211 protein-coding genes and 3 pseudogenes (1 of these 214 only partly in view) are annotated in these 225,255 nt (G+C 64.3%); 95 read left to right on the plus strand and 119 right to left on the minus strand.

Translation table 11 applies throughout. From position 1 onward, the window contains the following. Positions 1-158 (minus strand): annotated as a pseudogene (locus tag PXJ20_RS22235) (IS5/IS1182 family transposase); the annotation flags it as partial. Positions 159-426: 268 nt separating this feature from the next. Between PXJ20_RS22235 and PXJ20_RS22240 the strand changes: the two are divergent. After that, positions 427-1,170 carry a type IV toxin-antitoxin system AbiEi family antitoxin domain-containing protein gene (locus PXJ20_RS22240; protein WP_421031563.1) on the plus strand — a complete coding sequence of 248 codons (744 nt, stop codon included), beginning with the start codon at positions 427-429 and terminating at the stop codon, positions 1,168-1,170. Positions 1,171-1,933: 763 nt separating this feature from the next. On the opposite strand, the gene PXJ20_RS22245 is transcribed toward PXJ20_RS22240, so the two are convergent. From PXJ20_RS22245 to PXJ20_RS22255, 3 genes are all read right to left on the minus strand, one after another. Continuing rightward, entirely contained in the window at positions 1,934-2,449 is a 516-nt protein-coding gene (locus PXJ20_RS22245; RefSeq protein WP_277598988.1) for a hypothetical protein, read from the minus strand. A gap of 305 nt (positions 2,450-2,754) precedes the next feature. Next, positions 2,755-3,234, minus strand: a complete 480-nt coding sequence (locus PXJ20_RS22250; protein ID WP_199540632.1) for a DUF1348 family protein — start codon at positions 3,232-3,234, stop codon at positions 2,755-2,757. Continuing rightward, positions 3,231-3,911 carry a TetR/AcrR family transcriptional regulator gene (locus PXJ20_RS22255; protein WP_421031564.1) on the minus strand — a complete coding sequence of 227 codons (681 nt, stop codon included), beginning with the start codon at positions 3,909-3,911 and terminating at the stop codon, positions 3,231-3,233. Before PXJ20_RS22255 ends, PXJ20_RS22250 begins: the two co-directional genes overlap by 4 nt. 234 nt (positions 3,912-4,145) lie before the next feature. Here PXJ20_RS22255 and PXJ20_RS22260 point away from each other — a divergent pair, with 234 nt between their 5' ends. Continuing rightward, positions 4,146-4,838 carry a YceI family protein gene (locus tag PXJ20_RS22260; RefSeq protein WP_421031565.1) on the plus strand — a complete coding sequence of 231 codons (693 nt, stop codon included), beginning with the start codon at positions 4,146-4,148 and terminating at the stop codon, positions 4,836-4,838. Positions 4,839-4,886: 48 nt separating this feature from the next. Here PXJ20_RS22260 and tdh read toward each other — a convergent pair whose 3' ends face one another. Together tdh and PXJ20_RS22270 are read right to left on the minus strand one after the other, a co-directional pair. Next, the gene (gene tdh, locus PXJ20_RS22265) at positions 4,887-5,915 is read right to left on the minus strand and encodes an L-threonine 3-dehydrogenase (protein WP_017774144.1); all 1,029 of its coding nucleotides are present in this window, start codon (positions 5,913-5,915) and stop codon (positions 4,887-4,889) included. 17 nt (positions 5,916-5,932) lie between these two features. After that, entirely contained in the window at positions 5,933-7,132 is a 1,200-nt protein-coding gene (locus PXJ20_RS22270; protein ID WP_421031566.1) for a glycine C-acetyltransferase, read from the minus strand. 180 nt (positions 7,133-7,312) lie between these two features. Between PXJ20_RS22270 and PXJ20_RS22275 the strand changes: the two genes are divergently transcribed. The 3 genes from PXJ20_RS22275 (at position 7,313) to PXJ20_RS22285 (ending at position 9,586) form a co-directional block, all read left to right on the plus strand. Continuing rightward, entirely contained in the window at positions 7,313-7,951 is a 639-nt protein-coding gene (locus PXJ20_RS22275) for a helix-turn-helix domain-containing protein (protein ID WP_017774142.1), read from the plus strand. Between the two features lie 120 nt (positions 7,952-8,071). Next, the gene (locus PXJ20_RS22280; protein WP_421031567.1) at positions 8,072-8,470 is read left to right on the plus strand and encodes a DUF2471 family protein; all 399 of its coding nucleotides are present in this window, start codon (positions 8,072-8,074) and stop codon (positions 8,468-8,470) included. 72 nt (positions 8,471-8,542) lie between these two features. Continuing rightward, complete coding sequence (locus PXJ20_RS22285) at positions 8,543-9,586, plus strand: tyrosine-type recombinase/integrase (protein WP_421031568.1); 1,044 nt, start codon at positions 8,543-8,545, stop codon at positions 9,584-9,586. A gap of 175 nt (positions 9,587-9,761) precedes the next feature. Here the strand turns inward: PXJ20_RS22285 and PXJ20_RS22290 are convergent, their stop codons facing one another. Continuing rightward, the gene (locus tag PXJ20_RS22290; protein WP_421031569.1) at positions 9,762-10,967 is read right to left on the minus strand and encodes a DNA-binding protein; all 1,206 of its coding nucleotides are present in this window, start codon (positions 10,965-10,967) and stop codon (positions 9,762-9,764) included. 2,184 nt (positions 10,968-13,151) lie between these two features. Between PXJ20_RS22290 and PXJ20_RS22295 the strand changes: the two genes are divergently transcribed. Then, entirely contained in the window at positions 13,152-14,504 is a 1,353-nt protein-coding gene (locus PXJ20_RS22295; RefSeq protein ID WP_126875520.1) for a replication initiation protein, read from the plus strand. A gap of 120 nt (positions 14,505-14,624) precedes the next feature. Here PXJ20_RS22295 and PXJ20_RS22300 read toward each other — a convergent pair whose 3' ends face one another. Then, positions 14,625-15,686, minus strand: coding sequence for a ParB/RepB/Spo0J family partition protein (locus tag PXJ20_RS22300; RefSeq protein WP_421031570.1), 1,062 nt, complete (start codon positions 15,684-15,686; stop codon positions 14,625-14,627). A gap of 24 nt (positions 15,687-15,710) precedes the next feature. Next, the gene (gene parA, locus PXJ20_RS22305; protein WP_017774135.1) at positions 15,711-16,373 is read right to left on the minus strand and encodes a ParA family partition ATPase; all 663 of its coding nucleotides are present in this window, start codon (positions 16,371-16,373) and stop codon (positions 15,711-15,713) included. 1,374 nt (positions 16,374-17,747) lie between these two features. On the opposite strand from parA, the gene arsC reads away from it, so the two are divergent. Both arsC and PXJ20_RS22315 read left to right on the plus strand, forming a co-directional pair. Beyond that, positions 17,748-18,107 (plus strand): arsenate reductase (glutaredoxin), encoded by a 360-nt coding sequence (gene arsC, locus PXJ20_RS22310; RefSeq protein WP_017774134.1) that lies wholly within the window; start codon positions 17,748-17,750, stop codon positions 18,105-18,107. Between the two features lie 285 nt (positions 18,108-18,392). Continuing rightward, positions 18,393-18,683 (plus strand): DUF1272 domain-containing protein, encoded by a 291-nt coding sequence (locus PXJ20_RS22315; RefSeq protein ID WP_126875517.1) that lies wholly within the window; start codon positions 18,393-18,395, stop codon positions 18,681-18,683. A gap of 3 nt (positions 18,684-18,686) precedes the next feature. On the opposite strand, the gene PXJ20_RS22320 is transcribed toward PXJ20_RS22315, so the two are convergent. Continuing rightward, on the minus strand, positions 18,687-18,890 hold the full coding sequence (locus tag PXJ20_RS22320; RefSeq protein WP_126875516.1) for a zf-HC2 domain-containing protein: 204 nt from the start codon (positions 18,888-18,890) through the stop codon (positions 18,687-18,689). Then, the gene (locus tag PXJ20_RS22325; RefSeq protein ID WP_126875515.1) at positions 18,877-19,488 is read right to left on the minus strand and encodes an RNA polymerase factor sigma-70; all 612 of its coding nucleotides are present in this window, start codon (positions 19,486-19,488) and stop codon (positions 18,877-18,879) included. The genes PXJ20_RS22320 and PXJ20_RS22325 overlap by 14 nt, the downstream gene beginning before the upstream one ends. Positions 19,489-20,238: 750 nt before the next feature. Here PXJ20_RS22325 and PXJ20_RS22330 point away from each other — a divergent pair. Further along, positions 20,239-20,388 carry a hypothetical protein gene (locus PXJ20_RS22330; RefSeq protein WP_017774131.1) on the plus strand — a complete coding sequence of 50 codons (150 nt, stop codon included), beginning with the start codon at positions 20,239-20,241 and terminating at the stop codon, positions 20,386-20,388. 67 nt (positions 20,389-20,455) lie between these two features. Here the strand turns inward: PXJ20_RS22330 and PXJ20_RS22335 are convergent, their stop codons facing one another. Next, positions 20,456-20,674, minus strand: coding sequence for a hypothetical protein (locus PXJ20_RS22335; protein ID WP_017774130.1), 219 nt, complete (start codon positions 20,672-20,674; stop codon positions 20,456-20,458). Positions 20,675-21,102: 428 nt separating this feature from the next. Between PXJ20_RS22335 and PXJ20_RS22340 the strand changes: the two genes are divergently transcribed. Beyond that, positions 21,103-21,657, plus strand: coding sequence for an NADPH-dependent FMN reductase (locus PXJ20_RS22340; RefSeq protein ID WP_413215743.1), 555 nt, complete (start codon positions 21,103-21,105; stop codon positions 21,655-21,657). A gap of 69 nt (positions 21,658-21,726) precedes the next feature. Here PXJ20_RS22340 and PXJ20_RS22345 read toward each other — a convergent pair whose 3' ends face one another. The 3 genes from PXJ20_RS22345 to PXJ20_RS22355 form a co-directional block, all read right to left on the minus strand. Further along, on the minus strand, positions 21,727-22,806 hold the full coding sequence (locus tag PXJ20_RS22345; protein WP_421031571.1) for a hypothetical protein: 1,080 nt from the start codon (positions 22,804-22,806) through the stop codon (positions 21,727-21,729). A gap of 274 nt (positions 22,807-23,080) precedes the next feature. After that, positions 23,081-25,342, minus strand: a complete 2,262-nt coding sequence (locus PXJ20_RS22350) for an ATP-binding protein (RefSeq protein ID WP_421031572.1) — start codon at positions 25,340-25,342, stop codon at positions 23,081-23,083. Continuing rightward, a complete protein-coding gene (locus PXJ20_RS22355; RefSeq protein ID WP_421031573.1) occupies positions 25,339-25,617 on the minus strand; it encodes a hypothetical protein in 279 nt (92 codons plus the stop codon). Before PXJ20_RS22355 ends, PXJ20_RS22350 begins: the two co-directional genes overlap by 4 nt. 418 nt (positions 25,618-26,035) lie before the next feature. On the opposite strand from PXJ20_RS22355, the gene PXJ20_RS22360 reads away from it, so the two are divergent. The 11 genes from PXJ20_RS22360 to PXJ20_RS22410 all read left to right on the plus strand — a co-directional run bounded on the left by PXJ20_RS22360 (position 26,036) and on the right by PXJ20_RS22410 (position 36,125). After that, on the plus strand, positions 26,036-26,404 hold the full coding sequence (locus tag PXJ20_RS22360; RefSeq protein ID WP_017774126.1) for a response regulator: 369 nt from the start codon (positions 26,036-26,038) through the stop codon (positions 26,402-26,404). After that, positions 26,397-27,020, plus strand: a complete 624-nt coding sequence (locus PXJ20_RS22365; protein WP_017774125.1) for a chemotaxis protein CheC — start codon at positions 26,397-26,399, stop codon at positions 27,018-27,020. The genes PXJ20_RS22360 and PXJ20_RS22365 overlap by 8 nt, the downstream gene beginning before the upstream one ends. Continuing rightward, positions 27,017-27,961 carry a sensor domain-containing diguanylate cyclase gene (locus tag PXJ20_RS22370; protein ID WP_017774124.1) on the plus strand — a complete coding sequence of 315 codons (945 nt, stop codon included), beginning with the start codon at positions 27,017-27,019 and terminating at the stop codon, positions 27,959-27,961. Before PXJ20_RS22365 ends, PXJ20_RS22370 begins: the two co-directional genes overlap by 4 nt. A gap of 269 nt (positions 27,962-28,230) precedes the next feature. Beyond that, positions 28,231-29,079 (plus strand): presqualene diphosphate synthase HpnD, encoded by an 849-nt coding sequence (gene hpnD / locus PXJ20_RS22375; RefSeq protein ID WP_017774123.1) that lies wholly within the window; start codon positions 28,231-28,233, stop codon positions 29,077-29,079. Continuing rightward, positions 29,079-30,380: a hydroxysqualene dehydroxylase HpnE gene (gene hpnE / locus PXJ20_RS22380; RefSeq protein WP_421031574.1), complete on the plus strand. Its 1,302-nt coding sequence runs from the start codon at positions 29,079-29,081 to the stop codon at positions 30,378-30,380. The genes hpnD and hpnE overlap by 1 nt, the downstream gene beginning before the upstream one ends. Further along, entirely contained in the window at positions 30,377-32,455 is a 2,079-nt protein-coding gene (gene shc / locus PXJ20_RS22385; RefSeq protein ID WP_421031575.1) for a squalene--hopene cyclase, read from the plus strand. The genes hpnE and shc overlap by 4 nt, the downstream gene beginning before the upstream one ends. Before the next feature lie 5 nt (positions 32,456-32,460). Beyond that, positions 32,461-33,201 (plus strand): phosphorylase, encoded by a 741-nt coding sequence (locus tag PXJ20_RS22390; protein ID WP_421031576.1) that lies wholly within the window; start codon positions 32,461-32,463, stop codon positions 33,199-33,201. Positions 33,202-33,480: 279 nt separating this feature from the next. Beyond that, positions 33,481-34,359, plus strand: coding sequence for an AraC family transcriptional regulator (locus PXJ20_RS22395; RefSeq protein ID WP_205702991.1), 879 nt, complete (start codon positions 33,481-33,483; stop codon positions 34,357-34,359). 139 nt (positions 34,360-34,498) lie between these two features. After that, positions 34,499-34,897: a cupin domain-containing protein gene (locus PXJ20_RS22400; protein WP_421031577.1), complete on the plus strand. Its 399-nt coding sequence runs from the start codon at positions 34,499-34,501 to the stop codon at positions 34,895-34,897. Next, positions 34,888-35,451: a DUF2000 family protein gene (locus PXJ20_RS22405; RefSeq protein ID WP_421057439.1), complete on the plus strand. Its 564-nt coding sequence runs from the start codon at positions 34,888-34,890 to the stop codon at positions 35,449-35,451. Before PXJ20_RS22400 ends, PXJ20_RS22405 begins: the two co-directional genes overlap by 10 nt. A 170-nt stretch (positions 35,452-35,621) precedes the next feature. Further along, positions 35,622-36,125 (plus strand): acyl-CoA thioesterase, encoded by a 504-nt coding sequence (locus tag PXJ20_RS22410; RefSeq protein ID WP_413215860.1) that lies wholly within the window; start codon positions 35,622-35,624, stop codon positions 36,123-36,125. Between the two features lie 262 nt (positions 36,126-36,387). On the opposite strand, the gene PXJ20_RS22415 is transcribed toward PXJ20_RS22410, so the two are convergent. Together PXJ20_RS22415 and PXJ20_RS22420 are read right to left on the minus strand one after the other, a co-directional pair. Then, complete coding sequence (locus PXJ20_RS22415) at positions 36,388-37,428, minus strand: VacJ family lipoprotein (protein ID WP_421031579.1); 1,041 nt, start codon at positions 37,426-37,428, stop codon at positions 36,388-36,390. Continuing rightward, the gene (locus PXJ20_RS22420; RefSeq protein WP_421031580.1) at positions 37,425-40,058 is read right to left on the minus strand and encodes an MMPL family transporter; all 2,634 of its coding nucleotides are present in this window, start codon (positions 40,056-40,058) and stop codon (positions 37,425-37,427) included. Before PXJ20_RS22420 ends, PXJ20_RS22415 begins: the two co-directional genes overlap by 4 nt. A gap of 178 nt (positions 40,059-40,236) precedes the next feature. Here PXJ20_RS22420 and PXJ20_RS22425 point away from each other — a divergent pair, with 178 nt between their 5' ends. Further along, a complete protein-coding gene (locus PXJ20_RS22425; RefSeq protein ID WP_026121297.1) occupies positions 40,237-40,842 on the plus strand; it encodes an MlaC/ttg2D family ABC transporter substrate-binding protein in 606 nt (201 codons plus the stop codon). Positions 40,843-40,851: 9 nt separating this feature from the next. On the opposite strand, the gene PXJ20_RS22430 is transcribed toward PXJ20_RS22425, so the two are convergent. The 5 genes from PXJ20_RS22430 to ispH form a co-directional block, all read right to left on the minus strand. Beyond that, the gene (locus PXJ20_RS22430; protein ID WP_126875504.1) at positions 40,852-41,505 is read right to left on the minus strand and encodes a response regulator; all 654 of its coding nucleotides are present in this window, start codon (positions 41,503-41,505) and stop codon (positions 40,852-40,854) included. Beyond that, positions 41,502-43,028 carry a cache domain-containing protein gene (locus tag PXJ20_RS22435; RefSeq protein WP_421031581.1) on the minus strand — a complete coding sequence of 509 codons (1,527 nt, stop codon included), beginning with the start codon at positions 43,026-43,028 and terminating at the stop codon, positions 41,502-41,504. Before PXJ20_RS22435 ends, PXJ20_RS22430 begins: the two co-directional genes overlap by 4 nt. A 121-nt stretch (positions 43,029-43,149) precedes the next feature. Then, complete coding sequence (locus PXJ20_RS22440) at positions 43,150-43,887, minus strand: ABC transporter ATP-binding protein (protein WP_421031582.1); 738 nt, start codon at positions 43,885-43,887, stop codon at positions 43,150-43,152. Positions 43,888-44,203: 316 nt separating this feature from the next. Further along, positions 44,204-45,355, minus strand: coding sequence for an adenosyl-hopene transferase HpnH (gene hpnH, locus PXJ20_RS22445; protein WP_421031583.1), 1,152 nt, complete (start codon positions 45,353-45,355; stop codon positions 44,204-44,206). Positions 45,356-45,367: 12 nt separating this feature from the next. Continuing rightward, positions 45,368-46,312 carry a 4-hydroxy-3-methylbut-2-enyl diphosphate reductase gene (gene ispH, locus PXJ20_RS22450; protein WP_126875500.1) on the minus strand — a complete coding sequence of 315 codons (945 nt, stop codon included), beginning with the start codon at positions 46,310-46,312 and terminating at the stop codon, positions 45,368-45,370. Positions 46,313-46,800: 488 nt separating this feature from the next. Here ispH and PXJ20_RS22455 point away from each other — a divergent pair, with 488 nt between their 5' ends. Further along, positions 46,801-47,973: a glycosyltransferase gene (locus tag PXJ20_RS22455; RefSeq protein WP_421031584.1), complete on the plus strand. Its 1,173-nt coding sequence runs from the start codon at positions 46,801-46,803 to the stop codon at positions 47,971-47,973. A 176-nt stretch (positions 47,974-48,149) separates the two neighbouring features. Here the strand turns inward: PXJ20_RS22455 and PXJ20_RS22460 are convergent, their stop codons facing one another. Together PXJ20_RS22460 and hpnA are read right to left on the minus strand one after the other, a co-directional pair. Further along, complete coding sequence (locus tag PXJ20_RS22460; protein ID WP_421031585.1) at positions 48,150-48,722, minus strand: hypothetical protein; 573 nt, start codon at positions 48,720-48,722, stop codon at positions 48,150-48,152. A 135-nt stretch (positions 48,723-48,857) separates the two neighbouring features. Next, the gene (gene hpnA / locus PXJ20_RS22465; protein ID WP_421031586.1) at positions 48,858-49,871 is read right to left on the minus strand and encodes a hopanoid-associated sugar epimerase; all 1,014 of its coding nucleotides are present in this window, start codon (positions 49,869-49,871) and stop codon (positions 48,858-48,860) included. A 192-nt stretch (positions 49,872-50,063) separates the two neighbouring features. Here hpnA and PXJ20_RS22470 point away from each other — a divergent pair, with 192 nt between their 5' ends. Continuing rightward, positions 50,064-50,360 (plus strand): acylphosphatase, encoded by a 297-nt coding sequence (locus PXJ20_RS22470; protein WP_017774104.1) that lies wholly within the window; start codon positions 50,064-50,066, stop codon positions 50,358-50,360. Between the two features lie 100 nt (positions 50,361-50,460). Here the strand turns inward: PXJ20_RS22470 and egtD are convergent, their stop codons facing one another. The 11 genes from egtD to PXJ20_RS22525 all read right to left on the minus strand — a co-directional run bounded on the left by egtD (position 50,461) and on the right by PXJ20_RS22525 (position 59,265). Further along, positions 50,461-51,429 (minus strand): L-histidine N(alpha)-methyltransferase, encoded by a 969-nt coding sequence (gene egtD / locus PXJ20_RS22475; protein WP_017774103.1) that lies wholly within the window; start codon positions 51,427-51,429, stop codon positions 50,461-50,463. 327 nt (positions 51,430-51,756) lie between these two features. Further along, a complete protein-coding gene (locus tag PXJ20_RS22480; RefSeq protein WP_421031587.1) occupies positions 51,757-52,635 on the minus strand; it encodes a F0F1 ATP synthase subunit gamma in 879 nt (292 codons plus the stop codon). Continuing rightward, entirely contained in the window at positions 52,632-54,185 is a 1,554-nt protein-coding gene (locus tag PXJ20_RS22485) for a F0F1 ATP synthase subunit alpha (protein ID WP_421031588.1), read from the minus strand. Before PXJ20_RS22485 ends, PXJ20_RS22480 begins: the two co-directional genes overlap by 4 nt. Next, positions 54,169-54,921 (minus strand): F0F1 ATP synthase subunit B, encoded by a 753-nt coding sequence (locus PXJ20_RS22490; protein WP_421031589.1) that lies wholly within the window; start codon positions 54,919-54,921, stop codon positions 54,169-54,171. The genes PXJ20_RS22485 and PXJ20_RS22490 overlap by 17 nt, the downstream gene beginning before the upstream one ends. A gap of 28 nt (positions 54,922-54,949) precedes the next feature. Further along, positions 54,950-55,195 (minus strand): F0F1 ATP synthase subunit C, encoded by a 246-nt coding sequence (locus PXJ20_RS22495; protein ID WP_017774099.1) that lies wholly within the window; start codon positions 55,193-55,195, stop codon positions 54,950-54,952. Next, positions 55,192-55,935, minus strand: coding sequence for a F0F1 ATP synthase subunit A (locus tag PXJ20_RS22500; protein WP_421031590.1), 744 nt, complete (start codon positions 55,933-55,935; stop codon positions 55,192-55,194). The genes PXJ20_RS22495 and PXJ20_RS22500 overlap by 4 nt, the downstream gene beginning before the upstream one ends. 1 nt (position 55,936) lies before the next feature. After that, entirely contained in the window at positions 55,937-56,209 is a 273-nt protein-coding gene (locus PXJ20_RS22505) for an ATP synthase subunit I (protein ID WP_421031591.1), read from the minus strand. Then, positions 56,202-56,561 (minus strand): AtpZ/AtpI family protein, encoded by a 360-nt coding sequence (locus PXJ20_RS22510; RefSeq protein ID WP_421031592.1) that lies wholly within the window; start codon positions 56,559-56,561, stop codon positions 56,202-56,204. Before PXJ20_RS22510 ends, PXJ20_RS22505 begins: the two co-directional genes overlap by 8 nt. Next, complete coding sequence (locus PXJ20_RS22515) at positions 56,558-57,034, minus strand: F0F1 ATP synthase subunit epsilon (protein WP_017774095.1); 477 nt, start codon at positions 57,032-57,034, stop codon at positions 56,558-56,560. Before PXJ20_RS22515 ends, PXJ20_RS22510 begins: the two co-directional genes overlap by 4 nt. 20 nt (positions 57,035-57,054) lie before the next feature. Next, a complete protein-coding gene (atpD, locus tag PXJ20_RS22520; RefSeq protein WP_421031593.1) occupies positions 57,055-58,548 on the minus strand; it encodes a F0F1 ATP synthase subunit beta in 1,494 nt (497 codons plus the stop codon). Between the two features lie 156 nt (positions 58,549-58,704). Beyond that, positions 58,705-59,265 carry a DUF962 domain-containing protein gene (locus tag PXJ20_RS22525; protein WP_421031594.1) on the minus strand — a complete coding sequence of 187 codons (561 nt, stop codon included), beginning with the start codon at positions 59,263-59,265 and terminating at the stop codon, positions 58,705-58,707. Positions 59,266-59,352: 87 nt separating this feature from the next. Between PXJ20_RS22525 and PXJ20_RS22530 the strand changes: the two genes are divergently transcribed. Next, positions 59,353-60,132 carry a Crp/Fnr family transcriptional regulator gene (locus tag PXJ20_RS22530; protein WP_421031595.1) on the plus strand — a complete coding sequence of 260 codons (780 nt, stop codon included), beginning with the start codon at positions 59,353-59,355 and terminating at the stop codon, positions 60,130-60,132. A 71-nt stretch (positions 60,133-60,203) separates the two neighbouring features. Here PXJ20_RS22530 and PXJ20_RS22535 read toward each other — a convergent pair whose 3' ends face one another. The 4 genes from PXJ20_RS22535 to PXJ20_RS22550 all read right to left on the minus strand — a co-directional run bounded on the left by PXJ20_RS22535 (position 60,204) and on the right by PXJ20_RS22550 (position 62,873). Continuing rightward, positions 60,204-60,587 (minus strand): hypothetical protein, encoded by a 384-nt coding sequence (locus PXJ20_RS22535; RefSeq protein WP_421031596.1) that lies wholly within the window; start codon positions 60,585-60,587, stop codon positions 60,204-60,206. A gap of 160 nt (positions 60,588-60,747) precedes the next feature. Next, a complete protein-coding gene (locus PXJ20_RS22540) occupies positions 60,748-61,008 on the minus strand; it encodes a hypothetical protein (protein ID WP_421031597.1) in 261 nt (86 codons plus the stop codon). After that, positions 61,001-61,765 (minus strand): DNA/RNA non-specific endonuclease, encoded by a 765-nt coding sequence (locus PXJ20_RS22545; RefSeq protein WP_421031599.1) that lies wholly within the window; start codon positions 61,763-61,765, stop codon positions 61,001-61,003. Before PXJ20_RS22545 ends, PXJ20_RS22540 begins: the two co-directional genes overlap by 8 nt. Before the next feature lie 133 nt (positions 61,766-61,898). Then, positions 61,899-62,873, minus strand: coding sequence for a helix-turn-helix domain-containing protein (locus PXJ20_RS22550; protein WP_421031600.1), 975 nt, complete (start codon positions 62,871-62,873; stop codon positions 61,899-61,901). A gap of 103 nt (positions 62,874-62,976) precedes the next feature. Between PXJ20_RS22550 and PXJ20_RS22555 the strand changes: the two genes are divergently transcribed. Beyond that, positions 62,977-64,233, plus strand: a complete 1,257-nt coding sequence (locus PXJ20_RS22555; protein WP_421031601.1) for a DUF1479 domain-containing protein — start codon at positions 62,977-62,979, stop codon at positions 64,231-64,233. Positions 64,234-64,381: 148 nt separating this feature from the next. On the opposite strand, the gene PXJ20_RS22560 is transcribed toward PXJ20_RS22555, so the two are convergent. After that, on the minus strand, positions 64,382-64,741 hold the full coding sequence (locus PXJ20_RS22560) for a DUF3564 domain-containing protein (protein ID WP_017774086.1): 360 nt from the start codon (positions 64,739-64,741) through the stop codon (positions 64,382-64,384). Positions 64,742-65,017: 276 nt separating this feature from the next. Here PXJ20_RS22560 and PXJ20_RS22565 point away from each other — a divergent pair, with 276 nt between their 5' ends. From PXJ20_RS22565 to PXJ20_RS22575, 3 genes are all read left to right on the plus strand, one after another. After that, on the plus strand, positions 65,018-65,440 hold the full coding sequence (locus tag PXJ20_RS22565) for a rubrerythrin family protein (protein ID WP_421031602.1): 423 nt from the start codon (positions 65,018-65,020) through the stop codon (positions 65,438-65,440). A gap of 154 nt (positions 65,441-65,594) precedes the next feature. Further along, positions 65,595-66,935 carry a (Fe-S)-binding protein gene (locus tag PXJ20_RS22570; RefSeq protein WP_413215713.1) on the plus strand — a complete coding sequence of 447 codons (1,341 nt, stop codon included), beginning with the start codon at positions 65,595-65,597 and terminating at the stop codon, positions 66,933-66,935. 38 nt (positions 66,936-66,973) lie between these two features. Continuing rightward, complete coding sequence (locus PXJ20_RS22575; RefSeq protein ID WP_421031603.1) at positions 66,974-67,555, plus strand: DUF3501 family protein; 582 nt, start codon at positions 66,974-66,976, stop codon at positions 67,553-67,555. Between the two features lie 9 nt (positions 67,556-67,564). Here PXJ20_RS22575 and PXJ20_RS22580 read toward each other — a convergent pair whose 3' ends face one another. After that, positions 67,565-68,032 carry a GNAT family N-acetyltransferase gene (locus tag PXJ20_RS22580; protein WP_017774081.1) on the minus strand — a complete coding sequence of 156 codons (468 nt, stop codon included), beginning with the start codon at positions 68,030-68,032 and terminating at the stop codon, positions 67,565-67,567. A 489-nt stretch (positions 68,033-68,521) separates the two neighbouring features. Between PXJ20_RS22580 and PXJ20_RS22585 the strand changes: the two genes are divergently transcribed. Next, complete coding sequence (locus PXJ20_RS22585; protein ID WP_421031604.1) at positions 68,522-69,982, plus strand: PLP-dependent aminotransferase family protein; 1,461 nt, start codon at positions 68,522-68,524, stop codon at positions 69,980-69,982. Positions 69,983-70,020: 38 nt separating this feature from the next. On the opposite strand, the gene PXJ20_RS22590 is transcribed toward PXJ20_RS22585, so the two are convergent. The 3 genes from PXJ20_RS22590 to PXJ20_RS22600 form a co-directional block, all read right to left on the minus strand. Beyond that, positions 70,021-71,118 carry an NAD(P)/FAD-dependent oxidoreductase gene (locus PXJ20_RS22590; RefSeq protein WP_413215708.1) on the minus strand — a complete coding sequence of 366 codons (1,098 nt, stop codon included), beginning with the start codon at positions 71,116-71,118 and terminating at the stop codon, positions 70,021-70,023. A gap of 166 nt (positions 71,119-71,284) precedes the next feature. Next, positions 71,285-72,436, minus strand: a complete 1,152-nt coding sequence (yiaY, locus tag PXJ20_RS22595; protein WP_421031605.1) for an L-threonine dehydrogenase — start codon at positions 72,434-72,436, stop codon at positions 71,285-71,287. A 135-nt stretch (positions 72,437-72,571) separates the two neighbouring features. Further along, positions 72,572-73,552: an aldo/keto reductase gene (locus PXJ20_RS22600; RefSeq protein ID WP_421031606.1), complete on the minus strand. Its 981-nt coding sequence runs from the start codon at positions 73,550-73,552 to the stop codon at positions 72,572-72,574. 272 nt (positions 73,553-73,824) lie between these two features. Here PXJ20_RS22600 and PXJ20_RS22605 point away from each other — a divergent pair, with 272 nt between their 5' ends. The 4 genes and pseudogenes from PXJ20_RS22605 (at position 73,825) to PXJ20_RS22620 (ending at position 76,587) form a co-directional block, all read left to right on the plus strand. Beyond that, complete coding sequence (locus tag PXJ20_RS22605; protein ID WP_017774075.1) at positions 73,825-74,181, plus strand: YciI family protein; 357 nt, start codon at positions 73,825-73,827, stop codon at positions 74,179-74,181. Positions 74,182-74,318: 137 nt separating this feature from the next. Next, positions 74,319-74,744: a YciI family protein gene (locus PXJ20_RS22610; protein WP_017774074.1), complete on the plus strand. Its 426-nt coding sequence runs from the start codon at positions 74,319-74,321 to the stop codon at positions 74,742-74,744. 14 nt (positions 74,745-74,758) lie between these two features. Continuing rightward, positions 74,759-75,163, plus strand: a pseudogene (locus PXJ20_RS22615) (VOC family protein); the annotation flags it as partial. A gap of 89 nt (positions 75,164-75,252) precedes the next feature. Next, on the plus strand, positions 75,253-76,587 hold the full coding sequence (locus tag PXJ20_RS22620) for an RNA polymerase sigma factor (protein ID WP_421031607.1): 1,335 nt from the start codon (positions 75,253-75,255) through the stop codon (positions 76,585-76,587). A gap of 1 nt (position 76,588) precedes the next feature. On the opposite strand, the gene PXJ20_RS22625 is transcribed toward PXJ20_RS22620, so the two are convergent. Beyond that, positions 76,589-77,308 carry an ArsR/SmtB family transcription factor gene (locus tag PXJ20_RS22625; protein ID WP_421031608.1) on the minus strand — a complete coding sequence of 240 codons (720 nt, stop codon included), beginning with the start codon at positions 77,306-77,308 and terminating at the stop codon, positions 76,589-76,591. Between the two features lie 161 nt (positions 77,309-77,469). Here PXJ20_RS22625 and PXJ20_RS22630 point away from each other — a divergent pair, with 161 nt between their 5' ends. After that, a complete protein-coding gene (locus PXJ20_RS22630; protein WP_421031609.1) occupies positions 77,470-78,894 on the plus strand; it encodes an MFS transporter in 1,425 nt (474 codons plus the stop codon). A gap of 262 nt (positions 78,895-79,156) precedes the next feature. Further along, complete coding sequence (locus PXJ20_RS22635; protein ID WP_421031610.1) at positions 79,157-79,630, plus strand: hypothetical protein; 474 nt, start codon at positions 79,157-79,159, stop codon at positions 79,628-79,630. Between the two features lie 179 nt (positions 79,631-79,809). Here PXJ20_RS22635 and gstA read toward each other — a convergent pair whose 3' ends face one another. The 9 genes from gstA to msuE all read right to left on the minus strand — a co-directional run bounded on the left by gstA (position 79,810) and on the right by msuE (position 88,487). Beyond that, positions 79,810-80,421: a glutathione transferase GstA gene (gene gstA, locus PXJ20_RS22640; RefSeq protein ID WP_421031611.1), complete on the minus strand. Its 612-nt coding sequence runs from the start codon at positions 80,419-80,421 to the stop codon at positions 79,810-79,812. A 153-nt stretch (positions 80,422-80,574) separates the two neighbouring features. After that, a complete protein-coding gene (locus PXJ20_RS22645; protein WP_126875473.1) occupies positions 80,575-81,492 on the minus strand; it encodes a LysR family transcriptional regulator in 918 nt (305 codons plus the stop codon). Positions 81,493-81,743: 251 nt separating this feature from the next. Continuing rightward, positions 81,744-82,526: an ABC transporter ATP-binding protein gene (locus tag PXJ20_RS22650; protein WP_421031612.1), complete on the minus strand. Its 783-nt coding sequence runs from the start codon at positions 82,524-82,526 to the stop codon at positions 81,744-81,746. After that, the gene (locus PXJ20_RS22655) at positions 82,523-83,896 is read right to left on the minus strand and encodes an ABC transporter substrate-binding protein (RefSeq protein ID WP_199540587.1); all 1,374 of its coding nucleotides are present in this window, start codon (positions 83,894-83,896) and stop codon (positions 82,523-82,525) included. Before PXJ20_RS22655 ends, PXJ20_RS22650 begins: the two co-directional genes overlap by 4 nt. Positions 83,897-83,963: 67 nt before the next feature. Further along, a complete protein-coding gene (locus tag PXJ20_RS22660) occupies positions 83,964-85,019 on the minus strand; it encodes a branched-chain amino acid ABC transporter permease (protein WP_421031613.1) in 1,056 nt (351 codons plus the stop codon). Positions 85,020-85,027: 8 nt separating this feature from the next. Next, positions 85,028-85,909 (minus strand): branched-chain amino acid ABC transporter permease, encoded by an 882-nt coding sequence (locus tag PXJ20_RS22665; protein WP_277598945.1) that lies wholly within the window; start codon positions 85,907-85,909, stop codon positions 85,028-85,030. Positions 85,910-85,925: 16 nt separating this feature from the next. After that, positions 85,926-86,747, minus strand: coding sequence for an ABC transporter ATP-binding protein (locus PXJ20_RS22670; RefSeq protein WP_421031614.1), 822 nt, complete (start codon positions 86,745-86,747; stop codon positions 85,926-85,928). Next, positions 86,744-87,847, minus strand: a complete 1,104-nt coding sequence (gene sfnG / locus PXJ20_RS22675) for a dimethylsulfone monooxygenase SfnG (RefSeq protein WP_421031615.1) — start codon at positions 87,845-87,847, stop codon at positions 86,744-86,746. Before sfnG ends, PXJ20_RS22670 begins: the two co-directional genes overlap by 4 nt. Positions 87,848-87,881: 34 nt before the next feature. After that, positions 87,882-88,487, minus strand: coding sequence for an FMN reductase (gene msuE / locus PXJ20_RS22680; protein WP_421031616.1), 606 nt, complete (start codon positions 88,485-88,487; stop codon positions 87,882-87,884). A gap of 539 nt (positions 88,488-89,026) precedes the next feature. Between msuE and PXJ20_RS22685 the strand changes: the two genes are divergently transcribed. Then, a complete protein-coding gene (locus PXJ20_RS22685; RefSeq protein ID WP_421032622.1) occupies positions 89,027-90,091 on the plus strand; it encodes a sigma-54 interaction domain-containing protein in 1,065 nt (354 codons plus the stop codon). 33 nt (positions 90,092-90,124) lie between these two features. Here the strand turns inward: PXJ20_RS22685 and PXJ20_RS22690 are convergent, their stop codons facing one another. The 12 genes from PXJ20_RS22690 to PXJ20_RS22745 form a co-directional block, all read right to left on the minus strand. Then, positions 90,125-91,393 (minus strand): acyl-CoA dehydrogenase family protein, encoded by a 1,269-nt coding sequence (locus tag PXJ20_RS22690; RefSeq protein ID WP_421031617.1) that lies wholly within the window; start codon positions 91,391-91,393, stop codon positions 90,125-90,127. Positions 91,394-91,641: 248 nt separating this feature from the next. Next, positions 91,642-92,943: an NAD(P)/FAD-dependent oxidoreductase gene (locus PXJ20_RS22695; protein WP_421031618.1), complete on the minus strand. Its 1,302-nt coding sequence runs from the start codon at positions 92,941-92,943 to the stop codon at positions 91,642-91,644. Continuing rightward, positions 92,940-94,235, minus strand: coding sequence for an NAD(P)/FAD-dependent oxidoreductase (locus PXJ20_RS22700; protein ID WP_421057440.1), 1,296 nt, complete (start codon positions 94,233-94,235; stop codon positions 92,940-92,942). The genes PXJ20_RS22695 and PXJ20_RS22700 overlap by 4 nt, the downstream gene beginning before the upstream one ends. A 54-nt stretch (positions 94,236-94,289) precedes the next feature. Further along, on the minus strand, positions 94,290-95,834 hold the full coding sequence (locus tag PXJ20_RS22705; RefSeq protein ID WP_421031620.1) for a DUF3138 family protein: 1,545 nt from the start codon (positions 95,832-95,834) through the stop codon (positions 94,290-94,292). 65 nt (positions 95,835-95,899) lie between these two features. Next, positions 95,900-96,814: an ABC transporter permease subunit gene (locus tag PXJ20_RS22710; RefSeq protein WP_199540578.1), complete on the minus strand. Its 915-nt coding sequence runs from the start codon at positions 96,812-96,814 to the stop codon at positions 95,900-95,902. After that, a complete protein-coding gene (locus tag PXJ20_RS22715) occupies positions 96,811-97,782 on the minus strand; it encodes an ABC transporter permease subunit (protein ID WP_026121291.1) in 972 nt (323 codons plus the stop codon). The genes PXJ20_RS22710 and PXJ20_RS22715 overlap by 4 nt, the downstream gene beginning before the upstream one ends. After that, positions 97,779-98,933 carry an ABC transporter ATP-binding protein gene (locus PXJ20_RS22720; protein WP_017774051.1) on the minus strand — a complete coding sequence of 385 codons (1,155 nt, stop codon included), beginning with the start codon at positions 98,931-98,933 and terminating at the stop codon, positions 97,779-97,781. Before PXJ20_RS22720 ends, PXJ20_RS22715 begins: the two co-directional genes overlap by 4 nt. A gap of 217 nt (positions 98,934-99,150) precedes the next feature. Further along, complete coding sequence (locus PXJ20_RS22725; RefSeq protein ID WP_126875461.1) at positions 99,151-100,272, minus strand: polyamine ABC transporter substrate-binding protein; 1,122 nt, start codon at positions 100,270-100,272, stop codon at positions 99,151-99,153. A gap of 92 nt (positions 100,273-100,364) precedes the next feature. Further along, the gene (locus PXJ20_RS22730) at positions 100,365-101,807 is read right to left on the minus strand and encodes an aspartate aminotransferase family protein (RefSeq protein ID WP_413215687.1); all 1,443 of its coding nucleotides are present in this window, start codon (positions 101,805-101,807) and stop codon (positions 100,365-100,367) included. Positions 101,808-101,835: 28 nt separating this feature from the next. Then, on the minus strand, positions 101,836-103,170 hold the full coding sequence (locus PXJ20_RS22735; RefSeq protein ID WP_017774048.1) for a glutamine synthetase family protein: 1,335 nt from the start codon (positions 103,168-103,170) through the stop codon (positions 101,836-101,838). 31 nt (positions 103,171-103,201) lie between these two features. Beyond that, complete coding sequence (locus PXJ20_RS22740) at positions 103,202-104,002, minus strand: gamma-glutamyl-gamma-aminobutyrate hydrolase family protein (protein WP_421031621.1); 801 nt, start codon at positions 104,000-104,002, stop codon at positions 103,202-103,204. Between the two features lie 307 nt (positions 104,003-104,309). Further along, positions 104,310-104,531: a hypothetical protein gene (locus PXJ20_RS22745; RefSeq protein WP_232833271.1), complete on the minus strand. Its 222-nt coding sequence runs from the start codon at positions 104,529-104,531 to the stop codon at positions 104,310-104,312. 386 nt (positions 104,532-104,917) lie between these two features. On the opposite strand from PXJ20_RS22745, the gene PXJ20_RS22750 reads away from it, so the two are divergent. From PXJ20_RS22750 to speB, 3 genes are all read left to right on the plus strand, one after another. Continuing rightward, the gene (locus tag PXJ20_RS22750) at positions 104,918-105,487 is read left to right on the plus strand and encodes a cupin domain-containing protein (RefSeq protein WP_026121288.1); all 570 of its coding nucleotides are present in this window, start codon (positions 104,918-104,920) and stop codon (positions 105,485-105,487) included. A gap of 82 nt (positions 105,488-105,569) precedes the next feature. Next, positions 105,570-107,060, plus strand: coding sequence for an aldehyde dehydrogenase (locus PXJ20_RS22755; protein ID WP_421031622.1), 1,491 nt, complete (start codon positions 105,570-105,572; stop codon positions 107,058-107,060). Between the two features lie 120 nt (positions 107,061-107,180). Next, complete coding sequence (gene speB / locus PXJ20_RS22760) at positions 107,181-108,143, plus strand: agmatinase (protein WP_413215685.1); 963 nt, start codon at positions 107,181-107,183, stop codon at positions 108,141-108,143. 49 nt (positions 108,144-108,192) lie between these two features. On the opposite strand, the gene PXJ20_RS22765 is transcribed toward speB, so the two are convergent. After that, positions 108,193-110,013 carry a diguanylate cyclase domain-containing protein gene (locus PXJ20_RS22765; protein WP_421031623.1) on the minus strand — a complete coding sequence of 607 codons (1,821 nt, stop codon included), beginning with the start codon at positions 110,011-110,013 and terminating at the stop codon, positions 108,193-108,195. Next, on the minus strand, positions 110,010-111,131 hold the full coding sequence (locus PXJ20_RS22770) for an extracellular solute-binding protein (protein ID WP_017774042.1): 1,122 nt from the start codon (positions 111,129-111,131) through the stop codon (positions 110,010-110,012). Before PXJ20_RS22770 ends, PXJ20_RS22765 begins: the two co-directional genes overlap by 4 nt. Before the next feature lie 672 nt (positions 111,132-111,803). Between PXJ20_RS22770 and PXJ20_RS22775 the strand changes: the two genes are divergently transcribed. Next, positions 111,804-112,298 (plus strand): cupin domain-containing protein, encoded by a 495-nt coding sequence (locus tag PXJ20_RS22775; RefSeq protein ID WP_421031624.1) that lies wholly within the window; start codon positions 111,804-111,806, stop codon positions 112,296-112,298. Between the two features lie 68 nt (positions 112,299-112,366). Here PXJ20_RS22775 and PXJ20_RS22780 read toward each other — a convergent pair whose 3' ends face one another. The 4 genes from PXJ20_RS22780 to PXJ20_RS22795 all read right to left on the minus strand — a co-directional run bounded on the left by PXJ20_RS22780 (position 112,367) and on the right by PXJ20_RS22795 (position 116,102). Continuing rightward, on the minus strand, positions 112,367-112,828 hold the full coding sequence (locus PXJ20_RS22780; protein ID WP_421031625.1) for an SRPBCC family protein: 462 nt from the start codon (positions 112,826-112,828) through the stop codon (positions 112,367-112,369). Between the two features lie 186 nt (positions 112,829-113,014). After that, positions 113,015-114,106, minus strand: coding sequence for a TAXI family TRAP transporter solute-binding subunit (locus PXJ20_RS22785; RefSeq protein WP_421031626.1), 1,092 nt, complete (start codon positions 114,104-114,106; stop codon positions 113,015-113,017). Positions 114,107-114,248: 142 nt separating this feature from the next. After that, complete coding sequence (locus PXJ20_RS22790) at positions 114,249-115,316, minus strand: zinc ribbon domain-containing protein (protein ID WP_421031627.1); 1,068 nt, start codon at positions 115,314-115,316, stop codon at positions 114,249-114,251. A gap of 357 nt (positions 115,317-115,673) precedes the next feature. Continuing rightward, positions 115,674-116,102, minus strand: coding sequence for a PPC domain-containing DNA-binding protein (locus tag PXJ20_RS22795; RefSeq protein ID WP_421032623.1), 429 nt, complete (start codon positions 116,100-116,102; stop codon positions 115,674-115,676). Between the two features lie 245 nt (positions 116,103-116,347). Here PXJ20_RS22795 and PXJ20_RS22800 point away from each other — a divergent pair, with 245 nt between their 5' ends. Continuing rightward, positions 116,348-117,052: a glutathione S-transferase N-terminal domain-containing protein gene (locus PXJ20_RS22800; RefSeq protein WP_126875450.1), complete on the plus strand. Its 705-nt coding sequence runs from the start codon at positions 116,348-116,350 to the stop codon at positions 117,050-117,052. Between the two features lie 126 nt (positions 117,053-117,178). Here the strand turns inward: PXJ20_RS22800 and PXJ20_RS22805 are convergent, their stop codons facing one another. The 16 genes from PXJ20_RS22805 to PXJ20_RS22880 form a co-directional block, all read right to left on the minus strand. Then, positions 117,179-117,307 (minus strand): MFS transporter small subunit, encoded by a 129-nt coding sequence (locus tag PXJ20_RS22805; protein WP_017774035.1) that lies wholly within the window; start codon positions 117,305-117,307, stop codon positions 117,179-117,181. Between the two features lie 80 nt (positions 117,308-117,387). Beyond that, positions 117,388-118,788, minus strand: a complete 1,401-nt coding sequence (locus PXJ20_RS22810; protein WP_017774034.1) for an L-lactate MFS transporter — start codon at positions 118,786-118,788, stop codon at positions 117,388-117,390. A 300-nt stretch (positions 118,789-119,088) separates the two neighbouring features. After that, positions 119,089-120,291 (minus strand): amino acid aminotransferase, encoded by a 1,203-nt coding sequence (locus PXJ20_RS22815; protein WP_421031628.1) that lies wholly within the window; start codon positions 120,289-120,291, stop codon positions 119,089-119,091. A 106-nt stretch (positions 120,292-120,397) separates the two neighbouring features. Beyond that, positions 120,398-120,727, minus strand: a complete 330-nt coding sequence (locus PXJ20_RS22820; protein ID WP_421031629.1) for a cold-shock protein — start codon at positions 120,725-120,727, stop codon at positions 120,398-120,400. A 63-nt stretch (positions 120,728-120,790) separates the two neighbouring features. Then, positions 120,791-121,612 (minus strand): alpha/beta fold hydrolase, encoded by an 822-nt coding sequence (locus PXJ20_RS22825; protein ID WP_421031630.1) that lies wholly within the window; start codon positions 121,610-121,612, stop codon positions 120,791-120,793. A gap of 61 nt (positions 121,613-121,673) precedes the next feature. Further along, positions 121,674-122,090, minus strand: a complete 417-nt coding sequence (locus PXJ20_RS22830; RefSeq protein WP_017774030.1) for a DUF488 domain-containing protein — start codon at positions 122,088-122,090, stop codon at positions 121,674-121,676. Between the two features lie 186 nt (positions 122,091-122,276). Continuing rightward, positions 122,277-122,585, minus strand: a complete 309-nt coding sequence (locus PXJ20_RS22835) for a hypothetical protein (RefSeq protein WP_421031631.1) — start codon at positions 122,583-122,585, stop codon at positions 122,277-122,279. Continuing rightward, a complete protein-coding gene (locus PXJ20_RS22840; RefSeq protein ID WP_421031632.1) occupies positions 122,582-122,944 on the minus strand; it encodes a hypothetical protein in 363 nt (120 codons plus the stop codon). Before PXJ20_RS22840 ends, PXJ20_RS22835 begins: the two co-directional genes overlap by 4 nt. Next, positions 122,944-124,164 (minus strand): NRAMP family divalent metal transporter, encoded by a 1,221-nt coding sequence (locus PXJ20_RS22845; protein ID WP_421031633.1) that lies wholly within the window; start codon positions 124,162-124,164, stop codon positions 122,944-122,946. Before PXJ20_RS22845 ends, PXJ20_RS22840 begins: the two co-directional genes overlap by 1 nt. A gap of 27 nt (positions 124,165-124,191) precedes the next feature. Continuing rightward, on the minus strand, positions 124,192-124,569 hold the full coding sequence (locus tag PXJ20_RS22850; RefSeq protein WP_421031634.1) for a hypothetical protein: 378 nt from the start codon (positions 124,567-124,569) through the stop codon (positions 124,192-124,194). A gap of 243 nt (positions 124,570-124,812) precedes the next feature. Further along, complete coding sequence (locus PXJ20_RS22855; RefSeq protein WP_421031635.1) at positions 124,813-125,391, minus strand: methyltransferase family protein; 579 nt, start codon at positions 125,389-125,391, stop codon at positions 124,813-124,815. A gap of 229 nt (positions 125,392-125,620) precedes the next feature. Further along, the gene (locus tag PXJ20_RS22860) at positions 125,621-126,478 is read right to left on the minus strand and encodes a sigma-70 family RNA polymerase sigma factor (RefSeq protein WP_017774024.1); all 858 of its coding nucleotides are present in this window, start codon (positions 126,476-126,478) and stop codon (positions 125,621-125,623) included. Beyond that, entirely contained in the window at positions 126,475-126,948 is a 474-nt protein-coding gene (locus PXJ20_RS22865) for a carboxymuconolactone decarboxylase family protein (protein ID WP_421031636.1), read from the minus strand. The genes PXJ20_RS22860 and PXJ20_RS22865 overlap by 4 nt, the downstream gene beginning before the upstream one ends. Positions 126,949-127,073: 125 nt before the next feature. Next, the gene (locus PXJ20_RS22870) at positions 127,074-127,523 is read right to left on the minus strand and encodes a nuclear transport factor 2 family protein (protein ID WP_421031637.1); all 450 of its coding nucleotides are present in this window, start codon (positions 127,521-127,523) and stop codon (positions 127,074-127,076) included. 181 nt (positions 127,524-127,704) lie between these two features. Continuing rightward, the gene (locus tag PXJ20_RS22875) at positions 127,705-128,778 is read right to left on the minus strand and encodes a phytoene/squalene synthase family protein (protein ID WP_421031638.1); all 1,074 of its coding nucleotides are present in this window, start codon (positions 128,776-128,778) and stop codon (positions 127,705-127,707) included. A 187-nt stretch (positions 128,779-128,965) separates the two neighbouring features. Beyond that, positions 128,966-130,786: an NPCBM/NEW2 domain-containing protein gene (locus PXJ20_RS22880; protein ID WP_421031639.1), complete on the minus strand. Its 1,821-nt coding sequence runs from the start codon at positions 130,784-130,786 to the stop codon at positions 128,966-128,968. A gap of 148 nt (positions 130,787-130,934) precedes the next feature. Here PXJ20_RS22880 and PXJ20_RS22885 point away from each other — a divergent pair, with 148 nt between their 5' ends. From PXJ20_RS22885 to PXJ20_RS22905, 5 genes are all read left to right on the plus strand, one after another. Further along, on the plus strand, positions 130,935-131,120 hold the full coding sequence (locus PXJ20_RS22885) for a glycine zipper 2TM domain-containing protein (RefSeq protein WP_026121287.1): 186 nt from the start codon (positions 130,935-130,937) through the stop codon (positions 131,118-131,120). A gap of 236 nt (positions 131,121-131,356) precedes the next feature. Continuing rightward, complete coding sequence (locus PXJ20_RS22890; RefSeq protein WP_421031640.1) at positions 131,357-132,745, plus strand: ATP-binding protein; 1,389 nt, start codon at positions 131,357-131,359, stop codon at positions 132,743-132,745. A gap of 12 nt (positions 132,746-132,757) precedes the next feature. After that, a complete protein-coding gene (locus PXJ20_RS22895; RefSeq protein ID WP_017774017.1) occupies positions 132,758-133,126 on the plus strand; it encodes a response regulator in 369 nt (122 codons plus the stop codon). Further along, complete coding sequence (locus tag PXJ20_RS22900; protein ID WP_042300765.1) at positions 133,119-133,730, plus strand: chemotaxis protein CheC; 612 nt, start codon at positions 133,119-133,121, stop codon at positions 133,728-133,730. The genes PXJ20_RS22895 and PXJ20_RS22900 overlap by 8 nt, the downstream gene beginning before the upstream one ends. A 36-nt stretch (positions 133,731-133,766) precedes the next feature. Beyond that, positions 133,767-135,200: an HD domain-containing phosphohydrolase gene (locus PXJ20_RS22905; protein ID WP_421031641.1), complete on the plus strand. Its 1,434-nt coding sequence runs from the start codon at positions 133,767-133,769 to the stop codon at positions 135,198-135,200. Positions 135,201-135,259: 59 nt separating this feature from the next. Here the strand turns inward: PXJ20_RS22905 and PXJ20_RS22910 are convergent, their stop codons facing one another. Further along, a complete protein-coding gene (locus PXJ20_RS22910) occupies positions 135,260-135,514 on the minus strand; it encodes a hypothetical protein (RefSeq protein ID WP_421031642.1) in 255 nt (84 codons plus the stop codon). Between the two features lie 228 nt (positions 135,515-135,742). Further along, positions 135,743-136,324, minus strand: coding sequence for an Lrp/AsnC family transcriptional regulator (locus PXJ20_RS22915; protein WP_421031643.1), 582 nt, complete (start codon positions 136,322-136,324; stop codon positions 135,743-135,745). 200 nt (positions 136,325-136,524) lie between these two features. Here PXJ20_RS22915 and PXJ20_RS22920 point away from each other — a divergent pair, with 200 nt between their 5' ends. Next, positions 136,525-137,541: a 1-aminocyclopropane-1-carboxylate deaminase gene (locus PXJ20_RS22920; protein WP_421031644.1), complete on the plus strand. Its 1,017-nt coding sequence runs from the start codon at positions 136,525-136,527 to the stop codon at positions 137,539-137,541. Positions 137,542-137,578: 37 nt separating this feature from the next. On the opposite strand, the gene PXJ20_RS22925 is transcribed toward PXJ20_RS22920, so the two are convergent. Then, positions 137,579-138,091: a DUF1697 domain-containing protein gene (locus PXJ20_RS22925; protein WP_277598915.1), complete on the minus strand. Its 513-nt coding sequence runs from the start codon at positions 138,089-138,091 to the stop codon at positions 137,579-137,581. 265 nt (positions 138,092-138,356) lie between these two features. On the opposite strand from PXJ20_RS22925, the gene PXJ20_RS22930 reads away from it, so the two are divergent. Together PXJ20_RS22930 and PXJ20_RS22935 are read left to right on the plus strand one after the other, a co-directional pair. Next, entirely contained in the window at positions 138,357-139,505 is a 1,149-nt protein-coding gene (locus PXJ20_RS22930) for a porin (protein WP_413215664.1), read from the plus strand. 166 nt (positions 139,506-139,671) lie between these two features. Beyond that, positions 139,672-143,592, plus strand: a complete 3,921-nt coding sequence (locus tag PXJ20_RS22935) for an enterotoxin A family protein (protein WP_421031645.1) — start codon at positions 139,672-139,674, stop codon at positions 143,590-143,592. Positions 143,593-143,692: 100 nt separating this feature from the next. Here PXJ20_RS22935 and PXJ20_RS22940 read toward each other — a convergent pair whose 3' ends face one another. Together PXJ20_RS22940 and PXJ20_RS22945 are read right to left on the minus strand one after the other, a co-directional pair. Beyond that, positions 143,693-145,171 (minus strand): DHA2 family efflux MFS transporter permease subunit, encoded by a 1,479-nt coding sequence (locus PXJ20_RS22940; protein ID WP_421031646.1) that lies wholly within the window; start codon positions 145,169-145,171, stop codon positions 143,693-143,695. Positions 145,172-145,186: 15 nt separating this feature from the next. After that, the gene (locus PXJ20_RS22945; RefSeq protein ID WP_017774007.1) at positions 145,187-145,618 is read right to left on the minus strand and encodes a VOC family protein; all 432 of its coding nucleotides are present in this window, start codon (positions 145,616-145,618) and stop codon (positions 145,187-145,189) included. Positions 145,619-145,897: 279 nt separating this feature from the next. On the opposite strand from PXJ20_RS22945, the gene PXJ20_RS22950 reads away from it, so the two are divergent. The 9 genes from PXJ20_RS22950 to PXJ20_RS22990 all read left to right on the plus strand — a co-directional run bounded on the left by PXJ20_RS22950 (position 145,898) and on the right by PXJ20_RS22990 (position 153,056). Then, positions 145,898-146,152 (plus strand): hypothetical protein, encoded by a 255-nt coding sequence (locus PXJ20_RS22950; protein ID WP_017774005.1) that lies wholly within the window; start codon positions 145,898-145,900, stop codon positions 146,150-146,152. A 244-nt stretch (positions 146,153-146,396) separates the two neighbouring features. Then, positions 146,397-146,948: an SUF system Fe-S cluster assembly regulator gene (locus PXJ20_RS22955; protein ID WP_421031647.1), complete on the plus strand. Its 552-nt coding sequence runs from the start codon at positions 146,397-146,399 to the stop codon at positions 146,946-146,948. A gap of 28 nt (positions 146,949-146,976) precedes the next feature. Next, positions 146,977-148,434, plus strand: coding sequence for a Fe-S cluster assembly protein SufB (sufB, locus tag PXJ20_RS22960; RefSeq protein ID WP_421031648.1), 1,458 nt, complete (start codon positions 146,977-146,979; stop codon positions 148,432-148,434). A gap of 17 nt (positions 148,435-148,451) precedes the next feature. Beyond that, positions 148,452-149,276, plus strand: coding sequence for a Fe-S cluster assembly ATPase SufC (gene sufC, locus PXJ20_RS22965; protein ID WP_421031649.1), 825 nt, complete (start codon positions 148,452-148,454; stop codon positions 149,274-149,276). Positions 149,277-149,310: 34 nt separating this feature from the next. Beyond that, positions 149,311-150,636 (plus strand): Fe-S cluster assembly protein SufD, encoded by a 1,326-nt coding sequence (gene sufD, locus PXJ20_RS22970; protein WP_421031650.1) that lies wholly within the window; start codon positions 149,311-149,313, stop codon positions 150,634-150,636. Then, positions 150,633-151,886 (plus strand): SufS family cysteine desulfurase, encoded by a 1,254-nt coding sequence (locus PXJ20_RS22975; RefSeq protein ID WP_421031651.1) that lies wholly within the window; start codon positions 150,633-150,635, stop codon positions 151,884-151,886. Before sufD ends, PXJ20_RS22975 begins: the two co-directional genes overlap by 4 nt. Then, positions 151,883-152,338, plus strand: a complete 456-nt coding sequence (sufU, locus tag PXJ20_RS22980) for a Fe-S cluster assembly sulfur transfer protein SufU (RefSeq protein WP_126875426.1) — start codon at positions 151,883-151,885, stop codon at positions 152,336-152,338. The genes PXJ20_RS22975 and sufU overlap by 4 nt, the downstream gene beginning before the upstream one ends. Positions 152,339-152,365: 27 nt before the next feature. Beyond that, positions 152,366-152,722, plus strand: coding sequence for an SUF system Fe-S cluster assembly protein (locus PXJ20_RS22985; protein ID WP_421031652.1), 357 nt, complete (start codon positions 152,366-152,368; stop codon positions 152,720-152,722). A 1-nt stretch (position 152,723) separates the two neighbouring features. Further along, positions 152,724-153,056 carry a Rieske (2Fe-2S) protein gene (locus PXJ20_RS22990; protein ID WP_421031653.1) on the plus strand — a complete coding sequence of 111 codons (333 nt, stop codon included), beginning with the start codon at positions 152,724-152,726 and terminating at the stop codon, positions 153,054-153,056. 24 nt (positions 153,057-153,080) lie between these two features. Here PXJ20_RS22990 and PXJ20_RS22995 read toward each other — a convergent pair whose 3' ends face one another. From PXJ20_RS22995 to PXJ20_RS23005, 3 genes are all read right to left on the minus strand, one after another. Continuing rightward, entirely contained in the window at positions 153,081-153,926 is an 846-nt protein-coding gene (locus tag PXJ20_RS22995; protein ID WP_421031654.1) for a carbohydrate ABC transporter permease, read from the minus strand. Further along, a complete protein-coding gene (locus PXJ20_RS23000) occupies positions 153,923-154,822 on the minus strand; it encodes a carbohydrate ABC transporter permease (RefSeq protein WP_421032624.1) in 900 nt (299 codons plus the stop codon). The genes PXJ20_RS22995 and PXJ20_RS23000 overlap by 4 nt, the downstream gene beginning before the upstream one ends. A gap of 227 nt (positions 154,823-155,049) precedes the next feature. Further along, complete coding sequence (locus tag PXJ20_RS23005) at positions 155,050-156,282, minus strand: ABC transporter substrate-binding protein (protein WP_017773994.1); 1,233 nt, start codon at positions 156,280-156,282, stop codon at positions 155,050-155,052. Positions 156,283-156,532: 250 nt separating this feature from the next. Here PXJ20_RS23005 and PXJ20_RS23010 point away from each other — a divergent pair, with 250 nt between their 5' ends. From PXJ20_RS23010 to thiM, 4 genes are all read left to right on the plus strand, one after another. Then, positions 156,533-157,306 carry an SDR family oxidoreductase gene (locus PXJ20_RS23010; RefSeq protein ID WP_413215654.1) on the plus strand — a complete coding sequence of 258 codons (774 nt, stop codon included), beginning with the start codon at positions 156,533-156,535 and terminating at the stop codon, positions 157,304-157,306. Between the two features lie 106 nt (positions 157,307-157,412). Beyond that, positions 157,413-158,504, plus strand: a complete 1,092-nt coding sequence (locus tag PXJ20_RS23015) for an ABC transporter ATP-binding protein (protein WP_421031655.1) — start codon at positions 157,413-157,415, stop codon at positions 158,502-158,504. Between the two features lie 20 nt (positions 158,505-158,524). Beyond that, positions 158,525-159,403, plus strand: coding sequence for a MurR/RpiR family transcriptional regulator (locus PXJ20_RS23020; protein WP_017773991.1), 879 nt, complete (start codon positions 158,525-158,527; stop codon positions 159,401-159,403). 161 nt (positions 159,404-159,564) lie between these two features. Then, on the plus strand, positions 159,565-160,383 hold the full coding sequence (gene thiM / locus PXJ20_RS23025) for a hydroxyethylthiazole kinase (RefSeq protein ID WP_421031656.1): 819 nt from the start codon (positions 159,565-159,567) through the stop codon (positions 160,381-160,383). A 21-nt stretch (positions 160,384-160,404) separates the two neighbouring features. Here the strand turns inward: thiM and PXJ20_RS23030 are convergent, their stop codons facing one another. From PXJ20_RS23030 to PXJ20_RS23045, 4 genes are all read right to left on the minus strand, one after another. Further along, the gene (locus PXJ20_RS23030; protein ID WP_017773989.1) at positions 160,405-160,581 is read right to left on the minus strand and encodes a DUF1328 domain-containing protein; all 177 of its coding nucleotides are present in this window, start codon (positions 160,579-160,581) and stop codon (positions 160,405-160,407) included. Between the two features lie 103 nt (positions 160,582-160,684). Next, complete coding sequence (locus PXJ20_RS23035) at positions 160,685-162,121, minus strand: cytochrome P450 (protein ID WP_421031657.1); 1,437 nt, start codon at positions 162,119-162,121, stop codon at positions 160,685-160,687. Further along, positions 162,121-163,104, minus strand: coding sequence for an IclR family transcriptional regulator (locus tag PXJ20_RS23040; protein WP_421031658.1), 984 nt, complete (start codon positions 163,102-163,104; stop codon positions 162,121-162,123). The genes PXJ20_RS23035 and PXJ20_RS23040 overlap by 1 nt, the downstream gene beginning before the upstream one ends. Then, positions 163,092-163,979 (minus strand): IclR family transcriptional regulator, encoded by an 888-nt coding sequence (locus PXJ20_RS23045; protein WP_421032625.1) that lies wholly within the window; start codon positions 163,977-163,979, stop codon positions 163,092-163,094. The genes PXJ20_RS23040 and PXJ20_RS23045 overlap by 13 nt, the downstream gene beginning before the upstream one ends. A gap of 370 nt (positions 163,980-164,349) precedes the next feature. Here PXJ20_RS23045 and PXJ20_RS23050 point away from each other — a divergent pair, with 370 nt between their 5' ends. The 4 genes from PXJ20_RS23050 (at position 164,350) to PXJ20_RS23065 (ending at position 168,875) form a co-directional block, all read left to right on the plus strand. Further along, on the plus strand, positions 164,350-165,309 hold the full coding sequence (locus tag PXJ20_RS23050) for an MBL fold metallo-hydrolase (RefSeq protein WP_421031659.1): 960 nt from the start codon (positions 164,350-164,352) through the stop codon (positions 165,307-165,309). Between the two features lie 113 nt (positions 165,310-165,422). Further along, positions 165,423-167,162 carry an FAD-dependent oxidoreductase gene (locus tag PXJ20_RS23055; RefSeq protein ID WP_421031660.1) on the plus strand — a complete coding sequence of 580 codons (1,740 nt, stop codon included), beginning with the start codon at positions 165,423-165,425 and terminating at the stop codon, positions 167,160-167,162. Positions 167,163-167,173: 11 nt separating this feature from the next. Further along, complete coding sequence (locus tag PXJ20_RS23060) at positions 167,174-167,431, plus strand: DUF2783 domain-containing protein (RefSeq protein ID WP_421031661.1); 258 nt, start codon at positions 167,174-167,176, stop codon at positions 167,429-167,431. Positions 167,432-167,528: 97 nt separating this feature from the next. After that, complete coding sequence (locus tag PXJ20_RS23065; protein ID WP_421031662.1) at positions 167,529-168,875, plus strand: MFS transporter; 1,347 nt, start codon at positions 167,529-167,531, stop codon at positions 168,873-168,875. A gap of 185 nt (positions 168,876-169,060) precedes the next feature. On the opposite strand, the gene PXJ20_RS23070 is transcribed toward PXJ20_RS23065, so the two are convergent. The 6 genes from PXJ20_RS23070 to PXJ20_RS23095 all read right to left on the minus strand — a co-directional run bounded on the left by PXJ20_RS23070 (position 169,061) and on the right by PXJ20_RS23095 (position 178,015). Further along, positions 169,061-170,203 carry a porin gene (locus PXJ20_RS23070; RefSeq protein ID WP_277598896.1) on the minus strand — a complete coding sequence of 381 codons (1,143 nt, stop codon included), beginning with the start codon at positions 170,201-170,203 and terminating at the stop codon, positions 169,061-169,063. 472 nt (positions 170,204-170,675) lie between these two features. Then, on the minus strand, positions 170,676-171,647 hold the full coding sequence (locus PXJ20_RS23075) for a DUF2242 domain-containing protein (RefSeq protein WP_421031663.1): 972 nt from the start codon (positions 171,645-171,647) through the stop codon (positions 170,676-170,678). Between the two features lie 104 nt (positions 171,648-171,751). After that, positions 171,752-172,057, minus strand: coding sequence for a HigA family addiction module antitoxin (locus PXJ20_RS23080; protein WP_017773979.1), 306 nt, complete (start codon positions 172,055-172,057; stop codon positions 171,752-171,754). A 128-nt stretch (positions 172,058-172,185) separates the two neighbouring features. Further along, positions 172,186-173,427, minus strand: a complete 1,242-nt coding sequence (locus PXJ20_RS23085) for a polysaccharide pyruvyl transferase family protein (RefSeq protein WP_421031664.1) — start codon at positions 173,425-173,427, stop codon at positions 172,186-172,188. A 62-nt stretch (positions 173,428-173,489) separates the two neighbouring features. Further along, on the minus strand, positions 173,490-176,126 hold the full coding sequence (locus tag PXJ20_RS23090; protein WP_421031665.1) for a 2-oxoglutarate dehydrogenase E1 component: 2,637 nt from the start codon (positions 176,124-176,126) through the stop codon (positions 173,490-173,492). A gap of 242 nt (positions 176,127-176,368) precedes the next feature. Further along, positions 176,369-178,015, minus strand: coding sequence for a methyl-accepting chemotaxis protein (locus PXJ20_RS23095; protein ID WP_421031666.1), 1,647 nt, complete (start codon positions 178,013-178,015; stop codon positions 176,369-176,371). A 467-nt stretch (positions 178,016-178,482) separates the two neighbouring features. Here PXJ20_RS23095 and hisN point away from each other — a divergent pair, with 467 nt between their 5' ends. Then, positions 178,483-179,319, plus strand: coding sequence for a histidinol-phosphatase (gene hisN / locus PXJ20_RS23100; RefSeq protein WP_421031667.1), 837 nt, complete (start codon positions 178,483-178,485; stop codon positions 179,317-179,319). A 66-nt stretch (positions 179,320-179,385) separates the two neighbouring features. After that, positions 179,386-180,051 (plus strand): MlaC/ttg2D family ABC transporter substrate-binding protein, encoded by a 666-nt coding sequence (locus PXJ20_RS23105; RefSeq protein ID WP_421031668.1) that lies wholly within the window; start codon positions 179,386-179,388, stop codon positions 180,049-180,051. 107 nt (positions 180,052-180,158) lie between these two features. Here PXJ20_RS23105 and PXJ20_RS23110 read toward each other — a convergent pair whose 3' ends face one another. Then, a complete protein-coding gene (locus tag PXJ20_RS23110; RefSeq protein WP_277598890.1) occupies positions 180,159-180,692 on the minus strand; it encodes a GNAT family N-acetyltransferase in 534 nt (177 codons plus the stop codon). 274 nt (positions 180,693-180,966) lie between these two features. Between PXJ20_RS23110 and PXJ20_RS23115 the strand changes: the two genes are divergently transcribed. From PXJ20_RS23115 to PXJ20_RS23125, 3 genes are all read left to right on the plus strand, one after another. After that, a complete protein-coding gene (locus tag PXJ20_RS23115) occupies positions 180,967-182,424 on the plus strand; it encodes a diguanylate cyclase (RefSeq protein ID WP_421031669.1) in 1,458 nt (485 codons plus the stop codon). Positions 182,425-182,532: 108 nt separating this feature from the next. Then, on the plus strand, positions 182,533-183,261 hold the full coding sequence (locus PXJ20_RS23120) for a dienelactone hydrolase family protein (protein ID WP_017773970.1): 729 nt from the start codon (positions 182,533-182,535) through the stop codon (positions 183,259-183,261). A gap of 194 nt (positions 183,262-183,455) precedes the next feature. Beyond that, positions 183,456-184,982, plus strand: coding sequence for an acetyl-CoA hydrolase/transferase family protein (locus PXJ20_RS23125; protein ID WP_017773969.1), 1,527 nt, complete (start codon positions 183,456-183,458; stop codon positions 184,980-184,982). A gap of 18 nt (positions 184,983-185,000) precedes the next feature. Here PXJ20_RS23125 and PXJ20_RS23130 read toward each other — a convergent pair whose 3' ends face one another. From PXJ20_RS23130 to PXJ20_RS23140, 3 genes are all read right to left on the minus strand, one after another. Further along, positions 185,001-185,546 (minus strand): cytochrome b, encoded by a 546-nt coding sequence (locus tag PXJ20_RS23130; protein ID WP_421031670.1) that lies wholly within the window; start codon positions 185,544-185,546, stop codon positions 185,001-185,003. Next, on the minus strand, positions 185,543-186,649 hold the full coding sequence (locus tag PXJ20_RS23135) for a catalase family peroxidase (RefSeq protein WP_421031671.1): 1,107 nt from the start codon (positions 186,647-186,649) through the stop codon (positions 185,543-185,545). The genes PXJ20_RS23130 and PXJ20_RS23135 overlap by 4 nt, the downstream gene beginning before the upstream one ends. A gap of 89 nt (positions 186,650-186,738) precedes the next feature. Beyond that, positions 186,739-187,008: a DUF4148 domain-containing protein gene (locus tag PXJ20_RS23140; RefSeq protein ID WP_277598884.1), complete on the minus strand. Its 270-nt coding sequence runs from the start codon at positions 187,006-187,008 to the stop codon at positions 186,739-186,741. 388 nt (positions 187,009-187,396) lie between these two features. Here PXJ20_RS23140 and PXJ20_RS23145 point away from each other — a divergent pair, with 388 nt between their 5' ends. The 4 genes from PXJ20_RS23145 to PXJ20_RS23160 all read left to right on the plus strand — a co-directional run bounded on the left by PXJ20_RS23145 (position 187,397) and on the right by PXJ20_RS23160 (position 191,727). Beyond that, the gene (locus PXJ20_RS23145; RefSeq protein ID WP_421031672.1) at positions 187,397-188,191 is read left to right on the plus strand and encodes an anti-sigma factor family protein; all 795 of its coding nucleotides are present in this window, start codon (positions 187,397-187,399) and stop codon (positions 188,189-188,191) included. A 110-nt stretch (positions 188,192-188,301) separates the two neighbouring features. Beyond that, complete coding sequence (locus PXJ20_RS23150) at positions 188,302-188,823, plus strand: RNA polymerase sigma factor (RefSeq protein ID WP_017773964.1); 522 nt, start codon at positions 188,302-188,304, stop codon at positions 188,821-188,823. Then, on the plus strand, positions 188,820-189,689 hold the full coding sequence (locus tag PXJ20_RS23155; protein WP_421031673.1) for an anti-sigma factor: 870 nt from the start codon (positions 188,820-188,822) through the stop codon (positions 189,687-189,689). Before PXJ20_RS23150 ends, PXJ20_RS23155 begins: the two co-directional genes overlap by 4 nt. Before the next feature lie 199 nt (positions 189,690-189,888). Next, the gene (locus PXJ20_RS23160) at positions 189,889-191,727 is read left to right on the plus strand and encodes an IlvD/Edd family dehydratase (protein ID WP_421031674.1); all 1,839 of its coding nucleotides are present in this window, start codon (positions 189,889-189,891) and stop codon (positions 191,725-191,727) included. 20 nt (positions 191,728-191,747) lie between these two features. Here the strand turns inward: PXJ20_RS23160 and PXJ20_RS23165 are convergent, their stop codons facing one another. Beyond that, positions 191,748-192,986 carry a serine hydrolase gene (locus PXJ20_RS23165; protein WP_017773961.1) on the minus strand — a complete coding sequence of 413 codons (1,239 nt, stop codon included), beginning with the start codon at positions 192,984-192,986 and terminating at the stop codon, positions 191,748-191,750. 85 nt (positions 192,987-193,071) lie between these two features. Next, entirely contained in the window at positions 193,072-193,938 is an 867-nt protein-coding gene (locus PXJ20_RS23170) for a phytanoyl-CoA dioxygenase family protein (protein WP_017773960.1), read from the minus strand. Between the two features lie 829 nt (positions 193,939-194,767). Between PXJ20_RS23170 and PXJ20_RS23175 the strand changes: the two genes are divergently transcribed. Both PXJ20_RS23175 and PXJ20_RS23180 read left to right on the plus strand, forming a co-directional pair. Next, a complete protein-coding gene (locus PXJ20_RS23175) occupies positions 194,768-195,061 on the plus strand; it encodes a hypothetical protein (protein WP_421031675.1) in 294 nt (97 codons plus the stop codon). Further along, positions 195,058-196,389, plus strand: coding sequence for a sigma-54 dependent transcriptional regulator (locus PXJ20_RS23180; RefSeq protein ID WP_126875402.1), 1,332 nt, complete (start codon positions 195,058-195,060; stop codon positions 196,387-196,389). Before PXJ20_RS23175 ends, PXJ20_RS23180 begins: the two co-directional genes overlap by 4 nt. A gap of 70 nt (positions 196,390-196,459) precedes the next feature. Here PXJ20_RS23180 and PXJ20_RS23185 read toward each other — a convergent pair whose 3' ends face one another. Beyond that, the gene (locus PXJ20_RS23185; RefSeq protein WP_421031676.1) at positions 196,460-198,097 is read right to left on the minus strand and encodes a mannose-1-phosphate guanylyltransferase/mannose-6-phosphate isomerase; all 1,638 of its coding nucleotides are present in this window, start codon (positions 198,095-198,097) and stop codon (positions 196,460-196,462) included. 263 nt (positions 198,098-198,360) lie between these two features. Between PXJ20_RS23185 and PXJ20_RS23190 the strand changes: the two genes are divergently transcribed. Beyond that, a complete protein-coding gene (locus PXJ20_RS23190) occupies positions 198,361-200,274 on the plus strand; it encodes a serine aminopeptidase domain-containing protein (protein WP_421031677.1) in 1,914 nt (637 codons plus the stop codon). A 50-nt stretch (positions 200,275-200,324) separates the two neighbouring features. On the opposite strand, the gene PXJ20_RS23195 is transcribed toward PXJ20_RS23190, so the two are convergent. Further along, positions 200,325-200,963 carry a phosphatase PAP2 family protein gene (locus PXJ20_RS23195; protein ID WP_161978058.1) on the minus strand — a complete coding sequence of 213 codons (639 nt, stop codon included), beginning with the start codon at positions 200,961-200,963 and terminating at the stop codon, positions 200,325-200,327. 808 nt (positions 200,964-201,771) lie between these two features. On the opposite strand from PXJ20_RS23195, the gene PXJ20_RS23200 reads away from it, so the two are divergent. The 4 genes from PXJ20_RS23200 to PXJ20_RS23215 all read left to right on the plus strand — a co-directional run bounded on the left by PXJ20_RS23200 (position 201,772) and on the right by PXJ20_RS23215 (position 207,389). Then, positions 201,772-202,584 (plus strand): Crp/Fnr family transcriptional regulator, encoded by an 813-nt coding sequence (locus PXJ20_RS23200; RefSeq protein ID WP_033350732.1) that lies wholly within the window; start codon positions 201,772-201,774, stop codon positions 202,582-202,584. Positions 202,585-202,743: 159 nt separating this feature from the next. Beyond that, on the plus strand, positions 202,744-203,907 hold the full coding sequence (locus tag PXJ20_RS23205) for a polysaccharide biosynthesis/export family protein (RefSeq protein WP_033350715.1): 1,164 nt from the start codon (positions 202,744-202,746) through the stop codon (positions 203,905-203,907). Between the two features lie 142 nt (positions 203,908-204,049). Then, positions 204,050-206,290, plus strand: coding sequence for a polysaccharide biosynthesis tyrosine autokinase (locus tag PXJ20_RS23210; protein ID WP_421031678.1), 2,241 nt, complete (start codon positions 204,050-204,052; stop codon positions 206,288-206,290). Between the two features lie 79 nt (positions 206,291-206,369). Further along, the gene (locus tag PXJ20_RS23215) at positions 206,370-207,389 is read left to right on the plus strand and encodes an acyltransferase family protein (RefSeq protein ID WP_421031679.1); all 1,020 of its coding nucleotides are present in this window, start codon (positions 206,370-206,372) and stop codon (positions 207,387-207,389) included. A 53-nt stretch (positions 207,390-207,442) separates the two neighbouring features. On the opposite strand, the gene PXJ20_RS23220 is transcribed toward PXJ20_RS23215, so the two are convergent. Then, positions 207,443-207,691, minus strand: a complete 249-nt coding sequence (locus PXJ20_RS23220; RefSeq protein WP_017774708.1) for a hypothetical protein — start codon at positions 207,689-207,691, stop codon at positions 207,443-207,445. Between PXJ20_RS23220 and PXJ20_RS23225 the strand changes: the two genes are divergently transcribed. The 9 genes and pseudogenes from PXJ20_RS23225 to wbaP all read left to right on the plus strand — a co-directional run bounded on the left by PXJ20_RS23225 (position 207,690) and on the right by wbaP (position 217,213). Beyond that, entirely contained in the window at positions 207,690-208,007 is a 318-nt protein-coding gene (locus tag PXJ20_RS23225) for a hypothetical protein (RefSeq protein ID WP_421031680.1), read from the plus strand. The two genes, PXJ20_RS23220 and PXJ20_RS23225, sit on opposite strands and share 2 nt — an antisense overlap. Positions 208,008-208,132: 125 nt before the next feature. Beyond that, positions 208,133-209,620 (plus strand): lipopolysaccharide biosynthesis protein, encoded by a 1,488-nt coding sequence (locus PXJ20_RS23230; protein ID WP_421031681.1) that lies wholly within the window; start codon positions 208,133-208,135, stop codon positions 209,618-209,620. 11 nt (positions 209,621-209,631) lie between these two features. Continuing rightward, positions 209,632-210,624, plus strand: coding sequence for a glycosyltransferase family 2 protein (locus PXJ20_RS23235; protein WP_421031682.1), 993 nt, complete (start codon positions 209,632-209,634; stop codon positions 210,622-210,624). Further along, complete coding sequence (locus PXJ20_RS23240) at positions 210,621-211,265, plus strand: acyltransferase (protein ID WP_421031683.1); 645 nt, start codon at positions 210,621-210,623, stop codon at positions 211,263-211,265. The genes PXJ20_RS23235 and PXJ20_RS23240 overlap by 4 nt, the downstream gene beginning before the upstream one ends. After that, a complete protein-coding gene (locus PXJ20_RS23245; RefSeq protein ID WP_277598873.1) occupies positions 211,262-212,413 on the plus strand; it encodes an NAD-dependent epimerase/dehydratase family protein in 1,152 nt (383 codons plus the stop codon). The genes PXJ20_RS23240 and PXJ20_RS23245 overlap by 4 nt, the downstream gene beginning before the upstream one ends. Positions 212,414-212,431: 18 nt before the next feature. Next, a complete protein-coding gene (locus PXJ20_RS23250) occupies positions 212,432-213,370 on the plus strand; it encodes a glycosyltransferase family 2 protein (RefSeq protein WP_017774713.1) in 939 nt (312 codons plus the stop codon). Then, entirely contained in the window at positions 213,367-214,269 is a 903-nt protein-coding gene (gene rfbA, locus PXJ20_RS23255) for a glucose-1-phosphate thymidylyltransferase RfbA (RefSeq protein WP_421031684.1), read from the plus strand. The genes PXJ20_RS23250 and rfbA overlap by 4 nt, the downstream gene beginning before the upstream one ends. Before the next feature lie 121 nt (positions 214,270-214,390). Further along, a pseudogene (locus tag PXJ20_RS23260) lies at positions 214,391-215,599 on the plus strand (glycosyltransferase family 4 protein); the annotation flags it as partial. A 210-nt stretch (positions 215,600-215,809) separates the two neighbouring features. Continuing rightward, the gene (wbaP, locus tag PXJ20_RS23265; RefSeq protein ID WP_421032626.1) at positions 215,810-217,213 is read left to right on the plus strand and encodes an undecaprenyl-phosphate galactose phosphotransferase WbaP; all 1,404 of its coding nucleotides are present in this window, start codon (positions 215,810-215,812) and stop codon (positions 217,211-217,213) included. Positions 217,214-217,228: 15 nt separating this feature from the next. On the opposite strand, the gene PXJ20_RS23270 is transcribed toward wbaP, so the two are convergent. Further along, on the minus strand, positions 217,229-218,905 hold the full coding sequence (locus PXJ20_RS23270) for a beta-glucosidase (protein ID WP_421031685.1): 1,677 nt from the start codon (positions 218,903-218,905) through the stop codon (positions 217,229-217,231). Positions 218,906-218,963: 58 nt separating this feature from the next. After that, on the minus strand, positions 218,964-220,172 hold the full coding sequence (locus tag PXJ20_RS23275) for a hypothetical protein (protein WP_421031686.1): 1,209 nt from the start codon (positions 220,170-220,172) through the stop codon (positions 218,964-218,966). A 285-nt stretch (positions 220,173-220,457) separates the two neighbouring features. Here PXJ20_RS23275 and PXJ20_RS23280 point away from each other — a divergent pair, with 285 nt between their 5' ends. Together PXJ20_RS23280 and rfbC are read left to right on the plus strand one after the other, a co-directional pair. Then, positions 220,458-221,708, plus strand: coding sequence for a glycosyltransferase family 4 protein (locus PXJ20_RS23280; protein WP_421031687.1), 1,251 nt, complete (start codon positions 220,458-220,460; stop codon positions 221,706-221,708). Between the two features lie 26 nt (positions 221,709-221,734). After that, positions 221,735-222,286, plus strand: a complete 552-nt coding sequence (gene rfbC / locus PXJ20_RS23285; RefSeq protein WP_026121417.1) for a dTDP-4-dehydrorhamnose 3,5-epimerase — start codon at positions 221,735-221,737, stop codon at positions 222,284-222,286. 326 nt (positions 222,287-222,612) lie between these two features. On the opposite strand, the gene PXJ20_RS23290 is transcribed toward rfbC, so the two are convergent. Further along, positions 222,613-222,933: a high-potential iron-sulfur protein gene (locus PXJ20_RS23290; protein WP_126875387.1), complete on the minus strand. Its 321-nt coding sequence runs from the start codon at positions 222,931-222,933 to the stop codon at positions 222,613-222,615. 503 nt (positions 222,934-223,436) lie between these two features. Between PXJ20_RS23290 and PXJ20_RS23295 the strand changes: the two genes are divergently transcribed. After that, complete coding sequence (locus PXJ20_RS23295) at positions 223,437-223,616, plus strand: hypothetical protein (RefSeq protein ID WP_126875386.1); 180 nt, start codon at positions 223,437-223,439, stop codon at positions 223,614-223,616. 53 nt (positions 223,617-223,669) lie between these two features. On the opposite strand, the gene PXJ20_RS23300 is transcribed toward PXJ20_RS23295, so the two are convergent. Continuing rightward, on the minus strand, positions 223,670-225,255 hold the 3' portion of the coding sequence (locus PXJ20_RS23300; RefSeq protein WP_421031688.1) for an LPS-assembly protein LptD. 676 nt of this gene lie beyond the right edge of the window; the window shows 1,586 of its 2,262 coding nt (coding positions 677-2,262); its start codon lies beyond the right edge, outside the window; its stop codon occupies positions 223,670-223,672.

Below are 225,255 nucleotides of genomic sequence, written 5' to 3' on the forward strand. Positions count from 1 at the left end.
GTCTGCCAGTGCTTTCATCTTATTCTTGCCCATGGCGTCGCGCGCGGCCTTTGCCATTGGTTGGGCTGGGCCCGGTCGCAGCCGACGTTCGTGACTTCGTGCGTCACGACGAGGCCATGCCTGGCGTCGATGGCGACCTGAACGTTGTAGCCGACCACCTCACGCGAAAAAAGCGGCGAACAGTTACACGGCCAGCGAGGCGCAGGAGGGGGCTAATCCGTGACAGGCGCCGTGAAGGCTACCGGCGAAGTGTGACGGTTACAAAATCGACAAAAACGTACCCGAACGAGTGTACGGCGTGGTCTTCACTTTTTCCAGCACGCAGGCGGTCGCAAAAGAGACCTATCGATGCTCGACGTACTTTAATTGCGGGAACTGTGATAAATTAGCTAGTTGTATCTGGCAAAGTACGCGAAGGACTGATCGTTGGCCAATACGACCATACAACGTCTGTTGGAAAAGGCGCCCCGTGGACAACCCTTGGACCCGATAATGTTAAGGGCACTCGGGATTGGACCATCACAAACCAGTTACCTGGTTCGTGCCGGCTGGCTGAAACGCCTCTCAAAGGGGGCCTATCTACTCGTCGGAGACGACCTATCGACGGACGGCGTCATCGCCTATATGAGCCGACGAGTGCCCGGCCTGCATGTCGGCGGCAAAACCGCACTCGATTGGCAGGGAATGAGACACAACATAGCGTTCCGCCCCAGAATCACCCTATGGGCTTCCCGGTCGTATAGGTTCCCGGACTGGGCGGGCGAACAAATGCCTTTCAGCTTTCAAACCACCCAGCTGTTTCACGACGGTTCACCGATAGCGGATTGGCTGCGACCATTGCCGAACAAGAATAAAGAAATTCTCGTTTCAATCCCGGAACTCGCGCTTCTGGAACTCGCGAGCGACATAGGTAAGGAAGGATGGAAAGGACAGACGCTGGAAGAGGCGATGCATCTCGCTGACCTGATGCGAAATCTTCGCGTTGATGTTTTAACCCAAATTCTCGAGTATTGTGTCCGGGTGAAGGTTCTCAAACTTGTGCGAGATCTGGGACAAAGTAGCGGTCATTCATGGGGCAACGATCTTCAGGCATACGTTGAGAAGCGTAGTTCTGGAAAACGATGGTCAAGAAGCGGGAAGGATGGCCGCAGGCTTACACTAAAGCCGTAGAGTCGGCGGCTCATAATCGGCCGCACCCGACCACGGAGACGTCGCACAGAACGCACCGGTCTGTCCTCCAATCGGAGTTGACCGTACATTTGGCGGCACCAGGCTAGGTGAGCTTATTCGGGAGAGATGGACCTGCTCACCGTCCTACCCCCTGGAAATCCTCACCATCCCGAATTCCTTCACCTTCGTTGATACCTACTCACAAACTTCAGTGAGATAGCGTGTGGCGAATTTATCACCTACGACGGGACACGAATTCTACTAACGCCGCTTCATCCCGCGTCGCCGCCCCCGAAAGCCCTCACCTATTGCACTTACTATCGGTTTCCTCAACGCTTCCTTGCCTCCTGGAAGTCCTCACCATCCTGGAACAGCTCACCTATCCGAAAAGGTTTCGAAACGCTGAACTATCACCAGTTCGGCTCTTCACTCGGCTTCCAAGCCGCACGAATTCGCGCCAACTGCAAGGCCTACGAATGTGCAGTTGATCTGTGCCGACAACTCATACGGCTCACCTCGGGAGCTTATACAACAAGGAAAGTCGCAACTTTAATTTCGCATAACTAATTAAATATGCCGCCGCAGAAGGAGGAATTCGCGGCGTTGGTTGCGTTCGGAATACGGACACCCGATTGCGGAGGACCGAGCCCGATAAGGCTGAGCGGCTCAATTTCCATATTGCGAGATGTGAGGTCGCAGCTTTATTGTACGATTTCAGCGATTTTCTAAAAGTCGCATCTCTTTTGTACGGCGATAGGTGGCCCTAGAACTTCACCCTCAACTGGAAGCCGAGGGTAAACGGCAGGTCGTCCGAGGGAATGGGCGGAATCACGATGACGTTGGCGCCCACACGCCGGTATTCGAACATCAGCAGCGGCGCCACCACCGGGCCGATGGTGTGGTCGCGCCCCAGCCCCCAGTTGCCGTAGTTGTAGCCGGAGATGATGCCGCCCATCACGGCGACGCGCACGAAACCCCAATGCGCGAACTCCGGCGCCCAGACAGCGCCGCCGTACCACGACGGCCGACGCAGCGAGTTGCGAAAGCCGCCTGCGGTGAGCGCCCATTGCTGCCCAGGCCAGCATTCGATGCCGAGCCCGGGGTTGAAGTCCTCGAAATGCTTGTCGGGGTTGATGTGGTAGGAGCCCACCATTGCATCTACCCAGAGGCCGTTCGCGCACCAGCTGGCAGCGCGGGCGCCGCTCGCGGCCAGCAGCAACGTAGCGGCCAGCGCGGCGGCGAGGTAGGTGGGCTTCTTGTTGTTCCGCCTCGAGAGCATGTCTTCTCCATCGCCGGTCTGGTGCCGGCGCGATTCGTTTGTTGTCCGTCAGGGTTCTGTGCCCGAAAAAGAAGGGCGCCAGCTAGCCAACCCAAGTCGCGAACTGTACCGCAACAGGCGGAAAACGCAGTGGAAGACGTGCTCGGGCAAAGCGGCACGCGCGTTGCGCGGCGGTACAGACCTGGGCGCAACCATAAGGGAAAGCGGCGTCAATTCCGTGAAAATCGCTGCGCCGCAACGTGGTGTGCTGGTGGGATGCGAGGAAAGCCGCGCGCGGATGGGGCCCGCGCGGGGGGGGGGCGGCGTTACAGCCCCAGGTCCGACAAACCGGGGTGGTCGTCGGGGCGACGGCCGAGCGGCCAGTGATAGAGCCGCTCGCTCTCGCGAATGGGCAGGTCGTTGATGCTCGCGTGGCGACGCGCCATGAGGCCGTTTTCGTCGAACTCCCAGTTCTCGTTGCCGTATGAGCGGAACCAGTGGCCGGAATCGTCGTGCCATTCGTAGGCGAAGCGCACCGCAATGCGGTTGCCGCCGAACGCCCACAGTTCCTTGATGAGCCGGTAATCCAGCTCGCGCGCCCATTTGCGGCGCAAGAGTCCCACGATCTGCTCGCGGCCCGTCACGAACTCGGCGCGGTTGCGCCAGACGCTTTGCGGCGTGTAAGCGAGCGAGACGCGCTCGGGGTCGCGCGTGTTCCACCCGTCTTCTGCGGCGCGGACTTTCTGGATGGCGGTCTCCTGCGTGAAGGGCGGAACCGGCGGGCGAGTTTCGGCGGACTGGGTCATGGCGTTTCCTTAGGGGAGGTGGAACGGGCAAGCCGCCGCGACGACGGCTTCGATGGACGTGCGGAACTCGTACTGGTGTCGAGCAGACGTTCGGCGGCGGCACGGGCATCGAGCGCCGTGTCGGCGCTGCCGCTCACGAGCGCCACGCCGATTGCGCCGTCGATCAGAATCAGCCATTGGCGCGCGAGGCGCGCCGCATGGCGACGGTCTCCTGCAATCGACGCGAAGTAATCGTCGCACTGCTCGCGCACGAAACGCAGTAAGCGCTCCTTGTGATCGCGCGCGACGACGCGGATGGGATCGTCCGGCGAGCTGATTTCTCCGGCCGCATTCAGGAAGGCGCAGCCGTGAAAGCCCGGCGAAGCAAACCATTCGCGCAGCACGTCGAACATGGCGAGCAGCCGCGTGCGGGGCGTGCGTGCGCGGCTTAGCGTGCCTTCCACGAACCAGCGCATCCAGCGCTCGTCGCGCCGCGCGAGCGCGGCGGCCACCAGCGCGTCTTTCGATTCGAAATGCGTGTAGAAGCTTTTGCGCGCCGTGCCGGACTCGCGCACGATCGCATCGACGCCCGTGGCGTGAATGCCGCCGGCGTAGATTAGCGCCTCGGCTGCATCCAGAAGGCGCTCGCGAGCGCCTGCCTGGGATGCGGATGGGTCATCGAGCGGTGCGGCTGGCATCTGTGGGTCCTTGCAAGTGTTTCGCTATCTTGATTCGCCACCTTGTTTCGCTACCTTGCATTTCAGGTGGAACGATCATTCTCCATGTGCGCAATGTAGAACGATCATTCTCCCGCGTCAAGTGCCTTGAATGCGGAAGGGGATGGGACGGGGCACTGGCCACGCGGGCGGGCGTCGAGCAGTTGCGCTATCGTGTTGCCCATCACGCCGCTCATAACCGGGATGGAGAAAGGAATGGACCGAACTGTCGCTGCCGGTGCCGCAAGACTCGTTGCGCGCGGCGCACTGGCGCTCGCGTTGACGGCGCCCGTCGTCGTGCTGGACGCCTGCACACCGCTGAGGGTGGTCACGCATAGCGTGAGCACGAAGGAAGTTAGCGTGCCTGCAGGACGCTACCAACTGGACCCGCATCACTGGAATGTGTCGTTCGATGTCGATCACTTCCATTACTCGCACTTTACGATGCGCTTCGACAAGGTGACGGCGCAGCTCGATTGGCGTCCCGATGGACTCGCCGGCAGCAGCGTGGCGGCCACAATAGACGCCGCGAGCGTGGATACGAACGTGCCGGTGCTCGACAGAATGGTGAAGGGTACGGATATGTTCGACGTGGCGCGCTATCCGCAAATCCGCTTCGTCAGCACGCGTTTCGAACGAACGGGCGGATCGGGCGAGTCGCGCGGCACGCTCACGGGCGACCTCACCATTCATGGCGTAACGCAGCCCGTGACGCTCGATGTGACGTTCAACGGCTACGCGCCGAATCCGCTCACCAAGGAAGCCACGCTAGGTTTCTCCGCACAAGGGCACTTCAGTCGCGCGAAGTTTGGCTTGTCGACGTGGTATCCCGCAGTGGGGGACGACGTGCGCGTTCGCATCGAGGCGGAGTTCGTGAAGCCGGCCGCTGCGGCCGCGGCCGGAAGCTGAATAGCGGAAGAGCGCGGGCCGCACTGGCCCGCGCAGGATCACATCGGATCACTCGGTCCAGTCGAGAATCACCTTGCCGCTTTCGCCGGAGAGCATGGCGGCAAAGCCTTTTTCGTAGTCGTCCACGGCGAAGCGGTGAGTGATGATGGGCGACAGGTCGAGGCCGCTTTGCAGCATGGCGACCATCTTGTACCAGGTCTCGAACATCTCGCGGCCATAAATGCCCTTGATTTCCAGCCCTTTAAAAATGACCTGATTCCAGTCGATGGCCGTTTGCGCGGGCGGAATGCCGAGCAGCGCCACCTTGCCGCCGTGGTTCATCGCTTCGAGCAATGCCGTGAATGCGCTCGGCACACCCGACATTTCGAGTCCCACGTCGAAGCCTTCGGTCATGTGCAGTTCGCTCATCACGTCGCGCAGCGACTCGCGCGATACGTTTACCGCGCGCGTCGCGCCCATCTTGCGAGCAAGATCGAGCCGGTAGTCGTTGATGTCCGTGATAACGACGTTGCGCGCGCCCACGTGCTTCGCGATGGCCACCGCCATGATGCCGATGGGACCCGCGCCCGTAATCAGCACGTCCTCGCCAACCAGGTTGAACGAAAGCGCGGTGTGCGTCGCGTTGCCGAACGGGTCGAAGATTGCGGCGAGATCGTCGGAAATTTCAGGCGGAATCTTGAACGCATTGAAGGCGGGAATGACGAGATACTCCGCGAACGCGCCTTCGCGATTCACGCCCACGCCCACGGTATTGCGGCACAGGTGCCGGCGCCCCGCGCGGCAATTGCGGCAGAACCCGCACGTGATGTGTCCTTCGCCGGATACGCGGTCGCCTATCGCGAAGCCGCGCACCTCCTGCCCCATCTCGACGATTTCGCCAACGTACTCGTGGCCCACGTGCATGGGCACCGGAATCGTCTTCTGGGCCCAGTCGTCCCACTTCCAGATGTGAATATCCGTGCCGCAGATCGCGGTGCGGCGAATGCGGATCATCACGTCGTTGTGGCCCACTTCAGGCTTTTTTACGCGTGTGAGCGTGAGGCCCGGTGCGCGTTCGAGTTTCGCGAGTGCTTTCATGTGCGTTCGGTCCCGTGTCAAACAATGCCCAGCGACTTGCCGACGCGCGCGAAGGCATCGACGGCACGATCGATCTGCCCCGGCGTGTGCGCCGCGCTCATTTGCGTGCGAATGCGCGCGCGGCCCTTCGGCACCACCGGGTACGAGAAGCCGATCACGTAGACGCCTTCTTTCAGCAGGGCATCCGCCATGCTCGACGCGATCTGCGCGTCGCCGAGCATCACCGGAATGATGGGATGCTCGCCGGGCACGAGCGTGAAGCCGAGTTCGGTCATGGCACGACGGAAGTGCGCACCGTTGGCCCGTACGCGCTCTCGCAGTTGCGCGCCTTCTGCGCTTTGAACCAGTTCGAGCACCTTCAGCGACGCAGCGGCAATGCTCGGCGTGAGCGTGTTGGAGAACAGATAGGGACGCGAGCGCTGGCGCAACAGTTCGACGATCTCCTTGCGCGCGGCGACGTAGCCGCCCGATGCGCCACCCAGTGCCTTGCCGAGCGTGCCGGTAATGATGTCGATGCGGCCCGCCACGCCGCAATGCTCGGGCGTGCCGCGGCCGTGCTCGCCGATGAAGCCCACTGCGTGCGAGTCGTCGACCATCACCAGCGCGCCGTATTGGTCGGCCAGATCGCAGATGCCGGCCAGGTTGGCGATGATGCCGTCCATCGAGAACACGCCGTCCGTCGCAATCAGCTTGAAGCGCGCGCCGGCGGCATCGGCTTCACGCAGCTTCGCTTCGAGGTCGGCGAGATCGTTGTTGCGATAGCGATAGCGCTTCGCCTTGCATAGCCGCACGCCGTCGATGATGCTGGCATGGTTGAGTTCGTCGCTGATCACGGCGTCGGACTCATCGAGCAGTGTCTCGAAGAGGCCGCCGTTCGCGTCGAAACAGCTGGAATACAGGATGCAATCGTCAGTCTGCAGGAATGCGGCCAGCGCGCTTTCCAGCTGCTTGTGCACTGTCTGCGTGCCGCAGATGAAGCGTACCGACGCCATGCCGAAGCCGTCGTTGTCGAGGCCTTCTTTCGCTGCTGCAATCAAACGCGGATCGTCCGCGAGGCCGAGATAGTTGTTCGCACAGAAGTTCAGCACGTCGGCACCCCCGGCAAGCCGGATGTCCGAAGACTGCGGGCTTGCGATGACGCGTTCGGTCTTGTAGAAACCGTCCGCGCGAATCTGGTCGAGCGTGGTGCGCAAATGGGCGAGGTAGGGTTCACGCATGGACGAAGCTCCTGACAGGATCGCGCCGCGCGAGGCTCGTGGCCCCGGCGGCAGTTACCGGCCGGCCGACTATCCAGCGGCGTAGCGCGCTGCTATAGTCGCCGTCAGTCTTACCGGAAATTTTCGTTTTTCCGAACTATAGTTCGGTATATCGAACAACTCTAAACGATGGGGCATTAAATGGCAAGCTCGGGCAACCGGCGCACGTCCGCGCTTTCAAAGTCATCTGCACCGGCCGCTACGGTGGCACCGGCTACGCCGGCTGTCGCTGCGCCGCCGCGTGTGGGCGAACAGATCCAGCGACTGCGCAGCGAGCGGCACATGACGCTCGACGATCTGTCGCGGGCCGCGGGCGTATCGAAGTCGATGCTATCGGAAATCGAACGCGACAAGGCGAACCCGACAATCGCTGTCGCGTGGCGGCTCACCAATGCGCTCGGCGTCAATCTCGACTCGCTCTTTGCGCAGCAAAAGGCGCCGGAGGCCATTGCCGTGGCGGGGCCGCACGACATTCCCACGCTGAACGGCCACGACGCCGGCTATCAGTTGCGCGTGTGGGGACCGATCGAACTCGCGGGCCGCTTCGAATGGTACGAACTGACTTTGCAGCCGGGCGGCGCACTCGTTTCGAGTGCGCACGAGCCCGGCACGCGCGAACATCTCACGGTTCTGCAAGGCACGATGGAAGTAGAAGCGGCTGGCACGAAGCGGCGGCTCAAGTCCTCGGAAACCGCGCGTTACGTGGCCGATCAGCCGCACGCCATTCGCAACGCCGGCAAGGCCGATGCACGGGCGCTGCTCGTGGTCATTCACGGGTGAGGGAACTGGGGGAGCGTTCCGAACGGTGCGTCGCGCAGGACAGCCGTTCGCACCTGAGCGCCGAGGTTGCGCCCAATACTGTATGTTTGTACAGTATTGGGCGATCGACCGGAGCAGAACATGAATACCCCGAACGAGCACGACCTTGCCGCGCTGCGCTTCCAGTTCGCGGCGCGCGATCTCAACAACATCGTGCGACGTATCGCGTCGCGCTATATCGTCCAGCGCGTACCGCTCACGTGGCGGCTGCTGCACGCCATCGAGGCTGAAGCGCTCGCCGACCTGGGCTTCGCCAGCCGCCATGACGAGGCGATGCTGAGCCTCTTTCAACGTCCGAATGGCCTGTCTTATCCGGAGACTGACGATGTAGTCGACTTCGGCGCATCCAACGCGTTGCCGCCAGTGTTCGCATTTGCCGTCGCGGCGTACGAGCGGGCACTTGAAAGTGTGGATCCGTCCGCTTCCACGCGGTCGTCGGCAGCCGGTTCTGCGCGGCGGTTGCGCGCATGGGGCGACTGAGTCCCGTCGATTGGCTTGCGGGGCGGCAGTTGCCGGTCTCAATAATCGAATGCAACTAATGGGAGATAGCCGATGCCTGCACCGTCCCGTTCTCCAGCTGTAACGCGCGATGTGCAACGTAGCGATCTCTTCGACCCGCACCGTGAAGACTGGCGCCGCGATCCGCACGCCGCATTCGATGCGTGGCTAGCGGGGCAAAACTTCCGCGCTTCATCCGCCGACATTTACCGCGCGCAATGGAGTCAGTTCGTCGACTGGCTCCAGTCCAGAAGCATGAATCTCCACACGGTCGACATGCAGGCCATCGCGGACTTCGTCGCGGAACGCTCCATCCGAAAGACACAAAAAGCCCGCTATTTAAGGCTCATCGAGCGCGTGCTGGATCATGTCCGCCAGATCGAACATGCATCGACAAACCCGGCGCGGTTCATTGCTCAGGATGCCGATGCAGCATGGCGAACCGCGCGCGACAACGAGCCGACCAGTTTTCTCACTGTGGCCGAGCGCGCCGCGCTGGTGGCATACCTGTTCACGCCGCTTTCCAGCGCCTCGGCGGCGCAACGCTGGCGCGAGCGCCGTGATCGCGCGCTGGTGGCGGTATTCCTGGGCGGTGGACTGAAAACGGGCGAGGCGATGGCACTTTCCATTAGTTGCGTCACGCGCGGCGCGCCATGGGTCGTGATCGAAGCGGGCAACCCGGAATTCACACGCCGTACACGGCTGTCGCCGTTCAGCGTCGCCGTGCTCGACGCGTGGCTTACTGAGCGCTCGGATGCTCGCCTGCCGGGGCATCTGGTGTTTCCGGCGTCGCCGTCCGGGCGGCCGATGCATAAGGCGACGGTGCTGCGAGCGGTCGACGCTATCGTCGAAACGGCCGGGCTCGCAAACACGCGAGAGGACCGGGCCAGTCCGCAAACGCTGCGCAATACGTTTGCCGCCGATCTGTTCGAAAGCGGCGTGAGCCCCGAACTCGTTGGACAGTGGCTCGGATTTGCGCAGGTGTTGTCGGCGAACCGGCTGCATCGAGCGTGGAAGGCCTGGGTGGATCGAATCGAAGTGGGGACAAGTCGTGCCGATGAGCCCTCGGGGAACCACCGGGGCGCGCCTGGGCGATAGGTGTGCGGAAGCACTGAAGGTCGTCAGCGGCCTATGTTGTTAAGGGGCGACGTGTGCGGAGTCCCGAAAACGCTCACCCTTTTGTTATCAGAGGCTCCCGCATCGGCTCACCAATGAGGGCTCAGCGTACGCGCGCGAAAAGCGCGTGGCCGCGCCGTTCAAGGCAGCAGTGATGTTAGATCGAAGTGGCATGCGCACCGACAGCCATGAATCGCGTGACGGCTTCCAGCCTTGACGCGCCCATGCCCGACGAGTGATCGCATTCTGGACACGACAGCTCGAACTGGTGATCGACCTCGGAAAGCTCGGGTTCACCGTCCTCGCATTTCGGGCAATGAGATGGCAGGGTGACGTGGCCATCCAGCATCGTTCCAACGTCCGCGAGTTCGTCCGTTGTCAGCCGGCCGGCGGTGGCCAGCGTACAAAGAAGCGAGGCAACGCGCGGATCCACGCCATTCTGCAAGCGCAAAGCGGTCAATTCGCGCGTAAGGGTATCGATTTCGTCCGATTGCTCGCGAAGCTGGGCGTCTAGTCTGTCGGCTCGCGCCTTGGCCGCAGAGAGTTGCTGGATGAAATCGAATTCCTTGCGGCTCGCGTCGCGCTGCGCGGTCTGCCAGGTGGCCGCCATCGATCGCAGCGAGTCGAGTTCCACCAGCATCGGCTTGACGCGCCGCTCGGCTTCGGCCACCGCGTCCTTGATCTGCTGCGCGTAGTGCTCAGTGCTTTCGCGGAGGTCGGCATGGAGGGCGTCGATCCGGTCGCGTAGGGTTGCGTTGGTCGCTTGTTCGGTATCGACGCGCTTACGCAGCGCCTCGTTTTCCGCCTCCAGGCGCCGCGTCGTGCTTTGCAGGTTTTCCTGGTGCGCCGCACCGTGCGTGGTAGAGGCCGCCAGTTGGGCCTCGAGTTCGCGCACACGTGTCCATGCGGCTTCGGCGCGTGCTTCGCTGCGATGAACGTGATCATCAGCGGCCGCACGTAGAAGGTCCGCCTCGCGAACTTTCTGCTCCGCAGCCGCAAGCACCTGTTGGATCTCGGCGCGCTCACCTTCGAGCAGCGTCTTGGCATGCGAAATCGCTTCCTCGAACAGTGAGCCGAGCAGCTCGCCTGCGCGGTCCTCAAGCGCTTTCGGAATGACACCAGAGCCCACGCGGACACGGGACGCGGTCCGGATGCGTTCCCAGAACACGTCGATGTCTTTGGGGATGTCGCTCGCACTGCCGGTCTGGGTCAGGTCGCGGACGGCGGCCATCGAGGGACGAATGCCCAGGTCGAAGAAGAGTCGTTTGCAAGCGTGTAGGGACAATTCCTGCCGGCGCGCACCGCTCGCCCGCATGGTTTCTAGCTCCTGGCGTATTGCTAAACGTTCTTTGTCTAGATTCATCCGCGTCTCTGGAAGTCAGATCGTGCAAATCATAACAAATTACGTATCGAATGGTACGGTTTTGCGACTGGGAGGGGTCTGAGGCACCTTGCAGCCGCTTTTGGATGCTGTGATCGTGCCTCAGGTCGGGGCCTGGCAGCGTTTCCGTGAAACAAAGCTAAGATTAGCGCATAACCAATTGTTTTCAAAAGAAAACTACAGAGGCTTCATTGTTTTGTCACTGTTTCACGAGACGGGCGATCGTTGGGTGTGTCTTTGACGGCGATTGTTCAGAAGGCTCACAGCTTTTAGCTTGAGAGATATAAAAGTAAACACCCTTGAACCAAGTTAAAAACGTTAACGCCACGGCAAAGGCTTATTGGACAAGGGTTTCCGGGCAATCAGGTGAGATGCTGCGGGACGCCTGGTGAGACAGTACGGGATAAGCCGGTGACGGGGTTCGGGGACGGTGGTGAGGAACTGCGGGAAACGAAGTGAGCGGGTTCGGGAAGGCATCCATTCTGGCTGTTCTGCATAGGTGAGACGTTACGGGATCACAATCCGCGGACGGCCTTTTAGCACCTGAACAGCGATCTGCGATGTGTATCGCAACGAGGTGAGCCTATTCGGGAGTACGTGCTAACAAGAAAACGGCCGTTCTCGGGACCTCCGCGGGTGGGAAGGTGAAGGATCCCGGGAAGAAACGGACGGCAGAAGTGAGATTTTTCAGGAACCACCCCAGTTTTTGCACAAATATTGGGCATTCGCAGGGTAATGGTGAGCGTTTTCGGGAGTGCTGTGCTGTGTGCGTTGCGCGCCCTCTCGGTGTTGATTTGCGGCGGGCGGCACAACGGTGAGGTCTTACGGGATGGCATGAAAGCCCTTGCGATTATCGTCGCTTCCTGGCCTGACCGGATGTTTGGTGAGCGTTTTCGGGAGTACTTCCAGTGGCAATGGCATGGTGAGGTGAGATTTTTCGGGAGAAAACTCCGCTGCGATTGCCGCAAAGGCCCGGATGGTGGGCGCTTGCGGACCTGTACTTCGTGCTATCACGCGAGCAAAAGGTGAGACAGTTCGGGGACCGCCAGTCGCCGGTTGGAACGTGGGCGGAGCAATAGGAAACTGGAAACAGGTGAGCGTTTTCGGGAGTGCGGCAGGGGCGCTGGAGTGCTCTCGACGCTGCTAAGTACCCGCCAGGATTAGGGATTTCTCCAGGAAAGCCGAGAGGTGAGCGTTTTCGGGATCGATGTCGATGGTGCTTTGCTGACGATGCAGTTCCTCCTGGCGCGGCTCCAAAGTGAGGCTTTTCGGGAGCATCGGGACAGTCTTGACGATGTGGGGCGAGCGCAGAGCGCGACTGGGCGCCGCTTCGCTGGACGCTAATGGTGAGACTTTTCGGGACGTGTTTGGAGTGCTGGTGCGCGATTCTGGTCCGCTTTGGGACTCGCCGCGCGCAGGACAGGGTTGTGAAGTAGCGCGGAGTCCGCAGAAATCTCTTTGCACATCGCAGCGAGTGTCGTGCTGCTCAACGTCCGATGAGCGGACTGGCCTGTTTTGCGTCCGCCAGGTGGTGGGTGGCGTCTGCCAGTCTTCTTCCCGGTGACGGATATATCAGCCCCTTCATGTAGGCTCATCCTCGACCGTCGGTCGGTCTTTCCGCCACGCTTCGGGGCGTCGCAGGGCGGCACGGAGCCGGTTCAGACGGAAGTATCGGCGGCGGCGCAGACGAGCGGCCGTTAAGGCGTTTATTAAGGCGTTTAGACCGCCTGGCGGCGTCGCGTCCGATGGTTGGGAGCGAAGAGGTTGTCAGAGTCCAATCCGGCCGTGGATGGTCGGACGTCGCGCCGGTATTGGATAAATACGGCCCAAGGCGCGAGCGACGCGGCGGCTCGTGCGAGGCCTTTTGCCGGCGGCATTTCTATCAGGTATCGCGTCGCGAAATTGCCACAGTCTCCAGGGTGAGCGGATACGGGAAGTGAAGGCGTCCGTTTGGCTCACCGTTTACCCGGCAGGCTTACGTCTGACCCACGAGGCTCATAGCGGCCACGAAACGATCGACTGGATTGAAGGTGAGCGTTTTCGGGACATACTCGCGGTGAGTCGCGGTTCGTAAACGCAGTTCACCGGCAATGGTGAGAGAGGCCCTATGGACGCATATCACCCGTGACGGTATGCTGTCGCGAAAATCTCTCATCGACCCGACGCATGGCCACGAAGCGCGCGAAGAAAACCGATGTGGTGAGCCCCAGCTCAGCCGAATTGCGCAAAGCCGTCGAGGCGATTGCGATCCAGCCCAAGAGCGGCAAGATTACCCTGCTCACCCGCAAGCTGTTCAACGTGTTGCTGGCTGTGGCCCAGCAGGCCGACGAGTCGGGCGACACGTACCGCGCGCTGCTGTCCGACATCGTGGCCAATTCGGCGTTCGATTCCAATGACACTGCGCTGGTGAAGGAACACCTTCGGCGGATGGTTTCCGTTCAGGTGGAGTGGAGTCAAGGCACCTCGAGCCAGAAGCCGGGCCGCAAGTGGGGCATCTCCACGCTTATCGCCGACGCGGAAATCCTGGAAGACCCGCAGACACGTCGTGTGTGGGTCGAATTTTCGTTCGCTCCGAAGATCAAGAAAAAGCTCCTCGATCCGGTCCAATACGCCCGGCTGAGCCTCCAGTTCCAGAGCCAGCTGCGTAGCAGCGCAGGGCTGGCGCTGTACGAGATCTGCGTCCGTTACCTCACCAATCCGAGTCATCTGACGATGCGCGAGCCGTGGGAATGGTGGCGTCCCATTCTCTCCGGTACGCCGGACACCGAGGCCGGCGATGAAGCCAAGCGCGAATACAAATACTTCAAGCGCGATTATTTGCGTCCGGCGATTGCCGAGGTGAACGCGGTCACCAACATCTTCGTCGAGTTGATCGAGCACCGGGAAGGCCGGCGCGTGGCGGAGATACAGTTCCGTGTCACCGAGCGCAAGCAACCCATGCTCGCGCTCGACGAGCATCCCAATGTGTTCGACAGCACGCTGGTCGATCGCATGGTGAAGCTCGGCATTCCGCTCAAGGAAGCCCAATCGCTATATGCCGATAGCGAGGAAAACCGGATTCGCGCGGCGTTGCAGATGACCGAACAGCGCATGCGGAGCACCACGTTGCCGCCGGTGCGCAGCGCGGCGGCACTCTTCAAGGACGCCCTGAAGAAGGGTTACGCGCCGCCAGTGGATGCGCTGCCGTCCGCCGGTGGCAAGTCCTCCGGTGGAGCGACGGTGCCGGCCGACGATCTGAAGGCTCGCCTGTTGAGCGAATACGCCGCATATCGACGCAAGGAGGCTCAGGCGCTCTATGAGGAGCAGGGCTCGGTCGAGCAGGGCCTCGCGCGCGAGACGTTCGAATCAGACGAATTGCCCGGTCTGGGTTCGCATCTTCGTGACGACTGGCGTCGACGCGGGCTGGAATCAAAGCTGGCTGAAACGGCGTTTTTCGATTGGCTCGCTCGCAAGACGTGGGGCGAGCCGACGGATGGCGATCTGCTTTCGTTCACCTTGAGCCAGTCGAGAGCCGCTTGATGTGGTGACGCTGGTTCTTGCGTCGATGATATTTATCGACGCTCGCGTTCATAACCACTGTTGAGCACCGACACGCAGGCGCAACGGGCGCCATGAAGGCGCCCGCAGAAGAGTTTGCTTTTACTTCTGCGCCAGGATTTGTTCGATTTGCCGCAGGATGTCGTCGCGCTTCTCTCTAGCCAGACCGCGCAGCCTCAGCTCGAGTCTGTCGTCCCCATACGATTTCAGATCGCCGACCGATACGCCATCCAGTTTCACTTCGAGGCGTTGCGCGTAGCGTTGACGCCCTGCCGGCTTTTGAGTCTCTTGCGCGCTTGCCCTACCCTTCACGATGTCGGCAACTTGGCGCGTACTGAGGTCGTCGGCGAGGATCCGGTTGATGAGGCGTAGTGTGGAGTCAGTTCCGCGTGCTGTGTGATAGCGGCCCACTTGATACGCCATGTTCGAGCCAAAGCGATCGGGTCGCGCCACCATTTCGTGCATGACCGGCTCGGGCAGTTTCGCGATGGACAGTGCGACGGCCACCGTGGACTCATCGAGTCCAAGATGTTCGGCGAGTTCTTTCTGACTCTGGAAATGCTTCTCCTCGATGAAGCGCTTCCATACGACGGCGTTGTCGAAGACGGTTTGCGAATCACGCTGTACGTTGAGGTCGTAGCCGAGCTTGTAACTCTGAATTCCGATCGGCAGATCGATGACGACTGCCTTTACCGTTTCCTTGTTCGCTTCCTTCAATGCACGCACGCGTCGCCCGCCGTCGCTGACGAAGTACGTGCCGGGATTGTCGTAATCTGGAATGACGTGAATGGGCTGTTGTTGACCTTGCTTCGCCAGATTCACGGCTAGCTCGGCGATGGACGATTTCAGATAGAAGTATCGCGGGTTGAAGGGGCTCGGCTTGATCGACTTGAGCGCAAGTTCGATGACCTGCCCGGGGCGGTATCCCTGTGCCATGCGCCACGCGCGATACTGCGTTGACTCGCTCGCAATATCCACTTGTTCCGGGTCATCGGCGACTGGCTGTAGCACTGGCTGACTTGCCCTGCCGACTGATTCGCCGGGTTTCGGTTTGTTCTGTACGAGGCCATCGATTGCATTGAGGCGATCGAGCGCAGTGCGCTTTTCGCTACTGGTCGTGTCTGGCCGCGCCTGGAAGCCTTTTGCGAACTGGGATGATTTCATTCAGGGTCCTTTATGCGCATAAAGTCAGGGAAGCATGCTGGCGATTTCGTCAGCACATGCCCGTATTTCGATGCTTGCCAGCTTTGCGCCGCGATCGTTCATTTGCAGGACGGTTTGTCCTAACGCCATCGCCTGCTTGTAGGCCTCGCGCGTGGGGATTTGTGTTTTGAGTAAAGGAAAGCCAAGTTCTTCCAGCGCGCGCTTCAGCTCGCGCGTCAGCATGCGTTTCTCTTCGGTTTTATTGAGCAGGAAGACCGCCCGAAGGTCTTCGTTCATCACCTGTGCCTGCTGGATGAGCTTCACCAAACCAACACTTGACCAATAGTCAGCTGGCGACGACGAGGTGGGTATGACAGCGACGGTCGCGGCCAGGAGCACAACGCCTGAGACTTTTTCGGTGATGGAGGGCGGGCAGTCGACCACGATGATGTCGTAGTCGCCAATGAACTTCTTTATCTCACGGTGGATTTGGCCACCGGCCTCCGAGAGGTTGACCACGGGGAACGGGATGCCCGTCTCGCCTTCGGCCGACGCGCTCGCCCAGTGAACCAAGGTGTTCTGCCCGTCAGCATCGACGACCAAAACTCGCTTGCCCCTTTCATGGAACGCAGCGCCGAGATGCATGGCGATCGTGCTTTTCCCGACTCCGCCCTTTTGCTGAGTGACCGCGATAATTTCAGCCGCCAATTCTTACCTCCTTTTCGATGCCGCTGAATTTTACCTTGAAGAAGTTTATTTTCAATGACTTTGTCACGCTGAGGAGGCGGATTAGCCATTTGGACGAGGGTTTATGCGCATAAACGGTGGGGCGAGGCTGGCGCCAAAGGAGGCCCTCATGGAGCGGAGCGGCGTTTATGTCGAAAAGCCCTCCCGTGCGACGGTCGCGTATGGTGGGCGCAGTGGGGCAATCTGCAGGCTGTCCGGGCGTGAACTCGTCGTGCGGGCGCGAACTGGGCATAGCTCCGGCTGCGTTGCGCCTTCCCGCGAAGCGGCTGCCGTAATCCCGCCGCTGCCTAATACCGGTAGGGTCGTGGCTCGTGGCGGTCAACTGTGGGACGCGTCCCTGTCGCCAGCGACTGGTCGAGGCCTTGACGCGGCCTCCGAGCGCCTCGCTTTATGCGCATAAACCAAGCCATGAGGAAGAAACGATCTGCGTTTGGAATGGCGTTGGGCCGAGGACAGCCTGCGAGGCATAGACGCGCGTGACACGGCTTGCGAAGTGCGTCGAGTCTTGCGCCGCTAGAAGCATTCGGGCCAACAACCCCTTCGTTCTAACCTGATTCCTCGCTGCGGCGACCGACACCGACTTCAAGCACTGTGTTGCCCACGCGCACGAGACGAACTCACCTAGGACTCATCCAAGCTATCGCGCTAGACCGCCCCCCTCTTTCGCGCATATGCAGCGGCGTCGTACTGCCCTGCGCGGTGGAGGTTTCCGGCGCCACGTCGCGGTATTGGCGTACGCGGAACATATGGTCAGAAGTCGCTTAGCGCTGAGCATTGTCCCGCCACGCGGGCGGCCGATTCCTCGTTCAGGCGGAGTGCGAGTCTAGTCGACGCGGTAAAGCTATCGTGGTCTTACGGCATCAAATCCTGGTCATGGCGTCAGTCGCAAGACCACAGACCAATACACCCGCACTCCGATTCAGCTATCGCTGGATAGACCGTCTGAGTTCATCATCCGCGTCTCGTTGTCGGACGTACTGATGGCCCCTGGGGCCACTCATAAGAAGATACCTAAGTGCAGAAACAAACCGAATAAAAAAAGATGAAATTACAAGGCGAGATACGAAGAAACTCGTGAAGAATGTGCGCAAGACAGTGCCTCTTCGGCCAGTTGCCTTTTCCTTGCCCTCTCCGGATCAGGCGAAAGCCTCCACGCATTGACTCCAACGCGGCAAGCTAGAATTCCGGCACACGAGGCCGCGCGTTAGCACCTCTTATCCCATCGCTCACGACAATGCCGCGGAACGATCAGCGGCCCGATAGCCGTTGCCCTACCGAGGCCAATCCGATCGCCCCTCGCACGCCATCCAGACTCGTCTCAACATCAATCGACCCATGATCACCATCTACCACAACCCCCGCTGCTCGAAATCTCGCGGCGCCTGCGAACTCGTTGCCGGTCTCAGCAACGGCGCACACGAAAAAGTCGAGATCATCGAATACTTGAAACATCCGCTGTCAGTCGTTCAGTTGAAAGAACTGAACCGCTTGCTCGCCTGTCCGGTGCGCGACATGGTGCGGACTGCCGAATCCGAGTACAAGGCGCTGAGTCTTGACCGGGAAGGCGTAACCGACGACGAGCTGTATGACGCGCTCGCGAAACATCCTGTGCTGCTGCAGCGGCCCATCATCGTTCGTAATGGCCGGGCTGTGATCGGCCGTCCGCCGGAGAGCGTCAGCGCGCTTTTCGATTGAGTGGGCTTTGACTGAGCGACGACGGTACCCGACGCTCGAAGCTGGCGGAATTCGAGGCCTAAATGGCAGGGGCGCCGAAGAGGCGCTCACTAGACTTGCAGACTTACTGGCAGGGGCTGTGGAGGCGACCGGGGCAATCGGTTCGAACAAGGTCACCGCCAAAAATGCCGTGATTCTCGCGATCGATTAACGGCGGCGGCGCCTCTGACTAACGGCGCAACCGCCGGTCCCCGCGAGCACTAAAAAAGCCCGCGCCCAGTGCCCCATCTACTTGAAGAGGCGCGAATGCTCGAACTCCGACCATCCTGTGAAGCATGTGGCAAGGCGTTGCCACCCGACTCATCCGACGCGATGATTTGCAGCTTCGAGTGCACGTTTTGCGAAGCGTGTGCGACCACGACGTTACGTAATGTCTGTCCGAACTGCGGCGGCGGCTTTGAACATCGGCCCGTCCGTCCGCGGGTCATGCTCGCGAAGTATCCGGCGAGCACGGAGCGTCGCGATGCGAACGTCGACCGCGACTCTCATGCTCGTTATCTTCAGCAGTACGCAGCAAAGCCTCCGTCGCAGCGCTGATCGTCACTCTCTGCGCCCAGACGACTCATGGTCCGCCATGCCGCTCATTTCATGCGCCGCCGTACGAAGCAGCGCAATGTGCAGCCGATAGTTGCGGCATCCGCTGCACGTGGGCAGGTGCATACGGACGGCCAGCCATTCGCCTGCCGTGAGCCGCCTGTCGAGGGCGTCAGAAAGTAGTCGGGTGATGTTCTTACACTTGCCCATGCGCGTCCTCGCCTGAAAGGCCCTTTTCCGTCAGGCACGTCCGCAAGCGCAGCCGTGCGCGGTAGATGAGCACGCTGCAGTGGTTGGCGGTCAGCTCCAGTTCGGCGCAGATCTCGGCAATGTCGAGGTCGAGAAACTCTCGCATCATAAAGACGCGGCCGATGTGCTCGGGCAAATGGTCTAGGCATATCTCGAAAAGCTGCCAGAACTGCTGCTGTTGCAGCACGATCTCCGGCGTCGGCCACGGACGCGGTTTCGCATAGGCCGTCCAGTGTCCGTTGTCCTTGAACAGCTCGCGATCGAGAACGGTATCTTCGTCCAGTTCGGTTTCGAGCGAAGACACGTTCACCGTGCGCTGGCGCACGCGCAACGTATCCACCAGCTTGTGCCGCAGGATGCCGAAGACCCACGTCTTGTGCTCGGACTGCGCGGAGAAGCGGTCCGCGTGCATCCACGCTGCGGTCAGCGCTTCCTGAACGGCGTCTTCCGCAGCGGCCGCGTCTCGCAACTGCAACCGCGCGAAGCGGAGCAGGTCGCGTCGCAACTGGGCGAGGTAGACCGGATCGTCCGGCGCCGGCCGAGCGGCAACGGCGGTCATGCGACGTCCCCCACCGGGCGTATCGCGGGCGGCGCGCCTGTTGCCGTGCGGCGCAACGCGGTCCAACGGCGCGCCTGCGCGGCCGCCCCCAGGCCGCTGCCATGGGCTCCCTCGCATGGGATGGCCGGCAAGACTCGATGCATCTCGTGCTTTGTCATGTCGAGGAATGTGATTGGCGATTGTCGTCCGGGACAGCGCGCTGACGCATCGGCTGCCGGCCGCCCCATGCCGCGCGACCAGCGCCGATGAGACCCTGCTGTGTATTGCAGGGCGATCTGGCGTTATGACCCGTCGGACCCGGAGCGCATTTTCTCTCACATTCCGCACCTTATGTGATCCGCGCCCGCATGGGCGCAGTTCCTCAGGGCTATGTCGGCGCAGAAGCCTTCAAATGACAGATGCATGACGAAGTTGCGCGAGCCCTCTCGCAGCACTTACAACTGCGGAAATACATCGTTGCAAAACCTGAAACGATGGAGCCCTGCAAGCTGGTGCCGACGCTATTGGCGTGCCTCAATTTCCACGCAGCAAAGCGCGTAGACCCTTGCCCATTGGACTTATCAAGCCGGTCCGCTTCGCACGGCCAAACGGTCATTTACTCAGGAGGAAAAATCCCACCAATCCCTTCGGCGGCCACTATTGCAATTGTCGAGAAAATGTCTTTTCCACTGGCATGTTTTTAGGTGAACGCTCCGTCGCTATTCTCCAGCCACCGATCAACGTTGATCGACCTAAATCAGGAGCGACACCATGAAACGCATTCTTCTCGCAATCATTTCGTCGGCCGCATTGCTCGCGACGGCAACCGGCGCGGCTCATGCTGCTCAAGCAACGACGCAGAACAATGCGTCGACGTGCCAAGGCCCGGCTTCGTACTGCAACGTGTTTTTCGGGCAGTAACCCAGGTTTTCACCGGGCGGGGATGGCCCGTTGATGGCCACCCCAACCGGACCGGCATGGTCGGGCGTCAGGTGAGACCGCCGCCGTCTATGCCATTTCCCGTCCGCCATATCTGCTTGCCGCGCTCCGACAATTCGCCGCAGCTGTGTTCGGCGTCCGCTTCGGTGCCTTCCACAGCCATTTCCCCTCCGGCTTGCTCCTGCGATTTTTGCTTGTGATGCTTGCGGGCAGCCACCCTCTCATCCTGCGATTTGCCGGCGTAATGCCGGGGTGATCCGGAAGCCATCGTCGGTCCTCCATCGGTTAGGGTTTGCGTCTCGGCCGGTATTTCTGCCCCTTCTTCGCCACGTCAGACGAAGCGGTTGCCGAAGCACCAGCAGGACAACAGCGTCGCAAGCCGCGTTCCGAACGTTTCCCCACATCACAACGCCCGGTCAGCATCCGTTGTCGCAGCGGACTGACGCCTCGCCCAGAAGGCCGACGTAAACCCCCATAGGACAAGCCCCTAGCCAAACTTGTCCACAAAGTTATTCAGTGAATCTGTGAATATCTTTCCGTCATGGCGGGTTATCCACCGATAGCTGGCAAATCCTGCGGGGCGGCGCCTCCAGACGGCAATACGAAAAAGACGCGCTGCACCTCACCGCCTATGATTGAGAGGCATCTACGTCGCCACTTGTCCCGCTTGTCGGGACCACCCGGGAGGATCTCAACATGGCTTGTCACATTGCAGTGCTGGTCGGTAGCCTTCGTCAGGACTCGTTCAACCGCCAACTGGCACGCGCCGTCACTTCGCTTTTGCCCCAGGACTTCACGGCGGAATTCGTCGACATCGGCACGTTGCCGCTTTACAGCCAGGATTACGACGCCGACCTGCCCGAGCCCGCGCATCAATTCAAGGCGCGCATTGAAGCCGCCGACGCGCTGCTGTTCGTGACGCCCGAGTACAACCGTTCGATCCCGGGCGTACTCAAGAATGCGCTCGACTGGGGCTCGCGTCCGTGGGGCAAGAATTCGTGGGCCGGCAAGCCCGGCGCGGTGCTGGGGACGTCGCCCGGGGCGACCGGCACGGCGCTCGCGCAGCAGCATCTGCGCAACGTGCTGTCTTATCTGGACGTGGCGCTACTCGGTCAGCCGGAGATGTTCATCAAACACGACGCGAGTCGCATCGACGCCAACGGCAACATCGTCAACGAGGACACGCGCAAGTTCCTGCAGGGATTCGTCGATCGCTACGTGGACTGGACCACGCGACTGCGCCGCGGTTGAAGCCAGGGGCGTATGCGCGGCGCGCAGGCCCCTCACGTTCCCACCGTCCTGACCCGTCTGTCGCCCCCGTTACACAGCGCGATTCCCACCGGCACGCTCCCATCCGTGCCGTACCGCGCTGCGGATTTTGTCCCAGGCATCGGCCGGGAAAGTCGTTTCCCAGCCGTGCCGGGCGTCCGCTTCGATTTCGTCCCACGACCGGCCGACGTATCTCACATCCCGCGCGATCATCACGCCGTAGCGATACGCGCTCTCGTAGTCCTCGAACGGCTGGCTTTCGCGCTCCACCTGCCCGGCGTGGTGGCCGCGAAAGTCTTCCTCGTACTCGACGTACTCGTCCGGTATGGGCGGGGCCGCCTTGTCCGGCGCGGGGCGCATTCCTGGCGGCGGTGCGGCTTCGTATCCCGCCGGCGGTTCCTCTTCACGGGCTAGCTGCGTACCGCCGGGTAATTCGCTGGCGGGCGCGGCGGCCGGGGGCGCGGTCGGAAAAACGGCGCCGCACCCCGGCGCACTGGCCGACGCGATAGCGGTGGCCGCCGCGTCGTCGCTCATTCGCACGCTGCCCTCCGGCGGCACGGCAGCGGCTGCCGCTTCGGCTGGCGAACCCGCTTGAGGCTCAGGCGGCGCGGGCGACACGGCTTCACCGTGGGGCGACGTTGCGTGCACCGATTGCTGACGCGGCACCGCAACCGGCCGCAGACCCAGCTCGTCGAGCACCGAGTGCTCGCGCGCCGTGGCGGGGTCCACCGCGCGCCCCGTTCGCTCCTCCCAACCCGGCGGACGCTCCACGACTTCCAGCGCACCGAGCCCCGCCAGGGTATGGGCGGCGAGTTGCGCCTGCGCTTCGTTGTCCGCCTCCACACGAACGAGCACGGCGCCGCGCCGCAGCGCCTCGCGCACCGCTTCGGGTTGCTCGGGGCGGTCGCCGCCGTCGTAGCGTTGGGCGCCGGTGGCGAACAGGCTCGCCACGAATCGTTCGATGTTGGCGAGCAGTCCGCCTTCGCCCGCCACGCCGATGCTTTGCGTATCGGCCGCAGCCGGTCCGCGCAGGCCGATGTCCGTTGCCGCGAAGCCGGCCTGCAGCAGTGCGTTGCGCGCCGTTTCGGCTTCGCCGAAGGTCTGGAACAGACTCGTCACGGTGTGTCGCATCGTTTTCTCCTCGGCATGGCGTTATCGGCAGGCGGCACGTGGCCGTCTTGCAGCATGGACTTTCGCAGCATGAACAGAACACATCACAGAAAAAGCATAGGCAACCGATGTGCCGCGTTCCATGAATTGCGCCGCGACTGCGTCAATGCTGCGGGAACAGGAGAAAGCCGGCCGTATCGGCGGCGCGAAAAATTTCCCAGAAACGCCGCCGCTGTTGCGCATTTTTACAAGCACGGCGCGGTCGCAACGTCGCGCACCAACACCGGCCGGCATTTCAGTCCGCCGCGTGCGTATGCGACGGCAACTCGCGCTGAATTTCGCGCAGCATTTTCTCGAGCAGTGCGATGTCGAAGGGTTTCGCGAGCAGACGCGCATCTACGTGACGGGCCCGCTCCAGTTCTTCGGCGTAACCGGTCACGAGGATCACCGGCAACTTCAGCATGCGTTGCTGCACGGTTTCGGCCAGGTCGATGCCGTTCATCGTGCCCGGCATGTGGATGTCGGAAATCAACAGGTCGAAGGGCAGGTGTCCGCCCGTTCGAACCGCGTTGGCCTCGGCTTCGTTGATCAGCTTCAGCGCCTCGTCGGCCTGGCTCGCGCATTGCACGTGGTGGCCCATCATCTGCAGCAGCGCTTCGGTGCCGGCCGCCACTTCGTCGTTGTCCTCCACGAGCAGTACGCGCAGCCCGTGCGCCGCCGCAGCTTCTTCCACGCCCGGCTCGGCGGGCCGCTCGATGTGCGGCAATCCCGAGGCGCGCGGCAGGTAAAGATGCACGGACGTGCCCGCGCCGATTGCGCTGTCGATGGCCGCCAGGCCGCCCGATCGTTCGCAAAAGGCAAACACCTGCGGCAGTCCCAGCCCCGTTCCCATGCCCTTGGGTTTGGTGGTGAAGAGCGGTTCGAACGCGCGCGAGAGCACGTCCGGCGGCATGCCGACCCCCGTGTCCTCCAGCGAAAGCTGTACGAAGTCGCCTGTGAGCGGAAAGCCCTCGCCGGGCCGGAAACTGATGTTGCGTGCCCGCACGGTGAGGCGACCGCCGTTCGGCATGGCGTCGCGTGCGTTCACCGCGATGTTGATGAGCGCGAGTTCGAGTTCGGCGACGTCGACTTCCATGGGCCAGACGTGCTCGTCGATGTCCATCACGAGCGACGCCTTCGCCCCAAGCGACGCCTTCAGCAACGCCCGGCACGCCGGCAGCCAGCGCGCCACGGCAATCGTCTCGCTGTGCAACGGCTGTTTGCGCGCGACGCCCAGCAGTTGCCGCGTGAGCGACTGGCCGCTCTTCAACGCGCGCTCCATTGCCGAGAGTTCGTGTTCGATGCCCGGCACACCGCGCCGCCGTGCAATCTGCACGTTGGCCGAGATGATCATCAGCAGGTTGTTGAAGTCGTGCGCAACGCTGCCCACAAGGTTGCCGAGCGCCTCCATCTTGCGCGACTGCCGCCAGGCCGATTCGATCGAGCGGCGCATGGCCGCTTCCGCCTGCCAGCGCTCCCAGGCTTCCTCTTCCGCCGCGAGGCGTTTCAGCGAGAGCCAGATCACGCACCACAGCGCAATCGAGGGCGTGAACATCGAGAGCAGCAGCACGCTCAGGTGGCGGTACCACTGCGCCCAGATGGCCGAGGTGCGATAGCCGCACGCCACGTATACGGGATACGCGCCCACGCGCCGATAGGCGAGGATCAGGCTGTCGTGGTCCACGGGCGAGCGCATGCGCACCACGCCGGACGTGCTGCCGCGCGCCAGCGCTTCGCCGAGCGGCGATTTTGCGTCGACGGCGTCGTGCGCGTGCGTCGTAGCGGGATAACCGACGAGCGCGGCGCCATCGGAGCGCACGAGGCTCATCGTCATGGGCGATTTGCCGAGCAGTTCGCGGTAGAACGTGTCGAAGTAGGACGGCCGCATGGCGACCGAAACGATGCCGTCGAAGCCGCCCGATGCGTCCTTGCGCGCGATTCCGGTGTTGAACACCGCTTCGCCGCTCACCGCGCCCTGCATGATCTTGGAGACGTGATCGAGCACCGTGCCGTCGCGAATGCCGACGAAGTCCGGCCGGTTCGCGATGGAAACCTCGGGTGTCGGCCAGAAGGCGCTGGTGGCGAGCAGCGTGCCGTCGCCGCCGAAGATGGAGACGGCGGCCACTTGCGGGTAGCCGCCGCCAATCGATTTGAGCTTCTCGTGAATCCAGGCGCCGCGCGCACGGACGCCCGCATCGTCCAACCCTTGAACGAGGTCCACCACGCGGGCATCGAGCGTCTCGTTCATGTCGAACACCTTGATCGCGTGTTCTTCCGCGACGCGCGCAGTGCGTTCGGTGACGTCGGAGGCGTCGGCCTCGCGGCTGCGCAGGTCGTCGTAGGCCATGGTGGCTACATAGATGCAAGGCAGCACGATTGCGGCGACAAGCAGCGCGATGAGCGTGATGCGGCGCATCGCGAAGTCGTGCTCGGGAACGGCGGGGAAGAGCGGGGCGTCATCTCCTTCCGCCGTGGCGCCCGGACGACCTGCGGGCGTGACGGATGGGTCTGGGGTCATCGTGCGGCGGACCAAAATCGTACCGGAATCGGGTTGAACGTCATCATAAACGAGAAGAAGTATGTGTCTGGCATGACTGGCAAAAGCAAGGCGCGTGCACAGGCCTTGGCCGGCAGTTTTACCGCGCTTTCCCGCGAATCAGCGAAAAATCGCGAAGCGCAAACGTACACAAAAGGATAAAACTTAACCGTATGACAAAAGCGCGGCACAAATCTTTTGGAAAACAGGAAAATCGGGTTGTTTTTGTTTGTCAGATGCTTATTGGCGAGTTGCATTCTCGCCGCTTTAATTTGAAAATCGGCCCCACGATAAAAAACGAACGCGTCCACAACGTCTGGACGCAAGATGCCGCGAGGGCCAGCCCAAAACCACCCGCACCAGCACGGGAAGGCAAGGCAGACGCGGACATTCCGGCGCGGCGCCTCGTGATACGCCGCAGCCGTTCGCGTACAGGTTCCTTACGGGGTTGGCATTCGAACATGCAGGGCGTCGTCTTCCATTGCGGATTCGCAAGCTGCGAACCGTGGGCCGTGTCCCACCTGGCGTCGCGGCGTGCGTGCAGCCTGCGCGATGCGTCCGCGGGCCTTGCAGCCACCTTTCCCCAGCCGTGTACCTATGCGTGGCGACTAAAGAACGGCCGTTAGTCGCCGTTAACTCGCCCGAACTCATTCCGCATTTGCATTCAAGTCCGCCATGTCCCTCCCCATCGTGATCGCCGACGATTCGCTGCTTGCCCGCAAGGTGCTCACCAAGGCCTTGCCGGAGGACTGGGATGTGGACATCACCTATGCGTCAAATGGTCGCGAGGCGCTTGCGGCGTACCGCGCGGGCAAGGCGTCGGTGATGTTTCTGGACCTCACGATGCCGGACATGACGGGCTATCAGGTTCTGGAGGCGCTTCAGCACGAGGATCTGAATACGTTTGTGATTGTCGTGTCCGCCGACGTCCAGCCGATGGCCCAGGAGCGCGTGCGCACGCTCGGCGCGGCCGCGTTCGTTGCGAAGCCGGTCACGCCCGAAGCGCTGTTGCCGATCCTGAAGGAGTACGGGTTGTATGCCTGAGCCAGTCCTCACCGAAGACCAGCGCGACGCGCTGCAGGAGGTCGCCAATCTGGCGATGGGGCAGGCCGCGACCCGGCTCGCGGTGCTGCTCGACACGTTCATCGAGCTTTCAGTGCCGCGCGTGCGCGTGGTCGACGTGAGCGAAGCGGCCGAGGCGCTGCGCGAGATGACGGGTATAGAAGATGCGGTAACGGCGGTGCGCCAGGGCTTCCGCTCGGAGATTCGCGGCGAGGCGCTCGTGATCTGCCGCAGCGGCGAGGTGAGCGACCTGTGCTCGCTGGTTCAGGACCCGTACGCCAAGTCCGCCTACGAAGCAACGAGCGAAGAAGAACTGGTGTTCGACGTGGCCAACGTGCTGACGGGTGCGTGCGTGTCGTCGATCCTCGACCAGCTCGGGCGTCAGCCCGTGTTTTCGCCGCCTGGGCTGCTCGGCGAGGCGATCTCGCTCGAAGAAGTCTTCCAGCCGAACGTGCTGGCGTGGGAAGTGGCGCTGCTCATCGAGGTCAACTTCGCGCTCGAAGACCAGCGCTTCCGCGCGCATCTCGTCATGCTGATGGCCGAGGAATCGATTCGCCACATGAGCGAAGCGCTCGATGCCCTGCTTTCCAGCTTATGAATACGCCTGTAGTCACGCCGTCTTTGTCCGACCTCGTCGTAGAGCGGGTCGGATTCGGCATTTTCGTGCTCGACCGCGACATGAACGTGCTGATGTGGAACCGGTTCATGCAGGACCACAGCGGCCTGCGGCCCGAGCAGGTGATTGGCCGCTCGATTTTTTCGAGCTTTCCCGAACTGCCCCGCGTATGGCTTACGCGCAAGGTGGAAAGCGTCTTCCAGCTGGGCAGCTTCGCGTTCAGCTCCTGGGAGCAGCGGCCTTATCTTTTCAAGTTCGACCATGACCGGCCCATCACGGGCGGCGTGGACTACATGCAGCAGGACTGCACGTTCATGCCGCTCATGCGCGAGCGCGAGGTAGTGGCCGTTTGCGTGACCGTCTCCGACGTGACGCACGTGAGCATCGTGCAGCGCGAACGCGAGGAAGCCGTCGCCAAGCTCCAGGAATACGCGGACCGCGACGGGCTGACCGGCATTGCCAACCGGCGCTGCTTCGAAATGCGTCTGCGCGACGAGTTCTCGCGCTGGCAGCGTTACGGCGGCGACCTTTCGGTGCTGCTGTTCGATCTGGACCACTTCAAGAAGATCAACGACCAGTTCGGCCATATGGTGGGCGACACCGTGCTGCGCGTGATGGCGCAGCGCGTGGCGGGCGTCGTGCGCGTGCAGGACACGTTCGGGCGCTTTGGCGGCGAGGAATTCGCGCTGCTGCTGCCGTGCACGCCGCTGGAAGATGCCATGCGCGTGGCCGAAAAGATCCGTCAGACGATCTGCGATACGCCCGTGGACGTGCAGGGCGACCCGGTGCCCGTGACGGCGAGCGTGGGCGGCGCGGCCGCGCGCAGCGGTGTGTCGGCCTATGAGGCGCTCATCAACGAAGCGGACGCCGCGCTCTACAGCGCGAAACGGCAAGGCCGCAACCGGTCGGTCGCATTCACCTAGGCGTTGCTCGAGTGTGCCGCGAGCGCGCGGAACGACGCCGAGGCGCGATTTGGCGACCGGCTTCACGACGGCATTTCACGATCCGTCCCCGGACCCGTCCGCCCAGCGGCCCGCGATGCCCGTTAAAGGTTGTTATACTTTGGCCCGTTTCCGGCCTGGCTGCCGGTGCCTCGCGCGTGTCCGCGCGCGCGGGCGACCCGCTCCACGATCGCTGTGCTGCGGGCCCGAATTCCTGACCGCCCCTCGCGGGCGCCCCAGCGGAGATCGTCTTGGCCGTTTCCAATCTCGTCGTGGACGATACAGCAACCGATGCCGCTGCCATGTCGTCCGGCAGCTCGTTCTATCTGGCAATGCGCATCCTGCCGGCGGCACAGCGCGATGCCATGTACCAGGTCTACGCGTTCTGCCGCGCCGTTGATGACATCGCCGACAGCGAGCGCCCGCGCGCCGAACGCGCAGCCGCACTCGAAGCGTGGCGCGCCGACATCGACGCCTGCTACGCCGGCACGCCGCGCGCTTCGCTCGCCGCGCTCACGCGGCATATCCACACCTTCGGGCTCAAGCGCGAAGACTTTCACGCGATGATCGACGGCATGGCCATGGACGCCGCCGCCGACATCTGCGCTCCCGACGAAGCCACGCTCGACCTCTACTGCGATCGCGTCGCGAGCGCCGCCGGCCGCCTGTCGGTGAGGATTTTCGGGATGGAGGAAGAGCCTGGGCGGCAGCTCGCGCATCATCTTGGCCGCGCGCTGCAACTCACGAACATCCTGCGCGACATCGACGAAGATGCCGCCATTCACCGCTGCTATCTGCCGCGCGAATTGCTCGCGCGCGAAGGCATTGCGGTGAGCAGCCCGGCCGCCATCGCGGACGACCCCTCGCTGCCGCGCGTCTGCATGACGCTCGCCGAGCGCGCCAAAGAGCACTTTGCCGCCGCCGACGCGATCATGGACACCGCGCCGCGCGCCCAGGTAAAGGCGCCGCGCATCATGTCGGGCGTCTACCGTTGCCTGCTGGACCGCACGCTGGATCGCGGCTTCGACATTCCGCGCACGCGGGTCAGGAAGCCGCGCGCGCGGCTCCTGTGGATCGTGGCGCGCTACGCATTGTTCTGATGCCGAGGCTTGTCCACGTGATCGGCGCGGGCCTGGCCGGTCTGGCCGCTGCGGTCCAGTTGCAGCGGCGTGGCGCGCGGGTGGTGCTGCACGAAGCGGCGGCGCAGGCGGGCGGGCGTTGCCGCTCTTACTACGACGAAGCGCTCGGCGCCACCATCGACAACGGCAACCACATCGTGCTGTCCGGCCATCACGCCACGCTCAACTACGCGCGCGTGATCGGCTCGAGCGACGAACTGGAAGGGCCGCACCGTCCTGAATTCGCGTTCGTGGATCTTGCCGCACGCACACGCTGGACGGCGCAGTTTTCGTCGGGCTGGCTGGCGCGCTGGATCTTCAATGCCGAGGCGCGCGTGCCCGGCGCGCGCCCGCTGGATTTCGTGCGGTTCGTGCCGCTGCTGCTGGCGAAGCCGGGCCGCACGGTGGCGCAGACGCTGCGCTGCGACGGCGCCTTCTGGACGCGCCTCGTCGAGCCGCTGCTGTTCGCCATGCTCAATACCGAGCCGCGCGACGCGACCGCGCAACTCGCAGGCGCACTCGTGCGGGAAACCTTCGCGGCAGGCGGCGACGCGTGCCGGCCACTCGTGGCGCGCGACGGACTGGCGAGCGCGTTCGTCGATCCGGCGCTGCGGCTCTTGCAGCACGGCGGCGCAGTGATCCGGCTCGGCTCGCGGCTGCAGTCGATGGCATTCGACGACCGCCCGGCGACGGCAAGCGGCATGGCTGCCGCGCGCGTGAGCGCGCTGAATTTCGGCGAGGAGATCATCTCGCTCGGCGAAACGGATGCCGCCATCCTCGCCGTCTCGCCGGATGCGGCTCGCGCGCTGGTGCCCGGCATTCAGACGCCGCAGCGGTCCAGCGCCGTGGTGAGCGCGCATTTCGCGGTGGAGCCGCCGTTCGGCACGCCCGCGGCCACGAGTCTGCTGAACGGCACGGCGCAATGGATGGTGGCCTCCGACGGCCGGCTCTCCGCGACCGTCTACGCTGCGGACCGCCTGCTCGCGATGCCGCGCGAGGCGCTGGCGAGAGCAATCTGGGCCGACGTCGCGCAGGCCGCGTCGCTGCCCGTGGAGCCGATGCCAGCCTGGCAGATCGTGACGGAAGCCCGCGCCACATTTGCCGCCCGGCCGGAAGAAGAGACGCGCCGGCCCGGCACGCGCACACGCTGGAACAACCTGATGCTGGCGGGCGACTGGACGGCCACCGGTCTGCCCCCAACGATTGAAGGAGCGATCCGCTCGGGCCAGAAGGCCGCGGACCTCCTGCTTGACGTACCGATTGCACCGATGGAGCGCCGATGAACGATTTGACCCAAGCCCTGCCAATGGACGACTCCGCGGCGGATGCCGCGACCTTGCCGGCAGGTGACGCTGCAAATGAAGCAGCGAACGACGCGGTGAACGACGCCCGCGCGCTGCCGCCTGAAGCCCACGCGCCCGCGCTGGCGTCGCTCGATGCGAGCGTGGCGCGCGCCACCGACGCGATCCTTGCCGCACAGAAGCCCGACGGCCACTGGGTCTACGAACTCGAAGCCGACGCCACGATCCCCGCCGAATACGTGCTGCTCGTGCACTACCTGGGCGAGACGGCCGACGTCGAACTGGAGCGCAAGATCGGCCGCTACCTGCGCCGCATCCAGCTGGCCGATGGCGGCTGGCCGCTTTTCACCGACGGCGCGATGGACGTGAGCGCCAGCGTGAAGGCGTACTTCGCGCTGAAGATGATCGGCGACGCCGAAGACGCCGAGCACATGGTCCGCGCGCGCAACGCGATTCTGGCGGCGGGCGGCGCGGAAGCCGTGAACGTGTTCACGCGCATCCTGCTCGCGCTCTACGGCGTCATCACCTGGTACGCGGTGCCGATGATGCCGGTCGAGATCACGCTGCTGCCCAAGTGGTTTCCGTTCCATCTTTCGAAGGTGTCGTACTGGGCGCGCACGGTCATCGTGCCGCTGCTCGTGCTCAACGCGAAGCGGCCGCGCGCGCGTAATCCGCGCGGCGTGCGTATCGACGAACTGTTCCGCGGCGCGGCCGTCACCACGGGCCTGTTGCCGCGCGCGCCGCATCAGAACGAAGGCTGGTTCGCGTTCTTCCGCGCCGTGGACGGCATTCTGCGCACCGTCGATCCGCTCTTTCCGGGCTATCTGCGCCAGCGCGCCATCGACGCCGCCGTCGCCTTCGTCGACGAGCGCCTGAACGGTGAAGACGGCCTCGGCGCGATCTTCCCCGCCATGGCCAACGCCGTGATGATGTACGACGTGCTCGGCTATCCCGCGGATCATCCGAACCGCGCGATTGCCCGCCGCTCCATCGACAAGCTGCTCGTCATTCACGAGGAAGACGACGAGGCGTATTGCCAGCCGTGTCTCTCGCCGGTGTGGGACACGTCGCTCGTGGCGCACGCGCTGCTGGAGACTGGCGATGCGCAGGCCCGGCAAGCGGCATTGCGCGGTCTGGAATGGCTGCGCCCGCTGCAGGAGCTCGACCTGCGCGGCGACTGGATCTCGCGCCGTCCCGACGTGCGGCCCGGCGGCTGGGCGTTCCAGTACGCGAACGCGTATTACCCCGACGTGGACGACACCGCCGTGGTGGTGATGGCCATGCATCGCGCGGCGGGACTCACGCAGTCGGACGTCGATAGCCAAGCCATTGCGCGCGCGCGCGAATGGATTGTCGGCATGCAGAGCAGCGACGGCGGCTGGGGTGCGTTCGAGCCTGAGAACACGCAGTACTACCTCAACAACATTCCGTTCTCCGACCACGGCGCGCTGCTCGATCCGCCCACTGCGGACGTGTCCGGTCGCTGCCTTTCGATGCTCGCGCAGCTGGGCGAGATGCCGGGCACGAGCGAGCCGTCGCGTCGCGCCTACGACTATCTGCTGAAAGAGCAGGAGTCGGACGGCAGCTGGTACGGCCGCTGGGGCATGAACTACATCTACGGCACGTGGACGGCGCTGTGCGCGCTGAACGCGGCCGGCCTGTCGCACAGCGACCCGCACATGACGCGCGCCGTGCAGTGGCTTGTCTCGATCCAGAACGACGACGGCGGCTGGGGCGAGGGCGGCGAGAGCTACAAACTCGACTATCGCGGCTACGAACGCGCACCGAGCACGGCCTCGCAGACCGCCTGGGCGGTGCTGGGCCTGATGGCCGCGGGCGCGGTGGACCATCCCGCCGTTGCGCGCGGCATCGCGTACCTTCAGGCGAACCAGCAGGAACACGGGCTGTGGGACGAAACGCGTTTCACGGCGACCGGCTTCCCGCGCGTGTTCTATCTGCGCTACCACGGCTATCGGAAGTTCTTCCCGCTGTGGGCGCTTGCCCGCTATCGCAATCTCAAGCGCGACGGCGTTGCTCGCGTCGCGGTTGGAATGTGACGCCGATGCGCGCACCAACGGTTGCCGCGCCCCAAGAGTCGGCGGGTCTGCCCGTCATCGTGGTGGCCGGCATGGCGTTCGAAGCGCAGATCGCGCGGGGAGAGGGCGTGGAGGCGGTCTACGCGGCGCGCGCCGATCTGCTCGAACGCGCGCTGCGCGATGCGGTGCAGCGCGGCTGCGCAGGCATTCTGAGTTTCGGCACGGCGGGTGGGCTCGCGCCCGAACTCACGCCCGGCACGATCGTCGTGGCGGATGCCGTGGACGGCCCGCTCGGCCGCGTGATGACCGACACCGCGTGGACCCAGCGGCTCGCGGCGGCGCTGGCGGGCTCGCCGCTGGCAGCGCGCTTGCGGCGCGGCATCCAGGCGGCCGTGTCGGCGCCGCTCACGACGGCAGCGGACAAGCAGGCGCTCTACCGGTCCACGGGCGCGCTCGCGGTGGATATGGAATCGCACATCGCAGGCGCCATTGCGGCGGCGCAGGGCGTGCCGTTCGCGGTGTGCCGCGCGGTGGTGGACCCGGCGTGGCGCTCGCTGCCGCCCGCCGCCATGGCGGGGTTGCGCGACGACGGCAGCACGGCGGTGCTGCCCGTGCTGCGCGAACTGGCGCGGCGGCCGGCACAACTCGGCCCGCTTCTGCAGGTGGCCGCCGACGCCCGCGCGGCACGTGTCTCTCTCGTGCGGGCGCGGCAGGTGCTCGAACGTGCTCGGGCGCTGCGGCCGGTTTCGGTGGGTAGCGTCCGCTGACGGCACGCGGGACAGCGAATGGTGAACGCGTCTTGCCGGTCAGCTGTACCGCGCCATCGACGCAGATAGCGCGTTTGTGGCGGCCCGCGCAGGGCGGCCCGCGTAGGGCGACCCGCGGCAGGGCGACCCTTGTAAGGCGACCCACGCCAGGACGCCCCATGTGCCGCGCACGCGCCTGACCGGCCCGCTATATCATCGCTTTTCGCCGTCGCCTGGCGGCGCGGATGCCGCGGCAAGGCTTGTTTCGCAGAGGCGTGGAGCGAAGCGAAGGGGAATCGGATGAAGGCAGCAGGAGAAGGGGCCGAAATCGCAGTCGGGACCGAGGCGCGTGCCGAGCCGCGAGTGCAGCCGCAGCGGCCTCATACCGACTGGATCCACCGTGCGCACCAGGGCGACATCGAACGCATCGAAGCCTTTTTTCACGCGCACGCCTACGACATGCACCGGCACGATACCTACGCGATCGGCCGCACGCTGTCGGGCGTCCAGTCGTTCCACTATCGGCGCCATTTCGTGCACAGCCAGCCGGGCCGCACGATCGTGATTCACCCCGACGAGCCGCACGACGGCGAGGCCGGCTCCGAGCACGGCTTCCGCTATCGCATGGTCTACGTCGAGCCGGCGCTGTTTCAGCAGGCGCTAGGCGGCCGGCCCCTGCCGTTCGTGGAGGGCGGCATTTCCGACGACCCGCGTCTGTATGCAGCCACCAACGTGCTCCTGCGCGGCATGGATTACCCGCTCGATCCGCTCGAGCGCGACGACGCGATTCTCGATCTGGCACTGGCGCTCGACGCCGTTTCAGGCGCGCGCCGCCTGCGCCAGACGGCGGATTACCACGCGGCGCGGCGGGCTCGCGAATATCTGCACGATGCGCTCGACTGCGCCGTGAGTCTCGATGATCTGGCCGTCGCCACGGGCCGCGATCGCTGGAGCCTGTCGCGCGATTTCCGCGCATTCTTCGGCACAAGCCCGTACCGCTATCTGACGATGCGCCGGCTCGACCGCGTGCGGCAACTGATGCTGCTGGGCCGTCCGCTCGCCGAGGCGGCCGCCGCTGCCGGCTTCGCCGATCAGAGCCACATGACGCGCCACTTCACGAAGACGTATGGCCTGTCGCCGTCGCGCTGGCTGAAGACGCTCGCCGGCATGGGGCGCTGAGCGGGCCTGAAGCGGGCCCGATCGAGCGGATCAGGCGGCTTCGTCGGGCCTCACCGGCTCGCTTGCACAATCGTTCAAGACGCGTTGCGCTCGCACCGTCTACGCTCGTCCTTCGTCGCATCTGACGAAGGAGACGCACATGACACCCACCGAACACCACGCCCCGGGCAAGGCGGCCTACGCGCCGATCAACCTGGCGGCCAAGCTCGCGCTTATCCATGACCAGTGGCAGCAGCGCGTGGTTGCCGAAATGAACGACTACCAGTTCAAGCTGGTGAAGATTCAGGGCGATTTCCTCTGGCACGACCATCCCGATACCGACGAGACCTTCATCGTGATCGACGGCACGCTGCGCATCGATTTCCGCGACGGCAGCGTTCACATCGGCGCGGGCGAGATGTTCGTGGTGCCGAAGGGCAAGGAGCACAAGCCGTTCGCCGAGGGCGAGGTCCAGATGATGGTGATCGAGCCGCGCGGCGTGCTCAACACCGGCCGCGAAACCAACGAACGCACGGCGAGGAACGACGTATGGATCTGACGAACGAAGATACGGCTGCTAATCCGGCTTCGACTTCGACTTCGGCTTCGACTTCGACTTCGGCTTCGGCTCCGGCTCCGGCTCCGGCTCCGGCTCCGGCTTCGTCGGTTAGCCCATCGGCGGACCCGGCCGCGCCGGCGCGGGTAATTTTCGATACCAAGATTGCCGTGATTCTCCGGGACGACCTGCCGGTCTGGAAGAAGCTGAACGTCACGGCGTTCATCGTGAGCGGCATTGCGGCGACCGTTGAAGGCGTGGTGGGGCCGCGCTACGTGGACGGGTCGGGCAAGTCGTATCTGCCGATGTTCCGCCAGCCGGTGCTCGTCTACGCCGCCGGCGACGAAGAACTGCGCCGCGCGTTCAACCGGGTGTCCGAACGCGAACTCGACATGTCCATCTTCACGGAAGACCTGTTCGACACGGGCCACGACGACGACAACCGCGCCGCCGTGGCTGCGGTAGCCACGGACGAACTGCGGCTGGTCGGCATCGCCGTGCGCGGCGAGAAGGGACGCGTGGACAAGGCGCTCAAGGGTTTGCGGCTACATCGCTAGAGACGGGCGCGGCGAACCTCGCACGGCCCAACGGACGGTTCACCGCAACACGATCGGGGTGGGCTTGTATTGACTAGGGTAAACCCTTATATCTGTTATGATTTAAGCATTAACCTAGTTTGACCCCGAGCATGTGGGGCCGGACCGCTCTGATCGAGGGATGCCAGATGATGAATTTCCACACCCGCAAATGGGTCAAGCCCGAAGACCTGAATCCGAACGGCACGCTGTTCGGCGGCAGCCTGCTGCGCTGGATCGACGAAGAAGCCGCGATTTACGCGATTTGCCAGCTCGACAACCAACGCGTCGTGACGAAGTTCATGTCGGAAATCAACTTCGTCAGCTCGGCGCGCCAGGGCGACATCATCGAACTGGGCATGACGGCGACGCACTTCGGCCGCACGTCCATCACGTTGCGCTGTGAGGTGCGCAACAAGATCACGCGCAAGAGCATCTTGACCATCGAGAAGATGGTGTTCGTGAATCTCGACGAGCAGGGCAATCCGGCGCCGCACGGTCGCGATCGCATCCGCTACGCCGACGAAGCGTTTGCTCGCCAGCTTGAGCGGACGCAGGCTGCGGCTCGTGCCGTAGCGTCGGCGCCCGGCGCGCTGCTGGAAGGCGGCGAAGAGGCGGATCACGAGCACGAAGCGCAAGAGGAAGCGGCGCACTGACGGCGCGTGGCGGCGGGCAAGATGACCGGTGCTTGCGCAGGCTCTTTCCGCTGAGGTGTTCCGAGGTTTGGTGAAGGTGAAGGCGAAGACGCCTGAAGTTGCACACAAGACAAAGCCCTGCAAGACATAAAGCCTTGCAGGGCTTTTTGTTGCGTCGCGCGGCCCCGGCCGCGCGGCGAATTCGCTGACGCTAGGGCTGGAGCCGGAGCGGCTGCAGTCGGCCGCACTCCCGGCCGGGCTTCCCGCGTCGCGCTCCGTGCCTTTATTGCCCGGCCGGCGCGCTGGCGGGTGTCGCTGCGCCGTCGGAGGCCGCAGCCGGAGCCGCAGTCTCATTCGACCCGGACGCGGCCTTGGCCGGCGCCGCCGTTCCGGCCTTGCCGCTCACGCCTGCCCCGGGCGCGCCAGCGGCGCCCGCTGCCGCGGCGTTGCCTGCTGCCCCTGCTGCTGGAGCGCTTTCCGCCGCCGCGCCACTAGCCGCAGTACCGCCAGCCGCGGCACCGCTAGCAGCACTCACATCAGCCGCACCGCCAGCCGCACTCCCCGCACCAGCCGCAGCAGCACCCGTATCGCCATCATCCGAGGCGCCCGGGTCGCCGTAATCCGGCAGCGCAGGCGGCGCCGACGAGCCCTTCAGCAGCGACTTGCGCTGCTGCGTATAGGCGTCGCGCACGAACGAGTACTTGTCGAGCGCGGCCTGTTCCAGCAGGTTCGACGCGCCGAGCAGGTCGGAGCGCACGCTCACGAACTGCGCGCCATACATCGGGTTGCGTACCGCCGGCTCCATGTAGTTCATCGGATTGAAGCGCACGTCCACGGCGAGGCCCACGCTGTCGCGGAACGAGCTTGGACCGAAGATGGGAAGCACCAGGTACGGACCCGACGGAATGCCCCAGCGGCCGAGCGTCAGCCCGAAGTCCTGCTTGTGCTTTGGCAGTCCTGCCGGCGTCGCCCAGTCGAGCAGGCCGCCCAGGCCGAAGGTGGAGTTGAACGCCACGCGCATGAGGTCTTCGGTGGCGTCCGTGATCTTCAGTTGCAGCAGGTCGTTGGCGAAGTTGCTGATGTCGCCGAGGTTCGAGAAGAAGTTGCTCACCGCCGTGCGAAACGGCTGCGGCGTTACCTTCTGGTAGCCCTTCGCGATGGGCACGGCGATGGCCTGGTCCACCGTGTCGTTGAACTTGAAGATGGCGCGGTTCATCGGCTCCAGCGGATCGCCGGGTTTGCGCTCCGGGCCGGTTGCGCAGCCTGCCGTCAGGGCGGTTGCGCCTACGGCTGCAAGCACCAGTGCGGCGTTTCGCTTCTTCATTGATCGATTCCCTGGAGTTGTTTTGTTTTGCGCGCGCGCTCCACGCGAGGCCTGCCCATCAGCACCGGCTGGAACACCACGGCGCCGATCAGCGTGCAGAAGAGCGCAAGCGCGAGCAGCCGTCCCATGCTCGACGTGCCGGGGTGATGCGAAAGCCACAGGCTGCCGAACGCCGTCGCCGTGGTGGCGGCGCTGAACATCACCGCGTGCGTGAGGCTCGATTGGAGCAGCCCCGTCTGGCCGGAACGCCACGCCATCACGAAGTAGATCTTGAAGGCGACGCCCACGCCCAGCATCAGCGGAAGCGCGATGATATTCGCAAAGTTGAGAGGCATGCCGAAAACCACGCAAAGCTCGAGCGTCACCACGGCCGATACCAGCAGCGGAATCAGCGTGCGCAACACGTCGGCGAAGCGCCGCAATGCGAGCCACAGCAGGACCGTGATGGAGAGCACAGCCCACGCGGCGGCTTGCAGGAACGCCTTGATGATGGTGTTGGCCGAATGGAGGATCGAGATCGGACCGCCAATCGCGCCGGGCTCGGCGGCCTTCACGGCTTGCGCGAAGTTGCGCAGCATGACGTCGTCGTTCGGATCCACGCCGGGCGGCACTTTGGGCGCGACGTCCACGAGCGCGTGGCCGTCCGGCGCCACCCAGTCGCGCACGATGCCGGGCGGCAGCGTGGTGCGCGTGATCTCGGTGGGCTGCAGCAGGTTGGCGAGCTGGCCGAGCGCGAGCCTCAGCGGCTCGGCAATGGCCTTTTCGGCGCGGTCGCGCGTGGCGGCGTCTGCGTTGGCGAGCTTCGTCAGCGTGGCCGAGAGGTGCTTCGCTTCGGCGGCGCCCGCGCCCGGATGCTCGTCGGCGGCGAGCGACAGCTGGTTTGCCGCGCGCTTGAGCGCCGCGACGCGCACGGCGTCGGTGGCGGCCGGTGCCGGTGCTTGCGTGAGCGCGGGCAGAAGCTGCTGGGCGGCGCTCGCGACCAGCATCATCTTCTGCTGCTGGTCGCCGGGAATGAAGCTGGAGAGCGTCGTCGTGCGGCCCACCTGAGGCAGTTTCGAGAGGTGCGCCGCGATGCGGTCCGCGTCCGCGAGCGACGCGCCCAGCACGCTCACGTCGTTGACGGAGATGACCGGCGAGTTTTTCAGCGCGAGCAGCGTGGCCATCGACTCCGTATGCGGATCTTTCAGGTGCAGCGGATTGAAGTCGAACTGAAGACGCGCGAGCAGCGGCGAAGCGCCCACCACCACGACGAGCGTGCCGATCAGCACCGGCTTGCGGTGGCGGTCCAGAAACGCGTCGACGGGCGCAAGTTGCTTGAAGCCCGGCGGCGTGGCCTCGCCCGGCGGCGCGAGCATTTTGATGAGCGCCGGCAGCAGCGTCATGCTGGCGAAATAGGCGACGAACATGCCGACGCCCGCAATACGGCCCAGTTCGGATACACCACGGTAGGCCGTGGGCAGGAACGAAAAGAAGCTCTCGGCCACAGCCACGGCGGCGAGCGTGAGCGGCACGCCCACGGTGCGGCCGGTGTTGACGAGCGCGGCCTCGATGCGGTCTTCGTGATAGCGCTCCTCGCGGTACTTCACGCCGAACTGCACGCCGAAGTCCACCCCGAGCCCCACGAACAGCACCATGAACGCCACGGAGATCATGTTGAGCGCGCTCACCATCATCAGCCCGAGCGCGGCCGTCACGGTGAGGCCGATCGCGAGCGTCACGAGCACCGCGACGATCATGCGGCCCGAGCGCAGCGCGAGCCACAGAATGCCGAGCACCACGAGCAGCGTGATGGCGCCGTTCAGCGCGGCGCCGTCTTCGACGGAGGCGAATTCCTCGTCGGCGAGCGGCTGTTCGCCCGTGAGCCGCACCTTCGCGCCGTAGCGTGTGTCGAGGTGCAGCGCGGCGGCCTGGGCGCGAATGGCCGCCGAGGCGCTCGCGCCCGCGCGCAGCTTCGCGTAGTTGAGCACGGGCTGCACGGTGACGAACGCGTAAGCGGGCTTCGCGGCGGCGTCTTTATCGACGAGCCCGCGCCACGAGAACGCCGGCTGCTGGCCGGCCAGCACGCGGTCCAGCACGTCGGCGCTCTGCGCGAGCAGATGCGCCATGTTGGGCAGCTTCACCTGGCCGATCTGCAGCGGCAGCATCAGGCTCGTCGTGAGCACGCCGGCAAGGCCGGTCAGGCTCGGATCCTGCGCAAGGGCATTCACCAGCGGACGCGCCTGCACGAGCTGGCCGGTGGTGTTGAGCACGTCGTTCACCGACAGGAACAAGAGGCCGTTGTGCTGGAAAAAGGGACCGCCTGCGGGCTGCGTGACCGAGCCGAACTCGCTCGTGTCCTTCTTGAGGCTGGCCGCGAGTTCGTCGGCGGCGGTGTCGGCAAATTCGGGGGCGTCCGCTTCCACCACGACCAGCACGGTCTGGGTGCGTTGCGGGAAGGCCTGGTCAATGGCGTCGCCGAGCGCGGCCCAGTCCTTATCGTTTTCGATCAGCTGGCTGACGTCGGTGTTGATGCGGAAGTGCTGGACAACGTAGACGCTGCTCAGCACGGCGAGTAGCAGGGAGACGGCGATGACCCACGCCGGACGGCGTACGGACCAGGCGACGAGGCGGACGATAAATGGCTTCAGCATATACAGGCGGGGGCCCTGTCGATGGCGGGTTTTCTGGAAAGAGCGCACAAGTATACCGACCCTGCTCCGGCGGGCGCGGCAGCGCGGCACACCGGGCGGTTCGACCAAACTCGGTATACTGGCCCGTTGCGGGTCGCGGTCGACGCGATCCGCACCTCTTTTTAAGTCCGGAACAGCAATGAAACGTTATTTGTCAGCTTTTGTGGCAGCTTTCGTGGTCTCCACCTCGGCTTTTGCCCAGGCCACGCCGGATGCCGTGGTGAAGAACGCCGTGGAAGGCACCGTGACGGCGATGAAGGCCGACCCGCAGGCGCGCGGCGGCGACATGGGCAAGATCACGCAGGTGGTGCAGACGCACTTCGTGCCGTACACGAACTTCCAGCGCACGGCGCGCATCGCGGTCGGCAAGGCATGGGCGACCGCAACCCCTGAGCAGCAGCAACAGCTGTACCAGCAATTCCAGACGCTGCTCGTGCGCACCTACGCGGAATCGCTCTCGCAGCTGCGTAATCAGGACGTCACGTTCAAGTTCCTGCCTTCCAGCACGGCGTCGGCGTCCAAAGATACCGTCGTGCAGTCGCACGTAATCAGCAACGGCGGCGACGACGCCATCGACTACCGCCTGGAAAAAACGGCATCGGGCTGGAAGATTTACGACATCAACATGATGGGCGCGTGGCTGATCCAGGTGTATCAGACGCAGTTTGCCGATCAGATCGCCAAGGGCGGCATCGAAGGGCTCATCAAGTTCCTGGTCGAACACAACGCCCGCACGGCGGGCTGAGCCCCGGGGTCACCGCTTGCGGTCAGCCCCGCGGCGGTGCTCCACGGCGAACTTGATCAGTTCGGCCTGGCCTTCGATATCCAGCTTGCGTTTCAGGTTGAGCCGGTGCGTTTCCACCGTGCGCACCGAGAGGCCGCACTGCTGTGCGATCTGCTTGCTCGACAGCCCAAGCGCGAGCGCATCCAGAATGTCGCGCTCGCGCGGCGTGAGCCGTTCCACCGGCGTCTGCATGGCGGACGCATGAATCATCTTCTTCGCGATGCCCGCGCTGAAGAACGTCTGCCCCGCGAGCACGGCCTCGATGGCGTGCACGATCTCGGTTGCCGGCGAATCCTTCAGCACGTAGCCGCCCGCGCCCGCGCGCACCGCCTGCGTTACGTATTCGATGTTGTCGTGCATGGAAAGCATCAGCACGCGGATGCCCGGAAAGCGCTCGTGAAACAGGCTGGCCAGCGCGATGCCGTTCATGCCGTTCATCCCCACGTCCATCAGCACGAGGTCCGGTTCAATGGATCCGGCGAGCGCGAGCGCCTCGTCGGCGTTGCCGGCTTCGCCCGCCACCTGCAGGTTGGGCACGGCTTCGAGCCGCGCGCGCAGGCCGTCGCGCACGAGCGGATGATCGTCGACGAGCACGATGCGGGCGGGGGATGCGGTGTGGTTCATGTCGAAGTCCCGGTGCGGGAGGGCGGCACAGGCAGGCTCGTGGCCGGTGATGCGGCATAAGCCGTGGCGGTCGTCGCGGCGGGCTCGCTGTTGGTGTGCCGTGGCGGCTGTGATGACGCAAGAGGTCCGCTGGACCGTTGTTCAGCGGCGGCGCTCACGGGCACGCGCGCGCTGATGATCGTGTGGCCGGGCTGCGAAGCGATAGCGAGCGTGCCGCCCAGCGTTTCGAGCCGCTCGCGCATGTTGCGCAGGCCGATGCCGGCGCGCGGGTCGGCGAGCGCACGCTCCACGTCGAAGCCTCGACCGTTGTCGGCAACCGTCAGCGTGACGGCGCTCGATGCCACGTCCAGCGTCAACGCCGCGCGCTTCGCCTCGGCGTGACGCACGATGTTCGTGAGCGCCTCCTGCGCGATCCGGAAGAGCACCGTGTTCACGGCGTCGGGCAAGGCCGCCGCGTGCGTGTGCGCGATCTGCGTGAAACCGATCTCGATGCCCGTCTCTCCCCCCATCTCTCGGCTTAGCTGTTCGAGCGCGGCGGCGAGGCCCAGGTCGTCGAGCATCGCGGGGCGCAGCGCGTGCGAGATGCGGCGCACTTCGCGCAGCGTGTCGCCGAGCCGCGTGAGGCTCGTGGCCAGCGCCGTTTCGGCGGCGGGCACGCGTGTCTCGCCGCGTTCCAGCCGCGCGAGCGCCGATTCGAGCAGCAGTTTCGCCGACACCATCATCTGGCTGATGCCGTCGTGCAGCTCGCGCGAAAGACGCGCCCGCTCGTTTTCCTGCGACTCGACCACCTGCTGCGCGAGGCGCTTGAGCTTTGCGTCCGCGCTGCGGTACTCGCTCACGTTCAGCACCAGCGCGCAGATGGCGATTACGGCCACGCCCGCCAGCGCGATGCCAGCGATCCACGTCATCGTGCGTTCGATGTTGGCCGACGCGTGTTCGTCGATGCCGGCAAGCGTCGCGTTCACGTCGTCCAGATAGATGCCGGTGCCGATCATCCAGCCCCAGCGCGGCAGCGGCACGACGTAGCCCAGCTTCGGCGCGAGCTTGCCCGTGGACGGCCGGTGCCACATGTAACGTACATAGCCGCCACCGCTGGAGGCGGCCGCGATGAGCCGCTGGATGGTGAGCGTGCCCCCGGGGTCGCGCAGGTCCCAGAGGTCGTGGCCCACCAGATTGGGTTCGCGCGGATGCATGAGGGAGCGGCCATGCATGTCGTAGACGAAGAAGTAGCCGTCTTTGCCGAAGTCCATCTTTTCGAGCCGCTCCAGCGCCCGGGCGCGCTGCGTGGCGTCGTCGCGCGCGTCGTCCGTCGCGTTGTCGTAGAGCGGCGCAATAGCGCTGGTGGCCAGGTCGACGTAATGCTTGAGCTCGATTTCCTTGCTGGAGAGGTACGCCGCTTCCATGGTGGCGTGCTGCGTGCGGGCGAGCGCGGTCGCCTGCTGGCGCACGCCAATGCCGATTCCCGCAATTGCCACGAGAAACGGCACCACGGCTAGCAGGAAGATCCTCGTCTTCAGATTCATCGTAGGAAAACACGGCGGCCGCTACGGGGAATCCGGTAGCGGCCTCACGCTGTCACGCGCGTGTAGCAAGGGGAAAGCGAATACTACACCGCCGTGCGCCTACGGCTGGGCAGCAGTTTTACTAGTGAGTGGAGCCCGTCGATTCGCGCTCTTGCAGGCCATTTGCGCCGGCTAGCGAGTCCCATCGCACGACGAGCCCTTCGGCCATGACGCCGACGCGGTCGGCGAAAGCGAATGACGGCATAGGCTCGCGCGTGGCGACCAGCGCGGTCTGGCCGGTGGCTTTGAGGATGCGCCGCAAGTCTTGCGCGAAGGCCTCGCGGGCGTCGAGGTCGAGCGGCGCGAACGGTTCGTCCAGCAGCAGCAGTTCGGGTGACGGCGCCATGGCGCGCGCAAGCAGCACACGCTGCACCTGGGCCGGCGTGAGCGTCTCGGGCAGCGCTTCGGCCAGGTCCGCTATGCCCACCTGGGCCAGCACTTCCGTCGCACGCGGTCCCTGTTGGTCGCCGCCCAGCGCGCCGAGCGCGAGCGCGACGTTCCGCGCGACGCTGCGGTCCGGAAACAGGGTGTCGTCCTGAACCATCATGCCGATACGGCGCCTGTACGGCGGAAGCGCCATGCTTTTCGAAGCGACGGCGTTGCCGTTGATGGCGATAGTGCCGCCGTGGAGCGACTCGAAGCCGGCGATAGCGCGCAGCAATCTCGTCTTTGCGGCGCCGGGTGCGCCCGTGATGCAGCCAATCTCGCCGCGTGCGAGCGTGAGATTGAAGCCGTTGGCATCAGGGCGCGATTTCCTGTGCTCAGGGCAGTTGGTTCCAATGGCGAGTCTTACGGCATTCAGTTCGAGCAGCATGGTCATGACGTTCAGGGTTTCGGCGGGTAATACGCGATGCATTACCTCAAACGAGACGATTATTCCAAATCGAGAGAAAGCAAATTGTAATGCGTATGGAAAGACCGACCAACTGCTACGAGAGCGAATACTGATCCGACGCGCTGAAATAACGGTTCCGGCAGCGTGCGCTAATGCGTATGAGTTATTCACGCCGCGCCGTATAAATCCATCCGCATAAAACAGGAAGGGCGTAACGGCATGAGCCGTTACGCCCTTCAGCAGCCAATCCGGGTAGCGAAAGCGCCCGCGGGAACGCGCGCCAACGCGGTGAAGCGCGAACTCAGTGCGCAGCGACCGTCGCCGGCTTCTTCGTTTGCGCAGCGTGCTGGATTTCCTCGAGCTTGATTTCGACGTGCCGCGAGAACACGTATTCAGCGGGACGCTGGCGATCGAGCGGGATGTCGCGTGCGAACGCACCTTCCGTCTTCGGGCCCTTGAGGCTCACTTTGAGCGCCTTCAGCGGATGCGCGACGGTGTCCATCACCGCCGTTGCTTCGAAGCCGCTATGCACCATGCAGTCCGCGCACTTCTCGTAGTTGCCGGTGCCGTACTTTTCCCACTCGGTGGTTTCCATCAGCTCCTTGAACGTCTTCGCGTAGCCTTCGCCCACCAGATAGCAGGGACGCTGCCAGCCGAACACCGTGCGCGCCGGGTTGCCCCACGGCGTGCAGTGATAGGTCTGGTTGCCCGCGAGGAAATCGAGGAACAGGCTCGACTGGCTGAACGACCACTTCTTGCCGTTGTTGCCGCGCTTGAAGATCTCGCGGAACAGATGCTTGGTCTTGTCGCGGTTCAGGAAGTGCTGCTGGTCCGGCGCGCGCTCGTAGGCGTAGCCCGGCGAGACGGTGATGCCGTCCACGCCGATGGGGCCGAGCGTGTCGAAGAACTCAGCCACGCGCTCAGGAATCGCGTCGTTGAACAGCGTGCAGTTGATGTTGACGCGAAAGCCGCGGCGCTTCGCTTCGCGGATCGCGGCGACGGCCTTCTCGTACACGCCTTCCTGCGACACCGAGTGATCGTGCATGTCCTTGTCGCCGTCCAGGTGGACCGACCACACGAAATACGGGCTCGGCTGATAGTCGTCCATCTTCTTTTCCATCAGCAGCGCGTTCGTGCACAGGTACACGAACTTCTTGCGGCTGATGATGCCCTTCACGATCTGCGGCATTTCCTTGTGCAGCAGCGGTTCGCCGCCTGCAATGGACACCACCGGCGCGCCGCATTCGTCCACGGCTTGCAGACATTCCTCGAGCGAGAGGCGCTGGTTCAGGATGGGGTCCGGATAGTCGATCTTGCCGCAGCCGTTGCAGGCAAGGTTGCAGCGAAACAGCGGTTCGAGCATGAGCGCGAGCGGATAGCGCTTGTTGCCCCGGAGATGCTGGCGCGCAATGTAGGCGCCAACGCGGACTTGTTGCAGCAGCGGAATAGACAAGAGATGTCCTCCTTAAACTTCGCGCGCGGCGAGCGGTTGCAGCAGCTTCGACGGCAGCTTGAATTCGACTTTTTCTTCCTGACCCGTCATCGTCGACACCTCGACAGGCCCCAACGCGCGCAGCGCGTCGATTACGTTTTCCACCATTTCTTCCGGCGCCGATGCACCTGCCGTGATGCCCACAGCCTGCGCATTCGCAAACCATTCGGGCTGCACTTCGGAGCCATCGGCGACGAGGTAGCTCGGCACACCCGTTTCGCTGCCGATCTCGCGCAGCCGGTTCGAGTTCGAGCTGTTCGTTGCGCCCACCACGAGCAGCACGTCCACTAGCGTCGAGAGTTCGCGCACCGCGGCCTGACGGTTCTGCGTGGCATAGCAGATGTCGCGCGTGTCCGGGCCCACGATGTCGCTGAAGCGGTTGAGCAGCGCATCGATGATGCCGCGCGTGTCGTCCACCGAAAGCGTGGTCTGCGTGACGTAGGCAAGCGGTGCGTCGAGGGGCAGATCGAGCCTCGCGACGTCGGCTTCGCTCTGCACGAGCAGCACCTTGCCGGGAATCTGGCCGATCGTGCCTTCCACTTCGGGATGGCCCGCGTGACCGATCAGGATCAGCGTGCGTCCCGCTGCCACATACTGACGGCCCTGCACGTGAACCTTGGTAACGAGCGGGCAGGTGGCGTCCAGCACGTCGAGGTCGCGTTCTTGCGCGGCCACCTCGACGCTCTTTGCCACGCCGTGCGCGCTGAAAATGGCCACGGCGCCGTGCGGCACCTCATCGAGTTCCTCGACGAAACGTGCGCCCTTGTTGCGCAGATTTTCAACCACATGCCGGTTGTGGACGATTTCGTGACGCACGTAGACGGGTGCGCCATGTTTCTGCAGGGCGCGGTCGACAATTTCGATCGCGCGAACGACCCCCGCACAAAAGCCGCGGGGTTGGGCAAGGATGACTCGCATAGGGTGGCGAACTCCGACTGACGCGGGTTTCGAAGAAGCTGTTTGAGCCACGCCTGAGCCATGCTCGAACCGGGCTTAAACGGCTTTATCGCCGCGACCATCATATTAATTGGTGTTTCTGAAAACCGGCAGAACGCCGGCACACCTGGGCCAAACGCGCATTCTAACCTCATCACGCCCGCTTTGCTTCGCGCGCGACATGGCCGGAAATATGCCGCAAGACCGTCGGCGGGCGGTGCTGGCGCGGTGCAACAGGCGAGCGGAACCCTTAAACTATGCCGCCCTGTGTGCTGTCGTTCATGGGGCGAGGTATGGGCCTGCGTGGCCGTGCGCCTTACGCCCGCATTACAGGCGAAATTCGGGCGAAATTTCGCGCTCCGGGATTCGGTGTGGCGTGCGGTTCATGCCGCGCATCGGGCCCACGGACCATGCGAGCCGCGCTGGGCCACGTCAGGGCCTCCTGATCCATCATTCGAGGGCAAAGCCGGATGGCTGTTCTATTTGTGTTGTCGTGCATCTCGCTCCTGATCTGGTGCGTACTGCTCTTCGCGCGCGGCGGTTTCTGGCGCGAGCGTCCCGCCGCGCCGTTGCCCGTCGCGGAACCGGCCGGCGGCTGGCCCGCCGTGGTGGCGGTCGTGCCCGCGCGCAATGAGGCCGACGTGATTGCGAAGGCGGTCACGTCCCTGCTGACGCAGGACTACGCGGGCGCGTTTCACGTGATCGTCGTCGACGATCACAGCACCGACGGCACCGCGGACGCCGCCCGCGCCGCTGCCTTGCAGCTCCAGTGTCCGGACCGGCTCACCGTGATCGGCGCGAAGCCGCTGCCCGCGGGCTGGTCGGGCAAGGTGTGGGCGCAGTCGCAGGGCATCGAGGCAGTGCGCACGCTGGGTCTGCCTGCCGACTACCTGCTGCTCACCGACGCCGACATCGGCCATCCGCCCGAGGCACTCACGCAGCTCGTGATGCGCGCGACGGTGGAAAAGCGCGATCTCGTTTCCCTGATGGTGCGTCTGCGCTGCGACACGCTGCAGGAAAAGGCGCTGATTCCCGCGTTCGTGTTCTTCTTCGCGAAGCTCTATCCGTTCGCGTGGGTCAACAATCCGCGCAACAAGACGGCGGCGGCGGCGGGCGGCTGCATGCTGGTGCGGCGCGAGGCGCTGGAAGAAGCGGGCGGCATCGAATCGATCCGCGGCGAACTGATCGACGATTGCAGTCTTGCGGCGCGCATCAAGCATCGCGGCGAGGGGCGTCACGCGATCCGGCTCGATGTGGCGGCGCGCAGCGTATCGCTGCGTCCCTACGAAAGCTGGCGCGAGATCTGGAACATGATCGCCCGCACCGCGTTCACGCAACTGCGTTATTCGCCTTGGCTGCTGGCCGGGACGATGGCGGGCATGACCATCATCTATCTCGTGCCGCCCGTCGTGGCGCTCGCGCTGGGCGCGGCGGCGTGGCCCGCGTGGCTCGCCTGGGCCGCCATGTGCTGCGCCTATGCGCCGATGCTGCTCTATTACCGTTGCTCGATGTTGTGGGCGCCGGTGTTGCCGCTCATCGCGCTGTTCTATGTAGGCGCCACGTTCGCGTCGGCATGGCGCTACTGGCGCGGCAAGGGCGGGCAGTGGAAGGCGCGCGTGCAGGCGCCGGCCCAGGAGCGCTGAAGCGGGGCGGTGCGGGCGCGGCGACGATGACACGGCTCAAGGCCCATTGCACCGCTCGCTGCCGTTGAACGACTCGGGTTGAATGACTCGGGAAAAGAAGGGCCGGCAACATCGGCACGCGTGAACCGGCGACAAACCCGGCAACGCTGGCAATGCGCGCACCGGTCTCGCACGCATCAACGCTGCGTCAACATCATGTACATCTGGATGACCATGTCCGGCGAGAACGTGAATGGCACCCAGCCGTGGCCGGTATGGCGCATCACGAGCAGGCGGTCGCCATTCGACTGTTTCTGCACGGCCATCACGGGGTTCTTCGTCGATACGAACCGCCAGCCCGGCGGTAGACCCGCGGGTGGTTCCGGCGTCATCGAAGCGCGCGCATTCGAAAGCTCTTCTATCAGCTGACCGATCTCCTCGGGACGCAGCGTGACCGTCTGGCCCGCAATCGTCATCGTGATTTCGTTCTGGCTGGGGCGCGCAATTTCGAGCGTCGGCTTTTGCGCGGCGGGCTCGTGGGCCGTCGCCTCGGCTGCTTTGGGTTCGGCGTTCTGCTCGACCGCAGCGGCTGCAGAGGCCGAAGCGCTTGCAGCGACCGATTCGGCGGTCTGCGCGGGAGCCGTGTCGTGGTGAGTGGCGGGCGGCACGGTTGCCGCCTCGGCGGGGCGCGTGGCGCGTGCGGCCGCCACGGCTTGAATGAGCTGATCGACGCCCGTGTCGAGCGCGCCGATCTGGTCTTGAAGGTTCATGCGGAGCTTCTCAGGTAAGACCCGCGATTTTAACTGCTGCGCGCAGGCCGTGACCCGCCGCCGACCGCCCAACGTTGTAACAGAGGTTTAACAGCGCGTAGAAGCGGGCGGCCCTGCCTGCTGCTCAACGGCCTTCTACTTACCGCTCAGATACCCCGCCTCGCGGAACCAGTCGAGTGCGTCCTTCAGTCCCTCGCGATAAGGCCGCGCACGATAGCCGAGTTCGCGTTCGGCCTTCGCCGAACTGAAGTACATCTTGTTCTTCGACATCCTGAGGCCGTCCACGGTCACGAACGGCTCGCGCTTCGTGAAACGCGCCACCGCTTCCGCGCCCACGGCGAGCGGATAGAGCGGCCAGCGCGGCAGCGCCAGCGTGGGCGGCTTGCGTCCCGTGAGGCTTGCGATGTCCGCGAGCATCTGTTGCAGCGGCAGATTCTCGCCGCCCAGGATGTAGCGCTCGCCCACCTTGCCGCGTTCGAGCGCGAGGAAATGTCCTGCGGCCACGTCGTCGACGTGCACGAGGTTGAGCCCTGTATCGACGAAAGCCGGAATCTTGCCGAGCGCCGCTTCGACAATGATGCGGCCGGTAGGCGTCGGCTTCACGTCGCGCGGACCAATAGGCGTAGACGGGTTCACGATCACGGCGGGCAGCCTGTCGTTCGCGATCATGCGTTCTACCGCGCGCTCGGCAAGCACCTTGCTGCGCTTGTAGACGCCGATGGCCTGGTCTGCCGTGAGCGGCGAGGTTTCGTCGGCGGATTGGCCTGAACTCGTGACCTTCAGCGTGGCGACGCTGCTCGTGTAGACGATGCGCTCCACGCCTTCGTGCAGCGCCGCGCGCATGGTGGCTTCGGCGCCTTCCAGATTCGCGCGTTCGATTTCGGCCGGGTCCGGTGCCCAGAGCCGATAGTCGGCGGCAACGTGGAACAGGTAGCGCACGCCGCGCAGCGCGGCACGCATCGAAGCGACGTCGCGCATGTCGCCCACGACGATGTCGGCGTCGAGCGCTTCGAGGTTCTTGCGCGGGCTCGACGCGCGCACGAGCACGCGTACCGCGAAGCCTTTTTGTTGCGCGATGCGCGCGACAGCCGAGCCGACGAAGCCCGATGCGCCGGTCACCAGCACGAGGTCGCGATGTTGATCGCTCATTCGGTAGTCGATTCCTGATGGGTAAAGAGAAGGCGGCAGCACCGCCGGGTCATGCACGAGCGCAGAAGCGCCGATGCCGTGCGACCGCGAGTGCCCGCGAGTGCCCGCGAGTGCCCGCGAGTGCCCGCGATTGTACGGCCTTGCGGGCGCGCGACTACAATGCCGGCGTGAAAGGATACAGGAGGCGATGCGATGACCAGTACGGACCTGGATTCGCGAATCGAAACGTACTACGTGCGGGTGCGCGGCGTCGTGCAGGGCGTCGGCTTTCGGCATGCCACGGTGCGTCAGGCGCACGCGCTCGGCATCCGCGGTTATGTGGCCAATCTCGATGACGGGTCGGTGGAGGCGGTCGTGCAGGGGTCGGCGAATCAGGTGGACAGGATGCTCTCGTGGCTGCGTCGCGGACCGCCGTCGGCGCGCGTGACGGAAGTGGCAAGCGAAGAGCGTTACACCGAAAAGCGCTACGAGCGCTTCGAGCAGCACTGAACCCGAAGGTCACGCGCGCAACCGCGCAGAAGCGCAAGCAGCGGCAGAAGCGCGTGCACGCCGCGCCCCCGCCCGCATTGCTCTTCTTCTTCTCGTCGGGTTACGACACCACGAGCAGGCTCTCTGCGAATCCCCAGTCGCGCTCTATCCACTGACGCCGGCACGTAAAGCCCGCATCGCCCGCAATGGCCGGTACTTCGTCGGCCAGGTACTTGTGGCTGCTCTCCGTCCAGATCGTTTCGCCGGGAGCCATCGTCACGGCAAGGTCCGCCGCGCGCACGTGAGCCGTAACGGGGCGTGTGGCGCGCAGATGCATCTCCACGCTGCGCGCGTCGGCATTGAAACGCGCGACGTGCTCGAACGCGTCGAGCGGAAAGTCGCCGCCCAGTTCACGATTGATCCGCGCAAGCAGATTCAGGTCGAACGCCGCGGTTACGCCGATGGGGTCGTCATACGCGGCGAGCAACGTATCCACGGGCTTCACGAGGTCGGTCCCGAGCAGCAGTGCGTCGCCGGGTTTCAGCATGGCGCGGATGTCGCGCAGAAAGCGCGTGGCGGCGAGCCGCGCGAAATTGCCGATCGTGCTGCCCAGAAACAGCACCAGCAACTGCTCGTTTTCGGCACGGCGCTTGCTCACTTCGGCGAGCCCTGCGAGGTAATCGCGCTCGTAACCCACAATCGAAATGCGCTCGATGTCGCCCAGTTCGCGGCGACATAATTGCAACGCGGTGCGCGAAATTTCAATCGGACAGTACGCGGTAGGGCGCTTGCGGCACAGCGCTTCCAGAATGCGGCGCGTCTTGCGGCCGCTGCCGCTTCCCAGTTCCGCGACCGTCACGCCCGCGGGCAGTTGCGCCACGATGTCGGTGGCGTGCTGCGTGAGCAGGCGTTCTTCGGCGCGCGTCACGCCGTACTCGGGCAGCGTCGTAATGGCTTCGAACAGCGATGAACCCACTTCGTCATACAGATACTTCGACGGCAATTCCTTTTGCGGGCGGCGCGTGAGTCCGGCGCGAACGTCGGCGGCGAAGGCAGCGGAGAAATCTTGCGATAGCGCGGGCAGAGTCATGAGGGCTCCAGTCGGGCGGTGTGCAATGGGTGGCGAAGTTCGTGCGGCTGCGCGTTGCGTGTCGCGCGATGTGCGCGGCAACGGCAGCAGAGTGAGCAGGTGAAGCAAAGCAGGTGAAGCAAGATTCGCGCTTGGGGTCTCCGCCATGCAACGCACGCAGCGGATCAGCGAAAACCAGGCGAACCCCGGGCAGACGTTCTGACGCGGGATGAGAGTGGCAGGACTTACGTTCTAGTGCATGACGCTTGCGAAGTCCATGCAACGTGCACGAAGCCCTACGTTTCGTGGGGGATTGATGTTGCGCGGGCGCTGCGCAAAGCGGCGGCGCTAATCGACTCGCGCGACGGACGCCGCCGCCGTCAGCTCCACGATGTCCGACGTGATCTCGTCTTGCCGCACGAGCCGGTAGCGCTGCGTGAGCGCGTCGAGGCGGTCTTTCAGGTTCGCGTGCGCGGACATCATGGCCCGCACGCGCGCTTCGTTCTCTGCCGCCAGCGAGAGCGCAGCGGCCTCGCACAGTTCCGTGTAGACGTAGGCTTCGGCAAGACCTGTCAGCAGCTTGTCGGCAGGAAGTGTCAGCAGCGGAGGCTGCTTGCGCGAGGTCACATGAAAGCGCGCGAAGTCGAACGGGATCAACTGGTGCTGCACGACTTCCGTCTGCGTGGCGAGCGCCGGCCGCGCGTGAATGATCGACACGCGCGTAATGAGCGATTCTTCGAGGCGACGGTAAAGCTCGTCGGTCACGTTGCCAGCAAAGCCGGGCACGTCGTCGGCATGCGTGACCATCGGCGTGGACCACGCGACGGACAAGCCGCGTTCCTCGGCGGTCGTTGCGCCGCGCGTGCCTGTCACGATCAATTCACACGGACCGGACTGAAGCACGCGTGTGGCCGCATCGAGTATCGGTTCGTTGAACATGCCGACGAAGCCCTGTTCGGAGCCCATCACGATCACGAGGTGCCGCGCGTGCGATCGTGTTTTGCCGCCTGCTTCGTCGGGTGCTGCAGCGGCATGCCTGTCCGGCTCCACGCGCAGCACTTCGCCGATGGCCGCCGCCACCGTCGCCGCCGTGGACCGTATGCCCGCCAGGCGGCCCTCCGCCTCGCGAGCGCGTGCCGCTGCGATACCGCGCATGGCCGACACCACCGCCTGCAATTGCTGCGCCGTGCCGATCTGCGCTTCGAGCGCGCCGAGCTTGCCGCTCATGCCGCCGCTCCCACCGCTTGCGGCGCAGCGTGTTCGCTCACGAGCGCACGCACCGCTTCGACGAGCCGCTCGCGCGTGGCGGCATCCAGCGCCGCTGAAGCCACGTTCGCCCCTTCTGCATCGATACGGCCGTTGCCCGATGCCGCGAGCGTCTGCCGTACGCGCGCGGCCACTTCGGCCGGTACGTCGTCGAATACGCCGTCGGCGAGCGCGGCGAGAAGCGCTACTTCGTCCACCGTGCGCAGCGGGCTGAAGCGCGGTTGCGCAATGAGCGCGCGAATGCGTTTGCCGCGTTCGATCTGCGCCTTCACGCGCGCGTCCGTAAGGCCGCCGAAGCGCGTGAACATTTCGAGTTCGAGGAACTGCGCGTACTCCAGCCGCAACCGTCCCGACACGTCCCGCAATGCCGCGGACTGCGCTTTGCCGCCCACGCGGCTCACGCTCAGGCCCACGTCGACGGCGGGCCGCTGGTTCGCGGCGAAGAGCGACGAGTCGAGCACGAGCTGACCGTCGGTGATCGAAATCAGATTGGTGGGAATGTAAGCGGCCAGATTGCCCGCATCCGTTTCGGCGATAGGCAAGGCCGTGAGCGAGCCGCCGCCGTGCGCGGCCGAAAGCTTCGCGGCGCGTTCCAGCATGCGTGCATGCACGTAGAAGATGTCGCCGGGATACGCCTCGCGCCCCGGCGGTTCGCGCGTGAGCAACGCGAGTTCGCGGTGCGTGGCGGCGTGCTTCGTGAGGTCGTCGATGACGATGAGCGCGTGCTGGCCGCGGTCGCGAAAGTATTCGGCAATCGAAAAGCCCGCGAACGGTGCGATCCATTGCAACCCCGGCGCCGACGCCGCGGATGCCACCACGAACACGCAACGTTCGGGCGCGCCATGCTCGCGCACGGCTTCGATCACGCGTTGCACGGCGGCGGCGCGCTGTCCCACTGCCACGTACACGCAGATCATGTCCGTGTGCTTCTGGTTGACGATGGTGTCCACCGCGAGCGACGTCTTGCCCGTTGCCCGGTCGCCGATGATGAGTTCGCGCTGGCCGCGCCCCACGGCGAAGAGCGCATCCACGAGCAGCACGCCGGTCTCCACGGGCTCGCTCACGAGATCGCGGTCCGTAATGGAAGGTGCGTTGCGTTCAATCGGATAACGCGTTGCCGCAACAACGGGCTCGTCGCGATCCAGCGGCACGCCAAGCGGATCGACCACGCGCCCCAGCAAGCCTTCGCCTACGGGCACGTCGAGCACGGAGCCGGTGCGCGCCACCCATGTGCCCGCATGCACGCTCTCGATGTTTTCGAGCAGCACCACGCTGATCGTGTCTTCATCCAGCGTATGCGCGAAGCCCTTGGCGCCGCCGTCGAAGTCGAGCAATTCGTAGAGCGCGGCATCCGGCAGGCCGGAGACGAACGCGATGCCGTCCGCGATGCGCTCTACGCGCCCCAGCGCCTGCGCGTGCGGGCCCAGGCGTGCAGCCGAAAGGGCCTCGCGCTGTTGATCGAGCCACGCGCTGTCGGCGGCGCCGGGCATGTCGTCAGGAAGCGTTTTCATCGTGAACGGACCGTAGGGTGGTCATGATCGAAGCGAGGTCGTGGCGAAAACTGTTGCGCACCGTGGCATGCGGCGCCGTGAGTTCCAGCCCCGCGATGAGCGCCGGGTCTTCACGCACAGCAATAACGACGGGGCGACCCAGCGCCACAGAAAGCGCGGCTTCACACGCGTGCTGCTCATCGGCGGACAGTGCGCGCGGCGCGGCGATATCGAGCGGCGCGCCATGTGCGCCCAGTTCCGCGCGAATGGGCTCGGGCAGCGCTTTCACGCCATCCACGATGCCGCCAATGAAGCCTTCGATGCGCGCGCCGGTCGGCAAGCGGTCGAGCAGACGGCTCGCGATATCCACCGCCAGTTCCGCCGCCCGGCCCGCAGCCGCGCTTTCCTGCACGACGCGCGCGCGTGCCATGTCGGCTTGCGCGTCGGCGCGCAGGCGATCGGCATCCGCATGGGCCGCGGCGAGCAGCGCGGTTTTCTGCGCGGCCACTTCGGTATCGATGGCATGCAACGCCTCTGCGCGTGTTTGCGCGAGCTGCGTGGCGGCTTCGCGTGCGGCGTCGCGCTCGGCTTCGGCGTCGTGCTTTGCCGCGTTGGCGTCGTCCATCAGCGCCTGCGCTGCTTTCTGCCGCTGCGCGATGATGTCGGCCACCGGGCGAAACAGAAAACGCGCGAGCAACCACACCAGAATGACCGCGTTGACGGTCTGCAGCGCGAGCGTCGTCCAGTCTATCCGCATGACGTGCTGTCTCCGGAGCGGTTCGCCGTCACTTCACGAACGGGTTGGCGAACAGCAGAAGCAGCGCGATGACGAGGCAGTAAATGGCCATCGTCTCGATCATCGCGAGCCCGACGAACAGCGTGCGCGACACGGTGCCGGCGGAGTCGGGCTGACGCGCGATGGCGTCCATGGCGGCGGCCACCGCGCGCCCTTCCGCAAGCGCGGGGCCAATGGCGCCGAACGAAACGGCGAGCGCAGCCGCTGCAATGCTGACGATTTCGATGAGATTCATGCGTTTCCTTCCTTGTCGTGATTGCCGTGATTGTCGTGACGAACCGTGGAATGGGGTGGCCCAGAGGGCTTGTGAGTGGATTCGCTGACTGCCGCGCCGATGAACACCGTCGCGAGCACCGCGAAGATGTACGCCTGCACGGCGCCCGTGAGAAGGTCGAGCGCCATGAGCGGAATCGGCACGATGAGCCCCGCGAGCGAGAGCACGATGCCGATCACGAACACGCCGCTCATCACGTTGCCGAACAAACGCACCACGAGCGAAAACGTGCGCGTGATCTGCTCGACCACGTTGAGCGGAATCATCACCCACGTGGGCTCCGCAAACGTGGCCATGTAGCCGCGCAGGCCGCGCGTGCGAACGCCGTAGTAGAGCGTGGCGAGCAGCACGAGCAACGCGAGTGCGGCGTCCGTTTCGAGGCGCGCCGTGGGTGGCTCGACGCCGGGCACGAGCGACGACCAGTTGGCCACCAGCACGAAGATGAACAACGTGCCGATGAGCGGACGATAAGGCGCCGGGTCCACCTGCATGGTGTCGCGAATCTGCCCATCGAGCGTGCTGACGACGAGTTCCACGCACGTCTGCCATTTCGATGGCACAAGCGAAAGGCGCCGCGTCACGAGCAGCGAGAGCACGACGAGCAACGCCATGATGGCCCACGTCACGAGCACGGCAGACGTGATCGGCACCGGTCCGATATGCAGCACCGGCACGGATTCGAGCGGCGAGCGCATGCTCATGTCACGCTCCGCGCCGGTAGAGCGGCCACATCATGGCCTGGCGCGCCAGCAGGAACGCCGCCGCGCCCGAGAGAAACGCCGCGGCGCCGGCGCGAGCGAGCACGAACAGAATCGCGCACGCCAGCGCGATGCGCGCCACCTGCACGCTGAACGCCGCCGCCATCCTGCCCGCGGCGAAGAGCCGCCCGTTCCAGTGCAGCGACGCGAAGTGCAGCACGCCCGCGCCAAACCCCACAGCGGCGCCCGCGATCAGCCAGAAAACGAAGCTAGTCATGATGGTTTCCCTGTTGCCGATGCATCCACTTCCACGCGGACCACAAGCCCGCCGCCGCGCCGATCATCAGCAGCGGCGCGGAGAAGAACACGCGCGTGGCGAAGAAGCGATCGAGCCAGCGTCCGATGAGCAAGCCGAGCAATGTGGGCACGACGATGGTCCAGCCCAGAATGCCGATCTGGCCGAGACGGCTTGCCAGCGATGGCTCCGGTTCCGCCCGCCCGCGTGCTTCGCGGTTTGCCGCGGTTTTTGCGGCGCGCGCCACGCGGTCTTCGGCGTCGTCTTTGTTGGCGGGCGGCGTGTCGTGAGCGTCGCGAGGGTCGCGAGGATCGTGAGCATCGGGGGCGGTCATTCAGAGGTCTCCTCGCGAACGGGAATGCCGCCTTCCCCCGACGCACCCGGCCGCAGGAAGCGCACCATCTGGCGCACGGCGCGCGCATGCAGTCGCAGTTCATCGACGCGCGCACGGCGGCGCGCTTCGAGCTGCGCCGCGCGCGTGGCTTGCACGTCCGCTTCCAGACGTTCGAGCGACTCGCCGGGAATGGCCTCGCGGCAAGCGATCTGGATGCGGCTGCCGTTGTCGGAGACGATCAGCACGCCGCCGTCCACGGCGCAGAAGTGCTGGACGTCGTCGGCGGTGCGCCAGCGCACGACGGACGCGCGCAGCAGCGTGACGAAGTCCGCGTGGCCCACACGAATGCCGAAGCTGCCGCTGCCGTCTTCGGCGCGCAGCGAGACGATGCCGAGACGATCCACGAGCACGCCCGCGGGCGTGGCGATGGTGAGCGCCAGGGCCGGTGTATCGGTGTTCATGGCGGTGTTCATGCCGGTGCTCATGACGGTGCTCACGACGCGGCCTGTCGAGTCTGTGGAGACGGTGTGCTTGCGGCGGCGCGTGCTTCCTTTTCACGCGCTTCTTCGAGCGTGCCCACCATGTAGAACGAGCTTTCCTGCCACGTGTCGCAGTCGCCCGCGAGAATCGCCTTGCAGCCGGCGATCGTGTCCGCGATCGGCACGGAGCGGCCGGGCTGGCCCGTGAAGGCCTCGGTCACGGCGAAAGGCTGGGTGAGAAAGCGTTGCAGGCGGCGCGCGCGCTGCACGCGTACGCGGTCTTCCGCGCCCAGTTCTTCAATGCCGAGCAGCGCGATCACGTCCTGCAATTCACGATGATGTTCGATGATCCGCCGCACTTCCGTCGCCACCGCGGCGTGCTCCTCGCCCACCACGAGCGGATCGAGCAGGATGGACGACGACGCGATGGGATCGATGGCGGGGTACATGCCCTCGGCGGCCATGGCGCGCGAGAGCACGACCATGCTGTCCACGTGGGCTGCGATGGTGGTAACGGCGGGGTCGGTGAAGTCGTCGGCGGGCACGTAGACGGCTTCGATCGCAGTGACGGACACATTGCCCACGGAGACGATGCGCTCCTGCAACGCGGCCACTTCACTTGCAAGCGTGGGCTGATAGCCCACGCGCGACGGCATGCGCCCGAGCAGGCCCGACACCTCGGCGCCGGCCTGCACGAAGCGAAACACGTTGTCCATCAGCAGCAGGACGTTCTGGTGATGCTCGTCGCGAAAGTATTCCGCGATGGTGAGCGCCGTGAGCGGCACGCGCCAGCGCGCGCCGGGCGGCTCGTTCATCTGGCCGTAGACCAGCACGGTGCGCGGCAACACGCCGGAGGTGCGCATGTCGAGCAGCATCTCGTGCCCTTCGCGCGAACGCTCGCCCACGCCCGCGAACACGGAGATGCCCTGGTACTGCTCGACCATCGCGTGAATCAGCTCCATCACGAGCACGGTCTTGCCCACGCCCGCGCCGCCGAACATCGCGGCCTTGCCGCCTTGCGCGAGCGGCGCGAGCAGATCGATGACCTTGATGCCGGTGGTGAAGAGGCGCGGCGCGCCGGATTGCGCAGCCAGCGGCGGCGCGTTGCGATGAATGGGACGGCGTGGCGTGTCGGCACCGGGGCGCTCGCCGCCGTCGCGCGTTTCGCCGAGCACGTCGACAAGACGGCCCAGCACGGCATCGCCCACGGGCACTTCGATGGGGCCGCCTTGCGTTCGAACTTCGGCACCGCGCTTCAGGCCCGAGGTGGATTGCAGCGCGAGCGCCCGAACCGCACTGCCGTTCAAATGCGCCTGGACTTCCGCAATGACGGGCTCGGCGCCGTCTGTGTCGATGGAAAGCGCGGAGTCGATGGGCGGCAGCGCTTCAGCGGGGAACGCGACGTCGATCACCGCGCCGCGCACGGCCAGTACATGGCCTGTGGCGGCGGCTGCGTTGACGGTGGGTTCGTCGGACTGCGCTGCGACTGTATTGGATTCGACCGGCACGAAGCTGCCTCGCGAAGACGTCAGGGAATGCTCTGACGATAGCCGCGGTGCCGCCTGGCCGGCTGATCTTCATCAAAGATTGCAGGGGCGCTGCCGGCTGAACCGCCTGGCGCCGCTTTCAGTTGCCTTGCCGCGTTGGGCTTCAGCGCTGCCCGTTCAGTGCCCGTGGCGAGCGGCCTGCCCGCGCGGCGGGTTGATGCGCGTGGGGCCGACCTGGGCTTCGATGTCGGCTTGCAGCGAAGGGCGCCATCCGAAGCCGAACAGCGCTTCGGCCAGCACGAACAGGGGACCGATCAAGAGTCCGATCACATCGTCGGCGAAGGCCGGCTTGCGATGTTCGTAAGCAACGTGGCCGACGAACTGGAAGATCCAGCCCACCACGAAGAGACCGGCACCGACCGCGAGCCACACAAGCATGGTCTGCTGGGCGACCCACTGCCCGAGGGCGACGCATACAACAGAGAACACGGCCATCATCACGCCGAGCGGCACGTCGAGCACGAGGTAATAGAGCGTGGCCGCCCCGAACAGGGCCCATGCGGGGGACACGGCTATCGGCAGCACGCCGAGGTTCGACGCGGGCCGCGCGAGCAGAACGGCGAGCGCGACCACGATCATGGGAATGCCCACGAAGTGGGTCGCAATATTGCGGCGGTCGCGATGGTAGGCGGCGTATTGGGCGAGTTGCGGGGCGAGTTGCTGGGTCAGCGTCTTCACGGGTGTCTCCCTTATGTGCAAGTTCGCTATGATCCCGGGCAGTCATGCAACAGACCTTCGGGTAGCCGACATTTCAGCGCATCTGCCATGAACTTGCCTACCGATTCGAATGATCCCTCGAATGCGTCCACGCCGAACCAGGCGCTTGCTACGGCGCTCGGGCGCAGCCTGTGGTTCCGCTCGGCGCCACAGGCGTTGCAGTCGGCGCTGCTCGCCGCGGGGCGCGAGGTGCGTTTGCTCGCGGGCGAGCGGCTTTTCATGCGCGGCGACGCGGACAGTGGTCTGTATTGCGTGATCGATGGGCTCGTGAGGATCGGCGCGGCCAGCTTCGCGGGGAAAGAAGCGTTGCTTGCCGTGATCGAGCCCGTGAACTGGTTCGGCGAGATCGCGCTGTTCGACGACCGTGCCCGCACGCACGATGCCTACGCCGAGCGCGATTCGACGCTCTTTCATGTGCCTCGCACCGCGTTGCTTGCGCTGCTCGAGGCCACGCCTGCGTGGTGGCATACGTTCGGTTTGCTGCTCACGCAGAAACTGCGCCTCGCCTTTGAAGCCATAGAAGAAGCGGCGCTGTTGCCCGCGGCCCAGCGCGTAGCGCGGCGGTTGATGCTGATGGCAGGCGGCTTCGACAACACACAGGCCGAGACTGCGCGGCCTACGCGCGTCGTCAAGGTACCGCAGGAAGACTTGGCCATGATGCTCGCGCTCTCGCGGCAGACCATCAACCAGATTCTTCGTCAGTTCGAGATGCAGGGTGCGTTGAAGCTGCGCTACGCAGAGATTGAAATCGTGGACGCGAAAAAGCTTGCGGCCCTTGCCGACGTGACCGAATCAGACGGGACCGAATCGAAAAAAGGGCGAGCCTGAGCTCGCCCTTCCAACGCTGCAATGGTCTCGTGCTTCAACCGTGCGGCGCATGCTACATACAACTGTCGTTGTTATTCCGTAGCGTTGGTCTTCGTATCGCCACCGGCCTTGGCCGTTGCGCCGGCCTGCACGTTGGCCGATGTACCTTCCGCGGCCGGCGCGGTGGTCTTGCTGGTCTTCTCTTCGACCTTCGCCTTGGTCGCGTGAACCTTCTTCGCTGCGACCTTCTTCACTGCGTGAGCCTTCTTCGTGACGTTCTTGCCTGCTTCGCTGGTCTTTTCTTCGACCTTGGCGGCACCGTCTTGCGCCGTGGTCTTCACGTCGGATGCCGCTTGCGAGAGGGACGGCGTGGCCTTCAGGTTCGCCTGGGCGCCCGCCGATACGGGCGCGGAGGCTTGTGCGAAAGCGGTCGAAACGAGCAGGGCGGATGCGAGCGCAGCGAAAATCGTCTTCATACTTGACTCCTTTTGTTGGCAGCTGAAAAAGGTCAGCGCTGCCCATTCAACGCAAGCGTGGACACGCGAGTTGACCCTCATGCAGTGACAAAACGTAAGCGAGGCAAGCATTCGTTTCGTAGCGAAAGCGCACGGCTCCAGCAATAAACAGGGATCCTGCCTATTTGAACGGGTTGTTGACCACGCCCGGTTTCGCATCGGGCTCGTCGCCGATCTTCTCCGGCAAGTCCGATTGCGCCTGCAGCGTCTCCACCACGCTATCGAGCGCCTGTTTCAATGCGAGCGCTGCTTTGAGGCCGCGCTTGTCACGCGTAATTTCCAGCGTGCCCGACACCACGACGCGCGTCGTGCCGTTCGCTACCGTGAGTGCGTCGCCTTGAACGTTGAGCACGTCGTCGTCGTTTGCGTATGCCTTAAACACCTTTGAGTCCTCCCGGACGTTGGTCCTTCAGATTCTCCGGAATGCCAGGAAACCGGATACCGCTCGCCGCTTCAATGTCATGCACGGAGCGAATCTCGTAGCGGTTCGTTGCCACGTTCTGCGTCACGATGGCGAAGGCCATGTCTCGCGACGGCAGGTACACCACCTTGAACAACTCGGTGGGCACAAAGACGCGCGACGGGCCAATGGTCTGCAACTGCGCGCCTGTGAAGAGCGGACCTGTGACGACGTACGCTTCGCCATAGCGGCTCGCGAGCTTGCGCACCGTCGATTCGATGCGCGCCCACAGCCGTTCGTTGTTCTGCCGGTTCTGCGGTACGACGTTGGCGAGCGAAAACGATTCTGCCATTGCCTGCGGATTCCAGCGGTTGCCTGCGGGGCTCATGTGACCGCGGTCGAAGCCGCTGCGCTTATAGTCGGCAAGCGTGGCGCCTTCGCCGGCAGGCAGGCGGTCGTCTTCGAAGAAGCGGTTGGTGCGCGTCATGTCCTGCGCGTCGGCAATGTGCTCGCGCGTGAGATGTTCTGCGGACCAGAGCGGCCCGTGCGTGATACCGGAGTGCAGCACGACGAAATCCGAGTAGCACAAGAGCCGTGCTCTGGGCTCCATCTTCGGATTGGTGAGCCGCGGGAACTGACCTTCGGGAACGAACTGCGTGCAGGGTGAGGACGAAGCGGAGGGCGAGGCAGCGGCGTGAGCCGCAATGGAGAGCAGCAGGCAGGCGAGCAGCTTCTTCATGAGTGGCAGTATCGATGAACGGGGCCGCAAGTATAACGGCGATCATCGGCGGCGCAGCGCGCTGAAACGGTCTGTTTCGTTTGCATGCGGCGAGGCGCTGGAACGGCTCTTCGACATGCCCGCGCATCGCTGTTCAGGCGCGCTTCGTCGCACCTGGTCGCGACTTGCGCCGTTGCAACGACGGCGAGCGTTCGGTGAGATCGACTGTCGCTGCAGACGTTGTTTTGCCGCTCGCAAATTGACTTCGCCACGAGGCGGGCGTGGTGCCCTTCATCGATTTGAACTGGCGGTTGAAGTGAGAGACGTTGGGAAAGCCTGAGCGCAACGCGATGACCGAAACGGGCAGCGACGTGTCGGCGAGCATGCGGGCCGCGTGTCCGATTCGCACGCGCGTGACGTAGCGGCCCACGCTCTCGCCCAGGTGCTGCACGAACCAGCGGTTAAGCGACCGCTCCGAGAGGCTGGCCGCCGCGCTCAATTCGCCGAGCCGCAACGGCTCGGCGAATCTTGCGTCGATCAATGCGAGCACACGATTAATGCGTTCGGGCTCGTGGCCGCTTGGTGTGCCTGCCCGACCGGAGGTTTGCGACGACGCAAACGCATGCGGTGACGCGAGCGGCTCGCCCTCGGCGTCCGCAAGCAGACAGAGCACGTCGAGCGTAGCGGCGAGGCGTGTGCGCGCATCAGTCGAAAGCAACGCATCGAGGCGTTCACGCATGGCGGCGGCAGCGTTGTTCGCGAAGGCGAGGCCGCTTGCCGAGCGACGCAGCAGGCGACGCAGCGGCTCGTATTCGCGGCAGCAGTCGGCCATGCGCCGCGCCCAGTCGCCGTCGAACCAGATCACGATGGCGACCTGCGGCAGCGAGGCATTGATGGACCGATTCGACGCCCACGTATGCGGCAGATCCGGCGGCACGAGCACGAGGTCGTCCGCGCCGTATTCGCTCACGCTGTCGCCGATGTAGCGCTTGCCGCTGCTGTTCATCGTGAGCGTCAGCTCGTACTCGGGATGGTGGTGCCATTCGAAGGGAATCTTCGGCAGGCGCCGGTGATAGACCCGAATCGAACAATGCTCGCCGAAATCCACGTGTTCGTAGGCCGGTTTCATGTCTGAATCCGCAAAGTCATTGGCCGGATCGTATCACCGCCCGCGCCGTGCGGCGCCTATGCTCGTCGCACACATCCCAACGAGATTCATGAAGGAGACAACCATGACGCCTCTGACGACGCCCCTGAGCATCGACGACCTGCCGGCCGCCATTCGCGAAGCCAAACGCGAATTGAAGGCGGCCCTGCCGAACTACCGCGAGGTGTTCGCCGAGGTGGAGGCGGAAATGATCCGCGAGGCAAACGCAATCGAGGTCCAACGTGCGGCCGGCCAGACCGTGATTCCCGAGATCGATTTCGCGGACATTGCCGCAGGCCGCGTGCGCGACGAGCAGACTGCGCGCGTGAAGTCGCGCGGCGCGTGCGTGATTCGAGGCGTGTTCGACGCCAGGCTCGTCGAGCAGTGGGACGACGAGATCGCGCGGTACGTGGAGCGCAACCGTCTGGACGAGCGCCTGCAGCATCGAGCCGAAGACCGCTATTTCGGCAACCTCGCGTCGAGCAAGCCGCAGATTTACGGCGTCTATTGGTCGAAGCCGCAGGTCATGGCGCGGCAGTCGCCGGCGCTCACCACGGCGCGCGTGTTCCTGAACCGGCTATGGCGCGCGCAAAGCGAAGGGCGCGTGCATTTCGATCCCGAACGCGTTCCCGTTTATGCCGACCGCCTGCGGCGCCGGCCGCCGGGCTCGGAATCGCTGGGGCTTTCGGCGCATTGCGATGGCGGGTCTGTCGAGCGCTGGATCGAGAGTAATTTCCGCAAGGTCTATCGGCACGTGTTCGATGGAAACTGGCGCCGTTACGACCCCTTCGATGGCGCGTATCGCACGGAGGTACGCGAAGTGCCGTCGCCTGCAGTGTGCTCGATGTTCCGCACCTTTCAGGGCTGGACCGCGCTCACGCCGCAGGGTCCCGGCGACGGTACGCTGCAACTGGTGCCTATCGCAAACGCGATGGTCTACATCTTGTTGCGCGCACTTCAGGACGACGTAGCCGACGACGATTTGTGCGGTGCAATGCCGGGCCGCGCGCTCTCGATCAAGCCCGAATGGCACGCACCGCTGTTCCGGGCGCTGTCGTCCATCCCGCTCATGCAACCGGGCGATACGGTGTTCTGGCACAGCGACGTGGTGCATGCCGTGGAAGACGCGCATCGCGGCAAGGGCTACAGCAATGTCATGTACATTGCGTCCGCGCCGGCCTGCGCGAAGAACGACGCGTACCTGAAGCGCCAGTTGCCGGCGTTCATGACGGGCGAGAGCCCGCCCGACTTTCCGGCCGACCATTTCGAAACCGACTTCGTGGGACGCGCGACGCTGGACGACCTCTCGACGCTGGGCAAGGCGCAAATGGGCGTGGCGTAGCAGCAAAAAAAAGGGCCGCCTTGCGGCGGCCTGAATGCGTGGACTACGGCGCCACTCTAAGCGGCCAGACTTAAGAAGCGCTTAAGGTACGCGTTTTCCCCGACGCGCAGGCGTCGCAAAAAACGGAAGGGCAACCGCAAGAGGAAAACTAATCGCCAAAGATGCGGTGTTCGGCCAGCACGTGCTGCCGGTCTACCGCTTGCAGCCGCCAGTAGCCTGTCATCTGCGCACGCTCGCTGGCCGACGACCACGCGGCGTCGCCCTGTGTGGCGCTGATGCGTTGCTTGCGGTCCACGTGCAGCCCGCGCAGCGTGCACAGCGGTTCTGCAACGCTCGGGGCGCACAGCGCAGTGACGTCGCCGGCGTCACGCAACTCGCCCCATTCGGGAAGATCGATCCCTTGATGTGATTCGCGCGACCACCGGTGCTCGTCGGTGTCGAGCCATAGCACAGCGTAGTCGTGATTAACGGTCGGATCGGAACCGTTGATCAGAATGGTCAGGCGCATGGCAGTTCCGTGCGAGGGAGGAAAGGCAGTGAGACTTACCAGTCTATGACAGCGAAAGCGTTATTCAAGGCTGCCGCGACGGCGCTTGTTGCTGCGCTACAGCACACACGACTGAGCGACGTGAGCGTGCAAATGGTGTTCCAGCTATCGGCGGGATTGAAAAACACAATTGGGAACGCGAGGCGCAACTTCTAGATTAAAAGGCACGGTGCGCAAAAGCGCCTGTTCGTGGCGAGCCGCGCGCCGTCCCCCAATACAGACTGGAAGGAGGCACAGATGGCACAGCTCAAGGGCTCGAAGACGGAGGACAACCTGAAGCAGGCGTTTGCCGGGGAATCGCAGGCGAACCGCCGCTACCTGTATTTCGCAGCGAAGGCCGACGTTGAAGGCCAGAACGACGTGGCCGCCTTGTTCCGGTCCACGGCGGAGGGCGAAACCGGCCACGCGCACGGCCATCTCGAATATCTGGAAGCGGTGGGCGACCCGGCGACGGGGCTGCCCTTCGGCTCGTCGCGGCTGAACCTGCAGTCCGCCATTGCGGGCGAAACGCACGAATACACCGACATGTATCCCGGCATGGCGAAGACCGCGCGCGAAGAAGGCTTCGACGAAATCGCGAACTGGTTCGAAACGCTCGCGAAGGCCGAACGCAGTCACGCCAACCGCTACACGAAGGCGCTCGAAGCGCTCGCGGACTGAGACCGCAAGGCGCCGCGCATATTGCATGGCAGAACGACTGCGGCCACGCCTCGTCCGTGCTCTTTGCGAGCGGACGAGGCGCCGTTGCGCGCGCTGAATGCACGCGTGGCGGCGCACGAAAACACGAGCATCCATAACTAGAACAGGAGACGTCATGCCCCACAAGGAAGGCAGCCTTGAAGCGCCGACGCGTCATCCGCTCGACTGGCGAAACGAGGCGTTCTACGACGAGGCGCTGCTCGATAAGGAACTGGCGCGCGTATTCGACATATGCGCCGGGTGCCGCCGCTGCGTATCGCTGTGCGGCGCCTTTCCGACGCTGTTCGATCTGGTGGACGCCACAGACGCAGGCGAGGCACACGATGTCGATCCGAAATCGTTCGGCAGCGTGGTCGACCAGTGCTACCTGTGCGACCTCTGCTACATGACGAAGTGCCCCTACGTGCCGCCGCATCAATGGAACGTGGATTTTCCGCACCTGATGCTGCGCGCCAAGGCGATTGCGTACCGGCGCGGCGAAGTGAAGCTGCGCGACAAGGTGCTCTCCAACACCGACGCACTCGGACACTTCGCCGGCATTCCCATCGTGACGCAAGCCGTGAACGCGGTGAACCACACGCCGGCCGCGCGCGGTGTCATGGAAGAGGCGCTGGGCGTGGATCGCAAAGCCTGGCTGCCCGACTTCGCGCCGCGCAAGTTCCGCAGCGCCGCGCGCCCCGCCACGGCGACGCGCGTGCAGGACGGCGAACGCACGCCGGGCAAGGTGGCCATCTACGCGACCTGCTACATCAATTTCAACGAGCCGGGCATTGGCCACGATCTGCTCGCCGTGCTCGATCACAACGAGATTCCGTACGTGCTGGTATCCAGCGAAGCATGCTGCGGCATGCCGTTGCTCGAACAGGGCAACCTGGAAGGCGTGGCCGCGAAGAAGGACAAGAACATGCCGGTGCTCGCGAAATACGCGCGCGAAGGCTATGCGCTGATGGGCGCCATTCCGAGCTGCGTGCTCATGTACAAGCACGAGTTGCCGCTGATGTTCCCCGGCGAAGAAGACGTGCTCGCTGTAAGCGAAGCGTTCTGGGACCCGTTCGAGTACTTCGTCTCACGCCATCGCGACGGGCTGCTCAAGACCGACTTCAAGACGCCGCTCGGCAAGGTCTCGTATCACGTGCCTTGCCATGGCCGCGTGCAGAACATCGGCCGCAAGACCTTCGACATGCTCGCGCTCGTGCCCGATACGAAGGTAGACGTCGTGGAGCGCTGCTCGGGGCATGCGGGCACGTTCGGCGTGAAGAAGGAGTTTCACGCGATGTCCATGAAGATCGGCACGCCCGTCTTCAAAGCGATGGCGCAGCCCGAGACCGACTACATCGCGTCCGACTGCGCGCTCGCCGGACATCACATCGCGCAGGGTATCGAGGAAAACAGCCTGCCGGACAAGGCGCAGCTTGCGCATCCGCTCACGCTGCTGCGTCGGGCGTACGGAATCTGAGCGCGCTCACCATTCACGTTCGACACAGAGGGCATTCGATGACCATTGCAAGAGAGTCGCTCCTGACGCTGGAGGCCTACGCCAAGGTGCGCCACGCCATGCGCGGCGATGTGATCGAGCACAAGAAGCGCCGCACCGTCACGCTCGGCAACCACCTCACGTTCCTGTTCGAAGACGAGTTCACCATTCGCTACCAGATTCAGGAAATGCTGCACATCGAGAAGATTTTCGATGAGGACGGCATTCAAGGCGAACTCGATGCCTACGTTCCCCTCGTGCCGAACGGCAGCAATCTCAAGGCGACCTTGCAGATCGAGTACGAGAACGAGATTGAACGCCGCGCTGCGTTGGCGCGGCTGATCGGCGTGGAAGACCACGTGTTTCTTCAGGTGGGCGACGAGCCGCCCGTCTACGCGATCGCAGACGAAGACCTGGAACGCGAGAACGCCGAGAAAACGTCGGCGGTGCATTTCGTGCGCTTCGAATTGAACGAGGCGTTGAAGACGCTTCTCAAGGCCGGCGCGCCGCTCAAGATCGGCTGCGATCATTCGAACTACCGCGTGCCCACGCAGACCATCGGGCCTCCGGTGCGCGACTCGCTTCTGGCCGACCTTTCCTGAGCGCTCGCGTTAGAGGTCTTTGCGGTACATCACGAAGCCGGGCTTCTCGGCGACGCTGTCGTAGAGGCGCATGGCCGTGTGGTTCGTTTCGTGCGTGTGCCAGTACACGCGTGCTGAGCCGCCTGCTTTCGCGGCGTCGTACACCGCGAGAATCAGCGCGCGGCCTACGCCCTTGCCGCGCTCGCTTTCCAGCGTGAACAGATCCTGCAAGTAACAGACCGGACCCAGCATCGTCGTGCTGCGGTGGAAGAGGTAATGGACGAGGCCGAGCAGGCGGCCGTCGCGCTCCGCCACGAATGCATGCATGGGCTCGTAGCCATCGAAGAAGCGCAGCCACGTTGCGCGCGTAATTTCGCTGGAAAGCGCGGTCTTGCCGTGGCGTCCGTAAAAGCGGTTGTAGCCGTCCCAGAGCGGCAACCACGCTTCGAAGTCTTGCGGGACGACGGGGCGGACGGTGAGGGCTTCAGTCAAGATCATCTCTCCTGGAAGGGTTCGTTGTGTGTGGGTCGGGTGTCACTGCGCGGCCGTGCATTGCGCGAGGGCGGCGAGTCTTTGTTCGCTGCTCGCGTTGTCTGTCGTCCTTTCTTTCTCTCGAACGGTTGTGTCAGCCTGCTGTTGCTCGTGTTCGACGGCGCTCACGCAGGCCGCGAAGTTCACTTGCGCCGTTTCGACAGGCTTCACAGCGTAGTAGCCCGTCGCTGCTGTCGCGGCGATAGCGGCGCTCACCGTGAGCAACGCGAGGCCACGCGGGCGCGTCTGCCGCTCGCCGCGCCGCAAAGGGGTGGGCTTCCGTGTGCGCCCAGCGCTCTGGGCGTATGTCTCGCGATGAGTTGCCATGCACTGTGCCTCGCCGGGTTGAACGCGTCGCAGCGAAAAAAGAAGAAGCGCCATCGACCTGACTCAGCTTAAGAAAATCGTGGCACCATTGTTAGTCCCACATGGACGGAAAAATCTGGAGCCACAGGCGTGGACTACGCTTTGTTGATGTCGAACTTCGCGCGGCAGGCGGGCCGCAAGCTCACGCAGCAAGACCTGCTGTATGAAAGCCTGCGCAAGGCGATTCTGGACGGCGACATCGGGCGCGGCACGCAGCTCGTGTCCACGCGCGCACTCGCGGAGCAGCTCGGCATTGCGCGCAACTCGGTGCTGTACGCCTACGAGCGGCTCAACGAAGAGGGTTTCATTACGGCGAGTCGTCATGGCTCGTGGGTGAATCGCGTGGGCGCAGCCAACCCTGTGCTGCCGGCCGACCGTAACGACGCAAAGGGCGCGGGGCTATCGCGACGCGTGCTGGCCTTGCCGCCAAGACGTAGCGCCCGTGGGGCGAGCAGCGGCTTTCGGCTCGGCGTACCGGCGCTCGACGAATTTCCGCTCGCGCAATGGCGCGTCGCGCTGGAGCGCGCGTGGCGCTACACCGACGCACGCGATCTGGGCTACGGCGATAGCGCCGGCCACCCGGCGCTGCGCCGTGCCATTGCGCAGTACGTGCGCGTTTCGCGGGGCGTGCGCTGCACGGCCGAACAGGTGTTCGTGACAGACGGCACGCAGACCAGTCTCGATCTCTGTGCCCGCATGCTGGCCGATGTGGGCGACAGCGTATGGATCGAGAACCCCGGCTACAACGGCGCGCGCGTCGCGTTTCTCTCGGCTGGGCTCGAACTCGTGCCCATACCCGTGGACGCAGCCGGCATGGCCAGCACGCCCGACGACTGGCAGCGCACGCCGCCGCGTCTCGTCTATTTGACGCCGTCGCATCAATATCCGCTGGGTAGCGTGTTGAGCCTTGAACGGCGCAGCGCGCTCATCGAGCAAGCGCGTGCAAACAGCGCCTGGATCATCGAGGACGACTACGACAGCGAATTACGCCACAGCGGTCCGCCGTTGCCGTCTATTCAAGGCCTGGTGGCCGACGCGCCCGTGGTCTATCTGGGCACGTTCAGCAAGACCATGTTTCCCGCGCTGCGCATCGCCTTCATGGTGGTGCCGCCATGGCTTGCCGTGGACACGGCCGTGGCCCTTGGCTCGCTCGCGCGCCAAGGGCGCGTGGCGGATCAGCTCGCGCTGGCGGATTTCATCGAAAGCGGCCGGTATGCGCGGCATTTGCGGCGCATGCGGCGCGTCTATCAGCAACGGCGCGCGGCGCTGGTCGAGGCGATGGGCCGGCATATGGCCGGGCTCGTGACGGTGTCCGCGGATGCGGGCGGCATGCATCTGAGCGTGCGACTGGATGCGCCCGTGAACGACGTTGCCGTGAGCGACGCCGCACGCGAGCAGGGGCTGCTTGTTTCGCCGCTCAGCATCTTTTGCCTTCGCGCGGAGGATGCCGCCCGCTACAACGGCTTTTTGCTCGGCTACGCGGAGATCGCGCCGCAGCGCGCGGATGCGCTCGTTGCCCGACTCGCCGACATCATTCGCCGTTTGATGTGAGCTCGAGGCGCGACGCCGCGCCCCGTCTGCGAGACGCGCTATTCGGCGCGTAGCCAGCGCAGCAGCGAAGCGGTGTCGCCGCTGCCTACTGCACGGGCCACGCGCTTTCCAATGGCCGCGCCGAATTTGTACGCGTGGCCCGAGCACGCGGATACCACGAGCGCGCGGCCAATCTGCTCCGCGAAGAAGCGCGTGTCCGCGGTGAACGTGTAGACGCAGGTGCGCACGTTCGTGATCGCGTATTCGTCGATGCGCGCAAGCGGCGGTGAAAAAAGGCTGCGCACCGCCTGGCCTTCGTCAGGCAACGGCTCGCGGTTCGTGTCCGCATCGGGATTCACGGTCTTGTGCGAACTCGCGCCGAATTTGAGTCCCAGCGTGCCCACCGGCGGCAGCACGTAGCCGCTCGAGGCGCCGCCAATGTCCACAATGGCCGGCGCCTCGCGCCATGCGGGCTCCAGGTCGGCGGGCGGCTGCACGTAGACCACGACGTTGCGCCACGTCGTCAACGTGCGGACAAGCGAGGGGAAGAGCCGCGTGACCCATCCGCCAGCGGCCACGACGAGGCGGTCTGCCTTGAGCGTGCTGCCGTCGTCGAGCTGGACGGAAGCACTGGCCGGATCGACGGAAAGCGCACGCGTCTGCGTGCGAATTTCCACACCGCGCTTCGTAAGCCACGCAGAGAGATCGCGCGCGATGCCTTCGCACAGCAGCGCGCCGCCTTCGCGGTCGAGCCATGCGTGACGAAACGTGGAGGCATCGAGAAACGGATAAAGACTCGCGGCCTCGTGTGCGCTCAACGCTTCATAGCGAAAGCCGACGCGGTCGAGTCCTGCGCGGAACAACTCGGCGTCGTCGCCCACGTGCTGCGAAATGCCCAGCACGCCGCGCCTGGCATAGTGCGAGACACCCAGGTCGTTCCAGAGCGCATCCCACGCTTCGAATGCTTCGTTGATGTTGCGCGCGTAGCCGTCGGCGCTGCCGTACGCGCGACGGATCATGCGGTGCTGATCGCCGGATGCGCCAAGCTTGTTCGGAATCGATCCCTGCTCGACGAGCGTGACGCTGTGGCCGGCTTTCGAGAGTGCCCAGGCGCTGGTGAGGCCGGTAATGCCTGCCCCGAGAACGGTGACTTGCATGGCTGCTCCTTGCTGAAGGCCCGTGCAAGTCTAGCAGTGCAGGTTGAAACGTGGCGGGAACGAGATACTGAGTGCGCTAAGCGCGCCGCGCAAAAAGCACGAAGGGCGGAGAGTCCGCCCTTCGTGTGTCGTGACAGGCCGCTTTGCGACCTGCTTTCAAAGCGGCTTACATCGCAGCCTTGAAGATGCCCACGATATCTTCGTGGCTTGCCTTCAAGGGATTCGTGAGCCCGCACGCGTCTTTCAATGCATTGGTGGCGAGCGTATCGAAGTCTTCTTCCTTCACCTTGAGGTCGCGCAGTCCAGCCGGAATGCCGACGTCGCGGGCCAGCTTGCTGATGGCCTGAATGCAGGCCTGCGAGCCTTCGTAATTCGAGAGGCCCACCACGTTGACGCCCATTGCCGCGGCCACGTCACGCAGTCGCTCTGCCGCCACACGCGCGTTGAACGCCTGCACGTGCGGCAGCAGCACTGCGTTGCAGACGCCGTGCGGCAAATCGTAGAAGCCACCCAACTGGTGAGCCATGGCATGCACGTAACCCAGCGACGCATTGTTGAACGCCATGCCCGCAAGGAACTGCGCGTAAGCCATGTTTTCGCGCACGGCCAGGTTGTTGCCGTCCGCCACGGCCGCGCGCAGCGACCCGGAAATCATCGTGATGGCCTTCAGTGCGCAGGCATCCGTGATCGGATTCGCTGCCGTGGAAACGTAGGCCTCCACGGCATGCGTGAGTGCGTCCATGCCGGTGGCTGCGGTCAGGCTCTTCGGCATGCCCGTCATCAACTGAGGATCGTTGACCGAGAGCACCGGCGTGACGTGCTTGTCGACGATCGCCATTTTGATGTGGCGCACTTCGTCGGTAATGATGCAAAAGCGCGTCATTTCCGAAGCCGTGCCGGCTGTGGTGTTGATCGCGACCATGGGCAATTGCGGACGCGCGGAGCGGTCTACGCCTTCGTAGTCCTTGATCTCGCCGCCGTTGGCCGCCACGAGCGCAATGCCTTTGGCGCAGTCGTGCGGCGAGCCGCCGCCCAGCGAGATCACGCAGTCGCAACCGTGTTCGCGCAAGAGCGCGAGGCCGTCGGCCACGTTGCGTGTGTTCGGGTTCGGACGCGTGCCGTCGTAGACGCAGCTCTGAATCTGCTGCGCTTCGAGCAGCTTCTGCACGCCGGCGACCACGCCGATTTCGTTGAGCACCTTGTCGGTGACGATCAGGGCCTTGTGCAGGCCGTACTCTTTCATCGACTTCGCGGCGTCTTCCAGACAGCCGGCGCCGATCATGTTGACGGACGGAATGAAGAATGTGGAGGCAGGCATCGGTTCGCTCCCTGGCGATAAAGGTGACCTGCCTCGACGTTACGCCGCTCGCCGCGGCGATTTCTGATCCATCGCAAACGACAGACGATTTGACGCAGGGGTTATGCCGCTCGAATACCGCTGCGTCCCGCGTGTTTAAACGTACCCCGCCACGTGATGCGGCACATAAGGCGCTTCGAGCTTCGCGATTTCGTCCTCAGTGAGCGCGAGCGAGAGCGCCGCAATGGCGTCGGTCAAATGGTGCGGCTTCGATACGCCCACAATCGGCGCGGTCACAGGATGCTTCTGCGCGACCCACGCGAGCGCTACCTGCGCACGCGACACGCCGTGCGCATTTGCAATCTGCGCCACGGCTTCCACGACTGCACGGTCCGCGTTGGCGGTGGCGTCGTAGAGTTTGTGCCCTACGGCGTCGGATTCCTGGCGCTCCGTGGTCTCGTTCCAGTCACGCGTGAGGCGGCCGCGCGCAAGCGGGCTCCAGGGCAGCACGGCGATCTTCTGGTCCGCGCACAGCGGCAGCATCTCGCGCTCTTCTTCGCGATACAGCAGGTTGAGGTGGTCCTGCATGCTCACGAACGACGTCCATCCGTTGAGCCGCGATGTGTAGAGCGCCTTGCTGAACTGCCACGCATGCATGGACGACGCGCCGATATACCGCGCCTTGCCCGCCTTCACCACGTCGTGCAGCGCTTCGAGCGTCTCTTCGATAGGCGTGTGATAGTCCCAGCGGTGGATCTGATAGAGATCGACGTAGTCGGTGCCGAGGCGGCGCAGGCTGTTGTCGATCTCGTTGAAGATCGCTTTGCGCGAGAGCCCCGCGCCGTTAGGCCCCGGACGCATGCGGTTATAGACCTTGGTCGCGATCACGATGTCGTCGCGCTTCGTGAAGTCGCGCAGCGCGCGGCCTACGATCTCTTCGGAGGTGCCGTCCGAATACGTGTTGGCCGTGTCGAAAAAATTGATGCCGGCTTCGATGGCCTCGCGGATGAGCGGACGGCTGCGATCTTCATCGAGCGTCCAGCTGTGATTGCCGCGTTCGGACACACCGTACGTCATGCAGCCAAGACACAGGCGTGACACTTCGAGTCCGGTGGAACCGAGCCTGACATAGTCCATTGCTGTTTCTCCTTGATGAAAGCAGAGGGCAGGGGCAAACGGCGCGGCGAGCGCGATCGTGCCGCGATAAAGCGCCGTAAAGGGTTCAAGCCTATAACAGCCGGCTCAGCGCTGCAGGCTGTCGGGCGGGCGGTTATTGGCCTGGGTGACGCATCGCGCGGCGGCGAGTTGCGGTATGCTCAGCACGCATCGTTCTGTTGCGTCCATTCGTTGTCCATCGAAGTTCTCTGCTGTTTCCGTTGACCCGTTTGTGTTGTTCCACTGGAGCTTTCATGGCGTCCTACATGCTACTCATCGCCGAACCGCGCGGGCAGCGCGAAGACCGCACGATGCCCGAGGGCGAAGCGCTCTATCAGCGCATGCTCGACTTCGCCGCGGACCTGAAAGAGCGCGGTCAGCTCGTCATGACGCAATCGCTGCGCTCGGACCGCGACGCCGTGCGTGTGCAGGTGCGCGAGGGTCGTCCGCGTCTCGTGGATGGTCCGTTTGCCGAAGCGAAGGAAATGATCGGCGGCTTCTTTCTCATTGAATGCGCGAGCCGCGACGAAGCAGTTGCCATCGCACAGCAGTGTCCCGCCGCGCAATGGGCCACGGTGGAAGTGCGCGAACTTGGTCCCTGCTTTACCTGACCAGGTATTTACCCTGGTGACCCGCTTCGTCACCGTCTTTCGTGTCGATTCGCCTGCGCGTCGTGCGTCGTGTGAATGAAAACGTACCGGCAAGCGCCGGCCATTCATTCAATCGACGAGTCCAAAAGGAGAACGCGATGCGATTCATGATCATGGTGAAAGCGACGGCACAGAGCGAGGCGGGCATCATGCCCGCCGACGACACCGTGTTCGCCGCAATGGCGACTTATCACGAGGAACTGGCGAAGGCGGGCGTGCTGCTTGATGCGTCCGGCCTGCAGCCCACGTCGAAGGGCTGGCGCATCCGCTATTCGGCGGGCAAGCGCAGCGTGATCGACGGCCCGTTCGTGGAGACGAAGGAGCTGATTGCCGGCTACACGCTGATCCAGGTGCGTTCGCGCGAGGAAGCGATGGAATGGGCGCGGCGCTTCCCGGCGCCGTTCGGCGAAGACGCGGATGGCGAGATCGAAGTGCGCCAGCTTTACGAGTTGGAAGACTTCGAACAGAGCGAGGCGATCCAGCGTTTTCGCGAACTCGAAACCACCAGGACCACGACGCGCTGAACAAGGAGCGAACCATGCACAAGCAAATCTTCGTCAACCTCGGCGTTCGCGACCTCAAGCGCGCGATGGACTTCTTCAGTCACCTCGGCTTCACGTTCGATCCGAAATTCACGAACGACCAGGCGGCCAGCATGATCGTCGGCGAGAACATCTTCGTGATGCTGCTGCAGACCGATTTCATGGCGACGTTCACGAGCCGGCCCTTGGCCGATCCGCGAGCGAGCACCGAAGTGCTCGTCTGTCTGTCGTGCGAGAGCCGTGCCGAAGTGGATTCGCTGGTGGAGAAGGCGCTTGCCGCAGGCGGGCGATCGGACCGTGCGCCGCAAGACTACGGCTTCATGTACGGGCGCAGCTTCGAGGATGTGGACGGGCACATCTGGGAACTCGTGCACATGATGGGCGATCCGCCGGCTGCTGCTGACGCAGACAAGAGCAGCGCAGAGAGCCGTGCAGAGAACAGCGCAACCGGGCAATCGCACGAGCAGGCCCACGCGGGCACAGGTGCATCGTGACGGGTGCGGCGACCAGCGCGACGCATCAGGCGATTGAAGCGGTATGGCGCATCGAGTCCGCGAAGGTGATTGCCCACGTGGCGCGTGTGGTGCGCGACGTGGGACTCGCGGAAGAGATCGCGCAGGACGCGCTCGTCGCCGCGCTGGAGCGCTGGCCCGAAACCGGTGTGCCGGACAACCCGGGAGCGTGGCTCATGACCACCGCGAAGAACCGCGCGCTCGACCGGCTGCGGCTTGCCGCGCTGCACGCGCGCAAGCATGAGGAGTTGGGCGCGGACCTCGATGCGCTCGAAGCGCACGTCGTGCCGGATTTCGTCGATGCGCTCGATGCCGCGCGCGAAGACGACATCGGCGACGATCTGCTGCGGCTCGTGTTCACGGCGTGTCATCCGGTGCTCTCTACGGATGCACGCGTCGCGCTTACGTTGCGGCTGCTGGGCGGGCTTACCACCGACGAGATTGCCCGCGGGTTTCTCGTGGCCGAGCCCACCATCGCGCAGCGCATCGTGCGGGCGAAGCGCACGCTCTCTGCCGCGAAAGTGCCGTTCGAAGTGCCGCACGCAGAGGCGCGAGCGCTGCGTCTGGAGTCGGTGCTCGAAGTGATCTACCTCGTTTTCAACGAGGGCTACTCGGCCACAGCCGGCGACGACTGGATGCGGCCCGCGTTGTGCGAAGAGGCGCTGCGGCTCGGGCGCATCCTCGCGCAACTCATGCCTGAGACGAGCGAAGTGCATGGCCTCGTCGCGCTGATGGAGATTCAGGCGTCACGCCTTCACGCGCGCGTCGATGCGCAAGGCCGGCCCGTGTTGCTCGCCGATCAGGACCGTAGCCGCTGGGACGCGCTCCTGATCCGCCGCGGGCTTGCCGCGCTCGAACGCGCCGAGGCGTTGGGCGGCGCGCTCGGACCCTACGCGCTGCAGGCCGCGCTCGCGGCCTGCCATGTACGCGCTCGCACGGTGGAGGAAACCGACTGGCCGCAGATCGTCGCCCTCTACGACGCGCTCGCGCAGGTCGCGCCGTCGCCGGTGGTCGAACTCAATCGCGCGGTGGCCGTGAGCATGGCATTCGGTCCTGCAGCGGGGCTCGAAATTGTCGAACAGCTTGCCGACGATCCCGCGCTTGCGAGCTACCCGTGGCTGCCTGGCGTGCAAGGCGACCTGCTCGCAAGACTTGGACGACGCGACGAAGCGCGCGCGGCCTTCGAGCGCGCCGCAGCGATGACGCGAAACCGGCGCGATCAGGAGGTGCTGCTGGCGCGCGCGGCCGGGATGGGAAAAGAGGCGCCGGAGGTCGACCCGGGGGCGCCCTCGGAAGCGAAGAAGCCGCGTTGAATCAGGGCTCGCACGAAAGCGTGCCGAGGCGGCCCTCGATGCCGAGATGCTCTTTCAACGCGTCCCAGCCCGACGGCGTGATTTGCACCGCGCGCGACGACTTCTCGCGCCGCAGCCAGCCATGACCGCACATCACTGCCATGAACTGCACGCCGAGCGGCCCGGCGAGGTGATGCTGCCGCTCGGTCCAGTCGAGGCACTGGCGCGCAAGACCGCGCCGCGTCGGCCTCACGGCGCTAACGTCGAGCCCGATACCCGCGAACCACTGGTGCCCGTGCGGCGTCACGTCGAACTGCTTGTCTTCGGTTTCGACCAGCGCGCCGCGGCTCACGAGCGCTTGCGTTACCGCCACGCCCACTTGCCCCGCGAGGTGGTCGTAGCAGCAGCGTGCAAAACGTAGCCGCTGCGCTTGCGGGCTGAGCGGCTTGTGCCGGATGTCGCCCGACGGCGGCACGATGGACGCGAGATTCTCCAGCACGAGCGCCACGTGCGGCCCGCTGAGCCGGTAATACCGATGCCGCCCCTCCGTTTCCACCGCGACCATCCCACCATCGAGCAACCGCGCCAGGTGCGTGCTGGCCGTCTGCGCCGTGACGCCCGCGGCGTAGGCAAGCTCGCCGGCGGGCAACGCGCGACCATCGACGAGTGCGAGCAGCATCTTCGAGCGCGCGGGATCGGCGATCAGGAACGCGGTTGACGCGATGTTCGGTTGCACTTCCATGTCTGTCTCCGTTGCTGTCCCTTGCTGTCTCTTGTTGTCCCGGTCAACTGCGAGGTCATGATAGGCCGCCAGCGTGCGTGCATGCTTCGATGCGCATCGAAGCGTTGAAGGCCCGGCCGACACCACACTGGACGCATGTTCCTGTTCGGACCGTTCGCACGATGGAAAGCCTCCTGACCACCCAGGGCCGCCGCGCCTCGCCGCGCCGCGTGCTCGCAGCGACGAGCATCAGCTATGTCGTCGTGATTCTCGATACGTCGATCGTCAATGTGGCGCTTCAATCGATCGGCACCACGTTCGGTGGCGGCATGGCGGCGCTGCAATGGATAGTGAACGCTTACACGCTCGCGTTCGCGAGCTTGCTGCTGACGGGCGGCATGCTGGGCGACCGCTGGGGCGCGCGCAACAGCTACCTCGGCGGACTCGCCGTATTCACCGTGGCGTCCGCGTTCTGCGGCTTCGCCCCCGACATGACGGTTCTGATTGCGGCGCGCATGCTTCAAGGCGTGGGCGCCGCTTTGCTCGTGCCGTGCTCGCTCACCCTGCTCAACCGCGCGTATCCCGATGCCGGCGAGCGCGCGCGTGCCATCGGCGTGTGGGCCGGCTGCGGCGGCGCGGCGCTGGCGGCGGGCCCGTTCGCGGGCGGCGTGCTCATCGACGTGTGGGGCTGGCGCGGCATCTTCGCCGTGAATGTGCCAATCGGCCTGCTTGGCATCTGGCTCACGCTGCGCGTGGCTCGCGACGAACGACGCGAGACCGCTCGCCATTTCGATGTCGCAGGCCAGATTGCGGCGATCGTCGCGCTAGGTGCGTCGATTGCCGTGCTGATCGAAGGCGGGGCGCTGGGGTGGGGCTCGCCGGCTGTGGTGGCCGGCATTGGCGCGAGTGTTGTGGCGTGGGCCGGTTTCATGGCCATCGAAGTGCGGCGCGCGCAGCCGATGCTGCCGCTCGCGTTTTTCCGCCACGGCGTGTTCACAGGCGCCGCCTTCGCCGCAATGACGACGGCGCTCACCTCGTTCGGGCTCGTCTTCGTGCTGGCCCTGTACTTCCAGCGTGCGCGAGGCTACTCACCGCTGTGGACCGGGCTCGCGTTCCTGCCGCTCACGGTGGTGGTGACGGGCGGCAACGTCGCGGTGGGGCGACTCGTCAAAGCCTACGGTGCGCGCTGGCCGTTGACCGCGGGGCTGGCGCTGCAGGCCGCGGGATTCGCCGCACTGGCGCTGCCCGACACCACTGCGCCTTACTGGCTCGTCGCGTTGCCGCTGCCGCTGGTCGGCCTGGGCGGCGGCTTCGTGACGCCCGCTGCCACTGCGGCGCTGATCGACACCGTCGATGCGCGCCGCGCGGGCATTGCCGCCGGCGTGCTGAACTCGGCGCGACAGGCCGGCGCCGCACTGGGCGTCGCGGTGTTCGGGACGCTGTTGGCTGTTGAACCGCGTTTCATCGACGGGATGCGGGAATCGCTGTGGGTTTCTTGCGCGCTTTCGGTGGTGGCGATTGCCGTGTGGTGGGGCGGGTGCCAGGCGGCGCAGGCGGCGAGCGGGGCGGTGGGTCGAGGTGAACTGACCTCGAATGTCAAAAGTTGATGCGCATAAACTTTTCGCGGGCGCGGGCGCGGGCGCGGGCGCGGGCGCGGGCGAGGGCGTAGCCGAGCCGGGAAAGCTGTCTCATTGACCGAAGCCGACGCTTGAACGGCGTATAGATTCGCTCGGTTTACCATTTGCCGTGGCACTGATCCGCGCCTGGCAACACGTCTCCGTTTGCCCGCTTCATCCACCTTCGGGAAGTGCGTTTGCTACGCTTCAACGATCCAGGCGACGGCCGTCGCCTGTCTTTCCGGAGGCTTTCATGTTGCGAGCGCTCGTCCGTTGCAGTCTGCTTTCCACGCTGTCCGCCGCGTTGACGGCACCCATGCTGGTTGTGCCGTCCGCGGCGTGGAGCGCCGATTCGGCCTCGACGGCGCCCACGCCATCAACGGCGGCAAATGCTGGTTCCGCTTCCACCGCGCAGCCCGCCAGCGACACCTTCCTGCTCACCATCTTCCTGCGCCACGACGAGTCGAAGCCACTCCCCAAGATCAACGAACAACTGCGCGAGCAGGGGTTCTACAAGACGTTTCCGCCGCCCGGCATCGAGGTGGTGTCGTGGTACGTGATGATGGGCGTGGGCCAGGTCGTCACGCTGCGTGTGCCCGCCAGCCGCTTGCGCGAGGTGAATCGCGCCATCGAAAACACGGCGTGGGGCGGCTATCGCACCGAGTTCTATCCCACTTACGACTACAAGGCGGTTGCCGAGCACATGCGTGCAACTAACGGTCATTGAGGGGTCGAGCGGACGCGTTGGCGGCTATCGGGCGACGGGTCGAGCACCATCCGCTTGCCAGACGAACGGCGCCCCGGTGAGCGCTCACTTACGCCGTGCCTCAAGCGACGCGGGATGAGCAGTCTTCTCGTCGCCCGAAAGCGGAGGCTGCGATCGGTACCGCTGCGCGAAGGGGCCGGCTACGCATCGGGCGCCGCTTCTTCCGCGGCGAGTGCGGCCTTGACCGTTTCTCGCGCGCCGACGCGTTCCATGAAGCGCGCGAGCGCCGGCCAGCTATCGATATCGATCGAGAATCTCGGCAGCCACGACAGCACCGTGTACAGATAAGCGTCCGCCACACCAAAGTTGCCCAGCAGATAGTCTTGCCGCGAGAGCGTGGCGCTGACCGTATCCAGGCGTTTGCATAGCTTCTGCTTGAAAAGCCCTTTCACCGCGTCCGGAATTTCGGCATTGAACAGCGGACTGCAGCCGGCATGAATTTCCGAGGTGATGAAGTTGAGCGTCTCGTGAAGCCGCACGCGCTCCCAGCTTCCGTTCGGCGGCACGAGTCCCAATTGAGGTTTCAGGTCGGCCAGATACTGGAGTATCGCGGGACCTTCGGTGAGCACGGCCCCGTTGTCGAGCAAGAGCGCAGCAACGTAGCCGTTCGGGTTCACCGCGAGGAAGTCCCCGCCTTCGGATGTGCGCTTCGTTTTGTTGTTGACTCGAACGAGATCGAACGGCAGACCGAGTTCGCGAAGGACGATATGCGGCGAAAGCGAACACGCGTTGGGAGCGAAATAGAGTTTCATGGCAATGGATCGTTGGTCGTGTCGAGACGGTGCAGGGCGCGATGGTCGGCGCGGCTTGCGTCGCCGCGTGGCGAACTGTCCCTGCAGGCGATCCTATGGCCTTGTCCTGTGCTCCACAAAATTAGAATTCGAGCGAGCCGGAATCAGCTCGCCTTATGACATCGTCGAGATGGCGCGCCTGGGCCGGCGGGCCGCCACGGCGGTTCGTTGCAACTGGTCGAACAGCGCCTGGATCGCGGGTGCGTTGCGGGCGGCTTCGGAACACGCAAGGCCGAACTCGCGGTACATCGGCGTACGCAGATTCAGCACACGCAACCCCTCCCGCTTATCCGGCAACGTCGACTCGGGAACGAGCGACACCCCCACGCCTTCGCGAATCAGCTTGAAAGCCGTCGACCAGTCGCGCACGCAGATGCGAACATCGGACAACGCGAATCCCGCACTTTCCAGCAGCCATTTGCTGTTTCGGCGACACCCGCCTGTGGCGAGCACGTACGGTTGATCTACGAGTTCTTCGAGCGACACCGCGATGCTGCTCGACCGGCGCCCCAGCGGATGGCCGGTCGGTGCCGCCACGACCCATGCATCGCGCCCAAGCACCAGCGCATCACGTTCGGGACCGGCATCCAGAACGACGCCGACATCAATGGCCCCCTCTGCAAGCCATGTTTCGATTTCCTCGTCGGTGCCCTCGAGCGAAATGACCTCAATGCCCGGATACAGCTGCCCAAACGATTGCAGAAAGCTTGGCAACAGGCTCGCAAAGATCGAAGGAAAAGTGGCGAGTCTGATTCGCCCGCCATGCAGCCCGCGTGACGCATCGACGAGCGACTTGATGGACTCCCATTCGGCGACCATGCGTCGCGCCCGCTCGGTCACCTGCTCGCCGATCGCCGTCACGGTGGTGCTGCGCCGGTCTCGCTGAAGCACCTTCACGCCCAGCATGTCTTCCAGTTGACTGATGGCCTGGCTCGCGCCGGATTGCGTCATGCCGACCTGTGCAGCGGCCTTCGAGATTGAGCGGGCGTCAGCCACGGCCAACAGCAGCCGCCAATGCATCAGGTTCATCATGATCGGTCATCCGGCTTATCGTTGAAGACGCGCTGCGGGAATGACCGTGCGAGTGCATTTTTTCAGGCACTTCGGTTGTCGAGCAAAACTCGTCGGGCCCCCTCACGCAGCGGGGCTCATTTTCGCATGGCAGCTTTTTTCCGGGATTACACGGCATACGAGTGCGTACCGCGATGCTCGATCATGAACACGCGGCCTGATCGAAATCGAAAGAAGACCTTGAATACAAGGAAACGAGATTGCGTGAGTCGTCACTGAAGGCCGACAGCCGCGTCCACGCCTGCCCGCTTTCCCCCACCCAGATAAGCATCCCGAAGCACGTCCGAGCTTGCAAGCTGCGCCGCCGGTCCTTGCGCCACAACTCGCCCACTTTCCAGCACGTACCCGTACTGTGCGTGCCGTAGCGCGACCGCCGCGTTCTGTTCGGCGAGCAGAACGCTCACGCCTTCGTCCCGATTCAGTGCCGCCACCACTTCGAAAATCTCTTCCACGACGTGGGGTGCAAGGCCCATCGATGGTTCGTCCAGCAAGATCAGCGAGGGCCGCGCAACCAATGCGCGGCCTAATGCCACCATCTGCTGTTCGCCGCCCGAGGTGTGGCCGGCCAACGCATGGCGCCGTTCCTTCAGTCGGGGAAAAATCGCATACACGCGGTCCACTTCGGTGCTGAGCGCGCGGCGCGTCGGCCTGTGCACGAACGCGCCGATGCGCAGGTTTTCTTCCACTGTGAGATGCGCGAAGCAGCGCCGTCCCTCCAGCACCTGGACGAGTCCACGCTTAGCGAGTGACCACGGGTCGATGTTCGCAACAGGTTCGCCGCGGTAGATGATGCGGCCCGCTTCCAGTGCGCCGCGTTCCGCGCGAACGAGGTTCGAGACGGCCTTCAGCGTCGTGGTTTTGCCCGCACCGTTGCCGCCCAGCAGGGCAACGAAACCCCCTTTCGGAACGGTCAGCGATACGTCGCTTACAGCGGGCGCGAGCCCGCCGTACGCCACGCGAATTGCGTCGACCTGGAGGATGGGTGCGTTGCTCATGCGCCTACGTCCTTGCTGCAATCGCGTGGCGTGATGCCCTTCTCTTTCGCGTACGCGTTCGCCGATTTTTCGATGATGGGTCGCAGCAACGCGCGGTCCGCTTGCACCCAGCCGCTCACCACGTTCCACTTCGTGCCGTCCCATTGCTGAAAGCGCACCGCACCGCCGCCTTCGTGGTCCGCGCACGAAAGCTTGAGCGGCTGCACGAGACCGTATGCGCCGAGCTGCTTGAGCCGCGCGTCATCGAGTTTCAGATGCTCGAAGCCCCAGCGCACCTGTTCGCCTGTCAGCGGTTTATTGCCGAAGCGAGCCTGCGCTACGCGCAATGCCTCGACGTTCAGGATGCCGTTGACCACGCCCAGGTTGTAGTACACGGTGCCGAATCGCGCAGGGTCTTTGAGGTTGCCGTTGCCGGGCTTAATGACGTACTGGTTGATGGCCTGAACCACGGGGTAGTCGGTGCCTGATGGATGCGTGGTGATGGAAAGAAAGCCTTTTGCCGCATCGCCCGCGGGCCGCACGTCTTCTTCGGAATTGCTCCAGATGTTGCCGATGATGTGGTTGGCCGGGTACCCCACCTTCTGAGCGGACTTCAGCGCAACCGGATTCATCACGCCCCAGCCGCGCAGAATTACCCAATCGGGATTGATGCGGTGAATCGTGAGCCATTGCGAGCCCTGTTCGTTGCCCGGATGCGGCACCTCGATCTGCGTCAGCGAAAAACCGTACTTCTTCGCAAGAATGTCGAGCACCGGAATCGTCTCGCGGCCATAGGGCGAGCCGTGATAGAGCACGACGATCTTCTTGCCCTGCAACGCGGCCAGTCCACCCGACTGCTGTCCGATGTAATTGATGATCGCCGATACCTCGCTATACGGGTTCAACTGAAGCGGAAAGACGTACGGAAACACGGCGCCGTCGGTCGAATCCGTACGACCGTGGTTGATCGTGATGAGCGGCAGACGATCCGCCGTAGAGCGGTCCAGCGTGGCGTAGGCGATGCCGACTGAAAGCGGATTGGTGGCCGCAGCCGGCGCGCCGTTCAGGCCGTGCTTCAGACGCTCATAGCATTCCACGCCCTTTTCGACCACATATTCGGTCTCGCACTCGCTCCATGTCAGCTTGACGCCGTTCACGCCGCCGTCGCGCGCGTTGATGAGTTGCAGGTAATCGATGAAGCCGCCGAAGAAGCCGCTGCCGCCGGCCGCATACGGTCCTACGCGATAGCTTTGCAGCGGGAAGTATTGTTCGCCGGCGGCTTGCGCATTCGGAGCGTTGCTCAAGGCAAGCGCAATGCCCAGTGCGGCAGTGGCGAGTACGCTCGTCAATTGCGCACGAGTGAAGCGCCGCTGTTTGCTTTTTCCGTTCATTGATGTGGGATCCTTATCGAGTTTGAGATGTGCGAAGTGCGTAGGTAAGAGAGGCTGTTCGATTCGGTCAGGCGACGCGACGCGCCCGTAACCGTTGCAAGGTGGTTTGGAGCAGACGCGCGAGCCCTTCGGGCTCTCGCACGAGGAAGACGATGATCAACGTGCCGAGCACGATTTTCTGCAGGTTTTGCAGCTGACCCGCTTCGATTCCAACGTGCGACAGCGCGCTCGCCGCATTGGAGAGCAGGATGGGCAGCAACACGATGAAGGCCGCGCCGAGCAGATTGCCGCCCACGCTGCCCATGCCGCCGATAATCACGATGAACAGCACCTGGAACGACAGGTTCAGATCGAAGCCGTGCGGTTCCACGGTGCCGAGGTAGACGAACGCCCACAGCGCACCGGCAATGCCGATCACGAACGAACTGAGCGCGAATGCATAAAGGCGCGATGCCGCAACCGGAATGCCGATCACGCTTGCGGCGGTGTCCATGTCGCGCACGGCCATCCAGCGCCTACCCAATTCGCTGCGCACGAGACGCGCGCCAAACGCGAACAGCAGCAACACCGTGCCCAACACGAAGAGGTAGCGGGACACGGGCGTATCGATCTGCCAGTTGCCGATGGCAAGTCTTGGCGCCGAGAGCACGCCCGACGTATCGTCGTTCGAAAACCAGCTGACTTTCGTGAACAGCCATTCCACGAAAAACTGCGCTGCGAGTGTCGAGACGATCAGATAGAAGCCCTTGATGCGCAATGCGGGCAGGCCGAACAACGCGCCAACGGCGGCGGTGACGAGCCCGCCGCCAAGGAGCGCCGCCGGCAAGGGTAGCCCTGGCACGCGCACGATCAGGTTGTAGGTGGCGTAGGCACCCACGGCCATGAACGCGGCCGAGCCGAGCGAGAGTTGCCCGGCGTAGCCTGTGACGAGATTGAGGCCGAGCGCCGCGGCTGAGAGCACGAGGAATGGCGTGAGCACGGCGGTCAACCAGTACTCGCTCGCAAACGCGGGCACCGCGCCAAATAGAACGGCCGCGACCGCGACGCCAGCAAGAAGCGTCCATACGCGCTGGCCGCGCAATTCGGAGATGGAGGAGGGAGCAGGAGCAAGGCGAGTGGACATGGCGGGCCTCACACGCGTTCGACGGCGGGCTCGCCAAAGAGCCCCACAGGCCGCACCAGGAGGCACAGCATCGCGAGAACGTAGGGGAACCAGTTCTCGATGCCGCCGCCTACCCATGCGCCGACGTACACCTCGGCGAGTTTTTCGGTACCGCCTACGATGAGGCCGCCCACAATCGCTCCCACGATCGACGAAAAGCCGCCAATGATCAGCACCGGAAGCGCCTTGAGCACGACGAGCGACAGCGAGAACTGCACGCCGAGCCGCGCGCCCCACAATAGCCCGGCCACGAGGCTCGCGAAGCCGGCCAGTGCCCAGACGACAGCCCACACGCGCGGCAACCGTATGCCGACGGCGAGCGCGGCAAGCGGGTCGTCGGCCACGGCGCGCAGCGAAAGGCCGAAGCGCGTATATCGCGCGAGCAGCGCGAGCACGGTGACGAGCACGCCGGCCGTTGCGGCGGCGAAGAGATCGAGCTGGCTGACCATCACGCCCGCGAGTGCGAGCGGTTTGTCGTCGATTCCGATGTCGAGACCGTGTACCTGTGCGCCCCACACGAGTTGCGCCGCGCCTTCGAGAATGAAGCTCAAGCCGAGCGTCGCCATGAAGAGCACGATGGGCGCACGGTTCACGAGCGGCCGCAACACGAACCGCCCTACCGCGAGTGCGATGGCGACAAGCGCCGCAAGCGTGATGGCGAATGCGAGCCACGGCGCAATGTGCCGCTCGACGAGACTCACGAACGTGAGTGCGCCGAACAGTACCAGCGCACCCTGCGCATAGTTGAAGACGCCCGAAGCCTTGTAGATCAGTACGAAACCGATCGCAACGAGCGAATACATGACGCCGGCAAGCAGGCCGCCGGCCAGCACTTCGAAAAAGAAATCCATCGGTTCAATCCATGGGTCAGTGGCGCGTGCCGAGATAGGCGGTGAGCACAGCCGGGTTCGCACGCACCTCGGCGGGCGTGCCGTCGGCGATCTTCTTGCCGTAATCGAGCACTACGACGTGGCTGGAAATGTCCATCACCAGGCCGATGTCGTGCTCGATCAGCACGACTGTCACGCCGAGCCGCGCGTTTGCATCGGCGATGAAACGTGCCATCTCGGCTTTTTCGGCGGCATTCATGCCGGCCATCGGTTCGTCGAGCAGCAAGAGCCGAGGCTCGGCGGCGAGTGCCCGTGCCAGTTCCACGCGTTTCTGCAAGCCATACGACAGCGTGCCGACCGGCGTGCTGCGATAACGGGTGAGATCGAGTGCGTCGATCACGTTATCCGCGTGCTCGCGTTGCTGCACTTCATCGCGCCGCGCGCGGCCCACGCCGAAGGTCTGCTCGATCCACGTGCTGTGCCGGTGCAAGCTGCGCCCCGTCAGTACGTTGTCGAGTACGCTCATCCGCCGAAAGAGCGCGATGTTCTGGAACGTTCGCGCGATGCCGGTGTGTGCCGCGTGGTAGGCGTTCATCCGCGTATACGCGTGGCCCGCGAAGCGGATCGTGCCGCGCTGCGGTGCGTACACGCCATTGATGACGTTCAGCAGCGAACTCTTGCCCGCACCGTTCGGGCCGATCAGCGAGCAGATGGCGCCGGCCTCCACGTCGAAACTCAAGTCGGCAATGGCCTGCACGCCATCGAACGACAGCGAAATGTTCTCGAGCGAAAGCAGCGGGACGTCCGCAGCATGTGTCGCAGCCACGCTTCCCGCAGCGGATGAGCGCACCACGTTCATGCGGCCTTCGCCTCGCGTGCCGCTTCAAGCTCGCGCACGAGCGGCAAGACCTTCTTCCCGAAATACTCCACTTCCTCGATGAAGTGCAGGAAACCGGCAAGCACGAGATCGACGCCCACGGACTTCAGCTCGACGATGCGTTCGGCAATCTGCTGCGGCGTGCCGATCAGATTCGTGCGGAAGCCGTCGTTGTACTGCACGAGGTCTTCGAAGGTGGACTTCGCCCAGTTGCCTTCGCCCTCGGGCGACGCCTTGCCTGCCTCCTTCACCGCATCGCCGAATGCATGCACGGCTTCCACGTGCGCATGCCGGATGATGTCGTCGAGCACGGCTCTCGCTTCTTCTTCCGTATCGCGCGCGATGACGAAAGCATTCACGCCAATGCGCACCGTGTGTCCGTTCTTTGCGGCCTTGCTTTGAATGTCGTCGATCTGGGCCTTCAGGTTTTCCACCGTATTGCCGTTGGTGAAATACCAATCCGAAACGCTTGCTGCGTTGTCGCGAGCGGCACGCGAGCTGCCGCCCTGGAAGATTTCGGGATGCGGCTTCTGAACAGGCTTGGGGCTCAACGTGTATTCGTTGAAGCGATAGAAATCGCCTTTGAACGTGAAGCGGTCTTGCGTCCAGATGCCCTTCAAGGCACGAATGAATTCATTCGACCGTCGATACCGTTCGTCGTGTTCAAGCCACGGTTCGCCGATCGCCGTGAACTCGCCCTTGAACCAGCCGCTCACCACGTTGATCGCAATGCGGCCGTTCGAGATGTGGTCGATGGTGGCAATCTGCTTTGCGACCACGGCCGGATGCCACGGCCCAGGCAGGATGGCGGCAAGCACCTTGAGCTTCGTCGTGGCGTGCAGCAGCGCCTGGCTGAACGACACGGATTCGTGCTGGTATTCGGCGCCGTAGCCCGCCGTGAAGCGGATCTGGCTCAGTGCGTATTCGAAGCCGGCATCTTCGGCCACGCGTGCGAGCTTCTGGTTGTATTCGAGGCTCCAGTCGGTGCGTTGCGGGATCGTGCTCACAACCAGGCCGCCGCTCACGTTGGGCACCCAGTAGGCGAATTTCACGGCGTCGTCGCGGGAAACGGTATCGGTCATCGGAAAATCCTCGTGAAGGCAAATGGATCGAAATTCACGCAGCGGCCGTAACAGCGTGCGCAGGTGAGGGCGTAGAGAAGGAATCTGCACTGGATGGCGAAGACCGCTGCTGTACGAACGGCAACGCTCGCGAAACAGCTAGTGCGAGGCGGTCGCGCAGTGAGTCGCTGGCAATGGCGTAGTGATCGAAATCGTGCTCGGACGCATAGACGCCAATGGGCAATGTGTGCGCCTGAAAGAAGCTGAGGAGCGGGCGCAATTGATGGTCGATCACGAGCGCGTGCCGCTCGCTGCCGCCGGTTGCGGCGAGCAGCACGGGTACATCGAACAACGCTTCGTGATGCACGAGGTCGAACAGGTGCTTGAAGAGCCCTGTAAACGAGGCGCGATACACGGGACTGCCCACAACGAGCAGATCGGCGGATTCGATGGCGTCGATATGGGAGCGCACGTCCGGCGTCAGTCGGTCGCGATCCAATGAGGCGGCAAGCTGGGGCGCAATCTCGCCAAGCTCCACGAGATGAGTGTCCGCAGCAAGGCTCGCCGCAAGCGTCGTCACCAGATGCTCCACGAGCACATGGGTGCGCGACGGCCGGCGCACGCTGCCCGATACCCCGACGATTTTCAGTTTTCTGCTCATACGGCTGCGTCCTTGTCGCAAGACAGTGATGGTTCGTCAGGATCACTATGCGAGGAGCATGCCAACGTGAAAGCGACGGACGGGCCGCGTTCGCATGGGGGTTGCCGAGCCGCTGGACAAGGCGTGCAAGCCGAAACGCCGTCTATATCGCGCACTGCGGATTCGTTATGCGGCTGCGTGATGAACGCAGGCGAGCAGCGCCGCTGCATGGCTGCTGCGCCAGGAGCAGCGCTGCTGCTACGCCGTTAAGTGGTGTTTACCGCAGCGAGATGCGCCGTGTAACAACCTCGTGCCGCGTTCGAAGCGTCGGCCGGTGCTGCCATAGCAGCAATCCGACTTTGGTTATGGAAACAAAATCGCTTGCCGACGCCGCGATTTGTTCAGAATGACCTGCCCGACATGCACGCGTGCGATGAAAGCAACGCAGCGGCCCATGCACCTTCGATAGACGACAGACCCAGGCCATGAATCCGTCCGTCCACTACCTTGCACATCGCCGGCACGAAGCTGCGCCTCATACCTCACCTTCAGTCATTGCGATGCCCGACAGGCGCTCCACATATGCGAGCCCTGCCGCCGCGTCGCCGCGTGCTACTGCACAGGTGTTTGCCGACCCGCGCTCGCTTGCGTTGCTGGAGCGCATCCAGCTCGTTGCGCCGAGTGACGCGAATGTGCTGATCGTGGGCGAGACAGGTACGGGCAAGGAACTCGTTGCACGTCACGTGCATCATCTGAGCCATCGGCGCGATGCGCCGTTTATTGCCGTGAATTGCGGGGCGCTCTCCGAATCGCTCGTGGAAAGCGAGTTGTTCGGTCATGAGAAGGGCGCATTCACCGGCGCACTTTCTGCGAAGCCCGGGTGGTTCGAAGCGGCACAGGGTGGCACGCTGTTTCTTGACGAGATTGGGGACTTGCCGCTGCCCATGCAGGTGAAATTGCTGCGCGTGCTGCAGGAACGCGAGGTCGTGCGGCTGGGTGCGCGCGGGAGCACTCCCGTCGACGTGCGGGTGGTGGCGGCCACCAACGTACATCTTCGCGACGCGGTGGTGGCGGGTCGCTTTCGCGAGGACCTCTACTATCGCCTCAACGTCGTTCAGCTTGCGGTGCCTGCGTTGCGCGAGCGGCCCGGCGACATTCTTCCGCTCGCCCATCATTTCATGCGGACCTATCGCGAGCGGATCGGGCACGGCGCGCGCGACCTGGACGAAGCGGCGCAACGCAAGCTCAGTGCGTACAGTTGGCCCGGCAATATTCGCGAACTCGAAAACGTGGTCCATCATGCGCTGCTGGTTTGCCCACGCGACAGGCTGGGCGAAGCGGATTTGCCGCTGTCCTCGCTCGACGTGCATCGCGTGCGTTGCATTGCGCCGGAACGCGAACCTGAGCGGGCGGCGAACACCGAACGTGTGTTGGAGGCCGCGTTACGCGTGCTTCTCGAAGAAGGCCATGACGGGCTGTTTGAACGGATCGAGAACATGGTGATGCGCGTGGCGTTCGATTACTGCCATCGGAATCAGGTGCAGGCGGCGCGACTGCTCGGCATCAGCCGCAACGTGCTGCGCGCGCGGCTCATTCGCGCGCGAGAGATCGATGCGTTGAAGTAGCACGCGGCAACATGCGCCGCGTGCACGTTGGGCTTAATCGGCAGCGTTGGCAGCGCGCTCGCTTTGCGCGTTCTTGCCTGCGCCGATCTGCCAGACGTAGGGCGGCTCTGTGCCATTGATCTCCCAGTCGCCTACGATCCGCTCCTTATAGATGAGCGGATTGTGCGACGCCGCCGTTCGCGCGTTGCGCCAGTGGCGATCCAGCAGCTTCTGCTCGCTCGTGCCCGACGCACCGAGCGCGTTGAATAGATCCGTCGCTGCGGGCAACACCAGTTGCGCCACTGCGATCTGCGCTTTCGCCGTCTCCAGTTCTGCGTGGACGTTGGCGTCGTGCTCGGCCTTGCGGTCTTCGCCGAAGTGCGTATCGTAGGCGCGCTGCACCGCTTCCGCCGCGCGCCATGCGGTGGCTTCGGCCGCGTAGACGCGCGCGGCGATCTCGCCCACCACCTGTTGCACCTGGGCGTCATCGCGCACGGCGAGCGCATTGCCGTGGCTATAGACGCGTTTGCGGTTGCGAACCTCCTCGGCCACGTCGCGTACGATGGCGCGCCCCGTGCCGGCGACCACCGCAATCAACACGAGTTGATAGAACGCCGTCTGATATTTGAAGCGTGTGGAAAAGTCGATGATGTTCGCCTCTTCCACCATGGCGTTTTCGAAGGTCGACGTGCCGCTGCCCGTGGTGCGCTGGCCGAAGCCGTCCCAGTCGTCGCGGTGTCCCACGCCGGGCTGATGTGTGCTCACGGCCGCGATCACGTCGAGGCCGTCTTCGCGGCGCGCATAGACGTCGATCCAGTCCGCGAAGATGCTGCCTGTGCTGTAGTACTTGCGACCGTTGACTACCCAGCGGTCCCCGTCACGCGACACACGTGTGATGACGTCGCCAATCTTCACGTCGCCCACTTCGGTCCACGCGTTGCCGACGAGGTCGCCCGCCACGAAGCGTTCGAGCCATGCGTCGCGGCTCGCGCCAGGCGCTGCATTCAAGCGGTCTTCGACGAACGCGAAATGGCCGCGTAGCGCCTGCGGCAGCGCGGAATCCGCTTCGGCCAGTTCGATCAGCAAGCGAGTGAGTTGCGGCAGCGAAGCACCGCCACCGCCGTATTCGAGCGGCACGCGCACGGCGCCGAAACCGGCAGCCTTCAGCCAGCCGATTTGCTCGTACGGCAGCGCGCGTGTGCGTTCGCGCTGAAGGGCGCCTTCGGCGATTCGCTTGAAGATGGGGCGAAAACGGACGGCGAGCTGTTCGTAGTCGACGGCGGACGTGGCGGGAAAAGGCGCAGGTTGAGTGAGCTGGTTCATAGGCGAGCCGGTCAGGTGAAGAGGTGAGGCAGGCGATGTACCTGCGGGTCCGCTCTTCTAGCACTGGCTATGCCATGCCGCGCGTTTTGCGCCTTCGCGCGAGGCGTGGCGCGCGACAGGCCGCTTGATCCGGCCGCCGACTCGCGCCTAAACGGCTGCGGCGCTGCTGCACGCTGTGCAGTTGTGTTGCGGTGCTGCTGCGTGAGGAGCAACAGCACGGCTGCTGCCGAAGCAGCCGCTTCACCGCTCTACAACCATTCCCTCACCCGGTAATACAACATGCCGAGTTCGAGCGCCGGCTGTCGCCATGCTGGCCCGCCTGGAAAGCGCGCGTGTTTGATCTGCGCGAACAGATCGAACGCGGCGCGCTGCCCCACGATGGCTTGCGTGACGACACGCCCCGCAATACCCGTGAGCGCCACGCCGTGCCCTGAAAAGCCCTGCACGTAGAAGTAATTTGGATCGATGGCGCCGAAGTCCGGCGCACGGTTGCGCGTGACGTCGACGAAACCGCCCCACGTGTGCTGCACCTTCGTGTCGTCGAGCGACGGGAACACGCCCACCATGCGTTTGCGAATGGCCTCGGCCAGTTGCGCGGGCGACGCGGCAGCGGAACTCGCACGGCCGCCGAACAGCAGGCGGTGATCTGCCGAGAGCCTGAAGTAATCGAGAAAGAAGTTGTTGTCGCAAATGGCCGCGCGGCTGGGGATCAAGGCATCGGCGCGGGCTTTGCCGAGCGGTTCCGTGGCGACGATGTACGACGCGACCGGCGCAATGCGTGCCGCGATGGGCGCCGGCAGCACACCGCCAGGTGCCGCGTTGCAGCACGCCACCACGAAGCGGCAGCGCACTTCGCCCGTTGCGGTGCGCACCACAGGCTTCGCGCCGCGCACCACGTCGAGCACGGGCGATTGAGCGAACAGCATCGCGCCTTCGCGTCTCGCTGCGGCAGCGAGGCCCAGGCAATACTTGAGCGGATGCAGATGCCCGGAGAAGGAGTCGTAGACGCCTGCAAGGTAGCGCGGCGACGAAACGTACCTCTGCACCTGGTTGCTGTCGAGCCACTGTAGCCCGCTGTAGCCCCAGCGCGTGGTGGCCGCATCCATCCAGTGGCGCAGATCCGGCACGCGTTTGGATTTCGTCGCAACGGTCACGTAGCCCGGCGTGAACTCGCATTCGATGCCGTAGCGTTCAATGCGCTCGCGCACCAGCGCCACGCCTTCCACCGACATCGCCCACGCCGCGCGCATGCCGTCGGCGCCCAACTGCTGTTCCATCACTTCGTCTTTCGCGAAGCCGGTCAGCATCTGTCCGCCGTTGCGGCCCGATGCGCCCCAACCCGCGCGATGCGCGTCAACCACGGCCACCGTGAGGCCGCGCTCGCGACATTCGAGTGCAACGGAAAGCCCCGCATAGCCCGCGCCTATCACGCACACGTCGGCATCTACGGTGCCTTCGAGCATGGGGTCGTCGGCGCCGCGCGGCACGCTGGCTTCATACCAGGAGTTTCGCGCGAGCGCGTCGGCGCGCGAGTCGAGGCTTGAGGTCATCCGAGCAAATCCTTCATTCGATACCAGGCCATCGCGAGTACGAGGGCCGGCGTGCGCAGCGCGCTGCCGCCCGGAAAGTCGCGGTGGCGAATCTTGCCGAACAGATCGAAACGGCTTGCCTGTCCGTCGATAGCTTCCGCAATCAGCTTGCCGGCAAGCCCCGTCGTGTTGACGCCGTGCCCCGAAAAGCCTTGCGCGAAATAGACCGTGGGCGCAATGCGCCCGAAGTGCGGCGCGCGATTCATCGTGATGTCGACGAAGCCGCCCCACGCGTAATCGATCTTCACGTCGGCCAGTTGCGGAAAGGTCTTGAGCATATCGCGGCGCATCGCTTCGCCCAGGTTCCGCGGTGCGAGCGTGGAATAGCTCACCTTGCCGCCCCACAACAGCCGCATATCCGGCGCGAGGCGGAAGTAGTCGAGCACGAAGCGGCTGTCGCACACGGCGGCCTGCGCGGGCATCAGCGCCTGGGCGCGGGCCTCGCCGAGCGGTTCCGTTGCGATCACGTACGTGCCTACGGGCATGATCTTGCGTGCCACGTCGGGCGCAAGCGCACCGAGGTAGGTGTTGCATGCGAGCACGACAAATTTCGCGCGAACCGAGCCCCGTGCGGTTTCCACCACATGCCCGCCGTTCGCGCTGACAAGTCGCGTGACGCAGCTGTCTTCGTAAATGCGCGCACCGTTCTGCGCAGCCGCGCGTGCAAGGCCCAACGTGTAATTGAGCGGATGCAGGTGGCCGCTGTCGGGATCGAACAGGCCGCCCAGGTAGCGCGAGGACTGCACATACGTGCCCATCTCGCTGCCTTCCACGTAACGAAAACCCTCATAGCCGAAGCGCCGGGCCGCTTCGTCGCGCCAGTGCTGCAAAGCGAGCACATCGCGCGGCTTGTTGGCGGCGGTGAGGTAGCCCGGCGTCAGTGCGCAATCTATGTTGTGCTTCGCGACGCGCTCTTTCACGATGGCGAGCGTTTCGAGCCCCATGTCCCAGATCTGCCGCACTTCGCCTTCGTTCATGTATTGCGCGAACGTGTCGATATCGCAGGCAAAGCCGCCAATCATTTGCCCGCCGTTGCGCCCGCTCGCGGCCCATCCGACTTTCGACGCTTCCAGCACGGCCACGGAATAGCCGCGTTCGGCAAGATTGAGCGCAGCGGACACGCCCGTGAGGCCGGCGCCGATCACGCAAACGTCGGCGTCGATGAACCCTTCGAGCGAGGGATAGCGTGTGGTGTCGTTGACGGTGGCCGCGTAATACGACGCGACGTGAGGCTGATTGCAGAATTTGAGCATAGGGGATACAAAAAGCGGGCGGCGGCATGCGCGCCGCCGCCCGCTGCGCACTCGTTAGAACGAGTAGATGAACTGCGTGGCGATCAGGTCGTTGCTCTTCGTGTACGAACCGTCGTTGCGCAGGAACACGTTCTTGTTGGCCCAGTCGTGGCGATATTCGACCTTCACCGTGATTTGCTGGGTCGGGTAGAACAGCAGGTCCAGCGCTACGTCCTGACGGTTCGCGCCCTTGCACTCGAAGCCGAGCCCGCCGTTGGCCTGCGACGCCGCCAGACAGTCTGCGCCGATGCCGAAGCCGTTGGCGCTGTCCATGCCGTTGCCGCCCAGCACGATGCCGCCGCCGCCGCCGCCGTTCTTGCTATCCACGAGCAGGTCGTAACGCGCCGTGGCACCCATGCGTCCCAGGCCCGGCACGTTGAACTTGCGGTGCGCGAGGAGCGACAGGCCATACCACTGCGCGTTGCCGCCGTTGAACGCGGCGCGTTGCTGCTGACCGTAGTCGACTTCGGCGTTGTACTGAACGTCTGCGAGCGTGTAGGTTGCGTCGAGTTCGCCGAAGACGTAGTAGCCGGCTGAGTTCGTTGCCTGGCCGCCTGGGCCGAACACCACCTGACCCGCCGCATTCGTCGCGCTCGAAAGCGTCTGCCGCCCGATATTGAACGACCCGCCGATATCCAGCGCGCTCGACCACGTGTAATCCGCACGCGCCGTGAAGGTCGGAATCTTGTTGCTGGTGGTGATCGGATCGCCGAACGCATTCGTGCCCGTCTGCGTGACCGAGCCATACGTGCGGTACTGCTCGTTGCCGAGGAAGAACTTCCACGCCCAGTTGCCCGACGTGTAGTTCGCACCGATACCGATATAGCTGCCCGGATCCGAGAAGTCATACAGCAGGTTGTGCGTGAGCGTGAGCATCTGGTTCGACTGCTGCACTTCGTAGCCGCCAAAGCTCGGAATCAAGCCCGCCACGAGCGTCGTGGTCGCTGTGAGCGGCACGTTCACCACCGCGGTGTTCAGGATGTTGTTGCCGATGTTGCCGTGCTCGTTGGTGAGCAGCGTGATGCCGTTGCCGCGGTTCGGCATCAAGGTGATTTCGGCGGACGGCGCCATCGGGCCTACGCCAAAGGTCTTCTTGATGTCGAGATAGAGGTCGCCGAACGTGCTGTTGAAGTAGTTGTAGGCGCTCTCGTGATTCGCGAACAGGAACGAGGACGTGCCCGGCGCGCGGTTATACACGTAAGTCGGATCGATGTAGCCCGTAACGGAAAGACCCGCGATCGGCCCCGTATTTGCAGCGTCGGTGAGCGAATCCACCTTGAGCTGCTGGTTCGCGATCTGCTGCTTCATCTCCGTCACTTCGTCGTTCGTCAGCGTGGCGCGAGCCTTGCCGTAGTCTGGCGACGAGATATCGACCGGCGCGGGCGCAGTTGCCGCGCTAGCCGTCGGCTTCGTGGCCAGTTGCGACTTCAGGTCCTTTACTTCCTTTTGCAGCGCGTTCAACTGCGCCTGCAGGGCCTTGATCTGTGCGCTTGTGGAGTCTGCGAGCGCAATACCGGGCAACGCCCCGGCCACGAGCAGACAGATTAGCTTCTTTCTCATCTAGATTCTCCTTATCGTCGGTCGTATCGCGGATAACTTCGGCTTCAATGCGTGCGGCGTCTGCTTCAGGCCGTGCCGAGCGTTTTGCGCGCGGCGGCGGTTCGGGGTTGCGGCGAATCGGTGTCGGACGTGTCCGCGTGCGAGGGCTGTGAAAAGGCCATCTGCATGTCGCGCAGGCGTCGTCGGTCACGTGCCACCATGAACTGGTTCACGACGATGACGCCGATCGTCACGGCCGTGATGAAGAGCGTGGCGAGCGCGTTCATTTCGGGGTTCAAACCAAGACGCACGCGCGAGAACACCACGAGCGGCAGCGTGGTGGAGCCGGGCCCGGAGAGGAACGCGGAGAGCACGAGGTCGTCGATAGAAAGCGTGAACGAAAGCAGCCAGCCCGAGATCAATGCCTGCGAGATCAGCGGCAAGGTGATCACGAAGAACACCTTGAGCGGCGTGGCGCCCAGATCGAGCGCGGCTTCTTCCAGCGACTTGTTGAGCTCCTTCACGCGCGACTGCACGATGATGGCGACATACGAAACGCACAGCATGACGTGACCAATCCACATCGTGAAGACGCCGCGTCCCTTGGGCCAGCCCAAGATTTGCTCCATCGCCACGAAGAGCAGCAGCAGCGAGATGCCCTGAATCACTTCGGGAATCACGAGCGGAGCGTTGATCATCGCGGTGTACAGCGTGAAGCCGCGAAAGCGCCCGAAGCGCGCCAGCACGAACCCGGCCCACGTGCCGATCACCACCGATGCGAAGGCCGTCATCAGACCGATCTTCAGCGAGAGCCACGCGGCGGAAAGTAGTTCGTCATCCTGAAGCAGCGCCGCGTACCATTTGAACGAGAAACCGGACCACACCGTTACGAGCTTCGATTCGTTGAACGAGTAGACAACGAGGCTGATGATCGGGATGTACAGAAACAGAAAACCGAGCGCGAGCACGCTCACGGAAAGCGGCTTGTTGGGCTTGATCATTTCGCGTCCCCCAGTTCTTTGACCTGGTAATACTGAAAGACGGCCATCGGCACGAGCAGCAGCATGACCATTGCGACCGTTACCGCGGAAGCCATGGGCCAGTCCATGTTGTTGAAGAACTCGTCCCACATCACGCGGCCCAGCATCAACGTGTCGGCGCCGCCCAGCAGTTCGGGAATCACGTACTCGCCCACGGCGGGAATGAACACGAGCAGGCTGCCCGCGATGATGCCGTTCTTCGAAAGCGGCAACGTGATGCGCGTGAACGCGACCCACGGCTTCGCGCCCAGATCGTAGGCCGCTTCCAGCAGCGTGAGGTCCATCTTCACGAGGTGCGCGTAAAGCGGCATCACCATGAACGGCAGATACGAATACACCATGCCGATATAGACACCCGCGTCGCTGTGATAGAGCCGCAGCGGGTTGTGGATGAGGCCGATGGCCATGAGCGCGTGGTTGAGCAGCCCGTCGTCTTTCAGGATGCCGATCCAGGCGTAGACGCGAATCAGGAACGACGTCCAGAACGGCAGCATCACGCCCATCATCAGAATGTTGCGCGTGCCAGGGGCCGAGCGCGCGATGTAGTACGAAATGGGGTAGCCGATGAGAAGGCACAGCAGCGTGGATACCGCCGCCATCTTCAGCGAGCTGATGTAGGTGGCGATATAGAGACTGTCCTGCAACAGGAACGCGTAGTGCCCGAGCTGCAGTGCGAAGTGCACCATGCCGTCCTTCACGCTCATCAAGGCCGTGTAGGGCGGAATGCTCATCATCTGGTCGGCGAAGCTGATTTTCAGCACCAGCACGAACGGCAGCGCGAAGAACACCGCGAGCCATACGAACGGCACACCGATTACGGTGGAGCGCCCGGAGGGAACGAAACGCGAAAGCGTGCGCGCAAGCGTAGCGCGTACCGACGCGGTGCTGCCGTTGACCACCGGCAAGGAAGGGGAGGCAGGGTTTCTCATTGCGTCAGCACCACGCCGCTAGCCGGCGACCAGGAGACGAACACGTCGTCGTTGTAGTCGGGCGCACCGTCTTGCATGAGGTGCGAGCTGGAGAGATTGGAGACCACGACTTTGCCGCTTGGCAGGCGCACGTGATACAGCGAATAGCTGCCCATGTACGCAACATCCGTCACCACGCCGCGCGCCCAGTTGTGCGGTGCCGAGGGACGCTCGCGCGTCACGCGTACACGTTCGGGACGCACCGAAATGCCCACCGGCATGCCGAGCGGCCCGGTCACACCGTGGCTCACATACATGCGCGCTTCGAGGTCTTCGCTTTCCACGAAGATGTGGTCGGGCTCGTCTTCCACCACCACACCTTCGAAGAGATTGGTTGAGCCGATGAACTCCGCGGAGAAGCGGCTGTTCGGAAACTCGTACACCTGGTTAGGCGTACCAATCTGCACGATGCGGCCTTCGCTCATCACGGCGAGGCGGCTCGCCATCGTCATGGCTTCTTCCTGGTCGTGCGTGACCATCACGCAGGTCACGTCTACCTTCTCGATGATGTTCACGAGTTCCAGCTGCGTCTTCTGGCGAATCTTCTTGTCGAGCGCGGACATCGGTTCGTCGAGCAGGAGCAGCTTGGGGCGCTTCACGAGCGAGCGCGCCAGCGCCACACGTTGCTGCTGACCGCCGGAAAGCTGGTGCGGCTTGCGCTGCGCGTAGCGGCTCATCTGCACGAGGTTGAGCACGTCGGCCACGCGGTCGCGAATCTCGTTCTTCGGCGCGCCTTCCTGCTTGAGGCCGAATGCGACGTTCGCTTCCACCGTCATGTGCGGAAAGAGCGCGTACGACTGGAACATCATGTTGACGGGCCTGCGGTACGGCGGAAGCGTGGCGAGGTCTTCGCCGTCCACGAAGATGCGCCCGGAGGTGGCCGTCTCCAGTCCCGCGAGCATGCGCAGCAGCGTGGACTTGCCGCAGCCGGAGCTGCCAAGCAGTGCAAACAGCTCGTTTTTCGCGATGCTGAGGCTCACGTTGTCCACGGCGGTGCTGTCGCCGAATTTCTTGACGACGTTTTCGATGCGGACGAACTCGTCGGTTTTCGCTTGCCCGGCCGCGGGCGGGCGCGCCATCTGTGCGGCATTGACTGAAGGCGTCGATTTCATGATGTAACCATTCCTTCCTTGCTGAACCTGCGCAATTGCAGGCGCGAGTGCTCCCACACGAGGCGCGCAAGGCGATTCGCAGGGGGGACTGCTGCGGTAATCGGGGAGACCGCGCGCGTTCGCACGCGCGCTGCCGAACTGCCGGATTGCTGACTTCGCGCGGAAGAGGTGTCGAGCGACGCCTTTTCCGCAAACGTGGATGGTGGTGCGCGTCGGGTTAGTGACCGGTCTTCAGCTGAGCCCAGAGACGGTTTTCAAGACGCAGAATGTCTGCCGGCATCGGCCGCATCAGCGTCATCTTCTTCAGCACGTCTTCGGGCGGGTAAACCGTGGTGTCCTGTGCAACGGCGGGCACGACGAACTGGCGAGCCGCGTGATTCGCGGTGGGGTAGAACACCTCGTTCGTGATCGCGGCGTTGACCTTCGGGTCTTCGATGTAGTTGATCCACTTCATGGCCGCTTCGGGATGCGGCGCGTCTTTCGGAATCACCATCACGTCGAACCACAGCAGACCGCCTTCCTTCGGGTTCGAGAACTTGACCTCGTACGAACGCTTGGCTTCCTGAGCGCGGCGGCGTGCGATGCCGACGTCGCCCGACCAGCCCAGCGCCACGCAAACGTCGTTGTTCACGAGGTCGTTGATGTAGCCCGACGAGTTGAACTGCGTGATGTACGGACGAACCTGCTTGAGCACCTGGAACGCTGCCTGGTAGTCCGCAGGGTTCGTGCTGTTTGGATCTTTGTGCATGTATTGCAGCGTGGCGGCGAACACGTCTACAGCCTGATCGAGGAACGACACGCCGCAGCCCTTCAGCTTGGAGAGGTACTGCGGATCGAGCACGAGGGACCAGCTATCCACGGGTGCGTTGTCGCCCAGCGCCTTCTTGACGGCCTGCACGTTGTAGCCCACGCCGTCGGTGCCGTACGCCCAAGGCACGCCGTACTGGTTGCCCGGGTCGGCGTCGGCGATCATCTTCATCAGCACGGGATCGAGGTTCGCCAGATTCGGAATCTTCGACTTGTCGAGCTTCTGGTAGACGCCCGCCTGAATCTGCTTGGCCATGTAGTTCGACGTGGGCACCACGATGTCGTAGCCCGAGCTGCCTGCAAGCAGCTTGGCTTGCAGCGTGTCGTCGCTGTCGTAGTTGTCGTACTTGACCTTGACGCCGCTTTGCTTCTCGAAGTTCGGAATCGTGTCCTTCGCGATGTAGTCGGACCAGTTATAGACGTTCAACTCGGTGTCGGCCGCCTGCACCGCCGGACTCGAAAACGCCGCGAGACCGCCGACCACGAGAACCGCCGCACTTGCGACTGCATGACGAAGATGACAAACACGCATGGTTATTCCCCTGAAGGTGAGAGCCGGACGGCGGCTCGCCCCGGTACACCCCCGCGGTGCACCCCATAGGCCGCCGTCCGAAGGTGTGGCAGTTACGAAAGACCCAGTTGTTGCGCCGTTGCGTCGACGGCTTTTTTCGCCTTCGACACGAGTTCGTCGATTTCCTGCCTCGTGATGACGAGCGGCGGCGAAAGCAGCATCCGGTCGCCGGTGGCCCGCATGATGAGGTTGCCGTTGAAGCAGAAGTCGCGGCAAATCGTGCCTACGTCGCCGCCGTTTTCGAAGCGCTTGCGCGTTTTCGGGTCTTGCGCGAGCTGCAGCCCCGCAACGAGGCCCGCACCCGCAATCTCGCCGATCAACGGATGACCCGCGAATGTCTCGCGCAGCAGTTGCTGGAAGTACGGACCGGTGTCGTTCTTCACGCGCTCCACGATCTTGCCGTCGCGCAGCAGTTTCAGATTCGCGAGCGCCACGGCAGCGGCAACCGGATGGCCCGAATACGTGAGGCCGTGGTTGAACTCGCCGTGCTCGATGATCGCCTTCGCAATGCGCTCGTGCAGACCCACCGCGCCCATCGGAATGTAGCCGCTCGTGAGGCCCTTGGCCATGGTGATGAGGTCCGGCTCGAAACCGAAATGCTGGTGTGCGAACCATTCGCCGGTGCGCCCGAACCCGCCGATCACTTCGTCCGCCGCGAGCAGGATGTCGTACTTGCGGCAGATACGCTGGATCTCCGGCCAATACGTGGAGGGCGGGAAGATCACGCCGCCCGCCCCCTGGAAAGGCTCACCGATGAACGCGGCTACGTTTTCCGCACCCAGTTCGAGAATCTTCGCTTCGAGCTGCTGCGCGCGTGCAAGGCCGAACGCCTCGGGCGTCATGCCGGCCTCGGCTTCGCCGAAGTAGTAGGGCTGGTCGATATGAACGATGTGCTCGACTTTCGAAGGCATCTGTTCGTGCATGTAGCCCATGCCGCCCAGCGTGGCGCCCGCAATGGTCGAACCGTGATAGGCGTTCTTGCGCGAGATGACGTACTTCTTCGACGGCTTGCCCTGCGTGATCCAGTACTGATGCACCGTGCGCAGCACCGTGTCGTTGCCTTCCGATCCGCTGTTGCAATAGAAGAAGTGCGTGAACGGTGCGGGCGTGATTTCGGCCAGCAGCGCGGAAAGTTCGATGACGGGCGGGTGCGTGGTCTTGAAGAACGTGTTGTAGTAGGGCAGCTCCTGCATCTGCCGGTAGGCCGCTTCCGCCAGTTCTTTGCGACCGTACCCGACGTTCACGCACCACAACCCCGCCATGCCGTCGATGATCTTGTTGCCTTCGGAGTCCCACAGATAGACGCCCTGCGCCTTCACGATCACGCGGCTACCCGCGCGATTGAGCGAACCCATGTCCGAAAACGGATGGATGTGGTGCGCCGCGTCGAGCGCACGGTATTCCGCGGTGGTGCGTTGCTGCGCGACCTGCGCGCCCGCCACGGGCGCGGCCGGTGCCACTTGTACCCATGCTGCTTCTTCTGTCCGGTAACTCATGTTGCCTCCAATGTGTCTGCGCGTTGTTTTAAACGTGCAGCAGCAGATGTTTGCGTTCCCACGAACTGATCACGCGGAAGAACGCTTCGTATTCGGTTTCCTTCAGCGCCAGATAGGCCTTGACGAACTTCTCGCCCAGCATCGAGTTGAGCGGCTCGCACGCGGCCATCAGCGTGAGACCTTCTTCCAGGTTGCGCGGCAACTGGTACGGCAGCTCGTAGCCGTCGCTCGTGAGCGGGTCGGTGGGCTTGAGGTGCTGCGTCATGCCGAGGTAGCCCGCCGCGAGCGTGGCCGCGATGGCGAGATACGGATTGCAGTCCACGCCCGGGATACGGTTCTCGATACGCCGTGCAGCGGGCGACGAGTACGGAATGCGGAAACCCACCGTGCGGTTGTCGAAGCCCCATTGCACGTTGATGGGGGCCGCCATGAAACGCGAGAGCCGGCGATACGAATTGATGTACGGCGCAAAGATGGGCATGAGCGCCGGCGTGTACTTCTGCAGGCCGGCGATGTAGCCGTAGAACATGTCGGTGGCCTTGCCGTCGCTGCCCGTGAAGAGGTTCTGGCCCGTCTCTTCGCTCACGAGGCTTTGATGCACGTGCATGGCGGAACCGGGCTCGTTCTCCATGGGCTTCGACATGAAGGTGGCATACATGTGATGGCGCAGCGCGGCTTCACGCACCGTGCGCTTGAAGAGGAACACGCGGTCGGCCAGGTTGAGCGGGTCGCCGTGCAGGAAGTTGATTTCCATTTGCGCGGCGCCCACTTCGTGGATGAGCGTGTCCACCTCCAGGTCCTGCACGTCGCAGTACTCGTAGATGTCCTCAAAAAGCGGATCGAACTCGTTGACCGCTTCGATCGAATACGCCTGGCGGCCCGTTTCGGGACGCCCCGTGCGACCGATAGGCGGCGCGAGCGGCATGTCCGGGTCCTTGTTCATTTCCACCAGATAGAACTCGAGTTCCGGTGCAATGACAGGCTTCCAGCCCTTCGCCTTGTAGAGGTCGAGCACGCGGCGCAGTACGCGGCGCGGTGAGATTTCCACGGGTGTGCCGTCGAAATGGACGCAGTCGTGAATGACCTGTGCGGTGGGGTCGACGGCCCAGGGAATGATGCGGATGGTGGACGGGTCGGGCACGCAGACCATATCGGGGTCCGTCACGCCAGTGAGGGTGCCGTCTTCCGGATACTCGCCGGTGACGGTCTGAATCATCACGGCCTGGGGCAAACGCATCGACTCGCCTGATTCGAACTTGCTGCGCGGAATGATCTTGCCGCGCGCAATCCCGGCCATGTCGGGAATGATTGCTTCGATTTCGGTGATGTGATGCTTTTTCAGAAATTCGTCTATTTCATGCATGATTGTTCTCTCAGTCTTTGTGAGGGCCGGCTCAGACTTTCACGGCGATGGGCGCGTGAAGGTCGGCCCCGATCTGTATTCGGGCAAGCATCCGTTCGCGGCATGCGGCGCCGAACGCACGGAAGATCGCGGTGGAAAGCGCGTCTTCGGCGTGCTTCCATTCGGGATGCCATTGCACGCCGAGCGCAAAGGCACGTGCGCCTTCTACGCTCACCGCTTCGATCAGGCCGTCCGGCGCGACCGCTTCCACCGTGAGGCCTGTGCCCAGCTTCTCGATGCCTTGCCCGTGCAGCGAATTCACACGAGCTTCGCTGACGCCTGAAGCGAGGCGCTGCAACACGCCGCCTGCCGTGAGGCGAATGGCGTGCGCGGGTCCGTACTGCACGTGGAGTTCCTCGTTTTTGTCCTCGCGGTGATCGTCGAGGCCATCCACGGCATGGACTTCCTGATGCAGCGTGCCGCCGAACACGACATTCATTTCCTGGAAGCCGCGGCAGATAGCGAGCACCGGCACGCCCGCTTCGATGGCCGCACGCATGAGCGGCAGCGTGGTGGCGTCGCGCGCCGGGTCGTGCAGCGTGCCCGGCGCGCTGGGGGGGCCGCCGTAACGGTGCGGCTCGACATTTGAATAGCTGCCCGTGAACAGCAGGCCGTCCACCGTATCCAGAATGTCTGCCGCTCTCTGCCGCACACCGAGCGCGGGCAACAGCATGGCGAGCGCGCCGGCGCCGTCCACCACCGCTGCGATGTATTTCTCGCCGGTGACGTGCGACGGGTGCGAACCCATCATGGTTCTATCGGCTGTTACGCCGACCAATGGCTTTTTTTGCATGACTTCACGTTGCCTTTTTATTGCCTTTTTTGTTTCGCCAATAGCGATTAACAAAATAAAGGCACGACATGACCCCTCGGCTACGCAAATTGCGTAAGCCGCTTCTTGAAGGGCACTACAGGCGGTTCGACGCTAGCGAACCGCGCTGCGCGTTTCGATCATGTAGGCTGTCCGCTTCGGTCCAATGTGCGGCGCAATGCAGTTAAAGCGCGCGCGCAACGGACGACCGCATACCGTGGCGTGGACCATCGCACGAGCGAGGCGCCGCAATAGACGGGTGAAGCGAACCGCGAAAGGAGGAGAGGCGCTACGGCAGCAGCGAAGCGACTTCGTCGGTGCGCACGGCGATGAACGCGCGCGCAGACGTAGCGTTGTGACGCCGCACCGAACGACGGGACAGGATGGTGAAGACGGACAGGAACAGGCGAGAGGCAAGCCTGCCGCTACTGCCGTCGGAGATGGACGAGTCACTGCGAAGACACCTCGCATGACTTCGATCCCACCTTACCAGAGGGCCACGGACTCTCACGATTACACTCGACTGACGACGTTGAAAGTATTGAACGCCCCGATCAATGAAACGCACGTAGCGTTTAAGGAATCGGGACATTGGCCGGCTGCCGGGAGCCGTCGCAGATGCAGCATATTGATTGAACCGCGCATTGTGACGACACCGTGATGCCGACCTTGTAGATCAGCATATACGAGCCAAAAACGCCGTCAAATCTTTTTTTCGAAAACCCGACTCAGGGGTTTCCCCGAGGTCGGAATAAATCATTCGCAAAAGGAATGGCGCTCGAGGTGTCCATTATTTCGAACACCTTGCAGGGTTTTCCCAGGCGGAAAACGGGGGAAAGTGATTAGAATATTCAACACTTTTCCAATCCACCCGTCGTGTTCCGACGCTCTCTCATCGTGTCCGAAGCCGCATCCACGTCCACTGAAGTTGCTACCCGTTTGCGTTACGTGCGCAAGAAACATGGGCTTTCGCAGCGCGAACTGGCAAAGCGCGCGGGCGTGACGAACGGCACCATCTCGCTCATCGAACAGAGTCGCGTGAGTCCTTCCGTAGGTTCGCTCAAGAAGCTGCTCGAATGCATTCCGATGAGCCTCGCCGAGTTCTTCACGTTCGAAGTGGTGGAAGACCGCACGGTGGTGTCGCGTCGCGGCGAGATGCCCAATCTTGGCAGCGCTTCCATCGAGTTCTATCTTGCGGGCGCCAGCGTGAAAGACCGCAACATGGGCATCTTGCGCGAGGTCTATCAGCCGCTTTCGGATACGGGCCCCGAGATGCTCACGCATGCGGGCCACGAAGGCGGCGTCGTCGTGGCGGGACAACTCGAACTGACGGTGGACGGCTCCACGTGGCTGCTCGACCCCGGCGACAGCTACTACTTCGAAAGCCGCTTGCCGCACCGTTTTCGCAATCCCAGCGCGGAACACGTCTGCGAGGTGGTGTCGGCGAATTCGCCGCCAACCTTCTGACGTTGCGCCAACGCGGTTCGTACTCGCACGTAGCGTCGTGCTGCGTGCGCTGACGCGAGCCGCCCAACATTGAGGCATCCTGATGGACAAGACGACTCTGGCTTACTGGCAGGACAAGGCCGCGACGCTCGCAATCGAAGGGCGCGCATTCATCGACGGCGAATACCGCCACGCGCAGTCGGGCAAGACGTTCGATTGCGTGAGCCCCATCGACGCGCGCGTGCTCGCGAAGGTTGCCGATTGCGGCGCGGCCGATGTCGATGCCGCAGTGGCCGCAGCGCGCCGTGCGTTCGACGCACAGGTGTGGGCCGGGCTGAACCCGCGCAAGCGCAAGGCCATTCTGCTGCGCTGGGCCGCGTTGATGCGCGAGCACCTCGACGAACTCGCGCTGCTCGAAACGCTGGACGCGGGCAAGCCGATTGGCGACACGACGACTGTCGATGTACCGGGCGCAGCGTATTGCGTCGAATGGTTCGCGGAAGCCATCGACAAAGTAGGCGGCGAGGTCGCGCCCGCGGACCATCATCTCGTGGGGCTCGTGACGCGTGAGCCGCTTGGTGTGGTGGCCGCCGTGGTGCCGTGGAATTTCCCTATTCTGATGGCCGCATGGAAGTTCGGGCCTGCACTTGCAGCGGGCAATAGCGTCGTGCTGAAGCCTTCGGAAAAGTCGCCGCTCACGGCGATCAAGGTCGCGCAACTCGCGAAAGAAGCGGGTTTTCCGGCGGGCGTCTTCAACGTGGTGCCGGGCGGCGGCGAACCGGGCAAGCTGCTCGCGCTTCACAACGACGTGGATTGCCTTGCGTTCACTGGCTCCACGAACGTGGGCAAGCTCATCATGCAGTACGCGGGGCAATCGAACCTCAAGCGCGTGTGGCTGGAGCTGGGCGGCAAGTCGCCGAACATCGTGCTGCCCGATTGCCCGGACATGGACCGTGCCGCCAACGCTGCGGCCGGCGCGATCTTCTACAACATGGGCGAGATGTGTACGGCCGGTTCGCGGCTGCTCGTGCATCGTGACATCAAAGAGGTGTTCATCGAGAAGTTGATCGCCGCGGCGCGCAGCTATGTGCCTGGCAATCCTCTTGATCCGAAGGTCTCGATGGGGGCTATCGTGGACCAGGTGCAGCTTGATCGCGTACTGGGCTATATCGAGGCAGGTCGCAAGGAGGCGAAGCTGTTGACGGGTGGCGCTCGCGTGAACGAGTCGTCGGGTGGCTTCTATGTGGAGCCGACCGTGTTCGACACGACGCCCAACGCGAAGATCGCGCGTGAAGAGATCTTCGGGCCGGTGCTCTCGGTCATCACGTTCGATTCCATCGACGAAGCGGTCGGCATTGCCAACGACAGCGACTATGGCCTTGCTGCCGCGGTGTGGACCGGCAATCTCACCACGGCGCACGAAGTGGCCCGCCGTCTGCGCGCGGGCACCGTGTGGGTCAACTGCTACGACGAAGGCGGCGACATGAACTTCCCCTTCGGCGGCTACAAGCAATCGGGCAACGGCCGCGACAAGTCGTTGCACGCACTGGAGAAGTACACCGAGCTGAAGTCCACGCTCGTGCGGCTGCGCTAAAGGATTCGCAAGCCAGCGCGGCGGCGCGTACGCAACGCACCGCCGCGTTCCCAATGAATCCGGCTGCCGGCACGTTGCCCGTGAGGCGGGCACGCGTCGGTCCTCCAATCAGGTCATTCCATGACTGAAATCCTCTATGGCGACGGTGCGATCCGCCGCCCCTCTCTCTACGGTTCTTCTATCGAAAACACTTACGCGGGCGTGCTCTCGTTCATGCGACGCACGTATACGCGAACGCTCGACGGTGCAGATGTCGTCGTCTCCGGCATACCGCTCGATCTTGCCACGACGTTTCGCTCCGGCGCGCGCCTCGGGCCTGCGGCGGTGCGCGCGGCGAGCGTGCAACTCGCGGAACTGCACCCATACCCGTGGGGCTTCAATCCGTTCGACGAACTCGCCGTGATCGACTACGGCGACTGCTGGTTCGATGCGCACAATCCGCTTTCGATCAAGCCGGCCATCGTCGAGCATGCGCGCACCATCCTGAAGTCGGGCGCGAAGATGCTCACGTTCGGCGGCGATCACTACGTGACGTACCCGCTGCTCGTCGCGCATGCGCAGAAGTACGGCCGGCCGCTTTCGCTCATTCACTTCGATGCGCATTGCGATACCTGGGCCGACGACAGCCCCGACAGCCTCAACCACGGCACGATGTTCTACAAGGCCGTGAAGGAAGGGCTGATCGATCCGCAGACGTCGGTGCAGGTCGGCATTCGAACGTGGAACGACGACTTCCTCGGCATCAACTTGCTCGACGCCGCGTGGGTGCATGAGCACGGGCCGCGCGCTGCGATCGAGCGCATTGCTTCGATCGTGGGCGACCGCCCTGCCTATCTGACCTTCGATATCGACTGCCTCGACCCCGCGTTCGCGCCGGGTACGGGCACGCCGGTGGCAGGCGGACTCTCGTCTGCACAGGCGCTCGCCATCGTGCGGGGACTCGGCAACGTGAACCTGGTGGGCGCGGACGTAGTGGAAGTGGCGCCGGCCTACGATCAGAGTGAGATCACGGCGCTTGCCGCCGCGCACATTGCGTGCGATCTGCTTTGCTTGTGGCGGCAGCGCAAGGTGGCTGCACGCTGATGTGATGACGTGGCGCGGCGGCGTTAACTGTTGGGCACGCCGCCGTGCTTTACTCCACCGGCTCGGCGTCGTCCGAGGCCGGCATGGGCGCCGTGTCGTTCCGTTGCGCCGGCTTCTCCCCGGCCACCTTCAGGCGTTGCACTTCCGGCAGCTGGCAATAACGCAGCGAGAAACTGCGTCCCTCGGACTTCGCCGCATACATCGCCGCGTCCGCGTTGAGCAGCAGTTCGCGGGCGGACGAACCATCCTGCGGATACTCCGCAATGCCGATGCTCGCGCCTACGGTCATGCGTTTGCCGTCCACGGGCAGGTCGTCGTCGAGCGCGCGAACGATGCAGTCAGCCAGTTCGGATGCCTGATCAGTTGCCTGCGCGCCTTCCACAAGTACGATGAACTCGTCGCCGCCCAGACGCGCTACTGTGTGCTCGCCTGACAGTACTTGCTGCAGCCTGCGCGCAACGGCCGTGAGTACGCTGTCGCCCACGGAATGTCCGAACTGGTCGTTGATCTGCTTGAAGCGGTCCAGGTCCACGAACAGCACCGCGAGCCGGTCGTGATGCGTGGCGGCGTGGCGTATTGCCGTTTCAAGCCTGTGCATGAACAGCATGCGGTTTGGCAAACCCGTGAGCATGTCGTGATTGGCAAGATGCACGAGTTCGTGCTGCTTGTCGTGCAGCGCGTTCACCTGTGAGCGGATCTCCCGCCGCATGCGGTCGAAGCAGCGCGCGAGCACGCCGATTTCGTCCGTGCGCCTGAGCGGCAGCGGGTCCATGGTGTGCTCGGAAAGGAAGTGCGTGGCAGCGTGGGTCAGTATCTGCAGCGGTTTCGTGAGCGCGCGGGCGAACAGGATGGCAAGCAACAGGGCGACCGCGCTCGAAAACAGCACCATGCGCACGATCTGGTCGCCCAGCAGATTGGCCCCCGTCAGTACACCCGCGAGCGGCTTGCCAAGACCGAGCACGATGAAGCGATTGCCGGCGGTTTGCCCGAAGGGCCGCCGCACGAAGGCGAGCACTTCGCCCGGCGCCTGCTTGGGATGAGCGAGACCGTTGAGAAGCAACGTGTCTGTCGTTCGTTCGAAGAGTGGCAGCGTGGCCGGGAAGCTGTCCTGCATGAGGACGCGGCGGCCTTTGTCGAAGCCGAACGTCTTCGATGCATCGGGATGCACGAGGAAGTCGCCCCACTCGTTGGCGAGATACACGTCGTAAGCCGTAGGCAGGTCGGCGCGCAACCGCTCGAACATGGCAGCGAGGTCCACGTCCACTACCACGACGCCCACTACACGCCCGTTCGGCGTCGTGACGGGCGTAGCCAGACGAAGCGTGGGGCGGCCTTCGGCATAGTGTGCGCCGCGTTCATGGTTGATGGTGATGGGCCCCACGTACACGCGGCCCGGCGGCAGCGCCAACGTGTCGAACACATAGGCGAACTGTCCTTTCTCCTGAAGGTTCTCGTCCTTGACCTGGGTGGCGCCCCCGCCTTCACGGTCGAAGCGGATGCGTTCCAGGCCATAACGGTCGCGTGAAATGAGCCGCGCCTGCAGGTACTCGGGATGGTGCTTCATGAAGCTCGCGAACACTTGCGAGAGCCGCGTGCGGTCTGGCCCGATGGCGTTGTCGTCTGTCGCGCCCGCAACGAGCGAGGACGACGGCATGGCGGCGAGCACGAGCGTGTCGGCGGCCATGTCGTCGATGGTCTGCGAGAAGCGCTGGCCGAGCAGCTCTGTCGAGGTGAGCAGATTGCGGCTCGCTTCGCCGACCAGCATGGTGCGATTGGCGCGGTACGCGTAATAGCCGGTCGATCCGGAGGCGAGCACACCGATCAGCGCGAGCAGAATCGAGAGCTTGAAGGTCAGGCCCGAACGGATCATTGGAAGCGCTCCGGACGGTCGCCCGATACGACGCGGTTCCACAGCGACTCGCGCTCTTCGGTGTTTTCCACCGGCTGAATCCAGACGAGATGCGCGTGTTCGCTCGTGTAGCCCGATGGTTCGGTCAACGTATTGGCAAGCCCCTGACGTTGAGGCAGCAGCACGCTCACGTCCGGTTCGAGCATGTAGTTGATCCATTCGAGCGCAAGCGTGCGGTTCTTCGCTGCGGCCGTCATCGCCCAGCAATCGAGCCACGCGAGCGCGCCTTCGTCGGGAATCACGTAACCGACATCGGCACCGGCTTTGCGCAACTGCTCGAGTTGTTGCGTGCCGTAATTGCCGAACATGAGCGCGACCTTGTGCTGCATGAAGAACGCCGTAGCTTCCTCAGGCAGCGTGTAGTAGGTCAGCAGATTGCGGCGCAGCGCCACGAGCTTCAGCGCAATGGTGTGCATCTGCTCGGGGCTTAGCTGGAACGGTTGGGTGTAGCCGAGCGCGAGCGCAGTGAACGAGAAGTTGTGCTGAGCGCTATTGAAGTCGAGCACCTTGCCGCGGTAGCGCGGATTCCACAGCTCGTTCATCGAGCGCGGGGCTACCGGCACCTGCTTGCGATCGTAGATGAGTCCCATCGACGAATAGGTGAACGGAATACCGTACGCCTTGCCGTTCTGCGTGAGCCCATTGATGGACGAGAGCGCGCGAAAACGCGGCAATTGACGCTGCGTATTCGGCAGACTCGCGAGATCGAGTGGCGCGAGCAGGTTCTCCTGCGTGTAGCGATGAATCTCGGCTGTGTTCGCCGCAAGCACGTCGAACTGCGGAGCCGCGCCCGTATGCAGCTTGCTCCACAATGCTTCGTCCGAGTCGACGAACGTCACTTCAACGTGCGCGTTGTAGCGCGACTCAAAGGTTTTCACCACGTCGCTGTCGGCGTAGCCCGGCCATGCGAGCACACGCAACACGTTGTCGTAGGCGAGCGCGGGCAGGGTCGCGAGCAGGCAACCGGCAAACGCAACCGCAAGCAACAGCGCACGAAGCGCCGAAGTGCCGCGCACCAGGGAATGAAGCAGGGCCGCGCAGAACGCGAAGAAGAACGGAGCGGCGAAGGCGTTCGACACAAAACGCGCACGGTTGCCAGAGAGACTCCCGCCTGCGCGCGCCACCTTGAGCGAAGTGCTGCACCGGCGGATGTGGCTCGGGCGGCTTCGCGGGCGGGGCAATGGGGAAGGGCCGAGGCCGAGGCGCATTTGTCCGTCCTTTGCAATCACATGCACAAACTCAAAACTGCCTCCCGGGGTATGCCCAGGGGCGTGCTCAATGGCCAAAGCAGACGAAGCCGTATGGGCTGCGGCATAGCGTTTGAAGGTGTAGCAGTGGTGCTGGGCGGCAATCTTCAGATAAAGCTTTTCGCCCGAGAGAGGTTGCCGCGTTGCGGCGCCGTCCCGCGTTTATAGCATCAAATCCGTCTTTTTTGGACGGGTAACAATGTAGCGGGCGCTGAGCGATATCCGAGGTGCTGCCCCTCTTTTAACGGCTTAGCCCGCGCAATCTTTAGATGCCGCAAGGACTCGGCGAAAACCGCGGCGGCCGCTCTAGTGGTGCCGGCCAATTTGTCGAATGAGGTGGCAGATTGCGCCTGTCGCGCTATTTCGTATTTTCGTATGATTGTTAACTTCGCGATGACTAACGTGTTTAAAACGCGCGTTGCACGTTCCGAAATGGCGAGCGCGCAGTCACGACGCGAGAGGCGAAACTGGAAGGGCGAAAGCAACATCGACGAGGAGTCCCACATGGAACGACCTGACTTCATCCGGCATTGGACGGAACTGGAAGGCGAAGATAACCAGCACTACGCCGGCGATACCGAACGCATGGCAATCAACGCGCCGCTTGCCCGCAAATTGGGGCTGACGCGCATCGGCATTCATCACAACCGCTTGTTGCCCGGACGGCGCACGTCGTATCCGCACGCCGAAAGCGCCGAAGAAGAGTTTGTGTTCGTGCTGGAAGGCACGCCGGACGTGTGGATAGACGGCCACTTGCATCGCCTCGAGCCGGGCGATTCCGTGGCGTTTCCCGCGGGTACGGGCATTTGCCACACGTTCATCAACAACACAGACACCGAAGTGCGCCTGATGGTGATTGGCGAGCCGCCGAAGGACGAGAACCGCATTCGCTACCCGATGAACGAGGCGCACGAGGCGACGCGCGCGGACCGATGGACCGACTGGCCCGCCCGCGAGATGGGCCCGCACGATGGCAAGCCGGATCGGGGACGGTCTTAGGCGGGTTTGAGCCGGCTTGGGCGGGCCGTCGGCGCGAAGACACGCTTCGCGGCCGGCGCGCCGCCCAATTAATGCACCTCGGGGTGCACCGCTGCCACCACCTCGCCCGTTTCGAGCAGCGACTTGAGGTTCGACAGAATGCGCGGCCAGCCGCCCGACACGGCCTTGATGAAGCCGGAATCCGGCAGGTCGCGTTCCATCCCATGCGTGACCGTGAGCCTGGCCGCGTTGGGCTGAGGCTCGATCTCCATCACGCAGACCGAATACCCTTCCTCTTTCAGCTCCGGCCTGAATTCGTTACGCCAGCGCAGGGCGAGCCGCTTCGGCGGGTCGAACGCGACGATCTCGCCGGTGTCGGCTACGCGCCCATCCGGGAACAGCATCTTCCATGAAGCACCGGCTTTCCACTCGGCCTCGATATGCATGCCGAACCAGTACTGCTTCATGAACGCGGGGCTCGTGAGCGCTTCCCAAAGCGCTTCGGGCGAGGTGCGAATGTAGGTGACGTAGACGAAGGTGCTGCCGGCCATGATCGGGCTCCTTTGTGCAGGGAATGAGGTGCGCGCGCGGCACCGTGAGACGTCGGGCGCCATGCCGACGCAGCCGCTGCCGTCGATGGGGATAATATGCAACCATAAGGTTGCATGTCAAGGCACAGGCTCACGAGGTAAGCACAACGCCCCAGCCCGATTCATACAAACGTTTGATCTAGCCTCTCATTTGCACAGCAGAAGCAGACGTTCCTGATTCGTGCAGTTCGTTCTGGGCGGCGCTTTGCGCGTGGCCGCTTGTTGCGGCGCTCCGCTGCCGCCTTCCGCACGTCGGGCGATGCACGCGCGCAGGTGCCTTTCTACGGGCGGATAGTATTGCCAGCCCTTGCCCAGATTCGGCAACTCCAGCTTGACCTGCTTCCATTTCGGATGCCCGTGCTCCTGAAGATTGTCGAAGTTCTCGCAAAGCGAATCGGCGAAGCGGTCGAGATGGAAGACGGTGTCGCGCAGGCCGTAGTCATAAGTCACGAGAAACGCTTTCACGGTGAACGTGGGCACGTCTTCCTTGAGCCAGTTCGGGTAGCTCGACGTGCGGATCGTCGCGGGGAAATAGGCCTGCTGTGCCCGTGCCGTTTCGGGCGCGGAAGGGTCCACGCGCAGAATGCGCAACTGCTGCAGCAAATCGGGGTTCATGTCGGTGAAGAGCTTGGCGGGTTGCCCGGCCACCACCACGGCCACGTCGATCTTCTTCACGATCAGCGCGGCGAGCGCGTCTTCGTTGCTGAAGTGCTGCACGTTCTGTTCGGGAATGGGTTGCCCGAACATCAGCCGGTACAACGTCGTGGCCGACTGCGCCGTGCCGCTGCCTATCAGTCCCACGCTGATGGTCTTGTCCTTGATCTCGTTGATGGTTCGCAATGGCGAGTCCGCGCGCACGAGGAAATGAATCTCCTCGTCGTAGAGCGGCATGATGAGCCGCAGCGGACGAATCGCGCTGCCCGCATCCGCGTTGCCCGCGTTCGCCATGTCGAGATACGCCTGATAGACGTCCGACTGCACGAGCGCGAGCTTCACGCCGGGCTCGTAGCGCATGCGCTGCACGTTTTCCGCCGACCCCTTCGAGGGCATCACCTCCAGATCGATGCCCGCGGGTTGCGCCACCCATTTCGACAGATCCTGACCGATCTGGATGTATGTGCCGCGCTCAGGGCCGGTCACGATCTTGTAGCGCGCCGGCGGCGTTGCGGCCAAAGAAGAAGCCGCGAACAAAGCCGCAAGCGTCAGTGCGAGCCATCGCCCGAGAAGTATCTTCAGCATGGTTGTCCCCTCATCGTTCAGCGTGGAGCACGCGCGCGCCAAAGCGTGGAAGCGCGGAGCGCGAAGCGTGTTGAAACGGTCGTCGTTTCTTGCGGGGTGCGAGGTGCTGGTGGTGCGAATCGTCGCGGGGCGGCGCGTGCGATTACTGCGCAGGCGCGGTGCTGCCGGGCGGATTCGTCGCGTTGTTCGGCGGATGCTTCCAGCCCGATTCCACGATGGCGCGTTGCTGGGCGTCTATGTCGGCGGTGTCGGGCGGGCTGGCCGTGTTTGTTGTCGTGTCGGTCGTCGCTGTTCCCTTGGGTTCTGCACGTGCTGCATGCGCCGCCAGTGCCGGTGCGCTGGCTCCTGCGGCAGCGTGCGACGCCTGCTGTTGCGCAAGCGCTGGCCACGCCGACGCGACAATCGTGCGTTGCAACAGCGCCTTGGCGTCGTTGCTGCCGGAGTCGATGCTGAGCGCGGTGTTCGCGTATTCGCGCACGCAGGGCCACATACGTTTCTGCTCGCACTGGCGTGCGCTGCGCAGCGCCGCGTCGCGACGCACTTCGATCGTGGCGAGGTCACGCTGGAATTGCCGCACGTCTTCGCGTTTCGGTTCCATCGCGGCGGCAGCGTCGAGCGCAATGCGCGCATCGGTGAGATTGTTCGCGGCGAGGCTCGCACGCGCCGCGCGCAGACTCTCGACGAGATTTGCAAAACGCGGAGCCTGCCTGGCTGAGTCCGCAGTGGCTGTTGGCGCGTTCGCGGTGTTCGTCGCCGGGGCACCGGACGGCGCGCTCTGCGTGGACGGCGTGATGGAGCCCGTTGCAGTACGTGCGACATCGGCCGTATCCGACGGTCTGTCTGGATGATTGCCGCTGAGCAGCAGCACGCTCACGTAGACGAGCGTCAGCGCGGTGACGATCATCGCAGCGCGCATGAAGCCCCAACGCGATTTGCCGCGGGGCGTGGCGCCCGGGCTCTCTGGCGAGGCGAGGGCGTCGGCGTAGGGCGTGGTCGCCGGTGCGGCGGGGGCGAACGCTGCGTGTTGCGCCGGTTGCATCGCGGCGGCCGCAACGCTTGCCTGGGCGGCGGGTGTTGTTTCGCTTGGCCCGGCAAGCGGGTGATCGACGCCGCAATACGGGCAGAACGCGACGTGCTCGCGGAGCGCCGTGCCGCAGCGCCTGCATGATGGTGTGGGGGAACGCTGATGTCGGGCTGTCTGAGTGAACATGCGGTGGTCCTGACGGCGTTGGAGAACGACGTGAGGCATGCTCTGCATCGCGGCAGACGCGTGCGGTAACGCCTGCCGCTAAATCGCCTGCTGGCATCGCCATTGGCATCGCGATTGGCACCGCGATTGGCATCGGCACCCACGGTGCCGACGGGGATGGCCGCTCGAACAATATGTGAGGTTTATCGCAGAAGGTCAATCGCCGTTCTCACCTACAGTGTGGGCTTGACCGCTATTCCGGACGACGAAATGTGCCTTCTGCATAGCGCGTTTCGCAGCGAGCCATGTCTAATACGAACACGAACGGCTTCGATGAATGACGCACAATGGTCCGACGAAACCGCGCTTGTGCGCCACTCATTCATCGTGCCGGGCATGACGAACGACGAGTTCGGCGAAGCCCGTGCGCGGATCGATTTCGCGCGAAAAATAATGCTCGGGCAGCAGTGCGACCAGTATCTCTGCGGTGGTGCGAACGATGCAGCCAGGCGCCACGTGTCCACCGAAGACTTCGCCGCGAGCGTTCGCAACGGATATATGCAGATGCGGGCCATCTGGCGACAGCGAGCCCGCGAGCGTGAGAATTTCGAGATCGCCATGCAGTGCCGTGGCGTCTTGCGCGCCCGCGTATCGCAACTGCGCCACGCTGAGACTGCCCATGCCCTGAACGACGAACGCGGCCTGGAGACCGGCGTCGCGCAATGCGTGCTGAAGCGCGACACGAACATCGTCGCCGGGTACGAGGCGTAACGGAGTAAAAGCAGAACTAAGAGGAAGGGCTTGCATCGTTTGGGTCCAGGTTGAAGGCGTGCCAATCGGGACGGAACAAACGCCGCTCCTCGCGGCGAATTTCGTCGGATATTTGAACATGTCACCACGCCACGAGCGACCGTCGCGCAGGCAAATGGCTTTCCTGTGACAAAACCGCGAAGCAGATAGAATTCGGCGGGCATCGATTGCATTCGTCATCGCTCGAGGCCGGTCTTGCTCACGGCTTCCTGTTTCCTCCATTCACCATGAAGGACCTTCGCATGAACGAACTGTCCGCGTTTCCCATTACGGCCAGGTGGCCCGCACAACACCCCGATCGCATTCAGCTGTATTCGCTGCCCACGCCGAACGGCGTCAAGGTGTCGGTGATGCTCGAAGAAACCGGCTTGCCATACGAGCCGCAACTCGTGAGCTTCGAGAACAACGACCAGATGTCGCCGGAATTCCTCTCGCTCAATCCCAACAACAAGATTCCCGCCATCGTCGATCCCAATGGACCGGCGGGCCGCCCGTTCGGTCTCTTCGAGTCGGGCGCAATCCTCATCTATCTCGCCGACAAGACGGGCCAGTTCATTCCGCAGGACGCTGAAGGCCGCTACGAGACCATTCAGTGGGTGATGTTCCAGATGGGCGGCATCGGCCCGATGTTCGGGCAGGTGGGCTTCTTCCACAAATTCGCGGGCAAGGCGTACGAGGACAAGCGTCCGCGCGAGCGCTACGTCGCCGAATCGCGCCGGCTGCTCGGCGTGCTCGAGCAACGCCTTGCGGGACGCGAGTGGATCATGGGCGACGCCTACACGATTGCCGACATGGCAACGTTCCCCTGGGTGCGTAACCTTGTGGGTTTCTACGAGGCAGGCGACCTTGTTGGTTTTCAGGACTTCCCGAACGTGCGACGCGTGCTGGATGTATTCGTCGCGCGGCCTGCGGTGCAGCGGGCGCTGGACATTCCGAAGCGCAGTTGAAGCGCAGGTGGCGGCAGCGAAGCGTGCTGCCAACGTGCCGCTAAAACAGAAGGCCGGGCATCTGCCCGGCCTTCTGTTGTTTTGCCGCCCGGTGCTTGCCGCTTGCAGCGGAGAAGCAGCGGGAGATCAGCTGAACAGCTTCATTGCCTGTAAGAGCGTGTTCACGACGCCCCACGCCAGCGGAATCAGCACATAGGCCCAGAAAAGCGCCATCAGGGCCTTGTTGGTGGGATGCGGCGCGGCCGTATTGCTCATGAAAGTCTCCTTGTTTGCGGTCTGTGCCGCGTGTGTCTGTGCGGCGTGCATGTCTGCGTTTGTGCGTTCGCGTCGATCGATTAACGGTCCGCGGCGAGTTGCGCGTCGGTCATGTGATGCCGATCGTCCACACGCTTGACCAGCAGGTTGCAGATGAAGCCCACCACGAGCAGCACGGCCATGATGTGAACCGTCATCGTGTAGGCGTCGGCCTTCGCAACACCGTGCGCCACTTCATAGGCGCGGATGTAGTTGACGAGCACGGGGCCGGCCACACCCGCGGCCGCCCACGCCGTCAGCAGCCGGCCGTGAATACCGCCCACGAACGCGGTGCCGAACATGTCGGCGAGGTACGCGGGAACCGTGGAGAAGCCGCCGCCGTACATCGAGAGAATCACGCAGTAGGCCAGTACGAAGAGCGCGATGTTGCCGGAAGCCGCGAAGCCGGGCACGAAGTAGTAGAGCACCGCGCCCAGTACGAAGAAGATGAAATAGGTGTTCTTGCGGCCCACCCAGTCGGAGGCCGAGGCCCACACGAAACGTCCGCCCATGTTGAAGAGCGACAGCAGACCCACGAAGCCCGCAGCGGCCGCAGCGGAGACCGTGTTCTTGAAGCTCTCCTGAATCATGACGGAAGCCTGGCCCAGAATGCCGATGCCCGCCGTCACGTTGAGGAACAGCACGAGCCAGATCAAATAGAACTGCGGCGTCTTCAGCGCCTGATCGATGTGCACGTGGTTGCGCGTGATCATGCGGTGCGAGGTGTCCGGCGGCGTCCAGCCTTCGGGCTTCCAGCCGGTGGGCGGCACGCGGATGGCCAGCGCGCCGATCGACATCGAAATGAAATACGCGATGCCGAGCACGATGAACGTTTCAGCCACACCCACGCTCGTGTCGCTCTTGAAGTGGTTCATCAGCGCGACGGAGAGCGGTGCAGCGATCATCGCGCCGCCGCCGAAGCCCATGATCGCCATGCCGGTGGCCATGCCGCGGCGGTCCGGGAACCAGCGGATCAGCGTCGAAACCGGCGACACGTAACCGAGCCCGAGGCCGATGCCGCCAATCACGCCATAGCCGAGGTAGAGCAGCACGATCTGATGCAGCCACACACCGATAGCCGAGACGATGAAGCCGCCGCCGAAGCAGCATGCTGCGGTGAACATGGTGCGGCGCGGGCCCACGTGTTCGAGCCACTTGCCGGCGAAGGCAGCGGAAAGGCCCAGAAACACGATGGCGAGCGAGAAGATCCAGCCGAGTGTGGTCAGCGACCAGTCACCCGGCGCCGATTGCGTAATGCCGATCACCTTCGTGAGCGGTGCGTTGAACACTGAAAAAGCGTAGGCCTGGCCGATGCACAGGTGCACGGCAAGCGCGGCGGGGGGCACCATCCAGCGTGAAAAGCCGGGGCGCGCAACAGTGGCTTCTTTCGAAAAAAACGCGGGCGAGCCGGCCCGGCCTTCCGGCTCAGAGATGCTGCTCATGGGTGTCTCCTGTAGGTGTGTTCGTCTGGTTATCGGCTCTGTCGCGTTTTTTTGTAGGATTTAAGCGAGGCCGTAATGATGCGCCGACAACGATAGGACCCGGGCAGAGACTTGGCAATATGATACGAAAATGCATAAAAGCGACGGCAATTTGCCGTCTGGCGCCAGCTTGAGGTCGGGTTCGGGGTTCCCCTTATAGGGCCGCGCCATGCCGCACTGCAACGGTACGTATTGAGAAGCGCGCCCGGCGGGATAGGGGAAAGCCCGCTAAAAAGGGCGCGCGCCCAGATACTGAACAGATTAAGCGCTGGTCGAAAGCACCGTTCCGATGGCCCGCGCAACGTATTCGACGTTGCTTGCGTTCAGGCCGGCCACGCACATGCGGCCGGAGCGCAGCACATAAACGCCGTGTTCTTCGCGCAGGCGCAGCACCTGGGGTTCAGTGAGTCCCGTGTAGGTGAACATGCCGCGCTGCGCGAGGTAGCGTTGCCGCATGCGGTCGTCGGCGTGACCCTTCAGGCCTTCGTGAATGGCGTGACGCATGGCGATGATGCGCTCGCGCATGGACGCCAGTTCGCGTTCCCACGACTCGCGCCATTCGGGCGTACCCAGCACGGCGGCCACGATGCGCGCGCCATGCGTGGGCGGATTGCTGTAATTCGCTCGCACGGTGGCCGTGAGCTGACCTTGAACGTTGCGCGCGATATCCGCGGATTCGCAAACCACGCTCAAGCCGCCGCAACGCTCGCCGTAGAGCGAGAAATTCTTCGAAAACGAATTGGCGACCACGAGCGGCAAGCCCGCCGACGCCAGCATGCGGATGCACGCGGCGTCTTCGTCCAGACCCGCGCCGAAGCCTTGATACGCCATGTCGACGAACGGGATCAGCTTGCGCTCGCGCAGCACGGGCACGAGTTCGGCCCATTGATCGTCGGTTAGATCCACGCCTGTCGGGTTATGGCAGCACGCGTGGAGCAGCACGATGCTCTGCGCGGGCAGTGTCTTCACAGCTTCCAGCATGTCGCGAAAGCGCAGGCCGCCCGTGTAGTCGTCGTAGTAGGGATAGGTGTTGACGGTGAAGCCCGCGCCCTCGAATACGGCGCGATGGTTCTCCCAACTCGGGTCGCTGATCCACACCTGCGCGCCGGGGAAATAGCGCTTCAGAAAGTCCGCGCCGATTTTCAGGGCGCCGGAGCCGCCCAGCGTTTGAAGCGTCGCGATACGACCGCTCTTGCGTGCCTCGTGCTCTGCACCGAAGACAAGCGCCTGGGCGAGGTCGCGATATTGGACGTGGCCCGCCATCGGCAGATACGGGCGCGGCGTGATGTTGCCGAGCAGCGCGGCTTCGGCCTTGCCGGTGGCCGCCATGACGGGCAGCTTGCCCGCATCGTCGAAATAGATGCCGATGCTCAGATTGACCTTGTTCTGCCGCGGGTCGTGCTGAAAATCTTCGTTCAGGCTCAGGATCGGATCGCCGGGATAGGCGGGAATGTGTTCGAACATGACGTCTCCTCGATACGAAACAGTGCGGGCCGATGGGGCGGCGTTGCTGCGCCGCATCGGCTTCATTCAATTGGGACGGTGCGCTGCAACCTGATCGAAGGCGCGCTCATTTAGGCGGCAGCGACCGCACGAATTCGAGCGCCCCGTCGATCAGTTTGCGGCGCAACGCGTCTTTGCCATAGGCCTCCGGCGCGGCCCAGACCCAGCCCGGCATGACGCGGCCTTGCGAGATCATGGGCGCAATGCCCGGCGTTTTCAGCGCCCAGACCTCGTTGCCTTTGCCGAGGCGTACCAGCATGCCGTCCAGTCGAGCCCCGCACAGCAGGTTGCCGTACAGCATCCACACCCAGCCGCCGAACATGGCCTTTTCAGTGAGCCCGGGCAGCGTGCCCAGTTCTTCGCTCAAGAGTGTCTCGAGACCTCGGTCGCGCGCCATGACGTCTGCCTGACAGGGAAGGGTGGTGGAATGGGGGCAACGTGATGATATCGCGCGGCCCGTTCAGCCTGCAGCCAGCCACTCGCTCACGGTCTGGTTGAACGCTTGCGCGTTGTCCACCATGACCCAGTGCCCCGCGCGAATCGCGCACACCTTGCTGCCGGGCTGTGCAGTCAGCGCCTCGGCCCATTGCGGCGAGTGAAACATGAACGGTTTGCGCGTGCCGTAAACGAACAGCATGGGGCACGCGGGCGCGAGCTTCATCATGTTGCGAAACGAGCCGTGGGCGCCGGTCCACTGGATGAAGTACGGGTAGTCCATGTGCGAGCCGATGAAGTTCGCGTCGGATGGCACGCGCAGCAGCCGCGCCATGTACTTCGTCATGCCATCGCCGATTCCGCCACCGACTCGCCACGCAATTGCAAGCCACACCTGGTAGCCCACGATCATGGCCTTGCTCTTCACCGTGAGCGAGTTCAGATACTGCCGCGAGGCCGCGTCGCCCACATCGATGCCGATGATCTTTGCCACGCGCTCGGGGTGGCGCATACAGAACTGATAGCCGAACACGCAGCCCCAGTCGTGCAGCATCATGATGGCCTTGCCATCGCCACAGGTGCGCTCCACGATGTGGCGGATGGTCTCGACGATTTCATCGAGCGAGAACGCCCTGCGCGGTTTCGCGATATCGAAGCCCGGCAGCGTGAAGCGCACGCAGCGGTAGCGTGTCTTGAAGTGCTCGACCTGACGGTCCCACAGGCGATACGTGTCCGGCCAGCCGTGAATCATCACGATGGTCTCGCGGCTCGACGCTTCCGCGCTTTCCCCGTTCCCTTCGCTTTCGACGATCACATCGATGCCGTCTATGGCAAGCGTTTCCTTCACGGCGTGTGCTCCCTGATGTTGTTGGTTGTTATGCGGTCCGCTTCGCGCGGCACCGTTGTTTTTAGCTGCCTTTGTTCTTGTGGCCGGCCATGCTCGCGCCGCGTTCCTCCAGCATCGCGCGCAGCACGGAGCGGTGACAGCGCGATTCGTCTTCGCAATAGCAGCCAAGCGAGAAGTTGGTTTGATGCGAGAGCGCTGCGAGCATGTCGAGCAGCCGCGACGAGTCGCCCTTGTTCATTTCGGCGCGAAAGTGCTTCACGAAGGCGGCCCACGTCTTCGCGTCGCCATTGGCCTGGGCCGCCTGGGCCTGCTTCACGAGGTCGGGTTCGGGCGAAAGCTGCGGCAACCACACGTCGTAGTAGTCGCGGCTCGCAAACTCCTCCTTCGGCACGCCGCGCGGTGGCCGGCGCACGGTGCCAAGACGCAGACCTTCATCGGCCTCGCGTGGCTCGCCGAGTCTTACGATGCGTATTGCCATCGGGAATCCTCCTTTCGTTTCTATAGCCAGAGTAGCCGCAGGTCGTCCGCCGTGCCGCGGCTCTCGAAAACGGGCGTTACGAATGTCGATAGATTCGCTATCGACCTCAATCGGGAAATGCCCTATTCGTGCCATATTGTGCGACCGTCGGCAAAGGGCGTGATGATTTGAGGCGTTGCTGCCGGCTCAGAGGCGCACCTCGGCACGGCGAATCAAACGCGGATACCACGGATCGGAGAGGTCCATCTGTTGCCACGCTATACGATACGGCCGCGGGCTGCGCTTGGGACGCAGCGCCGCTGGCAGCAGCGCTGCAATCACGGAAAGCGAGAGGCGTTCGATCAGCGCATGAGGCCCAACGTGGAATTCGTCGACCACCCAGGCATCGCCATTGTTTTCCCGGTGCGCGCAGATGGCTTCGATCCGGCCCACACGCTTGCCCTCCTGCGTACGAACCGTGCGTCCCACCATGAGTTCGATGTTCACGAGCGTCATTCGCCTTTCCCCGGCAAACGCACGAGACGCCGGGCAACCCAGCGCTGCCATGCGAGCAGTGGCGTCTCGTTCACGTCGATGTCGATCGCGACGTCAAGGTCTACCGACGTGATCTGCGACCACGGAATGCGACAACGGCCTGCCTCGCGAGCGCGGCTGAACCGGTTCACGAGCCACGTCACCCAGCGCCCCATGCGCGGACCCACGCGATACGCGAGCACGGCCGGACCCGCTTCGAGTGCAACGAGCCGCGGCGGCCCGTCTTCGCGCAGTTCCACGACGATGCCGTCCACGCGGCCCGTGTTAACGCCGTTGCGATCGATCAGTTGCTTGTCGAGCAGATCGCGCACCAGTTCCATCACGACCCTCCGAGAATTTCGAGCGGCAGTGTCACCACGGCCAGCACGAACGAAAGCGAAACGATCAGGATGACGGAAAGATTCGCGACGATACCGTTGGCGTGCTTACCCACATAGCTTGTATCGTTCATCAGCACCAGAAACGGAAACACGCTGAACGGCAGGCTTACGGCGGTGAGCGCCATCGAGACGATGGTGACCTTCAGCGGATCGGCACCGCACACAATGGGCAGCGCAGCGAGCAGAAGCGACACCGTATAGGTCAGGCTGAATCCAGCGTTGTCGCGCGGCTTAGCATCTTCGCTCCATCGCCAGCCGAACGCTTGCGCGAGCATGTAGGCCTGCTGCAACGCGATCTCGAGCGTCGCGCCGAACGACGCGATGGCAAGCGACAGCACCAGCAGCACGAAGCCGGCTGTGCCTAGCGTGGGCACCAGCAGAAGCGGCAACTGGTTGTAGTCCTCCACTTGCTGCACGCCTTGAGGCATCAGCACGGCGCCTGCCACGATCAGTACCGCAAGCGCGATCGTGCCGCCAAAGCCCATGCCGAGCGCCGAGATGGCGCGGTTGGCACCGAGCATACGGCGGTCCCATTTGTCCTCGATTGCGCCCGACGAGTAGAACAGGAACAGCGAGGGCGTGATGGAAGCGCCCAGCATGCTGACGGCGATGAACCAGTAATTGGCTGGATCGTGTGGTGGTTGGCGGGGCACTAAACCCGCGGCGACGGCGTGCCAGTCGGGTCGCGCAAACAACGCCGCGACAATGAAACAGCACGTCACGAGTCCGAGCAGCGAGACCCCTTTCTCGATCAGGCCGAATGTGCCTTTCCACAACAGCAGCCAGGCGAGCGCGGCGACCGGCAGCGCCCACCATCGGTAACCGATGGACGTGGCGAGTTCCAGCGCGATGCAGACGCCCCCGATCTCGGCCACCAGCACCAGCAGATTGACGAGCAGCGTTGCCGTGAGCGGCCACAAGAACAGCTTGAAGCCAAAACGGTCGCGCATGCCGTCGGCGATCGTATGACCGCTGACCGCGGCGAAGCGGCCCGCCATTTCGGCGAGAAACGCGATGCAGAGCGTGCCCAGCACGAGCGCCCAACCCAGCCGATACCCGAAGCCTGCGCCAGCTTGTGCCGACGTGGACATGGATCCCATCTCGAGGAATCCGCCCACACTCGTCACCACGCCGAGCGATATCTGGAGCAATTTCTTCATCGCTGTACCGGAAGGTCGAGAGACCGGCTAGAGGCCGCGTGCCGCGGCGGGCCGCGCGCTGGCGTCGTCGAGCATCGCTTTTGCACGCGCGATGCCGCTACGGTTGTGTGCTGTGACGGCGGCATCGGCCTCGGCCAGCGAGCGGATGATTTGCGTGGCCCGCGCGCTCACTCGGACCGCTTGCGGATCACCTTGATGAAACGACGTCTGGATGTCGTCGGCCGTTGTGGTGATGTTGCGTGACAGCGTGCGCAATGCGTTGTGCACGTAGAAGTCAGGTACGTCGCCGTGCAGCGACGCACCGAGCACGAGCGACGCCGAGCGTGCGAACGAAAGTACTGTGCGCAGCCGCCACGACTGCTGCTGCCGCTGTTGTGGCAGTTCGCCGCTGCGGGCGCCGCTCACGAGCGCGATGCATGTCATCAGCAGGCAGACCCGGCAAAGACGATCAGATGGCGGCATGGTGGGCAGAGCGATATGACGTTGCGTCGCATGGGCGCGAGCATCCTGTGTGCCTGCCTTATCTGGTGGTGGGTATGTGTGTTGTGGCGCTCCCTCATCTATCTCCAGATCGCGGCAGCACGATTTCGCCTTCGTTGGGGGGGATGCCTTGAGACAGGCGGCATGAACTGCCGCCACCCCCACGCCTCAAACCACCCCCGGCACCAGCGCCTTCACCCGCCGCGCGTACTCGTCATACGCGGCGCCGAACTGCTCGCGCATGAAGCGCTCTTCCACGATGATGCGATGCACGATCGCGATCAGGACCAGGGCGAAGGCCAGCACCGCGCGCCATTGGCCGATGGCGAGTCCGGTGCCGGCGAATGCCAGCGCGAGGCCGGTATAGATGGGATGGCGAACCAGCCGGTACGGGCCGCCCGTGATGAGTTCGTGATCGGCCTTGACGGTGACCACGCCGCTCCAGTTGCGTCCCAGGTAGACCCGCGCCCACACGGTGAACAGCAACCCGGCCACGGTCAGCACCGCACCCACTATCCACCACGCCTGCCACTGCGACGCCGGCAGGAAGCGCGCCATGAGCGCCGGCACCCCCACGTGCCGTGCGGTCAACAGTGCGGCCGCGATGAACAGCAGCGCCACGTTCGCCAAACGCGGCAGCGCGGACTGGCGTCGGACGTTCGCCTTGACGTTGCGCGCCAGCGCGAACCAGGTCGCGAGCCAGGCGGCCCAGAGGGTGGGAAAGAAGGCTGAATAGAATGCGCTCAAGTTCAATTTCGGCTCCCGGCCGGACAAGCGCAGTCGTTGCCCGGCATGCAGTGACATGACTCGAAGATGCAACTCTGGAGAGGCCCGGCGCCGATCGGCAGGGCGCGCCCGGGTTCTACGCTGGCGTTGACGAACGACGAGGAGGCCCGACGCGAGCGCGTCCGATGATATCGCAGCGCAGTGAGAACGGGACGAGCGAGGTTTCGTCCCGGGCAGAAGCTTGATGGTCCTAATGCAAATGCCGCAGCTTGTCCGGATTGCGCACCACGTAAATGGCCACCACCTTGCCGTCTTCGATTTCGAGTGCCGTGGTCTGCAATTCGCCGTCGGCTTCCAGCGTGACGAAACCGGGCAGCCCGTTGATGAAGCCCGTGCGCACGAGCGTCGAGCCATGCTTTCGGAACAGGTCGGCCAGATGCATGTGCACCTTCATCACCTTGTCGAAGCCGAGCACGGGTTTGCCCGCCGCGGGCCGCTTGCCGCCGCCGTCCGCGTGGATGCTCACGTCCGCGGCGAGCATGGCGCCCAGGGCGCTCATATCGCCGCTGCGCGATGCGGCGAAAAAAGCTTCGGCAATTTCGAGCCCACGCGCTTTTTCCACGCGAAAGCGCGGCCGCGCTTCGCGCACGTGCGCGCGAGCCCGGGCCGCGAGCTGGCGGCACGCGGCGGGCTCGCGCTGAATCGTGCCCGCCACCTCGTCGAAATCGAGACCGAATACATCGTGCAGCAGGAACGCCGCGCGTTCGAGCGGCGAGAGGCGCTCCAGCGCGAGCATCAGCGGCAACGTGACGTCCTCCTGCTCGTCGTCTTCCACAACGGGCTCGGGCAGCCACGGGCCGATGTACGTTTCGCGCTGGTGCCGCGCAGACTTCAACTGATCGAGGCACATGCGCGTCACCATGCGGCGCAGGAATGCTTCGGGCACGCGTACCTCGCTGCGGTCCACGTGCATCCAGCGGATGAACGCGTCCTGCACGATGTCCTCGGCGTCCGCGACCGAACCCAGCATGCGGTACGCCACGCGGATCAGCGTGTGCCGCAACGGGTCGAAGTCTGCTGCGGCGTCGGTCGCGTCGTGGCCTGTCATCCCGCCACCGCTCGCGCACGGGCCTTCGCCGCCGCCGGATCGACCCACAGGCCGAAGCCGACTGCGAGGCGGTTCCAGCCGTTGATCACGTTGATCATGATCGTGAGCTTCACCTGTTCCTCCTCGCTGAAGTGTTCGTTGAGCGCCGCGCGCGCGTGTTCGAGCGCTGGACCTTCGGAGAGCCGCGTGAGCGCCTCGGTCCAGCCGAGCGCCGCGCGTTCGCGGTCGTCGTAGCAGGGCGCCTCGCGCCAGGCCGACAGCAGGTAGAGGCGTTGTTCGGTCTCGCCTCGCTCGCGGGCATCGGCCGTGTGCATGTTAAGGCAGTTCGCGCAGCCGTTGATCTGCGAGGCGCGCACCTCGACAAGTGCGACGAGGCCGGGCTCAAGGCTGCCGGCTGCGGCGAGCGAGGTGCTCATCCAGGACTTCATCAGCGCGGGGGCGGCGGCGAACGGGTCGAGTCTGGCAGTCATGGTTCCATCTCCTTTCGTGGGGGTTCCCTGACATGACGAGATGGACAACGGCCCGTGTGACATCGGGCCAAAAAATTTTTGGGGGACGGCCTCAGGCCCGCTCGGGCAACGCTGGCTGGGCCAGTCTAAGCGCCCGGTGTTTCGCGGGCACGCGTCAAGAACGCGTTCCACGCCGCGAGGGAGTCCATGTAATCGCGCCAGTGCGCGATCTTGCGGTTTTCGATCGTAGCGATCGAGCAGAACCGGTTGTCGTATGTGACGCCGGTCGCGAGAATCGTGCCGTGCACTTCGTATTCGAGCACGACCACGCGGTTGTCATGGGTCTTGTGTACGACGAGTTTGTCGGCGCAATGAAGCGCGACGTTGTCGCTGTAGGCCCTGAACCGCGTCATCAAATCGGCGCGTCCTTCAATGATGCGAGGCCAGCCGGGAAAGTCGTAAAGCACCTCATAGACGATGTCGTGCGCGACGATGTCGAAGAAATGCTGGCCGTCGACCAGGTCGCCAAGCGCGCGTCGAACCAGATCGAAGTAGGGTTGGGCGGCGGCGTAGACGGCGTATTCGGAAGCGGACATGAGGGGCTCCTGGCTCCTGGCACCTGATAGCTGGCAACGTAGCTCGCGCACTATACCTTGCAGAGCGCGCGGCGCGTGTGACGCCAGTAACGCGAGCGCGGGCCATGCATCGGCGCGCAGTTTTCGATCATGGCGAGCGCCCCGCCGCGATTCGATTACCTGCTTCGATCACCTGCTTCGATTACCTGGCAGGCAATGACCGCGCCTCGATGCGGCGGATGAGCCGGCCCGTCCACGTGCGCAGCATCGTGTTCGAGGGCGCCACGAGCGTGGAGCGTGTCACGATGCCATACACCTGGCTGCGCGGAATTTTCGAGACCTTCGCCGGATCGAGCCACGCGTCGTTGCTCACGAGCAGCAGCAGCGTTTCGAGACCGATGAGAATGGGCCACAGGCAGGCAAGGCGCAGCCGCAGCTGAAACGCGGGAATGGCGAGTGTGTATTCGACGGCGTCGCGGTACAGGTCTAGCGTTGCGCGGACCAGTTCGAGCATGAGCGGCCGCGCGCGCCGCGAGGCATCGGGCAGCAACAGGTCGTGCGGCGTCAGGCCATGGCGCGCCAGCATCGACGCCGGCAGATAACAGCGGCCGATGCGCAGGTCTTTGCCGCAATCGCGCAGCACGTTGGTCATCTGCAGGGCCTTGCCGAAGCGCACGCCGCGTTGCAGCGTGGCCGTGCGCTCGCCCTTGAGCACGCCGGGCAGATGCGCGTACGTCATGCGCGTCCAGAACTCGCCCACGCAACCGGCGACGAGGTAGGTGTAGTGGTCCAGTGCGTCCGGCTCGCCGAGCGCGGCGATCTGCCCGGAGCGTTCGTCTGGGAACGTGCGCAGATCGAATTCCATGCCTTGCGTGAGCGTCGTGACGATGTCGCGCACGGCGGTGCGGTCCGTTTCGTCCAGTTGCCTGAGCACGGCAAGCGCGGGGCTCACGGATTCGAGCAGCGTCTTTTCGTCGGACTGGGTTTGCTGCGCGCCCACTTCAGTGGCGAGTCGTTGCGTGAACGCGGCTTCGCTCTCCTGCGCACCGTCGCTCGTGCCGTTCACGTGGGCGCGCAGCGCGAGCAGCAGCGCAAGCCGTTGCTCGGGTGGAATCAGCGAGGTGTCGGCAATCGTGTCGGCGGCTCGCGCCAGCAGATACGCGAGTCCGACGGGATCGCGCATGCCTGCCGGCAACACGCGCAGCGTGAGGTAGAAGGAACGCGAGACACCTTTGAGCAGCGGGCCGAGCAGAAACTCCCGGGAAGCAGGACGCATGGATGGGTTCGAATGGTGATGGAAGGGACAGCCGGCAAACCAAGCCGGAATTGTATCCGCGCGCGAGGGTTTCTATCGGTGTGGCTGGTTGGGTGGCGTAATGGAGCTCGCCTCGTGGTGGATGACCAGGCGCAAGACGCAGACACAAGACGTAGACGCAAGACGCGACGAGACGAGACGCGTTTCGCTACGGCCCGCCCACCGAGCCGTTCGTACATACCACTGAGGGATCCGCCCACGCCGCCCGATCGCCGGCCTGTCCGCCCGAGCGCGACGTGACCACGAGCCGCAACGTATCGCGCCCGGAGATGTCGAGGCGCACCGTCTTCGCCGGCGTGGCAGCGGCAAGCGGACCGCTGTCGTAGAGCAGCACGTTGTCGGCCCAGACCTGGAACGTTGCGCGGCTCGTGGCGGGGGCATGGCTGTCGAGTCCGATATCGCTCTGAAACGAGCGGCACTGCCGGCCGAGCCGGTAGACGATCTGGGCGGGGACGCTGACGGCGATGCCGTCGCGATACGCCACGCCGCCCGCCTCAATCGCAGCGGTGGGCCGCGCGCCTGCGGGAAGATCGCGCCGCGCCGTGGCAGGCGGCCATACCTTCACGCCAACCTCGCTATCGGGCGCATTCGCCGCCGCGCCTGCGCGCGTGGCCATCCAGATCCACGGCTGCGCGGCGAGCGGCCCCGTCACGGCAACGGGATCGCGTCCATCGAGCCGGATGAGTCGCGCGCCCGTGGCCGGCACCGTGACGCTTACGCCGCCGTTTGTGATCGTCAGCGGCGTGCCTGTCAGCAGATCCCACGCCTTTTGCGGCTCATTCAGACCGATACCCGCGAATCGCACGGCCGCCTGTACGGGCGACGCGCCGCGGTTGAAGAGCGCCACCGCGCGCGTGCCGCTTTGCACGAGCGGTTTCGTCCAGACCTGCACGGCGCCGGTGCTGTCGGTCTGATCAAGCACAGCAGGCAGCGCGAGCGCGTCCTGATTCACGGCGATGACACCGGGGTTCGTGAGCAACGCGCGCGTGGCGTCGCTTTGCGTGCGTACGTCGTTGCCCGCGTTCAGCGGGCTCGACATGATGGCCCACATGATGAAGTGCGCCGCGTCCTGATCGGCGCTCAGCGTGTGGCCCACTTCGAGCATGTCGAGATCGTTGAAATAGCCTGGCACGGCCCACGCCACGTCGGCAGCGGCGATATCGACAATCGACTCCACCGACGCAAACCGTTCCGTGATGTCCTGCGAAATGCGCGACGTGTCCGCGTAGGCGGGCGCGTAGAACGCGCCGTCGTCGGCGAACCGCGTGCGCAGCGTGCGGTTGTAGCTGTAGGGATTGATGCTCAGATACATGGGCCGCCCCGTTGCGGCGATGCCCGCGCGCATGGCCGCGAACGTGCTGAGCTGGCCGCCGCAGAGGTCGAGCTTGATGTAGTCCACACCCCAATCCGCGAAGGTCTGGGCGTCGACGCGTTCGTGCCCGAGGCTTCCCGCCTTCGCGCCTTGCGGCCAGCCTGGGGGATGCCGGTCGGTGGTCATGCCCGCGCACGTGCTCACGTTGCCAGACGTGTACAGCCCGAATTTCAGGCCCTTGCTATGGACGTAGCGCGCGAGGGCGGCAATGCCGCCTGGGAACGCGTGCGCATCCGCATAGAGCTTGCCGGTCTTCGGATCGCGGCCGCCTACCCAGCAGTCGTCCACGGTGACGTAGCGGTACCCCGCCGCGGCCATGCCGTTGGACGCCATCGCGTCGGCCACCGCGCGGATCGTCTTTTCGTCGACGCGGCACGAGAACGCGTTCCACGAGTTCGAGCCCATTGGCGGCAACGCATAGCGCACGGGCGCCGTGGCTACGCCTCGATCGGGCGTGCCTGCGGAGACAGCGCCACCGTCATAGCCCAACGTGCTGCATGCAGCGAGCAGCGCGGCCAGCACCACGCCGAACGCACGCATGACGACGTGCATTGCGAGCGTCGAATCACCATGAACCGATGTGAAACGTTTGCGCATACGTTGTTCTCCTTGGCTTCATGGCGTGAACGCAATGGGCGCCACCCCGTGAGCAAGCTTCACGCCCATGTCGCGAACCATCAAAGACGACAGAACGGCACGTCGTTTGCTGAATAAGAGACATCCGTTTCAATTCAGGGACAAGACCATGAAACGACTTCTTTTCGTCAGCGTCTGGGCCGCGGCGTTGCTGGCTGCGCCGCTTTCGGGATGCACGCTGGGCGGCGCGGCCGCCGGCGGCTACGTGGGCCACGAGGCGACGCACGGCAGCACCGTAGGTACGGTAGGCGGCGCGGTGGCGGGCGGCATCATCGGACACGAACTCGGCAAGTAGCCTGCGCTGTCTGCCTGCAGTGCACAACGCATGGAGGCGGCCCAAAAAGGGCCGCATTTCATTTCGATCTACTCATCGCGCTCCCCTCCACCATCGCATCACAGGGATTCCCCGCATTCTGTATACGGAACGGCGGCCGTTAACGCAGATGTCGATCACGTTATCGTGCGTGCGCAGGTTCCGCCTCAGCCTTCCGTTAGAGCAGGCAGCCTGTTTGCCAACGCGCTGTTCTCGCCATGCCGGACGTCACCAGAACGCAGTTGTCGGAAGCCATTGTCGAACTCGTCAACTGCGGCGTGTTCTCCGTGGATCACGACATGCGCGTGCTTTCGTGGAACCGCTTCATGGAGTACCACAGCGGACGGCTTTGCGACGACGTGCTGGGGCAAGACCTCTTTGCGCTATTCCCCGACCTGCCGCGCCGCTGGCTCACGAAGAAAGTGGAAAGCGTGTTCGCGCTGGGCGTGTCGATGTTTTCGTCGTGGGAGCACCGGCCGTATCTGTTTCGCTTCGAGCATTCGCGTCCCATTACGGGAACGATCGACGCCATGCGCCAGAACTGCAGCTTCGTTCCCATCGACGACGGAAGCGGAGCCGTGATCGCCGTGGGCGTGACCATCGTGGATGCAACGGACATCTGCATGGCGTATGGCGAGTTGCAGGAGCGCGAAAAGATGGCGACGAACATGCTCGCGGAACTGACGCAACGCAACGCGCAGCTTTCGGCGCTGAACGACGAACTGGCGCAGGCGCATCAGCAGTTGCTGCAGTCCGAGAAGCTCGCGGCCATCGGTCAGCTTGCCGCAGGCATCGCGCACGAGATCAACAACCCCGTGGGGTTCGTGCTCTCGAACCTGAACACGCTCTCGGGCTACCTCGCCACGTTGACGCATTACGTGGAAGACGTGGGCGCGGCGGTAGCGCGCAGCGGCGACGCCGGTTTGAAGTCCGCCGTGGCTGCGCTCGAAAAGCAGGCGGACCTGGGCTACGTGCGCGACGACGCGCCGGCGCTGGTGGCGGAATCGAAGGACGGGCTCGCGCGCGTGCGCGACATCGTGGTGGATTTGCGCGATTTCTCGCGCGTGGACAGTGCGCATCAGTGGGAATGGGTGGACATTCACCGCTGCATCGAATCCACGCTGAACATCGTGCACAACGAGGTCAAGTATCTGGCCGAGCTCGTGCGCGAGTACGGCGAGCTGCCGCAGGTGCATTGCATTCCGTCGCAGATCAATCAGGTGGTGCTGAATCTGGTGGTGAACGCTGCGCAATCGTACGCGGGGCTGCATGGCGATGGCGCACACCGCGAAGGCCGGCGCGGCACGATCACCATTCGCACCGGCTACGAAGCGAACGAAGGCCGCGGCGTGCCTTTCGTGTGGTTCGAAATTGAGGACGCCGGCTGCGGAATCGCACCGGAGAACCTGAAGCGCATTTTCGATCCGTTCTTCACGACCAAGCCCGTTGGCACGGGCACGGGGCTCGGGCTCTCGGTGAGCTACGGCATCGTGAACGCGCATCACGGACGGGTCACGGTAACAAGCGAACGCGGCGTGGGCACCACGTTTCGCGTTGCGCTGCCGGTGGACGGCGCGGCGGACGCCGCGTTGCCGGCAACAGGCTGATGAGGAGGTGGTATGGCTTTACCCGTAATTGTTGCGGACGATTCGATGCTCGCTCGCAAGTTGTTGATCAAGTCCTTGCCCGACGACTGGGACGTGGAAATCGCGCAGGCGTCCAACGGCGCCGAAGCGCTGGACCTGTACCGCGCCGGCAAGGGCGCCGTGATTTTTCTGGACTTGACCATGCCCGTCATGGATGGCTTCACGGTGCTCGAAAGCATTCGCCACGAAGGCATGGACACGTTCGTCATCGTGGTATCCGCCGACATTCAGTCCGGCGCGGTGGAGCGCGTGAAGGCGCTGGGTGCGATCGGTTTCGTGCCGAAGCCGGTTTCGACCGATCGCATCGTGCCGATTTTGAGGGGGTACGGGCTCTATGAATGAACTGTTTCTCAACGAAGAGCACCGCGACGCGCTCCAGGAAATTTCCAACATCGGCATGGGCAAGGCCGGTGCCGCGCTCGCGGAGCTGCTGGGGGCGTTCGTCACGCTGTCGGTCCCCGACATCAAGCTGGTGAGCGCAGACCAGTTGCGCAACGAACTGATTGCCGCGGAACAGGCGAAAGACGTGCCGCCGCCCGTGCGTCAGTCGTTTCAGTCCGACATTTCGGGCGAGGCCATCGTGCTGTTCGGGCGCGACGGCCGCCGCGAACTCAAGGAGCTGATGGGCTACGAGGACGTGTCGAGCGATATAGAAAGCGAAGTGCTGGCCGACATTGCGAGCCTGCTGGTGGGCGCGTGCGTGTGCAGCGTGTTCGAGCAACTGGGCCGGAGGCTGTCGTTTTCGCGGCCCACGTTTGTGCTGCCCGATGGACTCGTGCGCGCGCTCGGCGAACAGCACCTGGGCCGCTGGGACGTGGCGCTCCTGCTCGAAGTGCATTTCACGCTGGAACGCGGCGGCTTTGTGGCGAAGCTCGTGATGCTGTTGCCCGATGCGGCCATCCAGAAGATGAAGTCCGCGCTCGAACAGTTTCTTGCAGCGCTGTGAAGAGAACCGGAGAACAAGACCACGATGGGGGCGCTCATGACGGCGTATGAAGACAACGTGCACGACGTTTCGGCATCTTCCCTGGCGGGGCCTTTGGTGGCCGCGCAGCCTGCAGCCACTGAAGAAGCGGGCGCAGGCACGGATGCCGCCCGCGTAGAGGCGGTTCTCGTCGACGACAACACGCCTTGCGTGCTGCTCGTGGACGACGAACCCGGCGTGCTCTCCGCGCTGCGCCGGCTGTTGCGGCCCACGGGCTACCGCGTGTTCACCGCCGAGAGCGCCGCCGCGGCGCTGGAACTGCTTGCGTCCGTGGAAGTGGACGTCGTGGTATCCGACATGCGCATGCCCAACATGAACGGCGCCGAGTTTCTCGCTGCCGTGAAGGCGCTGTATCCCGACACTGTGCGCATCCTGCTCACGGGATATTCCGAACTGGACTCCGCGGTGCATGCCATCAACGAAGGCGGCGTATATCACTATCTCAACAAGCCTTGGGACGACCAGGAACTGCTGCTGACGCTGCGTAACGCCGTCGAGCAGCGCGCGTTGCAGCGCGAGGCCGCACGGCTCACGGAACTCACGCGGCAGCAGAACGAGGCGCTGCGCGAATTCAATACGGAACTGGAAGTACAGGTTCACGCGCGCACCGAGGAAATTCGGCAGACGGTGCTGTTTCTCGAAGACGCGCAGCACGACCTGAAGAACAACTTCGCGACCATGGTGCAGGTGTGCGCGAACATGATCGAGCTGCGCTGCGGCGCCGTGGCGGGACAGTCCACGCGCGTGGCCGATCTCGCGAAGCAGATCGCGCTTGCGCTGGGCATGAGCGGCTTGCAGGCACAGGACGTGTTCTACGCCGGCCTGCTGCACGGCATCGGCAAACTCGCGCTGCCCGACGAACTGCTGCGCAAGTCGCTGGACCGCCTTTCGCCGGAAGAACTGCAACTCTTCTATCAGCACCCGCTGCGGGCGCAGATGGTGCTCACGCCCGTGACGCAGCTCGCTCACGTCGCGCAGATCATCCGGCAGCAGTACGAGCGGTACAACGGTCGCGGCGTGCCGGATGGCCTGATTGGCGAAGACATCGTGACGGGTGCGCGCATTCTGGCGTTGGCGCGCGACTTCGAGGGCCTGTGCAGCGGCGGCCTCGTGAAAGACCACGTCACGCCGCAAAAGGCCGCGGCGATGATCCGCTCACAGTCGGGGCTGCGTTACGACCCGCTCGTGGTGGAGCGTTTCTTCTCGGTGCTGGAGGAACGGGCGAAGCAGGCGGGCGGCGACCCGCTGGAGCAGATTCAGAGCGGACAGTTACGCGAGGGCATGCGGCTTGCCGACGACCTGCGCACCGGCCGCGGCGTACTGCTGATGACGAGGGGGAGCGTGGTGAACGCGCATCAGATCGAACAGATCAGGCGATTCGAAGCGCAGGAAGACAAGCCTTTCACGATCGTGGTTTATCGGCCCGCGTGAAAGTCGAAGGACCGACGGGCCGTGCGTGACTGCGCGGCCCTTGTGCGATTCGGTGCAATTCAGCGCATTGGGTGCGGCGGCGCGGCGTCCGTGCTGTCCGTTGTTGCAGCAGAGGACAGGGACGTCGCAACGGCGCCGTTGTTCTGCACCGTCGCCTGTTCCGCCGCCTGGTTCGTCTTCGCTGCGCACACCGCATCGGCGAAACGCTGCAGCGCCGTGAGCGAGCCACACACGCTGTGGTAGCTCTGTTGTCCGATCTGCGCATCGAGCAGCACTTGCATGCCGGCTTTTCGTGCGAGTTCGAGAATGTCCATGAACCGGCTCCCTTGGGCGTCTACGTGTCGTGCACACGCCTGTAATTGGCTTATAGGGTCTGCTCAGTTTGCCTTGCGTGGCTGACGTGGCCGCGCGACAAGGTTGCTTGCGCGTTTGCCATGCCTCGTTAACACCTGGCGCTGCGCCGGTATTCCAGCAGACTGCATGAATCAAGCATAGAGCCGCATACCGCGTGCCGATCCAGTGAACAATGGGCAATAGACAACCTATTTCAGGCCCTGGATGGGGAACGCCGTGGTGGAAAGAATTTCCTTCAACACCATGAACGTGCGTATCTGGCGCACGCCGGGCAGGTAAAGCAGCTGTTCGGCGTGGAGGCGGTTGAAGCTGTCGCTGTCTTTCGTGCGCACCAGCATGAAATAGTCGAATTCGCCGGTGACCACGTGGCACTCCATGCAGCCGGCCACTTTTTGGGCGGCCTTCTCGAAGTCCGCGAACGACTCGGGCGTGGAACGGTCCAGCACCACGCCGATCACCACCAGCATGCCCGCGCCCAGCGCTTTCGGGTCCAGCAGCGCCACGACGCCGCGAATGAGCCCCGCCGCCTTGAGCCGCTCCACGCGGCGCAGACAGGCCGGCGCGCTAAGGTTCACGGTGGCCGCGAGGCTCACGTTGGAGACGGACGCATCGCGCTGCAACACGCGCAGGATGGCGCGGTCGATGCGATCGAGTTCGACCGCGGGCGCCGCGGTGTCTGCGCCGCGTGGCACGGCAGCGGCGGCGGCGGTGCGGCGGCGCGTGGTGGTTGCGCGACGCGACGAAGAAGCGCGCAATTTCGTTGTCGTCATAAAGACTCCCGTGCAATTTCGTTAAGCAAAGTTGCCTACTACGCTGCGCAAAGTAGGGCAACGTTATTTTTTTCGCAAGCTCATTTCCGCGCGGCTTTTCTAAGATGAACGCTCTGTGCCGGCGTTGGCGCAACCGCCTCTGCGTCACACGCATCCCTTTCCTCACTCGTCATCACTCGCTTACGCATTGGAGCCTCGCGATGAACCTCATGCGCTTCCCCCGCTATCCGCTCACGTTCGGCCCCACGCCGATCCAGCCGCTCAAGCGGCTATCCGACCATCTGGGCGGCAAGGTCGAGCTGTACGCCAAGCGCGAAGACTGCAACAGCGGCCTTGCGTTCGGGGGCAACAAGACCCGCAAGCTCGAATATCTGATTCCCGAAGCGCTGGCGCAGGGCTGCGACACGCTCGTTTCTATCGGCGGCATCCAGTCGAACCAGACGCGCCAGGTGGCGGCGGTCGCCGCGCATCTGGGCATGAAGTGCGTGCTTGTGCAGGAAAACTGGGTGAACTACTACGACGCCGTGTATGACCGCGTCGGCAACATCCAGATGTCGCGCATCATGGGCGCCGACGTGCGGCTCGTGCCGGACGGCTTCGACATCGGCTTTCGGCGCAGCTGGGAAGACGCGCTGGAGAGCGTGCGCGCCGCGGGCGGGAAGCCTTACGCGATTCCGGCGGGCTGCTCGGACCATCCGCTAGGCGGGCTCGGTTTCGTGGGCTTTGCCGAGGAAGTACGTCAGCAGGAAGCCGAACTGGGCTTCAAGTTCGACTACGTGGTGGTATGTTCGGTAACGGGCAGCACGCAGGCGGGCATGGTGGTGGGCTTCGCAGCGGACGGCCGCGCGGACCGCGTGATCGGCATCGACGCTTCGGCGAAACCGGAGAAAACGCGCGAACAGATCACGCGTATCGCGAAGCAAACGGCTGAAGCCGTGGACCTGGGCCGCGATATCACCGAACGCGACGTGGTGCTCGACGAGCGCTTCGGCGGTCCTGAATACGGGCTGCCGAACGAAGGCACGCTGGAGGCGATCCGGCTGTGCGCGCGCATGGAAGGCATGCTGACCGACCCTGTCTACGAGGGCAAATCGATGCACGGCATGATCGAGCGCGTGCGAAACGGTGAATTCCCGGCAGGGTCGAAGGTGCTTTACGCGCACCTGGGCGGCGTGCCGGCGCTCAATGCCTACAGCTTCCTGTTCCGCGAGGGTTGAGCGGCGGCATCGCGCAAGACATGGGCGATGTCGCGAGTTATTCGGTCGCCCACGTCGCCAGCGTTTCTATCGTGTTCATGTTGCGCGCCGTTCCTGCGCTCGCAGCCGGAATTTTCAGCTTCGAGCGCGCCATGCCGCTGCCGTAGTGCACGAAGATCTCGCGCGTGCCGAGCGCGATCTCTTCGTCCTGCTGGCCGGTTACCCGTGACAGCGCGTCCGCGGCCGGCGGAGCATCGAGGAAGATGGCCACGGTCCGGTTCGGGGCAGCCGCTTTGAACGGGTTCCCGGCCAGCACGGCCATCAGTTCCGGGCCGGTGCGGATCAGCACACCCACCGGCTTGCCGGCATAAGCTTGCAGCCCGCTTTCTATCCGCGCCTTCACCGCCGCTTCCGCAAGCCGGCTTTCGAACACCACGTTGCCGCTCGCAATGTAGGTGCGCACGTTGGTCAAGCCAACAGACTCGCAAATCGCCCGCAAGTCGGACATCGGCAGCTTTCCGGTACCGCCGACATTCACAGCGCGCAGAAGCGCCACGTATCGCGTCGTCATCGTCCACCTCGGTTTGTCGGTTTTTGCCCACACGTTGGTTCGGACCGGCTGGCCCATCCATCGGACCACCCATCGGCCCGCGTACCGACCGGAGCGGCCCGTGCGGCATCGTGACGCGATTCTCGCCGATTCTGCAAAGGTCCCATCCAGATCCAGCAATATGACCGGTCGAATTGGCCGACTATGCTCGCGGCCGTGGTATCAGTCGGCAAATGTACAAGCTGTTGAGCCGCGAAGAAAATCAGTTGCTTAGGGGATCAAACTTATGAAGAAAATCGCTATTTCAGCGGGTGTCGGTACGCTGTTCACGGTGGCCGCGTCGTCGGCGTTTGCACAAAGTTCTGTCACGTTGTACGGCCTCGTCGATACGGCCATTCGCTATCAGACCAATGCCGGTCCCGATGGCAAAGATCTGATCGGCATGACGGTTGGCCCCGAAACTCACAGCCGTTGGGGACTGCGCGGCACCGAAGACCTGGGCGGCGGCCTGTCGGCCATCTTCCGTCTCGAGAACGGCTTCGAACTGGGCGACGGAAGGCTGCACGTGGCGAACACGCTGTTCAGCCGGCAAGCCTACGTGGGTCTGTCGAGCAAGCGTTACGGCGCGCTCACGTTCGGTAACCAGTACGCGCCGCTCTACGACACCATGGGCGACATCTTCGACCCGATGACGGTGGGCGACTACTGGCAAGACAGCTGGGCGTACAACGGCATCGGCAACTACCTGACCGTGCCGAACTCGGTGAAGTACGCGGCCTCGTACAACGGCCTCTCCGTCGACGCTATCTATGGCTTCGGCAATCACGCCGGCGCGATGGGCCTCGACAGCACGTATGGCGTCGAATTGACGTATGCGCACGGCCCCGCGTCGCTCAACGCAGGCTTCCAGCAGTCTTCCGTATCGTCGGCGAACGGCAGCGCGATCAATGGCGCGAAGGTCAACTTCCTGCACGTGAGCAGCGCGTATCAGATCACCTCCACGGTGCGGCTCCTCGCCGGCTGGCTGCACGGTCAGGACAAGACCGGCACGACGGACGGCAACATGCAGCAAGCCGGCGCGCCCACGCTGAACGGCCACAGCCCGAACCGCATCGACGACACGTTTTACGTTGGCGCCAACTGGCGCGCCACGCCGCCGCTGCTGATCACCGTGGCCGGCTATTACGGTCACGCGCGCAATGCCGAACGCCTGGACGGCACGCTGGGCTCGGGCGTCAACTACTCGGCCACGATGCTGGCCGAATACTCGCTCTCGAAGCGCACCGAAGTGTATGGCACGGTGGACTTCGCACGGGGCACGGGCGCCTTCGCCGCCGACTACCCGGGCGTGACCAATCCGGCCACCGGCAATGTGGATCGCATCGGCCGCACCAACAACGTCGGCGCGGCGGTGGGTCTGCGGCAGATGTTCTGATGAGCGAGCGCGGGCCAGATTCCCTGCCAGCTTCGCGTGACGCGACGCAAGTTCCGGCCCCGCAATAGTTTGTCTTTTCCGTTGCGCTGTACTGCAAGGTCAGGCGCCGTTTCGGGCGCCCGCTGGTCCGGCCCGCGCCGGACCTCGCCTTGCAGGAGAGCGAGCAATGTCGACGCCCATCACCGGTTCCACGGGTCCTCACAACCCGACTGTCACCGATGACGCAAACGCTGGCCACACGACGGGCAACGCGCCCGTGAATGGCCGGAACGCGAACGCCCAACCCACTCCCCAACCCACGCCGGCCACGCAGCCCACCACGGCGGCCAATCACTCGACGCTCGGCGCGCTGGCAAACGGCGCAAAGCGAGTGGGCGGCAAAGCGGTGGATGCCACGCGCAATGGCCTTGCCAAGACCGACCCCGTGCTCGCGCCCACGGCCGCCGCCGGCTACGAGCTATGGGCGGCGAGCAACGCGATCGGCGCGGGCTCGGGGCTTGCCAGCACGTTCAGCGGCGCGAATCACGCCACCTCGGCGGCATCCGCGGCGGCGAACGGTATCGGCATGCTGCCTTCGGCGCTCGACGTCGCGGCCACCGCGGTGGGCTTCGGCAACAAGGCGTTCAAGCTCGCAGACGCCAGCAAGAAGGCGAAGTCCGAAACGCCCGGCAGCGTGGAGGGACGCGACGCGTCCACGGCGCTCAACCAGGCGCGCGGCAATCTGGCGCGCGCCACGCCCGGCGCGATTCGCGACGTCGGCTTGGGGTCCGCGGGGCTGGCGGGGCGCATCTATACGGCGGCGCACCCGGGCCACTCGATGTACGGCGACAAGGCGGCCTCCGTAACGGCGGACGGCGCGCTCGCCATTCCGTCGGGCGCCATGTATCTCGCAACGGGCGCGCTGCAAAGCGCGAAGGTGGACCGCGGCGTGGACCGCACGCAGGCACTGCGCTCGTCGGTGCTCAATCCGCCCAGTGCGCGCACGGACTCGCAAAGCGAAGCCATGCGCGGGCTGGACGACGCCTTTGCGTCAGGGCATCTCAGTCCCAACGTCTATTCGATTCTGCGCACGCGCAGCGATGCCGAGGTGCAACGCTTCGTCGATAACTTCGCGGCGCTGGGCGCGATCGGCCAGCAGCGCCTCGCGAAAGTGCTGCACTTTCCCGGCGAGCAGATCGCGATGAAAGTGCTCAACATGGGGCGCACCACGAACCTGAACACGGCCAGCATGCGCCGCGCCGCGCGCGAAGAAGTGATCGACGCGTTCATCTCAAAAGAAGTGCGGCCGGGCCGCACGGCCGCGCTTTTCGATGAACTCAAGACCGTGCGCAACGAGGCGTTGGGCGCGAAGACATCGCCCGACGTGGCCGCGCTTCAGCGAACCATGCAAGACGCCGGCATCGATGCGAGCCAGTTCAGCCCGAATACGCTGAAGGCGATCGCGGCATCGGGGCAGCAGGCCGCGTTCGTTGCGCGCTATAAGGCGCTGTCGCCAGAGGAGAAAACGCGCCTGCAATCCACGCTGCATTTCGGCTCGTGGCGCTTCTGGAAGAGCGACGCCACGCTGCCCACCACGAAGCATCAGCGCTCCGACATTCGCGCCGCGCTCATCAAGCAGTTCGCGGGTGGCGCGAGTCTGGACCGCCTGGATGCGATGAAGGTGCGCTACAACCAGAAGGTGCTGCCGTTGCAGACAGGCCGCACGCACCTTCAACCGGCGCCCGTCGATACGATGCGTGCGCACATTCTTGCGCATCAGGACAACACGCTCAGCACGCTCAAGGAAGAAAAGCGCCACGCGAAGATTCAGGTGGGCTACGGCGTGGTCAATGCGGCTGCGGGCGTGGCCGAACTCGTGAACCCTGGCGCTGCCGCGGGCATCAGCGCGACGCGCGCGGTGCTGAGCCCGTTCTATCTCGCCTATGCGGGGCGACGTGGCGTGGTGGGCGAAATCAACTCGCAGAACGCGAAACCCGTGAACGCCGCGATGCGCGAAGAGGCTTTGCTGCGCGCGTTGCCGCAGGTGCATGAACGCATCGTGGCGGGCGGGGCGCAGACGAGCCGCTTGCGTCATCCGCAGCAGTTCCTGCGCGACGAACTCAAGCTCAGCGACGGCGATATCCGCAAAGTGCAGACGCTGGAGCGCGACGGCAAGGGCACCGAGGCGCGCGCGTTTCTCGCGGAAAAGAACCCGGAGGCAAACGTGCTGATCGCGCTGCGCGTGCTGTCCGAAGAAAGCGCGGGGCTGGGTACGGATGGGCACCAGCAGAACGCGCTGCACTTCATTGCCAACGAAGCTGCGGCGAGCGGCAACGGTACGCTTGCCGCAATCAATCACATGTCCGAGCCGGACGCCACATTCGAGGCGCTGAAGAAGCACCTTGTCGACGACGTTTCGTACAACCCGGCTGCGGGCATCGATACGCTCGCGCACCAGCTTTCGTCAGGCACCGCGATGGTGGACGTGGGTCTCGAGAACAAGGCACGCTACGAAGGCCAGCCTGCGCAAGACATCGCGCGCGATCTGCAACAGCGTTTCGCACGCGACAATCCGTCGTTTGCCACGCGGCTTTTCACTGCCGACCTGTTCGGCGGCGGCGACCGTGCCATCGCCGCGCGCAACATGCTGCGCGATTTTCGCTTCAGCGAAACGGAAATCTCGCAACTGCAAGGCATGGGCAAGAAAGATGCGGCGACGTGGCTGGAGGGTCACCTCTTCGGCGAGAACCTGCGGCGCCGCTTTTCCACACAGATGCTCGACCAGGGCGGGCGCGACGCGGCATCGCAGGCGGTGGACCACATGCCGCAACACGAAGCCGACGCGCGCGAGCCGCTCACGTGGCGGCACAACCTGGAGGGCGCGGGCATCAACGTGATCGACAACGCCGGCACGCCGGGTCTCGATTCCATGCTGCACGCGCTGTATCAGCACATGTCGGGCAAGACCGATTCGTCGTCCAGCGCGATGCAGCGCAAGGTGATGGACGCACGGCGCCGCGTGATCGCGGAGGTCACGCAGGCGCAGCCGGGCGCGCACGTGGACGTGACGCAGCATCGCGACGCGATTGTGCGCATTGCGGGGCAGGTGTTCGGCAAGCCGGGCGCGACGGTGAAGATCGTGAATGCGTCGGGACAGGGGCAGGCCGAACGCGTGGGCGCGGGCCGCGACAATCCTCGCGCGCCGGTGGCGGCCGTGCTCTGCTACGACGGGCAAACGGGCCGCACGTTCGCGCTGCACGGCGGCGACGCGGAGCGGCTCAGAACCCGCGTATCGCCGAAGGCGCCTGAGGTGCCGATGCCCGCGCTGGAGGAAGAGGGCGCTTTCACGCGGAGTGTTTTCGCGGACCTGGGTATGTCGCCGGCGGCGAGTACCGCCCGCAGTTCCATGTTGAGCCGCTCGACTTCCGCTTCGTCGTCGTCCTCATCCTCGTCCTCGTCCTCTTCGGCGAGCACCGTATCGAGCACCCGGACGCAGCCGCCTGCCGACACCACGATCCACACGCGCGACGACCTGCATCGGTTCGTCACAGGCGGCCGGCCAGTGGGGACGGTTGTGGAGACCGGCCACTCCGATCTGCTCGCCGATCAGAACCGGCTCTTCGAGTTTCAAGGCCTGGTTTTCCGCGGCGATTCGCGCACGCCGCAGCAGATCAGAACCGACGGCGGGTTTCGCAGCCGCAACGACCTGAACGTGCCCGCCAATCGCCTCGAAGCGCAGGGTCTTGCTGCGGGCAAGGGCGCTACGGGGCAGTCGGGCGTGTCCACTGCGAAGCAGATCGAACATGCGCTGCCCTACTGCAACAGCGGCCAGCGCGACGGGTACGTCTATATCGTCGACACGCGCCGGCTTCCGTCCACCGAACATGCCTACGACATGGCCGGCATCACCATGGAAAACGGCTACAAGAACACCGACGAAACGGGCGGCGAGGTCAACGTGACCCACATTCCGAATTCGGCAATCGTGGGCTGGGTCTCGGTGGAAGACGCCGACGATGTGATCGATCACCCGCAGGGGATCGGCTCCATCGCGAACATCCGCGACAGGATTCATCTGAATCCGGACTACACGAACGCGCAGCCTTGAGGCAGGACGGCAAGCGCAAGCGACGACGCAGTTGAGGCCGGCGCTTGCGCGTTGATGTGACAGGTTGCGGGTTCTACGCGAGCCTCACCGATGCAGCCCGTCACGCGTTCGGTGCTTCACTTCCCGCTTCGGAATGCTGATGCGACGCTTGCGCGTCGTCGTGCGCGGGCGGCTGCATGGTGCGCTTGAGCAGCGTGGCGCCGATCAGCGCTGCTGCCGCGGCCAGCACGCCGCCGAACATGAACGCAATGTGATAGCCGCCGTTCAGCGCTGTCGTAGTGTCGGCGCCCGCTTGCGCAAGCGACGACGTGCGCGCGGCCGCCAGGCTCGCGAGTATCGCGAGTCCCAATGCGCCGCCCATCATGAACGCGGTATTCACCATGCCGGACGCAAGGCCCGATTCGGTGGGCTTCACTTCGCTCATCGCGGCGAGCAGCACGGGGTTGAACGCGATGCCCGCGCCGAAGCCGAGCAGCATCATGCCGGGCAGCACGTCCATGACGAAGTGGCCGTCTGCAGGCGCGCGGGCGAACAGCAGCAAACCCGCGGCGGCCAGTAGCAACCCTGCCGCGAGCGGGGCGCGAATGCCGAAGCGCATCACGATGCGCGCGGAAAGTCCCAGCGAAAAGCCGCCCATGATGAGATTGGCCGGCAGGAACGCAAGGCCCACGCCGAGCGGGCGGTAGTTGAGCACGCGTTGCAGATACAGCGCCGAAATGAAGAACCACGCGAACATGGCCGCGGCCCACATCACGCCCACCACATTGGCCACCGCGATGCTGCGCAGCCGGAACAGGCCGAGCGGCATGAGCGGATGCTGCACGCGCGACTCGATGACGAGAAACGCCGCAAGCAGCACCACGGCGGCGCCGAGCAGGCCGAGCGTCTGCGTCGAAGTCCAGCCCGCTTCGTTGCCGTTGACGATGGCGTAGACGGCAAGCATCAACGCAGCCGTCACCGTCACCGCGCCACTCACGTCCAGGCGCTCGCCATGCGCGTGCCCGCGACCTGCGGGAATCAACGTGAGACACAGCGCATAGACGGCGATACCGATGGGCAGATTCACGAGAAAGATCCAGTGCCAACTGAGTACGTTCGTGAGCAGACCACCGAGCAGCACACCGATGCTGCCGCCGCCCGCGCACACGAAGCCATACACGCCCATCGCTTTCGCGCGCTCGCCTGGTTCGGTGAAGAGATTCATGATGAGCGAGAGCGACACGGCGGAGACCACGGCGCCGCCCAGCCCCTGCACGGCGCGCGCGCAGACGAGCATCGTTTGAGAGTTGGCAATGCCGCACGCGAGCGACGCGAGCGTGAACAACGTGATACCGCCGAGAAAGAGCCGGCGGTGTCCGTAGAGGTCGCCCAGCCTGCCGCCTAGCAGCAGGAACCCGCCGAACGTGAGCATGTAGGCGTTCACCACCCACACGAGCGAGGTCTCGGTGAAGCCCAGGTCCGCAGCGATGGAAGGCAGCGCCACGTTCACGATGGTGCTGTCCAGCACGATCATCAGCACGCCGAGGCAGAGTACGAGCAGTGCGAGCCACCGCTTGCGGTCTTCGATGTTATGCGTCATTCGTTGCGCTCCTGGCTAGCCTTGTACGACGTCGCCCGCGATCATCCACGGCGCGCCGAATCGATCCACCACCATGCCGAACACTTCGGCCCAGAACGTCTTTTGCAGCGGCATGATCACGTTGCCGTTTTCGGCGAGCGCCGCGAACACGTGCTGGGCTTGCGCGACGGTGGCGTACGTGAGCGAGAGATGAAAACCCTTCATGCCGTCGTAGGGATAACCGACAGGGCAGTCCGACGCCATGAGAACGGCGCCGCCGTGCAGCACGAGGCGTGCATGCATGATGCGCTCGCTCGTGCCGGGTGCGAAGTTCTCGCAGTCGGCGGTATCGGGCGCGTCGGCGTAGGTCATCATCGCCTCGAGTTCGCCGCCCAGCGTGTGCTGGTAGAAGCGCAGCGCCTGCGCACAGTTGCCGTCGAACAGCAAATAGGGATTGAGCGCTTGCATGAGGTCTCCTCCGTGGCTCCATGGCTTCGGCCGGTGGGACGTCGAGTCTAGCATTGCACGTCTTGACCGCCGTGTTGCCGCTTCGCGCCGCGGGGCGCGCAATCGCGCGACGTGAAGAGCCGCCCTTCGCGCGACAAGTCGACGCACCGACGAACGCACAAATCAGCCACGAAGGCGCACGCAATTGACTGCACGGTCCGTGCCGTCCATCATGACCGCACACTTCCACCACACGCTTGCGCAACACCGCGAGCGCCGGGCGTACAAGAGGGACACATCATGGCCGAAATCCTGCTCAGTAACGTCGAAGACAGCGTGCCGGACGAGGAAATCTCCGAATTCCTGCAACGCTACGGCTTTCCCCCTTTCACTGCGATAGAACGTCTCAGCGGCTCGGGCAACATGCCGTCTGCGCTCATCACGTTCGGCGATCTGTCGCACGAGGCGCTGCGCCTGCTCCAGGAACGCGTCCAGAACATCTACTGGAAGAACCACACCATTAACGTGCAGATTCTGACTGACAGGCCGGACTAAGCCTTCGCACGTTTTCACGACTCGCGCCCACCCGTGGCAAGACCCATGCATGTAACAGGGTTTTGCATACGGGTCTAGAATGAATTCCCTTGTCGCGGCGCATGTCGCTATGCGCCCGCACGCATCAATTCCACCATGACGTAGGGGCTATTCCGCTTTACCGCGCGGATCAATAACCCTTTAAACAGGACTGGTTTAGTCCGAATTCTTACGTGTTTGTGCACGTGTTTGCGGAGGCATTTCAATGCTGCGAATGAGCAAGCTGGCGGACTACGCCACCGTCATGATGACCGTGATGGCACGCGACCCGGACACGATACAGAGCGCCGCCAGTCTCGCTGCCGCGAGCGGCATTCCGGCGCCCACCGTATCGAAGGTCATGAAGATTCTGGCGCGCGGTGGCATGGCGGTTTCGCTGCGCGGCGTGAGCGGTGGCTATTTGCTGCCGCACGCGGCACAGCGCATCACGCTTGCGGACATCATCACTGCCGTGGATGGCCCGTTCGGCATGACGGAATGCAGCGCCATGCCGGGGCAGTGCGAGCAGGAGGCCATGTGCGGGGCGCGTGCGAACTGGCAACGCATCAATCGCGTGATATTCGAGGCGCTGCGGCAGGTGTCGCTTGCCGATATGGCCGGCCCCGCGTTGCGTGCCGTGGATATCAGCGCGATTCGCGCGCGCAGCGTGCCGAAGTCGCCGTCCGTCGCGCCAGTCGCGCCAGTCGTGACTTCGCGCACGGCCCGTATCGCGGCAGGAGCGCCGCGCAAGGCAGCGGCCCGGACACAGCAGAAATAGCGCAGCAAGAACCGAGCGGAGAACAGGCATGAGTACTGTCACCACCAGAATCGACGATCTGATCCGGCGCGAATACGAGCACGGCTTCGTCACCGACGTGCAGTCCGACACGCTGCCGCGCGGTCTTTCCGAAGACGTAATTCGCCTGATTTCGGCCCGCAAGAACGAGCCCGCGTTCATGCTCGAATGGCGCCTTGCGGCCTATCGGCACTGGCTCACCATGACCGAGCCGCACTGGGCGACGGTGCAGCACGCACCCATCGACTATCAGGACATCGCGTATTACTCGGCGCCTGTGGGCGGAGCGGCATCGAAAGACCGGCCCAGGAGCCTCGACGAGGTGGACCCGGAATTGCTGCGCACGTACGAGAAGCTGGGCGTGCCGCTCGCAGAGCGCGAAATTCTCGCGGGCGTGGCCGTGGATGCCGTGTTCGACAGCGTTTCCGTTGCCACCACGTTTCGCAAGAAGCTCGGTGAACTGGGCATCGTGTTCTGTTCGTTTTCAGAGGCCGTGCAGGAACATCCGGATCTGGTGCGCAAGTACCTGGGAACCGTGGTGCCGCACACGGACAACTTCTTCGCCGCCTTGAATTCGGCGGTGTTCAGCGACGGCTCGTTCTGCTACATCCCGCCCGGCGTGCGTTGCCCGATGGAGCTCTCCACGTACTTCCGCATCAACGCGCGCAATACGGGGCAATTCGAGCGCACGCTGATCATTGCGGACAAGGGTTCGTATGTGAGCTACCTGGAAGGCTGCACGGCGCCCATGCGCGACGAGAACCAGCTGCATGCCGCGGTGGTGGAACTGGTGGCGCTGGAAGGCGCGCAGATTCGCTATTCGACGGTGCAGAACTGGTACCCGGGCGACGAGAACGGACGCGGCGGCATCTACAACTTCGTGACGAAGCGCGGCGACTGTCGCGAGGCCAACGCGAAGATTTCATGGACACAGGTGGAAACGGGTTCGGCCATTACGTGGAAGTACCCGAGCGTGATCCTGCGTGGGGACAACTCGGTGGGCGAGTTCTATTCAGTGGCGCTGACCAACCATTATCAGCAGGCCGACACGGGCACGAAGATGATTCACCTGGGCCGCAACACGCGCAGCACGATCGTCTCGAAAGGCATCTCGGCGGGGCGCGGCAAGAACGCGTATCGCGGGCTTGTGAAGGTGGGCCGTGCGGCGGAGAACGCGCGCAACTACACGCAGTGCGACTCGCTGCTGCTGGGCGATCGCTGTGCCGCGCACACGTTTCCCTACATCGAGGTGAAGAACCCCACGGCGAAGGTGGAGCACGAGGCATCGACGTCGCGCATCGGCGAAGACCAGCTCTTCTACTGCCGGCAGCGGGGTTTGTCGGCTGAAGACGCCGTGTCGATGATCGTCAACGGCTTTTGCAAGGAAGTGTTCAAGGAACTACCGATGGAATTCGCCGTGGAAGCGCAGAAGCTGCTCGGCGTGAGCCTGGAAGGCAGCGTCGGTTAAATGGGATGGAAGACATCATGCTCGACATCAGCAATCTCAGCGTTGAAGTGGAAGGCAAGCCGATTCTGCGTGGTCTCGATCTGCAGGTGAAGGCAGGCGAAGTGCACGCCATCATGGGCCCGAACGGTTCGGGCAAGAGCACGCTTGCTCATGTGCTGGCGGGGCGGGAGCAGTACGTGGTGACGGGCGGCGAGGTGCAATACGCCGGCCACGATCTGCTTGCGCTTGCGCCCGAAGAGCGCGCACGCGAAGGGCTCTTTCTCGCGTTTCAGTATCCCGTGGAAATTCCGGGTGTGAGCAACGTGTATCTGCTCAAGGCCGCGTTGAACGCGCAGCGCCGGCATCGCGGCGAGCCCGAACTCGACGCGATGGAATTCCTTCAGATCGTCAAGGCGAAGATGGCACTGATGCAGATGGACGAAAGCCTGCTGTATCGCGCCGTCAACGAGGGTTTTTCGGGCGGCGAGAAGAAGCGCAACGAAATGCTCCAGATGGCGGTGCTGGAGCCCAGGCTCGCGATTCTGGACGAGACCGATTCGGGCCTCGACATCGACGCGCTCCAGCTCGTGGCACGCGGCGTCAACGCGCTGCGTAGTCCGGATCGTGCCATGGTGCTCGTGACGCACTATCAGCGGCTGCTCGACTACGTCGTGCCCGACTACGTGCATGTGCTTTCTCGCGGCCGCATCGTGAAGTCGGGCACGCGCGAGCTTGCACTGGAACTGGAGCGCAAGGGCTATGGCTGGCTCGCGGACGAAGCGGACCAACCCGACCAACCCGACCAACCCGACCAGCCCGACCAGCAGCCGCAACCGGCGCTGGAGCAACGCGCTACACGCTGAGCACGGTAAAGATATCGAAACAGGAGTCACAGTCATGAGCGCATCCACGCTCGACCCTTTCCACGCCGCGTTCAAGACGCTGGCGCGCACGCTGCCTGGCGCGGAACTCGGCTGGCTGCGCAGTGCGCGGCGCCATGCGTTGGACCAGTTCGAGGCGCTAGGCTTTCCCACTACGCAACTCGAAGACTGGAAGTACACGAACGTCGCCACTGTCGCGCAGCGGCCGTGGCACTTCACGTCGCCGCGTGGAGACGACGTGGACGTGGCGAGCATCGTGAATGACCTCGTGCTCGACCAAGCCGCAGGACGACTCGTGTTCGTGAACGGACGGCACATTCCCCGCTATTCGCGTCTACCCGATCTGCCCGAGGGAACGTTCGTCGGCAGCCTCACGCGCGCGATGCGCGAGATTCCTCAGCGGCTTGAAGCGGTCATTGCGCAGCACGCGCCGCATGACGCATTCGCGGCGCTCAACACAGCGTTCATGAGCGACGGTTATGTGGTCGTGCTACCGCGCGGAGCGCATATCGAAGCGCCGCTGCAGATGCTGTTCATCACCGACGAAGCCGGGCTTGCCATGCATGCGTTCAATGCCGTGCTCGCCGATGCCGGCGCGCGCTGCTCGATTGTCGAACAGTTCGTCGGCGTGGCGGATGACGCCTATCTCGCCAACATCGTGACGAAGATCGTCGCGGCGGCCGAGGCGGACATTCAACATTGCCGGCTGCAGCAGGAGGCACGCACCGCGTTTCACTTCTCACGCGTCGACGTGGCGCAGCAGCAGGCGAGCCGCTTTACGTCGCACTCGTTTGCGTTTGGCGGCGCGCTTTCGCGCACGCAGATCGACACGCGCCTTTCGGCCGTGGACGCGCATGCGGAATTGAATGGGCTCTACTTCGTGGGCGCGCGGCAGCATGTGGATCATCACACGCGTATCGATCACGAGAAGCCGCACGGCACGAGTCGCGAGTACTACCGCGGCGTGCTGGATGGCGCCTCGCACGGCGTGTTCAACGGACGCGTGATCGTACATCCCGACGCGCAGCAGACAGACACGCATCAGGCGAATCACAATCTGCTGCTCTCACGCGATGCGCAGATCGACACCAAGCCGCAACTGGAAATTCACGCCGATGACGTGAAGTGCACGCACGGTGCGACCGTGGGTCAACTCGACGAGAACCCGCTCTTCTATCTGCGTGCACGCGGCATCGACGAACGTATGGCGCGCGCATTGCTGATCTGGGCCTTTGCGCGCGACAGCGTAGACCGCGTCGGCATGGAGAGCGTGCGGGCCAGGCTCACGCGGCTGCTGCTCGCGCGCATGCCGGAAGGTGAGCGTATTCGGGAGATGGTATGAAGCCGATGGAACGCATGCAGGGTGTGGATGAAGAGACCGTGGCGCAGTGGCGGCGCGACTTTCCGATTCTGGACGAACGCGTGTACGACACGCCGCTCGTGTACCTCGACAACGGCGCGACAACGCAGAAGCCGCGCACGGTGATCGAAGCCGAGCGCGCCTACTACGAGCACGACAACGCGAACGTGCATCGTGGCGTGCATCTTCTATCGCAGCGCGCGACAGATGCCTACGAGGGCGCGCGTGCACGCATCGCGCGCTTCCTCAACGCCGCGCGCAAGGAGGAAGTCGTCTACGTGCGCGGCACGACGGAGGCGATCAATCTCGTCGCGCAGAGCTTCGTGCGTCCGCTCGCGAAGCCAGGCGACGAAATTCTCATCACCGCCATGGAGCATCACTCGAACATCGTGCCCTGGCAGATGGTCTGCGAGCAGACGGGCGCGGTCTTGAAGGTGGTGCCGATCGACGAAAGCGGCACGCTCGACGTAGACGCATTCGAAAGCATGCTGGGCGAGCACACGCGCATGGCTGCTGTTACGCACGTGTCCAACGCGCTTGGCACCATCAACCCGATACGGCGGCTCGTGGCCGCGGCGCATGCGCGCGGCGTGCCGGTGCTCGTTGACGGCGCGCAGGCCATTGCACATGTGCCGGTGGACGTGCAGGCGATCGGCTGCGATTTCTACGCGTTCTCCGGCCACAAGATCTACGGGCCGACCGGCATCGGCGTGCTCTACGCGAAGGCGGAACGGCTGGAGGCGATGCCGCCGTGGCAGGGCGGCGGCGACATGATTCGCAGCGTGACCTTCGAGAAGACGCAGTACAACGCCATTCCGTGGAAGTTCGAAGCGGGCACGCCCAACATTGCGGGCGCGGTCGGACTTGCGGCGGCACTCGATTACGTGAGCCGTATCGGCATCGAAGCGATCGGCGCACACGAAGCCGATTTGCTCGATTACGCGACCGGGGCCATACAGGGCATTCCACAGGTCAGGCTGATCGGTACGGCGCCCGACAAAGCCGGCATTCTCTCGTTCGTGTTTGGAGATGTGCATGCGCACGACGTCGGCACTATCGTGGATCGCCGCGGCGTAGCTGTGCGCGCGGGGCACCACTGCGCGATGCCCGTGATGCAGCGCTACGGCGTGCCGGCCACCGTGCGGGCGTCGTTCGCGCTCTACAACTCGCGGGCCGACGTGGATGCGCTCGTGCGGGCACTGACCCATGTGAGGGAGGTATTCGGAGCATGAGCGATTTGCGCGACCTCTATCAGGAAGTGATCTTCGACCACTATCGGCACCCGCGTAACTGCCATCCGTTGCCGGATGCAACGCATAAGGCCGAGGGCTACAACCCGCTCTGCGGCGACCGCATCACGCTGTACCTGAAGGTGGAAGACGGTGTGGTCAAAGAGGCCGCCTTCGACGGCGCGGGCTGCGCGATTTCCACGGCGTCGGCCTCGATGATGACGGAGGCCCTCAAGGGCCGCCCGCAGACCGAAGTCGAGACGCTGTTTGGCCGCTTTCACGAGATGGTCACGGCGCCCCCAGGCGAGCCGGTGCACGACGAGGCTGCGCTAGGCAAGCTGGCGGCGTTGGGTGGCGTGCGCGAGTTTCCCGCACGCGTGAAGTGCGCGACGCTCGCCTGGCATACGTTGCACGCGGCACTGCATGGCGAGCGCGACGCCGTCTCTACCGAATAAGACGAGGAATGAAGCGAGGAAAGCACTATGAATGCATTCGACGAAACGCGGCAAGAGGAGCTGCCGCAGGCCGGCAATAGCGAACTGCGCAGCCGTGTGATCGAAGCCTTGCGCGGCGTGTTCGACCCCGAGATACCGGTCAACATCTACGATCTTGGGCTCGTGTACGGCCTCGAGGTAGACGACACCGCAGGCAGGGTCGCGATCGATATGACGCTGACGGCGCCGGGCTGCCCCGTTGCGCAGACGTTTCCCGCCACCGTTGAAGACGCCGTGTTTTCCGTGGCTGGCGTGAACGACGTTCACGTCGAACTGGTGTGGGAACCGCCGTGGTCGCTCGAACGCATGTCCGAAGCGGCGCGCCTTCAGTTAGGGATGCTTTGAGATGTCACGCTGGGTTGAGGTGGTCGCAATAGACGACTTTCCGCCGGGCGCCGTGCGCAGCGTCGACGTGGACGGTGTTCAGGTGGCAGTGTTCAATCTGGACGGCACCTGCTATGCGATCGAAGACATCTGCCCGCACGACGGCGGCGTGTTGACAGGCGGCGCAGTGGAAGGCGACGAGGTGATCTGCCCGCGACACGGCGCGCGCTTTTGCATCAGAACCGGCAAGGTGCTGGCGCCGCCTGCTTATGAAGATGTGGCCGTGTTTCCGGTGCAGATCGAAGCGGGCATCGTCCAGGTACGCGATGCGCGGTGGGACGAATCGGGCTTCTGAATTCTCGGCCCGTCATTCGCGCGCTTATTTCACCGCGCCCAGCGCCAGCCCCTTCACCAGATACCGCTGCAACCACGCGAACACCACGGAGACCGGCAACGTGGCACACAGCGTAGCGGCCATCACCAGATGCCACTCTACGGTGTATTTGCCGGCCACCATGTCCGTGACCTGCACCGTGAGCGTTTTGTTTTCGGGCGAGCGGATCAACGTGTAGACCACGGCGAACTCGTTCCACGCATTGATGAACGTGAAGATCGCCGTCACCACGACAGCCGGCACCGCAAGCGGCAGAAACACGCGCAACACGGCCTGCGTGCGGCTGCATCCTTCCAGCCAGGCCGATTCCTCCAGATCGCGCGGCACCGTCTGAAAATACGACGAGAGCATCCACACCGCGAACGCGATGTTGAACGCCGCGTAAGAAACGATCACGCCGATCTTCGAATCCACGAGGTTGCCGTCGCCATACGGAATCATCGCGGCAAGACGGAACAGGCCCACCACGAGCAGGATGGGCGAGAGCATTTGCGTAACCAGCAGGAACTGGCGATACGCGCCGCGTCCGCGAAACGGGAAGCGCGCCATTGCGTAGGCAGCCGGCAGACTCACGGCGAGCGCGAGCAGCGTGGAAAGCGAACTGATAATGAGGCTGTTGCGCAGCGCTACGCCGAAGTTCGCGGCGTCCCACATATCCACGAAGTTTTGCCAGTGCCAATGCACAGGTAGCCAGCGCGCCGGGTAGACGAACACTTCGGAGGCGGGCTTGAGTGCGGTGAAGAACATCACGGCGAACGGAAACAGCACGATCGCGATGAGCGGCGCAAGCGCGAGCCAGCACCAGAGCGTGCGTCTGGCCTTGGCGCTCATGCCAGTTCTCCCTGTGCGTTACCGCCTTTCGCCTGGAGCCGCAGGTAGGCCATCGAAAAGACGAACAGCATGGCCAGCATGATGAGCGACACCGCTGCCGCTTCGCCCGGCCGCCCAAGGCGAAAGCCCAGTTCGTACAGATACGTCACGAGAATGTGCGTGCCATTGTCGGGGCCGCCTTGCGTCATCACCCAGATGATCGGAAACGAATTGAACACGTAGATCACGTTGAGCAGGATCGCCATGTTGATGAACGGCTTGAGCAGCGGCAGCGTGAGCTTGCGGAACTGCTGCCATGCGTTCGCTCCATCGATGCGGGCGGCTTCGTAGATATCGGCGGGCACGGAAGACAGGCCGCCCAGCAGGATCGTGACCGTGAACGGAATGGAGACCAGAATGCCCACCGCGATTTCCACTGCAAACGCGAGTTCCGGCGTAGCGAGCCAATGAATGGGGCCGGCGATCAGCCCCAGTCGTTGCAGCGTGACGTTGACCATGCCGTAGTCGTCGTTGAACGACCAGCGCCACACTACGGCGGTCATGGTGAGCGAAACGGACCACGGCAGCATGATGATGGTGCGTGCCACGCCGCGCCCATAGAAGTCCTGATTCAGAATCAGCGCGACAGGTACCGAGATCAGCACCGTGCCGCCCACCACGCAGCCCGTCCATATCAGCGTTCGGCGCAGCGAATCGGTGAACACGGGGTCGGCGAATACGTTGTAGAAGTTCTGCAAGCCGCTGAAGCCGCGAATCGCCCCGAAACGCGAGACTTCATGCAGCGACTGGAACACGATGTTGTAGATCGGATAACTGATGATGAAGAGCACGAGCAGCAGACTCGGCACGATCAGCAGCCACGGCGCGGGTGGCTGCGTGGAAGCGGAACGGCGCAGGCGTGTGCGGCCGGACTGCGACGCGCCAGGTGCGGTGTCCGGGGTTCGGCCGGAAGTCGTGTTGAAGGTCACGTTGCGGTCCTGCGGGTTCCTGCTGACGTTCGGGGTGCGTCGTGCGTTGCGTCGGTCTTCGGGCGGTTGACCGCGATGAGTTCGTAGACTCGTCGTGGCAAACCGCCCGGCATTTGCGGCCCGTGCTGCTAGTGCCGCTGGTGCCCTTAGTGCTGTTAATGCCCCAGCGCCTTGTTGGCGTCGGCCGCAGCGGCATTGAGCGCATCGGCGGGCTTCGCCTTGCCCAGATAGATGGCCTGCATCGCGTTGGTGACCGCCTTGGCCGTATCTTCCCAGCCCGTTACCGTGGGCGCGAAGCGTGCGTTCGGCAGCAGCGCGATGAACGCCTTCGTGTCCGGATCGTTGAAGGCCGGGTCGGTTGCTTCAGCCTTTGTGGTGGGCAGGAAGCCTTCGGTGCTCGTGAACTCGACGCGCGGTTCCTTCGTGAACAGATAGTCGAGGAACTTCCACGCGGTCTTCTTCGCCTTCGAGTTCTTGAACATCACGATCGAATCCGTCACCGCATACGTGGCGCTGTTGGTGCCCACCGGTACCGGCGCAATGCCGTACTTGATGTTCGGCGCTTCCTTCTTCAACTGCTTCGCGAGGAACGGCGCGGAGATCACCATCGCCACGCGGCCCTGCTTGAAGAGGTTCTGCACGTCTTCGCGGCTGTAGCCCGTCACGCCCGGTTCGGTGAGGCCGTCGTCGATCATCGACTTGTAGAGCGTGGCCGCCTTCACACCGGCAGGCGAAGCGAACGCGGCCTTGCCGTCTTTGCCGATCACGTCGCCGCCGTTGGTCCACAGCGCGTAGTACCAGTACACGTCCGTTTCGATTTCCTTGCCTTGCAGGCCGAAGCCGGCCACGCCCATCGCCTTCAGCTTCTTCGACGCGGCGATCACGTCGTTCCACGTCTTCGGTCCGTTCGGGTAGCCCACCTTCGCGAGCAGGTCCTTGTTGTAGTAGAGCCCGCGCGCCGAGGCCGCGATGGGCAGGCCATAGGTCTTGCCGTTGATGACGCCGGGCGCGAGGAACGGGCCGATGAAGCGCGACTTGAAGTTCGCGTCCATGTAGCCGTCCAGCGGTTCGGCCACGTCGTCTTTCACGAAGTCGAGCAGCCAGCGCGTGCCGACGATGGCGAGGTCCGCGTTGGCGCCGCCCGAAATGTCGGTCTGCAGCTTCTGTTGCAGCGTGTCCCAGTTCACGTCTTCAATCTTGATGGTGGTGCCCGGGTTCGCCTTCTCGAACTGGCGGGCCATCTTCTCGAAGTACGGTGCCGTGGCGTCGCTGTAGTGCGCGACGGTGACGCGAACCGTATCGGCCTGCGCCGCATGGGCGATACCTGCGAACGCGAGCGCCACGGCGAGCCTGCCGAGCGCGGTGGATACACGTGCCTGTAACGACATTTCTCTCTCTCCTGGGTGGGTCCGCTGCCGTAGCGCCGGCGGCTTGGGCTGAATTGTTTGAAAAAATCCTACATGACGAAAAAAAGCTTGTCACGTAGGATTGTCGATATTCGTGGTGGGCAAATTTTGTGACTAACATACTGTAAAAAAGGGGTTTTTGTGCGATGCGGCGCCTGTGGGCAAGTCGCCTGCGAGTGGTCGGTATCCGGCTCGATGCGCACTATGTAGGAAATTTACACAAGGATCAGCGATGAATCGCGTGGTGCTGGTGACGGGAGCATGCGGCGGAATCGGCAGCGTGCTCACACGGCGTTTTGTGGAAGCGGGCGATACCGTGCTCGCGCTCGATATGAACGAGACGGCGCTCGCGGCCCTCGCGGACACGCTCGATGCGACGCAGGTCACGCCCGTGGTCGCGGACCTGGCCGACGCCACCGCCGTGCGCGAAGCCGTGGCGCAGGCGGTTGCGCAGCGCGGTCCAGTGGATGTGGTCGTGGCGAACGCGGGCGCGGCACTGGCCGGCACGCTTGCCCAGACCGATGCCGCGAGCTGGCAGCACGACGTGCATCTGAACCTGAACGGCACGTATCACACGGTCGAAGCGGTACGCGAATCGATGATCGAGCGTAAAAGCGGCGTGCTCGTGCTGATCGGCTCGGTCAACGGGATGACGGCGCTGGGGCACCCCGCGTATAGCGCAGCGAAGGCGGGGCTCATCAGCTACACGAAGGCGCTGGCTATCGAGCTGGGGCGGTATGGCATTCGCGCCAACATCGTTTGCCCGGGCACCGTGAAGACGCAAGCGTGGCAGGCGCGGGTAGATAAGGACCCCAAGGTATTCGAGACACTGAAGAAGTGGTACCCGCTCGGCGACTTCGCGACGCCCGACGATATCGCGGACGCCGTGCTGTTTCTCGCTTCGCCCATGGCGCGCGTGATTACGGGTGTGGCGCTGCCCGTGGACGGCGGCCTGATGGCGGGCAACCGGCTGATGGCCGCGGAATTGACGCTGGAATCGCTGTAATTCATCGCAGCAAAGCGTTGTGGTAACGCAGTGCGCGCTCGAGAAGTCCCCGCGCATCGCAGCATCGAATGCATCGAATGCAACGCATCACTCGAGAGGTCCTGGAATGGCAGCAGTGCAATTGAGCGGCATCTACAAGCGGTATGGCGAGACGCAAGTGGTGCACGGCGTCGATCTCGACATCGACGACGGCGAGTTCGTCGTGCTGGTTGGCCCGTCGGGCTGCGGCAAGAGCACGTTGATGCGCATGATTGCGGGGCTCGAAGAAATCACGGGCGGCGAACTCACGATTGGCGGGTCGCGCGCCAATACGCTCGCGCCGCAGCAGCGCAACGTGTCGATGGTGTTCCAGAGCTACGCGCTCTATCCGCATCTTTCGGTGTACGACAACATCGCGTTCGGTCCGCGCATTCGCAAAGAGCCCACGGAGCGCTTCAAGCCGCGCATCGAAGCCGCCGCGAAGATGCTGAACCTCACGGGCTATCTGGACCGCCTGCCGCGTGCGCTTTCCGGCGGCCAGCGTCAGCGTGTGGCGATGGGCCGCGCCGTGGTGCGTGAGCCGGCGCTGTTCCTGTTCGACGAACCGCTCTCGAATCTGGACGCGAAGCTGCGCGTGCAGATGCGAACCGAAATCAAGGCGCTGCACCAGCGGCTCAAGAACACCGTGATCTACGTGACGCACGACCAGATCGAGGCCATGACCATGGCCGACCGCATCGTCGTGATGAACGCGGGCCGCATCGAGCAGATCGGCCGGCCGCTGGAGTTGTACGACCGTCCCGCGAATCTCTTCGTGGCGAGCTTTCTCGGTTCGCCGGCCATGAACTTCGCAACAGGGGAAGTGGTGGCGGGCGACGCAGGCCTCGCGCTGCTGGTCGAAGACGGGCGCCGCATTGCGCTGCCGGCAGGGGCGGCCGTGGCAACCCCCGCGGGCGCGCGCGTCACGCTCGGCATTCGTCCCGAGCACATCGAACTCGCCGGTGAAGACGCAAACCGTGCCGGCGACGTGGCGATGGAGATCGAAGTGATCGAGCCTACCGGTGCCGAAACGCATCTGTACGGGAAAATAGGGGGGAGCACGTGGTGCGTCACCACGCGCCAGCGGCCCACGATAGGCCCCGGCGCGCGCGTGACGTTGAGATTGCCCGCGGCGCATCTGCATCTGTTCGATACGCAGAGCGGTACGCGTTGCACGTAAACGAGAGGAAGCGCAAGAGCTTGGCTGCACCGAACCTGATTCCCCATATCCGCAACGCCCTGACCGGTTTGCGGCCCGCCGAGCGCAAGGTTGCCGAGATGGTGCTCGGCGACGTCGATTTCGCCATGCGCGCGAGCATTACCGAACTCGCGCAACGCGCCGAGGTGTCGGAGCCTTCCGTGACGCGCTTTTGCCGCGCCGTGGGCGCGCATGGACTGCGCGACTTCAAGATGCAACTGGCGCAAAGCGTGGCAGGCGGTTTGCCCTATGCCTCCACAGCGGTGGCGCATGGCGACGACGTGCGCACGCTGCTCGACAAAGTGGGCGAGGCCGCCGTGCAGGGCATCACGCATGCCCGTGACGCGCTGGACCCGGCCGCCTTCGAGGCCGCCATTTCCGCGCTCGCGCAGGCGCGGCGCGTCTACGTTTTCGGCGTAGGCTCGGGTTCGGGCCTCGTCGCGCAGGACGCGGCATTGCGTTTGCTGCGCCTCGATATTGCGGCCACGGCGTTTACGGACGGCCATTTGCAGCGCCTTTACGCCGGCCTGATGGAACCCGGCGACGTCGCGTTCGCCATCTCGCATTCGGGGCGCAGCGTGGAAGTGAACGAGAGCATCCAGATCGCGAAGGAGCGTGGCGCGACCACGGTGGGGCTGACGAACGTGGGCTCGCGGCTGGCGTGGCTCGTCGATATTCCGTTGCTGCTGCGCATACCGGCGCCCATCGATCCGAATACGCCCGGCGTGTCGCGGCTCGTGCATCTTTCCATCGTGGATGCGCTTTCGATCGGCGTGGCCTTGCAACTGGGCCCGAAGACGCTCGAGAAGATGCGCCACGCGAAAGCGCGTCTAACGCACGATGCCGAACCGGTGGCCGGCAGCGCAGACGAAATGCAGTGAGTTTGCGCCTGCGCGTAAAACAGCACGCCGCGGCTTGCGTCGCGCGCGGCGCGCGGTTAGCGTGACGGCGCTTTCAGCGCTGGACGAACGCTGCACGCGTCTGCGTTCACGAACCAGGCCAGCGCGCTCTCTCATATGCATCATTCGGGATGCCAACGACCATGACAAACACATCCGTTCAAGAATTGCCCGACGACATCGCGGCCACCACGTTCGCCGAATTTCGCCGGGCGAAGCCGCTCGTACATTGCCTCACGAACGAGGTGGTGCAGACCTTCACGGCGAACGTGTTGCTCGCATTGGGCGCGTCCCCCGCGATGGTGGTGGACGAAAGCGAGGCCACGCAGTTCGCGGCGATAGCGGGCGCGGTGCTCATCAATATCGGCACGCTGTATCCCGCACGCGGCGAAGCCATGCTGGCAGCCATCACGTCGGCCACGCGTGCCGGCAAGCCCTGGGTGCTCGACCCCGTTGCGGTAGGCGCGCTCGACTATCGCACCGCCTTCGCGCGCGGCCTGCTTTCGTTGAAGCCCGCGGCCATTCGCGGCAACGCGTCGGAGATCATGGCGCTTGCCGGCCGCGATGCACGCGGGCGCGGTGTGGACAGCGCCGACGAATCGCTGGCCGCGTTGCCTGCCGCGCGCGACCTCGCGCGACAAACGGGCGCCGTGGTCGCAGTGACAGGCGCGGTGGACTACGTGACAGACGGCACGCGCGACTACGCCGTAAGCGGAGGCGACCCGCTGATGACGCGCGTGGTGGGCACAGGCTGCGCGCTATCGGCCGTGGTGGCGGCGTTCTGCGCGTCGAATCGTGACGCGAATGGCGACCGGCTCGCCGCCGTAGCCACGGCACGCCGAACCATGTCGCGCGCGGGCGAGCAGGCGGTGGCGGCAAGCGAGGGGCCGGGCAGCTTCGTCCCGGCGTTCCTCGACGCGCTTTATCGAATGTCGGCCACGGACGGGGCCGACGAAAGTTGAAGCATCAGGAGGCAGGCGCCCCTAATCCACCACCTTTTTGGCGATAACCAACCCCAGCACGAGAAAGACGATACACAGCACGACAAAGATGCCAAACAGCAATTTGGCGATTGCCGCGGCCCCGGCGGCTATGCCTGTGAACCCCAACAGGCCGGCAATGACTGCAATGATTGCGAATACCAATGCCCATTTCAGCACGATGATTTCTCCTGGAAAGGTGCAGACAAGGTGCAGACATCTGACGCCGGGGAGCCAGCAATCCCTGTTCCCGAGAAAAGGTTTCGCTGCGAAGACGTCGCAACTATCGCAACGTGAGTTTCACCGGCATCGTGCTGGGCACCATCGTGAAGGCCTGCACTTCGTGAATATTCGCCGGGTCGGTGGCCAGTTCCATTGAGAAGTTCGCCATCAGCATGGAAAGCACGAGGCGCATTTCAACACTCGCGAGGTGCCGGCCCGGGCACACGCGCGGCCCGGCGCCGAACTGCAGATAGGCGCGTACGTCGTGGGCGCCGTGCTCGCCTTTGCGGATCCAACGGTACGGGTCGTAGCGCTGCGGGTCCACGAAATTTTTCGCGTCGAGCATGGCGGGCCGCGCGAGGAAGAACATGCGCGTGCCCGCAGGCAATTCGACGTCGCCCACGCGTACGTCTTCCAGCGGTTCGAACGAATGCACGGAGGCCACGGGCCGCAGCCGCGTGGCTTCCGTCGCGATGGCTTCGAACAGGTCCAGTTCCTTGAGCGTGGCGTAGTCCGGGCACACCCCGCGTTCGTTGTCTTTACCGTCCGAGTCGAAGATGCGACGCGCGTCCTTGTGCAACTGCATCTGCAACGCCGGGTCTTCGGCGAGGTATGGCAGCGTCCACGCGATGGAATCCGCCGTGGTGTCTTCGCCCGCCAGCAGCAGCGTGAGTACGTTGGCGGCGATCTGGTCGTCGGTGAGTATGGAGCCCGGTTCGTCGCGCATGGCGAGCATCGCTTCGAGCAGATTGCGGGGCGTCTCCGAGGGTTCGTCGCGCATGCGGTCGCGGGCGCGCTGCATCATCTCGCGCACATAGCGGTGCACTTCGGCGAGCGCGTGGTCCACCTTGCGGTCGCGCGGCAGCTTCACGTAGCGCCAGTACGGAAAGAGCGCGTTGATGCGCGCCATCACCGTGGGCAGGATCAGTTCGAGATGCTCCTGAATCACGCCGTGCTCTTTTTCCAGCGTGCGCGGGTCTTCGCCGAAGGCGAGTGCGCTCGTGACGTCCACGGTGAAGCGCTTCAGGTCTTCGGTCATCTCCACCGTTTCGCCGCGTTGCGCGGCGCGTAGCCAGCGCTGGCGCAGGCGCTCGGTGATCTCCGCGAGCGTCGGGTAGAACGCGCGGACGTTCGGAATTGAGAGCGCCTGCATGACCAGCCTGCGCTGCGGCTCCCACGCGGCGCCTTCCGCGGAAAAGAGGCCGTTGCAGCCCATTTCCTCGAGCACGGCTTCAATGGGCTGATAGCGGCGGTAGCGATGCGGCCGCTCGCGCATGATGGACTGGATCAGTTCGGTATCGGTCCACACCGTGATGGGGATGTTGCCCACCTGAAAGCGGAACGGCGCGCCCAGTTCTTCGGCCCAGCGTTCGAGAATCAGATGCAGCCGCGCGGGCGAAAGCTGGAGCAGATTGCCGACGAGCGGCAGACCCTTCGGGCAGGGCAGGTCGGCGACCTGGCGCCACGACGTGCGAGGTTCGGCTGCGGCGTTCATCATCACTCTCCTGGTTGTTCGCGAACGGAGGCTTCGCGTGCGGCTTGCATGTCGATGTAGCCGAAGCGCCGCGAGAGCCGCTGCGTGGCGGCGCAGAGCGTATGCGCCGGGTTGCCAGTGAGCGCGGCATCGAAGGCGCCCGATGGACCCATGAGCGCGACCACGAGGCACACGCTGCCGGTGTGGTCGAAGACGGGCGCGGCCACCGTGCTGATGCCGGGAATGGGCTTGTCGATGGCGGTATCCGCGCCGTCCGTGCGGATTTGCGCGAGGACTTCCGTGTAGTGCGGCGTGGTTTGCAGCGCAGCCGTGGTTGTGGCCGTGTCTGTGGCCGCATTGGTGACCACCTCGCCCGCGAGCCGCAGATCGTCTTGCGGCAGAAGCTGGGCCAGCACGTCGTCGTCGAGATAGGCCGCGAACACGCGGCCAATGGCCGTGTTCACGAGCGACATCACCGTGCCTGGGCGCAGGCTCACGTGCAATGGCCGCGGCGATTCTTCGAGCCGCACGACCGTGGGCCCGAGCGGCCCGAGCACGGCCATCGCGACGCTCATGCCGGTGGATGCGGCAAGCGCCACGATCTCCGCTTCGGCCTCGCGCGGCGGCGAAAGCCTCGCCAGCGCGATCAACCCCAGTTCCAGGCCCAGTGGTCCCGCCTCGAAGCGCCCGGCGCTGTCGCGGCTCAGCAGGCCGATCTTCTGCAGGCTCACCAGATGCGGAAACGCCTTCGCGGGCGGCATGCCGGCCGCGGCCGCGAGGTCGCGCAGCGTGAGCGGCGCGTTGGCCGCGACGAGTGCCGCGAGCAACTCGCCGGTGTTGTCGAGCGATTGAATGCCGCGTTGCTGTCTGGTTTCCACGGTTTCAGCAGTGGCCACGGCTTGCGCCGTTTCGTTGATGCCGGCGCGCGGCTTCTTGCGGACGGTGGTCGCTGCGCCACCGCGTGTGGCGTCGCCATGGGCGGCGTTGGGCGGCATTACGCGACGCATGATGTGTCGACGGACGAAGATTGAAGCACGGCGCCAATTTCCAGCGCGGCGGCCCGCATGGCGCGCGCGACGGGGCCGTTCCATTTGACGTCGATAGCGCCGGTTGCGCCGATGGCGGTGAGCGCGAGGCAAAGCTGGTTGTGCGCATCGAACACGGGCACGCAGAGGCTGCTCACGCCAGGCGTGGGCGCATTGACGCCGCGCTCCATGCCGCGTGCGCGAATGCCTTCCAGCAGGGCTTCGAATGCGGTCTGCACGTCTTGTCCGGCGTTGTCGCTGCGCTGTGCTGCACTCGAACCTTCGGCGGATGCGGACTGGCTCGCCCACATCGGTTGCAGGCGTTCGGGCGGCAGGAAGGCGCAGAAGACGCGGCCCGTCGACGTACCCGGCAGCGACATTACCGTGCCCACATGCAGGTTCACATGCAGCGGCAAACCGCCATGCTCGTAGCGCACGATGGTGGGCCCCTGCGGACCCGCGATGCAGATTGCCACGCTGAAGCCCGTTTCCTGCGCGAGCGCGGCGGCATGCGGCACGGCGGCGCGAAACGCGGGCTGATGTTCGAGATGCAGCAGCCCTAGTCGCAACGCGAGCGGCCCCGGCTCGTAGCGGCCCGACAACTCGTCGCGCTTGATGAGCCCGAGACGCGTGAGGCTCACCAGATACGCGTGCGCCTGGCCCGGCGGCAGGTCGCCGCTTGCCGCGAGGTCCGAGAGCGCAAGCGGGCCGCGCGCGTCCGCGAGCGCGCGCAGCAGCCGGCCGCCTACCTCGACGCTCTGAATGCCGCGTTGCGTGCGGCCCGCCGATGCCGATGCCGATGCGGGGGCAGACGCGGCGTTATCCGCAAGGCGTTCGTGTCCCGCATCGTCGCGCACCTTGCGTCGTGCCTGCGCCGTCGCGTTCCTGGCTGGTCTCGTCACGCCGTTTCCGTCCGCTGGAAGAAAAGGTCTCATGTTAACCGAAGGTTTCGGGGTTTCCCGCATGCCGGCGGGCGCTGTAGGGCTGCCGTAGTGCGGTCCGCGGCACCGCGTCTGGAGATTAGCGTATAGCAACAACATTCGTTATTGACAAATAACAAGGCGACGTCCTATGATGGATTCACCCCGACACAACAGCCACTCAACCAGTCCAACCGGGGCGAGACATTCCCGCCATGCCGGCGCGGCGCTGCCCGCGCGCGCTCATCGGTGTGCTGCGTTGCGGCACGGCCTCTCGCCTCGTTCACGACTTTCACGGAGACAGACGATGGCAAAGGCATTCGCTTCGCAGGCCGACCTGGAGCACAAGCAGATCACCTTCACGCAGCTTTCTGAAAACGCCTGGGCCTACACGGCCGAAGGCGACCCGAACTCGGGCGTGATCGTCGGCGACGACGGCGTGCTGATCGTGGACACCACGGCCACGCCCGCGATGGCGCAAGACCTCATCGCGAAGATCCGCACCATCACCGACAAGCCCATCAAATACGTCGTGCTCTCGCACTATCACGCGGTGCGCGTGCTGGGTGCTTCGGCGTATTTCGCCGAGGGCGCGCAGCAGATCATCGCAAGCCGCGGCACCTACGAAATGATCGTGGAGCGCGGCGAGGCGGACATGAAGTCGGAGATCGAGCGCTTTCCGCGTCTCTTTGCCGGTGTCGAAACGGTGCCGGGCCTCACGTGGCCCACGCTCGTGTTCGAGCGCGAAATCACGCTGTTTCTCGGCAAGCTCGAAGTGCGCATCGCGCACCTGGGCGCGGGTCACACGAAGGGCGATACGGTGGTGTGGCTGCCCTCGCAGAAGGTGCTGTTCTCGGGCGACCTCGTGGAATACGACGCGGCCTGCTACTGCGGCGACGCGCAACTCGCGCAGTGGCCCGCCACGCTCGAAGCACTGCGTGCGCTCGGCGCGGAAAAGCTCGTGCCGGGCCGTGGGCCCGCGCTCACCACGCCCGAAGACGTGAACAAGGGGCTCGACTACACGAAGGACTTCGTGACCACGCTGCTCGCGCAAGGCCGCGCGGCAGTGGCGAAGCAGATGGACCTCAAGGGCGCGATGGCGCTCACGCGTGAAGCGATGGACCCGAAGTTCGGCAACGTCTTCATCTACGAGCACTGCCTGCCTTTCGACGTGACGCGCGCCTACGACGAGGCGAGCGGCATCGAGCATCCGCGCATCTGGACCGCCGAGCGCGATAAGGAAATGTGGAAGGCATTGCAGGGCTAAGACCGGCGCGCGAACAACGGCCTCGCGCGCGGCTGGCCCGCGCCAGAAGACATCGCACCGCAACGCGAGGCAGAGCGAAAAAAGCGCGAGGAAGAGAAGGGTGGAGACGAAACATGATCAACTATCAGACGCTGTCGTTCGAGTACAAGCCATGTGCCGAACTACAGCCAGGCAGTGAAGCGAACGTGCATCCGGTGGTGGTCGTGGGTGCGGGGCCCATCGGGCTTGCCACGGCCATCGACCTCGCGCAGCGCGGCGTGCCGGTCGTCGTGCTGGACGACGACTGCACGCTCTCCACGGGCTCGCGCGCCATCTGCTTTTCCAAGCGCACGCTCGACATCTTCGACCGTCTGGGCTGCGCCGAGCGCATGGTCGAAAAGGGCGTGAGCTGGAACGTGGGCAAGGTCTTTCTCAAAGACGAACTGGTCTACACGTTCAATCTGCTGCCCGAAAGCGGCCACCATCGGCCGGCGTTCATCAACTTGCAGCAGTACTACCTGGAAGGCTTTCTCGTGGAACGCGCGCAGGCGTTCGAGCAAATCGATCTGCGCTGGAAGAGCCGCGTGACGGGCATCGAACAACACGGCACGCCGGGCTCGCCGGATGCCGGCGCGACGCTCACCGTGGAAACGCCCGACGGCGCCTACACGCTGCGTGCGCGCTACGTCGTGGCGGCCGATGGCTCGCGCAGCCCGGTGCGCAAGCTCATGGGTCTGGACAGCCACGGCCGCACGTTCAAGGACCGCTTCCTGATTGCCGACGTGAAGATGGAAGCCGACTTCCCCACGGAACGCTGGTTCTGGTTCGATCCGCCGTTTCATCCGAACCAGTCGGTGCTGCTGCATCGGCAGCCCGACAACGTCTGGCGCATCGACTTCCAGCTTGGCTGGGACGCGGACCCGGTGCTCGAAAAAACGCCGGAGCGCGTGATTCCGCGCGTGCGCGCACTGCTCGGTCCCGATGCGAAGTTCGAACTGGAATGGGTGAGCGTCTACACGTTTTCGTGCCTGCGCATGGACAGCTTCCGTCACGGCCAGGTGCTGTTCGCGGGCGATTCGGCGCACGGCGTGTCGCCGTTCGGCGCGCGCGGCGCGAACAGCGGCGTGCAGGACGCGGAAAACCTCGCATGGAAGCTCGCGATGGTGCTGGAAGGGCGCGCCACGGACGCGCTGCTCGACACCTACGCCCGCGAACGCGAATACGCGGCGGACGAGAACATCCGCAACTCGACGCGCTCCACCGACTTCATCACGCCGAAGAGCGCCGTGAGCCGCGTGTTCCGCGACGCCGTGCTCACGCTGGCGCGCGACCACGCGTTTGCGCGCCAACTCGTGAACAGCGGACGGCTCTCGGTGCCCGCGGTGCTGCACGAGTCGGTGCTCAATACGCCGGATGCGGAGCACTTCGCTGGCCAGATGATGCCGGGCGCTGCGTGCTGTGACGCGCCGGTGCAGGTGTGCGGCGAATCTTCCCCGGCGGCAGAGGTAAAGGGCGCGTCTGCATGGTTGCTGCACTGGCTTGGAGAGTCGTTCACGGGGCTGTTGTTTTGCGGTGACGACGACCGGCTCGACGCGCAGACGCAGGCAGCGCTGCAACGCATCGAACAAGGCGCAGTGCCGACGAAGATCGTCGCTGTGGTGAGCGATGGCGCGAACGTGCCCGAAGGCTTGCCGTCATCGGCCATAGTTTTGCGCGACGTGGAAGGCCTTGCGGCTGCACGTTACGACGCGACACCCGGCACGTTCTATCTGATTCGCCCTGACCAGCACGTCTGCGCACGCTGGCGGCACACGGATGCGGACCGCGTGGAAAGCGCCCTGAAACGCGCACTGTGCGTGGCCGGCACGGCATAAGGAGGAGACAGATGACACTCAACACTCAACCGAACCTCGCGCGCCCCGACGATTTCTACGAGGCGCTGATCGAGATGCATCGCGATCTGGACGACGCGCAGAGCCAGTCCGCCAACGCGCAATTGATCCTGCTGCTCGCCAATCACATCGGCGATTACGAGACGTTGACCGAAGCCATGCGTATCGCGCGCGAAGGTGCGCTGGCGCAGCAGCGCCCCGGTTGCGAGCCGCCGCAGGCGCCCTCTGTGCCGCATCCCATGGCGGCCTGACCCCAGACACAACCGCATTGCCCACGACCAGCGGCGCAGGAGACGCCGCATCGAGACAAACCCGGCTCCGGGTTCATCCCTGTTTGGAGAGAGACACATGCCTCAATCGATTGCATCGGACCTCGGGTCCGAGGGAAGCGCATCGCCCGGCGTCGCGCAGCCCGTCGCTCATGCCCACGACGATGCGCTGTACAGGAAGGTCTCGTGGCACATCGTGCCGTTCCTGTTCGTCTGCTATGTCGTGTCGTTTCTGGACCGCATCAACATCGGCTTCGCGCAGTTGCAGATGAAGCACGACCTGGGCTTCAGCGACGCCATGTATGGCCTGGGCGCAGCGGTCTTCTACGTGGGCTACGTGCTGTGCGAGGTGCCCGGCAACATGCTGCTCGCGCGCTTCGGCGCACGGCGCACGTTCACGCGGATCATGCTGCTGTGGGGTCTCGCCTCCACGGCCATGATGTTCGTTTCCACGCCCACGCATTTCTACGTGCTGCGCTTCGCGCTGGGTGTCTTCGAGGCAGGCTTCTTTCCTGGCATCGTGCTGTATCTCACCTACTGGTATCCCGCGCGTCGGCGGGCAGCCGTGCTCTCCGTGTTCTTTGCGGGCGTGGCCGTGGCGGGCGTGCTGGGCGGGCTCTTCTCCGGCTGGATCATGCGCGACATGAGCGGCACGCTGGGCCTTGAAGGCTGGCGATGGATGTTCGCCATCGAAGGCGTGCCCGCCGTATTGCTGGGCTTGATGGCGGCTTGGTGGCTCGTCGACGGACCGCAGGCCGCGCGTTGGCTCACCGCGAGCGAGAAGGCTTATCTCATCGCACAGCGCGATGCGGACCATCGCGCGGCAGGCCACGCGCATTCGTCGCGCTCGTTCGCCGATGCCCTGCGCAACCCGCGCGTGTACCTCTTCGCGTTCATCTACTTTTCGCTGACGTGCGCATCGCTCACGCTCAATTTCTGGATGCCGCTGATGATCCGCGACTTCGGCGTGCACGACGTGCTGTGGATCAGCCTCTACACCGTGATTCCGAACGCTGTCGGCGCAGTGGGGCTCATGCTCATCGCGCGTCGTTCCGACCGTCGCGGCGAACGACGTTGGCACTTTGCGACGTGCACCGTGGGCGGCGGCATCGCGCTGGCGCTGCTCACGCTGCATCTGTCGAGCCTCGCTGCGATGCTCGCGATTCTTTCTGTCGCGGCCGTGCTGATCTTCGCGGCGCTGCCTATCTTCTGGACCGTGCCGCCCACGTGGCTCTCGGGCAATGCTGCGGCCTCCGGCATTGCGATGATCAGCAGCATCGGCATTACGAGCGGCATTGTGAGCCCGTGGGCCATCGGGCTCATCAAGACGCACACGGGCAGCATGGACAACGCGTTGTATCTGCTGGCGCTGTTGCTGTTTGCGAGCGGGGTGGCATTGCTCATGGGCGTGCGGGCGGAGGATTGAATCGCGGTGCGCGTTTGGCACGGCGCGATTGATCTGCACAACACGCTGCATCAGGAAAAAGGGCGAGGTCCGGTTATCCGGACTTCGCCCTTCCTGCTTGCTACGGCTTCTCGCGTCCGATGAGCCGGGATTCAAAGCCTCAATACTTCAAAGCTCCAGCGCCTCGACCCTCAAACGCATAACGCTCAGAACCGGTGACGCAGCCCCACCGTCACGGCGACTTGCTGGTTCGTGTCCGACGTCGAGAGGCCGTTGATCACCGCGTGGATGCTGCTGTTACCCGTGTCGCTCACGTGCTGGTACACGCCTTCCAGGTACACGTCCGTGCGCTTCGAGAGCGCATAGTCGGTCTGCAGCGTGAACTGGTTCCACTTCGGGCTCACGCCTGCGATGCGGCTGTCCGTGTACGTGTACGCGCCCGACACCGACAGGGCCGGCGTGAGCTGATAGCGGCCGTTCAGTTCGTAGTTGTTGAAGCGTGCGCTGCCGCTTGCGAGTGTGAGACCGCTCGACGTGCCCGATGCCGACGAGCCGATGCCCGTCAGGCTGCTCAGGTGCGTCTGTGTGACGAGCAGACCGACGGTTGCGCCGCCGAAGCCGTAGTTCGCGCCCACGCCCCAAGTGCGTTGCGTTTTCGCGGTGAAGGTGGCGTCGTCGCTGACGGCGCCGCTCGAGTTGAGCGAGGTGCCGCTGTTGTTCAGTTGCAGGTAGCCGGCCGCAACGTTGAGCGAGTTCCAGTTGTACGAGACACCGAGGCTATACGCGCGGTTGGTGGCGAACCCGCCCGCATCGTTCGAGAAGCCGTACAGACCGCCGAACTTCAGGCCGCCGTAGTTCACGCTCTGGTACTTCACCGAGTTGCTGACGCGGAACGAGTTGTCGAGGTTGTCGTTATCGAACGGGTGCGCAGCCTGGGTGCCGCCGTAGCCCGTGCCGGTGAGGGCGAGCGGGCCGAGGTAGTCGACCACGGAATCGTACTGGCGGCCCAGCGTGAGCGCGCCGTATTGCGAGCTGGCGAGACCCACGAATGCCTGGCGGCCGAATTCGCGACTGCCTTGACCGAGTTTGCCGTTGGCGATGCTGAAGCCGTTTTCGAGGGTGAACACGGCCTTGAGGCCGCCGCCCAGGTCTTCGGCGCCGCGCAGACCCCAGCGGCTGCCGTTCACCGCGCCGCTCGTTTCCTGAACGTTGCTGTGGCCACCCTGGTTGTTCGTGTACGTGATGCCCGCATCGATCAGGCCGTACAACGTCACGCTGCTTTGTGCGTGGGCCGTTCCCGCGAGCGCGAGCGTCGCGGTTGCGCTGAGCGAGATGAGTGTCTTTTTCATCGAAACTTCTCCGAAGATCGTTTGCTTGAGTGCTGAATGAGAGGCGACGAGAGCGGGTCCGCGCTGCAGACCGGCCATGCGTTGCGTATCCGGCGACCGTCTTCTGCAGACCGCCAGGCCGCGATTAAAGCGCATTGGCTGCGCGGCGCTGTCGGTTTTCGACAACGCGGGCAATTACGGCGCGTTTCGCGGCGCGGGGCGTGTAATGAGGCGCGGCGGCGGGATGTAATCGATGAGGAGAGGGGATTGCCGAACTGGCGTGGTGTGCGTTTCGCCCCTTGCTGCAGGGGCTAAACGCGCGTGCGCCGAAGTGTGTGTGAAAGTGCTGGCGCGGTGAGGGGCACGTGCGGCGCGCACGACTTGCGTCGTGCTTGTGCATGACTTCCGTTACTGGCCGTCGTGCGAGGAAAGATTTGTGAAGAGTGTGAGCGGGATGGTCAGGCGCGTGGCGCTACCCATCCTCTCGCGCGGCTCACTGATTGGCCGCTGGCGCGGCCGGTGCAAGGGGGACGACGGCGGGTGTAGCGGTGGCGGCGGCCGTGGAATTCGTTGTGGCGGATACGCCCATGAGTGCCGCCGCGGTCGCGATGGAACTCGTGGTGGCGGTGTTGCCGCTGTTGGCAACGTGGGTCGCTACGTCGTTTGCCGCGTGCGTGTTGCTCGTCACGACCGAGGTCGAACCGGGCACCGTCACGTTCGCCGGCGCGCTACCGCTTGCCGCTGCCTGCGTTGCGGAGACGCTGCCGGGCGCGGTCGTCTCGACACTCGCTGCTGCGGGCTTCGCTGCGCTTGCCGCGACGGGAGCGGCGACAGCGGCGACGGGGACCGCAGCAGGCGCCGTCACATGCTGCACGAGGGGCGGCGGCAGTGGCGTGACGTCGATTGCGCCGCCCGGCACCGGCGTGGACTGCGCCTCGCTGTGCAGATAGCGGCTCACGAGGTCGAAGAAGCGGTCGTAGAACGTGCCTGACTGAATCGTTTCGCTCGACACCTTCACCATGGCGTCGTTGTTCGAGCGGATAGGCAGCGAGAGCGAACCCAGAATGGAAAGCCCGACGCTTGCCGACGTATCGCTCTTCTTCATTTCGTAGCCGTTCTGCACCGCGTTCGCGTAGACCACGCTCGTATTGGCCGCGTCGCCTTGCGTGCAGACCACGTGGAATTCGATGACCACGTGCGAATCGCTCGCGGGCTGGAAGTTCTTCGTCGCGTCCACGGTGTCCGGGCGCGTCATGGTGGTCATGTAGCCCTGGCTCAGCAGCGCGCGGCGCGCGGCTTCGCAGGTGCGCGCGTTGTCGTTGTCGAAGTTGTGCAGATACGGGCTCGTGCCCGAGTTGAACAGCTCTTCGTCCTGGAACTTCTTCTGTGGCGTGGACGAGCACGCGGCCAGCACGGCCAGAAGCGGCAGGAGAAGGAAGGAAGACGCTCGGAAAAACGGGGACATGGTGTGGGAGACCTGCAAGACACATCAGACGGCATGCATTGTAGTGCAGGTGCAGCAAACGCGACGGCAAAGGCCTGGCGGCGCGAATCGCGCGGACCCGCGCGCTAGAACAACGCGCCTTGCTGCTCCGGCACCATCGGCGTGACGTTCAGTTCATCCAGCCGCAGCCGGGCCCGCGCAAGATCGTGAAGCAACTGCCGTTGCAGCCACGTTTCGGCGCCGCCGCCGAACGCCTTGTCGAGCCGCAGCGCCATTTCGGGGGAGATGCCGGCTTTGCCGCTCAGCAGATTGGTGAGCGCCTGGCGGCTCACGCCCAGCACCTCGGCGCAGCGCGTCACGCTCAGATTGAAGCGTTCGAGGCAGTTCTGACGGACGAGGACGCCGGGGTGGATGAATTCGCGATCGGACATGGTCGGCAACGATATCGGCGAAAAGGACGATCGTCAACCGACAAGCGCCGCTTGTCGTATGGCCGCCACGCCTTGCGGGGCGTGAGTCCTGGCGAGGGGCTGCGTGCTTATTGAAACGCTCGATCGGATCAGCCAAGGCCCAGGCGCACGGGCTCGAATCCTTTGCGGTAACGGCGGGCGAGGTCCGCGGCGGTGTCGCGCAGCAGGCTGGCGGGTGCGGTCAGCGCGTGGCCGATGCCGTCGGCCATTTCATCGATGCCCACTGCGGCCGGCGCAATCTCTTCGGGCTCCCACGTCGTTGCGAAAGCCGTCTGCTTCGTTATGGCTTCCCTGGCCGAAGCGCGTTGCAGATTGACGCGGGGAAGCGCGAACGCCATGGCCACGATCCTGCCGTGCAGGCTGCTGCCGCAATACACGCGGCTCTTCGCAATCAGCGCGCAGATGTCCCACACGTTCAACGACGCAAAGACGCTGACCGACGTCGCCGCGCTCAGTCGCGAGGCCAGCCGTTCGTAGCAGGCGGCGTCGTCGTGCCACGGCGCGGCGCCCGCGCGAAACAGCACCACGCCAAGGCCCGTACGGCGCGCCATGCAGTCGATTTCGCGGGCGAGGGTATCGAGCGTCGCGTCGTCGCCGAAGTCGGCACTGAACTGCACGGCGGCGTAGCCGTGCGGGAAAGCGGCGTGAAGCGCCTTCAGCATGCTGCCGGCAGCGCGGCGGCGAATCGTTTTGCCGAACAGCTCGGCCACCATCACGGCCGGGTCGGGCACGAGCCGTGCCTTGATGCCGTGGGCCTGCAAGACGGCGTGCGTCTCGCGGTCGCGCACGCTCACGTCGTTTGCGTCTTGAAGACTGGCGAGCACTTCGGCGCGCAATGCCGGATCGCGCGACGCCAGATCGGCGCCGCCCACGGCATTGAAGATCACGCGATTCAGGTCGCGCTCGCCAGGGCCGCCCAGCGATGCCCGCGAGAGCACATAAGGTGCGAGCGCAGCGACGCCGAACCGGCGTTGCGCCCATTCGCGTCCGTCTTGCTTCCAGGCGTCTTCGCTCGCGAGGGTGGCTTGCAGGTCGTGCGGCGGCGCGAGCATGACGGCCGCCTCCCATGCATTGCACGCGAGCAACTCACCGCCCGCGTGAATCACATCCGGCGCGCGTCCCTTCAACGTGGCGAGCAGCGGACCAATCGCGTGGACGCGATGACCACCGTACTCACGCAAATCGCGGTCGGCGAGACCCGCGAAGTGCACGTCGCGACCCGGCAGCATGCGTTGGGCGACATGCGCAAACAGCAGGTCGCCGAAGTTGTGTCGATCGAAGGCGCCGAACACGATGGTCGGCGCGGGCTGCCGGTTTGCGCTGCGCGACATGCGGGAAGTGGCGACGGCGCGCGGGCAGGCCGCGCGCCGCATGAGTGGCGTGGAAGGCCATGCTACCCGATGAGTGCGCCCTCCACGGTGCGCAGCGCCTCGGTCACGAGACGCTGTTGCTCCTCGCGGTGCGGCCGCATCGACGAATGCGCGCCTGCCGCCGTCGCCGTGCGGCACACGTCGCGCAAACGGCAGCCTGCGGGCAATTCGCGCAATACGTGCAATACGCGCTCCAGGTCCTCGCGCACGGAACGCCACGCGCCCTGGTTGCGGTCCTCTTCCTGCGCCCACACAACTTCCGTGAGGTTGGCGAACTTCGCCAGTTCGCTCGCGAGTTCAGCGTGCGGAAACGGATACAGCTGTTCGACGCGAATCAGCGCGACTGTGGCATCGTGCGCCTCGTTGCGCGCGCGTTGCAGTTCGTAGAACAGCTTGCCGCTGCACAGCACGGCGCGCGTCACGGCGTGGGCATCCGTAATCTCCGTATCGGCTATCACCGGCTGGAACGCGCCGTCCACGAACTGTTCGAGCCGCGCATGCGAGGCCGGATTGCCATAGAGCTGTCCCTTCGGCGACATCACGATAAGCGGCACGGGCCGCTGCGCCATGGCCTGCTCGCGCAGCAGATGGAACCATTGCGCCGACGTTGACGGCACCGCCACGCGCAGATTGCCGCCCGCGCACAGTTGCAGGAAACGCCCCAGATAGCCGTTCGAATGCTCCGGTCCCACGCCTTCGTGGCCGTGCGGCAGCAGCACCGCGAGCGCGGACTGGTAGCCCCATTTGTACTCGCCGGCCGCAATGTACTGATCGATGAAGACCTGCGCGCCGTTCGCGAAGTCGCCGAACTGCGCTTCCCAGATCGTGAGCCGGCGCTTCGCCTGCACGCTGTAGCCGTACTCGAAACCGAGCACGGCTTCTTCGGTGAGCGGCGAGTTCACGATATCGAACGCGCCTTGCTGCTCGCCGATGTGCTGGAGCGGCACATGCACGCCGCCCATGCCCGGCAGCGCGGCCTGGGCGTGCCACACGGCATGCCGATGCATGAAGGTGCCGCGGCCCACGTCCATGCCTGAAAGGCGAATGCCGTGGCCGTCTTCGAGCAGCGTGGCGTAGGCGAGGTTTTCGGCGAAGGTCCAGTCTGCGGCATTGCTTTCGCTTGCGACCGTGGCTTGCCAGCGCGCCGCGATATTGCGCACGAATTCGTGCAGCCGGAAGCCGGCGGGGGCGCGCGTGAGCGTCTTCGTCAACGACTGAAGGCGCGCGAGCGAGACGGGTTGGAACGACGTACCCGGCGCGCGGTGTGCCATAGCGTCAGCCGCAGCCGCACGATCGCTTTCCGGCTGCTGCGCCTCCAGCTTTCGCAGCGCTTCGTCGCGCAGCGCGTCGAGCGGCGTGGCGAGCGCGAGCGCGTCGTGATACAGCTCTGTCACCGTGGGATGCACGCCCACCGCGGCCTGCGTGAGCGGCTGCGTGATGGCGGGAATGTCGTGCTCGGAGTGACCGAGGCGCCGGTAGCCGATCAGGTCGACGACGATGTCCGCGCCGTGCTTCATGCGGTAGTCGAACGCGATACGCGCGGCACGCAGCACGTCTTCGGGATGGTCGGCGTTCACGTGGATCACGGGCGCGTCGATCATGCGCGCGATGTCTGTGCACCAGGTCTGCTCGCAGACGTCCATGAGGTTCGGCGTGGTGAAACCGATCTGGTTGTTCACGATGACGTGAATGGTGCCGCCCAGCGCGTAGCCGCTCTTGCGCGTGAGGTTCAGCGTTTCCATCACGATGCCCTGGCCCGCGAACGCGGCGTCGCCATGCACGACCACAGGCACGCAGCCCGCACCCTGATGCTCGTCCTGCCACGCGCGCGCCATGCCGCTCACCACCGGATACACGCTTTGCAGATGCGACGGGTTGTGCGCGAGGAACACGTCCACGTTGCCGTGGCGCGTTGCTTTGCGCGCCGTGCTGCCCAGGTGGTAGGCGAGATCGGTCAGCGTGGCCGCGACGTCGGACTCGGGGTCGAGGCACGCCAGCATCTTCTTCGCCGGAAAACCCAGCACGTTGACGAGCGTATTCAGGCGCCCGCGATGCGGCATGCCGAGGAACATCTGTTGCACGCCGTGGCTAGCGGCGTGCTCGATCAGCGCGTCGACGAGCGGAATGAGGCTCTCGCAGCCTTCCAGCGAAAAGCGCTTTGCGTGTTCGTTGCGCGCGGCGACGAGGCGCTCCCACATCTCCGCTTCCACGAGGCGGCGCAGCAGCGCTTTGCCCGCTTCGCTCTGCTCCGGCGCGGCGCGCGGATACAGCAGCTCCGCCTCCATGCGCGAGAAGAGCCAGCGGCGGCGCGCTTCGCTGCGCACGCCGCTCGTGTCCAGCCCGAGCGCGCCGCAGTAGACGCGCTTGAGTTGCCGCTCGAGTTCTTCGACGGTGACGGCGGCCGGAAAACCGTCCTTATCCGAAGGCCGGATCTGGTCGGGGTCGAGCCCATGAAAGGCGGGCGTGAGTTCAGGCACGTCCGCGCGAGGAGCGAGGTCGAGCGGATCGAGGTTGGCGATGCGGTAGCCCTCGTGGCGGTGCGCCTCGATGAACCGCGCAATCTGCAATGCGGGAACGGCCGCAGCGGCCGCGGCATGCTGGGCCGACGAGCCGAAAGAAAACCGCGGAACGGCAACGTGATCGGAATAGTCGTTGGACATGTCTGGTAGGCACTCGAGAGAAACCGTTGATCGGATCTCGTCGTCTGCACCAGAGTCACACGTCCGGTCCGTACGGCGCGCGCGGCGCCGACGCGATACGTCAGCAGGACGGGTGCCCTCGTGCGGGCGGCGAGACAGCCGGAGCGCGCACGCGCGCCCCTTTGCTTCATCTGCGGACCGGCCTCGCGGCCGGCCCGTGTCTCCGTCCTCTTTGTGTATCTGTCGGGTTTGAAACGTTTGCGTCAGCTGCCGAGCAGCAGCGGCCGCGGCGTCACGTCCAGTGCGCCGGCCGTGCTCGCGCCGCGCGTGGTGCGAGCGGTTTGCCAGCGGTCTGACGAAGACGTGTCGTCGAGCTTGAACGCGGCCACCATGTCGGTGAGTTGCGCGGCCTGGTCGCGCAAAGCCTGCGCGGCGGCGGCGCTTTCTTCCACCAGCGCGGCGTTTTCCTGCGTGACCTGGTCCATCTGCGTGACGGCGTGGTTGATCTGCTCGATGCCGTCGCTCTGCTCCTGGCTCGACGAACTCATCTCGCTCACGATGGCCGTGACGTGCGTGATGCTTGTCACCACTTCGCGAATGGTCGCGCCCGCTTCCTCGACGATCTTGCTGCCGTTGTCCACGTGGCTCACGGAGTCTTGAATGAGCGTCTTGATTTCTTTCGCGGCCACCGCGCTGCGCTGCGCGAGGCTGCGCACTTCGCCCGCCACCACCGCGAAGCCGCGGCCGTTTTCGCCGGCACGCGCCGCTTCCACGGCAGCGTTGAGCGCGAGGATGTTGGTCTGGAACGCGATGCCTTCAATCACGCTGATGATGTCGACGATCTTGCGCGACGACTCGTTGATGGCGCTCATCGTGTCCACCACGCGGTTCACGGCTTCGCCGCCGCGCGACGCGATCACGGAAGCGTTCGACGCCACCTGGTTCGCTTCGCGCGCGTTGTCCGCGTTCTGCTTCACCGTGGACGTGAGCTCTTCCATCGCCGCCGCCGTTTGTTCCAGTGCGCTCGCCTGCTGCTCCGTGCGGCTCGACAGGTCCATGTTGCCGCTCGCCACTTCGCGCGAAGCCATCGTGATGGTCTCGGTGCCCTTGCGCACCTTCGCCACGATGCCGTGCAGGTTTTCGGTCATGCGCTTGAGCGCGCCGAGCAGGCGACCGATCTCGTCGTCGGAGTCGCCCTCCAGCCGGTGCGTGAGGTCGCCCTGCGCGACGGCTTCGGCAAGGCTCAAGGCGCGGTTGACGGGCCGCGTGATGCTGGCTGTGATGACGTAGCCCGTGGCCACTGCAACGAAGAGCGCGGTGAGCGAGAGCAGCACCATCTGGATCTTGGCGTTGTGGCCTTCTTCACGCGCGCGGTCCGAGTCCCTCTGCATCTGGGCCGCCTGGTAGTCCACCATCTTGTCGACGAGTACGTAGTACTGGTCCTGGCGCTGCGCGAGTTCGCCCTGGTAGAGTTCGCGCGCGTCTTGCTGGCGGTTCTGGGCCACGAGTTCGAAGAACTTGCGCACGTCCACGCCGTAGGCGCTGCGCGCGTCGAACTGCTCCTTGTAGAGCGCCTTGCCCTCGTCGCTCGAGAGCAGCTTCTCCAGCTGCGCGTAGGCGTCGGCATTGGCCTTTCTGATGACGACGTAGTCGTCCATGTACTTCTTCGCGGCCTCGGGCGTGGTGGCGAGCAGGAGGTTGCTCAGAATGCCGTTGGCCTTGTAGCCGTTGTTCTTGATCTGGTTGCTCAGCGCGATCAGCGTGTAGCGTTCGCTGACGATGGAGTCCATCTTGGCCATGCTCGAGTCCAGGTGCTGGACACCGACCAGTGCCGTGCCAATCAACAGGGCGATGACGAGGCCGAATGCCGAACTGAGCCGAACCCCGATTCTCAGGTTTGAGATCCTCATGTAACGCAATTCCTATATCAACGATGCTTGAGATCGGCGCAACGCGAACGGCAAGACCCATGCGTGCCGGCCCAGGACAGGCCGGATGCAGAAGACTTGCGATACCGTTGCAAACCGCATAGGGGCAAGGAAGGTGGCGCACGCCGATGCCGACCGCATAAAAGTCGCCGGGGCATGCTGCCGAGGCCCTCTGTTGCCGCAGCGACGGTGTGCAATACCGTCCTTTGGGTCTCCGGCGGGGCCTTGAGCGCGTTTACGGCAATTCGTCGGAAGAATTAAGGGGACGCGATCATGTCGTCTACTGCGTCCAACCGGCTGGAATATGCGCTAACGCAGCAAAAGGAGCAAAAAGCGGCAAAACCGGGCGCGGCGTGCCCGCACGCGCACGCACGGGCGGCGGCTATGGGATCATGTGGCGACGCGTCAAGACCGACGGGCGGGCGTGGGGCCCGCCCGCAAGGCAGAGGATGAAAGCCATGACCGGACCGACCGACCCAATTGATCCAACTGACCCGAGCGATCCTTATCGCCGCTTTGCGGAAGCCGTACTGCAAGAGACGCGGCGCATCGCGCTCGCCCAGTTCAGGCAACCCCTCGACATCCAGACCAAGGCCGACGAGAGCCCGGTTACCCTCGCGGACCGCGCCGTGGAGGCGCATATCCGTGCCCGCATTGCCGCCGTGTTTCCGGAGCACGGTATCTATGGCGAAGAGCACGGGCAGCAAAACCTCGGCGCGCAGCATGTCTGGGTGATCGATCCCATCGACGGCACGCGCAGCTTCATCAGCGGCATGCCGCTGTGGGGCACGCTGCTTGCGCTTCTCGACGCCGGGCGGCCCGTGTTCGGCGTGATCGACGCCCCCGCGCTGGGCGAGCGATGGATCGGCACGGCCGAAGGCTGCTTTGCTTCAACGGGCGCCGACGCCGGCGCGGCCACGCGCTGCACGACCAGCGGCTGCACGGGGCTCGCGGCGGCCAATGTCTCGGCCACTTCTCCCGACATGTTTTCAGGCGAGGAATACGCGGTCTTCGACACGCTGAGCCGACGCGCGCGGTTTCGCCGCTTCGGCGGCGACTGCTACAGCTACGCGATGCTTGCCGCGGGCCACATCGACGCGGTGGTGGAGGCCGGGCTCGCGCCTTATGACTACCTCGCGGTCGTGCCGGTGATAGAAGGCGCGGGCGGCGTGGTCACGGACTGGAAGGGCCGGCCCCTCGGCATGGGCAGCGACGGCCGGGTGCTCGCCGCCGCAACCGAAGCGCTGCACCGGGAAATGCTCGCGCACACCGCGTTGCTCGCATGACGCCTATATGACGCTCACGTGCTGCTTGCGTGACCGTTGCATGAACCCCTTGCTCAGGTTGAATCCATGAGAAAACTCTTCGTGAATCCCGTTGTGGCTGTGTCGTTTGCGCTCTTTGCCGTGTTCACGTTCAGCAGCGCTGCGCGTGCCCAGGTGGACGACAAGTCGGACCCGCAGGCGCTGATCCGCACCGCCACGCAGCAGGTGCTGGACGAAGTGCGCACACGCAAGATCGAGCCCGACGACATGACGCGCATTCTCGATATCGTGAACCGCGACATTCTTCCGTACATCGATTTTCAGCGCACCACGCGGCTTTCCATGGGCCGCTACTGGCGAACCGCCACGCCCGAGCAGCGCCAGCAGGTGGAAGAACAGTTCCGGCTGCTGCTGATCCATCTCTATTCGGGCGCGCTCGCGCAGCTGAAGCCTGACCAGAAGATTCAGTACCCGCCCATGCACATCGCCCCCACGGACACCGACGTAGTGGTGCGCACGATCGCGGAAACCAACGAGCGGCCCGTGGAGATCGACTATCGGCTCTACCGGTCGCCGCAGGGCTGGCGCGTGTACGACCTCAACGTGCTGGGCGCATGGCTCGTGCAGACGTACCGCCAGCAGTTCAGCGACAAGATCACCGAAAGCGGGATCGATGGGCTCATCGCGTTTCTGAAGGAACGCAACGACCAACTCGCGGCGGGACGCGCGCAGCAGTCGCAGCAATCGCAGTGATCGCAGCGGTGATTGAGGCTTGCGGTTTGGCCGGGCGGCCGGTGGTGGCTACCGCGATGGGGCGATGGGACGATGGGGCGATGGGACGACGAGACCACGGGGCGCGATCAGCGCGCGTTGTCGTCCGGCGCGATTTGCGTTTCGTCGGCAAGCAGCGCCCAGCGCTCGTGGTCGCGCCATTCGCCGCCGATGTGCAGATACCGCGGCGAAAGGCCTTCCTGCCGAAACCCCAGCCGCTGCACCAGCGCAATGGAGGCACGATTTTCAGGCTGAATGTTGGCCTCGAGCCGATGCAGCCCGAGATCGCCGAACGCGAAGCGGATCGCCGCGCGCAGCGCTTGCGTCATGAGGCCCTTGCGACCGAATTCCTGCATGCCGTAGTAGCCGAGGTAGGCACTCTGAAAAACGCCGCCAACGATCTCGTTGATGTTGACCACGCCCACCACGCGGCTCGACGCCGCCTCACGTGCAATGAGATTGACGTTCGGCCCCGTCAGGCCGCGGCCGAACCAGGCGTCGAAGCCGGCGTCGTCCGTGAACGAAGCCACCCACGGCAGGTGGTACGACTGGTTCGCGCGGTTGGCGGCGATCAGGTCGGCGGCATCGGCGCGGGTGACGCGGGACAGTCGGATGGCGCTCATGGGTTTCCTCTTTTTTGTGGCGACGAACAATAGCGCATTGCAGGCCGCGAACAAAATTCGCCGACCGCATGCAGCCTGCCCCCGCACGCGTGCCGCAGCGCAGCGAGTCCTCAATTCCGTCCGACGCAATGCCGTTATAAACTGACCCGCTCTGCATCTCGACGGGCCGTTTGATCTGATCAATGAATTCCGCGGCGGACCGAACAAACCGACCTGACAGGCAGAGCCCGGCAGACCCAGCCAGGCCCAATAGTCTTCTAAACACGCGTTCCCTATGTCCACGTGCGCCGATCCCAATGACGATGCCAGGCCGCCTGCCGTAGAGGCGTCGGCGAACGCTCGTCCGGCCGATGCCGAGTGGGCCGCGCTGGCCCGGCTCGCGCAAGCGCATTTCGGCGTAGCGGCTGCCCTGCTCACGCGCGCGGGTGGCGACGGGCAGCGTCTGCTGGCCAGTTCGGGCCCGTTGCCCGTGGCGCTGCCGCCCGATCTGTTCGCGCTTTCCCAGGCGGGCGGAAACCTGCTGGACACTGTGGTGGTCGTGCCCGACACGCACGCCGACGAGCGCTTTCAAAGCCGCACCATCCCCATGCGGGCGGCGGGCGCCACGTCCGACGCTCCGTCGCGCTGGCCGCGCTTCTTCGCCGCCTGCGCAGTCACGGCATCGAGCGGCCGGCATCTGGGCGCACTGTGCCTGCTCGACCACACGCCGCGCACGTTCGACAACGCGCAGCGCGCGTTTCTCCACGAACTCGCCGGGCTCGCTGCGGACGCCATCGAACGCGTCGAGTCTGTGACAGCGCTGCGCACACGCGTCGGCGAACTGGAGGCGTGCGCGGAACTCGTGACGCTCGCGCTCGCGGGCAGCGGCACCGGCGTGTGGGACCGCGACATCCCGAGCGGCACCATCCGCTATTCGCTCGAATGGAAAGCCATGCTGGGCTACGCGCCGCACGATCTCACCGATCGCATCGAAGACGCCATCGCGCGTCTGCACCCCGATGACGTGGATTACGTGAGAGCCGCCATGCAGGCGCACTTCGAGAATCAAACGCAGACTTACTCGGTGGAACACCGCATCCGTTGCAAGGACGGGCGCTACAAGTGGATCTGCAGCCGCGGGAAAGTGGTGAGCCGCGACAGCGAGGGCCGCGCGCTGCGCATGGTGGGCACCTCCACGGACATCACGGAACTCAAGCGCGTGGAGGCCGAGTTGCAGGAACTCGCCACTATCGACTTCCTCACGCAGTTGCCCAATCGCCGTCACTTCATCATGCAGAGCGAGGCCGAACTGGTGCGGCTGCGCGGCGTGCGCGGCCACGTGTCGGCGGTGCTGATGTTCGACCTCGATCACTTCAAGGCGCTCAACGACCGCTGGGGCCACGCACTGGGCGATCGCGCGCTTAGTCACTTCGCGGCGCTGCTGCGCGAAGAAGTGCGCGCGGGCGATATCGTCGGACGCGTGGGCGGCGAGGAATTCGCGATGGTGCTGCCCGGCGCGTCTGTGGAGGCGGCCGTCGTGCTCGCGCAACGCGTGCAGCAGCGCGTGTTGCAGACGCCGATGATGCACGGCGACGTAGCCATCGTGATGACGGTGAGTGTGGGTATCGATTCGATGCGCGCCGACGATACCGGCGCCTACCAGTCGCTCTCGCGCGGCGACGAAGCGCTCTATGCGGCCAAGGCGCGCGGGCGCAACCGGATCGAGGTGTATGGCGCAGAGGCGCGTGAGTAGCGGTGCGGCCGCGATCGTGACCCTCGTGGCTTACACGCCTGCGCGCCCTGCCGACGCCGCCTCACCACTTTCGCTATGCTAGCGACTCCCTCAAACAAGGAGCGTCGCATGAAGCCGAATGCAGGTACCACGACGGGAACCATGGTTCCCTTTCGCCGCCCTGACGGTCAGGAGCTGCAAGGCTATCTGGCCAAGCCGGAAAAGCCCGAGGGCGCGCCGGCTGTCGTCGTCATTCAGGAATGGTGGGGCTTGAACGACCAGATTCGCGGCGTGGCCGACCGCCTCGCGCAATGCGGCTACATCGCGCTCGTGCCCGACCTCTATCGCGGCAAATCCACCGTGGAAGAAGAAGAGGCGCATCACCTGATGGACGGTCTCAACTTCGGCGACGCCGCCACGCAGGACATCCGCGGCGCCGTGCAGTACCTCAAGCAGCATTCGGAGCGCGTGGCCGTGATGGGCTACTGCATGGGCGGCGCGCTCACGGTGCTCGCGCTGTGCAACGTGCCGGAAGCCTCCGCGGGCGTGCTCTGGTACGGCTGCCCGCCGCTCGACTACGTGGATGCGTCGAAGATCAAGGTGCCGGTAATGGGCCACTGGGCCTCGCAGGACGGCTTCTTCACGCCGGAACTCGTGGACGGGCTCGAAGCGAAGCTGACCGAGGCGAAGGTCGACTTCCAATTCCACCGCTATCTGGCTCATCACGGCTTCGCCAACGAAACGGCCGTAGGCCCGGGCCGCATCGCCGCCACGCAGTTCGATCCGGTCTGGTCGCAACTGGCATGGGACCGCACGCTGACGTTCCTCGGCCGCACGCTGTGGGCTGCGGCCAAGTAACGCTGTATTGCAGGTCTGGAATCGTTACCGCTTGACGTGCGTCAAGCGGCGGAAGCGGCCCAGCGTCGAACATTCAGGCACTCGACAAAAGCTACGAAGTTACGCCGGCCACGGGCCGCTTCCACCTACTCGCACCACGCGTCGTACCTGGCGGGACCGTCCGGCATCAGAGGATTTCATCTGGAGGACCCGCAATGGGATCGACACGCATTTTGAACACTCAACTCCTCGAACGCGTCATGTCGGCGGAAGACGCCGCGAAGCTGATTCGCCCTGACATGACCGTTGCCATGAGCGGCTTCACCGGCGCCGGCTACCCGAAGGCGGTGCCCGCCGCGCTGGCTCGCCACATCGAAGAGTCGCACGCGCGCGGCGAAGACTTCCGCATTCGCGTATTGACCGGCGCTTCCACGGCGCCCGAACTCGACGGCGCGCTGGCGCGCGTGGACGGCATCCAGATGCGGCTGCCGTACCAGTCGGACCCCACGCTGCGCGAGCAGATCAACGCGGGCCGCATCGACTACCTCGACATTCACCTGAGCCACGTCGCGCAGCACGCGTGGTTCGGCTTCTTCGGCAAGATCGACGTCGCCGTCATCGAAGTGAGCGGCGTGACACCCGATGGTCAGCTCATTCCGTCCACTTCGGTGGGCAACAACAAGACGTGGATCGAGCAGGCCGCGGGCGTGATCATCGAGGTCAACGAGCAGCAGCCCGAAGGGCTCGACGGCATGCACGACATCTACTACGGCACGGCGCTCCCGCCGCGGCGCAGGCCGATTCCGCTCGTGCATCCGGGCGACCGCATCGGCGAGCCGTGGCTGCACTGTCCGGTGGAGAAGGTCATCGCGGTCGTGAAGACGAGCGCGCCGGACCGCAGCAATGCGTTTTCCGAGCCGGACGACGTTTCGCGGCAGATCGCGGGGCATCTGATCGAATTCCTGCGCCACGAAGTGCGCCACGGCCGCGTGCCGGGCTCGCTGCTGCCGCTGCAATCGGGCGTGGGCAACATCACGAACGCCGTGCTGGCCGAACTGGGCAAGGGCGCGTTCCAGAACCTCACCGCCTTCACCGAGGTGATTCAGGACGGCATGCTCGATTTGCTCGAGAACGGCACGCTCTCCGTAGCGTCGGCCACCGCGCTTTCGCTGAGTCCCGCCGCCGTGACGCGCTTCGCGAAGAACCTCGACACGTTCCGCCAGCGCATCATCCTGCGGCCGCAAGAGATCAGCAACCATCCAGAACTGGTGCGGCGCCTGGGCTGTATCGCGATGAACGGCATGATCGAGGCCGACATCTACGGCAACGTGAATTCCACGCACGTGATGGGCACGCGCATCCAGAACGGCATTGGCGGCTCGGGCGACTTCGCACGCAATGGCTATCTCTCGTGCTTCATGTCCGCGAGCACGGCCAAGGGCGGCGCGATTTCGCGCATCGTGCCGATGGCGAGCCATGTGGATCACACCGAGCACGACGTGGCCGTGATCGTGACCGAACAGGGCCTTGCCGACCTGCGCGGCCTCTCGCCGAAGCAGCGCGCGTGCGAGGTCATCAAGCACTGCGCGCATCCCGACTATCGGCCCATGCTCATGGACTACTTCGAGCGCGCGAGCCGCGAAAGCTACGGCAAGCACACGCCGCATCTGCTCAACGAGTCGCTGTCGTGGCACCAGCGCTATGTCGAGCAGGGCACGATGCGCGATCCGAAGTGGCCCTGAGCGGCCGTCAACTTCCCGTCAAACCCTGCCTTCCCCGCGTGCCATGCTGGCGAGCACGCCGTCGCGACGTATCAACCCGTGATACAGCGCGGCGGCGAGGTGCAGCAGCACCACCGCGAACAGCGTGAGCCCCAGCACCGTGTGCAGCGTGCGCAGCGTCGCGTAGAGCGCCACGCTGTGTGGTGCGATAGGCGGCAGATGCCACGGCCCGTACAGCGTGACGGGATAGCCCCCGGCCGAAAGCATCGCCCAGCCGATCAGCGGCATGGCCAGCATCAAGGCGTACAGCGCGAGATGCGAGAGCTTCGCGGCGGCGCGCTGCACGCCGGGCATATCGTCGGGTAGCGCCGGCGTGCCATGCGTGAGCCGCACGCCGGCTCGTACCAGCACGAGCAGCAACAGCGTGACGCCGAGCGGTTTGTGAATGGCGATCAGCACGTCATGCGCGCGCGAGACCGTTGCGACCATTCCCACACCAATGAACAGCATGGCGATGATGGCGGCCGCCATGATCCAGTGCAGCGCGCGGGCCGCGAGGCTGAAGTGGGTGCGCGTGGTCCTCATGAATGGTCTCCCGGGTTGCCCTCGTTGTTCTCGTTGCTCGCGCGCGTGGACGGCGCGGCATGCTGCGCTTCTTCGCGCGTGCGGCGGTTGAACGACACGGAATACGCGGACGAACGCGCGGCCAGCAGCGGATCGTCCGACGGACTGATGCCCGCGGGCAGAATCGTGGGATCGAAATTCACGTCGCGGCACGCACCTACCGCCTGCGGAACGCTGCGCTCGATCACGAGCGTGCCCGCATCGATGTGCGGACGATCGGCCGGCCAGACGCGCGTGGCGTCGTTGACCGGGTCGCCCGGTGCCGCCACCGTCAATATCAAATGCCAGCGCAACGGCCCCGCGGCGAGCCGCTGAGTCAGGTCTTGCGCGAGGAAGCCAGGGTTGTGCGCCACCGTCTGCGCGTCGAGCGCCATGTACGGCAACTCGGGCACCATCGACCACCGCACCGCTTGCGTCTGGCCACTCGCATTGGTGAAGCGGAACGCGTTGACGCTGTAGAACGTGGCGTTCGCGAAGCTCGACGAAGGTTGGTGCGTGGCGATCCACTGGCGCAGTGGTGCTGAATCAGGCGTGGCCGCATAGAAGGCCGCCACGCGCGCCGGGTCGGGCTTGCCCGTAGCGGCAACCGGCTGCAGCGCCTGCAACTGCTGGTAGAACTGCTCGGGCGTGCGTACCGAAAACACCGGCACCGTGTTCATGCCTGTGCGCCACTGCTCCCCATCGTGAAGCTTGAAGAGCAGCGCCATGCTTTTGACCGGCACGCTGTTGTCCGGCGCGCCCGGGTTGCTGCCCGGCATCGAAAAGCGCCCGATGAGCGGCGTCACGCCGGCACGAAAAATTTCCGCGCGGGAAAGCGATTCGCCCGCACCGTTGCTTTCGAAATGGCCCTCGAAACACAGGCCCTTCGCATGATTGCGTCGGTAGCCGGCGTGAGTGCCGCCGTCGGTCTGCAATTGATCGACTACAGCGGTAGCGGAGAGGCGCTTGGGCGTCAGCCAGCCGGCGGTCCAGACGAATGCGCCGCCGGCGAGCAGCACGACTGCGCCTATGGCAGCGAGCCGGCATGGCACGCAGACCGGCGCAGCGTTGAAGGGACTGTTCACGGGTATTCCTCGTTTGAGCAGGGTGGGTGAACCCGTGAACAGCACCCGATGCGGCTTATTCCCGCCGCGGGCGAATTTTGCGCACGTGCCTACTGAGAAGCCGCATCGGACGTGGCGCGATTCGCGACGCCGGGCGCGGCCTGCGGTTGCTGCGCGAGGCGCTGCTGCTTTCGCTGCGCGACGACGTTGGCGAAGATCGGATTGACGTCGGGGTACGAGGTGTCCGTAACGAAATCGAGGCCGTTCTGCTGGGCTTCGATCAACTCCTGATACACCTGCGCGCGCGTCTTGCCTTCGGCGAACACGGCGGTGGAGGCGAGCGCGGCGGCGCAGAGAACGAGCATGGAAGAGAGCTTCATGGTGACTCCTTGAGAGTGGTGCGGATTGCAACGGGCGAACCATGAGCACGGGGCCGATATTCCCGGTCCCACCGCGAAAACCATGAAAGGCGAAATAAAGTTGCGAGTCAGGAATAGCGAGGCGGTGCGGGCGGTTAACGTTCTCCCCGGAGGCTCTCCCCTGGGCACGGTTCGCCTGCGGAGCGAATCGATCGCGCCGGGCCGGAAAGAACCTGAATTGGCCGAAAGGGCCTGAAAGACCTGAAAGGTCGGCAAGGGAATAACGCACGCCGGATCGTGTTAGCCGGATAAGCATCCCGATCAACGCCCCGACGTGCCCCGACGTGCCCCGATGTGCCCCGACGGGCCCCGACGGGCCACGAACCTTTGCGCCACTGCCGCTGCTGCCATGAACCGCACCGATCTGCGCCACGAACCGTCGCTTTCCGAAGCGGACCTGCAAGCGTTCGCCGACGGCCAACTAGCGTCCGCGCAGGCCGATCGCCTGCACCGCTATCTGCAAATGCGGCCTTCGGAGGCGCGCCGCGTCGCGTTCTATGGCCGGCTCAATGCGCAGTTGCAGCATGCTTTTCGTGCCGCCGACGACAGCGACGCAGGCTCCATCGATGGCGCTGCTTTCTGGCGCGCGTGGCTGCGCGCCGCCGCGCGACGTGCCGTCCGCGTGCTTGCGGGTGGGCTCGCCGCGAGCGCGGTTGCAGGCGGTCTGCTGATAGCCGCGACACGCGTGCCGCAAGCCGAACTGGCGGATCTGGCGTTCACGGCCTTGCAGCATGCCGCCGCGGATCAGACCAGCAGCGTCGTGCGCGCTTCGGGCGAGGCTGGCGCCACGCTTGCCGGCATCGCTCCCGATATCTCCAGCGTCGGCCTGTACCCCGTGGCACCGCTTGCTGTGCAGGAAGGCTGGTTCACCCGCGCCTCGGGCTTCGTCTACCGCAACGCAGCGGGCGAGCCCGTCGTGCTGCTGCGCACCTGGGACCTCACCGCGCAACCCATGCCGCAGTGGCGCGCCTACCGCCAGGGCACGATGCGCGCGCTGTACTGGACCGACGGCCACACGCGCTACGTGCTGGTGGGCGCGGCCGCGGCACGCGGGCTGATGCACGCAGCCGACGCGCTCACGATGCACAGGTTCAGCGCAGGGCCGGGGAAATCGGCGTACGGTGACGAGGCCGGAAAACCCTGACCACGGCCGCTGGAATAAAACACCGCGAGGCGTGTTTGCCCCGACGTCCGCCGCGTGAATCCGCGTGTAGCCCGCGCGTGCACGAGGCCCCAAGCCGCAAAGGAAGCACGATGAGTGTCCGCGACGAACTGATAGAACACGTACCGCGCCTGCGACGCTATTCGCGCGCGCTGCTGCACAATCGCGAACTGGCCGACGACCTGGTGCAGGACACGCTGGAGCGCGCCTTGCGCAACGGTCATCAGTTCCAGCGCGGCACGGACTTGCGCGCGTGGCTCTTCACGATCATGCACAACGTCTTCGCGAACCAGATGCGCCGCCCGGCCGGGCGCGCCACGCACGTTTCCGTCGACGACGAAGCGCACACGTTCGAGAACGACCTCGCCGTGCATACGAATCCGTCCAGCGGGCTGGAGGTGCGCGATCTCGACTTCGCCTTGCAGCGCCTGCCCGCCGAGCAGCGCGAGGTGGTGTTGCTCGTGGGGCTGGAGGAAATGAGCTATGCGGATGTCGCGCTTGCGCTCGACATTCCGATCGGCACGGTCATGTCGCGGCTCTCGCGGGGTCGGGAGCGGCTGCGCGCCTTGATGGTGGGCACGCAATCCAGCGCAAAACTGAAGGTGGTGCGATGAACGAACGGCAAACGACGATCAGCGAAGAAGAGATCCACGCGTACGTGGACGGCACGCTCGCGCCCGAGCGCCGCGACGAGATCGATCAGATGCTGGAGCGGCAGCCCGAACTCGCGGACCGCATCAGCCACTACTTCTCGCTCAACAACCTGCTGCACGAACGCTACGACCGCGTGCTCGACGAGCCCGTGCCGGCGCGTCTCCAGTTGCCCGCGAAGCGGCGCTGGCGCGACGCGGCCAACTGGCCGCAGTTCGCGGGTATTGCCGCGGCGCTGCTGGTGGGCGTGGGAATCGGCATTGGCAGCAACTTCGGCAGCAGCATCATGATGGCGGGCCGCATGGGGCCGGCAGCAGGCCAGGCGCCCGTGCGCGACGCGAGCTTCACGCCGGACCCGGGGCAGTCGTTCGCGCGGCAGTCCGCCATCGCGCACGTGGTCTACGCGCCGGAGGTGACGCGTCCCGTCGAAGTCGGCGCCGACCGCGAGCAGGAACTCGTGAAGTGGGTGTCCAGCCGGTTGGGCACCGACGTGCGTCCGCCCGTTCTCACGCGCACCGGCTTCGAGCTGATGGGCGGCCGGCTCTTGCCCAGCGCCGACGGCCCCGTGGCGCAGTTCATGTACCACGACCACAACGGCGAGCGCATCACGCTGTGCATTTCGCGGCGCAAGACGAGCACCAACACCACGGCGTTCAAGCTTTATCAGGACGGCCCCGTGAACGTCTTCTACTGGATCGACGGCGACGTGGGCTACGCGGTGTCGGGCGGCATCAACCGCAAGGAACTGCTCGAAATCGCACACGACGTTTATGCGCAGCTCACGCCCGACGAAGGCGGCGCGCCCAAGGCGGCGAGCGGCGTCAACTGAACCTGCCGGAACCACGGGACGCGCCGCTTGCTTTGCTTGTGGCGCGTGCGTCGTTTGCTTCGTTTGCGTCGCGTGCGTCTATTGCGCAGCACGAACAGCGCGTTCCGTTTAAGCTTGATGCTTCCTCAGGCGTGCCGTTGCGCGGGAAGCCTTGTTTCCCGTGTGGCGCGCGTCCACACGACAAAACAAGGAGACAAGCGTGTCGAAGCATTCGCCCACTGATCCGGCCAACAACGCTGCAACCGGCGCCTCCCAACCCGACACCACACAGGGCAGACTGCGCAGCCGCCGCTGGTTCAACGACCCCTCCGACCCCGGCATGACCGCGCTCTATCTGGAGCGCTACATGAACTACGGCATCACGCGCGAGGAACTGCAGTCGGGCAAGCCCATCATCGGTATTGCGCAGACGGGCTCGGACCTCGCGCCCTGCAACCGACACCACCTCGAACTGGCCAGCCGCGTGCGCGACGGCATTCGCGACGCGGGCGGCGTGCCGCTCGAATTCCCGGTGCATCCCATTCAGGAGACGGGCAAGCGGCCCACCGCCGCGCTGGACCGCAATCTCGCGTATCTGGGCCTCGTGGAAGTGCTGCACGGCTATCCCATCGATGGCGTGGTGCTCACCACCGGCTGCGACAAGACCACGCCCGCCTGCCTGATGGCCGCGGCCACCGTGAACATTCCCGCCATCGTGCTGTCGGGCGGCCCCATGCTGGACGGCTGGTGGCAGGGCAAGCTCGCGGGCTCGGGAACCGTGATCTGGCACGCGCGCAAGCTGCTCGCTTCGGGCGAGATCGATTACGACGGCTTCATGAACATGGTGGCGTCGTCGGCGCCGTCGGCCGGGCACTGCAACACGATGGGCACCGCGCTTTCCATGAACTCGCTGGCGGAGGCGCTCGGCATGTCGCTGCCCGGCTGCGCCGCGATTCCGGCGCCGCATCGCGAGCGCGGCTGGATGGCTTATGAGACCGGCAGGCGCATCGTGGGGATGGTGGCGGAGAACCTGCGGCCCTCGGACATCATGACCAAGGGCGCCTTCGAAAACGCCGTGGTGGCGGCGGCGGCGCTGGGGGCGTCGTCGAACTGCCCGATTCACATGGTGGCCATTGCGCGGCACATGGGCGTGGACCATTCGCTCGACGACTGGCAGCGCCTCGGGCCCGAGGTACCGCTGCTCGTGGACTGCCAGCCGGCCGGGCGCTTTCTCGGCGAAGCGTTTCACCGCGCGGGCGGCGTGCCGGCCGTGATGCGTGAGCTGCTGGCCGCGGGCAAGCTGGACGGCAGCGTGCGCACCGTGACCGGCCGCACGCTGGCCGAAGACCTGGCGGACGTGCCCGAGCCGGACCGCGAAGTGATCCGCGGCTACGGCAAGCCGCTCAAGGAAGCCGCGGGCTACGTGGTGATGACGGGCAATCTGTTCGAAAGCGCGGTGATGAAGATCAGCGTGATCGACCCGGCGTTCCGCAAGCGCTTCCTCTCCGACCCGGCGCACCCCGACGTGTTCGAAGGCAAGGCCGTGGTGTTCGAAGGCCCGGAGGACTACCACGCGCGCATCGAAGACCCGGCGCTGGGCGTGGACGAACACTCAGTGCTCGTCATTCGCAACTGCGGGCCGGTGGGCTACCCCGGCGGCGCAGAGGTGGTCAACATGCAGCCGCCCGCGGCGCTCCTCAAGCAGGGCATCGATACGCTGCCCACTATCGGCGATGGCCGGCAGAGCGGCACGTCGGCGAGTCCGTCCATTCTCAACGTGTCACCCGAGGCCGCGGTGGGCGGCAACCTCGCGCTGCTCAAGACCGGCGACCGTATCCGCATCGACCTCAATACGCGCAAGGTGGACGTGCTGATTCCCGAGGCCGAGATGGCCGCGCGCCGTGCTGCGTGGAAGGCGCCCGCGTTGCAGCACAAGACGCCGTGGGAGGAGATCTATCGCAGCATGGTGGGCCAGCATGCGACCGGGGCGTGCCTGGAACCGGCCACGCTGTACCTCAACATCATCGAAACGCGCGGCGAATCCAGGCATAACCACTGAGTCATTTCTCTGAGGCCGCACTAACGGATGGGCGCGGCGCCGTAGATGGCGTCGCGCACGTCGGTGCTGAACTGGCCGCGCATGCCTTCGAACGCGGTGTTCGTGAAGGCCACCACCGTGAACTGGTTGATCGGGTCCACGAACCACATGTGGCCGTACACGCCGCCCCATTGAATCGTGCCCGCCGGTTGCGGCGTCTGCGCGAGCGCGGCATCGTGGATCACGCCCCAGCCGTATCCAAAGCCCCAGCCGGGCCCGCGCGTCTCGATGGACGGGGGCACGTGGTTCTTCATCATGAGCGCCACCGTTTCCGGCGAGACGACGGGCGCACCGCCCGTGCGAATGGTCTCGAAGAACTGGAGCAACTCCGGCGCGGTGCCGATCATGCCGCCGCCGCCCGAGGGGAAGGCGTGAGCGTCGAATGCGCGCGACGGCGAGAAGCGCACCGCGTAGCCCACTTCGGGCGGCAGGAACACGTCCATGCCGTCATGCATCTTCACGGGCGCAGGCGAACTGTTGGCGTAGGGCACGACGAGCGGCGTGCCGGGCGGCACATGGAAGGTCGTCTGACGCATGCCGAGCGGCCCCGTGACGAGCGCTTCCACCGCCTGCGGCAGCGTCATGTGCGTGACGCGCTCCAGCACCGCGCCGAGCACGTCGATGGCCACCGAATAACGCCATGACGTGCCGGGCGCGTAGACGAGCGGCGCCTTCGCGATGCGGCGCAGGTTTTCGTCGAGATCGAACGGCACGTGGTCGATGCCATCGGAAATGCCGAACTGGTGATACGGCGAATCGGGCGGCTCGTGAAAGCCGTAGCGCAGCCCCGCCGTGTGCGTGAGCAACTGATGGATCGTGATGCGTGGCGCAGTGCTGCGGCCGTCCGACAGCAGATGCGGCGTGAAATCCGGCAGCCATTTCGTGACGGCGTCGTCCAGCGCAAGCTTGCCTTCTTCCACGAGCCGCATCGCGGCAAGACTCACGACGGGCTTCGTGACGGAGGCAAGGCGAAACAGGCTGTCTTCGCGCATGGCGACGTGTGCCTCGCGGTCCGCGAAGCCTGCGGCGCGCGCGTAAGCGCGTTCGCCGCGATGTGCCACGAGCACCACGGTGCCCACGATGCGTTGCTCGTCGAGCGCGCGGTCGATGGCGGCGTCGAGCCGCGCGGCCATCGCGAGATGGCGGGTTTGCTCGCGAACAGGCTGCACGCTGTGTTGCACGGGCGCGGACGAAGCGGAATTCGCCTTGACGTCGGACATGCGCGGCTCCTCGTGAAGTGAATGGCGATCAATGTAGCGCCTTCTCGGGAAGCTCGCACGGCAAGCGCGGGCAGAGGCTAAGGGCTTACGTCCGGCTCTGCCGCGCCAGCAGACGCCGCAGCCGTCCCACATAAAACGCCGGATGGTAATAGCGGTTGCGCGCCACGCGTCGTGCCAGCTCGATCACGGCGCCGCCTCGCCAGAGCCACAGCTTGCGGCGCCTCGCGGCCGTCTCGTTGGGCCGCTTCAACCAGCTGTGGTCGCGTGGCGCGGCGGGTCGGCGCGAAGGGCCGGCGAATACGAGGATATAGGCGAGCCGTGGGTCCGCGGTCAGGTTGGGGCCTGCGGAGTGCAGCGTGCGGCCGGCGTGAATCACGGCGTCGCCGGGCTGTAGCGGGCAGTACGCCGCGCTGTCCGGATCGAAGTCGCCAATGCATTGCAGCGCGTGAACGCGCGTGTCGCCGCCCAGCGGCTGATGGGGATGCACCCCAAGCTTGTGCGAGCCCGGTATGTAGCGCATGCAGCCGTTTTCGACGGTTGCGATAGTGGTGGGCATCCAGAATGCGATCTGGTCGCGCTCGCTATCGCGTTCGGCCTGATACGCCTCGTCCTGATGCCAGGGCGTTTCAGCCCCGTGAAAGGCCGGCTTGAGAATGGCGTGGTCGAACGCGAATTCCGCGTCGTCGCCCAGCACCTGGCGCGCAATGGCGTAAGCGGATTCGAAGTAGGCGCTGCGGCGCAGTACGGCTGCGTAATTCTGCGGCCGCACGAGTTCCGTCAGGCTGTTCGCGCTGCGTGCATCTTCCGGGTCCACCAGATCGCGGCGTGCGCCTTCCTTGAAGCCCACGCCGCGCGCAAGCAGGTCGCGGATCACGGCGTCCATGATGGCGACGTCGGCCGGTGGGGCGATCGCACGTACGGTGACGAAGCCGCGTTCTTTTAGTTCGTGCAACTGTTCTGTTGAGAGCCTGGTGAAGCCCTCATTCGCACGAACGTCTGTTTCAGTGAGCAGGGTTGCCACGGTGCCCTCGGCAGTCGCGCATCGCCTTCCAGGGTGGATGCGATGCCCGGATACAACGGTCAGTCCGGCACACTGGGGCTGCGACGTAAAAGGCTGTCACAAGCCGGTGGAAACTGTTGCAGGAGCAACAGGATGTAAGCGCCGCTAGCCGGACGGGAAGCGGGCGCAGTAGGGTAGTGCATCGAACGGCGAACTCCCGCGTCGTCACCCTGCGGGCACGACACCGCCGCTTCGCAACCGCGCTGATGACCATGGCACCCACTCAAGCCCCGCAGGCCTCGATCATTCCCGATGCCGGCCATCACCGCGGATATTTACCTGTATCAATGTTAATGCGGTATTTATTGCCTGATTTGCAGCGACATATAAAGCAGGGGGGCTGTATATGTTACGGCGATGCTATTTACGAGGAGGGTCATATTCGGTTCGGTAGCGTACATAAGTACCGGCAGCACGGCTGCAATTATTCTCTCGCCAGCGCGCAGTCAAACTGCGTTGGCGTCCGCTCCGGCAATTGAAAGTTCGTTTTCTGCGTACTGGAAATTTAGCTGCCCGCTGACGAAAGCAGCGCCTTCGGCGCAGCGCGTCAGATTGCACAAAAGCCCGCAAAACAAGGGTTGGATAACGGTTCGCAGCTCGCGATGAGGCTGCGGCCCGTGCTTTCTTTGTTGCTCGTATTCGCGACCGCTGCGACTGCGGCTTCGTGAGCGTTTGTTAATGGCGTTTCAAACTATGTCTATAGCAGGCTCGATGAAAAGCGGTGAGCACAACAATTCAAGCGTGGATTTTTTCAATCAACGGCGAGTCGGTAGATATGTTTAGGGTTCTATTTTTGCATGGCAATTTTTACGCTCCTGCATTTGCCGGTCGATTTGCGTTGCCGTGCCGTGAATTCACGAGTGCGCCATTACGGTTTCATGTGGCGCGCTTTTCAATGCGTATTGCGACCCTCATTGAAATCGGCCGAGGTGCTTTTCCTCGTATGAGTCGCGTACGTTCGCGTCGCGTGGCCTTCGCGCGGCGCATGGATTTCAGCATGAGCCTGCGGTCATGAATGCGCCTGCTCGCCGCTCGCTGGTGCTCGTTTCGCGCGCGCCCGCCGACGGGCTCGGTGACGTGCTGCTGCAGCACGGCTGGAACGTGATGATCGCGAACTCCGCGAGCCAGTTGCGGCGCCAGCTGGCGCGCAACCGCCCCACCGTGGGCGTGTTCGACTTCGCGAGCGGCTTCTCGCCGCTCGAAATCGCCACGTTCCGCTCGTCATTCATCCGACGTGAGCCCGGCTGGGTCGGCGTGGTGGGGCCGGGCCAGACGGGAAGCGAAGCGCTACGTCATGCCATCCACAGCTATTTCTCGCGCTTCGTCGCGCTGCCGTGCGAAACGGAACGGATCGTGGAGGCCGTGGAGCGAGAACACAGCATGGCGATGCTCGAAGACACGCCGCCGCCCGGCGAAAGCATGGACGGCGAGATCGTGGGCGCCTGCGACGCCATGAAAGAACTCTTCCGCTCCATCGCGAAGGTGGCCAAGAGCGAGGCGTCCGTGCTGATATCGGGCGAGTCCGGCACCGGCAAGGAACTCACGGCGAACGTGATCCACAAGCGTTCGTCGCGGCGTAACGGTCCTTTCGTCGCCATCAATTGCGGTGCGCTTTCGCAGCAACTCGCGCAGTCGATTCTGTTCGGCTACGAACGCGGCGCGTTTACGGGCGCCTGGCAGCGCAGGATCGGGCTTGTGGAAGCCGCGCACGGGGGCACGCTGTTTCTGGACGAGATAGCAGACCTGCCGCTCGACAGCCAGACCATCCTGCTGCGCTTTTTGCAGGAGAGAAACATACAGCGGCTCGGCGGCACGGAACAGATCGACGTCGACGTGCGCGTGATCGCCGCGGCCAACGTGAGCCTCGAGGAGGCCGTGGCCGAAGGGCGTTTTCGTTCGGACCTCTATCACCGCCTCTGCGTGCTCGGCATCGAACAGCCGCCGCTGCGCGAGCGCGGCAGCGACATCGCGCTGCTCGCGTGGCACGTACTGGACCGCTACCTGCCCATCGACGGACGGCGCCAGATACGCGGCTTTTCCTCTTGCGCGATCCGCGCGATGTACGAGCACCCGTGGCCCGGCAACGTGCGCGAACTCATCAACCGCATCAGGAGGGCCATCGTCATGGGGGAGCAGCGTGTGATCACGGCCGCGGACCTCGAACTGGAGGACCGCGTGGGGGAGCTGGAGAATACGCTCATGCAGGCGCGGGCCGCTGCCGAGCGCGAGGCGATCGAGGTGGCGCTCATGCGTCACGGCGACCGGCCGCATCGCGCGGCGCGCGAACTGGGCATTTCGCGCGCCACGCTGTACCGGTTGATGGCGAGTCACGGCGCGCGGTGAGACGCGCCGTTGGGCCCTGCATGCCAGCACGATTCGATTCGTACGGCCCGCCGTGAAGCTGTCGCGGCGCTCAACTCGTCTTGACGTTGCGGCCTACGCGAATGCACGGATTCTTCCGACCTTGCTGCTGTTGCTGGACGTGTGCCTGCGCCTGCATCTGCGGCGCCCCCTGCGCCGGCAGCGTTGACGACTGGGTCGCCGCGGCCTTGTCGAGCCGACCGTAGTTGTCGTCGAAGCGCACGATGTCGTCTTCGCCCAGGTACGTGCCCGACTGCACCTCGATGATTTCGAGCGGCGTCTTGCCCGGGTTGCTGAGGCGGTGCACGGTGCCGAGCGGAATGTAAGTCGACTGGTTCTCGGTCAGCAGGAACGTCTTCTCGCCGCACGTCACCTGTGCCGTGCCGCGCACCACGACCCAATGTTCGGCGCGATGGTGATGCATCTGCAGCGAGAGGCTTTCGCCCGGCTTCACGACGATGCGCTTCACCTGGAAGCGCTCGCCCGAATCGAGCGAATCGTAGTAGCCCCAGGGACGATGCACCTTGCGGTGATTGTCCGCCTCGGGACCGCGCTCCGCGCGCAGGCGCGAAACGATGTTGCGGATCTGCTGGGCGTTGCGCCGGTCGGCAACCAGCACGGCATCGGGCGTTTCCACCACCACGACGTCGCGTAGCCCCACACATGCGACGAGGCGCCCTTGCGAGTGCGCGAACGTGTTGGTGGTGTCTTCGAACATCACGCGGCCGCGGGAGACGTTGCCCGCCGCATCTTTGGGCATGATTTCCCAGATCGAGTCCCACGAGCCCACGTCGGACCACGGCGCATCCATGGGCACCACGACGCCCGGCAGGTTGCCGCATTCCGCGAGCCGTTCCATGACCGAGTAGTCGATGGAGTCGTTGCGGCAACGGGCGAAGTCTTCGGGATGCAACTGCACGAAGCGACCGTTCGAGGTTGCGTTGCGATGCGCTGCCACACAGGCTGCATGAATGTCGGGGCACAGCGTTTCGATAGCCTTCAGCCACACCGAAGCGCGCACGACGAAGATGCCGCTGTTCCACCAGTATTCGCCCGAGCGCACGTATTGTTCGGCCAGCTCGCGATGCGGCTTCTCCACGAAGCGCTCGATCGTGTAGCCGCCATCCGCGCCAATCGACATGCCCACGCGAATGTAGCCGTAGCCGGGCTCCGCATGACGCGGCAATACGCCGATGGTGGCCACCGCGCCGTTGGCCGCGTAACGCGCGGCGCGCGAAACCGCTTCCTGGAATGCGGCCGCGTTCGGTACCGCGTGATCGGCAGGCATGACGACGAGGATTGCGTCTTCGCCTTTCGCCTCGGCAACGAGTGCTGCCGCGGTCAGCGCAGGCGCGGTATTGCGCGCGCACGGCTCCAGCACGATGCGCGCGCACTTGCCGCACTCGTCGAGTTGCGAGGCGCTGATATGTCGATGAGATTCGCCGCACACGAGCAGCAATTCATCGGATACGGTCCACGACGTTTCGAGACCATCCAGCCGCCGCGCCGTTGCGGCGAGCAGCGACTCTTCACCGAGCAGCTCGATCAGCTGCTTCGGATATTGCTCGCGCGACAGCGGCCATAGCCTCGTGCCGGCGCCGCCGGCGAGGATCACGGGTTGCACGACGAGGGTCGTGTGCGGGGCGGTGCTGGTCTGTCGTGCGGCTTGTGGCACAAGTTCGGTGCTCATCGACGGGGCTCCATGCTGGCGAAGAATGCGCAATCACCATACGGCGCGAGGGGTTCGACCTCTGTACGGAAGCCAACTTACTGGCCGCCGCGGCGCTCGCTAACCCCGAGGATGCAGCCAGCAGCGTGCCTGCCGGGCGCCGGCACGTAAGTGTGAAAACGCACCAACGCATGCATTTTCCTTACCCATACTGCAATGGCAGGGAGGGCTGATGGAGACATCAACGTGACGCCACGCGTCAACCCACAACAGGAAATAAAGACATGAGACCGGTCGTTTTCAACGGACACGCCGGCTGGCTGCATGACGCCGAGGGTGGCGAGGGCGTCGTGCTCTGCAACCCGGCGGGACACGAAGCGATGTGGCTGCATCAGGCGATACGCCATCTCGCGATTGACCTCGCGGCGCGCGGCGTGCCCGTGCTGCGCTTCGACTATCTGGGCACAGGCGATTCCGCCGATACGGGCGACTGGTTGCGCCCCGCTCAATGGGCCGCTGAGGCGGCAGACGCGGTGAACTACCTGAAGCGGGAAACGTCGGTAGAGCGCGTCTCGCTGGCGGGCTTTCGCCTGGGTGCCACGGTGGCCGCGCTGACCGCAACGCTCACGCCCGTGGAATCGCTCGTCATGCTGGCCCCGGTGGTTTCCATGCGCCTTTTCATGCGCGAAATGGGCGTGCTGCACCAGACATGGCGTGAAAAAGCCCGTATTTCGCGCGCCGATGCGGTGCCTGCCGCGGGCGCGCACGACATCTTCGGTCATCGCTTCAGCGAAGCGGGGCTTCAGGCGTTGCGCGACCTCGACCTCTGCAAGCTCGAAGCGCCGCCCGTGCAACGCGTGCTGATTGCACACAGCGGGCTGCGCGACGGCAGCGCGAATCTCGCGGAGCACTGGAGCGCACAGGGCCTCGACGTGAGCTCCATCGCGTTCGAGAACTATCTTCAGACGCTACAGCCGCCGTGGCTCACGGAAACGCCGGACCCCACGTTGCGCCGTGTCGCGACGTGGCTCGCGCAAGACGCCGTGCCGCGCACGCAGCCGGCGCGCGCGGTGAGCACCGTGCCGCCCGTGCTCGCGCTGCAAGGCGCCGTGGAATCGCCGCTGCGCATCGGCGACGGGCGCCTTTTCGGCGTGCTTTGCGAACCGACCCGGCATCGCGGGCCGCAAGGGCATGGCTCCGTGCTGCTGATCGCCAATACGGGCGCCACACACCACGTGGGCGACGGCCGCTTCGGTGTCGAACTTGCGCGGCAGGTGGCGCAACTCGGCCACGCGTCGCTGCGCATCGACGCCGACGGTATCGGCGAGAGCCTGGGTGCCATGCATACGCGTGTGGCCGGTCAGACTTCCTATGGCGCGATGGCAGCCGACCTTTCGCATGCCGTGAACTGGCTCGTGGACCAGGGCTACGATCATGTCGTCGTGGTGGGCATCTGCGCGGGCGCGTATGCGGGCCTGCGCGCCGCCACGCTGAACCCCGCCGTGCGGGGCCTCGTGCTCGTGAACCCTGCGAGCTTCCTGCTGCCCGAGGACTGCACGATTCAGGGCGCCACGCAGCGTCCGCGAGGGTCGCCGCGCGCGCATCTGCGCTCCATGATTCGCGCGGCGAAGTGGAGCCAGGTCGTACGTGGCGAAGTGCAGCTGCGGCCCGTGCTGCACACGATGTGGCGGCACGCGCTCGCCCAGGTGCAGGCCGCGATTGCAACGCTCTCGCGCGACACGTTCTATACGTCCACACCGAACCACCAGGTGCGTTCGATGTTCAAGCGGCTCGATGCTTCCGGCGTGCGCGTGCGTCTCGTGTTCAGCCTGGAGGACCACAGCCTCGACGAGTTCTACATGTACTTCGGCATCGGCGGGCGCAGCCTCAGACGTATGCCGTACGTGAAGGCGCTCGTCTTTCCCGGTATGGACCACGAGGTGCTCAATCGCGGCGCGCGCGAGCACGTGCTGGCCGCATGCCATGCGGTGTTGAGCGAAGTGCCTGGCGCGCTGGAAGCAGACGGCGCACACGGCGCGCTTTCCGGAGCCGCGACAGACCCCGCAGCGAACGATCCGACCACCGCTGCCGCGCTCGCCGCGCAAACCGCGGCCGTCACGGCGGCCGCGAGCCATGAAGCGCTGGACCTGAACGTGAGCATGAGTTCGAAGCTCTCCAGCTTCGGCAAGCAGGTCTGAGCCGATCAGAAGAAGCACGACGTCAGAAGGAGCATGACGCTCCGTCTCGATCAACGCGCGTCGTCGAACTGCGTTCTGCTCCACTGCGAGAGTTGCGGCGCCTTGTGATCGATCCATATCGACACGGGCGCCACCTTCCCATGGCAGATCACCACGAGCGCCAGCGCGAATGCGGTGAATGGCGTGGGGTCGCGCATCGTCGTGACGTTGCCCGTTGCCTCGCGTGCCTGACGCATCATGATGGGCGCACACGTGGCGAGCGATACGAGCGTGCCGATGGCAAGACCGCTCACCACTTCCGACGTGGAGTGAAATCCGATCAGCACGCGCGAAGCGCCGATAGCAATGGCGAACGCGAACCCCAGCCCGAAGAGACCCATGACCGTGCGCGGCGAATTGCGGCTCGCAAAGAGCGCGAGCAGCGTGGGGTACACGGCGCTCGAGAGCATGGTGTGGCCGCTGATCACAGTGAAGTCGAGTGCGGGCATCGCCATGCCCCAACCGGCGTGGGCGATGCGGCTCGCTGCTACGAGCAATGCGCCCGCGCTGAAGCAGCACGCCCACGTCATCAGCGGTCGCCAGAAGCGCTGCGCGGCGAACCATGCGAGCACGAGTGCCGCGAGCGGCACGGTGAGATACGGATCTCCGAAGTTTGTGAGATAGAGCAGAAGGTGCAGGATGAGGTGCATGACAGCGTCCGTGTTGTCGTTGTCAGGGGCCCGTGCGTTCTTGCTGCGCGGTACGGGACGAGTGCCGCGACGCGTGGGCCGGTGAAGCCCGATGTGTACCACACCTGATGGGAAATGCGACGTGCGCTTTCCCACATCAGTAATTTCGTTATTCATCTGCTTTCATTATTCTTTTTAAACGGTAATACTGACGCAAAGTGAAGGCGAATTGCGATATTTAAGCTTCTCTTAAGAACTCATTTTGTTTGGTTCTCGCGCCGCTGAATAAGAGAATTACCGTGTGAATTAATGGGAAAAGGCCGGTCGTGCAATATGTCTTGCCCGTCCTTATCGCTTTCATTTGCCTTTTAATGTTTCATCGACGAGACAGTTCGGGCCGCCGGGCAATGTGCCGCAAGCCGTGTTTCATGGCCTCGAAGCAGCCCGGCAAGCCACACGTGATTCCGTGATTCCCCTAATGGCGGGGCATTCCATCTGCATGAACGCAATGCAACAAAATGTAGCTATTTGTATCTACTCATCCATATCCTTCATTTGGCGTCCGGATGGTTCATATATGAGACAGTCGGGCGATGCCGCGTAGAAGCCGTTTCATGGCTTCAGAAAAAAATCGTTGGTAAACAGGGCATTGATTCACATGGCATGCAACTGGCTTTGGGAACGGCGGCAAAACGGAGGATGGTATCCAGACGCCCCGATGCACCGGCAGATCGCCTGGTGCACTGCGGTAACTGCGGTGTAAGCCAGCCTGTCATTTTCACCCTACGCACGCCCACGAGGCGTGTGGCCAGACCCAGTGGAAACGATCATGCCCGACTTGATGACCCAGCAACTCGAGAACCACCTGCTCAGTGCGCTACCCGAGGCCGAGTTCGATGCTCTCTCTCCTCACCTGCAACTGCGGCGGCTGCAAGCCGGCCAATTGCTGTCGGATTCCGGCGAGGCTGTAAAACAGGTGTATTTCCCGGCCACCGCCATTATTTCCATGATTTTTTTGATGGCCGACGGCGCCACCGCCGAAGTGGCCGCAGTCGGAAATGAAGGCGTAGTGGGCGTGCCCGCACTCATGGGCGGATTCGCCATGCCCACACGTATCGAAGTGCGTAGCGCCGGGTACGCGTACGTCATGAGCGCGCAGGCGTTCAAGCGCGAATTCGAACGCCACGGCCTCATTCACCGGCTGATGCTGCTGTACATCCAGGCGTTGCTCACGCAGATCGCGCAAAGCTCGCTGTGCAACCGGCATCACCACATCATGCGTCAGGTGTCCAGCTGGCTGCTGCTCACGCAGGACCGGCTCAAGACCAACGAGCTCGACGTGACGCAGCAACTGATTGCCACCATGCTCGGTGTACGCAGGGAGGGCGTAACCGAAGCCGCCGGCAAGCTCCACGACGCGGGTCTCATCTGCCAGCGCCGTGGTCATATCACCATCCTCGACCGCGACGGGCTCGAAGAGCAGGCCTGCGAATGCTACGGCATCGTCAAGCGTGAATTCGAGCGGCTCCTCAGCGCTGCTGAAGAAGAAAAGAACAGAAGCATCGGCTCCCGAGAATCAATGGCGTTGCCGTCGCGCCCGCGCCTCGACCTTGGCCGGCTGGCCCAGGCCGCGCAATGCTGAGTGCGGGTGCGCGGCGCCTCGCGCATCGGGCTTCACTCGAAGCGCGCGCCTGACGCCGGCAACTTCCCATTCGAACGTGGATTTTCGATGCCGGCAGTGGCCGGTAGCGGAGAGCATTTCGTCGGGACTGGAGCGCCCGGCGATTACCGGAAGAGCGACATGAGCAGAAAAAACAGGATCATTGCCTGCCTCGTGAGTGGGGCAGTAGCGGGTTGTTCCGCAGTGCCCGGGCCGTACCTCGACCCTTCGCGCATGCAGAAAGAGCCCGAAGCGAGCACGGAAAAGCCGGTCTACCCCGTGCATATGATCGACGCAGGCGTCATTGCGCAACAGATCAAGTTCGACGAGAGCAATACGCAGGCGCTTCCACAAGAGGTGGCGAGACAGGGAGATTACCGGGTGGGCGCGGGCGACGTGCTCAACATCATCGTATGGGGGCACCCCGAACTCACGGTGAACGGCGGCGCGACGGCTGCCACACCGGGCAACGTGACGGACCCCAATGCGCTGAACGGTCCCACTGGGGCCGGCAATCCGGGCGCGCTCGTGGATCCGAACGGCGAGCGCGTTTCGGCGGATGGCGCGATCTACTTTCCGACCGTAGGCCGCGTGCACGTGGCCGGCATGACCGCCGGCGAAATTGCCGCCACGCTGCGCACGCGGCTTGGCAGCTACGCGGTGAAGCCGCAGCTCGACGTGCGCGTCGCGCAGTTCCGCAGCCAGCAGGTGCAACTGGCAGGTGATCTGAAGAACCCGGGCACCATGCCTATCACCGACGTCAAGATGACCGTGGTGGACGCCATTGCACGCGCCGGCGGCGCGCAGCCCGATGCCGATTTGCAGCGCGTGCAGCTCACGCGCGACGGCAAGGTCTACACGCTCGACGTGCAGCGCACGCTGGACCGCGGCGACGTATCGCAGAACATCGTGCTGCGTGCAGGCGACATTCTCTACGTGCCGGATCACAACGCGAGCCGCGTGTTCGTGCTGGGTGAAGTGACGAAGCCGCAAACGCTCTTCATGAACAAGGGCAAGCTCACGCTCGCCGATGCCATTGCGGACGTGAACAGCATCGACCCGCGTGCGGCGCAGCCGCGCCAGATTCTCGTGATCCGGCGCACGCCGAACGATCCGCGCAAGCCAACCATTTATCAGCTCGATATGACGCAGGTGGACGCAATTCTGCTTTCCACTGAATTCGAGCTTCAACCGCTCGACGTGGTGTACGTGGGCACGGCGGAAGTCGCACGCTTCAACCGCCTGCTGGAACAGCTGCTGCCGACCATGACGAGTCTGTACCTCATTTATTCGGTGGGCAAATGAACCACGACACCTGTCGTTTTTGCAAAGCCTTTGCAAATCTGTACCAACCATCCTGCTTTCTTGAGGGGTGACAAACGTGAATACGTCCAGTATCGACGCACGACATCTGGGAGGACCAGGACCGCACGACAGCTCGCCTGACGTGCGTGAAGTACTCCGCCTGCTATCCGACCACTTGTGGACGGTCATCGCCATCGCTGCTGGAACGGTCGTTCTCGCTGCAGCAGTGGTGTTCTTGATGAAGCCCACTTACTCGGCGAACGTGCTGGTGCGCGTGGAGGCGCAGGACCCCAACGCGTTCGGCATTGCGCAGCAAGGCGAGATCGTGGTGGGGCAGAAGCCGCTCGCCACCGATGCGGAAATCGCCATGATGCAAAGCCGCCGGGTGCTGGAGCCCGTGATGCGGCAGTTCGGTTACGAAGTGAGCGTCACGCCGCGCAAGGTGCCGGTGCTTGGCACGATCGCGGAGAAGCTCGCTTCGCCCGGCAAGCCGTCGCGTCCCTGGTTCGGGCTCGATGCGTTCGCGTGGGGAGGCGAACGCATTCACATCGAGTCCGTGCATGTGCCCTATACGCTCGAAAACAACCGGCTGCGCCTGCGCGTGCTCGAAAACGGCCGCTACGTGCTGCTCGATCCGGACGGCAATGCGCTGCTCACGGGGTCCGCGGGCGCGCCCGCCGCCGATGGTCCTGTTTCGATGGTCGTCACGCAGCTCGATGCACGGCCCGGCACGGAGTTCTACGTTACGCCGCTGAACGAAGTGAATGCGATCAAGCGTTTTTCGAAGGACCTCAAGGTCGTGGAAAAGGGCAAGGAAACCGGTGTGGTGCAGATCTCGTTTGAAAGCAGCGACGCCGCCACGGCCGCGAACGTGGCCAACGCCATTGCGCAGGGCTACGTGGCGGCTACCGTCACGCAGCGCCGCGCGAACGACAGCAAGACGCTCGACTTCATCAACCAGGAACTGCCGCGGCTGCGCGATGAACTGAAGCAGGCCGAAACGCGGCTCACCGACTACCGCGCCAAGGTGGGTTCGCTGCAACCGACCGCGGAATCGCAGTCGTACCTGCAGGGCGGCATCGACTTCCAGCGGCAGATCGCGACGCTGCAACTGCAACGCACGCAACTGCTCCAGCACTTCCAGCCAGGCAGCCCGCCGGTGCAGAACATCGACCAGCAGCTTGCGCAGTTGAACGCGCAAAAGGCCCAGTTCGATGCGCGCTTCAACAGCATGCCGGAGTCGGAGCGCACCAGCGCGGACCTCACGCGTAGTGCGAAGGTGGCCGAATCGATCTACGTCGCCATGGTCAACAAGGCCGAGGAACTGACGGTACGCCGCGGCGCGACGACCGGTGACGTACATATCGTGGACGGTGCAGTGCGCCCTGCCGATCCCGTCTCGCCCGACGTGCCGCTCGTGCTGGGTGCGAGTGGCGGCGTCGGCTTGATGATCGGTTCACTCTATGTGTTCACGCGGCGCCGCCTGTTTACGGGCGTGACGGACCCGCGTTTCGTTGAGCGAAGCATGAGCGTGCCCGTGTTCGGGTCGATCCTCTACAGCGCGCAGCAGGCGCGGCTGGATCGTTCGGCATCCGCGGCGGGCGCGGGGGCTGTGGTGGCCGAGCCCGCCATGCCGCTGCTCGGCACGGAGCGCGAGAGACGCTCCGACGCCGTGGCGTGGCCGCCCGCCGCACAGCGGCTGCTGGCGCGCAGCTTTCCGCAAGACCCTTCCGTCGAGGCATTGCGAGGTGTGCGTACCGCGCTCCACCTCAACGTGCAGGAGACCTCGGACAACATGATCGTGGTGACGGGCCCCACGCCCGGCACGGGCAAGAGCTTTCTCGCTGCGAACCTCGCCGTGCTGGAAGCGGAAACGGCAAGACGTGTGCTGCTCGTGGACGCCGACATGCGCTGCGGCCGCATCGCGTCGCTGTTCGATCAGCCGAATGCGGACGGGCTCTCCGAACTGCTTGCGGGGCGCCTCAAGATCAATCAGGCAATACGGCAGACCGGCGTGCCCGGGCTGTCGCTGCTCTCGTGCGGGCGCTATCCGGGCAATCCGTCGGAGCTGCTGATGATGCCGCACTTCCGCAGTCTGCTCGAAGAGTTCAAGCAGCGCTTCGATCTCGTGATCGTGGATACGCCGCCGCTGCTCGCCGTGAGCGACGCGGCCATCGTCTCGCATCGTGCGGGCAAGACGGTGCTCGTATTGCGCTCGGGCACGCAGACCGAGGAAGAGATTGAAGAAACGGTGACCAAGCTGGAACGTGCGGGTGCCTGGGTGGTGGGCGCGGTGTTCAACGCGGTGCCGTTGCGGCGTAGCGAACGGCGCAGCTACAGCTACATGTCCGTCTACTCGAACCATAACCACGTGGCCGCATGAGTCCCTGCATGAGTCCCTGCATGAGTCCCTGCATGAGTCCCTGCATGAGCCCCTGCATGAGTCCCTGCATGAGCCCCACATGGAGGGCATCGGTTTGATGAGAGACGACTTCGAGGACTACGCCCGCGGCATCGGCATTGTGCTCGTTGTGTATGGGCATGTGCTGCGCGGGCTGATGAGTGCGGGCATCGTGCACGCGGACCAGTGGATCGCGCAGACCGACTACGCGATCTACACGTTCCACATGCCCCTCTTCTTCGTTCTGTCCGGGCTGCACGTTGAGCGCAGCCTCAAGCGCGGCCGCCTCGGCTTTCTGACACGGAAGGTGGAGACGGTGGTGTATCCGTATCTGCTCTGGTCGATCCTGCAAGGGCTCGTGCAGTGGGCGGCGTCGGGTGATACGAATCATCCGTTCACGCTCGCACAGCTCATGTCGATTCTGTGGGACCCGTTCGGGCAATTCTGGTTTCTCTACGCGCTCTTCCTGTGCCAGGTATTCGTATGCGTGACCGGCACGCAGCGCGTCGTACTCGTGCCGTTCGCCATCGTCGCGTATGTAATCGGCAGCGTTCTGGACTACGGCATTTTCACGACGGCGCTCAGGTTCTTCCTGTTCTTCGCAGCGGGCATTTTGCTCGCGGGGCAGTTTCGCGACATCGTGGCGCGCGTGTCGGCGCTCGGCTGGATCGCGCTCGTGGCCGTCATGCTGTGGCTTGCCATTGGCTTCGCGCGCGACCTCGGCGACTACAACGGCATTGGCGCATTGCCGGCCACCACGCTGGGCGTGCTGCTGGTGTGTCAGCTCGCGCTACGGATGAGCGGGTCGGTACGGTTCGCGGCGCTCAAGCTGCTCGGCGTGGCCTCTATGCCGATCTATCTGGGGCACATTCTTGGCGCTTCAGGCGCGCGCGTGGTGCTCATGCATTTGCATGTCGAGAACCTGTATGTGCATCTCGCGGCGGGCATGGCCATGGGGCTCGCATTTCCGCTCGCGCTCTACTTTGTCGCGGCGAGGGTGCGGTTCGAAAAGCGGCTGGGGTTCCCTGCCGTGGGGCCAGACCTGTGGGGCATGCATCGGTCTGCGGGAGCGTTGAATTGAAGCGGAATGCGACGGCAGCAATGCGCGTGCCGCGTTTTTTGCGTGGTCTGGGTTTAGCTGCGCGTGCCGCCGCTACTGCCGTAGCCGAAGATGCGCGCCAGCCAGCGGCCCGCGGCCAGCCACGTGGGCGTCTTGAGCGGCGTGCTGTAGGGTACGCCGGACGTCTGCCGCCGTGCAGCGATTTCGTCGCGCGTAAGCATGCGCTCGGTGCGCTCATCGGCGCGCCGGGCCGCTACGCACAGCGCCACGACGACGATGATCGCGAGGACCTGCAGCACGGCGAGAATGATGAGGAAGTACATGGCGCTCATGAAGAAAGGGCTGCGGGTTGGGGCAGCACGGTGCCGACTTCGTTATCTGCAACGGAATCGACAGCAGAAGTTTGCCACGACCGCATGGCACGCCGGTTCGTCGAACAGCGGCAGATTCGCGGCGCAATTCGACGCGTGGCGCGAAGCGGGAAATTTTGCCGGCCGCTTCCTTCCGTTGGTGCCGTCAATACCGGACCCATTGCTGCGGCGAGTATACGCCCGGCCTGTTGCCGTCCCCATGCGTGTCACGCCCGCGGGTCCTGGTTTGCCGCTCTCGCGCAAAGCCTTGCTGCAAGCCGCTGTATGACCGATTCGTGGCAGGTGGTGTGTTCGACTCCGTACATTACTCGGCATGTTCCGTCGTTACAGTGGTCCGGTAGATGCAGCGCAGCATACCGTTTCAACCCACCTCCATCCTTCACGCCAATCACGATGCTCAAACGGAGTTTGATCGCCAACTATGCAGGGCAGGCCGTGACCGTCGCGCTCGGTCTTGTCATGGTGCCCACCTATGTTCGCCACCTCGGGGTGGAGGCATATGGCCTGATCGCTTTCAATGCCGTGCTGCTCGCCTGGGTGCAGGTTCTCGACTTCGGTCTTTCGCCCACGCTGACACGGGAGCTCGCGCGTATGCGCGACAGCGCGTCGAGGAAGGAAGCACGCCTGCTGTTGCAGTCGCTCGAAAAATTCGTGGCGGGCACGTGTTCGGTGCTGATTCTCTGCTCGCTCGCCGCCGCGCCGTTCTTCGCGGCGGACTGGCTCAACGCGAAGGCGCTGCCGGCAGGTGAAATCAGGATCGCGTTCGTGCTGATGATGTTCACCGTCTCCGCGCGCTGGCTTTCGTCGCTGTATCGCGGCGGTATGGTGGGTATCAACCGCCAGGCCACGCTCAATGTCGTGGTGGTGACGTTCGCGATCATTCGAGCCGTGCTCGTGGTGGCGGTGATATCGGTGTGGCCGCGCGTGGAGGTGTTCTTTCTGTGGCAACTGGGCGCAATCGTGGGCGAGAGCCTCACGATGCGTCTGCTGCTCGGCCGCGCCATCGACGCACCGCTTCTTACGCGCACCTTCTCGCGCGCCGTGCTGATGGCCCGCGCGAAGCTGTCGCTTTCCATCGCGTTTTCCGCGCTTGTGTGGGCCACGTCCACGCAGATCGACAAACTCATTCTCTCGAAGATCCTGCCGCTTTCGGCGTTCGGCGTGTTCAGCATGGCGACGCTGCTCGCGAGCGGCATTCTGCTGATGGCGAGCCCCATCGAGCAGGCGTTCATTCCACGCTTCACGGCAGATAGCGCGAGCGAAAAAGCCGAGGTTGGGCCTGGCTACTTCCTCGCGAGCGAAATCATGATGATCGCCGTGATTCCGGTGGCCACCATCTTCGCGTGCATGCCGGACCTCGTGATGAAACTGTGGTCGGCCAGTGCGCCTTCCACGCCGGAAGCGTGGCGCGTGCTGCAATGCTATGCGGTCGGCAACGCGTGCTCTGCCATTGCGGGATTGTCGTTTCTCGTGCAATACGCGGCCGGCAACCTGTCGCTCCACATCAAGGGCAACCTGCTGTTCATCTCGATTCTCGTGCCGGCGGTGCTGTTCGGCGCGCTTCATCTTGGCGCGCGTGGCGTGGGCTACGCGTGGCTCGCGGTCAACGTTTATCAGTTGCTTGTCTGGGTGGGTATCGTGCATCGCAAGTTTCTGCCCGGCATTAACCTGGCCTGGTACAAGGGGCTGTTTACGCGCGTAGCGGTGGTGGGCCTGCTCGGCGTGGCGTTCCACTATGCGGACCTCTCGCAACAGCCGCGCATTGCACTGTTCTTCCTGTTGCCCTGCATCTGGCTGTTGATGGTGGCGGCCGCGGTGGCCGTGTCGCCCATTTTGCAGCGCAAGGCCCGCGACCTGGCCGGACGCTTCGTGCTGAACTAAAAGGGACCGCCATGAGCGCATCACACGTCAAAACGCCCGATCAGCCGGTTATCTCGGTAGTAGTCCTATGCTACAACCTGGAGAAATATGTCGGCGAATGTTTGGACAGCGTGGTCTCGCAGCAGATCGACGTGCCGTTCGAAGTGATCGTGAGCGACGACGGTTCGAGGGACGCATCTCTCGCCGTCATCGAATCGTTCAAGGCGCGTTACCCGCACCTCATCCGCATCGTGCGGCACGAGCACAACGTGGGCTACTCGCGCAATTTCGCCGACGCCATTGCGCCGGTGCGCGGCGAATACATCGCCTGCATCGACGGCGACGACCTCATGCTGCCCGGCAAGCTGGCGCGGCAGTACGAGTTTCTGGAAACGCAGCGCGAGTTCGGCATGGTCACGCACCGCATGCGCACCGTAAATGCCATGACGAAAGAACCCGTGGACTTCCCGTTGCCGCACGTGAAGCCGCCGGTGTTCGACGGCGAATACATGATCGAGAACGGCCCGTTCTTCTTCACGAGTTCCACGATGTTCCGCACGGCGCTGCGCAAGCGTCATGCCGTAGACCTCCAGCTGGAAGTGGTGGCGGACGTCGCCAATCTGCTGCAGTCATTTCATGGCACGCAGGCGCGCTATCTGGACGAGGAACTCGGCTTGTATCGCGTGAACCCGAATGGATTCACGTCCACGGTCATCCGCAACCCCGCGCGGCACGAAACCAGCATCCGCGACATGATGCGCACTTTCGAGATGGCCGACGCCATGGGCATGGCAAAAGACGTGACCGATCGCGCCCGGGCCAGGCTCTTCCTGCGCTCGGCCATTCTGTATCTGGAAAACGGCCACTACGAAGCATTCGAGCGCTGCATTGAAACCAGCGTGAAGTTCGCGCGCGTAGGCGCGAAGCAGGAAGGGTTGTACGCGATGCGACGCTGGCCGCGCACGCTGCGGCCGCTATACACCTTCGCGAAACAGATGGCCGGCCGACAGCCGGTGCGGGCATGAGCGTCCTGACCGGCCCCATTGCCCGCTTCGGCGAACTGCGCGGGATAGACCGGATCAACGCGCTGCAGCTCGCTTACTACCGCGCAAAAACGCAACTCTGGTACGCGCACGCGTTCGCGAAGGTAGGTAAAGGCAGCGCGATTTTCAGGCCGATGCTGCTCGCGAACGTGCATCACGCGTGGATCGGCGAACGCGTACTGATCCGCCAGGGCGCGCGCATCGAACTGATCCTGACGGATCCCGCCGCGCCTCCGAATCTCACCATCGGCAACGACGTGAACATCGAGCAGAACGTGCACATCGTCTGCGGGTCGTCCATCGAAATTCAGGATGACGTCACGATTACCGGAGGGTGCGCAATTGTGGACGTCGAGCATCCGTACGAGGACGTTCACGACCCTGTGCGCATCGGCTGCCGTGTGAGGACGCGCGGCAATCGCGTCGTGATCGGCGCCGGCAGCTTTATCGGCTTCGGGTCGGTGATCCTGCCGAACGTAGCCATTGGACGCCACGCGGTGGTGGGAAGCCATTCCGTAGTGATACGAGATGTGCCGGACTTCAGCGTAGTGGCCGGAAATCCGGCTCGCATCATCAAGCGCTTTGACTGGCAGACGCGAACATGGGAGCGAAGCGAATCATGAACGTACTCATTACCGGCGGCGCCGGATTCATCGGATCGCACCTTGCCAACAAGCTGGCGAAGCAGAACGCCAACGTCACGGTGCTCGACAACCTCTCGCAGCAGATTCACGGCGACGACCCGTATCACAAGTCGGCGCTGTTTCTGTCGCTCGACCCATCAGTGCGTTTCATCGAAGGGTCGGTTGCCAACCGGCGCGCGCTCGAACGTGCGATGCAAGGCCAGGACGCCATCGTGCATCTTGCTGCGGAAACGGGCACTGGTCAGTCCATGTACGAAGTCAGTCACTACGTGGACGTGAACGTGGGCGGCTGCGGCTTGATGCTGGACATTCTCGTGAAGAACCGCGAGAACACGGTGAAGAAGGTCGTGGTTGCGTCGTCGCGTGCGATCTACGGCGAAGGCAAATACCGTTCGCCGGCGGCCGGCATCGTCTATCCCGGCGCGCGCCGCGAAGAGGACCTGCGCGAGGGGCGCTTCGATCATCTGTGCCCCGTATCCGGCGAGCCGCTGGAGTGCTTGCCGACAGACGAGGACTCGAAGATCCATCCGTCATCGGTGTACGGCATCACCAAGTACGACCAGGAACTGATGGTGATGACCGTGTGCCGCTCCATTGGCATTGGCGCGTCTGCACTGCGCTATCAGAACGTCTATGGACCGGGTCAGTCGCTCTCGAATCCCTACACCGGCATTCTTTCCATCTTTTCTACGCGTATCAAGAACGGCCACGAGGTGAGCGTGTTCGAAGATGGGCTGGAAAGCCGGGACTTCGTCTATATCGATGACGTGGTAGACGCCACCCATGCAGCGCTGATTCGTAGCGAAGCGAACGACTACGTGTTCGGCATCGGCTCGGGCGAACGCACACCCGTGATCGACGTGGCCCGCAAGTTGCGCGAACTCTACGGCAGCGACGTGCCCATCAAGGTGACGGGCGCATTCCGCCTGGGCGATATCCGCCACAACTACGCCGACCTCACACGTGCGCGCGAACGGCTGGGCTATACGCCGAAGGTGAACTTCGACGAGGGCATCAAGCGCTTCGCGCAGTGGGTGGACGCGCAGGAGGTGCAGCCGGACCGCTACGAACGTAGCATCGTGGAGATGCAGGCACGCGGCCTGTATCGTGCAAGCCGTGCGGCCTGAGCCAAGGAGCGCCGGAACATGAACATGGAGCGTACGAGGCGTCGCGTTGGCGTGGTCACGGTGCTGTATCAGTCGGACGCCGTGCTGGAGGACTTCTTTGCCAGCCTCAAAGCACAAGAGGGCGTGGACATGACGCTCTACGTGATCGACAACAGCGCGAACGACAGCGGCAGTGTGCTGGCCCGCAAGCTCGCGGCCGAAGCGGGCATCGACGCGCGCGTGCTGTTCAACAACGCGAATGTGGGCGTGGCGCGCGGCAACAACCAGGGCATTGCGATGGCGCTCGAAGACGACTGCGAGTACGTGCTGCTGGCCAACAACGACGTCGAGTTTCGCGACCCGCAGACCATCGCGCGGCTGATCGAACCGATACGCGACGGCGCGTCGCTCGCCACGTTTCCGAAGATCACGTATCACGGCACCAATCGCATCTGGTGCGCGGGTGGCCGCTTCTGGCCGCTGAAAGCCATTACCACGCACGTGGGCGACGGCGACGAAGACCACGGTCAGTTCGACCACACGCGCTTCTCCGAGTACGCGCCTACCTGCTTCATGGCGCTGCACGCGAGCGTATTTGCACGCGTGGGCATGATGGATGAACGCTATTTCGTCTACTACGACGACGCCGATTTCGTCTGGCGTATGAATCGTTGCAGCATTCACCTGCTGTATGTACCGGCATCGCATGTGGCCCACAAGGTGAGCTTTTCGACGGGCGGCGACGAAACGCCGTTCAGCCTGTTCTACTGCACGCGCAACCGGCTCTACTTCAGCCGCAAGAATCTGCGGTTTCCGTTGTCTGCAGTGGCGCAGGCGTATTCGGTGCTCGCCATGCTCGTGAAGTGCCCGCGCTTCACGCCGGCAGGACGACGCAGCGTGCTGCGCGGCATCGGCGAAGGCATGCGATTGCAGCAGGTGGCGGACGGCATGCCGGCAAACGCAAGGAGAGCGCTGTGAACCGAAAGGGAATCATTCTGGCGGGCGGCTCCGGCACCCGGCTTTATCCGATCACGCATGCCGTGTCGAAGCAGATGTTGCCCATCTACGACAAGCCGATGATCTATTACCCGCTCTCCACGCTGATGGTGGCCGGCATACGCGACGTGCTCGTGATCTCCACGCCGCGCGACCTGCCGTGCTTCCACGCGCTGCTGGGCGATGGCAGCCAGTTCGGCATGAACATCGAATATGCGGAGCAGCCCTCGCCCGATGGACTCGCGCAGGCATTCGTGATTGGCCGTCGCTTTGTGGCGGAGCGTCCTTCCGCGCTGATTCTCGGCGACAACATCTTCTACGGCCATGATCTGGTGAAGCAACTGGAAAGCGCGAACCGGCGTACCGAAGGGGCCACGGTGTTCGCGTATCACGTGCACGACCCGGAGCGCTATGGCGTCGTGGAGTTCGATACGAATTTCAAGGCACGTTCGATCGAAGAGAAGCCCAAGGCGCCGCGCTCGAATTACGCAGTGACGGGTCTCTATTTCTACGACCGCCACGTGTGCGACATCGCCGCAGACATTCGCCCTTCCGCGCGCGGCGAACTGGAGATCACCGACGTCAACATGCAATACCTCAGGCGCGAGCAGTTGCACGTCGAGATCATGGGGCGCGGCTATGCGTGGTTCGACACCGGCACGCACGATTCGCTCACGGACGCGACGAGCTTCATTGCAACCTTGCAGAAGCGGCAAGGAATGATGATCGCGTGCCCCGAAGAGATCGCATGGCGCAAGCGCTGGATCGATCGCGAGCAGCTCGAACGGCTTGCACAGCCGCTTTCGAAGAACGGTTACGGCACGTATCTGATGAATCTGTTGCGCGACCAGGCGGTGCGGCCCGCTGCATCGCTTGCATGAGGGCGTGGCCCTCTTTTGCCCGCGAGAGCTTCTGTGCGAATCCGAACCGAAGGGCAATGGGCCGGCCCCTAGCATCGGCAGTGAAGATCAAGCGCGTGCGCCGTTGCGCGGCGCGCGTTTCATGGAGGCTTATTCGATGAAGGTCGCGCTTGTTCACGACTGGCTGGTCACGTATGGCGGTTCGGAGAAGGTGCTCGAGCAGATCATCGAGTGCTTTCCCGATGCGGACGTTTTCAGTCTCGTGGATTTCATGTCGGACCGTTCGTGCCTGCATGGGAAAAAGGCGACAACGTCGTTCGTGCAAAAGCTGCCATTTGCGAAGCGTCATTACCGCAGCTATCTGCCGTTTTTTCCGCTGGCGATCGAGCAGTTCGATCTTTCCGGTTACGACCTCGTGATATCGAGTTCGCATGCGGTAGCGAAGGGCGTGCTCGTAGGTCCAGACCAGGTGCACGTGAGCTATGTGCATTCGCCTATCCGTTACGCGTGGGATTTACAGCATCAGTACTTGCAGGAGGCGCGGCTCACGAAGGGCCTGCGTTCGTGGCTCGCACGCATCGTGCTGCATTACCTCAGAACCTGGGATACGCGCACGGCCAACGGTGTCGATCTGTTCGTCGTGAATTCGAGCTTCATTGCGCGGCGTGTGGAGCGCGTGTACCGGCGTGACGCAGTGGTGGTGAATCCGCCCGTGGATATCGAGGCGTTCGAGCCGCGTGCACGGAAAGAGCCCTTTTATGTAACCGTTTCGCGGATGGTGCCGTACAAGAAGATGGACCTCATCGTGGAGGCCTTCGCTGCCATGCCTGAGCGCAAGCTCGTGGTGATCGGCGATGGACCCGACATGGAGAAGGTACGGGCGAAGGCCGGACCGAACATCGAAATTCTCGGACATCAGCCTTTCGACGTACTCAAGGACCATCTGCAGCGCGCGAGCGCATTCGTGTTCGCAGCGGAAGAAGACTTCGGTATTTCCGTGGTCGAAGCTCAGGCATGCGGTACGCCGGTCATCGCGTTTGGCCGCGGCGGTGCGCGTGAAACCGTGATCGACGAAAAGCACGCGCATCCCACAGGGCTTTTCTTCGACGAGCAGAACGTGGACTCGATTCGCCGCGCCGTGGATCGCTTCGAGGCGAACCAGGAGCGTTTCACACCGGCGAATTGCCGCGCAAACGCCGAGCGTTTTTCGAAGGCAACGTTTCGAAGCGGTCTGCTCGCCGCGGTGCTGGAAGCGAGCGAGTCGCGCAGCCACCTGCCGGCAGGCGAGCGGATTCGCGCGGCACTCGCGCCATCCATGCTGCACCGGCCGGCTTCGCTCGGTGTACTCGATGCACAGATGCTTGCGGAGCCCACCTGAGCGCGGCGACGACCGCAGCCGTTCGAGTGTGCTGCAGCGTGTTGACATGGAGCATCGATGTTCCGCGCTTGTCCCTGATAACCAGAACTGCATGCAAGTAAAGCGAGGGAATTTCAAGTGAACTCAACCGTCAGCGTCGGCTATGCTTCAGCGCCCCGACAGCTCCTGCGCCCGTTCCCGTCCTTGACGAACAAGGCGGCGCTCGCTGCTTCGGACGTGTTGGGCTTCACCGTGGCACTACTCATTACCACGCACGTGCTCGGCTCGTTTTCCACCGAAGGGCAGCAGAGCGTCTGGGCTTCCATGGCGAAGCACCCGGTGCTGATCTACATGGTGCTCGTAGGAACCGGTACCGCATGGTTCTGGCTGCGGTGGCGTCATTACACGTGCCGTCGTCCGTTCTGGCGCGAGATCGAAGAGATCTTCCAGGCGCTGCTCGTGCTCGCCGTGATTCACCTCGCGCTCACTACGCTGACCAAAGGCATGTTCTCGCGCGGCTGGTGGGCATTGACGTGGAGCGGCGCGTTCGTGCTGGTGCCGGCATTCAGGGCGTTGACGAAACGCGCATTGGACGCGGCCAATCTCTGGAAGCGCTCCACGCTCATTGTGGGTTGCGGCGAAAGCGCGCTCGAAGCGAAACAGGCGCTCACGAGCCAGCGTTTTCTGGGCGCGGACGTGGTGGCGTACATCGCACCGGACGGCCGCCCCACAGCGAAAGCACGAGTCGATGCGCCAGTGCTGCACGGCATGACGCCGGCCACGTTCCGCATGCTGCCCGGCACGCAGGTGGTGATCGCACTGGAGCAGGAAGAGGAAGCGTTGCGCAACGCGTGGGTGCGCGGCCTCACGCAGAACGGCGTACGCGACGTGACCGTCATGACGTCGATGCGCGGCGTGCCGCTTTGCAACACCGACATCTCGTACTTCTTCGGCCACGAAGTGATGATGCTGCGCGTGCAGAACAACCTGGAGCGTTTCTCCGCGAAGGTGCTCAAGCGCGTCTTCGACGTGCTCGCGGGCGGCTTCCTCATGCTGATGCTGCTGCCCATCTTCCTGCTGCTTGCAGCGCTCGTGGCGAAAGACGGCGGATCGCCGTTCTATGGGCACACGCGCATTGGCCAGAACGGACGCCGCTTCAAGTGCTACAAATTCCGCTCCATGGTGCGCGATGCGGACAAGGTGCTGAAAGATCTGCTGGATCGCGACCCCGTTGCACGCGCGGAGTGGGAGAAGGACTTCAAGCTCAAGAACGACGTTCGCGTCACGCCGGTTGGTGCGCTGCTGCGCAAGACGAGTCTCGACGAGTTGCCCCAGCTCTGGAATGTGTTGTGCGGCGACATGAGTCTCGTGGGCCCGCGCCCCGTGGTGGAGAAGGAAATTGCGCGCTACGGCGACGAGGCCGCCTACTATCTGCTCGCGAAACCGGGCATGACGGGCCTCTGGCAAGTGAGCGGACGCAACGACACGGACTACGCGCGCCGCGTGTTTCTCGATGCGTGGTACGTGCGCAACTGGTCGCTCTGGTACGACATCGCGATTCTGTTCAAGACCGTGGGCGTGGTATTGCGGCGGGATGGCGCGTATTGAACAACGGTGCGTCGCTTACTGCGACGCCGTCTGCGCGGCAGGAATCAGATAACGCGGCAACGGCCCCACGCGCCACGTGAAGGCTTCGTCGGATACGGTCACCGTTCGCTGCGCCCCTTGCCAGTCGCGCTCCACATACGAGCCCGGCGGCAGCTTCAACGACACGGTGCGTTCGTCCGTGCCTACCGTCCAGCCCGCAATGATCGAATCGCCGCCTTGCGTGCCGTAGCGATAGGCCTTCACGTCGTCGGTATCCACAAGCGCTGACTGCCAACGACGATTGCCGAGCGTCGTAGCCAGCACAGAAGTGGCGACGAACGCCGGCTTTGGCGAAAGGTCGTGATGCAGTAGTCCGAAGTTGTGCTCGAAGTTGTTCGGGTCGGTGCCGTCGTCGATGAAGTCATACCAGAACAGCACGCGCACGGAATCGTAGCGGCGCGAGAGCAGGTAGCTGCGCGTAACGTTGGCGGCCTGGCTCGTTTCGTCCTGCCCGGGCACCTTGGGATTCACGGGCCAGCCTAGCTCGGTTATCCAGACTTGCAACGGGCGTCCGTCGGCCTTGATGTTGTCCGTGGCGAACCGTTTGAGGTACGGCCACGTGGACGGAATGCTGACTGAGGGGATAGGCGCGCCCTGCGCCGCATAGCCCTTCTCGGGCGTGTTCGGCGTCATGTACGGATGCACGCTGAAGCCGTCCTGGTCGTTGAGCCCGCCGCGTTTCATGAGCGCAACCATGCAGTCGGCGCCCGGACCGCCCCCTGAACCGCCGCCGCCGCACGAAATGACCGTGGCGTTGGGGTTGATCTGCTTGATCTTGTGATACGCGTCCTTGAGCAGCGCGAGGTAGCGGTCGTAGCCGATGCGGTTGAAATCCGGCTCGTTCCAGATCTCCCAGTGCGTGATGGTCTTGCCGTAATGGCGCACCACGGCATCCACGTAACGCACGAACAGGGCCCGCGCTTGTGGCGTCATGGGGAACGTGGAGCCGTTGAAGAGGTCGGGATAAACGCCGGCATTGCCGTAATCCAGCACGCCGAGGACGGAAAGCCCCAGCTGCGATGCCCGCGCCACGTAGTCGTCGTATCGGGCCGGGAACGTGAAGCGGCCCGGCGTCTTCTCAATTTCCTGCCAGTAAAGTTCGTCGCGAATCCACGAGAAACCCGCCTGTTTGACGAGCGGCAGCACCACCTGCGGCGAGCCTTGCCCCTGAACGAAGTGCGTGACCACGCCGAAATCCGAGGGGCCTACGCTGTCGCGTGGCATGACGACAGCCATGTTGACCGATGTGCGCCCCGACGCATCGCCGTCCTGTGCAACGAGTTCGGCATCTACACGGTAAAGTCCGGGCCCCGGTGGCGTGATGTTCACCTGCACCGTCTTGCCTTGTGCCGCTGCGCCAACCATCGTGCGGTACGAAGCCGCAGGCCTGGTGGATAGTCTGCCCTCGTCGTCGTAGGGGAACAGCGTGAGCCGCAGCGTCACACCGGGCGAGTCGACCACGCCCGTCTGGAACTGCAGCGCTACCGTTTTGCCCGGCGCGGAGATCAATGCATCGGGACGATTCGCCGCACGAAGCTCGGCTGCGTTCGCGCCAGGCAGGCCGGCAAGCGCGAGCGCCAACACGGACGCCCGCAGCGCAAAGGCAAACGGAACACAGACGCGGATACACGAGGCAGACTTTTTCTTCGGCATGGTGCGGACTGCACGGTGGAAAGCCGTGCGGGTTGCAATGGTCGAGGCGAAGCCGCTGCTAGCGGAATGCGTGCCAAGGTGGCGGCGCAGCAGGGGCGGGCTTGAGGCGCCCCAGCAGGCGCATTCGTTGCGGCACGGGCATGCGGGCACGCGCATCGGCAAGCCAGATGGAGAAGCGCGGCCAGTAGCAGATCAGGTACGCCAGCGGCACGAACGAGGTCACCATCGTTGGGCCCAGCGTGGCCGTGATGAGCAGCGTCATGAGCATCACGAAACCGTCGCTCGCGGTGAAGCCCAGCACGCCGAGCAGGATCAGCGCGGGGATGAGTCCCATGTCGATGATGAGGCCCGGAATACTCGCGAACGTCACCTCGTTGACGTAGTACACCTCGCGATTCATGTGTACGTAGGGCAGATAGCCGTAGTCGTTGAGCAACTGCTGCGTGGACACACCTTTGATGAGGTCCGAGAACCGCGCATCGAGCAGGAACGGGTATCCGCCCATGCGGTGCGCGAAAGTGGGCACGCCGAAGAAGCCGTGCGCTCTCATGTAGAGGCCCATCGCTCCCATCACGCAGGTGAAGATCCCAATGGCCACCAGCGGGTGAATCGAACGCAGCGAACGGCGCGCAAAGTAGAGCACGGCAAAAATGCCCAGCACGGCCGACGCCTTGGAGAGGCTGATGAAGAGGCCGATCCAGTAGAGCGTCATCATGAACTTGCTGGTTTTCTCGCGCTGCATGAGATACAGCACGAACGACGCAGCCAGCAACGACGAGAAGAAGCCGGCCTCGCGGGAGAAGCCGCAGACGCGCGCGAAATAGAGGATCTCGTAGAAATTCGTATTGGTCTGCGTGGCCGAGTCTCCCCAGAGCATCTTCGACACTTCATCCGGGCCGAGCTGAACCGCAAGACTGTAGTCCGCGTAGTACGTGATGAACTGCACGATGGCGAACAGCACGTTAATGCCCATCCAGAGGTGCAGGTAGTCGATCTTGCGCGCGTACGTGTACATCAGGTAGCCCACGCAGATCGCAATGGAGACGACACGTGCAGCCGCCATCGGGCTGCTGATCAGGCAGGCCGCCACGGCGATGGCGAGCGGCAACGCCCAGCGGCGCACGGTGGCCAGTGCGAACGAGGCAAAGCCCGGGTCGAGCAGCGGCAGCATGACGTACAGATAGATCGTCACGCCTTTCACCTGCGGATTGAAGATCACGCAGGTGAAGAACATATAGAACAGCATCGAGATGGTGCGGGCGTACATCGGGCTCTCCAGCGGCACCGGCCGTCCGTTGAAAGTGCCAGGTTATGCGACGCCCGAAGGCCGCTCAGTTCGGAACCGTACTTAGCGGTGGGCGGTTGCAGGCCCGGCACACACCGCACTGAAAGCACATGGGATGCCCGGCAGATGCACGAGAACAATTTCGATCTGCCTGGAGCTAAGTGCGAAATCGTACTGAGCAGCCCCCTTGCGTGATCGCCTAATGCAATCGTGCGCCGCATCATCGCGCCACGCTTGACCGCAATCCACGCTATGGAGCTGTGCCTGATGAATCCGATCACGATGTCGGCCAAAGCCGCCACCGCGACCGCACCAGTCCCCCTCGCGAGCGCCGCCGACAAACCTCATGTGCGTGAGCTGGCTGGCGGAACATTCGCGATAAACGGAAAGTTCGCCTCGCAGCGCATGACGGGCGTGCAGCGCGTGGGCTATGAAATGGCAATCGCGCTCGTGAGATCCGTGCCGGATGGTGCCGATCTGCCGCTCTTCGTGCCGGCCGATGCGCGTGACGACGTGGCATGGCCCGCGGCCGCATCCGTGACTTCGCCGGAGGGCATCGCTGCCCGCTGGATGAAGCGCGTTTTCAAGGGCGCACTGTGGGAGCAACTGGTGCTGCCGTTTGCATCGGGCGGCCGCACGCTGCTGAGCCTCTGCAACATCGGCCCGCTGCTGGCGCGCCGGCAGGTGCTCATGGTGCACGACGTCGCGGTCTACGATCTGCCCGAAAACTACTCGTGGAAGTACCGGCTCTGGTATCGCGTGGCGTATGCCGTTCTGAAGCGCACAGCGAAGCACATCGTCACCGTGTCCGAATTTTCGAAGCAACGCATCATGGTGCGCCTCGGTATCGACGCGAGCCGTATCTCGGTGGTGCGAAACGGCGTCGATCACTTCGACCGTATCGTTCCGGATGCGCGCATTCTTGCGCGCCTCGGTCTGAAGGAAGACGGTTACGTGCTGATTGTGGGCAGCCTCTCCGTGGGGAAGAACCTTGCGCGCGTGCTGGCCGCTGTCGAGCAATTGAGTGAGCGCGATCACGACTGGCAGTTCGTGGTGGCGGGCGGTTGCGATCTGCGCGTCTTCAACGGCAAGGCGAAGGCGGGGTTGCAGCCGTCGGACCACGTGATTGCGGCAGGCTTTGTTTCGGATGGCGAATTGAAGGCGTTGTACGAGCACGCGGGCTGTTTCGTGTTTCCCTCGCTCTATGAAGGGTTCGGCCTGCCGCCGCTCGAAGCGATGTCGTGCGGCTGCCCGGTGATCGCGTCGCGCGAGGCGTCGCTGCCCGAGGTCTGCGGTGACGCCGCGATGTACTGCGATGCGCGTTCGGTGGAAGACATTGCGCGAAAGATCGCGCGGATGATGAGCGACAAGGCGCTGCGTGAAACGTGGCGTGCGCGCGGGCGCGAGCACGCGAAGCGTTTCCGGTGGGATGCCGCCGCGCGTGAACTGCTCGATGTGCTGGAGCGCGAAGCGAGCGTGCATGCCCGCCGCGACCGCGCCGCGCGCGGGAGGATTTGAAACTCGTCTATACGGAGCAGGCCGAGATGGCTATTGAGGTGAAGGAGACAGCGATTGCGGAGGTCAAAATAATCGAGCCGACGGTGTTCAGCGACAGTCGCGGGCACTTCTTCGAAAGCTTCAACGCGCGGGAATTCGAAGAGAACGTGGCGAGAGGACACGTGTTCGTGCAGGACAACCATTCGCGTTCTACACGCGGCGTGCTGCGCGGACTGCACTATCAGATCCAACGGCCGCAGGGCAAGCTCGTGCGCGTGATGACCGGCGAGGTGTTCGACGTCGCGGTGGATTTGCGGCTGAGTTCGCCGAGCTTCGGCAAGTGGGTGGGCACGCGGCTGAGCGCGAAGAACTATCGGCAGCTATGGGTGCCACCGGGATTCGCGCACGGCTTCATCGTGCTTTCGCCTTCCGCCGAATTGCTCTACAAAACCACGGACTTCTGGTTCCCCGAGTACGAGCGCAGCCTGCTGTGGTCCGACCCGGAAGTGGGCATCGACTGGCCCAATGGCGCAGAACCCGTCCTGTCGCCGAAGGACGCGGCCGGCCGCTTGCTTTACGAGGCCGAATGTTTTGCTTGAGGGTTCTTTCGGAGGGTTCTTTCCGGGCAGCCAGGACGGCAATGGCCGACGGTCGCGTCTCGCGACCGTCAACCCTGGCCCTAGCCCGCCAGATACTCGATGGCGCTGACCACGAAGGTGTAGGCGCTGATGCAACCGCCCAGCGTGAAAGCGCCGCGCATGAAGTCGCTCATGGAAGTCTCCTGGCAAGGTGTGGAGGCGCCATTAGAGCCGAACAAAAATAAAAATGAAAGACATTAGAAAGAAAAATGTTGGCAAATGGTTGGCTACACCTCATCGCGCTGTTCGACCGACCGTGCGAAAAAACCGGGCGCGTCCCGCGTCTGCTACGAGTTCGTATATGAACTGCACCATCCACCGGAGGCCACGAGCTTCGCGCCGAACAGCACGCAGCCACCCCACGCATCGCCGCTTTTGCCCTGGAACAGCGAGCAGGTACCGCAGCGTTGCCCGGCCGCGTAGGCGGGAAAGCGTGCCTTGTCGACGCGTGTGGCGTCTTCCACATAGCCCAGCGATTTCGCTGTGGGGTCGCTTTCGCTCACCTTTTCGTCGGCGGCCCGTGCGGTGCGGCTGAGGATGAGCGCCGGCGCCATGCCGGCGCCCACGACCATGACGTGATGCAGAAAGTGACGGCGCGATGTCTTCATGGGGTGCGTGGTTTTTTGGTGGTGTGGGGAGATGAACGCAAGAGGGGCGACGAAAGTCGCCGTGCCTGCGAGCGGCGATGGCCAGTATGGCAGCGTCGCTGAGAAGGTGCATGCGGATGGGCAAGGCCTTCCAGAAGCACCGCTTCCCGCCGCGCGGCACTCACGTCCGCACAAGCCTGACGACGCCCTGTTCCGCGACGCTCGCCGGAAATTCACGAAAGACCGCAAAAAAAAGGACCCGAAAATCCGGGTCCCTAACATCGGCCCTGGTCCTGGCGGACAGGGGGGCCGAACGGCCGTTGCTGCTCTGGTCTCCACAGGGGAGGAGGGGCGTTGCGGAACAGACCGCCGTGCAAGGCGGGGCAACGCAATGCCCGTCGAATGTAGGGCCACCCACTTAAACGAAACTTAAACGGCGCACCAGGGTAAACGTCGGTATGGGAACGGGCATTCGCCGTGCTCCCATCATGCACTTGCGTGTTCAATCCCCTCAGGGACCTCTGATGCCTCACATCGTGCCCCTTCGCGCCGCAAGGCGCCCGCAATCGCGCCACGGCTGGCGCCGGCAGGCGGGCTCCATCAAGGGCGCGGTCGTGCTGGCGCTCGTCCTGGTCGGCCTCGTCGCTTCGCTTGTCGTCGGATTCGGGCTGTTCGGCATCGTGCTGAGGCTCTTCATGCGGTAAGCCTCTGTGCCAATGCCGCGACATTCGAATGAGCGACGTCGCCGTCCGTCTCGTCACGGATAGTTCGTGAACCGCGATTCGGCATCCGGCACGGCAGGCGCGCTATAACCGGCAACGCTCGCGCGAAACTGCTGGAGCAGTCCGTTGTCGATGCGGCTCACGCCGTTCAGTTGCAGCTGCATCAGCAGGCGTGTGCCGCTCGTCGGCGTGTTGGTGCTGCTCGTGTTGGTGTACTTCTCGAAGGCGAGGCTCACGGCCCAGCAGTCGGCCTGGTATTGCATGCCGAGCAGTCCGGCCACGGTACGGTGAACGCCCATGTCGTAATCGATCATGCCTACCGCCGAAACGCGGCGCGAGAGCGGCCATTGGCTCGAGAGCAGAATCTGGTTCACCGCTGCGTCGCCAAGCGTCGCGTTCGCTTTCGCATAGAGGTAGGCCGCGTTGAGCACCTTGCCGTCGGCCGGCTTCCAGCTCACGCCCGACGTAGCCTGTGCGAACGCGTTGTTCGACTGGTCGTATTCCACGGCCTGTTCCACGCTCATGTTGTCGCCCAGGTTGAACGAGGCGCCCGCAATGACGTTGGAGGGACCGGCCGAAGGCGGAATGTCGCCGGACATCGTGACCTGCGTGGTGCGGAAATAGTATTCCTGGGCGAGCACGAAGCGCGCGCGTTCCGCACCGGTTGCGGCGTCGAGAAAGCGCGTCGTGATGCCTGCCGTCACGCGGTTCATGTCGGACACGCGGTCGCCGCCCACGAAGCGGTTGCTCGTGAAAATCTCCGCCAGCCCGAAGTCGAGCGGCGCCGTGTCGAAGATGGGCGCGAACGTCTGGTTCCGGTAAGGCGTGTAGACGTAGTAGAGACGCGGTTCGAGCGTCTGGATCATGTCGACGCCGAAGAGGCGAATGTCGCGCTCGAACGTTGCGCCCGAATCGAAGCTCAGTGTGGGAACGTTGAAGCTGAACGTCTTCGGCTGGCCTGCAGGGGCATTGCTGCCGATACTGCTGAGATCGTATGACGCGAAGTGCCATTGCACCTTGGGCGTGACGTACCAGCCCGGATGCACGATTGCGTAACTCACGTAGGGGTCGAACGTGAAGCGCGCGCCCTGCGTGGAATGTCCGACGGGAATCGAAAAGCGCGTAGCGTTCGCATCTGCACCGAAGTCGAACCCCTCTACGTTGTAGCGCGTGTACTTCGCGTCTATTTCGGGCTCGCGGTTGTAGGGTGGCGAAGTCGTGAACGACTGCCAGTCCTGCACGCGTGCGAGCACAGACCACGGACCGTGGTTGTACGTCACGCCGGCCTCCTCCTGAAACACCGTCTGCGAGCCCAGCACAAAGGCGTTTTGACCGAGGTCCGTCGGCACCGCGGCATCGGACACGCGGTTGTAGTTCACATACGCGGCAAGTCCGTCGCCCAGCGCCTGCTGATGCTTGAACGAAAACGAATAGCGGTTCGTCTTCGTGATCGCATCGTAGGGCAGGTAAGTGATGGAGAGCGCGCCGGAAGAATTCGCTGTCAGATAGCGATAGTCGGCCGTCAGCAGGGCGCCGCGTTTAGTCATGACGCGCGGCGTGAGCGTCAGGTCGTAATTCGGCGCCAGATTGAAATAGACGGGCAACTGGAAGTCGTAGCCGC

The organism is Paraburkholderia sp. A1RI_3L (assembly GCF_048957895.1).
Taxonomy (GTDB): domain Bacteria; phylum Pseudomonadota; class Gammaproteobacteria; order Burkholderiales; family Burkholderiaceae; genus Paraburkholderia; species Paraburkholderia kururiensis.

Excerpts from the sequence above, each read along its gene's own strand:
- PXJ20_RS22245 (WP_277598988.1), bottom strand. The coding sequence starts at position 2,449 with ATGCTCTCGAGGCGGAACAACAAGAAGCCCACCTACCTCGCCGCCGCG.
- PXJ20_RS22250 (WP_199540632.1), bottom strand. The coding sequence starts at position 3,234 with ATGACCCAGTCCGCCGAAACTCGCCCGCCGGTTCCGCCCTTCACGCAG.
- PXJ20_RS22255 (WP_421031564.1), bottom strand. The coding sequence starts at position 3,911 with ATGCCAGCCGCACCGCTCGATGACCCATCCGCATCCCAGGCAGGCGCT.
- PXJ20_RS22260 (WP_421031565.1), top strand. The coding sequence starts at position 4,146 with ATGGACCGAACTGTCGCTGCCGGTGCCGCAAGACTCGTTGCGCGCGGC.
- tdh (WP_017774144.1), bottom strand. The coding sequence starts at position 5,915 with ATGAAAGCACTCGCGAAACTCGAACGCGCACCGGGCCTCACGCTCACA.
- PXJ20_RS22270 (WP_421031566.1), bottom strand. The coding sequence starts at position 7,132 with ATGCGTGAACCCTACCTCGCCCATTTGCGCACCACGCTCGACCAGATT.
- PXJ20_RS22275 (WP_017774142.1), top strand. The coding sequence starts at position 7,313 with ATGGCAAGCTCGGGCAACCGGCGCACGTCCGCGCTTTCAAAGTCATCT.
- PXJ20_RS22280 (WP_421031567.1), top strand. The coding sequence starts at position 8,072 with ATGAATACCCCGAACGAGCACGACCTTGCCGCGCTGCGCTTCCAGTTC.
- PXJ20_RS22285 (WP_421031568.1), top strand. The coding sequence starts at position 8,543 with ATGCCTGCACCGTCCCGTTCTCCAGCTGTAACGCGCGATGTGCAACGT.
- PXJ20_RS22290 (WP_421031569.1), bottom strand. The coding sequence starts at position 10,967 with ATGAATCTAGACAAAGAACGTTTAGCAATACGCCAGGAGCTAGAAACC.
- PXJ20_RS22295 (WP_126875520.1), top strand. The coding sequence starts at position 13,152 with ATGGCCACGAAGCGCGCGAAGAAAACCGATGTGGTGAGCCCCAGCTCA.
- PXJ20_RS22300 (WP_421031570.1), bottom strand. The coding sequence starts at position 15,686 with ATGAAATCATCCCAGTTCGCAAAAGGCTTCCAGGCGCGGCCAGACACG.
- arsC (WP_017774134.1), top strand. The coding sequence starts at position 17,748 with ATGATCACCATCTACCACAACCCCCGCTGCTCGAAATCTCGCGGCGCC.
- PXJ20_RS22315 (WP_126875517.1), top strand. The coding sequence starts at position 18,393 with ATGCTCGAACTCCGACCATCCTGTGAAGCATGTGGCAAGGCGTTGCCA.
- PXJ20_RS22320 (WP_126875516.1), bottom strand. The coding sequence starts at position 18,890 with ATGGGCAAGTGTAAGAACATCACCCGACTACTTTCTGACGCCCTCGAC.
- PXJ20_RS22325 (WP_126875515.1), bottom strand. The coding sequence starts at position 19,488 with ATGACCGCCGTTGCCGCTCGGCCGGCGCCGGACGATCCGGTCTACCTC.
- PXJ20_RS22330 (WP_017774131.1), top strand. The coding sequence starts at position 20,239 with ATGAAACGCATTCTTCTCGCAATCATTTCGTCGGCCGCATTGCTCGCG.
- PXJ20_RS22335 (WP_017774130.1), bottom strand. The coding sequence starts at position 20,674 with ATGGCTTCCGGATCACCCCGGCATTACGCCGGCAAATCGCAGGATGAG.
- PXJ20_RS22340 (WP_413215743.1), top strand. The coding sequence starts at position 21,103 with ATGGCTTGTCACATTGCAGTGCTGGTCGGTAGCCTTCGTCAGGACTCG.
- PXJ20_RS22345 (WP_421031571.1), bottom strand. The coding sequence starts at position 22,806 with ATGCGACACACCGTGACGAGTCTGTTCCAGACCTTCGGCGAAGCCGAA.
- PXJ20_RS22350 (WP_421031572.1), bottom strand. The coding sequence starts at position 25,342 with ATGACCCCAGACCCATCCGTCACGCCCGCAGGTCGTCCGGGCGCCACG.
- PXJ20_RS22355 (WP_421031573.1), bottom strand. The coding sequence starts at position 25,617 with ATGCAACTCGCCAATAAGCATCTGACAAACAAAAACAACCCGATTTTC.
- PXJ20_RS22360 (WP_017774126.1), top strand. The coding sequence starts at position 26,036 with ATGTCCCTCCCCATCGTGATCGCCGACGATTCGCTGCTTGCCCGCAAG.
- PXJ20_RS22365 (WP_017774125.1), top strand. The coding sequence starts at position 26,397 with ATGCCTGAGCCAGTCCTCACCGAAGACCAGCGCGACGCGCTGCAGGAG.
- PXJ20_RS22370 (WP_017774124.1), top strand. The coding sequence starts at position 27,017 with ATGAATACGCCTGTAGTCACGCCGTCTTTGTCCGACCTCGTCGTAGAG.
- hpnE (WP_421031574.1), top strand. The coding sequence starts at position 29,079 with ATGCCGAGGCTTGTCCACGTGATCGGCGCGGGCCTGGCCGGTCTGGCC.
- shc (WP_421031575.1), top strand. The coding sequence starts at position 30,377 with ATGAACGATTTGACCCAAGCCCTGCCAATGGACGACTCCGCGGCGGAT.
- PXJ20_RS22390 (WP_421031576.1), top strand. The coding sequence starts at position 32,461 with ATGCGCGCACCAACGGTTGCCGCGCCCCAAGAGTCGGCGGGTCTGCCC.
- PXJ20_RS22395 (WP_205702991.1), top strand. The coding sequence starts at position 33,481 with ATGAAGGCAGCAGGAGAAGGGGCCGAAATCGCAGTCGGGACCGAGGCG.
- PXJ20_RS22400 (WP_421031577.1), top strand. The coding sequence starts at position 34,499 with ATGACACCCACCGAACACCACGCCCCGGGCAAGGCGGCCTACGCGCCG.
- PXJ20_RS22405 (WP_421057439.1), top strand. The coding sequence starts at position 34,888 with ATGGATCTGACGAACGAAGATACGGCTGCTAATCCGGCTTCGACTTCG.
- PXJ20_RS22410 (WP_413215860.1), top strand. The coding sequence starts at position 35,622 with ATGAATTTCCACACCCGCAAATGGGTCAAGCCCGAAGACCTGAATCCG.
- PXJ20_RS22415 (WP_421031579.1), bottom strand. The coding sequence starts at position 37,428 with ATGAAGAAGCGAAACGCCGCACTGGTGCTTGCAGCCGTAGGCGCAACC.
- PXJ20_RS22420 (WP_421031580.1), bottom strand. The coding sequence starts at position 40,058 with ATGCTGAAGCCATTTATCGTCCGCCTCGTCGCCTGGTCCGTACGCCGT.
- PXJ20_RS22425 (WP_026121297.1), top strand. The coding sequence starts at position 40,237 with ATGAAACGTTATTTGTCAGCTTTTGTGGCAGCTTTCGTGGTCTCCACC.
- PXJ20_RS22430 (WP_126875504.1), bottom strand. The coding sequence starts at position 41,505 with ATGAACCACACCGCATCCCCCGCCCGCATCGTGCTCGTCGACGATCAT.
- PXJ20_RS22435 (WP_421031581.1), bottom strand. The coding sequence starts at position 43,028 with ATGAATCTGAAGACGAGGATCTTCCTGCTAGCCGTGGTGCCGTTTCTC.
- PXJ20_RS22440 (WP_421031582.1), bottom strand. The coding sequence starts at position 43,887 with ATGACCATGCTGCTCGAACTGAATGCCGTAAGACTCGCCATTGGAACC.
- ispH (WP_126875500.1), bottom strand. The coding sequence starts at position 46,312 with ATGCGAGTCATCCTTGCCCAACCCCGCGGCTTTTGTGCGGGGGTCGTT.
- PXJ20_RS22455 (WP_421031584.1), top strand. The coding sequence starts at position 46,801 with ATGGCTGTTCTATTTGTGTTGTCGTGCATCTCGCTCCTGATCTGGTGC.
- PXJ20_RS22460 (WP_421031585.1), bottom strand. The coding sequence starts at position 48,722 with ATGAACCTTCAAGACCAGATCGGCGCGCTCGACACGGGCGTCGATCAG.
- hpnA (WP_421031586.1), bottom strand. The coding sequence starts at position 49,871 with ATGAGCGATCAACATCGCGACCTCGTGCTGGTGACCGGCGCATCGGGC.
- PXJ20_RS22470 (WP_017774104.1), top strand. The coding sequence starts at position 50,064 with ATGACCAGTACGGACCTGGATTCGCGAATCGAAACGTACTACGTGCGG.
- egtD (WP_017774103.1), bottom strand. The coding sequence starts at position 51,429 with ATGACTCTGCCCGCGCTATCGCAAGATTTCTCCGCTGCCTTCGCCGCC.
- PXJ20_RS22480 (WP_421031587.1), bottom strand. The coding sequence starts at position 52,635 with ATGAGCGGCAAGCTCGGCGCGCTCGAAGCGCAGATCGGCACGGCGCAG.
- PXJ20_RS22485 (WP_421031588.1), bottom strand. The coding sequence starts at position 54,185 with ATGAAAACGCTTCCTGACGACATGCCCGGCGCCGCCGACAGCGCGTGG.
- PXJ20_RS22490 (WP_421031589.1), bottom strand. The coding sequence starts at position 54,921 with ATGCGGATAGACTGGACGACGCTCGCGCTGCAGACCGTCAACGCGGTC.
- PXJ20_RS22495 (WP_017774099.1), bottom strand. The coding sequence starts at position 55,195 with ATGAATCTCATCGAAATCGTCAGCATTGCAGCGGCTGCGCTCGCCGTT.
- PXJ20_RS22500 (WP_421031590.1), bottom strand. The coding sequence starts at position 55,935 with ATGAGCATGCGCTCGCCGCTCGAATCCGTGCCGGTGCTGCATATCGGA.
- PXJ20_RS22505 (WP_421031591.1), bottom strand. The coding sequence starts at position 56,209 with ATGACTAGCTTCGTTTTCTGGCTGATCGCGGGCGCCGCTGTGGGGTTT.
- PXJ20_RS22510 (WP_421031592.1), bottom strand. The coding sequence starts at position 56,561 with ATGACCGCCCCCGATGCTCACGATCCTCGCGACCCTCGCGACGCTCAC.
- PXJ20_RS22515 (WP_017774095.1), bottom strand. The coding sequence starts at position 57,034 with ATGAACACCGCCATGAACACCGATACACCGGCCCTGGCGCTCACCATC.
- PXJ20_RS22530 (WP_421031595.1), top strand. The coding sequence starts at position 59,353 with ATGAACTTGCCTACCGATTCGAATGATCCCTCGAATGCGTCCACGCCG.
- PXJ20_RS22535 (WP_421031596.1), bottom strand. The coding sequence starts at position 60,587 with ATGAAGACGATTTTCGCTGCGCTCGCATCCGCCCTGCTCGTTTCGACC.
- PXJ20_RS22545 (WP_421031599.1), bottom strand. The coding sequence starts at position 61,765 with ATGAAGAAGCTGCTCGCCTGCCTGCTGCTCTCCATTGCGGCTCACGCC.
- PXJ20_RS22550 (WP_421031600.1), bottom strand. The coding sequence starts at position 62,873 with ATGAAACCGGCCTACGAACACGTGGATTTCGGCGAGCATTGTTCGATT.
- PXJ20_RS22555 (WP_421031601.1), top strand. The coding sequence starts at position 62,977 with ATGACGCCTCTGACGACGCCCCTGAGCATCGACGACCTGCCGGCCGCC.
- PXJ20_RS22560 (WP_017774086.1), bottom strand. The coding sequence starts at position 64,741 with ATGCGCCTGACCATTCTGATCAACGGTTCCGATCCGACCGTTAATCAC.
- PXJ20_RS22565 (WP_421031602.1), top strand. The coding sequence starts at position 65,018 with ATGGCACAGCTCAAGGGCTCGAAGACGGAGGACAACCTGAAGCAGGCG.
- PXJ20_RS22570 (WP_413215713.1), top strand. The coding sequence starts at position 65,595 with ATGCCCCACAAGGAAGGCAGCCTTGAAGCGCCGACGCGTCATCCGCTC.
- PXJ20_RS22575 (WP_421031603.1), top strand. The coding sequence starts at position 66,974 with ATGACCATTGCAAGAGAGTCGCTCCTGACGCTGGAGGCCTACGCCAAG.
- PXJ20_RS22580 (WP_017774081.1), bottom strand. The coding sequence starts at position 68,032 with ATGATCTTGACTGAAGCCCTCACCGTCCGCCCCGTCGTCCCGCAAGAC.
- PXJ20_RS22590 (WP_413215708.1), bottom strand. The coding sequence starts at position 71,118 with ATGCAAGTCACCGTTCTCGGGGCAGGCATTACCGGCCTCACCAGCGCC.
- yiaY (WP_421031605.1), bottom strand. The coding sequence starts at position 72,436 with ATGCCTGCCTCCACATTCTTCATTCCGTCCGTCAACATGATCGGCGCC.
- PXJ20_RS22600 (WP_421031606.1), bottom strand. The coding sequence starts at position 73,552 with ATGGACTATGTCAGGCTCGGTTCCACCGGACTCGAAGTGTCACGCCTG.
- PXJ20_RS22605 (WP_017774075.1), top strand. The coding sequence starts at position 73,825 with ATGGCGTCCTACATGCTACTCATCGCCGAACCGCGCGGGCAGCGCGAA.
- PXJ20_RS22610 (WP_017774074.1), top strand. The coding sequence starts at position 74,319 with ATGCGATTCATGATCATGGTGAAAGCGACGGCACAGAGCGAGGCGGGC.
- PXJ20_RS22625 (WP_421031608.1), bottom strand. The coding sequence starts at position 77,308 with ATGGAAGTGCAACCGAACATCGCGTCAACCGCGTTCCTGATCGCCGAT.
- PXJ20_RS22630 (WP_421031609.1), top strand. The coding sequence starts at position 77,470 with ATGGAAAGCCTCCTGACCACCCAGGGCCGCCGCGCCTCGCCGCGCCGC.
- PXJ20_RS22635 (WP_421031610.1), top strand. The coding sequence starts at position 79,157 with ATGTTGCGAGCGCTCGTCCGTTGCAGTCTGCTTTCCACGCTGTCCGCC.
- gstA (WP_421031611.1), bottom strand. The coding sequence starts at position 80,421 with ATGAAACTCTATTTCGCTCCCAACGCGTGTTCGCTTTCGCCGCATATC.
- PXJ20_RS22645 (WP_126875473.1), bottom strand. The coding sequence starts at position 81,492 with ATGATGAACCTGATGCATTGGCGGCTGCTGTTGGCCGTGGCTGACGCC.
- PXJ20_RS22650 (WP_421031612.1), bottom strand. The coding sequence starts at position 82,526 with ATGAGCAACGCACCCATCCTCCAGGTCGACGCAATTCGCGTGGCGTAC.
- PXJ20_RS22655 (WP_199540587.1), bottom strand. The coding sequence starts at position 83,896 with ATGAACGGAAAAAGCAAACAGCGGCGCTTCACTCGTGCGCAATTGACG.
- PXJ20_RS22660 (WP_421031613.1), bottom strand. The coding sequence starts at position 85,019 with ATGTCCACTCGCCTTGCTCCTGCTCCCTCCTCCATCTCCGAATTGCGC.
- PXJ20_RS22665 (WP_277598945.1), bottom strand. The coding sequence starts at position 85,909 with ATGGATTTCTTTTTCGAAGTGCTGGCCGGCGGCCTGCTTGCCGGCGTC.
- PXJ20_RS22670 (WP_421031614.1), bottom strand. The coding sequence starts at position 86,747 with ATGAACGTGGTGCGCTCATCCGCTGCGGGAAGCGTGGCTGCGACACAT.
- sfnG (WP_421031615.1), bottom strand. The coding sequence starts at position 87,847 with ATGACCGATACCGTTTCCCGCGACGACGCCGTGAAATTCGCCTACTGG.
- msuE (WP_421031616.1), bottom strand. The coding sequence starts at position 88,487 with ATGAGCAGAAAACTGAAAATCGTCGGGGTATCGGGCAGCGTGCGCCGG.
- PXJ20_RS22685 (WP_421032622.1), top strand. The coding sequence starts at position 89,027 with ATGCCCGACAGGCGCTCCACATATGCGAGCCCTGCCGCCGCGTCGCCG.
- PXJ20_RS22690 (WP_421031617.1), bottom strand. The coding sequence starts at position 91,393 with ATGAACCAGCTCACTCAACCTGCGCCTTTTCCCGCCACGTCCGCCGTC.
- PXJ20_RS22695 (WP_421031618.1), bottom strand. The coding sequence starts at position 92,943 with ATGACCTCAAGCCTCGACTCGCGCGCCGACGCGCTCGCGCGAAACTCC.
- PXJ20_RS22700 (WP_421057440.1), bottom strand. The coding sequence starts at position 94,235 with ATGCTCAAATTCTGCAATCAGCCTCACGTCGCGTCGTATTACGCGGCC.
- PXJ20_RS22705 (WP_421031620.1), bottom strand. The coding sequence starts at position 95,834 with ATGAGAAAGAAGCTAATCTGTCTGCTCGTGGCCGGGGCGTTGCCCGGT.
- PXJ20_RS22710 (WP_199540578.1), bottom strand. The coding sequence starts at position 96,814 with ATGATCAAGCCCAACAAGCCGCTTTCCGTGAGCGTGCTCGCGCTCGGT.
- PXJ20_RS22715 (WP_026121291.1), bottom strand. The coding sequence starts at position 97,782 with ATGAGAAACCCTGCCTCCCCTTCCTTGCCGGTGGTCAACGGCAGCACC.
- PXJ20_RS22720 (WP_017774051.1), bottom strand. The coding sequence starts at position 98,933 with ATGAAATCGACGCCTTCAGTCAATGCCGCACAGATGGCGCGCCCGCCC.
- PXJ20_RS22725 (WP_126875461.1), bottom strand. The coding sequence starts at position 100,272 with ATGCGTGTTTGTCATCTTCGTCATGCAGTCGCAAGTGCGGCGGTTCTC.
- PXJ20_RS22730 (WP_413215687.1), bottom strand. The coding sequence starts at position 101,807 with ATGAGTTACCGGACAGAAGAAGCAGCATGGGTACAAGTGGCACCGGCC.
- PXJ20_RS22735 (WP_017774048.1), bottom strand. The coding sequence starts at position 103,170 with ATGCATGAAATAGACGAATTTCTGAAAAAGCATCACATCACCGAAATC.
- PXJ20_RS22740 (WP_421031621.1), bottom strand. The coding sequence starts at position 104,002 with ATGCAAAAAAAGCCATTGGTCGGCGTAACAGCCGATAGAACCATGATG.
- PXJ20_RS22755 (WP_421031622.1), top strand. The coding sequence starts at position 105,570 with ATGGACAAGACGACTCTGGCTTACTGGCAGGACAAGGCCGCGACGCTC.
- speB (WP_413215685.1), top strand. The coding sequence starts at position 107,181 with ATGACTGAAATCCTCTATGGCGACGGTGCGATCCGCCGCCCCTCTCTC.
- PXJ20_RS22765 (WP_421031623.1), bottom strand. The coding sequence starts at position 110,013 with ATGATCCGTTCGGGCCTGACCTTCAAGCTCTCGATTCTGCTCGCGCTG.
- PXJ20_RS22775 (WP_421031624.1), top strand. The coding sequence starts at position 111,804 with ATGGAACGACCTGACTTCATCCGGCATTGGACGGAACTGGAAGGCGAA.
- PXJ20_RS22780 (WP_421031625.1), bottom strand. The coding sequence starts at position 112,828 with ATGGCCGGCAGCACCTTCGTCTACGTCACCTACATTCGCACCTCGCCC.
- PXJ20_RS22785 (WP_421031626.1), bottom strand. The coding sequence starts at position 114,106 with ATGCTGAAGATACTTCTCGGGCGATGGCTCGCACTGACGCTTGCGGCT.
- PXJ20_RS22790 (WP_421031627.1), bottom strand. The coding sequence starts at position 115,316 with ATGTTCACTCAGACAGCCCGACATCAGCGTTCCCCCACACCATCATGC.
- PXJ20_RS22795 (WP_421032623.1), bottom strand. The coding sequence starts at position 116,102 with ATGCAAGCCCTTCCTCTTAGTTCTGCTTTTACTCCGTTACGCCTCGTA.
- PXJ20_RS22800 (WP_126875450.1), top strand. The coding sequence starts at position 116,348 with ATGAACGAACTGTCCGCGTTTCCCATTACGGCCAGGTGGCCCGCACAA.
- PXJ20_RS22805 (WP_017774035.1), bottom strand. The coding sequence starts at position 117,307 with ATGAGCAATACGGCCGCGCCGCATCCCACCAACAAGGCCCTGATGGCG.
- PXJ20_RS22810 (WP_017774034.1), bottom strand. The coding sequence starts at position 118,788 with ATGAGCAGCATCTCTGAGCCGGAAGGCCGGGCCGGCTCGCCCGCGTTT.
- PXJ20_RS22815 (WP_421031628.1), bottom strand. The coding sequence starts at position 120,291 with ATGTTCGAACACATTCCCGCCTATCCCGGCGATCCGATCCTGAGCCTG.
- PXJ20_RS22820 (WP_421031629.1), bottom strand. The coding sequence starts at position 120,727 with ATGGCGCGCGACCGAGGTCTCGAGACACTCTTGAGCGAAGAACTGGGC.
- PXJ20_RS22830 (WP_017774030.1), bottom strand. The coding sequence starts at position 122,090 with ATGGCAATACGCATCGTAAGACTCGGCGAGCCACGCGAGGCCGATGAA.
- PXJ20_RS22835 (WP_421031631.1), bottom strand. The coding sequence starts at position 122,585 with ATGACGCTCGTGAACATCGAACTCATGGTGGGACGCACGGTTCGTACG.
- PXJ20_RS22840 (WP_421031632.1), bottom strand. The coding sequence starts at position 122,944 with ATGGAACTGGTGCGCGATCTGCTCGACAAGCAACTGATCGATCGCAAC.
- PXJ20_RS22845 (WP_421031633.1), bottom strand. The coding sequence starts at position 124,164 with ATGAAGAAATTGCTCCAGATATCGCTCGGCGTGGTGACGAGTGTGGGC.
- PXJ20_RS22860 (WP_017774024.1), bottom strand. The coding sequence starts at position 126,478 with ATGACAGGCCACGACGCGACCGACGCCGCAGCAGACTTCGACCCGTTG.
- PXJ20_RS22865 (WP_421031636.1), bottom strand. The coding sequence starts at position 126,948 with ATGACTGCCAGACTCGACCCGTTCGCCGCCGCCCCCGCGCTGATGAAG.
- PXJ20_RS22870 (WP_421031637.1), bottom strand. The coding sequence starts at position 127,523 with ATGTCCGCTTCCGAATACGCCGTCTACGCCGCCGCCCAACCCTACTTC.
- PXJ20_RS22875 (WP_421031638.1), bottom strand. The coding sequence starts at position 128,778 with ATGCGTCCTGCTTCCCGGGAGTTTCTGCTCGGCCCGCTGCTCAAAGGT.
- PXJ20_RS22880 (WP_421031639.1), bottom strand. The coding sequence starts at position 130,786 with ATGCGCAAACGTTTCACATCGGTTCATGGTGATTCGACGCTCGCAATG.
- PXJ20_RS22885 (WP_026121287.1), top strand. The coding sequence starts at position 130,935 with ATGAAACGACTTCTTTTCGTCAGCGTCTGGGCCGCGGCGTTGCTGGCT.
- PXJ20_RS22890 (WP_421031640.1), top strand. The coding sequence starts at position 131,357 with ATGCCGGACGTCACCAGAACGCAGTTGTCGGAAGCCATTGTCGAACTC.
- PXJ20_RS22895 (WP_017774017.1), top strand. The coding sequence starts at position 132,758 with ATGGCTTTACCCGTAATTGTTGCGGACGATTCGATGCTCGCTCGCAAG.
- PXJ20_RS22900 (WP_042300765.1), top strand. The coding sequence starts at position 133,119 with ATGAATGAACTGTTTCTCAACGAAGAGCACCGCGACGCGCTCCAGGAA.
- PXJ20_RS22905 (WP_421031641.1), top strand. The coding sequence starts at position 133,767 with ATGACGGCGTATGAAGACAACGTGCACGACGTTTCGGCATCTTCCCTG.
- PXJ20_RS22910 (WP_421031642.1), bottom strand. The coding sequence starts at position 135,514 with ATGGACATTCTCGAACTCGCACGAAAAGCCGGCATGCAAGTGCTGCTC.
- PXJ20_RS22915 (WP_421031643.1), bottom strand. The coding sequence starts at position 136,324 with ATGACGACAACGAAATTGCGCGCTTCTTCGTCGCGTCGCGCAACCACC.
- PXJ20_RS22920 (WP_421031644.1), top strand. The coding sequence starts at position 136,525 with ATGAACCTCATGCGCTTCCCCCGCTATCCGCTCACGTTCGGCCCCACG.
- PXJ20_RS22925 (WP_277598915.1), bottom strand. The coding sequence starts at position 138,091 with ATGACGACGCGATACGTGGCGCTTCTGCGCGCTGTGAATGTCGGCGGT.
- PXJ20_RS22930 (WP_413215664.1), top strand. The coding sequence starts at position 138,357 with ATGAAGAAAATCGCTATTTCAGCGGGTGTCGGTACGCTGTTCACGGTG.
- PXJ20_RS22935 (WP_421031645.1), top strand. The coding sequence starts at position 139,672 with ATGTCGACGCCCATCACCGGTTCCACGGGTCCTCACAACCCGACTGTC.
- PXJ20_RS22940 (WP_421031646.1), bottom strand. The coding sequence starts at position 145,171 with ATGACGCATAACATCGAAGACCGCAAGCGGTGGCTCGCACTGCTCGTA.
- PXJ20_RS22945 (WP_017774007.1), bottom strand. The coding sequence starts at position 145,618 with ATGCAAGCGCTCAATCCCTATTTGCTGTTCGACGGCAACTGTGCGCAG.
- PXJ20_RS22950 (WP_017774005.1), top strand. The coding sequence starts at position 145,898 with ATGGCCGAAATCCTGCTCAGTAACGTCGAAGACAGCGTGCCGGACGAG.
- PXJ20_RS22955 (WP_421031647.1), top strand. The coding sequence starts at position 146,397 with ATGCTGCGAATGAGCAAGCTGGCGGACTACGCCACCGTCATGATGACC.
- sufB (WP_421031648.1), top strand. The coding sequence starts at position 146,977 with ATGAGTACTGTCACCACCAGAATCGACGATCTGATCCGGCGCGAATAC.
- sufC (WP_421031649.1), top strand. The coding sequence starts at position 148,452 with ATGCTCGACATCAGCAATCTCAGCGTTGAAGTGGAAGGCAAGCCGATT.
- sufD (WP_421031650.1), top strand. The coding sequence starts at position 149,311 with ATGAGCGCATCCACGCTCGACCCTTTCCACGCCGCGTTCAAGACGCTG.
- PXJ20_RS22975 (WP_421031651.1), top strand. The coding sequence starts at position 150,633 with ATGAAGCCGATGGAACGCATGCAGGGTGTGGATGAAGAGACCGTGGCG.
- sufU (WP_126875426.1), top strand. The coding sequence starts at position 151,883 with ATGAGCGATTTGCGCGACCTCTATCAGGAAGTGATCTTCGACCACTAT.
- PXJ20_RS22985 (WP_421031652.1), top strand. The coding sequence starts at position 152,366 with ATGAATGCATTCGACGAAACGCGGCAAGAGGAGCTGCCGCAGGCCGGC.
- PXJ20_RS22990 (WP_421031653.1), top strand. The coding sequence starts at position 152,724 with ATGTCACGCTGGGTTGAGGTGGTCGCAATAGACGACTTTCCGCCGGGC.
- PXJ20_RS22995 (WP_421031654.1), bottom strand. The coding sequence starts at position 153,926 with ATGAGCGCCAAGGCCAGACGCACGCTCTGGTGCTGGCTCGCGCTTGCG.
- PXJ20_RS23005 (WP_017773994.1), bottom strand. The coding sequence starts at position 156,282 with ATGTCGTTACAGGCACGTGTATCCACCGCGCTCGGCAGGCTCGCCGTG.
- PXJ20_RS23010 (WP_413215654.1), top strand. The coding sequence starts at position 156,533 with ATGAATCGCGTGGTGCTGGTGACGGGAGCATGCGGCGGAATCGGCAGC.
- PXJ20_RS23015 (WP_421031655.1), top strand. The coding sequence starts at position 157,413 with ATGGCAGCAGTGCAATTGAGCGGCATCTACAAGCGGTATGGCGAGACG.
- thiM (WP_421031656.1), top strand. The coding sequence starts at position 159,565 with ATGACAAACACATCCGTTCAAGAATTGCCCGACGACATCGCGGCCACC.
- PXJ20_RS23035 (WP_421031657.1), bottom strand. The coding sequence starts at position 162,121 with ATGATGAACGCCGCAGCCGAACCTCGCACGTCGTGGCGCCAGGTCGCC.
- PXJ20_RS23040 (WP_421031658.1), bottom strand. The coding sequence starts at position 163,104 with ATGCGTCGCGTAATGCCGCCCAACGCCGCCCATGGCGACGCCACACGC.
- PXJ20_RS23050 (WP_421031659.1), top strand. The coding sequence starts at position 164,350 with ATGGCAAAGGCATTCGCTTCGCAGGCCGACCTGGAGCACAAGCAGATC.
- PXJ20_RS23055 (WP_421031660.1), top strand. The coding sequence starts at position 165,423 with ATGATCAACTATCAGACGCTGTCGTTCGAGTACAAGCCATGTGCCGAA.
- PXJ20_RS23060 (WP_421031661.1), top strand. The coding sequence starts at position 167,174 with ATGACACTCAACACTCAACCGAACCTCGCGCGCCCCGACGATTTCTAC.
- PXJ20_RS23065 (WP_421031662.1), top strand. The coding sequence starts at position 167,529 with ATGCCTCAATCGATTGCATCGGACCTCGGGTCCGAGGGAAGCGCATCG.
- PXJ20_RS23070 (WP_277598896.1), bottom strand. The coding sequence starts at position 170,203 with ATGAAAAAGACACTCATCTCGCTCAGCGCAACCGCGACGCTCGCGCTC.
- PXJ20_RS23075 (WP_421031663.1), bottom strand. The coding sequence starts at position 171,647 with ATGTCCCCGTTTTTCCGAGCGTCTTCCTTCCTTCTCCTGCCGCTTCTG.
- PXJ20_RS23080 (WP_017773979.1), bottom strand. The coding sequence starts at position 172,057 with ATGTCCGATCGCGAATTCATCCACCCCGGCGTCCTCGTCCGTCAGAAC.
- PXJ20_RS23085 (WP_421031664.1), bottom strand. The coding sequence starts at position 173,427 with ATGTCGCGCAGCGCAAACCGGCAGCCCGCGCCGACCATCGTGTTCGGC.
- PXJ20_RS23090 (WP_421031665.1), bottom strand. The coding sequence starts at position 176,126 with ATGTCCAACGACTATTCCGATCACGTTGCCGTTCCGCGGTTTTCTTTC.
- PXJ20_RS23095 (WP_421031666.1), bottom strand. The coding sequence starts at position 178,015 with ATGAGGATCTCAAACCTGAGAATCGGGGTTCGGCTCAGTTCGGCATTC.
- hisN (WP_421031667.1), top strand. The coding sequence starts at position 178,483 with ATGAAAGCCATGACCGGACCGACCGACCCAATTGATCCAACTGACCCG.
- PXJ20_RS23105 (WP_421031668.1), top strand. The coding sequence starts at position 179,386 with ATGAGAAAACTCTTCGTGAATCCCGTTGTGGCTGTGTCGTTTGCGCTC.
- PXJ20_RS23110 (WP_277598890.1), bottom strand. The coding sequence starts at position 180,692 with ATGAGCGCCATCCGACTGTCCCGCGTCACCCGCGCCGATGCCGCCGAC.
- PXJ20_RS23115 (WP_421031669.1), top strand. The coding sequence starts at position 180,967 with ATGTCCACGTGCGCCGATCCCAATGACGATGCCAGGCCGCCTGCCGTA.
- PXJ20_RS23120 (WP_017773970.1), top strand. The coding sequence starts at position 182,533 with ATGAAGCCGAATGCAGGTACCACGACGGGAACCATGGTTCCCTTTCGC.
- PXJ20_RS23125 (WP_017773969.1), top strand. The coding sequence starts at position 183,456 with ATGGGATCGACACGCATTTTGAACACTCAACTCCTCGAACGCGTCATG.
- PXJ20_RS23130 (WP_421031670.1), bottom strand. The coding sequence starts at position 185,546 with ATGAGGACCACGCGCACCCACTTCAGCCTCGCGGCCCGCGCGCTGCAC.
- PXJ20_RS23140 (WP_277598884.1), bottom strand. The coding sequence starts at position 187,008 with ATGAAGCTCTCTTCCATGCTCGTTCTCTGCGCCGCCGCGCTCGCCTCC.
- PXJ20_RS23145 (WP_421031672.1), top strand. The coding sequence starts at position 187,397 with ATGAACCGCACCGATCTGCGCCACGAACCGTCGCTTTCCGAAGCGGAC.
- PXJ20_RS23150 (WP_017773964.1), top strand. The coding sequence starts at position 188,302 with ATGAGTGTCCGCGACGAACTGATAGAACACGTACCGCGCCTGCGACGC.
- PXJ20_RS23155 (WP_421031673.1), top strand. The coding sequence starts at position 188,820 with ATGAACGAACGGCAAACGACGATCAGCGAAGAAGAGATCCACGCGTAC.
- PXJ20_RS23165 (WP_017773961.1), bottom strand. The coding sequence starts at position 192,986 with ATGTCCGACGTCAAGGCGAATTCCGCTTCGTCCGCGCCCGTGCAACAC.
- PXJ20_RS23180 (WP_126875402.1), top strand. The coding sequence starts at position 195,058 with ATGAATGCGCCTGCTCGCCGCTCGCTGGTGCTCGTTTCGCGCGCGCCC.
- PXJ20_RS23185 (WP_421031676.1), bottom strand. The coding sequence starts at position 198,097 with ATGAGCACCGAACTTGTGCCACAAGCCGCACGACAGACCAGCACCGCC.
- PXJ20_RS23190 (WP_421031677.1), top strand. The coding sequence starts at position 198,361 with ATGAGACCGGTCGTTTTCAACGGACACGCCGGCTGGCTGCATGACGCC.
- PXJ20_RS23195 (WP_161978058.1), bottom strand. The coding sequence starts at position 200,963 with ATGCACCTCATCCTGCACCTTCTGCTCTATCTCACAAACTTCGGAGAT.
- PXJ20_RS23200 (WP_033350732.1), top strand. The coding sequence starts at position 201,772 with ATGCCCGACTTGATGACCCAGCAACTCGAGAACCACCTGCTCAGTGCG.
- PXJ20_RS23205 (WP_033350715.1), top strand. The coding sequence starts at position 202,744 with ATGAGCAGAAAAAACAGGATCATTGCCTGCCTCGTGAGTGGGGCAGTA.
- PXJ20_RS23215 (WP_421031679.1), top strand. The coding sequence starts at position 206,370 with ATGGAGGGCATCGGTTTGATGAGAGACGACTTCGAGGACTACGCCCGC.
- PXJ20_RS23225 (WP_421031680.1), top strand. The coding sequence starts at position 207,690 with ATGGCGCTCATGAAGAAAGGGCTGCGGGTTGGGGCAGCACGGTGCCGA.
- PXJ20_RS23220 (WP_017774708.1), bottom strand. The coding sequence starts at position 207,691 with ATGTACTTCCTCATCATTCTCGCCGTGCTGCAGGTCCTCGCGATCATC.
- PXJ20_RS23230 (WP_421031681.1), top strand. The coding sequence starts at position 208,133 with ATGCTCAAACGGAGTTTGATCGCCAACTATGCAGGGCAGGCCGTGACC.
- PXJ20_RS23235 (WP_421031682.1), top strand. The coding sequence starts at position 209,632 with ATGAGCGCATCACACGTCAAAACGCCCGATCAGCCGGTTATCTCGGTA.
- PXJ20_RS23240 (WP_421031683.1), top strand. The coding sequence starts at position 210,621 with ATGAGCGTCCTGACCGGCCCCATTGCCCGCTTCGGCGAACTGCGCGGG.
- PXJ20_RS23245 (WP_277598873.1), top strand. The coding sequence starts at position 211,262 with ATGAACGTACTCATTACCGGCGGCGCCGGATTCATCGGATCGCACCTT.
- PXJ20_RS23250 (WP_017774713.1), top strand. The coding sequence starts at position 212,432 with ATGAACATGGAGCGTACGAGGCGTCGCGTTGGCGTGGTCACGGTGCTG.
- PXJ20_RS23270 (WP_421031685.1), bottom strand. The coding sequence starts at position 218,905 with ATGCCGAAGAAAAAGTCTGCCTCGTGTATCCGCGTCTGTGTTCCGTTT.
- PXJ20_RS23275 (WP_421031686.1), bottom strand. The coding sequence starts at position 220,172 with ATGTACGCCCGCACCATCTCGATGCTGTTCTATATGTTCTTCACCTGC.
- PXJ20_RS23280 (WP_421031687.1), top strand. The coding sequence starts at position 220,458 with ATGAATCCGATCACGATGTCGGCCAAAGCCGCCACCGCGACCGCACCA.
- rfbC (WP_026121417.1), top strand. The coding sequence starts at position 221,735 with ATGGCTATTGAGGTGAAGGAGACAGCGATTGCGGAGGTCAAAATAATC.
- PXJ20_RS23290 (WP_126875387.1), bottom strand. The coding sequence starts at position 222,933 with ATGAAGACATCGCGCCGTCACTTTCTGCATCACGTCATGGTCGTGGGC.
- PXJ20_RS23295 (WP_126875386.1), top strand. The coding sequence starts at position 223,437 with ATGCCTCACATCGTGCCCCTTCGCGCCGCAAGGCGCCCGCAATCGCGC.